Source organism: Caulobacter sp. GW821-FHT10C03 (genome assembly GCF_059415485.1).
Genome location: NZ_JBWKNI010000008.1, coordinates 54986 through 234574 on the forward strand (window position 1 = coordinate 54986; position 179589 = coordinate 234574).

The 179589-nt window shown below is 68.4% G+C and carries 116 protein-coding genes (1 of these 116 running past the window's edge); 62 read left to right on the forward strand and 54 right to left on the reverse strand.

Going from position 1 to position 179589, the window contains the following annotated elements:
• Nucleotides 1-2044, reverse strand: partial view of a TonB-dependent receptor gene (locus AC07NG_RS12705; protein WP_494594366.1) — the 5' portion only. 746 nt of this gene lie to the left of the window's left edge; the window shows 2044 of its 2790 coding nt (coding positions 1-2044); its start codon is at nucleotides 2042-2044; its stop codon lies beyond the left edge, outside the window.
• 337 nt (nucleotides 2045-2381) lie between these two features.
• Here AC07NG_RS12705 and AC07NG_RS12710 point away from each other — a divergent pair, with 337 nt between their 5' ends.
• Complete coding sequence (locus tag AC07NG_RS12710; RefSeq protein ID WP_494594367.1) at nucleotides 2382-3698, forward strand: MFS transporter; 1317 nt, start codon at nucleotides 2382-2384, stop codon at nucleotides 3696-3698.
• A gap of 3 nt (nucleotides 3699-3701) precedes the next feature.
• Nucleotides 3702-5549 (forward strand): DUF8034 domain-containing protein, encoded by a 1848-nt coding sequence (locus tag AC07NG_RS12715; protein WP_494594368.1) that lies wholly within the window; start codon nucleotides 3702-3704, stop codon nucleotides 5547-5549.
• Between the two features lie 21 nt (nucleotides 5550-5570).
• Here AC07NG_RS12715 and AC07NG_RS12720 read toward each other — a convergent pair whose 3' ends face one another.
• The 3 genes from AC07NG_RS12720 to kdgD form a co-directional block, all read right to left on the reverse strand.
• Nucleotides 5571-7151: a carboxylesterase/lipase family protein gene (locus AC07NG_RS12720; protein ID WP_494594369.1), complete on the reverse strand. Its 1581-nt coding sequence runs from the start codon at nucleotides 7149-7151 to the stop codon at nucleotides 5571-5573.
• 58 nt (nucleotides 7152-7209) lie between these two features.
• Entirely contained in the window at nucleotides 7210-8118 is a 909-nt protein-coding gene (locus AC07NG_RS12725) for a LysR substrate-binding domain-containing protein (RefSeq protein WP_494594370.1), read from the reverse strand.
• Nucleotides 8119-8241: 123 nt separating this feature from the next.
• Nucleotides 8242-9159: a 5-dehydro-4-deoxyglucarate dehydratase gene (gene kdgD / locus AC07NG_RS12730; protein WP_494594371.1), complete on the reverse strand. Its 918-nt coding sequence runs from the start codon at nucleotides 9157-9159 to the stop codon at nucleotides 8242-8244.
• Nucleotides 9160-9435: 276 nt separating this feature from the next.
• Here kdgD and AC07NG_RS12735 point away from each other — a divergent pair, with 276 nt between their 5' ends.
• From AC07NG_RS12735 to AC07NG_RS12770, 8 genes are all read left to right on the forward strand, one after another.
• Nucleotides 9436-9981, forward strand: coding sequence for an RNA polymerase sigma factor (locus AC07NG_RS12735; RefSeq protein WP_494594372.1), 546 nt, complete (start codon nucleotides 9436-9438; stop codon nucleotides 9979-9981).
• Nucleotides 9982-10045: 64 nt separating this feature from the next.
• Entirely contained in the window at nucleotides 10046-11023 is a 978-nt protein-coding gene (locus AC07NG_RS12740; RefSeq protein WP_494594373.1) for a FecR family protein, read from the forward strand.
• A gap of 151 nt (nucleotides 11024-11174) precedes the next feature.
• Entirely contained in the window at nucleotides 11175-14165 is a 2991-nt protein-coding gene (locus AC07NG_RS12745; protein WP_494594374.1) for a TonB-dependent receptor, read from the forward strand.
• Nucleotides 14166-14277: 112 nt separating this feature from the next.
• Nucleotides 14278-15045 (forward strand): Slam-dependent surface lipoprotein, encoded by a 768-nt coding sequence (locus tag AC07NG_RS12750; RefSeq protein ID WP_487290354.1) that lies wholly within the window; start codon nucleotides 14278-14280, stop codon nucleotides 15043-15045.
• 66 nt (nucleotides 15046-15111) lie between these two features.
• Nucleotides 15112-16602, forward strand: a complete 1491-nt coding sequence (locus AC07NG_RS12755; protein ID WP_494594375.1) for a surface lipoprotein assembly modifier — start codon at nucleotides 15112-15114, stop codon at nucleotides 16600-16602.
• Complete coding sequence (locus AC07NG_RS12760) at nucleotides 16602-17384, forward strand: energy transducer TonB (RefSeq protein WP_494594376.1); 783 nt, start codon at nucleotides 16602-16604, stop codon at nucleotides 17382-17384. Before AC07NG_RS12755 ends, AC07NG_RS12760 begins: the two co-directional genes overlap by 1 nt.
• A gap of 219 nt (nucleotides 17385-17603) precedes the next feature.
• The gene (locus AC07NG_RS12765; RefSeq protein WP_494594377.1) at nucleotides 17604-19916 is read left to right on the forward strand and encodes a TonB-dependent receptor; all 2313 of its coding nucleotides are present in this window, start codon (nucleotides 17604-17606) and stop codon (nucleotides 19914-19916) included.
• 69 nt (nucleotides 19917-19985) lie between these two features.
• A complete protein-coding gene (locus tag AC07NG_RS12770) occupies nucleotides 19986-20738 on the forward strand; it encodes a tetratricopeptide repeat protein (protein ID WP_494594378.1) in 753 nt (250 codons plus the stop codon).
• Here AC07NG_RS12770 and AC07NG_RS12775 read toward each other — a convergent pair.
• A complete protein-coding gene (locus tag AC07NG_RS12775; protein ID WP_494594379.1) occupies nucleotides 20735-21136 on the reverse strand; it encodes a hypothetical protein in 402 nt (133 codons plus the stop codon). The two genes, AC07NG_RS12770 and AC07NG_RS12775, sit on opposite strands and share 4 nt — an antisense overlap.
• A gap of 177 nt (nucleotides 21137-21313) precedes the next feature.
• On the opposite strand from AC07NG_RS12775, the gene AC07NG_RS12780 reads away from it, so the two are divergent.
• Both AC07NG_RS12780 and AC07NG_RS12785 read left to right on the forward strand, forming a co-directional pair.
• Entirely contained in the window at nucleotides 21314-21991 is a 678-nt protein-coding gene (locus AC07NG_RS12780) for a response regulator transcription factor (protein ID WP_494594380.1), read from the forward strand.
• A complete protein-coding gene (locus tag AC07NG_RS12785; protein ID WP_494594381.1) occupies nucleotides 21984-23369 on the forward strand; it encodes a sensor histidine kinase in 1386 nt (461 codons plus the stop codon). Before AC07NG_RS12780 ends, AC07NG_RS12785 begins: the two co-directional genes overlap by 8 nt.
• A gap of 66 nt (nucleotides 23370-23435) precedes the next feature.
• On the opposite strand, the gene AC07NG_RS12790 is transcribed toward AC07NG_RS12785, so the two are convergent.
• The 11 genes from AC07NG_RS12790 to AC07NG_RS12840 all read right to left on the reverse strand — a co-directional run bounded on the left by AC07NG_RS12790 (nucleotide 23436) and on the right by AC07NG_RS12840 (nucleotide 38619).
• Nucleotides 23436-24572, reverse strand: coding sequence for a hybrid sensor histidine kinase/response regulator (locus AC07NG_RS12790; RefSeq protein ID WP_494594382.1), 1137 nt, complete (start codon nucleotides 24570-24572; stop codon nucleotides 23436-23438).
• On the reverse strand, nucleotides 24569-25147 hold the full coding sequence (locus AC07NG_RS12795) for a chemotaxis protein CheB (protein ID WP_494594383.1): 579 nt from the start codon (nucleotides 25145-25147) through the stop codon (nucleotides 24569-24571). The genes AC07NG_RS12790 and AC07NG_RS12795 overlap by 4 nt, the downstream gene beginning before the upstream one ends.
• Nucleotides 25144-25968: a CheR family methyltransferase gene (locus tag AC07NG_RS12800; protein WP_492854580.1), complete on the reverse strand. Its 825-nt coding sequence runs from the start codon at nucleotides 25966-25968 to the stop codon at nucleotides 25144-25146. Before AC07NG_RS12800 ends, AC07NG_RS12795 begins: the two co-directional genes overlap by 4 nt.
• A gap of 9 nt (nucleotides 25969-25977) precedes the next feature.
• Complete coding sequence (locus AC07NG_RS12805; protein WP_494594384.1) at nucleotides 25978-29394, reverse strand: response regulator; 3417 nt, start codon at nucleotides 29392-29394, stop codon at nucleotides 25978-25980.
• Nucleotides 29395-29880: 486 nt separating this feature from the next.
• Nucleotides 29881-30738 carry an NADPH-dependent oxidoreductase gene (locus AC07NG_RS12810; protein ID WP_494594385.1) on the reverse strand — a complete coding sequence of 286 codons (858 nt, stop codon included), beginning with the start codon at nucleotides 30736-30738 and terminating at the stop codon, nucleotides 29881-29883.
• Between the two features lie 8 nt (nucleotides 30739-30746).
• Nucleotides 30747-31187 carry a 4Fe-4S dicluster domain-containing protein gene (locus AC07NG_RS12815; protein WP_494594386.1) on the reverse strand — a complete coding sequence of 147 codons (441 nt, stop codon included), beginning with the start codon at nucleotides 31185-31187 and terminating at the stop codon, nucleotides 30747-30749.
• Nucleotides 31184-32776 carry an FAD-binding protein gene (locus AC07NG_RS12820; protein ID WP_494594387.1) on the reverse strand — a complete coding sequence of 531 codons (1593 nt, stop codon included), beginning with the start codon at nucleotides 32774-32776 and terminating at the stop codon, nucleotides 31184-31186. The genes AC07NG_RS12815 and AC07NG_RS12820 overlap by 4 nt, the downstream gene beginning before the upstream one ends.
• Nucleotides 32777-32863: 87 nt before the next feature.
• Nucleotides 32864-34321, reverse strand: coding sequence for an MFS transporter (locus tag AC07NG_RS12825; RefSeq protein ID WP_494594388.1), 1458 nt, complete (start codon nucleotides 34319-34321; stop codon nucleotides 32864-32866).
• Nucleotides 34322-34400: 79 nt separating this feature from the next.
• Nucleotides 34401-35270 carry a TauD/TfdA dioxygenase family protein gene (locus AC07NG_RS12830; RefSeq protein ID WP_494594389.1) on the reverse strand — a complete coding sequence of 290 codons (870 nt, stop codon included), beginning with the start codon at nucleotides 35268-35270 and terminating at the stop codon, nucleotides 34401-34403.
• A 224-nt stretch (nucleotides 35271-35494) separates the two neighbouring features.
• Nucleotides 35495-36856, reverse strand: coding sequence for a sigma-54-dependent transcriptional regulator (locus tag AC07NG_RS12835; protein WP_494594390.1), 1362 nt, complete (start codon nucleotides 36854-36856; stop codon nucleotides 35495-35497).
• Complete coding sequence (locus AC07NG_RS12840; protein ID WP_494594391.1) at nucleotides 36853-38619, reverse strand: sensor histidine kinase; 1767 nt, start codon at nucleotides 38617-38619, stop codon at nucleotides 36853-36855. Before AC07NG_RS12840 ends, AC07NG_RS12835 begins: the two co-directional genes overlap by 4 nt.
• Nucleotides 38620-38901: 282 nt before the next feature.
• On the opposite strand from AC07NG_RS12840, the gene AC07NG_RS12845 reads away from it, so the two are divergent.
• Entirely contained in the window at nucleotides 38902-40233 is a 1332-nt protein-coding gene (locus AC07NG_RS12845) for a dicarboxylate/amino acid:cation symporter (RefSeq protein WP_494594392.1), read from the forward strand.
• A gap of 89 nt (nucleotides 40234-40322) precedes the next feature.
• Complete coding sequence (locus AC07NG_RS12850) at nucleotides 40323-41762, forward strand: OprO/OprP family phosphate-selective porin (protein ID WP_494594393.1); 1440 nt, start codon at nucleotides 40323-40325, stop codon at nucleotides 41760-41762.
• Nucleotides 41763-41816: 54 nt separating this feature from the next.
• On the opposite strand, the gene iolG is transcribed toward AC07NG_RS12850, so the two are convergent.
• Nucleotides 41817-42803 carry an inositol 2-dehydrogenase gene (gene iolG, locus AC07NG_RS12855; protein WP_494594394.1) on the reverse strand — a complete coding sequence of 329 codons (987 nt, stop codon included), beginning with the start codon at nucleotides 42801-42803 and terminating at the stop codon, nucleotides 41817-41819.
• Nucleotides 42804-43056: 253 nt separating this feature from the next.
• Here iolG and AC07NG_RS12860 point away from each other — a divergent pair, with 253 nt between their 5' ends.
• The 6 genes from AC07NG_RS12860 to AC07NG_RS12885 all read left to right on the forward strand — a co-directional run bounded on the left by AC07NG_RS12860 (nucleotide 43057) and on the right by AC07NG_RS12885 (nucleotide 51078).
• Nucleotides 43057-43932, forward strand: coding sequence for a MurR/RpiR family transcriptional regulator (locus tag AC07NG_RS12860; protein ID WP_494594395.1), 876 nt, complete (start codon nucleotides 43057-43059; stop codon nucleotides 43930-43932).
• Nucleotides 43933-44051: 119 nt separating this feature from the next.
• Nucleotides 44052-45983, forward strand: a complete 1932-nt coding sequence (locus tag AC07NG_RS12865) for a bifunctional 5-dehydro-2-deoxygluconokinase/5-dehydro-2-deoxyphosphogluconate aldolase (RefSeq protein WP_494594396.1) — start codon at nucleotides 44052-44054, stop codon at nucleotides 45981-45983.
• Nucleotides 45984-47840, forward strand: a complete 1857-nt coding sequence (gene iolD / locus AC07NG_RS12870) for a 3D-(3,5/4)-trihydroxycyclohexane-1,2-dione acylhydrolase (decyclizing) (protein WP_494594397.1) — start codon at nucleotides 45984-45986, stop codon at nucleotides 47838-47840.
• Between the two features lie 3 nt (nucleotides 47841-47843).
• Nucleotides 47844-48743: a myo-inosose-2 dehydratase gene (gene iolE / locus AC07NG_RS12875; RefSeq protein ID WP_494594398.1), complete on the forward strand. Its 900-nt coding sequence runs from the start codon at nucleotides 47844-47846 to the stop codon at nucleotides 48741-48743.
• Nucleotides 48740-49549, forward strand: a complete 810-nt coding sequence (gene iolB, locus AC07NG_RS12880; protein WP_494594399.1) for a 5-deoxy-glucuronate isomerase — start codon at nucleotides 48740-48742, stop codon at nucleotides 49547-49549. The genes iolE and iolB overlap by 4 nt, the downstream gene beginning before the upstream one ends.
• A 26-nt stretch (nucleotides 49550-49575) precedes the next feature.
• A complete protein-coding gene (locus AC07NG_RS12885) occupies nucleotides 49576-51078 on the forward strand; it encodes a CoA-acylating methylmalonate-semialdehyde dehydrogenase (protein WP_494594465.1) in 1503 nt (500 codons plus the stop codon).
• Nucleotides 51079-51229: 151 nt separating this feature from the next.
• Here AC07NG_RS12885 and AC07NG_RS12890 read toward each other — a convergent pair whose 3' ends face one another.
• The 3 genes from AC07NG_RS12890 to AC07NG_RS12900 are packed head-to-tail and all read right to left on the reverse strand — an operon-like array spanning nucleotide 51230 to nucleotide 56459.
• Nucleotides 51230-52258 carry a glycoside hydrolase family protein gene (locus AC07NG_RS12890; RefSeq protein ID WP_494594400.1) on the reverse strand — a complete coding sequence of 343 codons (1029 nt, stop codon included), beginning with the start codon at nucleotides 52256-52258 and terminating at the stop codon, nucleotides 51230-51232.
• Nucleotides 52255-53193, reverse strand: a complete 939-nt coding sequence (locus AC07NG_RS12895; RefSeq protein WP_494594401.1) for a family 43 glycosylhydrolase — start codon at nucleotides 53191-53193, stop codon at nucleotides 52255-52257. The genes AC07NG_RS12890 and AC07NG_RS12895 overlap by 4 nt, the downstream gene beginning before the upstream one ends.
• A 56-nt stretch (nucleotides 53194-53249) precedes the next feature.
• Nucleotides 53250-56459 (reverse strand): glycoside hydrolase family 2 TIM barrel-domain containing protein, encoded by a 3210-nt coding sequence (locus tag AC07NG_RS12900; RefSeq protein WP_494594402.1) that lies wholly within the window; start codon nucleotides 56457-56459, stop codon nucleotides 53250-53252.
• Nucleotides 56460-56845: 386 nt separating this feature from the next.
• On the opposite strand from AC07NG_RS12900, the gene AC07NG_RS12905 reads away from it, so the two are divergent.
• The 3 genes from AC07NG_RS12905 (at nucleotide 56846) to AC07NG_RS12915 (ending at nucleotide 65154) form a co-directional block, all read left to right on the forward strand.
• A complete protein-coding gene (locus tag AC07NG_RS12905) occupies nucleotides 56846-59878 on the forward strand; it encodes a TonB-dependent receptor (RefSeq protein ID WP_492854932.1) in 3033 nt (1010 codons plus the stop codon).
• Nucleotides 59879-59995: 117 nt separating this feature from the next.
• Complete coding sequence (locus tag AC07NG_RS12910; protein ID WP_494594403.1) at nucleotides 59996-62566, forward strand: GH92 family glycosyl hydrolase; 2571 nt, start codon at nucleotides 59996-59998, stop codon at nucleotides 62564-62566.
• A gap of 65 nt (nucleotides 62567-62631) precedes the next feature.
• Nucleotides 62632-65154, forward strand: coding sequence for a glycosyl hydrolase 115 family protein (locus AC07NG_RS12915; RefSeq protein ID WP_494594404.1), 2523 nt, complete (start codon nucleotides 62632-62634; stop codon nucleotides 65152-65154).
• A 129-nt stretch (nucleotides 65155-65283) separates the two neighbouring features.
• Here the strand turns inward: AC07NG_RS12915 and AC07NG_RS12920 are convergent, their stop codons facing one another.
• From AC07NG_RS12920 to AC07NG_RS12965, 10 genes are all read right to left on the reverse strand, one after another.
• Complete coding sequence (locus AC07NG_RS12920; protein ID WP_494594405.1) at nucleotides 65284-67587, reverse strand: GH92 family glycosyl hydrolase; 2304 nt, start codon at nucleotides 67585-67587, stop codon at nucleotides 65284-65286.
• A gap of 22 nt (nucleotides 67588-67609) precedes the next feature.
• Nucleotides 67610-68629, reverse strand: coding sequence for an ABC transporter permease (locus AC07NG_RS12925; RefSeq protein WP_494594406.1), 1020 nt, complete (start codon nucleotides 68627-68629; stop codon nucleotides 67610-67612).
• Nucleotides 68626-70170 carry a sugar ABC transporter ATP-binding protein gene (locus AC07NG_RS12930; protein ID WP_494594407.1) on the reverse strand — a complete coding sequence of 515 codons (1545 nt, stop codon included), beginning with the start codon at nucleotides 70168-70170 and terminating at the stop codon, nucleotides 68626-68628. Before AC07NG_RS12930 ends, AC07NG_RS12925 begins: the two co-directional genes overlap by 4 nt.
• Nucleotides 70171-70176: 6 nt before the next feature.
• Nucleotides 70177-71157: a sugar ABC transporter substrate-binding protein gene (locus AC07NG_RS12935; RefSeq protein WP_494594408.1), complete on the reverse strand. Its 981-nt coding sequence runs from the start codon at nucleotides 71155-71157 to the stop codon at nucleotides 70177-70179.
• Nucleotides 71158-71514: 357 nt separating this feature from the next.
• The gene (locus tag AC07NG_RS12940; protein WP_494594409.1) at nucleotides 71515-72927 is read right to left on the reverse strand and encodes an AcvB/VirJ family lysyl-phosphatidylglycerol hydrolase; all 1413 of its coding nucleotides are present in this window, start codon (nucleotides 72925-72927) and stop codon (nucleotides 71515-71517) included.
• A 70-nt stretch (nucleotides 72928-72997) separates the two neighbouring features.
• Entirely contained in the window at nucleotides 72998-75589 is a 2592-nt protein-coding gene (mprF, locus tag AC07NG_RS12945; protein WP_494594410.1) for a bifunctional lysylphosphatidylglycerol flippase/synthetase MprF, read from the reverse strand.
• Nucleotides 75582-76184 (reverse strand): DUF1003 domain-containing protein, encoded by a 603-nt coding sequence (locus tag AC07NG_RS12950; protein ID WP_492854552.1) that lies wholly within the window; start codon nucleotides 76182-76184, stop codon nucleotides 75582-75584. Before AC07NG_RS12950 ends, mprF begins: the two co-directional genes overlap by 8 nt.
• A 93-nt stretch (nucleotides 76185-76277) precedes the next feature.
• Nucleotides 76278-77639: a sensor histidine kinase gene (locus AC07NG_RS12955; RefSeq protein WP_494594411.1), complete on the reverse strand. Its 1362-nt coding sequence runs from the start codon at nucleotides 77637-77639 to the stop codon at nucleotides 76278-76280.
• Nucleotides 77636-78319, reverse strand: a complete 684-nt coding sequence (locus AC07NG_RS12960) for a response regulator transcription factor (RefSeq protein ID WP_110117620.1) — start codon at nucleotides 78317-78319, stop codon at nucleotides 77636-77638. Before AC07NG_RS12960 ends, AC07NG_RS12955 begins: the two co-directional genes overlap by 4 nt.
• Nucleotides 78320-78368: 49 nt before the next feature.
• Nucleotides 78369-78578 carry a hypothetical protein gene (locus AC07NG_RS12965; RefSeq protein ID WP_492854549.1) on the reverse strand — a complete coding sequence of 70 codons (210 nt, stop codon included), beginning with the start codon at nucleotides 78576-78578 and terminating at the stop codon, nucleotides 78369-78371.
• A gap of 217 nt (nucleotides 78579-78795) precedes the next feature.
• Here AC07NG_RS12965 and AC07NG_RS12970 point away from each other — a divergent pair, with 217 nt between their 5' ends.
• Together AC07NG_RS12970 and AC07NG_RS12975 are read left to right on the forward strand one after the other, a co-directional pair.
• Nucleotides 78796-79029 (forward strand): hypothetical protein, encoded by a 234-nt coding sequence (locus AC07NG_RS12970; RefSeq protein WP_494594412.1) that lies wholly within the window; start codon nucleotides 78796-78798, stop codon nucleotides 79027-79029.
• A gap of 124 nt (nucleotides 79030-79153) precedes the next feature.
• Nucleotides 79154-79912 (forward strand): thioesterase domain-containing protein, encoded by a 759-nt coding sequence (locus AC07NG_RS12975; RefSeq protein ID WP_492854547.1) that lies wholly within the window; start codon nucleotides 79154-79156, stop codon nucleotides 79910-79912.
• A gap of 81 nt (nucleotides 79913-79993) precedes the next feature.
• Here AC07NG_RS12975 and AC07NG_RS12980 read toward each other — a convergent pair whose 3' ends face one another.
• Both AC07NG_RS12980 and AC07NG_RS12985 read right to left on the reverse strand, forming a co-directional pair.
• Nucleotides 79994-81109: a tyrosine-protein phosphatase gene (locus AC07NG_RS12980; RefSeq protein WP_494594413.1), complete on the reverse strand. Its 1116-nt coding sequence runs from the start codon at nucleotides 81107-81109 to the stop codon at nucleotides 79994-79996.
• A 4-nt stretch (nucleotides 81110-81113) separates the two neighbouring features.
• Nucleotides 81114-83417, reverse strand: a complete 2304-nt coding sequence (locus tag AC07NG_RS12985; protein WP_494594414.1) for a TonB-dependent receptor — start codon at nucleotides 83415-83417, stop codon at nucleotides 81114-81116.
• Nucleotides 83418-83663: 246 nt separating this feature from the next.
• On the opposite strand from AC07NG_RS12985, the gene AC07NG_RS12990 reads away from it, so the two are divergent.
• Nucleotides 83664-84818, forward strand: coding sequence for a TetR family transcriptional regulator (locus AC07NG_RS12990; protein WP_494594415.1), 1155 nt, complete (start codon nucleotides 83664-83666; stop codon nucleotides 84816-84818).
• Between the two features lie 14 nt (nucleotides 84819-84832).
• Here AC07NG_RS12990 and AC07NG_RS12995 read toward each other — a convergent pair whose 3' ends face one another.
• From AC07NG_RS12995 to AC07NG_RS13005, 3 genes are all read right to left on the reverse strand, one after another.
• Nucleotides 84833-85483, reverse strand: a complete 651-nt coding sequence (locus AC07NG_RS12995) for a GntR family transcriptional regulator (protein ID WP_494594416.1) — start codon at nucleotides 85481-85483, stop codon at nucleotides 84833-84835.
• Nucleotides 85484-85669: 186 nt separating this feature from the next.
• Complete coding sequence (locus tag AC07NG_RS13000; RefSeq protein ID WP_494594417.1) at nucleotides 85670-88429, reverse strand: DUF5695 domain-containing protein; 2760 nt, start codon at nucleotides 88427-88429, stop codon at nucleotides 85670-85672.
• Nucleotides 88430-88437: 8 nt separating this feature from the next.
• On the reverse strand, nucleotides 88438-90765 hold the full coding sequence (locus tag AC07NG_RS13005) for a S9 family peptidase (RefSeq protein WP_494594418.1): 2328 nt from the start codon (nucleotides 90763-90765) through the stop codon (nucleotides 88438-88440).
• Nucleotides 90766-91189: 424 nt separating this feature from the next.
• Between AC07NG_RS13005 and AC07NG_RS13010 the strand changes: the two genes are divergently transcribed.
• The 4 genes from AC07NG_RS13010 (at nucleotide 91190) to AC07NG_RS13025 (ending at nucleotide 98546) form a co-directional block, all read left to right on the forward strand.
• Nucleotides 91190-93565 carry a beta-L-arabinofuranosidase domain-containing protein gene (locus tag AC07NG_RS13010; protein WP_494594419.1) on the forward strand — a complete coding sequence of 792 codons (2376 nt, stop codon included), beginning with the start codon at nucleotides 91190-91192 and terminating at the stop codon, nucleotides 93563-93565.
• Nucleotides 93562-95322, forward strand: a complete 1761-nt coding sequence (locus AC07NG_RS13015) for a DUF885 domain-containing protein (protein WP_494594420.1) — start codon at nucleotides 93562-93564, stop codon at nucleotides 95320-95322. The genes AC07NG_RS13010 and AC07NG_RS13015 overlap by 4 nt, the downstream gene beginning before the upstream one ends.
• Nucleotides 95312-96883, forward strand: a complete 1572-nt coding sequence (locus AC07NG_RS13020) for a family 43 glycosylhydrolase (RefSeq protein ID WP_494594421.1) — start codon at nucleotides 95312-95314, stop codon at nucleotides 96881-96883. The genes AC07NG_RS13015 and AC07NG_RS13020 overlap by 11 nt, the downstream gene beginning before the upstream one ends.
• A 145-nt stretch (nucleotides 96884-97028) precedes the next feature.
• A complete protein-coding gene (locus AC07NG_RS13025) occupies nucleotides 97029-98546 on the forward strand; it encodes a glycoside hydrolase family 27 protein (protein WP_494594422.1) in 1518 nt (505 codons plus the stop codon).
• 244 nt (nucleotides 98547-98790) lie between these two features.
• On the opposite strand, the gene AC07NG_RS13030 is transcribed toward AC07NG_RS13025, so the two are convergent.
• The 3 genes from AC07NG_RS13030 to AC07NG_RS13040 form a co-directional block, all read right to left on the reverse strand.
• Nucleotides 98791-101442, reverse strand: coding sequence for a TonB-dependent receptor (locus AC07NG_RS13030; RefSeq protein ID WP_494594423.1), 2652 nt, complete (start codon nucleotides 101440-101442; stop codon nucleotides 98791-98793).
• Nucleotides 101443-101760: 318 nt separating this feature from the next.
• On the reverse strand, nucleotides 101761-103269 hold the full coding sequence (locus AC07NG_RS13035; RefSeq protein ID WP_494594424.1) for a DHA2 family efflux MFS transporter permease subunit: 1509 nt from the start codon (nucleotides 103267-103269) through the stop codon (nucleotides 101761-101763).
• A 115-nt stretch (nucleotides 103270-103384) separates the two neighbouring features.
• Complete coding sequence (locus tag AC07NG_RS13040) at nucleotides 103385-104680, reverse strand: spinster family MFS transporter (RefSeq protein WP_494594425.1); 1296 nt, start codon at nucleotides 104678-104680, stop codon at nucleotides 103385-103387.
• Nucleotides 104681-105015: 335 nt separating this feature from the next.
• On the opposite strand from AC07NG_RS13040, the gene AC07NG_RS13045 reads away from it, so the two are divergent.
• Complete coding sequence (locus AC07NG_RS13045; protein WP_494594426.1) at nucleotides 105016-107328, forward strand: TonB-dependent receptor; 2313 nt, start codon at nucleotides 105016-105018, stop codon at nucleotides 107326-107328.
• A 122-nt stretch (nucleotides 107329-107450) separates the two neighbouring features.
• On the opposite strand, the gene AC07NG_RS13050 is transcribed toward AC07NG_RS13045, so the two are convergent.
• Nucleotides 107451-108386, reverse strand: a complete 936-nt coding sequence (locus AC07NG_RS13050) for a LysR family transcriptional regulator (protein ID WP_487290908.1) — start codon at nucleotides 108384-108386, stop codon at nucleotides 107451-107453.
• A gap of 359 nt (nucleotides 108387-108745) precedes the next feature.
• Here AC07NG_RS13050 and AC07NG_RS13055 point away from each other — a divergent pair, with 359 nt between their 5' ends.
• The gene (locus AC07NG_RS13055) at nucleotides 108746-110023 is read left to right on the forward strand and encodes a lipase family protein (protein WP_494594427.1); all 1278 of its coding nucleotides are present in this window, start codon (nucleotides 108746-108748) and stop codon (nucleotides 110021-110023) included.
• A 127-nt stretch (nucleotides 110024-110150) separates the two neighbouring features.
• On the opposite strand, the gene atzF is transcribed toward AC07NG_RS13055, so the two are convergent.
• The 5 genes from atzF to AC07NG_RS13080 all read right to left on the reverse strand — a co-directional run bounded on the left by atzF (nucleotide 110151) and on the right by AC07NG_RS13080 (nucleotide 115328).
• Complete coding sequence (gene atzF / locus AC07NG_RS13060; RefSeq protein WP_494594428.1) at nucleotides 110151-111899, reverse strand: allophanate hydrolase; 1749 nt, start codon at nucleotides 111897-111899, stop codon at nucleotides 110151-110153.
• Nucleotides 111896-112516: an urea amidolyase associated protein UAAP2 gene (locus AC07NG_RS13065; RefSeq protein WP_110120530.1), complete on the reverse strand. Its 621-nt coding sequence runs from the start codon at nucleotides 112514-112516 to the stop codon at nucleotides 111896-111898. The genes atzF and AC07NG_RS13065 overlap by 4 nt, the downstream gene beginning before the upstream one ends.
• 9 nt (nucleotides 112517-112525) lie before the next feature.
• On the reverse strand, nucleotides 112526-113347 hold the full coding sequence (locus AC07NG_RS13070; protein ID WP_494594429.1) for an urea amidolyase associated protein UAAP1: 822 nt from the start codon (nucleotides 113345-113347) through the stop codon (nucleotides 112526-112528).
• A complete protein-coding gene (locus AC07NG_RS13075) occupies nucleotides 113344-113991 on the reverse strand; it encodes a cysteine hydrolase family protein (protein ID WP_494594430.1) in 648 nt (215 codons plus the stop codon). Before AC07NG_RS13075 ends, AC07NG_RS13070 begins: the two co-directional genes overlap by 4 nt.
• A 119-nt stretch (nucleotides 113992-114110) precedes the next feature.
• A complete protein-coding gene (locus AC07NG_RS13080; protein ID WP_494594431.1) occupies nucleotides 114111-115328 on the reverse strand; it encodes a dipeptidase in 1218 nt (405 codons plus the stop codon).
• A 277-nt stretch (nucleotides 115329-115605) separates the two neighbouring features.
• Between AC07NG_RS13080 and AC07NG_RS13085 the strand changes: the two genes are divergently transcribed.
• The 3 genes from AC07NG_RS13085 to AC07NG_RS13095 all read left to right on the forward strand — a co-directional run bounded on the left by AC07NG_RS13085 (nucleotide 115606) and on the right by AC07NG_RS13095 (nucleotide 120893).
• Nucleotides 115606-116880 carry an MFS transporter gene (locus AC07NG_RS13085; protein WP_494594432.1) on the forward strand — a complete coding sequence of 425 codons (1275 nt, stop codon included), beginning with the start codon at nucleotides 115606-115608 and terminating at the stop codon, nucleotides 116878-116880.
• A 14-nt stretch (nucleotides 116881-116894) separates the two neighbouring features.
• Nucleotides 116895-118460: a sulfatase family protein gene (locus AC07NG_RS13090; protein WP_494594433.1), complete on the forward strand. Its 1566-nt coding sequence runs from the start codon at nucleotides 116895-116897 to the stop codon at nucleotides 118458-118460.
• 156 nt (nucleotides 118461-118616) lie between these two features.
• Nucleotides 118617-120893, forward strand: coding sequence for a TonB-dependent receptor (locus tag AC07NG_RS13095; RefSeq protein ID WP_494594434.1), 2277 nt, complete (start codon nucleotides 118617-118619; stop codon nucleotides 120891-120893).
• Nucleotides 120894-121058: 165 nt separating this feature from the next.
• Here AC07NG_RS13095 and AC07NG_RS13100 read toward each other — a convergent pair whose 3' ends face one another.
• A complete protein-coding gene (locus AC07NG_RS13100) occupies nucleotides 121059-122159 on the reverse strand; it encodes a Gfo/Idh/MocA family protein (RefSeq protein ID WP_494594435.1) in 1101 nt (366 codons plus the stop codon).
• 110 nt (nucleotides 122160-122269) lie between these two features.
• Between AC07NG_RS13100 and AC07NG_RS13105 the strand changes: the two genes are divergently transcribed.
• The 3 genes from AC07NG_RS13105 (at nucleotide 122270) to AC07NG_RS13115 (ending at nucleotide 126874) form a co-directional block, all read left to right on the forward strand.
• Entirely contained in the window at nucleotides 122270-123103 is an 834-nt protein-coding gene (locus AC07NG_RS13105; protein ID WP_494594436.1) for an aldo/keto reductase, read from the forward strand.
• Complete coding sequence (locus AC07NG_RS13110; protein WP_494594437.1) at nucleotides 123100-124170, forward strand: LLM class flavin-dependent oxidoreductase; 1071 nt, start codon at nucleotides 123100-123102, stop codon at nucleotides 124168-124170. Before AC07NG_RS13105 ends, AC07NG_RS13110 begins: the two co-directional genes overlap by 4 nt.
• Before the next feature lie 391 nt (nucleotides 124171-124561).
• Nucleotides 124562-126874, forward strand: a complete 2313-nt coding sequence (locus tag AC07NG_RS13115) for a TonB-dependent receptor family protein (RefSeq protein ID WP_494594438.1) — start codon at nucleotides 124562-124564, stop codon at nucleotides 126872-126874.
• 61 nt (nucleotides 126875-126935) lie between these two features.
• On the opposite strand, the gene AC07NG_RS13120 is transcribed toward AC07NG_RS13115, so the two are convergent.
• Nucleotides 126936-128282, reverse strand: coding sequence for an MFS transporter (locus AC07NG_RS13120; RefSeq protein ID WP_492854520.1), 1347 nt, complete (start codon nucleotides 128280-128282; stop codon nucleotides 126936-126938).
• 207 nt (nucleotides 128283-128489) lie between these two features.
• On the opposite strand from AC07NG_RS13120, the gene cyoA reads away from it, so the two are divergent.
• The 13 genes from cyoA to AC07NG_RS13185 all read left to right on the forward strand — a co-directional run bounded on the left by cyoA (nucleotide 128490) and on the right by AC07NG_RS13185 (nucleotide 144575).
• Nucleotides 128490-129551 (forward strand): ubiquinol oxidase subunit II, encoded by a 1062-nt coding sequence (gene cyoA, locus AC07NG_RS13125; RefSeq protein WP_492854519.1) that lies wholly within the window; start codon nucleotides 128490-128492, stop codon nucleotides 129549-129551.
• 19 nt (nucleotides 129552-129570) lie between these two features.
• Entirely contained in the window at nucleotides 129571-131568 is a 1998-nt protein-coding gene (gene cyoB, locus AC07NG_RS13130) for a cytochrome o ubiquinol oxidase subunit I (RefSeq protein WP_494594439.1), read from the forward strand.
• A 2-nt stretch (nucleotides 131569-131570) separates the two neighbouring features.
• Entirely contained in the window at nucleotides 131571-132194 is a 624-nt protein-coding gene (gene cyoC / locus AC07NG_RS13135) for a cytochrome o ubiquinol oxidase subunit III (RefSeq protein WP_494594440.1), read from the forward strand.
• Nucleotides 132191-132586: a cytochrome o ubiquinol oxidase subunit IV gene (cyoD, locus tag AC07NG_RS13140; RefSeq protein WP_487290922.1), complete on the forward strand. Its 396-nt coding sequence runs from the start codon at nucleotides 132191-132193 to the stop codon at nucleotides 132584-132586. Before cyoC ends, cyoD begins: the two co-directional genes overlap by 4 nt.
• Nucleotides 132586-133326 (forward strand): SURF1 family protein, encoded by a 741-nt coding sequence (locus tag AC07NG_RS13145; protein WP_494594441.1) that lies wholly within the window; start codon nucleotides 132586-132588, stop codon nucleotides 133324-133326. The genes cyoD and AC07NG_RS13145 overlap by 1 nt, the downstream gene beginning before the upstream one ends.
• The gene (locus tag AC07NG_RS13150) at nucleotides 133323-134678 is read left to right on the forward strand and encodes an ATP-binding protein (protein WP_494594442.1); all 1356 of its coding nucleotides are present in this window, start codon (nucleotides 133323-133325) and stop codon (nucleotides 134676-134678) included. Before AC07NG_RS13145 ends, AC07NG_RS13150 begins: the two co-directional genes overlap by 4 nt.
• On the forward strand, nucleotides 134668-135201 hold the full coding sequence (locus AC07NG_RS13155) for a response regulator transcription factor (protein WP_487290925.1): 534 nt from the start codon (nucleotides 134668-134670) through the stop codon (nucleotides 135199-135201). Before AC07NG_RS13150 ends, AC07NG_RS13155 begins: the two co-directional genes overlap by 11 nt.
• A gap of 258 nt (nucleotides 135202-135459) precedes the next feature.
• The gene (locus AC07NG_RS13160; RefSeq protein ID WP_494594443.1) at nucleotides 135460-137676 is read left to right on the forward strand and encodes an alginate lyase family protein; all 2217 of its coding nucleotides are present in this window, start codon (nucleotides 135460-135462) and stop codon (nucleotides 137674-137676) included.
• Complete coding sequence (locus AC07NG_RS13165) at nucleotides 137673-138941, forward strand: MFS transporter (protein ID WP_494594444.1); 1269 nt, start codon at nucleotides 137673-137675, stop codon at nucleotides 138939-138941. Before AC07NG_RS13160 ends, AC07NG_RS13165 begins: the two co-directional genes overlap by 4 nt.
• Nucleotides 138942-138954: 13 nt before the next feature.
• Entirely contained in the window at nucleotides 138955-139704 is a 750-nt protein-coding gene (locus tag AC07NG_RS13170) for an SDR family NAD(P)-dependent oxidoreductase (RefSeq protein WP_494594445.1), read from the forward strand.
• Between the two features lie 38 nt (nucleotides 139705-139742).
• Complete coding sequence (locus AC07NG_RS13175; RefSeq protein WP_492854513.1) at nucleotides 139743-140621, forward strand: rhamnogalacturonan acetylesterase; 879 nt, start codon at nucleotides 139743-139745, stop codon at nucleotides 140619-140621.
• A gap of 201 nt (nucleotides 140622-140822) precedes the next feature.
• Nucleotides 140823-143723, forward strand: a complete 2901-nt coding sequence (locus AC07NG_RS13180; RefSeq protein WP_494594446.1) for a TonB-dependent receptor — start codon at nucleotides 140823-140825, stop codon at nucleotides 143721-143723.
• Nucleotides 143724-143819: 96 nt separating this feature from the next.
• On the forward strand, nucleotides 143820-144575 hold the full coding sequence (locus AC07NG_RS13185; protein ID WP_487290931.1) for a FadR/GntR family transcriptional regulator: 756 nt from the start codon (nucleotides 143820-143822) through the stop codon (nucleotides 144573-144575).
• 22 nt (nucleotides 144576-144597) lie between these two features.
• Here the strand turns inward: AC07NG_RS13185 and AC07NG_RS13190 are convergent, their stop codons facing one another.
• Together AC07NG_RS13190 and AC07NG_RS13195 are read right to left on the reverse strand one after the other, a co-directional pair.
• Complete coding sequence (locus AC07NG_RS13190; RefSeq protein ID WP_494594447.1) at nucleotides 144598-146589, reverse strand: response regulator; 1992 nt, start codon at nucleotides 146587-146589, stop codon at nucleotides 144598-144600.
• Nucleotides 146590-146591: 2 nt separating this feature from the next.
• Nucleotides 146592-152426 carry a HAMP domain-containing protein gene (locus AC07NG_RS13195; protein WP_494594448.1) on the reverse strand — a complete coding sequence of 1945 codons (5835 nt, stop codon included), beginning with the start codon at nucleotides 152424-152426 and terminating at the stop codon, nucleotides 146592-146594.
• Between the two features lie 180 nt (nucleotides 152427-152606).
• Between AC07NG_RS13195 and AC07NG_RS13200 the strand changes: the two genes are divergently transcribed.
• The 4 genes from AC07NG_RS13200 (at nucleotide 152607) to AC07NG_RS13215 (ending at nucleotide 158500) form a co-directional block, all read left to right on the forward strand.
• Nucleotides 152607-153191 carry an RNA polymerase sigma factor gene (locus tag AC07NG_RS13200; protein WP_487290934.1) on the forward strand — a complete coding sequence of 195 codons (585 nt, stop codon included), beginning with the start codon at nucleotides 152607-152609 and terminating at the stop codon, nucleotides 153189-153191.
• Nucleotides 153166-154134, forward strand: a complete 969-nt coding sequence (locus tag AC07NG_RS13205) for a FecR family protein (protein WP_494594449.1) — start codon at nucleotides 153166-153168, stop codon at nucleotides 154132-154134. Before AC07NG_RS13200 ends, AC07NG_RS13205 begins: the two co-directional genes overlap by 26 nt.
• Before the next feature lie 124 nt (nucleotides 154135-154258).
• Nucleotides 154259-157318, forward strand: coding sequence for a TonB-dependent receptor (locus AC07NG_RS13210; RefSeq protein ID WP_494594450.1), 3060 nt, complete (start codon nucleotides 154259-154261; stop codon nucleotides 157316-157318).
• A 78-nt stretch (nucleotides 157319-157396) separates the two neighbouring features.
• Entirely contained in the window at nucleotides 157397-158500 is a 1104-nt protein-coding gene (locus AC07NG_RS13215; protein WP_494594451.1) for a pectinesterase family protein, read from the forward strand.
• Here the strand turns inward: AC07NG_RS13215 and AC07NG_RS13220 are convergent.
• From AC07NG_RS13220 to AC07NG_RS13245, 6 genes are all read right to left on the reverse strand, one after another.
• The gene (locus AC07NG_RS13220; protein WP_494594452.1) at nucleotides 158497-159522 is read right to left on the reverse strand and encodes an amidohydrolase family protein; all 1026 of its coding nucleotides are present in this window, start codon (nucleotides 159520-159522) and stop codon (nucleotides 158497-158499) included. The genes AC07NG_RS13215 and AC07NG_RS13220 overlap by 4 nt on opposite strands.
• A 128-nt stretch (nucleotides 159523-159650) precedes the next feature.
• The gene (locus tag AC07NG_RS13225) at nucleotides 159651-160925 is read right to left on the reverse strand and encodes an MFS transporter (protein ID WP_492854505.1); all 1275 of its coding nucleotides are present in this window, start codon (nucleotides 160923-160925) and stop codon (nucleotides 159651-159653) included.
• Between the two features lie 51 nt (nucleotides 160926-160976).
• On the reverse strand, nucleotides 160977-161924 hold the full coding sequence (locus AC07NG_RS13230) for a LysR substrate-binding domain-containing protein (RefSeq protein ID WP_494594453.1): 948 nt from the start codon (nucleotides 161922-161924) through the stop codon (nucleotides 160977-160979).
• Nucleotides 161924-162802, reverse strand: coding sequence for a DUF1932 domain-containing protein (locus AC07NG_RS13235; RefSeq protein WP_494594454.1), 879 nt, complete (start codon nucleotides 162800-162802; stop codon nucleotides 161924-161926). The genes AC07NG_RS13230 and AC07NG_RS13235 overlap by 1 nt, the downstream gene beginning before the upstream one ends.
• Nucleotides 162799-163884: a 4-oxalomesaconate tautomerase gene (locus tag AC07NG_RS13240; RefSeq protein WP_494594455.1), complete on the reverse strand. Its 1086-nt coding sequence runs from the start codon at nucleotides 163882-163884 to the stop codon at nucleotides 162799-162801. Before AC07NG_RS13240 ends, AC07NG_RS13235 begins: the two co-directional genes overlap by 4 nt.
• Before the next feature lie 4 nt (nucleotides 163885-163888).
• The gene (locus tag AC07NG_RS13245) at nucleotides 163889-164575 is read right to left on the reverse strand and encodes a 4-carboxy-4-hydroxy-2-oxoadipate aldolase/oxaloacetate decarboxylase (protein WP_494594456.1); all 687 of its coding nucleotides are present in this window, start codon (nucleotides 164573-164575) and stop codon (nucleotides 163889-163891) included.
• A 254-nt stretch (nucleotides 164576-164829) separates the two neighbouring features.
• Between AC07NG_RS13245 and AC07NG_RS13250 the strand changes: the two genes are divergently transcribed.
• The 7 genes from AC07NG_RS13250 to AC07NG_RS13280 all read left to right on the forward strand — a co-directional run.
• Nucleotides 164830-166593 carry a tannase/feruloyl esterase family alpha/beta hydrolase gene (locus AC07NG_RS13250; RefSeq protein WP_494594457.1) on the forward strand — a complete coding sequence of 588 codons (1764 nt, stop codon included), beginning with the start codon at nucleotides 164830-164832 and terminating at the stop codon, nucleotides 166591-166593.
• Between the two features lie 11 nt (nucleotides 166594-166604).
• Complete coding sequence (locus AC07NG_RS13255) at nucleotides 166605-167858, forward strand: gallate dioxygenase (RefSeq protein WP_494594458.1); 1254 nt, start codon at nucleotides 166605-166607, stop codon at nucleotides 167856-167858.
• 244 nt (nucleotides 167859-168102) lie between these two features.
• Nucleotides 168103-170376: a TonB-dependent receptor gene (locus tag AC07NG_RS13260; protein ID WP_494594459.1), complete on the forward strand. Its 2274-nt coding sequence runs from the start codon at nucleotides 168103-168105 to the stop codon at nucleotides 170374-170376.
• A 534-nt stretch (nucleotides 170377-170910) separates the two neighbouring features.
• Complete coding sequence (locus AC07NG_RS13265) at nucleotides 170911-173046, forward strand: type I secretion system permease/ATPase (RefSeq protein ID WP_494594460.1); 2136 nt, start codon at nucleotides 170911-170913, stop codon at nucleotides 173044-173046.
• On the forward strand, nucleotides 173043-174440 hold the full coding sequence (locus AC07NG_RS13270) for an HlyD family type I secretion periplasmic adaptor subunit (protein ID WP_494594461.1): 1398 nt from the start codon (nucleotides 173043-173045) through the stop codon (nucleotides 174438-174440). Before AC07NG_RS13265 ends, AC07NG_RS13270 begins: the two co-directional genes overlap by 4 nt.
• Nucleotides 174437-174880 (forward strand): hypothetical protein, encoded by a 444-nt coding sequence (locus tag AC07NG_RS13275; RefSeq protein WP_494594462.1) that lies wholly within the window; start codon nucleotides 174437-174439, stop codon nucleotides 174878-174880. Before AC07NG_RS13270 ends, AC07NG_RS13275 begins: the two co-directional genes overlap by 4 nt.
• Before the next feature lie 200 nt (nucleotides 174881-175080).
• The coding region (locus AC07NG_RS13280) for a calcium-binding protein (RefSeq protein ID WP_494594463.1) at nucleotides 175081-179589 on the forward strand (4509 nt) is incomplete at its 3' end.

Genomic DNA, 179589 nt, shown 5'->3' on the forward strand with positions numbered 1-179589 from the left:
CCTGCACGGCCACGTCGCCGCCGGGCGACAGCGAGCCGATGCCCGGGCGGGCGATGGTCTGGGCGGCGCTGACGCGGGCCACGATGGTGTCGCTGACGTCGGCGGCCAGGTTGAACGAGGGCAGGGTCAGGTCGTAGTCGCGCTTGACCTCGACGCGCTGGATCGCGCCGCTGACCGCCGCATAGCCTGCCGACTCCTGCTGGGTGTGCACCCGCCGCACGCCGGCGTCGCCGCGGAACGGCAGGCCGAAGGCGTTGAACTTGAACTCGGCCTGGACGTAGGCGCCGGTGTCCTGCTCCTCGACCGCGCCGTACTGGCCGCGGGCGCTGCTGTTGTTGGTGTCGGTCAGGGCGTAGATGCCGCTGTTGCTGTAGATGTTCAGCAGGGCGGCGTACTTGTCGATGTCGGGCACCAGCCAGCTGGTGAAGTTGCCGGCCGGCAGGTCCATGTTGCGGCCAAAGCCGCTGAACACCTTCGACACCGAGGCCAGCTGGGCCGGGGTCAGGGTCTGGACCACGGTCTCGCTGGTCCGGTACTGGCCATAGCTGTCGTACTCGAACTTGCGCCAGTCGACGCCGGCCTTGAGGCGCAGATTGTCGTTGAGGTCCCACTCGCCATAGACCTTGGCGGTCGAGAACTGGTTCTCGACGAACTGCGGGCGGATGCGCACTTCCGAGGTGCCGTTGGTCGAGGCCCAGCTGGTCGGGTCGGTCGGGTCGAAGCCCAGCAGGATCTGTGGAGCCCGGCCCTTGCGGAAGTCGTAGACGTAGTTCTGGCTGTTGGCCCGGTCGAAGGTGACGATGGTCGAGACCGGCTGGGTGAAGGTCGAGTCCGAATAGCCGGCCAGGCCGCCGATCCGCAGGCGCTCGTTGAAGTCGTGGGTGGCCGACAGGGTGAACTGCTTGAACTCGGTGTTCAGCTCGTCATAGGCCGACTGGGTGCGCAGATCGACATTGTCCATCCGGGCGTAGACCAGGTTGCCGTTCTCGACGACGCCGTCGCGGATGATGGTCTGCGGCTTGCCGGTGTTGGCCCGCGATAGGCCGATGGCCTGCAGCTGGGCCTCCTTCCGCGTGCCGGCCAGGTAGGCGTAGAGGGCGTCGAGCGTGACCTGGGTGTCGGAGGTCGGCTTGTACTGCAGCGAGCCGGCCACGCCGAGGCGCTTGGACTCGATATCGTAGCTGACATAGGCCGGGATGCGCGGGGCGAAGAGGTTGGCGCTGTTGATCTGGGCGATGGTGTAGCCCGGCACGGTCGAGGCGCTGTTGAAGCCGCCGTTGCTGGCGCCGGTGGCCCAGCGGGTGATGTTGGCGCCTTCTTCCTTCAGATGGCGCTCCTCGTAGGCGACCGAGATCAGGGCGCCGACCTTGCCGTCGAAGAAGGTGTTGCTGGCCAGGACCGAGACGCGGGGCGTCGTCTTTTCCGACAGGTCGTTGTAGCTGGCGCCGGCCGACAGCACGAGCTGGGGCTTGCGGCTGTCGAAGGCGCGGGCCGTGGTCAGGTCGACCGTGGCGCCCAGCGAGCCTTCCTCGACGTCGGCCGAGGCGGTCTTGCGCACGGCGATGCTGTTGAAGAGATCCGAGGCGAAGACGTTGAAGTCGAAGCCGCGACCGCGGTTGGTGCCGCCGCTGTTGGCCGTGCCGCCGGTGGTGGAGATGGCCTCCATGCCGTTGATGCGAACGCGGGTGTATTCCGAGCCCAGGCCCCGCACGGTGATCTGGCGACCTTCGCCGTTGATGCGCGAGATCGACACGCCCGGGATGCGCTGCAGCGACTCGGCCAGGTTCAGGTCGGGGAACTGGGCGATGTCCTCGGCCTTGATGGCGTCGACGACGCCGCTTTCGTTGCGCTTGAGATTGATGGCGCTCTGCAGGCTGGCGCGGAAGCCGGTTACGACGATGGCCTCGACCTCGTCGGAAGCCGGCTGGGCCGGAGGCGGGGCGGGGGCTTCCTGGGCGGCGGCGTGAGCGGCGGCCAGCAGCGTGAAGGCCGAAGCGCTGGCGCCGAGCACGGCGCGAAGGCGCGGATTCCTGTTGGACGTCATGGTCCCTCCCGATGCCCGTCTTCGCGGGTCGCTTTGGGGAGCGGCGGACCGCTCCTTCGTTGGCTGAACCATAGGGACGGGTTCGAGCAGAGGGCCAATCCCAATCGGGTATGAACCTATGCGCGTTCGGCACAGATCGGCGGGGTTCCGCAAGGGCGCTCGGCGAGAGGCGTGCGACCGGCCTGTTGATTCCCTTGGGTTTCGATGCGTACCGCGGTTCGATCCATGTCGCCCGTGGATCGGTCCATAGGCGAATTGACTTAGACCTGCGCCGCGACGCCCTCTAGCCTTCCCTGAACGATGCCGACGACAGATCGGCGACCCAGGGAGAGCGTCCATGACCGAATCCACCAGGCGCACGCGCGTGCGCTGGCTGATCATCGCGACGCTCTTCATCATCACGACGATCAACTACGCCGACCGCGCCACCTTCTCGATCGCCGGCCAGTCGGCGTCGAAGGAACTGGGCCTCGACGCCGTGGCCATGGGCTACATCATGTCGGCCTTCGCCTGGGCCTACGTCCTGGGCCAGATCCCGGGCGGGGCGCTGCTGGATCGGTTCGGCTCGAAGAAGATCTATACGGCCGCCCTCGTGCTCTGGTCGTTCTTCACCCTGCTGCAGGGCTTCGCCGGGATCTTCACCGGCTTCGCGGCCGCGGCGGCCCTGTTCGCCATGCGCTTCCTGGTCGGGCTGGCGGAGTCGCCGTCCTTCCCCGCCAACGCCCGCATCGTCGCCGCCTGGTTCCCGGGCTCCGAACGCGGCACGGCCTCGGCGATCTTCAACTCGGCGCAGTACTTCTCGCTGGTCGCCTTCGCCCCGCTGATGGGCTGGCTGGCCCACAGCTTCGGCTGGCGCTCGGTGTTCCTGGTCATGGGCGCGGTCGGCATCGTCGCGGCCTTCTTCTTCGTCAAGCTGATCCACAGCCCGGTCGAGCATCCGGCGATCAGCAAGGCCGAGTTCGACTACATCGAGGCCGGCGGCGGCCTGGTGCGGATGGAGGACAAGACCGCAGGCGCCGGCGCGGCCTTCACCTGGGCCAACGTCAAGCAGGTGCTGACCAGCCGCATGCTGCTGGGCGTCTATGTGGGCCAGTACTGCATCAACGTGCTGACCTACTTCTTCGTCACCTGGTTTCCGATCTACCTGGTCAAGGCGCGGGGGCTTTCGATCCTGCAGGCCGGGTTCACCGCCGCCCTGCCGGCCCTCTGCGGCTTCGCCGGCGGCCTGCTGGGGGGGATGATCTCGGACCACCTGCTCAAGCGCACCGGCAATCTCGACATCGCCCGCAAGACGCCGCTGCTGCTGGGGATGATCCTCGCCACCTGCATCGTCATCTGCAACTACGTCGAACAGGAGTGGCTGGTCATCGTGATCATGGCCGCGGCCTTCTTCGGCAAGGGTGTAGCGTCGCTGGGCTGGGCGGTGGTGTCGGACACCTCGCCCAAGGAGATGGCCGGCGTCACCGGCGGAGTGTTCAACACCTTCGGTAATGCGGCCGGCATCGTGACCCCGATCGTCATCGGCTACATCGTCCAGGCCACGGGCTCGTTCGACGGCGCCCTGATCTTCGTCGGCGCCCACTGCCTGATCGCCGTGCTGGCCTACTTCCTGATCGTCGGCAAGATCCAGCGCCTGCAGCTGAAGGCGGCCTGATCGATGCTTTCACGACGCCACGTCCTGGCCGGCGCCTCGGCCCTGGCTCTCGCCGGTCTCGCCCGGGCCGTCGCTTCCCCGACCGCGCTCGAGATCGCGACGCCGATGGCCGCGCCCGAATGGGCCCTGCTGCAACGCGAACTGCTGAAGGCCAACGAAGAGGCCTGCGAGGCCTTCTTCGCCCGCTATTTCGACGACCGCGGCTACCTGCTCGCCTATGAGCGCTGGGGCGCCAACGACGGCCCCGACGACGCCATCGAGAACGTCAACGACTGGCCGACCCTGCACGCCCTGGGCGCCGGCGACCGGGTGCTGGAGCTGGCCCAGAAGGCCTTCGAGGGCAATGTCCGCCAGTACACGGCGGCCAGGACCAAGGACGTGCCGTTCGCCCGCGAAGGCATGTACTACAAGGAATTCCCGGTCATGAGCGACTGGCAGCACCTTTCCGAGGGGCTGTCGGTGTTCAACCTGATGGGGCTGTCGGCGCCCAACGATCCGCGCTTCCGCGAACGGGCCAGGCGGTTCTCGGGCTTCTACACCGGCGCGGACCCGACCACGCCGAACTACGACCCCAAGCTCAACATCATCCGCAGCATGATCACCGGCAGCCGGGGTCCGATGCTGCGTCAGGCCACGCCGCTCGACTGGGCCGGCGATCCCTTCGACGTGACGCACTTCTACATGGAGCACGGCGAGCGCTCCTACGAGGAGACCCTGCGCCACTACGACGAATATGGCGACGTGGTCGGCGACAGCCCGCTGAACCTGCAGGCCACCAGCCTGGTGATGAACGCCTACATGCTCGACCACGAGCCCCGGTATCGCGACTGGATCCTGACCTATGTCGACGGCTGGATCGCGCGAGCGCGGGCCAATGGCGACGTCATCCCCAGCAAGGTCGGCCTCGACGGCAGGATCGGCGGCCCCAAGGGCCAATGGTGGAGCGGGGTCTATGGCTGGGGCTTCAGCCCCGTCGTGCCCCAGACCGGCAAGCGCGAGGACCGCAACCGCACGCCCCGCGCCGTCGTCGGCTTCATGAACGCCTATCTGCTGACCGGCGACGACAAGTATCTCGACGTCTGGCGCCGGCAGACCGACGTCATCAACGCCCAGAAGAAGGTGGTGGACGGCAAGGTCTCGACCCCGCGCATGCACGGTCCCAAGGGCTGGTACGCCTACGCGCCGGGCGAGCACCAGCTGAACGGGCTGGAGATCTGGTACCTCTCGATGAAGGGCTCGGACCGCGCCCGCGCGGCGGCCCATCCCTGGCTCGACTGGCTGGACGGCAAGGACCCTTCGTTTCCCGCCAAGACCCTGCGCGCCGACCTCGAACGGGTGCGGGCCCGCGCCCAGGCGAGGCGGGACGACACGTCCACCCCCGACACCCGCCTGGCCGATGCGACGCTCGACATCAACCCGGCCAGCGTCACGGCCCTCATCCACCTGATGGAGGGCGGCATCCACATCGCCCGGCCGCCGTGGTCGAAGACCTCGCCGGCCCAGGGCGGGGCGCTGCACTACGTGCGCCTGCGCTACTTCGACCCCGATCGCCGCCGGGCTGGCGTGCCGGAAGACGTGGCCGCCTTGGTGGAAAAGCTGAGCGACGACGAGACGGTGGTCACCCTGGTGAACCTGAACCAGGTTGCCGGCCGCCGCCTCACCGTGCAGGGCGGCGCCTATGCCGAGCACCAGATTGTCAGCGCCTCGATCGGCGACGCGGCCGCCGCGCCGGTCGAGGCCTCGGCCTTCACGGTGCGCCTGGCGCCGGGAAGCGGCGCGCGCCTGACCCTGAAGATGCGTCGGCACGTGAACGCTCCGACGCTGAGCTTTCCGTGGGACCGCAAGGCCTGAGCCCCTCCGGAAGGAAGGGCCTTACGTCCCTTCCTTCATGAACGGCGCGACGGTGAAGATCTCCCGCTCCTCGCGGCGGGGATCATCGACCATCGCCGAGGTCTCATTGACCACCAGGGTCGCCCGCTTGGGCAGGGTGTAGGGCTCCCAAGAAGGGATCGCCGCGCAGTTGGGGTCTCCCGTCCGCGCGAAGGCGGCGAAGGCGGCGCTCATCTGGTCGCGGACCTTGATCGCCGCCGGCCCGGTGCCCGTCATCGAACCCCGCGCATCCAGCGTGCCGAAGACCAGCGCGATGTCGTAGCTGTGATAGGCGCCCATCTTCGGGTCGGTCTGGGCGCCGAAGTCCAGCTGGTACATCCAGGCCGGCGCGCCGATCCTGGCCCGCTGCTCGGCCTGGATCAGATGCCCCGGCCAGGAGCGCCCGGCCGTGGTGATGGCGAAGAACAGATCCGAGGGGCTGGCGGCCGGATAGAGCGCCCGATAGCGGCCGACCAGGTATTCGGGCGACATGTCGAGCACCAGCTCGTTCTCCAGCCTGCCCGGCAACTGGTCCCAGGTCAGGGCGAAGTTCTTCGGATCGCCGCCGAGGAAGGCCTTGGTCTCGTCGTGGGTGTTGCCGATGATCATCGGGATGTGGCCGCTCTCGCGCGGCGCGTCCGGATAGAACGGATGGCGCGGCAGAACGCCGTGATCCAGCACCGACCAGAAGACGATCGATCCCTTGCGCTCCAACGGATCGCGCATCTTCAGCGCCTCGACCAGCTGGCCGGCGGGCAGGGTCTTGAGGGCGTCGGTCTGGTCGGGCCGCAGACCCAGCTTTTCCATGAAGGCCCGGGCGCGGATCGTGGCGTGGATCGGTCCCATGGCGGTGACGTGCTGGCCGCTCATGGTCGCGACCTTGTGGTAGAGGCCCGCCGCCCGCGGCATGGCCATCAGGGTGACGCACTTGGCCCCGCCGCCCGACTGGCCGAAGGTCATGACATTGCCAGGGTCTCCGCCGAAGGCGGCTATGTTGTCGCGCACCCATTGCAGGGCCAGGATCAGGTCGAGGTTGCCGACATTGCCGCTGTCGGCCAGCTCCGCTCCGCCAAGCCGCGCCAGATAGGCGTAGCCGAAGGCGTTGAGGCGATGGTTCACCGTCACCACCACCACGTCGTAGGTCCTGGCCAGCCAAGTCCCGTCATAGAGCGGGCTGGAGCCCGAGCCGTTCGCGTGGGCCCCGCCGTGGACATAGACCATCACCGGCCGCTTGCGGCCGTCGGCCAGGCCGGGCGTCCAGACATTGAGGAACAGACAGTCCTCCGAGGTCGGTTCGTCGGCCTTCGTCTGCGGCGAGGCCGGGCCGTAGGCCAGGGCGTCTGCGATCCCCTTCCAGGGCTGGGCGGCCAGCGCCGGCTGGAAGCGGCGCGGCGCGGTGTCGGCGCCGTAGCGCACGCCCTTGAACACCTTGATCCCGTCGACCTCGACGCCCCGCACCCGTCCGGCCGTGGTGGTCGCCACCGGCGCCGCGCGGCCGGCGGCGTTGACCTTCAGGGGGGCGGCCAGGGGCGCGGCGAGTCCGGCGGCGGCTGCGCCCAGCACGGCGCGGCGGTCGAGGGTCATGGGTCTTCTCCCGTCTTTTGTCGTTGGGCCGTGCGCCCGCGACGGGAGGGACGGCGCCTCAGCGCTCGCCCGTCTCCGTCGGCGAGGCCTCGGCCAGGCAGAGGTCGATGAAGGTCTGGAGGATCGGGCTCTCGTTGTCCTTGCGCCAGGCCATGTAGAGCTCGACCGGCCGGTCGGGCGTGGTCTCGACGGGGCGGAACTGCACGTCGTCGAAGTGCAGGCTCATGGCCGACTCCGGCACGATCGCCGCTCCCAGGCCCGCATGGACCAGGGCCAGCATCGAGTGGATCTGGGTGACGTGCTGCACGTAGTTCGGGGCCACGCCGTGGGCGTCGAACAGAGTGGTCAGCATGTTGTAGAAATAGCCCGCGCCTTCGGGCGAATACATGATCAGCGGGCCGGCGTCGAAGTCGGCCAGGGTCAGGCCGGCCTTGGCCAGGCGAGGGTCGCCGTTGGGCAGGGCAGCGACCAGCGGTTCACTGAGCACCCGGGCGGTGGCGAACTCGGCGCGGTCCATCGGCGGGCGCACCAGGCCGATGTCGATGCGGCCGGTCAGCAGGGCCTCCACCTGCTCGCGGGTGACCATCTCGCGCAGGGTCAGGTCGGCGTTGGGCAGGCGGGCGTTGGACAGGATCACCAGGCGCGGCAGGAAGCTGTAGCCGGAGACAGCCGTGAAGCCGATGGCGATCTGGCCGGCGTCGCCGCTGGCGATGCGGCGCGTGGCCAGGGCCGCGCTCTCGGCCAGGCGCAGGATGCGGCGGGCCTCCAGCAGGAAGGCGCGCCCGGCCGGGGTCAGCCGCACCGAGCGGCTGGTGCGGTCCAGCAGGGTGACGCCGAGAATCCGCTCCAGCAGTTGCACCTGCCGGCTCAGCGGCGGCTGGGTCATGTTCAGCCGCTGGGCGGCGCGGCCGAAATGCAGCTCTTCGGCGGTAGCGACGAAGCAGCGAAGCTGGCTCAGTTCGAACATCGGAAAGCGCCCGTCGACAACACCCTGGAGTCGCGAGGCTAGACGTTCGTTGGGGCCGATCGCCAGCGCCTTCTTCCCGGGAAGAAGGGCCGGCGGCCGGAGCGGAACGAGCGCGTTCAGGATCTAGCCCCGGACGCGGGCGATCAGGGTTTCGAGCTCGACCAACTCAGCGTCGGTAAGGTCGGTCAGGGGCTGGCGCACCGGACCGGCGTCGCGGCCGACGGCCTTCATGCCCGCCTTGACGATCGAGACCGCGTAGCCCTTCCCGCGATTGCGCAAGGCGATGTAGGGCAGCACGAAGTCGCGCAGGCCGGTCATCACCGTCTCGCGGTCGCGGGCGCGCACGGCCTTGTAGAAGGCCAGGGCCCAGTCGGGGAGGAAGTTGAAGATGGCCGAGGAATAGGTCGTCACCCCCATCTCCAGATAGGGCAGGGCGAAGGTCTCGGCCGTCGGCAGGCCGCCGATATAGGTCAGGCGGTCGCCCATCCGGGCGTAGACCCGCATCATCAGTTCCAGGTCGCCGACCCCGTCCTTGAAGCCGACCAGGTTGGGATTGCGGTCGCACAGCTTCTCGAGGGTGTCCTCGTTGATGATGGCGTTGTCGCGGTTGTAGACGATGACGCCCAGGTCCGTGGCCTTGCAGACCGCCTCGATGTGGCCGGCCAGGCCCTCCTGCGTGGCGTTGGTCAGGTAGGGCGGCAGCAGTAGCAGGCCGTCGGCGCCGGCCGCCTGCGCATCGCGCGCCAGATCGACGGCGATCGCCGTGCCGTAGCCGCAGCCGGCGATGACCGGGATCTTGCCGGCGGTCTCGGCGACCGCCGCCCGCACGACCTGGCCCACCTCGTCCGGACGCAGCGAGAAGAACTCGCCCGTGCCGCCGGCGGCGAAAAGGCCGGCCAATTCGTGGTCCAGCATCCAGGCGCAGTGCTCGCGATAGGGCGCTTCCAGGAACCGGTGCTGGTCGTCGAAATGCGTGACGGGAAACGACAGCAGGCCGCCGCCGAGCTGGCGGGCCACGTCCGTCGGCGACATCTGGCTCATGAAGTCCTCTCCGAGCGACGGCCTGGTCCCGCACGCCGGGAGGCCGTTTCTTGAGGGTGACGGTAGTGAGCCGCCGTGTCGGGGTCTAAGCCAAAGGCGCTATCGACCAATACCGGAATTGGCTTGATGGGAATCCGTAGCGAGGCGGGCTTTTGGCGTAGGCGCCCGGGCTGCTCGCCCTACGGGGAACGATGGCCTTTGACGTGCTGCGCGGCCCCCGCTAAACCGACGAAAGTTTCTGAGAATCATTCTCATTGATTTCGGGTGCGTGGGGCCATGCTGACGGGCGAGCGGGGAACGACGCCTGACCTGCCGGGGCTGCTGGAAGTCCACTACGACGAGCTTCGGCGCTTCGCCCTTCGCAAGACGCGGTCGGCCAGCCTGGCCGACGACGTCATGCAGGACGCTTGGCTGAAGCTCTTCGACCTCGTTCGTTCGCCGGACTTCGACGGCCGGGCGGTGCGCAATCCGCTCAGCTACCTGCGCCGGATCATCGCCAACCTCGTCGTCGACCGGCAGCGGCAGGCCTCGGCCCAGGCCCGCCGCATCACGCCCGGCGACCTGCCGGCGGACGCCCGCAGCGAGGCGCCGTCGGCCTTCCAGGTGGTGGCGGGCCGCCAGGAGATCGCCATCGTCCAGGCGGCGATCGCCGAACTGCCCGACAAGTGCCGCGAGGTGATCCTGCTCTATCGCGGCCAGGACCTGACCATGCAGCAGGTGGGCGATCGCCTGGGGATCTCGCCGCGCACGGTCGAGAACCATCTGGCCAAGGCCATGAGCCACTGCCGGCGTCGCCTGAAGGAAGCCCGCGGCGATGCATGAGCACGAGACTAGGGGAAGGGCGCTCGCCGGTTCGTCCTGTGATCGGGAGGACCCGAAAGTCCATATGAACGACACGGTCAAAGGCAGGGGCAAAGGCGATGACGAGGCGCTGTTCGACGCGGCGGCGCATTGGACGCTGCGGCTGCGCGACGGCGCGGCCGAGGCCGCGCGGGCCGAACACGCGGTATGGCTGGCGGACGGCCAGGGCCGCGCCGAGGCCATGGACGAAGCCGATCGCATCCTTGGCCTGATGGCGCTCGCCGCCACGCCGCCCGCGAGTTCGCCGCGTCGCCGGCGATCGGGATCGGCGCCAGCGGGCCCGCGCCGCCGCGCCTGGCAGGTCCCCACGGCGATCGCCGCCTGCCTGGTGCTGGCCGTCGCAAGCGGCGTGGCCGTCAGGACGATCGCGCCGCCGAACCCCGATCATCTGACCGCGCCGATCGGCGAGGTGCGCCGCCATGTGCTCGCCGACGGCAGCGCAGTGACCCTGAACACCGGCGCGGTGCTCGACGTCCGTTATGGTCCGGAAGGGCGCAGGGTGCGGCTGGTGAAGGGCGAGGCCTTCTTCGACGTCGTCCATGATCCGGCCCGGCCGTTCGTGGTCGAGAGCCGGGCCGGCAGCGCCCGGGTGCTGGGCACGGCCTTCGACGTGCGGCTGAACGGCGACAAGGCTCGGGTCAGCGTGCTGCGCGGGGCCGTGCGGGTCCAGCCTGCGCGCGGTGACGGCGCGGCCGTGGTGCGCGCGGGGCAGGGGGCCTGGCTGGACGGCGCGGCGCCCCAGGTTCTGGCCCTGGAGGATCCGGCGGCGGTCGACGCCTGGCGGCAGGGGCGTCTGATCGTCTACCACCGCCCGCTGTCCGAGGTGGTCGACGAGATCGGCCGCTATCGCCGGGGCAAGGTGTTCGTGCGTGGCCAGGCCCTGGCGGCCAAGCCGGTGTCGGGCGTCTTCGATGTCGCCGAACCGGACGACGCCATCGACGCCCTGGCGGCGTCGCTGCGCCTGCGCACGGCCCGACTGGGCGATTTCATCCTGCTCTACTGAAACGGTTCACTGAAACGGTTTCGGCGTTCCGCAAAAAAATGCGCGCGGACGCTAGGGGATCTCGCCGCCTGGTTTCGTCTCATCAACATTGAGATGCAATTGAGTGTCGCTCGCAACAATGGGCGGCCGCCAGACGAGATCCGCCCACGACATGACGACGCCTGTTTTCCGCCCCGGTCTCCTCCCGCGCCTGCGCCGACTGTCGTTGTGTCTGGCCCTGGCCTCGGCCAGCCCTCTGGCCTTGGCCGCGCTTCCCGCCGCGGCCCAGGAAGCCGCCGTCTACGAGGTGGACATTCCGGCGCAGCCGCTCCCCCAGGCCCTGGCCCAGTTCTCGCTGCAGACCAAAGTGCAGATCGTCTACGCTGTCGAAGCGCCTTACGGCCGCCGCTCGCCCGCCGTGCGCGGCCGCTTCAGCCAGGGCGAGATCCTGTCGCGCCTGCTGGCCGGCAGCGGCGTCGCCTGGCGCGAGGCGAGGCCCGGCGTCGTCACCCTGGACGCCGCGCCGACCGTCCAGGGCGCGTCCAAGGGCGCTGTCGTCACCGACGCCCTGCAGGTGGAGGGCGCCGTAGGGCAAGGCGAGACGCTGAGCGCCCGCGACGCTCTCGGCTATGACGGAATCTACGACCTCGACGGCTCGTCCGCCTATGCCGGCCGGGCGGTGGTCGAGCGCTACAAGGGCGTCAGCCCCGCCGACGTGCTTAAGGGCATGGTCAACGTCTTCAGCGGCGACGCCCGCAACAGCGGCGCGCTCGATCCCAGCGTCCGCGGGATCGAAGGGCCAGGCCGCGTTCCGGTGATCATCGATGGCGGCGAACAGGCTCTGACGGTCTGGCGCGGCTACAACGGCGCCAACAACCGCAGCTACATCGACCCCAGCCTGATCGGCGGCGTGCAGGTGCTGAAGGGTCCGTCCCTGACGGCTGGCGTCCACACCTCGACCGGCGGGGCGGTGGTCATCAGCACCCTGTCGCCGGGCGACATCCTGCGCGAGGGCGAGCGCTACGGCGCCGAGGTCCGCATCGAGGGCGGCGGCAACTCGGTCAAGCCGCGCCTGCCGACCCTGCTGACCGGCCAGGATTATCGCAACGTGTCCGGGTTCCCCGGCTCGACCGGAACCGCCGGTTATCCCAGCAGCCCCTACGCCGACCCCTCCTTGCGGGTGACGCCCAGAACCTCGAACGACAACGACCTCGTGTCGCTGGGCGATCGCGCCGCTCGCATGGCCGTGGCCGGCCGCACCGACGACGTCGAATGGCTGGTCGCCTACGCCTGGCGCGAGCGCGGCAACTACTACGCCGGCGAAACCGTGCCCGGCTATTACAGCCAGACCAACCTGCCCACGCCGTCCGGCCCGCAGGACCTGATCAAGCGCCTGGCCTTCAACTACGAGCCCGGCAATGAGGTGCCCAACACTTCGAGCGAGATGAGCTCGTGGCTGGGCAAGCTGGCCTGGAAGATCAGCGACGATCAGACTCTGGAGTTCGGGGTTCGCGACAGCGTCTCGACCTATGGCGAGATCATGCCCTCGCGCATCGTCTCGTCCGGCGAGAACGGCATGGGCAAGGTGCAGTGGCCGCTCAGCGAGGTCCACGCCACCGCCTACAATCTCGACTACCGCTACAAGCCCGGCGGCCGGTGGATCGACCTGAAGAGCACGCTCTGGCTGACCCGCACCAACAGCCACACCTATTCGGCCGGCGGCTTTCCCAACTGGGCGCAGAGCGCGGCCAGCCCGATCCTCAAGAACACCGCCCTGGCCAACGCCAAGAACGACCGCTACGGCCTGAGCCTCAGCAACAAGACGCGCCTTGCCCAGAGCCTCGACCTCGTCCTGGCCGGCGACTGGCAGCACGAGAAGCTGACCTCGCCCGACGTCTGGGCCGGCACGTTCGATGGCTGGCGGCAGTACCCCCGCGCCGGTCGCCGTGAGGAGTACAATCTCCACGCCCGGGTCGAATGGCGGCCGGTCAGCGAGATCACCCTGTCGGCCGGCCTGCGTTACTCGCACTTCTGGGCGGTCGACGACTTCCTGACCGAGCAGATCGGCAAGGGCGTGGTGTTCACCAACTACGTCTTCACCGACGGCTCGGTGCTGTATCGCACCCTGGTCAACGGCCGCACGGTCAACAACACCATCGCCTGGCTGCCCGACAGCGAGGGCCGCTACACCCGCGCCACCAACCCCTGCGTCAACGGCTTCCTGACCAGCGTCGCCAACGCCACGGGCTACTGCGTGGCCTCGCGCAACCAGGAAGCGGTCAACCTGACCGCCGAGACCAAGCGCGGCGACGGCCTGACGCCGGTGGTCTCGGCGACCTTCAACTTCACGCCCAATGCGCGGGCCTATGTCCGCTACGCCGAGGCCTACCGCTTCCCCAGCATGTTCGAGAGCACGATCGGCTTCTCGGCCTCGACCGACCCGACCCGCCCGCTGAAGCCCGAACACGCCCGCACCTGGGAGGCGGCCTATGTCCATGACCTCTCGGCCCTGCTCGACCTGCCCGAAGGCCAGCGGGCCGACTTCAAGCTGACCTGGTTCCGAAGCGACACCCGCAATGTCATCGAGCGCGGCTCGCAGCTGCTGCTGACCAATATCGACAAGCAGCTGATCGAGGGGATCGAGCTGCAGGCCCGCTACGACAACGGCCGGTTCTTCGCCGACCTCGGCGCCTCGCACATGATCAAGAACAAGGTCTGCGATCCCGAAGCGGCGATTATGAAGGCCACGAGCACGGGCGTCGTGCCCGACTGCGTCAACTACGGCTTCGTCGGCGGCTACCTGCTGACCCAGGCGACGCCGACCGACACGGTCAATCTCAACCTCGGCGCCCGCTTCCTCCAGCGGCGTCTCGAGGTGGGGGTGAGAGGCGTCTACTACAGCGCCTACGACAATCCCGAGCTCGATCGCTTCATCGGCGGCGCGCGGGCGACCCGCGTCGACGGCTGGGGCCTGAACACGCCCTACCTGTGGGGCGAGATCGTCACCGTCGACGCCTACGCCAACTTCAAGCTCAACGAGAAGATCCGCTTCGAGCTGACCGGCACGAACCTCAATGACCGCTACTACACCGACCCGCTGACCCGCACGGCCCAGCCGGCCCCCGGGCGCACGCTGAAGCTCAGCATGACCGCCCGCTACTGATCCCCCCAATTCACGGTCTTCGGCGCGTCGGGATCCCCACCGGCGCGGCGGCGGCCGCTGGATGCCCCGGTCTCACCAACGAGACCATCAACCAAGCATCGGAGAAGACGAGATGTCCCGTTCGACCTTCAAGGCGCTGATCCTGGCTCCCATCGCCGCCGTCGCCCTGGCCGGCGTCGCCCAGGCCGCCATCGTGGGCCAGTCGACCGACACCAGCCAGCTGCGCGTCGGCGCCAGCACGATCAACGCCGGTCCGCACACCTCGGGCAAGCCGGGCGTGGCCGTGGCGGCCATCGGCCTGAGCAGCTATGTCGACTTCGCCGGCCTGCAGGCCTCGGTTCCGCCGGTCAACGGCGTGACCACCATCAACAACCCCTCGACCGCGCCGGGCAGCCACAATGGCATGGGCGTGTTCAACTTCGCCAAGGTCAGCAACGCCGACCTCTATTTCGGCGAATGGTCCGACACGGCCGACGTCGCTGACGGCACCCACACCGTCTACTACGTGGGCGACAACACCGGCACGACCGTCCCGACCACCGGCACGGCCACCTACGCGGTGAAGGGCATCAGCGGCTACAGCAGCAACGGCATCCTGGCCGGCACGTTCAGCGCCAACTTCGGGACCGGCACGCTGAGCGGCAGCGTCACCAGCGCCTCGACCGGCTACACGGTCGATATCGGCTCGGTGGGCATCTCGGGCGTCAACATCGCCAGCACCACGGCCGACGCCACGGCGACGCAAGGGACTTCCACCCTGGCCTCGGGCGGCTCGGTCAGCGGCCAGTTCTTCGGCGCCAGCGCCGCGGCGCTCGCCGGCCTGGTCACCTTCGGCGGCAACAGCCAGTACGACACCGCCTTCGGCGGCACGAAGAACTAAGGCGCGTAACCGTCGCGCGGGGCGGGGACTTCGGTCTCCGTCCCAAGCGCGTTCGAAGGCATTCGAATGATCCGCAGGTCCGCAAGGCATCTTTCCATCCGCGTCGCCGCCGGCTGCGCGGCTTTCGCCGTTCTGGCGCTGGCCGGCGCCGCCCGGGCCCAGGTCGACGACGACATCCGCCTGCGTCTCGACCAGGATTTGGCCCGCAAGGCCGCCGAGCGCGAGGCCAAAACGCTGGAGGACGCCTCGCCCTCGGTGCTGGTCATCGACGGTCAGGCCTATACGGTCGGGCCCGGCGCCGACGACGTCGGCAAGGCCCTCTACCTGTCGGTCGGTCGTCGCCAGTGGGCCGACGCGCGCCGGTTCCTGGCGGCCTATCTGGCCCTGCCGGACCACGATCCGATGCTGGCTCTCTACGCCCAGGGCATGCTGGCGCGGCAGGATGGCGACCTGCGCGGCGCCGAGCGCGCTTTCCGCGATCTGCTCTCCAAGCAGCCGGACTTCATGCCGGGCAGGGTCGAGTTGGCGCGGGTGCTGTTCGAGAACGAGCGCGACCGCGAGGCGCGCTCGGCGTTCCAGGCGATCCTGGCCGACCTGCCGCCGGGAGATCCCCGCGCGGCCGGCGTGCGACGCACGATCGAAGGGTTTGTCACCGCCCTCGATCAGCGCCGGGCCTGGCGCGGTTCGCTTGCCCTGGGTCCTGGCTACAACAGCAACATCAACCAGGCCTCGGGCAGCTATGCCTGCCTGATCCCCGGCCCGGAGGGGATCTGCTTCTTCGATCGCAAGACGCCGCAGGCCCTGGGCGCGGCGACGGTCAATTTCGAGGGGACACTGACCCGCCGCCTGCCGCTGCGCGGTTCGGCCGGCCTTTCGCTGCGCGCGATCTCCTACGGCGAGTTCTATCCGGAGGAGCCGCGCTACAACCAGGCCACCCTGGTCGGCCAGGTCGGGTTCGACTATCGCACCGCCCGCTACGCCTTCGGGATCGCGCCGTCCTTCGACGTCTCGACCTTTGGACCCTCGCGCCTCTACGACGCGCCCGGAATCCACGCCGAGGCCACTCGGGTGCTGGGCGTCCGGACCCTTGTGAAGCTGGAGGCCGACTACAAGGACATGCGCTACCGTCAGGCCGACTTCGCGCCGCTGGACGGCCGGTTGGTCTCGCTGTTTCTCACCGCCTGGCGCGGACTGCCGGGCGGCTGGACCGTGTTCGGCGGCGCGGATCTGGGCGACAAGGACGCCGACCTGCCGACCAACGCCTACGGTCAGGTCGGCCTGCGCCTTGGTGCGGCCAGCCCGACGTGGAAGGGCCTGAACGGCAGTCTGTTCGCCTCGGCCCGCCGCAAGCGCTGGGACGCCATCAACGAGGCTCTGGAGGTGCGTCGCCGCGACGACGAGCAGAGCTTCACCGCCATCCTCCGCGCGCCGGGCCTGGCGCGGGCCGGCCTGACGCCCAGCCTGACCCTGCAGCACGCCAGGACCGCCAGCAGCATCGACTGGCTGTTCTCCTACGAGAAGGTCGCGGCCAGCCTGAAGCTGGAGCGGGTGTTCTGATGTTGCAGTCGGTGCTCCCGTCTCCGGCCGTGCTGGAGATTCCCTATGACGGCTCCACGGCCACGGGCGGCAAAAGGCGGTGGTCGGCGGCGCTCGCGGGGGCCGTGGCGCTGCATGTCGCCCTGGCGCTCGGCGCCTACATCCGCCTGACCTCGCCGACCGAATTGCCGCCCGCCGCGCCGATCGAGGCGATCGCGGTCGAGTTCGCCGTCGCCCCGATCGCGCCGCCCAAGCCCAAGGACGAACGACCGCCGGGACCCGAAGCCAAGGCCAGTCCCGCCGCTGCTGCGGCTCCCGATCCGCCCCAGATCAAGACGCGCCAGCCCGACCCGCGCGGCGTGCTGCCGACGTCGCCGCCGCGCCCGACGCCGTCCGAGGATGAGGGCGCGGCCAAGCCTTCGGTCCGCAGCGAAGCCTCCGCACCGCCGGCCGTCGCGGCCCCGCCCGCGCTCGCGCTGGCCGCGCCGCGCACCTCGGCCGCCACGGACCGCAACGCCGCCGTCACGTGGCGAGGCCTGCTGCTCGGCCGCCTGAAGGCCTATCGCCGCTATCCACGCCGGGCCCAGAGCCAGGGACAGGAGGGCGTCGCCCAGGTCGCCTTCACGGTCGATCGGCGCGGCGCGGTGCTGAGCGCCAGGATCGCGCGCGGCAGCGGCTATCCGCTGCTCGACGAGGAGGCCCTGGCCACCGTCCGCCGCGCCTCGCCGATGCCGCCGCCGCCCGACGACGTGCCGGGCGACCCGGTCGAGGTGGTCGTGCCGGTCGATTTCTTCGTGCGCTGAGGTCTCCGAGGGCCTCAGTGAAGATGAGTTTGCGCTGCCAAGGATCACCAACCTTTCGGGTTCAGCCGAAGGACTTTGGTGAACATTGGGAATAATCAATGTTTGTTGCGACTGCTTCTCATTGATGTGGCGATAGGTGGAAGTTAAGAGCGCCTCGCATTGTCAGGAACAGAGGCGCTCGGTTGATCCCAGCCGGGCAGGGCTTCGGGGATCGAGATCATGAGAAACACTTCCACCCAAGGCGTTCGCAGCTTGAGCCGGCGCGCCTTGAGCGCCGCCGCGGTCGCGGGCGTCGCCGGCCTGGGCCTGTCTGCGGCCGCCAGCGCGGCGACCGTCGCTGACGAGCCGGTGGCCACCGCCGCGCCGGACAACGGCGACACCACCGAAGTCTCCGGCGTCCAGGTCGACAGCAAGAAGGCCCAGTCCGCCTCGCCGAAGATCACCGTGCCGCTGCGCGACACGCCCAAGTCGATCACCGTCATTCCGCGCGACCTGATCGACCAGACCGGTTCGGTCAGCCTGGTCGAGGCGCTGCGCACCGTGCCCGGCATCACCTTCGGTGCGGGCGAGGGCGGCAACCCGGTCGGCGACCGTCCGTTCCTGCGCGGCTACGACGCCCAGTCGGCCACCTATGTCGACGGCCTGCGCGACATCGGCTCCCAGTCGCGTGAAGTGTTCAACGTCGAGAACGTCGAGGTCGTGAAGGGCGCGACCGGCAGCTACGGCGGCCGCGGCGGCGCCGGCGGCGGCGTCTTCATCAACAACAAGGCCCCGACCCTGAAGGACTCGATCGGCGGTCAGGTCGCGGTCGGCACCGCCGATTACAAGCGCGCCACCTTCGACGTGAACCACGTGGTCGCCGAAGGCGTGGCCGTGCGCCTGAACCTGATGGCCCACGACGCCGGCGTCGATGGCCGCGACGAGGTCCACTACAGCCGCTGGGGCGTGGCCCCCTCGGTCGCCTTCGGCCTGGGAACCGACAACCGCGTCGTCGTCAGCTACTACCACATGCAGAGCGACGACATCCCCGACAGCGGGATCCCGTACAACAACCCGACCTTCGTGGCCCGCACCGACGGCCGCGCGCGCGTCTACCAGACCGGCGACGGCCAGCCGCTGCTCGCCGACCGCAGCGCCTGGTACGGCGTCAAGGGCCGCGACTTCCGCCGCGAGCGGGTCGACATGGGCACGGTCCGCTTCGAGCACGATTTCGGCGACAACCTGCACTTGCGCAACACCACCCGCTACGCCGAGACGGGCCAGGACTACATCTGGACCCAGCCCGACGACAGCAAGGGCAACATCTACTACGGCCTGGTCTGGCGCCGTCCCAACAGCCGCGTCAGCGAGGTCAGCACCCTGACCAACCAGACCGACTTCTACGGCAAGTTCCAGACCGGCTCGATCCAGCACAACTTCGCCACCGGCCTGGAGTTGTCGCGCGAGGAAGGCGAGAACGACAGCTACAACGTCTATTACAACGGCGCCCTGGCCTCGACGTTCAGCAGCTGCTCGGCCGCGGCCATCGCCGCCTATGTCTGCACGACGCTGGCCAATCCCAACACCAGCGACCCGTTCACCGGCACGATCTCGCGGGTGAACAACCCCAACAACTCGCGCACGGTCACCAAGTCGATCTACGGCTTCGACACCATCGAGTTCGACGAGCACTGGCAGGTGAACCTGGGCCTGCGCTACGACAGCTACGACGCCCGCTACGTCAGCGCCCGGGCGACGACCACGCCGTTCGCACGCTCGACCTACGAGCGCAAGGACGACCTGCTGAACTACCAGGCCGCCGTGGTCTACAAGCCGACGACGGCCGGCGCGATCTACCTGTCCTACGCCACCGCTTCGACCCCGGCCGGCAACGCCCTGAACCAGGGCAGCGACGGCAACGCGCTGTCGAGCACGGTCAACGCCAACCTCAGCCCGGAAGAGAACGCCACCCTCGAGGCCGGCGCCAAGTGGGACGTGTTCGGCGGCAAGCTCAGCCTGACCGGCGCGGCGTTCGAGGTGAAGACCACCAACGCCCGCATCACCCAGACTGACGGCACCGTGGCCATGGCCGGTGAGAAGCGCGTGCGCGGCTACGAGCTGGGCGCCTCCGGCTCGATCACCGAAAAGTGGGACGTCTTCGGCGGCTATACCTATCTCGACGCCATCCTGGTCAAGAACGGCGGTTCGGGCGCGGCGGCGGGCCTGACCGACGGCATGCAGTTCCCCAACACGCCCAAGCACAGCTTCGCGGTGCAGACGACGTACGAGGTTCTGCCGAAGCTGAAGGTCGGCCTGGGCGCCAACTACCAGGCCAAGGTCATGGGCAACGCCAGCGCCACCACGCCCAAGTGGGTGCCCGACTATTGGCGGTTCGACGCCAATGCCACCTACACCATCAACCAGAACCTCTCGGCTAGGCTCAACATTCAGAACCTGACCGACGAGGTCTACTACACCCAGGCCTACGCCTCGCACTACGCGACCATCGCGCCGGGGCGCTCGGCCGTCCTGTCGCTGAACGCCAAGTTCTAGGCGCGGCGACATCCCTGAACCGGCCGCGTCCGCCTTTCGGCGGGCGCGGCCTTTCGCTTTGGTGAGGTCATGGACACCGCCTCGGAAAACCTCTCCCCGGACGACATCGCCGCCGCCGTCGCCAAGGTCCTTTCAGGGCCGCCGGAGACCGCGCGAGCCTGGCTGGCGCAGCAGGCCGCCGCCGGCGTGGCCGAGGCCCAGGCCCTGCTGGGGCAGATGCTGCTCGACGGCGCCGGCGGTCCCGCCGACCCGGCCGGCGCCCTGGCGCTGTTCCTGCGGGCCGCCGGGGCGGGGCATCCGATGGCGCTGAACATGGTCGGCCGCTGCTATGAGAACGGCTGGGGCGTGGCGGCCAATCTCGCCGTCGCGGCGCAGTGGTATCTCCAGGCCGCCGAGGCCGGCTCCGACTGGGGCATGTACAACCTCGCCACCCGGCTGATGCTGGGCGAGGGCGTGGAGGCCGATCGCAAGGCCGCCCTGGCCTGGTTCCAGCGGGCGGCCGAGTTGGGTCACGCCAAGTCGATCAACGTGGTGGGCGGCTTCTACGAGGACGGCTGGGAGGTCGCTCAGGATTTCGCCATGGCCCGGGAATGCTACGCCAGGGCCGCGGCCGGCGGCGACTTTCGCGGTCAGTTCAACTTCGGTCGGGTGCTGGCCGCCGAGGGCGAGATCGCTGGCGCGCTGGCGCAGTTCGAACGGGCGGCGACAACCGCGACGGCCGCGTTCACGGCGAAGATGGTCGCTTTTCTCCACAGCGCGCCCGTTGCGGCCTATCGCGACCTCGCCGATCGCCTGGACGCCTCCGGTCCGGCGGCGGGCTAGGGTTCGACGGTGATGACGATCCTGCCCCGGCCAACGACCAGCCCGCTGCTGGCGGCCACGCGCGCCAGCATCTCGGCCAGGGTCGCGTCGTCCACGGCTACGCGACCTTCGGGGGTCTGGACCTGTACATCGACCGGCAGGGGCGGCGCGAAGCGGCGCTGGCGGTCGATCGATCCGATCTCGTTTAGAACCCCCGCCGCCACCAGGTCGACGACCAGTCGATGCAGCGTCGACCGGTTGACGCGCTGGCCCCGGTTGTGGGCGGTCCACCAGACCTGTTCCATGTCGAAGGGCGCGTCCATCCCGTCGAGCAGTTCGATCAATTCGCGACGCTTGTCGGTGAGCTTGAGGCCGATCCGGGCGCAGCGCTCAGACACGGCCTGGCGAGGCCCGTCCATCGGCGGGCTCTGTTGCGGAGGCTGGGCTTGAGCGTGGATCACGACGGGGGATATCGGCCTAGGGTGGGCGAGCGGACGGTGCGCGGCCAAGCCTTATCGTTTGGCGCTGGCGTGTCGATGCGCTGGAAGCAAGGTTGGGAAAATGTATAGCGCGGCCAACATCACGGTAAGGCGGGCATGAAGGTCTTCCTGCTCGAGGACGATCCCGAGACCGCTGCGTTCATCGAGCGCGGCCTGACGGAGCGTGGCCATGTGGTGGAGGTCGAGGCCGATGGCTCGGTGGCGCTGCGGCGCCTGGCCGAGCGTGATTTCGACGTTCTGGTGCTCGATCGGATGGTGCCTGGCGTCGACGGACTGTCGGTCCTGAAGGCGATCCGCGCGCAGGGGCGGACGACGCCGGTCCTGCTCCTGACGGCCATGTCCCAGATCGCTGATCGGGTCGACGGCCTGGAGGAGGGAGCTGACGACTACCTCGTCAAGCCGTTCGCCTTCGTCGAGCTCGCCGCGCGCGTGGCGGCGCTGGGCCGTCGACCGCCGACGGGCGAGTTCGATACGGTGCTGCGCGTGGCGGACATCGAGATGAATCTGCTGCGCCGGGAGGTGCGTCGGGGCGGGCGCTTGGTCGACCTGCAGCCCCGGGAATTCACCTTGCTGGAGCAACTGATGCGCAATCCCGGCCGCATCGTCACGCGGACCATGCTGCTCGAAAAAGTCTGGAACTTCGGTTTCGATCCCAAGACCAACATCGTCGAGACCCACATGTCCCGGCTGCGCAGCAAGCTGAACGAAGGCTTCGAGCGCAGCGCCATCCGCACGGTCCGAGGCTCCGGCTACATGATGAACGACGATGCGTAGTCGAACGCCCAGGACCGTTCGCGGCCTAAGCCTCGTGGTTGCGGGGATTTCCTGCGTCCTGACGCTGGCGGTCGGGGTGGTGACGTTCAGCATGGTCCACCACGAGATCGAGCGGCAGCTCGATCATCGCATCGAACTGGAAACCCAGTCGCTCCTCGCCACCTACGAGCGGGCCGGCTTCGACGTGCTGGTGCGGGCGGTGACCGATCGTGACCGGCGTCCGGCCCGGGGCACGCTGGGTTATCTGGCGGGGCGATCCGAGGCCGGCAGCCGCATGGGCTATATCGTGCTCGACGCGTCGGGCAGGCGAAGGGCCGGAGACTTCCAGGCCGAGACGCCGCCGCCCGGCTGGAGCGAGTTCATCCGGTTCCGCCGGCCAGACGGCAGCAGCGGCGTCGCCCAGGCCATGAATGCGCCCCTGCCTGGCGGCGGCCGACTGGTCGTGGCCGCCGACCGCGCCGACCTGCTCGATATCGACCGCGCCCTGCTGCGCGTGTTCCTGATCAGCGCCGGCCTGGTGGCGGCGGTGGGCGTTCTGGCGACCTTCGGCTTCGGCGGGGTCGTGCAACGGCGTCTCAACGCGATCCACGGCGCCGCCGAAGGGATCATGGCCGGCGACATGCGGCGCCGCATGCCGGTCGACGGCTCGGGCGGCGAGTTCGACCAACTGGCCGCGGTGCTCAATCGCATGCTCGATCGCATCGAAGCCCTGATGAGCAACCTGCGCCAGGTCTCGGGCGACATCGCCCACGACATCCGCACCCCCCTGACCCGTCTGCGCGCGCGCCTTGAGGATATCGAGGCGGAGACAACCGATGGCGCCCGGAAGGCGCGTGTCGAAGGCGCTTTGAGCGAGGTCGACGACCTGCAGGGCCTGTTGTCGGGTCTTCTCGCGCTCGCGGAGATCGAAGGGCGTTCCGTGCGGGATCGTTTCGTGGCTCTGGACCTCGTCGCGCTCGTCCACGAACTGGCCGAAGCCTACGGTCCGGCTCTGGAAAAGGCCGGCATGACGCTGTCGCTCGACCTGCAGCCCGCGACCGTTCGCGGCGATCGCCCCTTGCTGTTGCAGGCGCTGTCGAACCTGATGGACAACAGCCTGTTCCACGCGGGCGCCGGGGCTCGGATCCGCATATTGACGCGAGCGACCGGCGACAGTGTCCGGGTGGTGTTCGGCGACGACGGGCCGGGCGTGCCGCCGGAAGATCGCGACAGAATCTTCAAGCGCTTCGTGCGTCTCGATCCGTCGCGCACCACGGCGGGCCACGGCCTTGGCCTGGCGACAGTGGCCGCCATCGTCTCCGCTCACGGCGGCGATATCGCCGTGACGCCTTCTGCGCGTGGGCTGCAGTTCGAGATCAACCTCGTGGCCGGCGGCTAATACGTCAGGCGACGCCCGGCCCTCGGGTCGGAACGCGTTGCTCTCTGACGCGGTGAGCCGCGCTCATCAGTCGATGGTCGGCAGCCGCACGATGAAGGTGCTGCCCAGGTGCTCGCCCGCGCTCTCGACCTCGATCGTCCCGCGATGCAGCGCCACCAGTTGCTTGACCAGGGCCAGGCCGATGCCGAGGCCGCCCTGGGCCTTGGTCAGATGGTCCTCGACCTGGGCGAAGATCTCGAAGATGCGCGACTGCATCGCCGGCGGGATGCCGACCCCGGTGTCGGTGACGCGGATCTCGACCTCGGCGTCCAGGCGTCGCGCCGTCAGCGTGATCTCGCCGCCGGGCGGGGTATATTTGGCGGCGTTGTTGAGCAGGTTGGCCACGATCTGCGCCACGCGCGTGTGGTCGGCGTCGAGCCAGATCGCCTCGTCCGGCAGGTCGGCGTCGAAGCGGTGCGAGCCGGCCTCGATGTTGTGCTGGCTGGCCTCGATCGCCGAGCGCAGCGCGTCGCCCAGTTCGATCCGCTCCTTCTTCAGCGAGATCTTGCCCTGGCTGACGCGCGAGACGTCGAGCAGGTCGTCGACCAGGTGGGAGAGGTGCGACAGCATCCGGTCCATGCGCACGCGGATGTCCCTGGCCCGTTCTGGCGGGATGTCCTTGTTGAGCAGGTGCAGGCCGCCGCCCAGGGCCGCGACCGGGTTGCGAAGCTCGTGCGCCAGCACGGCCAGGAAGTTGTCCTTGTGACGGTCGGCCCGCCGCAGGGCCTGGGCGGCCGCCTCCAGCTCGTCGCGCTGGCGTTCGATCTGCTGGCGCTGCTGGTGCAGGTCGAAGAACACGGCGGCCTTGCTGCGCAGGACGTTCGGCTCGATCGGCTTCTGGATGAAATCGACCGCCCCGGCCTCGTAGCCGCGGAAGCGGCGCTGCAGGTTGGCGGCGCCCGCCGTCAGGAAGATGATCGGGATGTGCCGGGCGCGTTCGCTGCCGCGCATGAACTCGGCCAGTTCGAAGCCGTCCATGCCGGGCATCTGCACGTCGAGCAGGGCCAGGGCCACCTCGTGCGTCAGGAGGAGCTCCAGCGCCTCCTCGCCCGATCGGGCCTTCAGGCACGTCAGGCCGTCGCGTTGGAGCAGGGCTTCCAGCGCCAGCAGGTTCTCTTCGAGGTCGTCGACCAGGAGGAAGTTGATCGGCTTTTCGGCGATCATCGCGCGGTTCCCAAACTCGACAGGTACGATGCGATCGCATCGATGGTCATGATGGCGGCTCCCGGGCTCGCTTCGAGGGCTGCGAGCGGCATGGCCCGGGAATGGGCGAAGTTCGGATCCTCGACGATCGCCGTTCCGCCCGCCTGCGTAACGGCCCGCAAGCCCGCCGCGCCGTCGTGGTTGGCGCCGGTCAGGATGACGCCGACCAGGGCCTCGCCGAAGGCGTCGGCGGCGCTCTCGAACAGCACGTCGATCGACGGCCGCGAATAGTTCACCGGCTCGTCGGTGGAGATGGCCAGGGTGCCGTCCGTCTCCACGAGGAGGTGATAGTCGGACGGCGCGAAGAAGACCGTCCCGCCGACCAGAGGCTCCTTGTCCTCGGCCTCCTTCACCGTCAGCCGGCACTTGGCCTGCAGCAGGGAGACCAGAACATTGTCGCGGTCCGGCGGCACGTGCACCACCACCAGCACCGGCAGGGCGAAGCTGGCGGGCAGGGCGGGCAGGATGGTCAGCAGCGCCTGGACGGCGCCGGCCGAGGCGCCGATCACGACGGCTTTCGGGGACGCGCTGCTCATGGCTCGCGCCTCTGGTAGATCTTCTCGCCGGGGACGAAGTCCGAGAAGCCGCCAGCATGGGCCGAGAACCGCAGGCTCTCCTTCGAGCCTAGCCCCAGGAAACCCTTGCGGGCCAGGGAGTCGTGGAACAGGCCGATGGCGCGGTCCTGCAGGGGGCGGTCGAAATAGATCATCACGTTGCGGCACGAGATCAGGTGCATCTCGGCGAAGACGGCGTCGGTGACCAGGCTGTGGTCGGAGAACACCACCCGCTCGCGCAGCGTCTTGTCGAACACGGCCCGGCCGTAGGCGGCGGTGTAGTAGTCCGAGAGCGAGGACCGCCCGCCGGACTTCTGGTGGTTCTCGGTGAACTTGCGGATGCGCTCGAGCGGATAGACCCCGGCTTCGGCGGCCGCCAGGGCCTCGGGATTGATGTCGGTCGCGTAGAACAGCGTCCGATCGTAGAGGCCTTCCTCGCGAAACAGGATGGCCAGGGAATAGACCTCCTCGCCGGTGCTGGAGCCGGCGATCCAGACCTTCAGCGAGGGATAGGTCTTGAGGTGGGGCAGCACGCTTTCCCGCAGCGCCCGGAAGTAGGACGGGTCGCGGAACATCTCGCTGACCTGGACGGTCAGATAGTCGAGCAGTCGCGGCAGCAACGATGGATCGTGCAGCACGCGGTCCTGCATCGCCGAGATGGTCGGGAACGCCAACTGGTCACGCGCCTGCACCAGGCGGCGCTTGATCGACGCCCGCGCATAGTGGCGGAAATCGTAGTGGTAGCGCTGATAAAGCGCCTCCAGCAGCAGCTGGATTTCGAGGTCGACGACGGCTTCGGGCACAGGGATCGCCTATCTCGGCATCCAGACCCGGACGAGCGAGAGCAGCTTGTCCACGTCGATGGGCTTGGCCATGTAGTCGTTGGCGCCGGCGGCGATGCAGCGTTCCTGGTCGTCTGGCATGGCCTTGGCGGTCAGCATCAGGATCGGCAGCTTGGCCCACTTCGGATCGTTGCGGATCTCGCGGGCGGCGGTCAGGCCGTCCATCACCGGCATCATCACGTCCATCAGCACCAGGTCGACGGCGCGGGCGGGATCATTGGCCGCGCGGGCCAGGGCGTCGATCGCTTCCTGGCCGTTGCGGGCGATCTCGACGATGGCGCCGCGCGGCTCCAGCACGTTGGTCAGGGAGTAGACGTTGCGGATGTCGTCCTCGACGATGAGGATCCGCCGACCTTCCAGCACGGCGTCGCGATTGCGCGCCTTCTGGATCATCTTCTGCTGCTCGGCCGGCAGCTCCGACACCACCTGGTGCAGGAACAGCGACACCTCGTCGAGCAGGCGTTCGGGCGACTTGGCGCCCTTGATGATGATCGAGCTGGAATAGCGGCGCAGCCGCTGCTCGTCGTCGGCCGACAGATCGTGGCCGGTGTAGACGATCACCGGTGGGAAGGCGCGGTCGCCGTCCTGGCTCAGGGTTTCCAGCAGGGTGAAGCCCGAGGCGTCCGGCAGCGAAAGGTCCAGCACCATGCAGTCGAAGGTCTGCTGCTTGAGCTGTTCGAGGCACTCGGCGGCGGTGCCGACGCCGACGGTCTCGACGTCGCCCGACGACAGCAGCTTGCCGACGGCGTCGCGCTGCACGGGGTCGTCCTCGACGATCAGCACCCGTCGCACCGAGCCGGCCAGCTTGGCCTCCAGCCCGCGCAGCACGTCGGCCAGGTCCTCGTGCCGGACCGGCTTGACCAGATAGCCGATGGCGCCCAGCGACAGGGCGGTCTGGGCGTGGTCGCTGGCCGAGACCACGTGGATCGGGATGTGGCGCGTGGCGTCGTCGCGCTTCAGGCGGTCCAGCACCATCAGGCCGGACTCGTCGGGCAGGCCGACGTCGAGCACCACGGCGCTGGGCTTGAAGCGCTTGGCCAGCTTCAGGGCCTCCTCGGCGGTGCCGGCCACCAGGCACTGGAAGCCGATCTCGCGCGAGAGGTCACGCACGATGCCGGCGAACACCTCGTCGTCCTCGATGACCAGCAGCACGCGGCGCGAGCCGCCCAGCTGTTCACGGTCGTCCTCCACGGTCTGAACCGGCCGCGGCGCGCGCTGAGGCGACCCGGTGGGCGCCGGCGCCTCGGCGCGAACCTGGGTCTCGCGCGGCGCGATACGGGCGGGATCGTAGGCCACGGGCAGGGTCACCGTGAAGGTGCTGCCCTTGCCGGCCTGGCTCTCCAGGCCGATCACGCCGCCCAGCAGCCGTGACAGCTCGCGCGAGATCGACAGGCCAAGACCGGTGCCGCCGTACCTGCGGCTGATCGTGCCGTCGGCCTGGCGGAAGGCTTCGAAGATGCTTTCCTGCTGCTCTCGCGCGATGCCGATGCCGGTGTCCCGAACCGCGAAGGCGAGGCTCTCGGCGGCTGGCTTGATGGCTAGGGTGACGCCGCCCTTCTCGGTGAACTTGAAGGCGTTGGACAGCAGGTTCTTGAGGATCTGTTCCAGGCGCTGGCGGTCGGTCTCGAAGGCGGCCGGGCAGGCGGGATCGATCTCGATCTCGAAGGCCAGGCGCCGCTCGTCGGCCACCGGCTGGAACAGCTGGCGAAGGTCGCTCACTAGGCGCTGCACGCTCACCGTCTCGGGCCGCACCTCGATATGGCCGGCCTCGATCTTCGAAAGGTCGAGGATGTCGTTGATCAGGGTCAGCAGGTCGTTGCCCGACGAGGCGATGGTCTGGGCGAACTTCACCTGTTCGTTCGACAGATTGCCGTCGGGGTTGTCGCTCAGCAGCTTGGACAGGATCAGCAGCGAGTTCAGCGGCGTGCGCAGTTCGTGGCTCATATTGGCCAGGAAGTCGGACTTGTACTGGCTGGCCTGTTCCAGCTCGCGCGCCTTCAGGGTGACGGCCGCGGTGCTGCGCTCCAGTTCGTCGCGCTGGGTCTCAAGCGTCTGGGCCTGTTCCTCCAGCTGGCTGTTGGTCTGTTCCAGCTCGACCTGTTGCTGCTCCAGTCGGGTCTGGGATTCCTTGAGGGCGCGGCTCTGCTCCTCCAGCTCCTCGTTGGAGACCCGCAGCTCCTCGCTCTGCACCTGCAGTTCCTCGGACTGACGCTGGGTTTCCTCCAGGGCGTTCTGCAGCTCGACGCGATAGCGGGCCGACCGCAGGGCGATGCCGATTGAGGCCGAGGCCTGGTCGAGCAGGCTCAGCACCTGGTCGCCCACCGGATGCAGGAAGCCCAGCTCGATGACGGCGTTGACCGTGTCGTCGGCATGGGTCGGGACCAGGACGAGATGGCGCGGCTTGTCGGCGCCCAGGGCCGAGCCGATGGTCATGTAGCCGTCCGGCACGTCGCGCACGATCGTCGCCCGGCCTTCGGCGGCGACCTTGCCCAGCAGGCCTTCCTTGAGGCTGAACCGCAGCGGCACGTTGGCGTCGGCGGGAATGCCTAGGGCGGCGGCGCGATAGAAGTGGCCGTTCTCGCCCTTGAACAGCGCCCCGGCCTGGAAGCCCAGATAGCCGGCCAGGAACGACAGGATGCCGTCGGACAGCTCCTCGACCGACTTGTCGCCCATCATCGCATCGGAAAGCCCGACCTGGCCCGATTGGAGCCACTCCTCGCGAGCGCGGGCGGTGGCCGCCCGCCGGACCAGGATGAACACCGCCACGGTCAGCAGCGCGCCCAGCAGGCCCGAGAGCACGCCGCTGGCCGTGGCCGTCTTGTAGGCTTCCTGCATCTCGGCGATGCGCAGCGCGCGCAGCCGGTTTTCCTCCTGCCGCATGACGTCGAGCTGGCTGCGGATGGCGTCCATCTCGGTCTTGCCGCGATCGGTGGAAACGACCGCCAGCGCCGCCTGGGCGCCCTGGCTGCGGCGCAGGGTGATGGTCTCGTCCAGTTCGGCCAGCTTGGCGTCGATGTGCTTGCGCAGCTGCCGGGTGTTGGCCTGCTGTTCGGCGTTGTCCTGCGTGAGGGACGAGACGGCCTCCAGCCGTGTGGCGGCGGCGGTCACCGCGCTCTGATACGGCTCCAGATAGCGGTCGTTCCCGGTCAGCAGGTATCCGCGCTGGCCGGTCTCGGCGTCCTGGGCGGTGGAGAGCAGTTCGTCCAACGCGATCAGCACCTTGTGGGAGTGCATGATCATCTGGTTGTTGGTCCGCAGCACCTGGATGTTGCGATAGGCGATCGTGCCGCTGATCAGGAAGAAGGCCAGCACGGTCACGAGGCCCAGGGTGGTCCACAGGTCCACGTTCGTGCGGGCGGCCTCGCGGGTGGAAGGGGTCAGCGACATGAGAAACTCGAACTGTGGGCGTGGGCCGCGCTTGTCGGGCCGGAACAGGGGAAAAGGGGCGGACAGGGGTCGATCACGTCGACGTCCACGCCAGTCGGCTGATTGTCGCCGGCCTCGAATTTGATCTGAAAATCACAAGTCCCCCGATCACGGACATCGCCGTGCAAGGTCCGTGAACGCGGATCTACGGCAAAGGTTCAACATGAAGGCGGCTTTTCGCGCTGGCGTCAGAGGATCGCCATGCAGGCCGTCGGCCGATCCGAGCCGCTGGCGAGCGCGCGGCGGCAGCCGGTTCTCGTGGCCGGATCAGCGCTTAGCCTTGAAGGCGCGCGACGAGCTCAGCTTTGGTCGCGGGGTGCGCGATCTTGCCTGTCATGTAGCGCAATGACACCCGCTCATGCTCGGGATCGTCGCTGGCCAGGCAGTCGCTCGCCAAGGTGACGACGTAGTCGCGCTGGCAATCCTGAGCGCCAGCCGCGCCAAGGATCAGCGCAACGGGAAGCCGAAGCCTTCCAAGGCTTGGCGCAGGCGTTCGCGGCCGTTCAACACCTTGGCGTTGCTGACCCGGTTGACGATCGTCGCGCTCCAGCCGGTCGGCGGCAGGCCCTGCGAGGTCTGGAAGGCGCTGAGGGTCTCGTCATAGGCTCGCACCGGCGCGTCCTGAACCGCGAGGTCGTAGGTTTCGCGATGCAGGACCGCCGCCTGCGAGAGCCTCGGCTTGATGGCGGCCGGCGCGGCGGGATCGGGATGTCCCACGACGAGGCCGAACACCGGCAGCACCAGCGGCGGCAGGCCAAGTTCGGCCGCCACTTCCTCGGGGCGATTGCGGATCGCGCCGATATAGACCGAGCCCAGGCCGAGGGACTCCAGGGCGGTCACGGCGGCCTGGGCCGCCAGCGCCGCATCGACCGCCGCCACCAGGAAGCTTTCCAGGTAGTCGAGGGCTTCCTTGCCCTGGCCGGCCTGGCGGGTGATGCGTTCGGCCCGGGCCAGGTCGGCCAGCCAGACCAGCAGCAGTGGGGCTTGCCGGATATGCGCCTGGCCGCCGGCCAGATTCGCCAGCCGCGCCTTGCGTTCCGGATCCTCGACGGCGACGACGCTCCAGAGCTGAAGGTTGGACGACGTCGCCGCCGACTGAGCGCTGGCGACCAGGGTTTCCAGCACGCCATCGGCCAGAGGATCGGGCAGATAGGCCCGCACCGACCTGTGGGCCAGAAGTCCCTCGATGGTCGGGTTGAGCAGCGCCGCGATCGAGGGAGCATCGCGTCCATAGCGAGCGCTCAGCAGCGGGTGGTCGGCCGTTTCAGCCGGCAAGGCGGCGAGCGAGGTGGCGGAAGCGGACATGGATGCTCCTAACGCGAAGGGGCGGCGGCCGTGTCCGGCGCGGCGGACACGGCGGAGGTGGCGGGTTCGGTGGGCGGGCGCCTCAGGGCGTAGCGGCGGGCAGAGATCTGGGCGCCTTCCATCAGCAGCGGCCCCAGGCGCCAGTATTCGGCCAACGGCTCCTGGTCGCCCGGCGGCGCGTCCCAGAGGTGGTCGCGGCGCATCTGGCCCAGCGCGCCCGAGGCCCTGACGACCTCCGGATCGACGATCTCGGGCGCCCCCTGGTCCGGGCCGACATAGATCGCGTCGGACGCGCAGTAGAGCTCGCACATGAAGCAGGTCTGGCACTGATCAAGGCGTGCGATCACCGGTGGTCCGCCGGTCGGCGACGGATCCAGGACGTGGGTGGGGCAGGCGCTGACGCAGGAGCCGCAGCCGTTGCACAGGTCTTCGAAGATATGGGCGATCACGCCGCGGCCTCCACGGCGTTTCGTTGCTGGCCCGGCTCGTAGCGGGTCCAGAGTTGGTCCAGTCCGCCGACCAGAAGCCGCCTGCCGCCATCGGCGGAGAGATCCTGGGCGTCGGCCCGGGCGTGCAGGCCGCGCGTCTCGTCGCGGTCGAGGGCCGCGCGGGTCGACCAGCGGGCGCTGGCCAGCAGGGCGGCGGTCTCGCGGGCGGCGACCTGGTCGAGCCCTTCGGCCCGCCGATGGTTCGCAACGGTGACCCAGGCGTCGTCGAGACGGGTCAGGGAGGCCTCCAACGTCTCGCGGCGGCGCCACAGGGCCTTGTCGTAGCTCAGCATCTCATCCTGCACGGTCTGGACGGCGGCGCGTTCGTCGACCGCCGCGACGGCGCCGGCCGGTCTCAAGCCCGCACGACCGGCTGGGGCGGCGCGCTCGCCGGCGCGCACGCCGTCGGCCTTGGCGAGCCTGGCGCCCGCGACGCCGGCGATCTGTCCAGAGGTCAGGGCCCAGGCCGAGTTGGGCGAGCCGCCGCCGCTGCTGGCCCCGACGATCAGTTCCCGCGTCGCCGTGTCGCCGGCCGCGAACAGGCCTCGCACCGTCGTTTGGCAGTCGTCATCGACGATCCGCAGGCCGCCCGTGCCGCGGATGGTGCCCTCGCCGAACAGCTTCACCTCGAAGCGCTCGTCGAACAGCCGCACGCCCTTGCGCTCGAAGGGCGCGACGGTGGCCGGCTGGATGCGGCGCAGGATCGGTCGCAGGGCAGGGGGCGCTTCGCTGAGGTCGGCGAACACCGGCCCTTCCAGCATCGCCTTGGCCAGGGCGCGGTGGTGGTCGCGATCGGCCAGGGCTGGCGGGATATCCAGCTCCTGGCCGGCCGCGTCGAAAAAGCGCGCGGCGGTGTAGGGCAGCGTCCGGGTCGAGCACCAGGCGGGCGACAGGGTGTAGATGCTGGAAAATTCCATGCCTGACAGCTCGGCGCCGGCTTCGGCCGCCATCAGGTGGCCGTCGCCGGTGTTGGTGTGGCTGCCGATCAGGCCCGAGCGGAAGGCGCAGCCGCCCGTGGCCAGGATCACCGCCCCGGCGCGGATGGTCCAGGCTCGGCGCTCCAGCCGCGCATAGCCGGCGGCTCCGGCGACCGAGCCGTCCCGATGGATGAGCAGTTCCAGCGCCGGATGGTGGTCGAGCACCCGCACGCCGCTGTCCAGCGCGTAGGCGCGCAGGGCCCGCAGGTACTCGGGGCCGCGCACGCCCGGATAATAGGTCTGGCCATCGCCGTCGCGGCCGAAGGCGTAGTAGGGCGCGAGCTGGGGCAGGGTCCGCCAGGTGACGTCCAGCACCCGCTCCATCCAGGCCTTTTCGGCCAGGCCGTAGCTGCTGGGATAGCGCTTCTCGATCGCCGCCTGGCGCTGCTTGGGATCGGGCGGGACCCACCAGTGGCCGGGGCCGGCGGTTGCGGTCACACCGCTGGTTCCCACGAAACCCTTGTCGACCAGCGTCACCGTCGCGCCTTGCTGGGCGGCCGCGATGGCCGCCCAGGCCGCCGCCATGCCGCCGCCGATGACCAGCACCTCGGTTGACAGATTCAGACCGCTCATTTGTCCCCGTAAGCCTTCATCTCGACCTCCGTTCGATGTCGGGGCCGAACCTAGGGGCTCGCCGCCGCCAGGGATAACGAGGCGTTCTCATGCCGGATATTCAGCCGGGTCATGGGTGGCCTTCGCCGTCATCGGGCGCGCGGATCGACCGCTCAGGAGGTCGCCGGCCTCTGGCGGGAGGCGACTGAACAGCGGCAGCGACAGCAGCGACAGGCTGCCCATGACGAAGAAGCTGATCGAGATGTCCTGGACCGTGAAGTTCGCGCCCTGGCGCAGCGTCAGCAGGCTTTGCAGGGTGGTGGCGGCCAGCGCCACGCCCAGGCTCTGGGCCAGTTCCTGGGTCATGCTGGCCAGCGCGCTGGCGCCGCCCAGAGACCGGTCGGGCACGTCGGCGTAACACAGCGCCGACAGGGCGGTGAACTGCAGCGAGCGCAGGAAGCCGCCGAGCAGCAGCAGGGCGAAGATCAGCGCGTGCGGGGTCGAGGTCTGGAAAAGGCCGATGCCCGCCAGCAGCAGGCCGGTCAGGGCGCCGTTGACGATCAGCACGCGGCGAAAGCCGTAGCGCCGCAGCAGCGCCGTCGCCGGCGCCTTCATCAGCAGCGCGCCCATGGCGCCGGCGAACGAGATGACGCCCGACCGCAGGGGCGACATCCCGAAGCCGACCTGCAACAGCAGCACAAGCAGGATCGGCGACGCTCCCATGGCCACCCGCCACACGCCGCCGCCGAATATGGCCACGTTCATGGGCGGGATGCGCAGCAGCGACAGGTCCAGGATTGGCGAGCGCGCCGACCGGGCGTGCCTGGCGTAGGCCGCGAGCGCCAGCACGCCCAGCGCCCCGAGGCCGGCGATCGCGCCGGGCGGCCAGCTTGGCCTTCCCACTTCGCCCAGGGCCGTCACCAAGGCCGCAACGCCGCCGCCAGCCAGGACGAAGCCCTTGAGGTCCAGACGGCCGCCGGCTTCGCCGCGCAGGTCCGGGACGACCAGCAGCGCGGCCACGAGGCCGATCAGTCCCACGGGCGCGCTGAGCAGGAAGATCCACCGCCATGAGGCCGCCTCGACGATGACGCCGCCGATCAAGGGGCCGAGTATGGGTCCCAGCACCGCTGGGACGGTCAGGATCGACATGGCCCTGACGATCTGGTCGCGCGGCGTGGCGCGCAGGATCACCACCCGCCCCACCGGCGTCATCAGTGCGCCCGCCACGCCTTGCAGCACGCGGGCGGCCAGCAATTGCGCAAGGTCGGTCGCCAGGCCGCACAGGGCCGAGGACAGGGCGAAGAGGCCCATCGCCGCGCAGAACACGTTGCGGGCGCCGAAGCGATTGGCCGTCCAGTCGCTGAGCGGGATGCAGACGGCCACGCTGAGCATGTAGGCGCTGATCGCCAGGTTCAGTCGGATCGGGCTTTCGCCCAGGGCCTTGGCCATGGTCGGCAGGGCGGTGGCGATCGCCGTCCCCTCCAGGCCCTGCATCAGCAGGCCGCAGCCGACGACGAGCGGGATCAGGACGGAGGACGCGTCGAGGCGCTCGATAGGGCGGGGCAAGAAGGATCGATCTTTGGCTGGCGAGCGCTGTAAAACCGCTTCCCCGCCCGGCGGGGAAGCGGCCTTGGTCGGCGTGGACTTAGAGGTCGGTCCAGAGCGGCTCGTCGGCGATCAGCACGCGGTCGAGCAGGCGAGGGAAGTCGCCATAGTTCCGGATGGCGATATGGACGGCGGCGCGGTTGTCCCAGAACGCCACCGAGCCGGGGCGCCACTTGAAGCGCACCTGGTATTCGGGCTTGCGGTACTGGTCGAGGATCTCGGTCAGCAGCGCGTTGCTCTCCGCGCGGTCCAGTCCGATGACCTGCGGCTTCTGGGTGAAGTTCACCCACAGGATCGAGGCGCCGGTCTCGCGGTGCTTGCGGACGATCGGGTGGGCCACGATCGGATAGTCGTGGCCGGCCGCGAGCAGGGCGTCGCGGAAGTCGTGGGTGACGTGCAGGCCTTCCAGGCGCGCCTTGGTCTCGGGTTTCAGGCCTTCATAGGCCGCGCCGGCGTCCACCCAGACGGTGTCGCCGCCGACCTCGGGCAGGTCGATCGCCCGCAGCACCGCGCCCCAGGTCGGCACCAGCCGCCAGCTGGTGTCGCTGTGATAGCCGCCCTGGACCAGTCCCGCGCCCGCCGCCTTGCGGGCCTCGAACAGCTGCAGGTCCGGCGGCTCGATCTTGTGGATCGGCTTGTTGTTGGCGTCCGAGCGCGTGGTGGGGTGGGTGTAGAGCGGGCCGAAATTGGCGGCGAAGGCGGCTTGGCTTTCGGCGTCCAGGGCATGCTGGTCGCGGAAGAAGACCACCTTGTAGCGCAGCAGCGCGGCCTTGATGAAATCGCGATCCTGGGTGCTCAGCGGGCGGCTGAGATCGACGCCCGCGATCTCGGCCCCGATCGTCGGCTCCAGGGGCGAAAGCGTGAGGCCGGCGGTTTTGACCTCGGGGCGTCGCTCAAGCGTGACCGTCATGGATGTTCCTCCGCGCGGTCACTCATCGGCCGCTTGCGGAGGCTATAACGACGGCCGCCGAATGATCATGCGAGTTTGTAAAATACCGTTGGCGATGTTCGCTAATATAGCTGAAGTCGAAGGTTTGAATGTCGCTGAAACGATCTGTCCATGAAGTCTTGGAGCGCAATTTTGAGGTGGACGTTGCTGTTCAGTCGAGCGCCTTGGGTGGAAGCCGCCATGGCTTATCCTCCCAGACGCGAAGGCTTGGTCGGACGGTAGCGGTCGATGTCGATGCCGTGGCGGCGCAGCTTGTCGTAGAAGGTCTTTCGCGGCGTCTGCAGCAGGGTCATCGCCGTGCGGGCGTCGCCGCCGCAGGCCGCCAGGGTCTCGCGGATGACCATCGCCTCGTAGCGGCCGGTGCGTTCGGCCAGGCCCTCTTCGGCGCCCTGGACGGCGCCGCCTTCGCCCAGGGCGGCCGAGGACAGCCCCAGGGCCACGCGCTCGGCGTAGTGCGCCAGTTCCCGGACGTTGCCAGGCCAGTCGTGTCCCAGCAGGTGGTCGCGGATCGTCGCCGTCAGGCGCGGCGCCGGCCGCCGCAGTCTGGCGGCGGCCTCGGCCAGGAAGTGGCCGAATAGCGCCGGCACGTCCTCGCGCCGCTCGCGCAGGGGCGGAACTACCAGGGTGACCACGTTCAGGCGGTAATAGAGGTCGGCGCGGAAGGCGCCGTCACGCACGGCCTCGGCCAGGTCGATCTTGCTCGCGGCGACGATCCGCAGGTCCAGGTGGCGCGGTTCGGACGCGCCGACGGGCCAGATCTCGCGCTCCTCGACCACCCGGAGCAGCTTGGCCTGCATGCTGGGCGAGAGGCCCTCGATCTCGTCGAGAAACAGCACCCCGCGATCGGCGCGTTCGATGCGGCCGATATTGGGGCGAAGGCCGCCGGCGCCGCCGGCCGCGCCGAACAGCTCGGTCTCGAACACCGCCTCGGGGAGCGCCGCGCAGTTGACCGCGACCATCGGCCGGGCGCGCCGCGCCCCCCCACGATGCAGGGCCTGCGCCACCAGACCCTTGCCGACGCCGGTCTCGCCCTGGATCAGCACATCGACCTCGGCCTCGGCCAGCTGGGCGATGGTGGCGCGCAGCCGCTGCATGACGGGCGTGTCGCCGAGCAGCATCGAGCCGCCGGGGTTCTGGGCGGCGGCCTCCAGGCGGCGGTTGTCCAGCACCAGCCGGCGCTTCTCCAGCGCGCGCGACAGGGCCGCCGTCAGCCGCTCCATCGGGAAGGGCTTGGAGACGAAGTCGTAGACCCCGTCCTGCAGGGCGGCCACGGCCATGGCCACGTCGCCGTGGCCGGTGATCAGCAGCACCGGGATGTCGGGATCGATCGCCTGGACGCGCTGGAACAGCGCCAGGCCGTCCATGCCAGGCATGCGCACGTCCGAAACGATGACGCCGTCGAAGTCGCGCGACACCGCCTTCAGCGCCGCCGGGGCGTTGTCGAACGCCGAGACGTCGAAGCCGCGCAGCGCCAGGCCCTGGGCGACGGCGACCCGCAACGCCTCGTCGTCGTCGACGAGCAGAATCTTGCCGGCCGGCGCGCTCATGGAACGGCCTTGCGCAGGGTCAGTATGAAGGTCGCGCCCTGGCCTGGCGCCGAGACTGCCGTCAGCTGGCCGCCGAAATCGACGGCGATGTCGTGGGCGATGACGAGGCCCAGGCCCAGGCCGCGCGGCTTGGTGGTCAGGAAGGGCGTGAAGAGGGCGCGCTCCACCTCGGGCGCCAGGCCTGGGCCGTTGTCGCCGACGGCGATCTCGACCGTGTCGGCGTCTTCCCGCACCGTGACGGTGACGACGCCGTCGGCGCGGCTGCCCACCGCCTCGAAGGCGTTCTGCAGCAGGTTGACCAGCACCTGTTCGAGCCGCACCCGTTCGCCCAGCACGCTCAGGCCCACCGTCTCGCCAAGGCGGACCAGGCGCGCCTCCTGCCGTCGCGAGCGGCTGGCGGTCAGCAGCACCGAGCCGTCGATCACCTCGGTGACCAGGGTCGGCTCGACCCGGCCGTCGGCCTTGCGCGAGAAGGCCCGCAGTTCGTCGGTGATCCGGCCGATCCGCTCGGTCATCGCCACGATCGCGGTGAAGGTGTCGCCGGCGGCGTCGGCGAGGCCTCGGCCGATCAGCAGCAGGCCGTTGTCGGCGTTGGCCCGGATCGCGGCCACCGGCTGGTTGATCTCGTGCGCCACCCCGGCGGCGATCTGGCCGAGGGACGCCAGCTTGTTGGCCTGCACCAGGTCGGCCTGTAGCGAACGGAGCCTCGTTTCGGTGCGCTGGCGCTCCTCGACCTCGTGCGACAGGGCGCGGTTGGCGTCGGTCAGTTCGTGGGTGCGTTCCTCGACCCGCCGTTCCAGCTCCAGGCGCGTCTCGCGATCGCGCAGGGCGGCCAGATGGATGCGCCGCCGCCGCACCCACAGCCAAAGCAGGGCCGCGCTCAGCAGGGTCCAGACCAGGGCGGTGATCCATCGCGCCGCCGCCGCCGCCTGCTCGGCGGGAACGGCGGTGCTCAGCAGGTGCAGCGTCCAGCCGGGGGCGATATCGGCCAGGCGGGTCTCGATCTGGCGTTCGGCGCGGGGCGTATCGGTCCGGGCCACGGCGCCGGACTTCTGGCGCAGGGGCAGGGGAGCGAAGGTCGCGCCGCCGTACTGGCCCCCCGCGCGCAGGGCGTCGCGTCGGGCCTGGGGCAGGGGATCACGGGCGAGGAAGCGCCATTCGGGCTGGCTGGTGATCAGCACCAGGCCCTGGGTGTCCACCACGAAGGCCGGCTCGCCGATGGCGCGCCAGGCGGCTTCGACGCCGTCGAATTCCAGCTTGACCACCACCACGCCCAGCGGACCGGTCGGACCATCGACACGGCGGGCCAGGTAGAGGCCGGGCTTGCGGCTGACCGTGCCCAGGGCGAACTGCTCGGCGTAGCCGCTGCGCAGGGCCTGCGCGAAATAGGGGCGAAAGCCGTAGTCGGAGCCGACGAAGCTGGTCGGCAGCCGCCAGTTGCTGGCGGCCGCGGTCACGCCGTTGGTGGCGATGACATAGACCGCCGCGGCGCGCGCCTGGACGCCCAGCGCCTCCAGCTTGCGCGACAAGGCCTCCAGCTTGGTGGGCGAGCGGCTGGCGAGGGCGGCTTCCAGGTCGGCGTCGTCGGCCAGGACCAGGGGCAGGGCCCGCTGCTTGTCGAGTTCGCTGCGCAGCACCGCCGCGTGCAGCGCCGCCGAAGCGCTCGCCCGCGCGCGCAGGGCCGTCATCGCCCGCTGCTCGACCAGGGCTCCGACCGACCAGACCAGGAGCGCGCCGATCGCCGCCGCGACCAGGGTGAACACCGCCAGTCGGGATCTCGATACAACAGGGCCTGACGCGGAGAGCGCTTCCGGTGCGATCGACTTAGGTTGTGCCATATTCCACACAATATGGATCTGAGCTGGGCGGACTATGGCACGGCATGTCACGTCGAAGCGAGCCCGTATCGGGTTATTCTTTCAGTTATTCATGGCTTTACGGATTTATCGGATCGTGGACTCCCGCCCTGACCATCCTGCGCCACTCTTGGTCCAAGCGCCCGACCTGCAAGGACGCGCGAGGAAACGAGCCCAGGAGCCCGCCAGATGATCCCGCAAGCCCCGTCCGCCGCGGCCCCGCCGCGCCCCGGTCCCTGGTACACGCATCTCTACGTCCAGGTGCTGGTCGCCATCGCCGCCGGCGCCCTGATCGGCCACTTCTGGCCTGGCTTCGGCGAGAGCCTGAAGCCGCTGGGCGACGCCTTCATCAAGCTGGTGAAGATGGTCATCGCCCCGGTGATCTTCCTCACCGTCGTCACCGGCATCGCCGGCATGCGCGACCTGGGCAAGTTCGGGCGGGTGGTGCTGAAAGCCTTCGCCTACTTCCTGACCTTCTCCACCCTGGCCCTGGTGCTGGGCATGGTGGTGGGCAACCTCGTCCATCCGGGCGCGGGCATGAACATCGATCCGGCCACGCTGCACAGCGAGAAGGTCGCCAGCTACGCCGCCAAGGCCCACGAGACGACCATCGTCGGCTTCCTCAGCAACATCATTCCCGCCACGGTCACGGGCGCCTTCGCGGATGGCGACATCCTGCAGGTGCTGTTCTTCTCGATCCTGTTCGGCGTCGCGCTGGTGCTGGTCGGCGACAAGGGCCAGCCGGTCGTCGATCTGCTGGAGTCGATCGCCCACGCCTTCTTCCGCCTGGTCGGGATCCTGATGAAGGCGGCCCCGATCGGCGCCTTCGGGGCCTTCGCCTTCACCATCGGCAAGTACGGCATCGGCTCGGTCGTGAACCTGGCCGCCCTGGTCGGGACGTTCTACGCCACCTCGATCATCTTCGTGGTGGTGATCCTGGGCGCGGTGGCCCGGTTCAACGGGTTCTCGATCCTCAAGCTGATCCGCTACCTGAAGAGCGAGCTGCTGCTGGTGCTGGGCACCAGTTCGTCTGAATCGGCCCTGCCCAGCCTGATCGACAAGCTCGAGCGCGCCGGCTGCGCCAAGCCCGTCGTCGGCCTGGTGGTCCCGACCGGCTATTCGTTCAATCTGGACGGCACCAACATCTACATGACCCTGGCGGCGCTGTTCATCGCCCAGGCCACGGGCGTGCACCTGTCGCTGGGCGATCAGCTGCTGCTGCTCTCGGTGGCCATGCTGTCGTCCAAGGGCGCGGCGGGCGTCACCGGGGCCGGGTTCATCACCCTGGCCGCCACCCTTTCGGTGGTGCCCTCGGTGCCGGTGGCCGGCATGGCCCTGATCCTCGGCGTCGACCGGTTCATGAGCGAGTGCCGGGCCCTGACCAACTTCATCGGCAACGCCGTGGCCACCATCGTTGTCAGCCGCTGGGAAAAGGCCCTCGACAAGGAGGCCCTCGACGCCGCCCTGGCCGGTCACGCCGTCCCGTCCGACGTCGAGCCGGTTCCGGCCGCGGCCGAGTAACGATCCTTCCAGGCAGTCGGGCCGCCCGCGCGGCGGCCCTTTCCTTCCTCTTCCTCCCGCGCCTGGCGCGGGAGCGGGAACTCACGCCCATGCGCATTCTCTTCGCCACCACGGCCCTCGTGGCCGTCGGCTTCGCCGGCGCCGCCCGCGCCGAGGACGCCGATCTCGCCGCCCTCAAGGCCCAGATCCAGCTGCTGCAAGCGCGGATCGACGTGCTGGAACGCCAGTCCGCTGTCGCTACCGCCGCGCCCACGCCAGCGCCGATCGCGACCCTCCCGACCACCCCGGCGGCCCCGCCCAAGCCCGCCGTCGAGCCTGTCCGCTGGGAGAACTCGCCCCGCTTCACCGACGCCTCGGGTTCGACCTTCAAGCTGCGCGGCCGCATCCTGTTGGACGCCGTCGATGCGGTCGCCGAGCGCGACGGCGTCGCCGACTATCACGCCCGCCAGTTCAAGGCCCGGCAGCTGTTCCTGGGCGTCGAGGGGCAGACCGGCCGCTGGGGCTATCGCCTGGAAGGCGGCGCGGTCAGCGGCGGCGCCTGGAGCTGGGACGACGCCATCATCGAGTACAAGCTCGACGCCCAGACCTCGCTGCTGGCCGGCAACCAGAAGGCCGCCTCGCTGGAGGGGCTGACCTCGTTCAAGTCGATCACCTTCATGGAGCGGGGCGCCTATGGCGACGTGATCGACGCTGGCTACGCCCTGTCGCTGGAGGCCGTGCGCACCGGTTCCAACTGGTCGCTGTGGGGCGCCTTGCAGGGCGACAACATCAACAAGACCGACGCCACGGGCGGCTACGACCCCAACCAGGCCGTCGAGCGCCTGGGCGCCACCGTTCGCGCCACCTGGTCGCCGCAGCTTTCCGACGCCGACCGCCTGCACCTGGGCGCCTGGGTGCGCCGCCGTGATCGGGGAGGGGAGACCGGCTTCACCTATTCGGCGGCGGCCAACACCGCCTTCAGGTCCCAGACCTCGACCGGCGCGACACTGTTCTCGACCGGCGCGGTCGGCGACGGCGACACCACGCTGGGGATCGAGGCCGCCTGGATCCATCGGGCGCTGTCACTGCAAGGCGAGGCGGCCCGGATCAAGGTCGACCGCATCGCCACAAACCTCAGCTCCACCTTGGGCGGGCCGGACTTCGACATCGTCACCGCCTACGCCTCGGCCAGCTGGTTCGCGACGGGCGAGACGCGGCCCTACAATCCCAACGGCTCGTTCGGTCGGATCAAGGTCGCCCATCCGCTCGACAAGGGCGGCCTGGGTGCGCTGGAGTTCGCCGCCCGCTACGACTACGCCGATTTCAGTGACATGGCGGCCAACGGCGTCGCCACGCTGGCCTCGCAGACCGGCCTTTCCACGGCCGGGACCTACAAGGCCGTCACCTTCGGCGCCAACTGGTATCCCTATTCCTATGTGCGCCTGACCGGGAACCTGACGCGGGCGACCATCGACAACCGCCTGATCGCCGGCTCCCAGCTGGACGCCGACGTGACCGTGGCCCAGGCCCGCCTGCAGTTGGAATTCTAGAGTCGGACAGCCCGCTGACGGGATCGATACGGATCCCGCCAGCGGCCTCGATCGCTAGAGCTTGACCACCTGACCGGTGCGGGCCGACTGGCCGGCCGCCTCGGCCAGGGCCAGGGCCTCGACGCCGTCGACATAGCCGATCGCCGGCAGGGCTTCGCCGCGGATGATCTGGGCGAAGTGCGCCATTTCCCGGCGATAGGCTTCGGCGTAGCGGTCGAGGAAGAAGTTCTGGAAGGCGTCGCTGGCCGCGCCGGCCTCGCCCCAGATCGAGACTGTGCTCTCGGTGACGTTGTCGGCCCGGACCAGGCCCTTGGAGCCGAAGGCCTCGATGCGCTGGTCGTAGCCGTAGCCGCTGCGGCGGCTGTTGCTGATCATGCAGATCTTGCCCGAAGCGGTGCGTAGCAGGATCTTGGCGGTGTCGACGTCGCCGGCCTCGCCGATGGCCGGATCCACCAGGCAGCTGGCGGCGGCGAACACCTCGGTCACCGGTTCGTCCAGCAGCCAGCGGGCCATGTCGAAGTCGTGGATCGCCATGTCCTTGAAGAGCCCCCCCGACACCTTGACGTAGGCGACCGGCGGCGGGGCAGGGTCGTGGCTGGTGATGTGCACCGTCTCCAGCGCGCCGACCGCGCCGGCCGCCAGCCGCGCTTGCAGGGCCTGGAAGCTGGGGTCGAAGCGGCGGTTGAAACCCAGGAACAGCTTCACGCCAGGCGCGCCCAGTTCGGCGGCGGCCGAGCGGGCGCGGGCCAGATCCTGGTCGATCGGCTTCTCGCAGAACACCGCCTTGCCCGCCGCCACGGCCTTGAGGCTGTAGTCGAGGTGGGTGTCGGTCGAGCTGGCGATGATCACCCCGGCCACCGACGGATCGTTCAGCGCCGTGTCGAGATCGGAGACCTGGGCGCCGGTCTCGGCCGCCAGCGCCTCGGCCGCCTCGGCGACGGGATCCACCACATGCTTCAGCCGCAGGCCGGCCTGGCCGGCGACGTTCTTGGCGTGGATGCGGCCGATGCGGCCCGCGCCGAGGATGGCGATGTCGTGCATGGGAACCTTCAAGGTCTCGGTGGATTGAGCGCAGGAGCGGGCGGCGTATCCGTCGCCTGACCGTTCGATCGCGTCGTCTCGACCATGATCGCTCCCTCGTCCGGCTCATGACGCGGCCGGGACTTCGTGTTCCTGTAGCCTGGAATAAAAATTCCCTCTACGGGTAAAGTGGAATTCCTGGTCGTAAGTTGAACCCTGGCGTTCATACACGGAACGGATATTCTAATTTGACCGATCGGACTGTGGGGCGCGGATGACGGACGAAATCATGGCGGCGAACGCCCCCTCCAGCGCGGACGAGCTGCGGGCGGCGATCCTCGATCGATACGAGACGCTCAGCAAGCGCCTGCAGCAGATCGCCCGCTACGTGCTGGACGAGCCCAACGAGATGGCCCTGGAGACCCTGGCGGTGATCTCCGAGCGATGCGGCGTTCAGCCCTCGGCCATCGTGCGCTTCGCCAAGACCTTCGGCTTCCCCGGCGCCAGCCAGATGCAGCGGCTGTTCCGCGACGGCCTGCTGTCGGGCCACTCGGCCCTGGGCTATGGCGAGCGGGTGCGCCACTTCAACGAGGCCGTGGCGCGCAAGCCCGAGAGCGGCGCGGACGTGCTGTCGGAGTTCGTCGAGGGCAACACCCTGGCCCTGCAGAACCTGGGCCAGACGGTCAGCGAAGCCGACATGGCCAAGGCCGTCGCCCTGATCGACAAGGCCGAGACGGTCTATGTGGTCGGCTTCCGCCGCTCGTTCCCGGTGGCCTCGTACCTGGCCTACTCGCTGCAGCAGGTGAACAAGCGCACCCTGTTCATCGACGGGGTGGCGGGCCTGACCAAGCAGCAGGTTCAGACCATCGGCCCCAAGGACCTGCTGATCGCGGTCAGCTACCATCCCTATGCCGAGGAGACGGTGCAGGCCGTCGAGATGGCTGTGCAGCGCGACGCCAAGGTGCTGTCGATCAGCGACAGCCTGGTCAGCCCGATCGCCAAGCCGGCCGAACTGGTGCTGCACGTGCGCGAGTCCGAGGTGCGGACCTTCCGCTCCCTGGCCGCCTCGATCTGCCTGGCCCAGGCCCTGGTGATCGGCTTCGCCTTCGAGGCCAACAGGGAAAAGGGCAGGAAGCGCAAGGCCGGCTGAACCGTGCGTTCCATTCTCGCTCAAAAATGAAATGAATGTTGCGAGATTTGGAAGCTTGGAATATGCGTTACATGGCGCCGACGGGGAGGTCGGTCAGAAAAAAGTAGCGTGGAACCGGAATGGCGCACGACGAAAAGGCCCTTGATCTCATCACCGTCGGCCGTTCCTCCGTCGACCTGTACGGCCAGCAGACCGGCGGCCGGCTGGAGGACATGTCCTCCTTCGCCAAGTATCTGGGCGGCAGTCCGACCAACACCGCCGCGGGCGGTGCGCGCCTGGGCCTGAAGACGGGTCTGCTGACGAGGGTCGGCTCCGACCACATGGGCCGCTTCATCCGCGAGCAGCTGGTCCGCGAGGGCGTCGACGTCGCCGGCGTGCTGTCCGATCCCGACCGCCTGACCGCCCTGGTGATCCTGGGCATCCGCGACCGGGTCAATTTCCCCCTGATCTTCTATCGCGAGAACTGCGCCGACATGGCGCTGCTGCCCTCCGACGTCGACGAGGCCTGGATCGCCAAGGCCGGCGCGGTGCTGATCAACGGCACCCACCTGTCGCAGCCCAATGTCTACGACACCAGCCTCAAGGCCGCCCGCGCGGTGAAGGCGGCCGGCGGCCGGGTGGTCTTCGACATCGACTATCGCCCGGTGCTCTGGGGCCTGGCCGGCAAGGACGCTGGCGAGAACCGCTTCGTCGAGAACCGGCAGGTCACCGAGAAGCTGCAGGAGGTCGTGGCCCTCTGCGACCTGATCGTCGGCACCGAGGAGGAGATCCATATCCTCGGCGGCTCGACCGACACCATCGCCGCCCTGCGCGCGATCCGCGGCGGGGCCCCTGGCGCGCTGCTGGTCTGCAAGCGCGGACCCGACGGCTGCGTGGCCTTCCCGGGCGCGATCCCCGACAGCCTGGACGAGGGCGTCAGCGCGCGCGGGTTCAAGGTCGAGGTGTTCAACGTGCTGGGGGCGGGCGACGCCTTCATGGCCGGCTTCCTGCGCGGCTGGCTGCGCGGCGAGAGCGTCGAGACCTGCTGCGAGTGGGGCAACGCCTGCGGGGCGATCGTCGTCTCGCGGCACGGCTGCACGCCCGCCATGCCGACCTGGGTCGAGCTGGAGGCCTTCCTGTCCGACCGCGAGCGACCGTTCCGCCTGCGCGAGGACGTGGAGCTGGAGCACATCCACTGGGCCACCACCCGCGACCGCGTCTATGACGAATTGACCGTCCTGGCCGTCGATCATCGCAGCCAGTTCCTCGACCTCATCGCCGAGACGGGCGGCGACCCCGAACGCATTCCGCATTTCAAGACCCTGGCCCTGCGCGCGGTCGAGGCCGTGGCCGGCGGCGACGAGAGCCGCTTTGGCCTGCTGCTGGACGGCCGTTTCGGGTTCGACGCCTTGGCCCAGGCCGCCGACCACGACTACTGGATCGCCCGCCCGATCGAGCTTCCCAAGTCGCGGCCGCTGGAGTTCGAAAGCTCGGCCGACGTGGCCACGGAGCTGGTCGAGTGGCCGGCCAACCAGATCGTCAAGTGCCTGGTCTTCTATCATCCCGACGACGAGGTCGAACTGCGCGAGCGCCAGGAGCGCCAGCTGCTGCGGTTGTTCGACGCCTGTCGCAAGACGCGCCACGAACTGCTGCTCGAACTGATCCTGCCGCCCGGCATGCAGAGCGACAGCCGCACCGTGGCGCGCGGCGTGCGCCGGCTCTACGACCTGGGCATCCGCCCCGACTGGTGGAAGCTCGAGCCCCTGACCGACCCGGCCGCCTGGCGCGAGATCGAGATCGCCATCCGCGAGAACGACCCGCTCTGCCGTGGCGTGGTGCTGCTGGGGCTGTCGGCGCCGGAGGCCGAACTCGTCGCCTCGTTCGAGGTCGTCGCGCCGTTCCCGATCGTGAAGGGCTTCGCCGTGGGGCGGACGATCTTCTACGATGTGGCTCGCGATTGGCTGGCCGGCCGCATCGACGACGAAGCGGCCGTCGCCGCCCTGGTGAGCAAGTTCAAGGTGCTGGTGGACGCCTGGAAGCGTCTGCGGAGCGCCGCCGAGAAAGCCGCGTAAATGGCCGCCGCCCATACCACCGTCCGTCTCACCGCCGCCCAGGCGACCGTCCGTTGGCTCTCGCAGCAGCATGTCGAGACCGGCGAGGGCGTGCTTCCGTACTTCGCCGGGGTCTGGGCGATCTTCGGCCACGGCAATGTCGCCGGCCTGGGCGAGGCCCTGCACGGCGCCCGCGACGTGATGCCGACCTGGCGCGCCCACAACGAGCAGGGCATGGCCCACGCCGCCATAGCCTTCGCCAAGCAGTCGCGGCGCGAGCGGGCCATGGTCTGCACCACCTCGATCGGGCCGGGCGCGACCAACATGGTCACCGCCGCCGCCCTGGCGCATGTGAACCGCCTGCCGGTGCTGTTCCTGCCCGGCGACGTCTACGCCAGCCGTCGGCCCGATCCCGTCCTCCAGCAGATCGAGGACTTCGGCGACGCCACAGTCAGCGCCAACGACTGCTTCCGTCCGGTCTCGCGCTATTTCGACCGCATCACCCGGCCCGAGCAAATCCTCGACGCCCTGCCGCGTGCCTTGGCGACCATGCTCGACCCGGCCACCTGCGGCCCCGCGACCCTGGCCTTCTGCCAGGACGTCCAGGCCGAGGCCTTCGACTATCCGGAAGCCTTCTTCGCCAGGAAGGTCTGGCGCATCCGCGCGCCACGTCCCGATCCGCGCGAGCTTGCCGATCTCGTCGCCCTGATCAAGGCGGCCAAGCGCCCGTTGGTCGTGGCCGGCGGCGGCGTGCTCTACGCCCGCGCCGAAACCGCTCTGGCCGACCTCGTCTCCGCCGCCGGCCTGCCGGTTGCCGAGACGCAGGGCGGGAAGGGGAGCCTGGCCTGGGATCATCCCCTGAACCTCGGCGCGATCGGCGTCACCGGCACGAGCGCCGCCGTCGCCGCCGCCGAGCAGGCCGACCTCGTTGTCGGCATCGGCACGCGCCTGCAGGACTTTACCAGCGGCTCCCGCGCCATGTTCGGGGCCGAAGGCCGCAAGCTGGTCCAGCTCAATGTCGCCCCGCATGACGCCCACAAGCACGGCGCCACCGCCGTCGTCGGTGACGCCAAGGCGGTGGTCGAAGCGCTCGCCGAAGCCTTGGGCGACTGGCGCGCGCCGGACGCCTGGACCGCCGAAGCGACTGGCCGCGTTACCGGCTGGAACGCGATCTTCGACACCGCGACGGCGTTCGACGACCGGCCGCTGCCGACCGACGCCCAGGTGCTGGGCGCGGTGTGGCGGGCCTCGTCCGACGACAGCGTGGTCGTCTGCGCCGCCGGCGGCCTGCCGGGCGAACTGCACAAGCTGTGGCGCACGCGCCGGCCCGGCGGTTACCACGTCGAATACGGCTTCTCGTGCATGGGCTACGAGATCGCCGGCGCCGTCGGCGTGAAGATGGCCGCGCCGGACCGCGAGGTCCACGTGATGGTCGGCGACGGCAGCTATCTGATGCTCAATTCCGAGCTCGCCACCTCGGTGATGCTGGGCGCCAAGCTGATCGTCACCGTGCTCGACAATCGCGGCTTCGGCTGCATCAACCGCCTGCAAGCGGCCACCGGCGGGGCGGCGTTCAACAACCTGCTGGCCGATACCGTCCACGAGACCCTGCCCGACATCGACTTCGCCGCCCACGCCGCGAGCCTCGGCGCGCGGTCGGAGAAGGTGGCCAGCCTGGCCGAACTGGAAGCCGCGCTGCAACGCGCCAAGGCCAGTGACAGGACCTATGTCGTGGTCATCGACACCGACCCGGCGCCTACCACGCCGGGCGGCGCCTGGTGGGACGTGGCCGTGCCCGAGGTCTCGGTGCGCCCGGCCGTCAACACGGCCCGCGCCGACTACGAAGACAAGATCAAGCAGCAGCGTACAGGGGACTGACCCATGACCATCCGTTTCGGCGTGAGCCCCATCGCCTGGATCAACGACGACATGCCTGAACTGGGCGGCGACACCCCGCTGGAAAGCGTGCTGGCCGACTGCCAGGCGATCGGCTTTTCCGGCGTCGAACTGGGCGGCGTCTTCCCGCGCGACCCTGCGGTGCTGAAGCCGCTGCTCGACCGATACGGCCTCGACCTCGTCGGCGGCTGGTACAGCGGCAATCTGCTGGTGCAGTCGGCGGAGGACGAGATCGCGGCGCTGCAACCGCACCTGTCGCTGCTGAAGGCCATGGGCTGCACCGTCTTCGTCCACGCCGAGACCAGCAACGCCATCCACGGCGACCGCTCCCAGGCCCTATCGGCCACGCCGCGCCTCGACGCCGAGGGCTGGAAGGAATTCGGCGCGCGCCTCACGCAGGTGGCCGACTACATCCAGGCTCAGGGCCTGAAGTTCGCTTACCACCATCACCTGGGCACCGTCGTCGAGCGGCCCGAGGACCTTGACGCCTTCCTGGCCAACACCGGTCCTTTGGTGGGCCTGACCGTCGACACTGGTCACGCGGCTCTGGGCGGCCTCGATCCCGTCTCGATCATCCGCAACCACCCCGAACGCGTCGCCCACGTCCACTGCAAGGACATCCGGGGCGAGGTGTTCAGCAAGGTGATCGGCCAGGATGGCGGCAGCTTCCTCGAAGGCGTGCTGGCCGGCATGTTCACCGTGCCGGGCGACGGCTCGCTGGACTACGCCGCCGTCATGCAGGCTCTCGCCGAAATCGGCTATTCCGGCTGGATCATCGTCGAGGCCGAGCAGGACCCGGCCATCGCCAATCCCCGCCAGTACGGCGAGATCGGCCTGGCCACCCTGAAACGCGAGGCGGCTTCGGCGGGCCTGAGGGCGGCGTGATGAGCAGGCTGCTCGTTCGCCCCCACGCGCCCGCCGCCGACGGCTCGGTCCTTGAGGTCACGCCGCAAAGCGCCGGCTGGAGCCATGTCGGCTTCCGGGTGATCAAGCTGGCCGCTGGCGAGACCTTCGACGGTGTCGAGCCCGACCGCGAGACCTGCATCGTGGTCATGAGCGGGGCCGCCGAGGTCAGCGCCGAGGGCGTCGCGTTCGGCAGGATCGGCGGCCGCGCCACCGTGTTCGAGGACAAGGCGCCCGGTGCGGTCTACGTCCCCGCCGGCGCCGCCTACGCGGTCGTCGCCGTCACCGAGGTCGAACTGGCCCTGTGCACCGCTCCCGGTAAACCCGGCGGCCAGGCCCGTCTGATCGCCGAGGCCGACATGCCGCGCGAGGTGCGGGGGCAGGGGACGAACGTCCGCCACGTCCGCAACATCCTGCCCGAGACCGCGCCGGCCGACGGCCTGCTGGTGGTCGAGGTGATCACTCCGGGCGGCCACTGGTCCAGCTATCCGCCGCACAAGCACGACACCGCCGCCGAGGGCGAGGAGACGGCGCTGGAGGAGACCTACTATCACCGCCTGAACCCGCCGCAGGGCTTCGCCTTCCAGCGCGTTTACACCGACGACCGCAGCCTCGACGAGACGGTCTGCGTGCAGGACGGCGACGTGGTCATGGTGCCGCGCGGCTATCACCCGGTCGGAGCCCCGCACGGCTACGACCTCTATTATCTCAACGTCATGGCCGGCCCGCACCGGAAGTGGATCTTCCGCAACGACCCGGCCCACGACTGGATCGTGCGCAAGCCATGATCCTCGGCGACATCGACAAGGAGCGCTTGATGCGCAGTATTCCCCACTTCGTCGGCGGCCGCGCCGTCGAGGGCGCGTCCGGCCGTTTCGGCGAGGTCTTCGATCCCAACACCGGCAAGGTGCAGGCCCGCGTCGCCCTCGCTTCCGCCGAAGAGCTGAACGCCGCCATCGCCGACGCCAAGGCCGCCCAGCCGGCCTGGGCCGCGACCAATCCCCAGCGCCGCGCCCGGGTGATGTTCGAGTTCAAGCGCCTGCTGGAAATCCACATGGAGGAGCTGGCCCACCTGCTGTCGGCCGAGCACGGCAAGGTCATCGCCGACAGCAAGGGCGACATTCAGCGCGGCCTGGAAGTCATTGAGTTCGCTTGCGGAATTCCTCACCTGCTGAAGGGTGAATATACGCAAGGCGCCGGTTCCGGCATCGACGTCTATTCGATGCGTCAGCCGCTGGGCGTGGTCGCGGGCATCACCCCGTTCAACTTCCCGGCCATGATCCCGATGTGGATGTTCGGCCCGGCCATCGCCTGCGGCAACGCCTTCATCCTCAAGCCGTCCGAGCGCGATCCGTCGGTGCCGGTGCGCCTGGCCGAACTTATGATCAAGGCCGGCCTGCCGCCGGGCGTTCTCAACGTCGTCCAGGGCGACAAGGACTGCGTCGAGGGCATCCTCGACCATCCGGACATCAAGGCCGTCAGCTTCGTGGGCAGTTCCGACATCGCCCAGTCGGTGTTCCATCGGGCCGGCGCGGCCGGCAAGCGCGTCCAGGCCATGGGCGGCGCCAAGAACCATGGGGTCGTGCTGCCCGACGCCGATCTCGACCAGGCCACCGCCGACATCATCGGCGCGGCCTACGGCTCGGCCGGCGAGCGCTGCATGGCCCTGCCGGTGGTCGTGCCGGTCGGCGAAAAGACCGCCGTCGCCTTGCGGGAGAAGCTGGTCGCCGCCATCGGTTCCCTGCGGGTCGGCGTGAGCACCGACAAGGACGCCCACTACGGCCCGGTCGTCAGCGCCGCCCACAAGGCGCGGATCGAGAACTACATCCAGCTGGGCGTCGAGGAGGGCGCTGAACTGGTCGTCGATGGTCGCGGCTTCGCCCTGCAAGGCCACGAAGACGGCTTCTTCGTCGGCCCGACCCTGTTCGACCACGTCAAGCCGACCAGCCGCTCCTATCAGGACGAGATCTTCGGCCCGGTACTGCAGATGGTTCGCGCCGAGAGCCTGGAGGAGGGGATCCATCTCGCCTCGCGCCACCAGTATGGCAACGGCGTGGCCATCTTCACCCGCAACGGCGACGCCGCCCGCGAGTTCGCCGATCAGGTCGAGGTCGGCATGGTCGGGATCAACGTGCCGATCCCCGTGCCGGTGGCCTATCACAGCTTCGGCGGCTGGAAGCGTTCGGGCTTCGGCGACCTCAACCAGTACGGCCTGGACGGCGTGCGCTTCTACACCCGCACCAAGACCGTCACCCAACGCTGGCCCAAGGGCGGCGCGGTGCTCGACCAGAGCTTCGTCATCCCGACGATGCGGTGATCTCGGATCAGCGTTCCTTACCCTTCTCTCCGAGCATCCCCGCGAAGGCGGGGATCCAGGCGGGCTTTCAGGATGAAGTTCGGCCGTGGATCATCCGCTGACTCGGCTTGGATCCCCGCCTTCGCGGGGAGCATCGGACTAGAGGAACTGCCTACCGACGCGGCGGCCGTAGCCGGAACTTCACCGGCGCGTCGCGGTCGACCTTCAGGCGGCCCTCGACGAGCTTGAGCTCCGCCACCTGGATGACCGTCCTCTGCTTCCAGTAGGGATCGCTCTGGGCTTCCGGCTCGGCGCCCTGGTGCACGAAATAGTAGATGAAGGCCCGTCCGCCGCTGACCACGACGTCGGGATGCTGGCCGATGCCGCGATCGGTCGACAGCGCGCCTGGGGTCTGCAGCAGCCGCTCGGGCTGCTCCGTCCAGTGCAGCCCGTCCTTGGACTGGAGCACCAGCAGGCCCTTCCAGACGTCGGCGATCAGCCACCAGCGCCCCTTGAAGCGAAAGACCTTGGGACCCTCGGCCGCGCTCTTGGTGACGTCGCCTTCCGGCGCGGGCGTCCAGGTCTTCAGGTCCTGGCTGTCGACGGCCTTGAGGCGGGTCTTGGGCCTAGAGTCCCGATAATACAGGCGATAGCGGTCCTTCAGCCGCACGACCGAGGCGTCGATGACCAGGTCGGAGCCCAGGTCGAGCGTCTCGCCGCAGCTCCAGTCGGAAAGATCGGCGCTGGTCAGGTGCACGATCTTCGTCGTCGCGCCGGGTTCGCCCCAGCGGTGGTGGACGCCGGGCACGATGGTGAGCCACAGGTGGTAGACGCCTTGCTCGTAGAACAGCTCCGGCGCCCACAGGGTCACGCTCGTGCAGGCCTGCGGGAAGGTCGCGGTTCCCTTGTAGCGCCAGGTCACGCCATCCGCCGAGGTCGCGACGCCGATCGGGGTGGCGTGCACCCAGGCGACGTCAGCCGGATCGGGCAGGCGCAGGGTGGCGCGCCGGTTGGTGTAGAACATCGTCCACAGATGCGCCGCGCGGTCCCAGACGATCGACACGTCGGCCGCGCCGTCCAGCACCGGATCCCGGTAGAGCGGCTTGGGCGCGGTCTGCGCCGCCGCCAGGCTGGGAGCTAGCAGGCCAAGCAGCAGGGCCGCGATCAGCGCTCGGTACGGACGTCGCGCCTTGCCCTTCACGGCGCTTTCTTCCCGGGGCGCACTTCCACGATCGCGCCGTCGGGGCCATAGGTCAGCGGCTCGATGGCGATCGAGCGGCGGTGGTCGCCGCCGCCGGGCAGCAGGTTGTCGTGGTAGAAGAACCATGTCCGGCCCTTGTCCTGCAGGATGGCCTGGTGGTTGGTCGAGATCTTCAGATAGTCGAAGATCACGCCGCGATAGGCGTAGGGGCCCAGCGGCGTCTTCGAGGTCGCATAGACGATCTGGCCCGGCCAGCCGGTCGAGAAGCTGAAATAGTAGAGGCCCTTGCGCTTGTGCAGGAACGGAGCCTCTCCGTACTTCTTCTTCGGATCGTCGGTGGGAAAGCCGGTGACGGCGATGTCCTGGATCGGGCCGGCCAGGCTCTTCATGTCCTTGCCCAGCTTGACGATCTTCGGCACGCGGGTGCCGAACAGCATGTAGGCCTGACCGTCGTCGTCGATCAGCACCTGCGGGTCGATCGGCTCGGCGCCGGCGTTGGCGTCGCGGGCCTTGTCGACCAGAGGCGCGCCGATGGCGTCGACGAACGGCCCCTCCGGACGGTCGGCCACCGCCACCCCGATCTTGTCGCCGCCGACGGGGGCGTAGAAGTAGTACTTGCCGTCGCGATAGGCCGCCTCGGGCGCCCAGGCCTTGGCGTCGGGCTTGGCCCACTTGAACACCGTGACCCCCAGGAACGCGCCGCCGTCCTTCCAGGTCTTGAGGTCCTTGGAGGTGTAGAGCCGCCAGGTCGTGGAGTCCCAGTACTTGCCCGAGTTGGAGGCGTCGTCGGTGGCGTAGAGGTAGTAGCCGCCCTTGAAGGCGTGCGGCGACGGGTCGGCGTTGAAGCGCGGGCTGATCGGTTCGCCGGCCAGGGCGGAGCTGGCGAGCGCCGATCCGGCCAGCAGGACGGCGAGGCAGAGGGCGAGACGCTTCATGGGGAACTCCTTGGACTCGCCGGCTTCGGCAATCGGGGCGATGGTCATGCGGACGGCTATTGCGGCGGCGTGGCTTCGGCGGGATGGGCCTTGTCGGGTGTCGTTCCGTCGCCGCTGAACGGCTCGAGGCGGAAGCTGACCCGGGTGGGCTCCAGCCGCGTGCGGTACTTCATGTGCGGCAGGCCAAAGCCGTTCCAGGTGGTGTCGCCGCCGATCCCCCACTGGGCGGCGTCGACCAGCAGGGTCCCGTCGCCATGGGGGACGATGTCGGTGGACTTCCAAGTCCCCGGCGGGCGGCGGTATAGGTCCTCGTATGGGAAGGCGAGGGCGGTGGTCATCAGCGGCTTGTCGCCGGCGACCCGCAGGCCCCGACCTCCGCCTGACAGCTCCAGCCAGCGCACGTCGATCTTGTTGCCGGTGTCCTGGGGCCGCATGTAGTCGTGGTTCTGGTCGGCCACCGCCCCGCGCCACAAGCCGATCGGGGCCGAGGTGTAGCGGTCGACATAGGTTTCGTGCGGGCCGCGGCCGTACCATTCGACGGTCTTGAGGCTTGAGGGGACCGTGAACCACAGGCCCACGCGCACCGGGGGCGGCAGGTCGTCTTTCAGCGGGGTGAGGTCGCCGGTCACAGCCACCGTGCCGTCGCCGGCCATGGCGTAGGTGGTGACGAACTTCGCCGCGCCCGCGCCCAGTCCATACGTCACGACCACATCGGCGCCGTTAGCGGTGGCGCGCGTCGTCACCGAGCGCAACTGGCGCTGCTGGGTCATCACCTGCCAGGGGCGTTGCTGGGCCGACAGGCCGGTGCCGGCGTCGTTGTCGGTCTCGGCCCGGAAGAAGTTCGGCTGGCCGCCCTTGGCCAGGACAACGCCGTCCTTGGTGTAGGCGGCGAGCAGGCCGGTCGTGCGATCGACCTTCAGCGTGGCGCCGGCCGCCGAAAGGGTGACGGCGTCCTTGCCGTCCGCGAGCGCCACCGCGCCCGAACGGGCGACGGCGGGCTTGGGCGTGGCGGAAACGGCGAACTGTTCCCAGCCAACGACGAACCCGGCCGGGGTCATCGGCACGGACCCAGCCCTGGTCCTGGCGCGAACAGTGACGAGATATTCCACGCCCGGCTTGGGCGCGATCGCCGGCAGCGGCAGGGTGATGGTCTCGACGCCCCGAGCCTTGGTCGACAGAGCCGGCAGGGCGCCCGAGGCGACCTCGACGCCGTCGCCCTCCAGCACCCAGTCGAAGTCGAAGCCCGACAGGTCGCGGAAGTCGTGGCGGTTGGTCACGCTCACCTTGCCCGTGGCCGGATCGAAACCGCCGAACTGGATCGGCGAGAGCACCTTGCGGACTTCGTAGAACTGGGGATTGGGCGTGCGGTCGGGCTGGATCACGCCGTCGCCGAATTCGATCTCGCCGCCGGGATTGGGTCCGTACTCGCCGCCGTCGCCCCAATAGCGGCGACCGTCCTTGGCGTAGCGGTACATCGACTGATCGACCCAGTCCCAGATGAAGCCGCCCTGCAGCTTGTCGTAGGCGTAGATGGTGTCCCAGTAGTCCTTCAGATTGCCGCCAGAATTGCCCTGCATGTGGGCGTATTCGCACTGGATCATCGGCTGGGTGCGGGTGGGGTCGGTCGCCCAGTCCACCATCTTGGTCACGTCGTCGTACATCGGGGCGTAGATGTCGACATAGGTGTTGGGCACGTGCTCCCAGGGGCGCGCGCCCCAGCCGAGATAGGAGATCAGGCGGCTTGGATCGCGCTTGCGGGCGGCCGCGGCGGCCTTCTCGAAGTTCTGGCCGATGCCGGCCTCGTTCCCGAGCGACCAGAAGATCACCGAGGGGTGGTTCTTGTCGCGCTCGACCATGTTGATCACCCGGTCGACATGGGCGCTTTCCCAGGCCGGATCGAAGCCGATCTGGCGCTTGGCCCGCTGGTCCGGATCGGCGTTGCCCCAGCCCATATAGGCGTGGCTCTCGATATTGGCCTCGTCCATGACGTAGAGGCCGTACTCGTCGGCGAGGGCGTACCAGAGCTCGGCGTTGGGATAGTGGGCCGTACGCACGGCGTTGATGTTGGCGCGCTTCATCAGCTCGATGTCGCGGCGCATGCTCTCTTCGGAGATGACGTGGAAGGTCTCCGGGTCGTGCTCGTGGCGATTGACGCCGCGGATGACGATCGGTCGGCCGTTGACCGCCACCTTGCCGTCCTTGATCTCGACGGTGCGGAAGCCGATGCGCTGGGGCGTGGCCTGGACGACCTCGCCCTTCGCATCCAGCAACTCGACGAGCAGGGTGTAGAGGTTAGGCGTCTCGGCCGTCCATTGGCGGACGCCGGGGACCGTGGCGTTCAGTGACACGGTGCGCGCGGCGCCCGCGGTGACCTTGGTCTCGGTCTTGAGGACTTCCTTGTCGCCGTCGAGCAGGGTCATCCGCGCGGTGAGCGGGGCCTTGCGGGCGGTCAGGGAGAGCACGGTGCTCAGCACCCCGTCGCGATAGGCCTTGTCGAGGCCGGCATGGACGAAGACGTCGGCGGTGCGGGCCTGCGGGACGGCCTTCAGATAGACCGAGCGCTCAATGCCGGAGACGCGCCAGAAGTCCTGGTCCTCAAGGTAGGAGCCGTCGGCCCAGCGGTGGACCTGGATGGCGACGAGGTTGGTCCCCGGCTTGACCCACTTCGTCACGTCGAATTCGGCCGGCAGCTTGGAGTCCTCGTAGTAGCCGACCTCCTGGCCGTTGACCCAGACGCGGTAGGCCGCGCCGGCCGCGCCGATGTGCAGGATGACGTCCTGGCCCGACCAGCCGGCCGGAACCTCGAAGGTGCGGCGGTAGGAGCCGACCGGGTTGGTGGCGTGCGGGATCAGCGGCCGGTTGGCCGGGAACGGATAGGTGATGTTGTTGTAGCGGGCCTGGTCGTAGCCTTCGGCCTGCCACATGGCCGGCACCTTGATGCTCTTCCAGGAAGAGGCGTCGTAGTCCGACTTTTCGAAGCCGTTGGGCACGTCGTCCGAGGACGGGCTGAAGTGGAAGGCCCACTGGCCGTCGAGGCTGAGGTAGCGGGCCGACCTGGTCATGTCGCCGGCCAGGGCGGCGGCTCTGCTTTCGAACGGGAAGTGGCTGGCGCTGGCGGGCATCTTGCCGCGGGCGTTGACCGCCGGGTTCTCCCAGTCGGGACGAGAGGCGTCCACCTGCACCGGATCAACTCGGGGCGTTTCCTCCGCCTGGGCGGCGAGGCCGATCGCCAGCCAGGCCGCGCCCGCCATCATGCTTGCCTTCATTACACTCACTCCCTGACCCGAGCCTCGTTCAGCCCGCGTCGCTTTTCCAGTCCGGCTGCGCTCAACGCTCAGGTGAGGCGCTGTCACCGCTGGTTGCGACCTATCTATTTTGGCCTGACCAATTTGCAATTCCGAAAAATATTTTCTAGATTGTCTCGGTAAAATAATATACAAATCAATTTAACAATACGAAAAAAGCCAGCGATATCAAACTGATCGTCGTTGGTTTACGGGCGCGGCGCCGTGTGGGTTCTATCTCCACATTGCCCTGGCCAATCGCAAGATTGCTGGGACCGGTACCGCGAGAGGGGTTGGCTGAAAAGCTGTCACGCAAGACGGCGGGCCATAACGAGGAGGGAACGAAATTGAAGTCCAAGATCAGCTCGATGCGCGTCCTGAAGGTCGCGCTTCTGTCCGCCACCGTCATGGGCGGCCTGCCGGCCATCGCCCTGGCTCAGGAAGCGGCCGCAACCCAGAACGACACGGTCGACACCGTCGTCGTCACGGGTTTCAAGAAAAGCTACGCCGACGCCGTTCGCACCAAGAAGAACGCCGTTGAAATCACCGACGGCATCTCGTCCGACGGCCTGGGCCGCTTCCCCGACCTGAACGTCGGCGAGGCCCTGCAGCGTATCCCTGGCGTCCAGATCAACCGCGAGGCCGAGGGCCGCGACGCCACCATCAACCTGCGCGGCATGCCCGGCGAATACGCCCGCAACACGCTGAACGGCCAGTCGTTCGCCGGCCCCGCGCTGCTGCGCGACAACCAGGGCTCGCCACTGGGCGCGTTCAACTCCGACATCTTCTCGGCCTTCGTGATCCAGAAGTCGCCGATGGCCAACACCGTCTCGGGCGGCCTCTCGGGCAATGTCGATCTGCAGATCGCGCCGGCGCTGTCGCGCAAGGACGGCGGCTTCATGAAGGCGTCCTACGAGTACAACACTCTGGGCAGCCTGGGCGCGCCGGCCGCGACCATCGGCTACAACAAGCACCTCACCGACGATCTCGCGGTGTTCGGCACCCTGGCCTACAAGAAAGAGAACTTCCGCCGCGATACGATCCGTCTCAACAGCTACGACTATCTGACGTCGGCGATGACGGGCCTGACGGCCAGCCAGTTCAACGCCACCTACGGCCAGTACTATTCGCCCACGGCCTGCGCGACCAGCGCGACATCCTACTGCCGCTCGCTGGCCCAGGCGCTTGGTCTGTCGCAATCGGCGGCCTCGGCCTACATCAACAGCAACACCGGCTCGACCAGCAGCAACGGCGTCTGGGCCAACACCCAGATCCGTCAGTACACCCGCATGAACGTGGGCGAGGTCTGGTCGGGTACGGCCGGCGTCGAGTGGCGGCCCAATGACGACACCAAGATCGGCCTGATCGGTTTCAAGACCGATCGCAACCTGCCCGACACCGTCCAGTACTTCCTGATCAACACCGTCCTGCCGTCGTCTACGGCCGGCGCGGGCACGGTGATCACGCCGACGGGCACGCCGGTGAAGACCAACGACGGCCGCTACCTGTACCAGAGCTACACGTTCGCCAACATGAACGCGCTGTCCTCGACCCGTCTGTATTCACAACGCCAGAAGTCGGACGGCCTGCTGGGCACCTTCGACTGGAAGAACGAGGACTGGCGCGTCGCCGCCGCCCTGACCCTGTCGTCGGGCTACAACGCCTCGGTCGAGACCGAGGTCGACGTCGCCAACTACACTCGCGCGGGCGGCAACGGCGTCACCGGTTCGCTGACCACCGGCCTCGATGACATCGGCAACTTCATCTACACCACCTCGCCCAACCCGCAGAACTCGATCACGACCGGCCAGACCTGGACCTGGGGAGGAACCTCCGACCCGACGTCGTTCTACAACAACGGCGCCAAGGCCAACTCGACCAACCAGATCCAGATCCAGGGCACCGAGAGCTTCGCCGAGAACGAGCTGAACAGCGCGGCGTTCGACGTCGAGCGCTTCACGGAGCTGGGCCCGATCAAGAGCATCCAGGCCGGTGTGCGCCTCGAGCGCGAGAAGTACGTGTCGACCGGCTACCGCGTCTACGCCTACGGCGCGCAGCTGCAGAACATCACCTCGAGCATGATGATCACGTCGCCCTTCGTCGACGACTTCATGGGCGGCAAGGGCGGCAGCTACAATCGTAACTGGCAGGTGCTGAACATCCGCGAGTTCCTGAACGCCGTCCGCCCGGTCACCGCCTATCAGAGCGGCGGCCTGTCGACCCAGGGCTTCAACATCCAGTACTCCGACAGCAGCTACTACGATAAGAACTTCACCAACGAGAACGATATCAATCAGTTCTACATCCAGGCGAAGTACGATACCGAGATCTTCGGTCATGGCCTGCGCGGCAACTTCGGCGGCCGCTACGAAGACACCAAGAACACTATCACGACCCTGGATCGCACGACCGCGCCCACCGACTCGATCGGCTCGGCCACGGCCTTCAAGACCGAGAAGTACGTCAACAAGTACGACTACTTCCTGCCCTCGGCGATCTTCGTGGCCGACGTCACCGACGACCTGATCCTGCGCGGCGCCTACTACAAGACCTATGTGCGCCCGCACCCGCGCCAGTATTCGCCGTCGACCAAGGTCAGCCCGACCCAGATCCTCAACACCAGCCTGACCTCGGGCAGCGTCAACGTCTACGACGTCTCGGTGCAGATCGGTAACAACAAGCTGAAGCCCTATCTGGCCGAGTCCTTCGACCTGTCGCTGGAGTGGTACAACCGCCCCAACGGCCTGGTTTCGCTGGCCTATTTCCGCAAGAACATCACCGGCCGCATCGCCTCGACCTCGGATCCGGCGCTGCTGTGCCCGGCCGACGGCTCGACCTGGGGCTTCGGCGCCCTGTCGTGGGACGGCACCTACTGCACGGCCACGGCGCTCAGCAGCACCACCAAGCAGGTGCACGTCAACGCCAGCGGCGCCTACAACCTCGACAAGCCGACCACCGTCGAGGGCGTCGAGTTCAACATCCAGCAGAACCTCGATTTCCTGCCGGGCTTCTGGAAGAACTTCGGCGGCAGCTTCAACTACGCCTACACGACGTCGAAGAGCCCTTCGATCGCGCCGTTCCCGGGCATCTCCAAGCACAACGTCAACGTCATCGGCTACTATGAGACGCCGAAGTTTGGCGTGCGCATGGTCTACAACTACCGCTCGGCCTACGACCTGAACGCCAACGGCACCTACAGCGGCGGCTCGCGCTCGGTTAAGCCGCGCGGCCAGCTGGACATGTCGGCGTCCTACAACGTCAACGACCAGCTCACCGTTTCGCTGGACGCCTACAACCTGACCGACGCGGTCCGCTTCGAATACGAGAACGACTACCAAGTCTCGCGTTGGGTCGACTACGACGGCCGCACCTTCACCCTGACGGCGCGGGCCACGTTCTAAAGTTCACTTCCCCCAGTGATGCACTCGATAGCCGGTCCCTCCGTGGACCGGCTATATTTTCTCTTCCGCGACGCCTTTCGGGTGACTCGCGGAAAGCCTGAGACCGGAAGGATTTCGATGCCGGGACTACGCGCTGGACTTTCCACCCTGCTGGCGACCCTCTTGGCCACGACCGCGCTGGCGGCGGGCCCGCTCGCCCAGGCCGCCCCCGCCCAGTCCCTCTACAAGCTTCCCGCCCTCGAGGTCGGCCTCGGCAACGACAACGAAGGCGACACCATTCCCGGGCCGACCCTGCCCAACGGCTCGATCCATCCCTCGCCCGAGACGCCCAATCCCAGCAACGCCGGCTACAACGCCGCCGAGCCGATCAGCGGCTTCGCGCAGCTGCATTCGCAGGGCTCCGGCGGGGTCACCACCTACGGCACGTTCCTGCTGTCGCCCCAGGTGGGCGAGGCCCAGTTCGACGAGACGGCCCACCTGTCGCCCAAGGCCGACGAGGTGCTCGCCGCCGACGCCTATTCGGTGCGGCTGACCCGCTACGACACCAAGGTCGAAGCGACGCCGGCCCACTACGCGGCGATCTATCGCCTGACCTATCCCGACACCGACCAGGCCCAGCTGGTGTTCGACGTCACCCGCAAGGTCGGCGGCCTCGTCGCCTCGGACCAAGCCGACGTGAAGCTCTATCCGGCCGAGGGCAAGATCGTCGGCCACGTGAAGGCCAAGGGCTACTGGAACCCGGCCCTGACCGACATCTGGTTCGTCGCCAAGTTCGACCAGAAGCCCGTCGCCTGGGGCGTCTTTGACAAGGCCGAACGCCGCGCCGGCGCGACCGAAGGCAAGACCGGTTCGGACGAGCGCCTGGGTGCCTGGCAGACCTTCAAGACGACCGCCGGCAAGCCGCTGCTGGTCAAGATCGCGGTGTCCTTCACTAGCGCCGAGACGGCCGAGGCCCTGCTGGACCGCGAGATCCCGGACTGGAACTACGACCGCGTGCGCCAGCAGGCCCAGGCGGCCTGGAACGATCGGCTGGGCGAGATCGAGGTCTCGGGCCTGGACGCGGCGCAGACCCGCCGGTTCTACACGGCCTTCTACCACGCCTCGACCCATCCCCGGGACCGCAGCCTGGACCAGTCGGCCAAGGAACTGGGCCGCCCCAACTGGGACGACCACTACACCCTGTGGGACACCTATCGAACGCTGTTTCCGCTGATGTCGGTGCTGCGCCCCAGCGACTACGCGGCCAACATCAACTCGCTGATCCACACCTTCGACAAGTTCGGCGCCGCCGACACCGCGATCATCGGCGGCCAGAACTATCACGTGGGGCAGGGGGGCGACGAAGTCGACAACGTGCTGGGCGAGGCGGCCCTGCGTGGCGCGGCGGGCGTCAACTGGAACGAAGCCTGGCGGCTGACCCACTTCAACGCCTTCGAGCGCCGTCGCCCGCGCTATCTGGAGAGCGGCTATTTCGGCGTCGGCGACCGCAGCCCCGAGCCGAACAACCAGCGCGCCAAGTCGGGCTCCTCGACGCTGGGCTTCGCGCTCAACGACTATTTCGCCGCCCAGGTCGCGGCCAAGGCCGGCCATGCGGACGAGGCCGGCGCTTTGCTGAAGCGCTCGGCCAACTGGCGCAAGATCTGGAACCCGGAGACCACGAGCGACGGCTTCGCGGGCTTCCTGATGCCGCGCTATCCGGACGGCAAGTTCCAGGACATCGATCCCAAGCTCGGCTGGGACGGCAAGGTCCACAACAATGTCGGCTACTACGAGGGCACGGCCTGGATCTATTCCTACGGCGTGCTGCATGACCTGCCGGGCCTGATCGAGGCCATGGGCGGCCGGGTGCGCTTCAACGAGCGCCTTAACCACGCCCTGGACGCGGGCCTGATCGACATCACCAACGAGCCGTCCTTCGCCACCCCCTGGCTGTTCCATGCCCTGGGCCGGTCGGACCTGTCGTCCTACTGGTCGGGCGAGGTGTTCAAGCACTTCACCGCCACCGCCTATCCGGGCGACGAGGACGCTGGGGCGATGAGCTCCAACTACGTCTTCAACCGCCTGGGCCTGTTCCCCAAGCTGGGCAGCGACCTCTTCTACCTGCACGGCCCGCGCCATCCGCGCAGCGTGCTGCACCTGGAGGGCGGGCGGTCGCTGGAGGTCGTGGCGGAGGGCGCCGGGGCGGATCGTCCCTACATCGCCGCGGCCAGCCTGAACGGAAAGCCGCTGCCGGGCCCCTTCATCACTCAGGCGCAGGTGCTGGCCGGCGGCGTGCTGAGCTTCACCATGACCGACAAGCCCGGCCAGTGGGCCTATGACGGCGCGGTGTTGAGCAACGAGGCCAGCGTCCCAGTCTTGACCGACGGCAAGACTTCGACCGTCTGGGCCGCCTCGGCCGGCCAGTCGGCGACGTTCATCCGTTCGGCGACGACCTGCCTGAAGGCCTATACCGTCAGCGTCGGCGCCAAGGAGGCCGATCCGACCGCCTGGCGGTTCAGCGGCTTCGACGGCAAGCGCTGGGTCAAGCTGGACGAGCGGCGCGGCGAGCGCTTCGAGCATCGCCACGCCACCCGCAGCTTCGACCTGAAGACCGCCAAGGCCTATGCCCGCTATCGCCTGGAGCTGACCGCCGGCAAGGCCGTCGAGGTTTCCGAGGTCGAGTTGATCGCCGGGACCGCCTGCCGTTGAGGTTTGGCGCGTCGCCGCCGTCCTATCCAGTACAAGACCCGCCACGCGTAGGGAGGCCCGGGCCTATGAAGATGTCGAAGTCGATCTGGCGCGGCGCCCTGGCGCTCGTGCTTTGCCTCGGCGCCGTCCAGGGCGCTCAAGCCCAGAGACGCGGCGAAGCGGGCGCGATCTTCACCGACAGCCTCTCACGCGGCGGCTTCGTGCTGGTCGAGACGGGCAGGGCGCCGACCATCGTGGTCGATCCCGCCGACGCCGCCGTCGTGCGCCACGCCGCCGACGATCTGGCCGAAGACCTTAAGAGCGTCACCGGCCAGTCGATCGCCGTGTCGAACGCCCCTGCCGGCAAGACCGCGATCCTGGTCGGGACCCTTGGCTCCAGCAAGGTTATCGACGCTCTGGTCGCGGCCAGGAAGATCGACATCTCGCGTCTCTCCGGCGCCTGGGAGAGCTTCGTCATCGCCTCGGTCGACCGTCCGGCGCCCGGCGTCGACAAGGCCCTGGTGGTGGTCGGCAGCGATCGGCGCGGGACTGCCTTCGGCGTCTACGAGGTGGCCCAGGCCATGGGCGTGTCGCCCTGGGCCTGGTGGGCCGACGTCACGCCCGCTCATCGCGACAAGCTGTTCGTCGCCGCCGGCGTCCATCGCTTCGGCCCGCCGTCGGTCCGCTACCGCGGCGTCTTCGTCAACGACGAGGACTGGGGCCTCTATCCGTGGGCGGTGAAGACCTTCGATCCCGAGCGCGGCGACATCGGGCCCAAGACCTATCGCCGGATCTTCACCCTGCTGCTGCGCCTGAAGGCCAACACCCTGTGGCCGGCCATGCACCACACGACCGCGCCGTTCAATTCCGATCCGGAAAACGCCAAGCTGGCCGAGGAGTACGGCATCGTCATGGGCTCGTCCCACGCCGAGGCCATGCTGCGCAACAATGTCGGTGAGTGGAAGGACGACCCGGCCAAGTTCAACTACGCGACCAATCCCGAAGGCGTGAAGGCCTATTGGGAAGAGCGCGCCAAGGCCAACGGCCCCTATGAGAGCCTCTGGACGCTGGGCATGCGCGGCATCCACGATACCGGCATGGTCGGCCCCAAGACCATGGAGGAGAAGGTCGCGCTGCTGGACAGGATCATCGCCGACCAGCGCGAGGTCCTGGCCAAGAACGTCTCGGGCGACGTTTCCAAGGTTCCGCAGATCTTCGTGCCCTACAAGGAGGTGCTGGAGATCTACCGCGCCGGGGTGAAGGTCCCCGACGACGTCACCATCGTCTGGCCCGACGACAATTTCGGCTACATCCGCCAGTTCCCCAGCGCCGAGGAAGCCGGCCGCAAGGGCGGGGCGGGGGTCTACTACCACCTGTCCTATCTGGGTTATCCGCTGGCCTATCTGTGGCTGGGCACGACGCCGCCGGCCCTGGTCCAGGAGGAGATGATCCACGCCTGGGACAAGGGCGCGCGCAGCGTCTGGATCGCCAATGTCGGCGACATCAAGCCGGCCGAGATCGGCGCCAGCCACTTCCTGGAGATGGCCTGGGACATCGACCGCTGGCGGGGCAAGAGCCAGCGCCAGTTCCTGGCCGACTGGACCGGCCGCGCCTTCGGCCCCCAGCTGGGCGGCAAGGCGGCCGACCTGCTCGACGCCTATTACCGCCTGAACTTCGAGCGCAGGCCCGAGCATCTGGAGTGGCAGCCCCAGGCCGAGAACCGGCACCTGTCGAGCTACACCCCCGACGAGGTCAACGACCGCCTGCGGGCCTTCCGCAAGCTGACGGCCGACACCAAGGCGGCGAGCGCCGATGTGCCGCCGGAGCTGGCTGACGCCTGGTTCGAGCTGGTCGAATTCCCGATCCGCGTCTCGGCCGCCGCCAACATGCGGTTCTTCGCGGCCGAGCGTTACAATGAACTGGTCGACAAGCAGCAGGCCATGGCCCGCTCGGCCGGCGGCGCGGCCGTCGAGGCCCAGGCCGAGATCACGGCCCTGACCGACCGGTTCAACAACCAAGTCGCCGGCGGCAAGTGGCGCTGGCTGATGCCGGAGGAGCCCGCCGACAGTCAGTGGCGGATCTACCGCGCCCGTCCGATCCCGACGCCTAGCCTTGGCCTGGTCTCCGATCCGGCGGCGTTCCTGGCCGTGGTCGATGGCAATGCGCCGGCCAATTCGCCGATCGTCGAGGCCGAGGCCTTCGCCGCCAACACCGGCTGGCGTCTGGTCGAGGGCGTTGGCCGCGGGCGCGGCGTCATGCTGGCCGATGCGCCCGGCGCGACCCTGACCCTGGCGGTCGATGTGGCGACCGCCGACGGCCGCCGCGTGCAGCTGGGCGTCCTGCCGATCTTCCCCGACGGCCAGGCCCAGGACATCGCCTTCGACGTCAGCATCGACGGCGGTCCGCCCGAACGTGTGACCCTGCCGCGCAAGGTCGGCTCGCCGGCCTGGGCCGAGGGCGTGCTCGACAACCTGCTGAAGCCTGTCGTCGGGCCGTCGCTGTCGCCCGGGCGGCATACGGTGGTGGTGACGGCGCGTGTTGGGCGTGTGGGTCTTGACCGCGTGCGTCTGGTCCTGCCCGAACAGGTCGCGACGCACGAGAACCACTGAGGGACTCCTCCCTTCCCCCTTGATGGGGGAAGGGCCGGGGATGGGGGTGACCTGCTGAGTTGGTGACGGTTATGCGTTTGACGCCGCATCACCCCCACCCCAACCCTCCCCCATCAAGCGGGAGGGAGCCTAAAGCCCGTTCGGCGGCGCCGTGAAGGTCGTCGCCCAGGCTGACGGGGCAGGCCCCATCGTCAGCTCCAGCACACCGCCTTTTGCCAGCTCGTCATGAGTGATCCAGGCGCGGTCGATCGGCTTGCCGTTCAGCTTGGCCGCCGTCACGTAGCGGTTGGCTTCCGACGCCGCCGGAGCCGAGACCACGAAGGTCTTGCCGCCTTCCAGCGCGATGGCGCTGCGCGTGAACACCGGCGAGGCGATGTAGTAGTAGGGCTGGCCCGCGTTCGGATAGAGGCCGACGGCGTTCCAGACGTACCAGCTCGACATCGCCCCGGCGTCGTCATTGCCCGGCAGGCCGGTGCGGGTCGCCCGATAGTGCTTGGCCATCAGTTGGCGGGCGATCTCGGCCGTGCGGTCGGGCCGCCCGGCGTGGATATAGAGGTAGGGCGCTAGGATGTCGGGCTCGTTGCCCTGCGAATAGTGGCCGTCGAACAGGTGGTCGAGCCAGGTCTCGAACCCCTTGGCGCCGCCCGTCTTGGCCATCAGCCCGGCCACGTCCTGCGGGACATAGGTCGAGTACTGCAGGGCGTTGCCCTCGTAGAACACCGCGTCCCACCACGGTCCCGAACGGTCGGGATACTCGTAGGTGCAGCTGTAGTTCTCGACCCACTCGCCGTTGGGATAGCGCGGCCGCACGCAGCCCAGCGTATCGTCCCAGATGTTCTTCCAGTTGCCCGAGCGGGCGATGTAGCGCTTGGCGTCGTCGGTCTTGCCCAGGGCCTTGGCCACCACGCCGATGGCGTAGTCGTCATAGGCGTATTCCAGGGTGCGCGAGGCCGAGCGGGTCTGCGTGAAGGGCACGTAGCCGAGCTTCAGGTAGTCCTTCAGCACCCGGCCCTGCAGGAAGGGCTGGTCGCTGTCGACCTCGCCGTTCTTGCGCAGCGCCTCGTAAGCCAGGGGCAGGTCGAAACCGCCCAGCTTCTTGACCACGGCGTCGGCCACCAGGATGTCGCCGTTCGAGCCGCCCTGGGTCATGCCGTTGGCGCCGGCGATGCGCGAGTCCGGCATCCAGCCGGTGTGCTTGTAGGTGTCGATCAGGGAGCGGAGCATGTCGCGCTGGCGCTGCGGCTGGATCACCGTCATCAGCGGATGCAGCGTCCGGAAGGTGTCCCACAGGGTGTAGAAGTCCTCGTAGTGGGGCTCGTCGGACTTCCACCAGACGTTCTCGCCCGACAGGTCGTGCGGCATGGTGTGCGAGCGGTAGAGCGCGGAATAGAAGATCCGCTGCTGCTCGTCGCTGCCGCCCTGCACCTGGATCTTGGCCAGGGCCTGGGCCCACTGGGCCTTGGCCGCCTCGTGATAGCCGTCGAAGCCCCAGCCGGGCATTTCCTCGGCCAGGTTGGCGCGGGCCTGGTCGGCGCTGACGAACGACACGGCCAGCTTCATCTGCACCTGGCGGTCGGTGGTGGTGTCGAAGGTCAGCCAGGCGCCGAGGCGATTGGAGAACTCGCGCTCGGTGTCGTACTCGATCATCAGGCCCTGGCGGTTGGCCGCGCTCTTGACCTGCGAGCCGCCCTCGGCGCGGCCCTTGCCGGGCTTGGCCTCGAACCAGCCCTGGCCGGCCGTCCACGAGCCGAAGGCCTTGGCCGGACGATCGACGATAGCGTGGAAATAGAGGGTGTAGGGCGTTGGGTTCCAGCCGCCCTCGACCGTGACCTCGCCAGCCAGGGTGTGGTCGTCGATCAGCTCCACCTTGGCCAGCCGCACCCGCTGGCCGCGCCCGCGCATGGCGACCACCGAACTGACGTCGAAGATCAGCTGGCTCTGCGCATTGGCCGGATAGGTCAGGCGCTGGAAGCCGACCCGGCGCGAGGCGGTCAGTTCGACCTTGATGCGCTCGGCCTCGCTGTTGCCCAGCCCCACGGCGTAGTAGCCGGGCGAGGCCTGCTCGTCCGATTTGCCGAAATGCAGGTGGTTCAGCTTCAGTGGGCCGACGGTCGGGGTGACCCGGAAGTTGCCGTACTTGCCCGAGCCGCCCGTGCCGCTGACATGGGTGTAGCTGAAGCCGATGATCGGGCTCTTGGAGTCGTAGCCGTTGGTGTCGGCGTTGGTGGTGTCGGGGCTCAGCGACACGAAGCCGAACGGCACGCCGGCGCCCGGCACGGTGTTGCCGCCGGTCACCCCGCCGCCGTCGACCCCGACGAAGGGATCGACCTTGCTTGTAAGATCAGGCGGCCCCGCCTGCGCGAGGGCCGCCAGCGGGGTCGAGATCATGACCGCGCCGAGCAGAAGGGCTCGAAAGGAACGCATCGTCGCCATCCTGGATACCGGCCGAGTCGAGTCAGGCCTTGTGGGTGCGGGCGTAGTGGTCGAAGGCGACGGCCGCGACAATGATCAAGCCGATCACCACCTGCTGGAAGTACGAGGTGACGTGCATGATGACCAGGCCGTTGGACAGGACGCCTATCAGCAAGGCGCCCAGGATGGTTCCGCCGACATTGCCCGAGCCGCCCGACAGGCTGGCGCCGCCGATCACCACCGAGGCGATGACCCGCAGCTCGTAGCCGGTGCCGGCCACGGCCTCGGCCGAGCCCAGGCGCGCCGACAGCAGGAAACCCGACAGGCCGGCCAGGGCGCCGATCACGGCGTAGACGCTGGTGACGACGAAATCGACGTTGACGCCCGATAGCCGCGCGGCCTCGGCGTTGCCGCCCACCGCATAGACCTGGCGGCCGTAGCGGGTGTAGCGCAGCACCACGTGACCGACGGCCGCCACCAGGGCGAAGACCACGATCGGCACCGGCACGAACAGGATCTGGCCCGTGCCCCACCAGCGATAGGCCGCGTCGAAGCCCGAGATCGGGCCGCCGTCGTTGAGCAGCAGCGTCACCCCGCGCCAGACGGTCATGCCGCCCAGGGTGACGATGAAGGCCGGCACGTGCAGCTTGGTCACCACCTTGCCGTGGAGATAGCCGGCGATCAGGCCGACGGCGCTGGAGATCGCCAGGGCGACGAACCAGGCGGCAGGCGAGCCGCCGATCAGGTTGGTGACCACATAGGCCGCGGCGAGCGAGGCGCAGGCCAGCAGCGAGCCCACCGCCACGTCGATGCCGCCGATCAGGATCACATAGGTCATGCCGACCGCGATGATCCCGTAGATCGACACTTCGCTGAGGATGTTCAGCGCGTTGCGCAGGGTCAGGAAGCGCTCGTTGACCGTCCCGAACACGGCGATCAGCAGCAGCAGGAACAGGATCGTCCGGTGCTTGCGCGCGAAGGCCAGCAGGTCGAAGCGGCGGCCGGGCGGCGGCGCGGCGCGCTCGGCGGCCGGGTCCGGGGAGAGGGTGGGGGAGGCGGTCATTGCGGGCGGTGTTCCATTCCTGACGAGACCGGACGGGCGCCGGTCGCCATGTAGGCCATCAGGCCCTCTTCGGTGGCCGTTTCGGCCTCGAGATCGGCGACGACCGCGCCTTCGCGGAAGACGACGATGCGGTCGCTGACGGCCATGACCTCGGCCAGTTCCGAGGAGATGACGACGATCGCCACGCCCTGGGCGGCCAGATCGCACAGCACCTGGTGCACCTCGGCCTTGGCGCCGATGTCGATGCCGCGGGTGGGCTCGTCGACGATCAGCACCCGCGGGGCCAGGGCCATGGAGCGGCCCAGCAGAACCTTCTGCTGGTTGCCGCCCGACAGCTTGCCGATCGCGGTCTCCTGGTCGGCCATCTTGATCCGCAGTTTCTGGCGATAGGTCTCGACGAGATCGCGCTCGGCGCTCTCGTCGATCCACTGGCCCATGCGGCTGAGGCCGCCCAGGCTGGGCAGGCTGAGATTGTGGCGGATCGAGTGGTCGAGGAAGCAGCCCTGCTGCTTGCGGTCCTCGGGCACCAGCATGACGCCGGCCCTGATGGCGTCGCGCGGCGACTTCAGCTTCAGCGGCTTGTCGTCCAGCTTGATCGAGCCCGAAGCAATGGCGTCGGCGCCGAAGATCAGGCGGGCCAGGTCCGTACGGCCCGCGCCGACCAGGCCAGCCAGGCCGACGATCTCGCCGGCGCGCACCTCCAGCCGGATGTCCTTGAGATAGTTCGGCGCGGAGAGGCGGGGACGGCGGGGGCTGACGCCTTCCACCTTCAGCACCACCGGCCCAGGCGGACCTTGCCGGACGCGGCGGGTGAACTCGACATTGCGGCCGACCATCAGCCGGACCATGTCGGCCACCTCGACGTCGGCGACGTCGCCGCTGGCCACCCAGCGTCCGTCGCGCATGACGGTGTAGCGGTCGCACATGGCCTTCACCTCGGCCAGGCGGTGCGAGACGTAGATCACGCTGACGCCGCGCGCCTTCAGGCCGGCGATGATGGCGTGCAAGCGGTCGACCTCGCGACTGCTGAGCGCCGCCGTCGGCTCGTCCATGATGATCAGCCGGGCGTTCAGGGTCATCGCCTTGGCGATCTCGACCATCTGTTGCTCGGCCACCGTCAGGTGACGCACGACTTCGTTCGGATCGAGCGGCAGGCCCAGTTCGTCCAACAGGTCGCGGGCGTCGGCGAGTAACTTGCCCCAGTCGATCAGCCCCAGCCGCTTGGGCTCGCGGCCGAGATACATGTTCTCGGCGACGCTGAGCTCGGGAAAGAGGTTGAACTCCTGATAGATCGTGGCGATGCCCAGTTGCTGGCGACGCAGGGGCGCATCGCGCGGGTCCAGCGCATGACCGTCGAAGGTCACGGTCCCCTCGTCGGCGGCGTGGGCGGCCGACAGGATCTTGATCAGGGTCGACTTGCCCGCGCCGTTCTCGCCCAGCAGGGCATGCACCTCGCCGTTTCCGACGGTCAGCCGCACATGGTCGAGGGCCAGCACGCCGGGGAAGCGCTTGCTGACCTTGCTGACGTCCAGGAGGGTCATGGCGACCTACTTGACCTCGGAGATGCGCGAGGCCTCGGTCAGGTTGGCGCTGGTGATCAGCACCGGGGTCAGGCTGACCGATTTGGGCGCGGCGCCGGTCTTGATCTTGTCGACGGCCTGGCGAAGGGCGGTGCGGATCTGCTGGCCGGGGTTCTGCTCGACCGAGGCGACCATCTCGCCGGTCTTGATGCGGGCCAGGGCCTCGGGGATGGCGTCGAAGCCCAGCACCTTGATCTTGGCCGGGCCGAAGCCCGCGGCGCGCACGGCCTCCAGCGCGCCCATGGCCATGTCGTCGTTCAGGCACAGGATCACGTCGGGCGGGCCGTCGTGCATCGAGGTCAGCACGTTCTGGGTGACGGTCAGGGCCTGGTCGCGCTTGGAGTTGGCGGTCTGCTCGGTGACGATCTTGAACGCCGCGCCGCCGGCCGCCAGGCCCTCGTGCACGCCCTTGACCCGTTCGATCGAGCTGGAGCTGCCGGGGTCGTTGGTGATCACCACCACACGCGCGCCGGCCGGATAGGTCTTGACCACCCAGTCGGCCATGGCGCGGCCGCCGGCCACGTTGTCGGCGCCCACATGGGGCACGGGCGGCGTCGCGCCGGCGATGTTGCGATCAACCGTGATCACCGCCACGCCCTGCTTGGCCAGTTCGTCGGCGGCGGTCGCCAGCGCCTTGGAGTCGGTCGGAGCGACGATCACCACCTTGGCGCCCTGCACGGCGGCGGCCTCGAGGTCGGCGATCTGCTTGGAGGAATTGTTCTGGGCGTCCATGACCTGGACCTTCACGCCCAGCTTGGTCGCCTCGTCTTCCAGTTCGCGGCGCATGGCCACGAAGAAGGGCTGGGAAAGGTCGTTGAAGCTGACCACCACCTCGGCGTCCTGGCCGCCGCGCGAGCAGGCCCCCAGCAATCCGCCGGCCGCCGCCGTCAGCCCGAGTCCGGCTGCCAGACCAAGGAGGCGCCGACGCGTCGTCTGGGGGCGGATCATGGCGTTTCTCTACTCGCTAATGGACTTGATTATCGGATGCTGAGCATCGCTTTCGTTGGCTGACACAAAAGTGGAAGGCATATTCCATGTCAAGGTCATCTGGGAAAGTGTGTTTCATTTTCGTGCGCGGCGGTGTAGTGGGTGACCGCTGTCGTCGAGGTAGGGCGGCGCCACCGAGTCTGGAGGCTGGCCGACGTCGCACCGAAGATTCCGCAACGCCAGGCGCGCGGGCGAGCATGCCTGATCTGGCGTGAAATGGAACGGCCGAGATCGGCCGGTTCATGACGATCTGGGAACAACTGAACGGCGTCTCTTCCCTCTGAGACGCCGTTCCTTTTTCGTCCTGACCAAAGTCGCCTAGAGGCCGGCCGCCTGGCTGAGGGCGCGGCCCACGGCGTCGTAGTCGCCGTTGAAGTGATGGTCGCCGGGCAGGCCGATCTTGCGCACTGGCGCGGGGAAGGTCGGACAGGCGTCGCCGTGCTCCTCGGAGCCATAGACGCAGACGATCTTCAGATCCTTCAGCGAGGCCAGGACCGGCGCGATCGGGTAGCTGTCCTTGGCGCCGACATCGAGCCAGTCGCCGGGGTGGAACTCCAGCTCGCCCGTGGAATCGGTTCCCAGCAGGGCGACGATGCGGACCTGGCCGCGCAGGTCGGCCGGCAGGTGCTGGACGATGATCGGCAGGGCGTCGGCGCCGAAGGAATAGCCGGCGAGGATCACCTGCTTCTTGCCCCAGGCGGCCTGGTAGTGGCGGATCACGGCGGCGAGGTCGTCGGCCGCGGCCTGCGGCGTGCGCCGGCTCCAGAAATAGCGCAGGGAGTCGTAGCCGACGACCGGCACGCCCGCTTTCACGAAGCCTTCGGCCAGGCCCCGGTCGATGCCCGCCCAGCCGCCGTCGCCGGAATAGAACACCGCCAGCGTGTCGCCGTTCGAGGCCGTCGGCACCTCGACCAGGGGCAGGCCGGCCAGTCGGGCGGCGGAGGCTTGTGGCGCTGCGACGGCGACGGGAGCGATCGCGGCCAGGGCCTGGGGCAGGTCCGGCTCGACACGGCCTTGCGGCAGTGTGGCCGCGAAGGCGCGGGCTGGCGCTGCGTCCTGGCCGACGATGACGAACGGCGTGCTGAGCTTCGGGTTCGGCGCATAGGCGAAACCGCCTTGCGGCGCCGCCGTGTGGACCAGGCCGCCGTCGCCGGCGACCAGGGGGCGGGCGGTCGCGAGATCGGCGCGGAAGTCGAGGCCTGCGCCGCCCTGGAAGATGCCGACGGGCGACTGAGCCAGCGTCCCATAGGCCAGCGCTGCGCCCGCGCCTTGTCCGATCAGGATCGGCCGATGATAGCCCGAAAACTTCAGGGCCTTCTGCGCGGCCTGGGCCAGTTCGGAGAAGTCGCCGGCCGGATAGAGCCCGTGGCTGCCGGCGGCTTGCTCGGCGGCGGGCAGGAAACGGCGCAGGTCGACGCCGACCACGGTGGCGTCCTGCATCGTCAGACGACGGGCAAGGTCGGTGAGCTCGGGCGTCCATCCCGCCTTGTCGGAGATCAGAACCACGAACCGGCCAGGCTCGGCGACCCGCCGATAGATCGTCACCGCCCCGAAGGAGCCGAAGTGGAAGGGCGTCTCGGTCAGCGGACCCATCGGGACGGGCGGGGACGGGGGCGCGGCGACCGTCCCCGCGTCGGCGGTGGCGGCGAGGCGGCCGTGCAGGGCGACGAAGCCGCCACCGCCCAGGACCAGGGCGGCGCCGGCGCCCAGCAGGATCTTGCGGATGGACATGGGGAGGCTCCCTCGACGTGACTGCGAGGCTGTTGTCCCAGGCCCGGCTGTCGCCCCGCTGCCGCCGACCTTACGGATTTGTGAGGGCGGGTGGTTCGCGGCCGATCAGGCGGGTGGCGTCGATCAGGGCGGGAGCCAGGCCCGACGGCGGGGCGGCCAGGTAGCGCGGCGTCCAGACCGGATCGAACTTGCTCTTGAACGCCCGTAGCCCCTCGAAGCCGTAATAGGCGCCGCCCCGGCGGGCGATCTGGCGGCCGACCTTGTGCCAGAAGGGCGCGAGGCGATGATCGACCAGGCCCGACAGCGGAGCCATGCCGAGGTTGAACCAGGCGAAACCCTGGGCCTTGGCCCACAGGATCAGCTCGACGAACAGGAAGTCCATGACGCCGCGCGGCGTATCGGCCACGTGGCGCATCAGGTCGATGGAGGCTTCGACCTCTCCGCCGGTCCAGATGTTGGCGAAGGCGACGATCTCATCCCCCCGCCGAGCCAGCGCGATCGGATCGTGGCGCAGCACCGCGGGGTCGAAGCGGCCCAGCGAGAAGCCTTTCTCGCGTCCGCCATGGTCGAGCAGCCAGGCGTCCGACACCGTCCGCAGGCGCGCCAACAGGTCGTCGGCGATCGGCGGCTGGACGACCTCGAAGCTCAGGCCCTCGCGCTGGCCGCGCGCGTGGCTCTGGCGCAGGTTGCGGCGAGCCCCGCCGGCCAGCTCGAAGTCGGCCAGGGGCACGCGGGCCTCTTCGCCCAGCTTGATGGCCGAGAGGCCAAGGTCGAGATAGTCGGTGATGCGCTCGCCGCTGGCGTGATAGGCGACCGGTCGCGCGTCCTGGCGATCGGCCAGTTCCCGGAACTTCCAGAGCAGGGCCTTGCCGGCCTCGCGGTCGCCCACGGGATCGCCGAGCATGATCAGGCTCGCGGCCTCGGCGCCGTACATCAGGAAGGCCGAGCCGTCCTCGGCGGCGAGGATCGCCTTGTCGCCGGTCAGGGCCAGGCGGGCGGTCGTGTCGGGCGAGGCCGCGACCAGCGGGCGGATCGCCTCCAGCGCCTCGCGCGGCGCCGGGCGGGCTTCGGCGTGGGGCAGGCGGGCCAGCCGCCAGATGCCGCCGGCGAAGATCAGCGCCCCCAGGAAGGCGATGCTGCGCATGAAGCGGGCGTGGTCGGCGTGATAGCCGAAATGGGTCAGCAGCCGGGTCTCGAACGGCGCGCGCTCGTAGATCCAGGCCCCCAGGGCGATGGAGCCGACAAACACCGCCAGCACGCCGGTCGCCAGCCACGGCGCCAGGGCGTCGCGTTCGATCGCGCCACGCCGGGTGAACAGGCGTCCGGAGGCGAAGAGGGCCGCGGCCAGGGCGAGCGCCACGCAGGCCGGCGCGAAGTCCAGGCCGCGCAGCAGGGCGGTGGAGGCCGCGAGCAGGGCCACGGGCATGGCCGCGAGCCTTGCGGTCTGCAGCCGTCGGAACAGGCCCAGCGACAGCACCATCAGCGCCAGGCCGCTGGCCAGCGAGATCAGGTGGCTGGTCTCGACCACGATCAGCGGCACGACCGACTTCAGCAGGCCCAGGCGGTCGGTGGGGATGCGGCCGACGGCGATCAGCACCAGCGCTCCGCCCAGCAGGAAGGAGACGGCGGCGATGGCGGTGGGACCCGTCGCCCGCCAGGCGCGACGGACGGCCAGACCCGCCCCGCGCGCGCCGGACTCCAGGTTCAGCAGCAGCCCCGCGGCGAGCAACAGCGGCCCGATGTAGTAGAACAGGCGATAGCCGACGAAGGCGGTGGTCAGGGCCGCGCGGTCGAGGTTGGGCAGCAGGGCCAGCATCGCGCCCTCGAACACGCCGACGCCGCCGGGCAGGCCAGAGAACAGGCCCGCCGCGGTCGAGACCGCGTAAGCGCTGGCGAAGGCGGGGAAGGGCGGCGCGGCGTCGCCGACTAGCAGCCAGACCAGGGCCGAGGTCGCGATGTTGTCCGCCACGCCGATGACCAGCTGGGCCAGGCCCCAGGTCAGCGGCGGCAAGGTGAAGGCGCGGCCGAAGATCCGCAGCGGACCACGCTGGGTCGCGCAGGCGACGAGATAGGCGATGGGAAAGCTCAGCAGCAGAACGCCGACCGCGTGCGCCAGACCCGGATGCAGGTGCAGCGCCGCGAAGGTCGCCGCCGGCGCGATCAGCAGACTGACCCCCGCCAGGCTGGAGAGGCCAAGGGCGAAGGAGACGGCGCAATAGAGCGTCGTGCGCGCCACCTTGCCGACATCGGCGCCGTGCCGGCCATAGAGCCGGGCGCGCACCGCCCCCGCCACGATCGGGGTCAGGCCGATGCTGTTGGCGAAGGCGTAGGCGATGAACGAGCCGGGCACACCCACGCGCAATGGCACCTTGGCGCCCGCCCAGCGCAGGCCCAGCTGCTCGTTGGCCGCCAGAAGGCTGTAGCTGAGCGCGACCAGCCCGCCGGCCATGGCCAGTCGGGCAATGCCCCAGTCGTGCATCTCGCGACCGATCTCGGCCGGCGACAGGTGATGAAGCTCACGCCAGAGCACGAAGGCCGCCGTCGCCAGCAGGGCGATCGGCAGCAGTCGCGAAAGGATCGTCTTCAGAGTGTCCACGCCCATGACGGGCAGGGGAGCGGCTTTCGTCTCCGGGGTAAAGCCGGTTCGCGCGACGTCAGACACCGGCGACCTCCGCGACGATCTCTTCGGCGGCGGTTTCAGCCCGGCGGGCGGCTTCGGCAGTCTGCTGGCCGAGCACGATCAGGTGGGCGGTCATGTCGGCCAGTTCGCGCGTGCGCAGGGCGTCGAGCTTTTCGTGCAGGGCCATGATCTCGAGCTCGGACTTCAGATTGACCTCGTAGTCGTGCTCGGCGGCGGCGCGGTCCTTCGAGGCCTGGCGGTTCTGGCTCATCATGATGATCGGCGCTTGTACGGCCGCGATCATCGACAGGATCAGGTTGAGGAAGATGAAGGGGTAGGGGTCGAACGGGCGCAGGCCCAGGCGCGGCAGGACGCCCGCGTTCAGTCCGGCCCACAGAACCAGGAAGAAGGCGAAGCTGATGATGAAGCCCCAGGAGCCGCCGATCTCGGCCACGCGGTCGGCCAGACGCTGACCGAACGACATGGCTTCGTCCGTCTCGTCGGCGATGTTGCGGGCGATGGCGGCGCGGCGGACGATCTGCAGGATCACCCGGCGTTCCTCGGACTCCAGCTCGCGAAAGCCGTGGCCCAGCAGGCGACGGGCTTCGGCGTCGAGTTTCTGGATGGCGTCGCGCATGGCCTTGGCCCCTCTGCTGTCGTTGACGACGAGGGGCTTGATCGCGCCGGCGTCTCACCGGGACTTGGCGCGAACCTGGATTTTCTGTGAGGTTCAGCCGATCGCGGCGGCGGGCAGGTCGAGCACCACGCGCAGGCCGGGACGATTGTCGCCCAGGGTAAGGCGGCCGCCATGCAGCTTGGCGCAGGCCGCGGCGATGGCCAGGCCCAGGCCCGAGCCCGGCGTTGCGCGGGTTTCGTCCAGCCGCACGAACCGTTCCAGCACCCGGCCGCGCTGGGCCGCTGGCACGCCGGGTCCGGTGTCGGCGACAACGAGGCGGGGGCCGCCGTCCTCTCCGGTTTCCAGCGACAGGGCGACGCGGGCGCCGTCGCCGGCGTAGCGGGCGGTGTTGTGCAGCAGGTTGCCCAGGGCCTGGCGCAGGATCAGTTCGTGGCCGACGAACGGGACCGGGGCGTCCGGGGCGGTCACGACCAGGGCCTGGCCGGCGTCCTCGATCACCGGCTCGAAGAGGTCGCCGATGTCGCGCACCAGCTCGGCCAGGTCGAGCGGCGCCATCAGGTCACGCGACAGGCCCGACTCCGCCCGGGCGATGTCGAGCAGGGCGCTGAAGGTGGCCAGCACCTGATCGCACTCAGCTTCGGCCTCGGCGATCAGCGCCAGGCGGTCGACCTGGGCGAGGTCTTCGTCCAGGGCGCGATTGAGCGCCCCTCGCAGACGGGTCAGCGGCGAGCGCAGGTCGTGCGACAGGCTGTCGGTGACCGTGCGCATGCCGGTCATCAGCTCCTCGATCCGCGTCAGCATGGCGTTGATGGCGACCGCCAGGTCGTCGAAGACGTCGCCCGCCCCGGCGACCGGCGCGCGGGCGGCGAGATCCCCGCCGGCGATGTCCTCGGCCGCGCGGGCGATGCCTTCGGCGCGTCGCATCAGCAGGCGGCCCAGGAACAGGGCCGCGCCGGCGACGATCACCAGGCTGACTAGCAAGGTCGCGCCGACGGCGGTGACGATCGCCCAGTGGAAGGCGCGGCGGTCGGCGAGGTTTTCGTAGATCACCAGCGTGCCGCCCACCGACATCGGCTGGACGAGGATCTCGTAGTCGGCGCCGCCGATCTCGCGGACGCTGTAGCCCGGCGCCGGCAACTGCTCGGCGGTCAACAGGCTGGCGCCGCCGACCCGCCGTCCGTCGTTGTCGAAGGCGGCGTAGTCGAAGGCCCCGCCCTCGCTGCGCGTGCGGCGGTCCAGGGCGCGGGCCATGGCCGCCAGGCCATCCTCGTGGGCGAAGGCGACGAAGTAGTCCCGCGCCGTCTCGGCGACCAGATGCTGGCGACGCTCGATCAGCCGCTCGCCGGCGAAGCCGACGATGAAGAGGCCGATCGCCAGGGCCAGGGCGACGGCGCCGGCCACCACCAGGGCCAGGGTCGCGGGCCGGGCGCCCCGCACGGGGCGGGGGCGGCTCAAGGCGCTTCCGACAGGCGATAGCCCGAGCCGCGCACGGTGTGCAGTAGGGGCTTGTCGAAGCCCTCGTCGATCTTCTTGCGCAGGCGGCTGATGTGGGTGTCGATCAGGCTGGTGTGCGGGTCGAAGCGATAGTCCCACACCTCCTCCAGCAGCATGGTGCGGGTCACCACCCGGTCGCGGTGGCGCAGGAAGTATTCAAGCAGCTTCAGCTCGCGCGGCAGCAGTTCCAGCGTCCGGCCGGCCCGGGTCACGCGCCGCGACAGCAGGTCGAGCGTCAAGTCGCCGCAGGCCAGGCTGGTCTCGACCGGCTTGGCGCCGCCGCGGCGCATCAGGTTCTCCAGCCGCGCGGCCAGCTCGGCGAAACCGAAGGGCTTGGTCAGGTAGTCGTCGGCGCCGGCGCGCAGGCCGGTGACCCGCTCGTCCAGGTGGGCCAGGGCGCTGAGGATCAGGATCGGGGTCTGCACGCCGGCCGCGCGCACGGCCTTGGTCACCGACAGTCCGTCCATGCCCGGCAGCATCCGGTCCATGACCACGGCGTCGAAGTCGGAACTGCTGGCCATGTAGAGGCCGTCGCGGCCGTCGGCGACGTGCTCGGCGGTGAAGCCCGCCTCGCGCAGGCCCTTGAGGATGTATTCGGCGGTGTCGGCGTCGTCCTCGACCACCAGGATCCGTCGGCTCATCGATACTCCTTGGGCGACAGGTCAGAGTGCCTCGCGTCGTCGCGAGGAGCTAGCCCTTGGCGACGCAGGCGGCGACGAAGGCCTGGCGCGCGCCGTGGCGAACCTTCTGGGCGGCCCAGACCTTCTCGCAGGCGGCGCGCTTGGCGATCTCGGTGCGGGAGGGCGGCGTTTTGCGCGGGAGGGCGGAGGCCAGGGCCGGCGTCGAGGCGCACAGGCTGACGATGAGCAGTGTGGCGATCGGCAGTGGGCGAGGGGGCATGGCTGGGCGTTCCTGGGCCGCGCCCGTGAGCGTCGGCGCGAGATCATAAAGCCTTACCGCCCTTGCGGGTTTACGGCGCCCGTCTCGCAGATTTGTAAGGTTCGGGGGCGGTTCCTGGCGCCGTTGTAAGGTTGGTGAGCGCAACGCGTCAGGGCGCGGCTTCAGGGTGATCTCCATCGGCGCTTCCCGCCGCAAGACAGCCCTAGGAGAGATCATCGTGACCATCCGCGCCATCCTCGCCGCCGCCGTCCTCTCGACCGCCGGCCTGGCCGTCGCCGCCTCGGCCAGCGCCGCGGTCGCCCCGGCCTCGGCCCCGGCGACCGCCAAGCCGGCCAAGACCGTGACCAAGGTCGCCACCCCCGCCAAGGCCGCGAAGACCACCAAGCCGGCCGTGCACAAGACCGCCGCCAAGAAGAAGGCTCACGCCATGCGCCACGCCAAGCCGGCCTGATCGCCGCGCCCCCTCCGTTCCAGACACTAAAACCCGAACTTCAAAGACCCCTCCCCAAGAGGCCGCGGCGCTCCGTCCCCCCAGCGTCGCGGCCTTTCCCTGTTCCAGCCTCGGAGCAAGCCGAATGTCCCTTCCCGTCGTCGCCATGGCCGCAGCCGCCGCGCTCTCGGCGTCCGTTCCCGCCGAGACGGCGAGCTATCCGTATGCCGACCTCGGCGCTGTTCACGTCTTCGCGCCCGCCGGAGCGCCGCGGGGCGTGGCAGTGGTGCTGTCGGGCGACGGTGGCTGGAAGCCCTGGGAGGCCAGCGGCCGGATGGTCGAGGCCCTGGCCCAGCGCGGCGTTCTCGCGCTCGGCCTCGACGTCAATCCGACCATGGCGCGCATGGCCAAGGGCAAGGCGCCCTATGATCTCGCCGGCGAGATGAAGGCCGTCGCGGCCGACGGGGCGCGCCGCTATCACGCCGAGGGCCCCATCTATTTCGGCGGCTATTCGGCCGGGGCGACCCTGGCCTACGCGGCCGCCGCCCAGGCGCGGCCCGGCGATGTGGCCGGCCTGGTCACCGCCGGCTTCTGCCCGGACCAAAACACGGTCAATCCCGTCGGCGACGCCGAGGGGCATACCATGGGCTTCCGGATGAAATACGTGCCCGGCTGGGTCTACCGCCCCGTCGATCTCAAGGTCGGCTGGGGGCTGGTCGAGGGCGGCAAGGAGCACGGCTGCGCCGGCGGCGCGGTCGAGGCGTTCGTGGCCCAGACGCCCTCGGCGCGGCTGTTCGTCGCCAATGGCGTGCGCCATTCCTTCATGCCGCCGGCGGCGTGGAAGGGCGAACTCGACAGGGCGCTGGACCTAGCGCTGGGCGGCTCCGTCGGAGCCGCCCTATAGCGCGGTCGAGAGGGTCGGGAGGAAATGCCGCGCCGCTCCCGAAGGAGGCGGCGCGACACCCGTTCCAAGGCCCGACCGGCCTTAGACGAGATAGGTCGCCTTCAGCTTGGCGACGCCGCTGTCGGTCAGGCCGAAGCGGGCCTTGGCCAGGGCGGTCGGGCCGCCGAACTTGGCGTCGATCTGGCCCAGGGCGCGGCGCATGACTTCCGGATCCGAGCCCATGATCACGTCCAGCACCTCGGGCGGCATGGCCGCGAAGGCCTTCATCTGCTCGACCGTCATGCCGCCGGTCGCGCCGGCCCCGGCCTTGGCCATCTGCGCCTTGTACATCGACGGCGGGGTGTAGACCTGGGTCAGGGCGTAGTCGGCCAGCACCGTTTCGCGCGGCACGCCGAGGATCGACAGGATCAGAGCCGCGGCCGTGCCCGTGCGATCCTTGCCGGCCGAGCAGTTGAACGCCAGCGGCGCCTCGCCGGCCACGAGCCGGGCGAACATGTCGGTGAAGTGCGGCTGCAGGGTGTCGAGGAAGGCGACATAGGCCGCGGCGAAGGCGTCGACGGCCTGGTCGCGGGTCTTCAGGCCCGCCAGCATGCTCATCGAGGCGTTCATGTCGTAGTCGAAGGCCGCGACCTTGGCGCCGGCGACCTTCAGGAAGGCGCTGGGCTCGGCCGCCCGTTCCTGCGGGTTGCGCAGGTCGCAGATCACCGAGACGCCCAGCTTGCCCAGATAGTCGAGGTCGCCGTCGGTCAGGCCGCTGGTCACGCCCGAGCGATAGAGTTTGCCCCACTTCACCTGGCGGCCGTCGGCGGCGTACCAGCCGCCCAGGTCGCGGAAGTTGCGGCCGCCTTGCAGCGGCAGCAGGCGCTCGGCCACGCGGGTGGCGCGGCCGTCGGCGGCGGCGACCAGGAAGTATGGACGCGGCGAGACCGGGGCCTGGACGTCGGCCGATCCGCCGGCGACGGCGACCTTGGCAGGGCGCATGGCGGCGCGCTTGGCGTCGGGATCGCTGGAGGCGAACACCGAGGCGGCGGCCGCGCCGGTCCAGCTAAGACGCAGGGCGTCCGGGCCGGCGCGCTCGGCCTTGGCCTCCAGGCGCGGTGCGGCGGCGAGGGTGGTGGCGGGGGAGACGGCGATCATCGCGCCGCCGCCCAGCGTCGCGGCCATGAAGCCGCGACGGTCGATCTTTTGATTTTTCATGGGTTTAGAACTTCACGTTGGCTTCGATGCCGAAGGTGCGCGGCTCGTTGTAGATGGCGTAGGTCCCCAGGGCGACGTTGGTGTTGCGCATGAAGGCGTGCGACTCGTCGAGCAGGTTGCGCGACCAGATCGACAGCTGCAGGTCGGGCTGGTTGTCGCCCATGGCGATGTCGGCCAGGGTCAGGCGGCCGTTGACGATGAACGACTTGTCGCTGAGCGTCGGGTCGGTGGTGGTGGTGTACTGGCCGTCGGACCAGTTCGCATCGAGGTGGGCCTTCAGCGTCGCGCCGAGGAACGGGCGACGGTAGTCGGCCGCCAGGCTGCCGGCGTTCTTGGGGCTGTAGAGCGGATAGATGGTCGCCATCGTGTCGGTGAAGGGGTTGTAGGCCTTCGACAGCTTAAGGTCGGTGTAGGCGTAGCCGCCCGACAGCGTCAGGCCGTCGGTGACCTTGAAGGCGAAGTCCAGCTCAAGGCCCTTGGTCGTGGCGCTGGCGGCGTTGGTGGTTTCCAGCGTGCCGCGGTTCTGGTTGAGGATGGTGACGCTGAAGTCGACCTGGGCGTCGGTGATGTCGCCGGTATAGGCCGCGACGTTCACGCGGGCGCGGTTGTCCCAGAACTCGGTCTTGGCGCCGACCTCGAACATCTTGACCTTCTCGGGATCGAAGGTGCGATAGGTCAGCGAGCGCGAGTTGGCGCCGCCGGCCTTGTAGCCGGTGCTCCAGCGACCGTAGACGTTGACGTCCGGCGTCACGTCGAAGGCGACGCTGACCATCGGGTCGAAGTGGTTCCACTTGGCGTCGAACGGGATGATGCCGGTGATCGTCGTCCCGGCGCCGTTGACGTAGCTGGGCAGGGCGCCGTTGACGATGTCGAGCGTGCCGCTCTTCTTGTCGGTGGTGAAGCGGCCGCCGGCGGTGACGTGCAGGCGGTCGTCGAGCACGGCCGGGGTCCACGAGGCCTGGCCGAAGGCGCCGTAGCTGGTGGTCTTGGCGTGGCTGGCCCGGTCCAGCGCGATCGTGTCGAAGTTCAGCGACAGGTAGCTGTAGGCCGTGCCGGTCGAATTCCACTGCAGGGAGTTCGGCGTCTGGGCGTTGTCGCGCACGTTCTCACGGAAATAGAAGGCGCCGAACACGTAGTCGATGCGGTCGGTCTTGCCGACCAGTTGCAGCTCCTCGCTGGCCTGGTCCTGCCAGAAGCGGGCGACGCTGTAGCGGGCGAAGGTCCCGCCCGGCGAATAGACCGACAGCATCTCCGAGCCGTTGTCGAACTGGTTCTGCTGCAGCTTGCGGTACGAGCTGATCGACTTCAGTTCGAGGTTGTCGCCCAGCTTCCAGTTCAGGTTCAGGCGGTGGCCCCAGGTGTCGCCGTCGCTCACTTGCAGGGGCACGCCGACATTGGCGCTTTCGGCACGGTCGGACTGCGTCTTCAGCATAGGGGCCAGGGCGTAGAGGCCCTTCTTCTCAAGCTGGACGTAGTAGGGCGTCGAACCGTCGTACGAGGAGTCGAAGGCGTAGTCGGCGCTGAAGTTGTCGTTCGGACGCCACAGGGCTTCGACGCTCACGCCGCGCTTGTCGTAGCTGTTGAAGTCCGGCTGGCCCGAGGTGGTCGGGTTGGTGACGGTGCCGTCGCGCTTGCTGAGCAGGGCGTCGATCTTGATGCTGACGTCGTGGATCTCGGGCAGGTCGATATGGGTCTCGGCCTTGTAGGCGTTGTAGTTGCCGTAGCCGAGCGTGGTGTTCATGCCGAACTGGCCGGTCGGGGCCTTGGTGATGATGCTGACTGCGCCGCCTTCGGTGTTGCGGCCGAACAGCGTGCCTTGCGGACCCTTCAGAACCTCGATGCGCTCGACGTCGTAAAGCGCCGAGCCCAGGCCCTGGGCGCGGCCCATATAGACGCCGTTGACATAGACGCCGACGGCCTGGTCACGGGCCGGCTGGTTGGCGTCGCCCAGGGCGCCGATGCCGCGCATGCCGATGGTCAGGGCCGACTTGCGCGAGAAGAACGGAGCCACGCGCAGCGAAGGGATCGAGCCGTCGCCCAGGTCCTCTACCGATTGGACGTTACGGGCCTTCAGGGCCTCGGCGTCCATGGCCGAGATCGAGATCGGGGTGTCCTGCAGGTTGGTCTTGCGCTTCTGGGCGGTGACCACGACCTCGTCGAGGCTGATGGCGGCGGAGTCGCCGCCCGGAGCCGCGGCCGTGTCGGCGACGGGCAAGTCGGCGGCGCGCGCCTGGGCGGCGATGGCCAGGGCCGCGGCGCTCGCCAAAAGGGCGGCGCGCAGCGCGGCGCGGTCGGAAGTCTGTCGCATGTCTCTATCCCCTGAAGCGCGACGTCTCAGCGTCTGCGATGCGGGGCGAGTAGCCAGCCTCCATGAAACTGGAACGAACGTTATGTATCGTATTCGTGAAGGTCGCCGTTCGGTGAGCGCGAGGCTTGCGCCGACAGGGGCGGCTGAGGATCATGGGGCATGACCGTATCGCCGCCATCCGCGACCTTCGCGCTGGAACCTCGATCAATGCGGGATTTAAGCGAGAGCGCAGATCGCGCCTCACGCTTGATCCAGGCCGCCGCGCGGCTCGTGGCGCAGGAGGGAATCGCCGCGGCGACGGCCCGCGCCGTGGCCGGGGCGGCCGGCGTTTCGCCCAGCGCCATCAACTACAACCTGGGCGGAATGGAACAGTTGTTATCGTCAGCCTTCGCCCTCGGGGCGCAGGAGGCGAGCGACTGGCTGGCGGCGCGGGCGCGCGAAGTCGCCATGCTTCCACCCGGACCCGACGGCGCGGCGCGGGCGCTGGAGCACATGCTGATCGAATGGACGGGGCCGGCTCGTCCCCTGGCGCTGCTCTACCAAGAAGCCGTCGCCGAGGGCGCGGGCTTGGACTGGACGCGGGCCTGGGCGGGTTTCTGGCGCGAGACGGCCCAGGCGCTCGATCTGCCGCCGATCGCCGGGCGGGCCTTGCACGCTTTCTTCGAGTCCGAGGCGCTCTATCACTTGTCGCCCTGGTCGCCGGCCCTGGAGCGGGCGGTGCTGCGCGACATGGTCGATCACTTCGCCGCCGTCTGGCTGGACGCTCCCGCCCGGCCCGAGGCCGGAGCCCTGCTGGCGGCCGAACGCGCGGCCGGGGCCCGCCCGCACGGCTCGGTGCCGCTGTCGGCCATGCGCATCGCCGCCGCCGCCGCCGAGGTCGTGGAGGAAAAGGGTCTGGCTGGCCTGACGCACCGAGCCGTCGCCGCCCGAGCCGGCGTGACGACGGGGGCGGTGACGCACTACTTCCGCACGGTCGAGGACCTGGTCGGCGGCGCGATCCGCGGCCAGGTGGCTGCCATGGAGGCCGAGGCCCTCGAGGCCGCGGAGACTGCGCCCCACATCGACGAGGTGCTGACCCTGGAGCGACTGCGCGAAGTGCTGACCTTCCACGCCCGCGCCGAACGCCCCGCCAGCCCGGTCCTGCGCCGCCGTCGGCTGTTCCTGGCGGCCCTGCGCCGCGCCGATCTCGCCGGGGCGGGGGCGGTGATCCGCTACTCCCACGGCGGCACCCTGCGCGACTCCCTTGGCCGGGTCACCGGGCGTTCCGCCGAAGAGGTGGTGCTGGCCGCTGGCGTCGCCTCACGCCTGCTGTCGGCCATCTGGTTCGCCTGCCGGGCGGACGAGGATCCCGCTGCTGGGCGCGAGGCGCTCGCCGACTGGGTCCTGGCGCGGCTGCGCTAGGGGCGGCGCGCGGTTCAGCCCTGCTTGAGCGCCAGTTGCTGGCGCAGGTCGTCCAGCGTGCCCTGGATGTGCTCGGCGAGCAGGGCCTCGACCTTGGCGGCGTCCCCGGCCTTCCAGGCCTCGAGGATTTCCCGGTGCTCGCGGCTGGCGCGCTCGTCGCGACCGAAGGGCTCCAGGTGGATGCGCACATAGCGCTCCGACAGGATCTGCAGGCGTTCGACCAACTGGCTGGTGATGTGGCCGCCGGGGCGGACCAGCGACATGTGGAAGGCGCGGTTGTGGCTGACGTGGTCGCCGTCCGGCCTGCCGAGCGCGGTTTCGAGGGCCGTCAGCGCGGCTTCGGCTCGCTCATGATCTTCGGGGCCGGCCTTGACGGCGGCCTTGGCGGCCGCGCCCGGCTCCAGCTTCAGGCGCAGGACGAAGACCTCGCTGGCTTCCTCGGTCGAGACGCCGCGTACGACGTAGCCGCGATTGGGGTAGGAGCTTAGCAGGCCGTCCTGCTCCAGCCGGCTCAGGGCCTCGCGCAAAGGGATCTTGGAGACGCCGAGCTCGGCGGCGATGGCGTCCTGGCGCACGGCGGTTCCCGGCGACATGTCGCCCATCAGGATCTTGAGGCGGACGACTTCGTAGGTCTGCTCTGAGAGCGTGCGAACAATAATGCTCATGATGAACGGAGTATCTTCCAAGGCCGCGACCGGCGGCGCTGCTTCGTTCATCGTATATCAGATAAAACTCTAAGCTGACCAACAACTGACCTGGCTTGAGCAGGAGCGGCTTCTCACGCTCGCCAATCAAACGAAAACGCCGCCGCTCGGGAGCGACGGCGTTCGTAGAAGGGGCGTCCGCCGGATCTATCGTGGACGTAGGACGATCGTCTTGGCCTTGTCGCCGAGCGGCACGGTGTAGGCGCCGCGCTCGAAGGTTCCTTCCGCCGGAACGTACGTCTTGGCGCCGGCCGTGGTGGCCTCGACCAGCAGGCGCGCCGCCGGGGTGGCCGCATCGGTGGCCGCGAGGGTGAGCGTGATCTCGCCGGTGGCCGGGGCGTAGGTCGCCGCCTCGATCTTGCCGGCTTCCAGCGTCAGCCAGGCGCCGACGGGAGCGACGAACAGGCGGGCGCGGGCGCCGTCCTTGGGCGTGATCCGCACCACGGCGCCGTCGGCCTTGACGTCGCCGCCGAAGCCGAGCCAGCCGAAGGTCGGGTCCTTCACCGCATAGGTCGCCGCCGCATAGGCATGGCCGAAGAAGCCCATGCCGTAGTCGCCGGTCAGCGGATCCCACTTCATCATGTCGGGATAGGAGTGGAAGGCGGCCGAGCCGAAGCCGTCCTGGTCGATGTTGGTGATGCCGCCCATCATGCCGCCGTAGGCCACGCGCAGCAGGTGCAGGTCGGCCGGATCGGCGCGGAAGGCGTCGAACAGCGGCACCGCGTTCAGGGCCGAGCCGTAGTGGTGGATCTGCCGCTCGATGCGCGAATACTTGCCGCCGTACAGGAAGTCCCAATAGCGGCGGGCGTTGCCGTTGTAGCCCCAGCTGGGGATGGTGGGGTCGTAGGCGAGGATCACCTCGCGGGTCTCGTCGGCCTGCGGCTGGTAGCCGAAATAACGCATCCAGGCATAGACCTCGGGCTGGCCGGTGGAGTCCCAGGCCATCTCGCTGCCGAACGGATAGGGCAGGGTCTTCCAGTGATCGGCGCGGCCCTTCATCAGGGCCTCGTACTCGGCCGCCTCGGCGGTCATGCCTTCGCGCTTCAGGTCCTTCAGGATGTCGACGAAGACGTCGCCCTCCATCTGGCCGAACTGGGCGTAGTAGGGGGCGTCGCGCATCATCGCCACGGCGGTCATCCGCGCGTGGTCGAGGTACCAACGCCAGTCGTGGCGGGTGACCAGGCCCTGGTGGTTGCGGGCCAGGCGGTAGAGCACCCAGTGGCCGATGGCGACGTGCGGATAGTTGTAGGACCGGCCCAGATCACCGGCGTCCTTCTTCGACCACGAGGTCCAGGAGCGCCAGTCGATCTTGGGATCGTAGTAGTTGGGCAGCTCGTCGGGCTGATAGTAGAACAGGCTCTTCTTGACCGCCCCGGCCTGCGGGCCGTCGGCGACCTGCAGGTTGCCCACCACGGTCTCGTCGACCATCCGCTCCAGCCGGGAGACTTCGCCGGCGTCGGGGTTGTCGAGCTGCTTCATGATCGCCGCCACCCAGGCGCCGGCGCCGCCCTCGTCGCTCATGCCCGCGACCCAGACCCGCGAGTCCTGGGTGACGATCTTGTTGGTCTCGCGATCGTAGCTGAGGATCGCCGGCGAGCGACCGAACGGGTCGGCCTTGTCGTCGAACCACTGCTTTTCGGTGGTGAAGCGGCCAAGGTCGGCCATGGTCTGTTCGAGCGGCTTGGTGACGAAGTAGCTGACCGTCTGCACCTGGCCGTCGGCATAGGTGATCGAAAGGGTCGCGCGGCCCCAGCCCGAGGCCTTCACGTCATAGCGCGCCCAGCCCTTGCCTTCGCCGCTCGCCGTGGCGGTCAGGGCGCCGGCCGGGAAGCTCTCGACCTTGGCCACCTTGGAGGGCGACTTCAGGAACAGCGAACCCTGCTGGTCGGTGGGCAGCACGTAGCCGGGCACGCCGACGGCGACGGGGCGCTTGTTGGCGACCAGGGTGTCCTCGATGGCGCGGATCGAGGGTGAGGCCACGAAGCGCACGCCGATCTCGCGCTTCTCGCCCGGCTGCAGGGTGACGCTGGTCGGCGTGTTCCACTGCTGGCCGGCGTTCTTCCATTCCTTCTCGGCGAAGCCCAGGCTGGCCACGGTCCAGTCGTAGAAGCCCTCGGCGGTCTGGCCGCGCTGGGTCTTGTCGGTGAGGATGTCGCCGTCGCCACGCGTGGCGCGGGCCTCGCGTATCGGGCGATAGGCCTCCAGCGGCGTGCCCTTCTCGGGCAGCACCAGCAGGGCTGGGCCCTTGCCGTTCAGGCGGGTGACCTGCAGGTAGCCGGCGTCGCGGCCGATATAGGGATCGACGAAGCTGGCCTGGGCGTGAGCTTCCTCCAGCGAGCGGTCGGTGATGATGTTGTCGAACACCATCGGCAGGCCCAGGCCCCCGATCTCCAGCGGCGTCTTGCCGGTGTTGACCAGGGTGAAGCGCAGGGCCAGCACGCCGTTGTCGTTGACCCAGCGGCGCTCGACACGCACCGGCGCGCCGTCGCCCAGCGAGGCGGTGATGTCGGCCGCGGCCAGCACCGCGCCGCCGGCCTTCAGGGTGCGGATCGGCTTGCGGGCGTGGGCCGAGCTGAAGTCGCGCCAGGCGCCGCCGGCCTCGCGAACCCGCAGATGGATGTCGCCGATGTGGACATAGCCGTCCTCGGCGCGTTCGGCCTCGCGGGCGCCGGGCGTGAAGTCGAAGGCCGCCTCGCCCAGCGGCGACAGGCGCGCCAGGGTCTGGGTGTCGGTCCGCAGGTCGAGCTGGAACTGCTTGGTGCGGTAGGCCGTCTTGGCGATCGGCGGGAAGACCTTCTTTTCTTCCTTGGGCGGTTCTTGCGCGAAGGCCGTCATCGGGACGGGCAGGGCGGCGGAGGCGCCGGCGAGCAGCAGCAGGGCCAGGGAAAGGGAGCGTGCTTTGTTCATCGGGCGCCTCATCGCGTGACCGGAGCCGAGGTCGCCGCTGTGGTCAGCGGCGGCGGGGCTTCGTCGAGCAGATTACGGGTGAAGTAGTCGCGCAGCTTCTTGTGGAAGAAGGGCTGGCCGACGGCGTGGGTGGTGTTGGGCAGGATCACCAGGTCGACGTCGCGACCGGCCTTGATCAGGGCCTGGGCCAGGCGAAGGCTCTCGGTGACCGGCACGTTGTCGTCGATGTCGCCGTGGACCAGCAGCAGCTTGCCCTGCAGGTTGCCGGCGACCGACATGTTTGAGTTGCGCTCCCAGGTGGCCTCGTCGGCCAGGCCCATCGAGACCTCGGGCCACCAGGCCTTGTCCAGGCGCAGGTCGTGGTTGCCCGACGAGGCGACGGCGACCTTGAAGAACTCGGGCCGGCGCAGCACGAAGCGAGCGGCGTCGTAGCCGCCGGCCGAGCCGCCGTAGACGCCGACCCGGGTCGCGTCCATCTCGGGATGCTTGGCCGCCATCTGCTTGATCATGGCGATGTGGTCGTCGAGGCCGACCTCGCCGAGGTTCTGGTAGGCGGGCAGGCGGAAGGCCTGTCCCCGGCGCGAGGTGCCGCGGCCGTCGATCATCACCACGATCGCGCCGATCTGGGCGACGCTGTTGCCGCCGGCCAGGACGCTTTCGCTCCATTCGACCGGGACCTGGGTGGTGGTCGGGCCGGTATAGACGTTGTCGATCACCGGATAGCGCCGCTTGGGATCGTAGCCGGCCGGGCGGAAGATCATGCCGTAGAGCGGTGTCTTGCCATCGGCGGCCACGCCCTGGAAGGGCTCGGGCGGCGTGTAGCCGGCGGCGGCCAGGGCGCTGGCGTCGGCGCGGCCGAGCTCCAGCACGATCTTTCCGTCGGCGGCGTCGCGCAGCACGGTGCGGGTCGGCTGGGTCGGGCTCGACATGGCGTCGACGAACCAGCGGCCGTCCGGCGAGACGCGGGTGTCATGGTCCAGCGGCTCGGGCGTCAGCAGGCGCGGCGCGGCGCCGTCCAGGCCCGTGCGATAGAGGGCCCGGTCGTAAGGGTTACGGTCGGCCTCGCGACCGACGCCGGTCAGCACAAGGCTCTTGGCCGCCGGATCGATGTGCTCGATCGACAGGACTTCCCAATTACCGGTCGTCAGGGCCGCGCCGCCGTCGGAGGCGTCGGGCTTGACCAGATAGAGCTGGGCCCAGCCCGAGCGCTCGGAGATCACCAGTTCGCCGCCGAGCTCGGGCTGCGGCTGGATCTGGGTGGAGGTCACGGTGACGATCGGCTTGACGGCCTCGCGCGCCACCACGGTCGCAGCCCCGGTCTTGGGATCGGCCGAATAGACGACGAGCTGGCCATAGCCGCGCTCGGTCCACTGCACACGGACGTGGTCGCCGATCCATCCCAGGTCGGGATCGGCCGGATAGAGCAGCGACTCGCTGGGGATCTGCAGCGCGACCTGCTTGGCCTTGCCGTCCTTGAAGGCCTGATCGATGTCGATCACCAGGCGCGTGGCCTGCGGCAGCACTTTCGCGCCTGCCAGCGGATAGACGTAGGCGAAGCTGCGCGGATAGAGGCCGCCGGGGTTCTGCTGGGTGATGGAGAGGCGTTCAACGCCCCGGGTGTCGAGCCGCCAGGTCAGGATCTTGGAGCCGTCGGGCGACCAGCGCACCGACACCGGCATGTCCGGCTCTTCGCGGCCGGCCTTCAGGATGTCGGCCAGTTGCGGGATGCCGCGGCCGTAGGGCTGTTCGCGCACGCCGTCGGTGGTCAGGGCGATCTCGCGGCCAGTCTTCAGTTCGCGGGCGAAGAGGTTGAAGTCGCGGGCGATGATCTCGAAGCGGCCGTCAGGCGACAGGGCCGGGTTCCATTCGGCTTCGTGCGCTTCGGCCAGCTCGCCCTTGGCCGAGAGAGTCCAGCGCTTGCCCTGAGCGTCGAAGGAGAGCGCGCCGCCGGCGGTGTCGTAGGCCAGGCGGGCGAGCCACAGGCCGTCGGCCGCAACGGGCTTGCCTAGCGCAGCCGACAGCTTGCCGGCCAGGGCGCGGTCGTCGGTCAGGACGCGGTCCTGCTTGGTGGCCAGATCGACAAAGCGGACCAACTGCTCGCCAGCCTTGCCCTTCAGATAGAGGAGGCCCTTGCCGTCGTCGGTGAAGGCCGGCTGCAGGTCGGCGTCGACGATCAGCTTGGCCAGGTTCTGGCGCAGGAAGGCGTCGGCCTTGCGGTAACGTTCGGCGATCGGCGGCTGGGGGGAGGGGGCTGTCGCGGTCGAAGCGGACTTGGTCGTTGTCGCGGCGACGGAAATCACCGGCGTGGACAGGGCCAAGACGGCGCCTGCCGTCATCCACAAGGTCGCTCGTCGCGACATGCGCGTCTTCGTCCGCAAGGCTCACCCCCGTTTCACTTCGTTGCAGAAACGACGGGGCGTGATGCGTCGTCAAGAAGATTATACGATATATGATCAGACTTTTTACCGACTGCATGCTTGAAGATGGGCGGCGACGCGGCGGTTGACGTCCCGTGCTCGCTCCCCGCAAGCGTCTGTATAAGTCGGAGCCCTGGCGTCCATTCGACCTGGCTGAGACGAGCCGGCCAAGCCCCTGACTCGCCTGCACGAATAGAGGTCGCGGCCTGCTCGGTCGATGGGCTCCGCCATGAAGGTCGGGCGCGTTTCGGCGCCGCTTCCCATGTCCCTGCAAATCAGGTGATTGACCTTCGAAAATATGTCTGACTTATTTCGTATACCGTATTAAGTTTGGGGTGCCTTGATGTCCGCCAGTCGCCGGGATTTGCTGCTCGCCACCGCCGCCGTTATGGCGTCCGCCCAGCCGATCCGCGCCTTCGCCGCCGGCAGGGGGCCTTCCGTTCCGACCAAGGCCGCGCCGCTGCCGCTTTCCGACGTGCGGCTGCTGCCGTCCGACTTCGCGACCGCGGTCGAGGTCAACCACGCCTATCTGCTGCGCCTCAGCCCCGACCGGCTGCTGCACAACTTCATGATCTTCGCCGGCCTGCCCGCCAAGGGGGAAATCTACGGCGGCTGGGAATCCGACACCATCGCCGGCCACACCCTGGGCCACTACATGAGCGCCCTGGTGCTGACCTGGCAGCAGACCGGCGACGCCGAGTGCCGCCGCCGCGCCGACTACATCGTCTCTGAACTGGCCCGCGCCCAGGCCAAGCGCGGCACCGGCTACGTCGGCGCCCTGCAGCGCAAGCGCAAGGACGGCACGGTCGTCGACGGTGAGGAGATCTTCGGCGAGGTGATGAAGGGCGACATCCGCTCGGGCGGCTTCGACCTCAACGGCTCCTGGTCGCCGCTCTACACGGTGCACAAGCTGTTCGCCGGCCTGCTCGACATCCACGCCGCCTGGGGCAACGCCCAGGCCCTGGAGGTCGTGACCGGGCTGGGCGCCTATTTCGAGAAGGTGTTCGCCGCCCTCGACGACGCCCAGATGCAGACCCTGCTGGGCTGCGAATACGGCGGCCTGAACGAGAGCTACGCCGAGCTCTACGCCCGCACCAAGGACGCGCGCTGGCTGGTCGTGGCCGAGCGCATCTATGACCGCAAGGTCCTGGATCCGCTGGCCGCGCAAGAGGACAAGCTGGCCAACTTCCACGCCAACACCCAGGTGCCCAAGCTGATCGGCCTGGGCCGCCTCTACGAACTGACCGGCAAGGAGAAGGACGCCACCGCCGCGCGGTTTTTCTGGCAGACCGTGACCCAGCACCACAGCTACGTCATCGGCGGCAACGCCGACCGCGAGTACTTCTCGTCGCCCGACAGCATCGCCGACCACATCACCGAGCAGACCTGCGAGCACTGCAACACCTACAACATGCTCAAGCTGACCCGGCAGCTCTACAGCTGGAAGCCGGACGGCTCGCTGTTCGACTACTACGAGCGCGCGCACCTCAACCACGTGATGGCGGCGCAGAATCCCAAGACCGGCGGCTTCACCTACATGACGCCGCTGATGACCGGTTCGACGCGGGGCTTTTCGACCACCGACGACGACGCCTTCTGGTGCTGCGTCGGCAGCGGCATGGAGAGCCACGCCAAGCACGGCGAGTCGATCTTCTGGGAAGGCGAGGGGACCCTGCTGGTCAACCTCTACATCCCGGCCGACGCCCAGTGGAAAGCGCGCGGCGCGGCCCTCAAGCTCGAAACCCTCTATCCGTTCGAACCGGAAAGCCGCCTGACCCTGAGCAAGCTGGCCAAGCCCGGCCGCTTCACCATCGCTCTGCGCGTGCCGGGCTGGGCGAACGGCAAGGCCGTGGTCAGCGTCAACGACGAGGCGGTGACGCCCGTGCTGTCGGGCGGCTACGCCCTGGTCGAGCGCAAGTGGAAGGCCGGCGACGTGGTCTCGATCGCCCTGCCGCTCGACCTGCGGCTGGAAGCGGCGCCCGGCGATCCCAACACCATCGCCTTCCTGCGCGGCCCCATGGTGCTGGCCGCCGACCTCGGTCCGGGCGAAGCCGAATGGAACAGCGCCGATCCGGCCATGGTCGGGGCCGACCTGCTGGCCGGCTTCAAGCCGGTCGAGGTCAAGAAGGCGCTCTATGCCGTCGACGGCGTGTCGCGGCCGGGCGCCCTGAGCTTCGCGCCGTTCTACAGCCAGTACGAGCGCCGCAGCGCCGTCTACTTCAAGCGCTTCACCGAGGCCTCGTGGAAGACGGAAGAAGCCGCCTTCCTGGCCGACCAGGCCAAGGCCCGCGACATCGCCGCTCGCTCGGTCGACGTCATGCACCTGGGCGAAATGCAGCCCGAGCGCGACCACAACCTCACTTCCGACATCTCCTATCCGGTCAGCTATCGCGGCCGTAACGGCCGTGACGCCCGCTCCGGCGGCTTCTTCGAGTTCGACATGAAGGTGCGGGCCGGGGCGCTGATCTTGCAGGCGACCTATTGGGGCGGCGAGCGCGCGCGGACCTTCGACATCCTGGTCGACGGGACCAAGGTGGCGACCCAGGTCCTCGACAACGACCGTCCGGGCAAGTTCTTCGACGTCGAGTACCCGCTGGCCGAGGCCCTGACCAAGGGCAAGACCAGCGTCAAGGTGCGCTTCGTGCCGAAGGAACGGTCGAGCGCCGGGCCGGTGTTCGGCGTGCGGGTGTTCAGCGCCAAGGCTGGAGCCACGGCATGAACCGTCGCGGTTTGATGTTCTCCGGCGCGGCCGTTCTGGGCCTCGCCGCCGCGCCGGCCTGGGCGGTTCCCGCCGCCGGTTCGGCCGACAAGCAGTTCGAGGCGATCTACACCGCCGAGTACGACTGGCGGGTCAGCCAGGCCGCGCCGGACGAGGACAATCCCAACGCCCCCAAGCGGCTGCCCGATGTCGGTCCGGCCGTGCAGGCCGCGCGCCTGAAACGCTGGACCGAGGTGTCAAGCCAGCTGGCCGCCCTGCCGGTCGCCCAGCTGTCGGTCGAGAACAAGATCAACTTCGCCGTCTACAAGGGCCAGATCGACGCCCTGCTGGCCGAGCAGAAGTATCGCGAATACGAGAAGCCGCTCAGCGCCGACACCAGCTTCTGGGGCGACGTGGCCGAGTGGTCGCGCGGGTCGTTCCGCACCGAGGAGGACTACCGCAACTACGTGGCCATGCTGCGCGAGATCCCGCGCTACTACGGCCAGCAGATCATCAACATGCGCAGCGGCGTGAAGCGCGGCTTCACGGCGGCCAAGATCACCCTGCAAGGCCGCGACGCCGGCGTGGTGCTGGCCGCCGAGGCCAAGACCCCGCAGGACTCGCCGTTCTACGCGCCGTTCAAGACCATGCCGTCGGTGATCCCCGCCGCGGTCCAGGCCGAACTGCGCAGCCAAGCGGCCGAGGCGATCACCAAGGACGTGACGCCGGCCCACGCCAGCCTGCTGGCCTTCCTGCGCAACGAATACATCCCCGGCGCGCGGACCTCGCTGGCGGCCTACGACCTGCCGGACGGCAAGGCCTACTACCAGTCCAAGATCGTCGAGTTCACCACCACCGACCACACGCCCGACGAGATCCACGCCATCGGTCTTGCGGAAGTGGCCAAGATCCGTGGCCGGATGCAGGACGTGATCAAGGAGGTCGGCTTCCAGGGCGACCTGCCGGCCTTCCTGACCTATCTGCGCACCGATCCGAAGTTCTACGCCAAGACCCCGCAGGAGCTCCTCAATCGGGCGGCCTGGATCGCCAAGACCTTCGACGGCAAGGCCAGCCAGTGGTTCGGCCGCCTGCCGCGCAGCCGCTTCGCCATCAAGCCGGTGCCCGACGAGATCGCGCCGTTCTATACCGGCGGTCGCGGCGGGCCGGGCATCTACCTGGTCAACACCTACGACCTGCCGTCGCGCCCGCTCTATTCGCAGGTCGCCCTGACCCTGCACGAGAGCGCTCCGGGCCACGCCTTCCAGATGCCGCTGGCGGCCGAGAACAAGAACCTGCCGGCCTTCCGCCGCGACACCTACCTGTCGGTCTACGGCGAAGGTTGGGCGCTCTATTGCGAGGCGCTGGGCGAGGACATGGGCATGTACGAGACGCCCTATGACCGCTTCGGCATGCTCAGCTACCAGATGTGGCGGGCCGCGCGGCTGGTCGTCGACACCGGGCTCCACGCCAAGGGCTGGACCCGCGAGCAGGCCCAGAAGTACCTGCACGACAACACCGCCATGGGCGACCACGAGATCGGCACCGAGGTCGATCGCTACATCGCCTGGCCGGGCCAGGCGCTGTCCTACTACATGGGCATGCTGGCCTTCGTGGAGGGCCGCGCCCGCGCCGAGAAGGCTCTGGGTCCGAAGTTCAATATCCGCGCCTTCCATGACGCCGTGCTCGAGATCGGCTCGGCGCCGATCCCGGTGATCCAGGCCCGCATCGACCAACTGATCGCCGATGGCGGCAAGGGGCCCTATCCCGATGAGGAATGAGTTGAAGCGCGCCCTGGTCGCGGGCGCGGCCCTGCTGCTGTCGCCGGTCGCCGCCTGCGCGGCCGGCCCGGAGAAGGTGCACGCTCCGGGCAACCCGATCCTGGCCGACGGCCGCTACTACTCGACCGATCCCGCCCCGGTGGTCGACGGCGACACGCTGTGGATCCTGGCCGGCCGCGACGAGGCGGCGCCGGACGTCAACGACTTCATCATGAACGAGTGGCAGCTGCTGGCCACCAAGGACCCGGCGTCCGGCGACTGGCTGCACTATCCGGCCATCGCCAAGCCGCAGGCCGTGTTCAAATGGGCCGAGGAAGGCCGCGCCTATGCCGGCCAGATCGTGAAGGGCAGGGACGGCAAGTTCTATCTCTACGCGCCCGTGCTGCAGGCCGGCGGTAACGCCAGGGATCGCTTCGCCATCGGCGTCGCCGTCTCCGACAGCATGACGGGACCGTGGATCGACGCCCATCCGTCCGGCCCGATTATCTCGCAGACCACCCCGGTCGCCAACGACATCCAGAACATCGACCCCACCGTGCTGATCGACGACGATGGCCGGGTCTACATCTACTGGGGCACCTTTGGGCAGCTGCGTGGCATGGAGCTGGCCGCCGACATGATCACGCCCAAGGGACCCGAGGTGAAGGTCGAGGGGCTCACCGGCTTCTTCGAGGCCCCGTGGTTGATGAAGCGCAAGGGCGTCTACTACATGCTCTACGCCGGCAATCGCGCGGGTCCGAAGTCGGACTGCACGCCGGCCGTCTATCACGCCTGCATCGCCTACGGCACGGCGACCTCGCCGCTGGGGCCGTGGACCTATCGCGGCGTGATGCTGGGCCCGGTGTCGTCGACGACCTCGCACTCGGGCGCGGTGGAGTTCAAGGGTCGCTGGTACATGGCCTACCACACCGCCGACGCGGCGGGCGGCGGTCACTTCCGGCGCAGCGTCGCCATCGATCCGATCGAGTGGGACGACAGCGTCAGCCCGCCGGCCATCCGCAAGCTGATCCCGACCCGCCGTCCGCAAGCTCCGCCGGTCCCGACCCGCAACATCGCCGGCCAGGCGACCGCGGCGGCATCCAACGAGCCGATCCCGGTCCAATACTGGATCAAGGCGCTGAACGACGGGATCACCAAGGCCTCGCCCCTGCCGCCCGACACCTGGGGCACCTGGTCGCCCAACAATCCGCCGCGCCAGTGGGTCGAGTACCGCTTCGACGCGCCGGTGACCGTTGACGGCGCCCGCATCTGGTTCTGGGGCGACCAGCCGGCCGGTTCGGGCATCGGCGTCGCCCCGCCCAAGGCCTGGCGCATGGAGTACTGGGACGGCGGCTGGAAGCCGGTCGCGGCTCCCAAGGGCTTCGGCGCGGACGTCGGCGCCTTCCAGGACGCCAGCTTCGCGCCCGTGACGACCCGCTGCCTGCGGGCGGTCTTCGACGCCTCTTCGGCCGGCGGGACCTACGCCGCCGTCGCCGTCCAGGAGTGGGAGGTGCTGGCGCCCCAGACAGCGTCTCCCAAGTCCGGCTCGGGCCATGCGCCGCCCTGCGAGGCCGCGCGCTGAGCCGACTATGGACGACCCGCGCGCCGGGCCGGGCGCGCGGGTCGTCTTGACCGATTTATCGAGGCCCTGGCGTCGCGCCGGGCGTGAGCTTTGCTGCGCCTGCTCGCAGCCTGATCCAGAACCCTATTCAGACTAAGGAGATCGCATGCGTCGCCTGCTAACCCCGCTCGCCCTGGGGCTCGTCGCCTCGCACGCCGCCATGGCCGCGCCCGCCGCCCAGCCGGGGCTGGCCGGCGTCTGGACCTTCGACGACGCGCCGTCCTATCCGGGCGTCACCCTGATGAAGATCGAGCAGAAGGCCGGCAAGCCGACCGGGACCGTGACGACCGCCTGGTACGGCTCGATGGACATGCAGAACCTCGTCGTGAAGGACGGGGTGGCGACCTTCGAGCTGCGCAATCTCAACGACAAGGACAAGCCCACCCGCCAGTGGACCGCGACCCTGAAGGCCGCCGGGGTCTCCCTGGCCGGCGACATCTGGTACGCCCATGTCGAGCAGGACGGCCGCCGGGGCACGGCCGCCGACGCCAAGGCCCGCGCCTTCACCACCACCAGCCTGCCGCCGATGGGCGAACTGGCCGCCGATGGCCTGGCCGCCAAGCCGCCGATGGGCTGGAGCAGCTGGAACAAGTTCGGCGCGGCGATCGACGACAAGACGGTCCGCGCCATGGCCGACGCCATGGTCGCCTTCGGCCTGCGCGACGCCGGCTATGTCTATGTCAATATCGATGACGGCTGGCAGGGCGAGCGCGGCGCCGACGGCGTGCTGCGGCCCAACGACAAGTTCCCGGACATGAAGGCCCTGGCCGACTACGTCCATTCGAAGGGGCTGAAGCTGGGCATCTACAGTTCGCCCGGGCCCAAGACCTGCGCGGGCTACGCCGGCAGCTACGGCCACGTGGCCCAGGACGCCAAGACCTTCGCCGAGTGGGGCGTCGACTACCTGAAGTACGACCTGTGTTCGGGCGAGTGGTTCTATGCCGACGCCGACACCGTCAAGCGCACCTATTACGAGATGGGCGCGGCGCTGCGGGCCACCGGCCGGCCGATGATCTATTCGCTGTGCCAGTACGGCCGCTTCGACGTCGGCGCCTGGGGCCGCCAGGTCGGCGGTCACCTGTGGCGCACCACCGGCGACATCACCGACGATTATCCGACCATGGCCAAGATCGGCTTCGACAAGAACGGCAAGCCCGAGTTCGCCGGCCCCGGCGGCTGGAACGATCCGGACATGCTGGAGGTCGGCAACGGCGGCATGACCAAGGACGAGTATCTGACCCACATGAGCCTGTGGGCCATGTCGGCGGCGCCGCTGATGATGGGCCACGACCTGCGCGAGACCGGCGCCGAGGTGCTGAAGATCCTCGAGAACCGCGAAGTGATCGCCATCGACCAGGACGCCCGCGGCGTGCAGGGCAAGGCCGTGCGCAAGGACGGAACGTCCGAGGTCTGGAGCAAGCCGCTGGCCGACGGCCAGGTGGCCGTGGCGCTGTTCAACCGTGGCGACAAGCCGGCGCGGATCGAGCTGAAGGCGGCCGACGCCGGCGTCGCCGGCTTGACGGTCGTGCGCGACCTCTGGCGCGGCGTCGACCTGCCGGCCGGCGAGCAGGCCTTCGATGTGCCGGCGCGCGGCGTGGTGATGGTGAAGGTGAAAGGGAGCTGAGGCTTCCTTTCAGGCCGTAAAGGCGAGGGGCGCGGGCCATTCGGTCCGCGCCCCTTTTTCATGGGTGACGATCTAAAGCCCCGGGGGGCTTGTGTCACGACGCGCCGTGATAACCGGCCCGGCTCCGCGAAGCGGACAAGAAGAAGGGGAGGGGCGATGATCGCCTCCTCCCCTGGGAGCGGCTGGGGGACTAGAGCCGCTCGTTGACGGCGTCCGGTTGGGGCCGGACGCCGGTTGGTGTTGGTCAGTAGCGGAAGCGGGCGCTGACCTGCAGGGTGCGGGCCTGCACGCGGACGCCCAGGGGCAGCATGCGGTCCTGGCCCCAATAGACGTTGTTGTTTTCCTTCAGCAGGTTGGTGCCCTCGAAGCTCAGAGTCAGCTGCTTGACCGGGGTCCAGTTGACGGCCGCGTCCAGACGCGAGGTCGCGTCGTTGTACGGCGAGTATTCGGGGTTGTCCTGGTAGACGAAGATCTTGTAGCGGGCGCGGTAGTTGTAGGCCACGCGGGCGCTGAACTGCGGCGTGTCGTAGTAGAGCGCCAGGTTGTAGGTGTATTTCGAGGTGCTGTCGGCGTCGAAGACGCCCGGGATCAACCGTTGATCACCCTCGAACGGATAGTTGATGTTGTACTTCGCCATGTAGGTGAAGTTGGCGCTGGCCCCGAAGTTGCGCAGCTTGCCGGGCAGGAAGTCGAAGAAGGCGGACGTGTTGAACTCGTAACCCTGGAACTCGCCCGGGCCGGCGTTGCGGTTCTTGTAGACGGTGTACTCGGCGCCGTTCACGGTTTCCGTGCTGCCGCTGTAGTAGATGTAGCCGTCGGGCTTCTTGAGGAACGCGCCCAGAGAGACGATGCCGCCGCGGCCGAAATAGTACTCCAACGAGGCGTCGTAGTTCTCGGAACGGTTCGGCTTCAGGTCCGGATTGCCCGAATAGATGACCATGTTGTTGGCCTGGATCGTCTGCCAGGACGACATGTCCAGGAAGCTCGGCCGCTGGATGTTGTAGGTGTAGGCCATCCGCAGCTGGATCTTCGGCGTGAAGTGGATCACCGCGTTCAGGCTGGGCAGCACGTCGACATAGTCGCCGCCGCCTTCGGTCGGGGTGTCGACCCGGTTCCAGTTCTGGTCGAGGCTGATCTTGGTGCTGACGTTCTCGCCTTCGGTCTTGACGATCCGGACGCCGGCCACGCCGTCGATCGGGAAGCGGCTCTTCACGGCGTAGTTCAGGTTGACGTAGCCCGCCAGGCTCTTCTCGTCCTCGACATAGCTCTGGCCCACGTCATTGGACGGCTTCACGGTCGTCCAGCCGGCGACCGTGCGCAGGGCCGCCGTATTTGCCATCAGGTCGGGACCGGACAGGTGGTACCAGGTCGGGGAGAAGCCGCCGACGGCGAGCTTGCTGGTCGCAACGCCGATGCCCGGCGCGAAGCCGGTCAGGCTGGTGGTCGGGAAGGCGTCGCGATAGCCGTAGTCGCGGGTCAGGTGGCGATCGGTATAGCGCGTCCCGAAGCCGATGCTGCGGAAGAACTTGTCGTCGCTCAGGCGATAGGTCCCGTCGGCCTTCAGCACGAACTCGCGGCTCTTGGCGTAGGTCTGCTCGTCGTGGACCTGGAAGATCTGGTAGTTGCCGACCTGGTTCAGATCGGTGCCGGTGAAGGTGATGAAGGGGCCGCGGCCCGGAACGTTGCTGGAATTGAAGTCGACATTGACCGAGCTGATCGGATTGCCCGAGGCGTCCAGCAGGTGCGCCAGGGTCAGGATGCCGTAGTAGTTCGTCGAGCTCCAATTGTACTGTGCGGCGCCGTCGATCTGCAGGCGATCACCGCGCCAGTGGACCTCGGCGTTGGTGGTGTAGTTGTCGGAGTCGACTTCCTCGTAATAGGACTGGGCGCTGGCGTCGACGCCGGCCGCGCGGGTGAGCGTCAGCGACTCGACCGTCTTGCCGTCGTCGCCCAGCACCACGTTCGAGACGCTGCTGTTCGGGTCGCGGGTGGTGACGTGCAGGCGGTCGCGCGCGCGCTTTTCCTCGCTGCCGAAATAGGAGCCCTCGAGGACGAAATCGAGGTGTTCGTCATAGCGCCACTGGCCGACCACGTTGATCGACGGGCGGGTGATCTTGCCCTGTTCGACGCCGTAGTTCACCGCGTAGGGGGCGATGATGTTCTGCTGGCTCGCCGGCAGGGACGCCCGCGAGATGGTGTTCTCGAAGAATTCGTCGGGCGACTCGCTCTCGACGAAGTCTTCCTCGTAGTTGTTGCGGGTGTAGGAGCCGTTGATCAGGAAGCCCATCTCGCCGATGGCGGTGTCGAAGCGGTTGCCGACCAGCAGGCTGGCGTAGGGGCTCTTGGTGTCGCCGGTGCTGCCGTAGACGTTCTTGATGCTGCCGGCGATCGTGTAGCCGTTGCGCAGATCCAGCGGCCGGCGCAGTTCGACGTTCACGGTGCCGGCGATGCCGCCTTCCACCTGGTCCGCCGTGCGGGTCTTGTAGACCTGGACCGACTTCAGCAGTTCGGCCGGGATGTCGGCCAGGTTGGTCGAGCGGGCTTCGCCGACGCTGTTGCTGTTGCCGTTGATGGTGGTCGAGATGCCCGACATGCCACGGATGGTGACGTTCGAGCCTTCGCCGTGGACGCGCTCGATCTGCACGCCGGTGATGCGCGACAGGGCCTCGGGCACGTTGTTGTCGGGCAGCTTGCCGACGTCTTCGGACTCGATCGACTCCACGATCTGAGCGGATTTGCGCTTGCGCTCCGCAGCCGCGTTCAGGCTTCCGCGGATGCCCTTGACGATAACCGTGTCGACGACATTGGCGTCGTCCGCGGCTTTCTTGTCTGACTTTTCAGAAGCGCTTGCGGCGTCCGTCTTGACGTCCTGCGCTAGCGCTTGATTTCCAACCATAATTGCCGCCGCGCTCGTAGCGACCAGCAACCAATTCTTCCCTCGGACCTGCATTTGTCCTCTCCCCTGACAAATTCGTGACAGGGAGGAACGCATATAACTCAGACAAGGTCAAAATAAATTATACGATATATCCGGACGGAATTGATCGGCCTGAATGGCGCGCATCCGGAGTCCTGGGATGCGGCGTGGGGCGCCTTGTTGCGGGGCTGAAGCGTCTCGCGGCATGAACGGCCGACAAGGGCCGAGCGCCGCGCAACACGAGCGTCGGGAACGACGTTTCAGGGTGCAAAAGGCGTTTCGGCCGCGGGCGGAAAATCAGCCGCGCTGAGGGCGTCCGCTGAGGTCGGCGCCGGCGTCCGGGGCGAAGCGGCGGTTCCAGATCGTCGCCGAGGCCGAGATCGCCGTGACGATCAGGAAGGCCAGGGTGAAGTCCGCCAGCCGCGGCGAGGCGTGGTCGCCGGCCAGCATGCCGACGTGCAGGGCCAGGGCGCCGGCGCAGACGCCCAGCGACAGCATCAGCTGCTGGAAGGTGGCGTAGAAGCTGGTCGCCGCGCTCATCCGCTCGGGCGGGATCTCGTCATAGGCGATGGTGTTGTAGGCGGTGAACTGGAACGACATGCAGAAGCCGCTGACCATCAGGGTCAGGAAGATCAGCCAGATCGGCCATTCGGGGCGGAAGAGACCGCAGACCGCGTAGCCGGCGCTGGCCGCCAGGCCGCCGACGATCATGCTGTTGCGAAAGCCGAAGCGGCGCAGGATGCGCGGCGCCAGGCTCTTCATCGCCAGCGAGCCGATGGCTCCGGCGATGGTGATCGAGCCGCTGGCCGCGGCGGTCATGCCAAAGCCCAGCTGCAGCATCAGCGGCAGCAGGAACGGCTGGGCGCCCTGGGTGATGCGGGTCAGCGAGCCGCCGATCACCGACAGCCGGAACGACGGCACGGCCATCAGCGACAGATCGAGGATCGGGTCGGCGCGCCGGTGGGCGTGACGCAGATAGAGTCCGCCCGCGACCAGGCCGACGGCGATCAGGGCCAGGGCCTGGGGCAACTCTCCGCTGCGGCTGGTCATCTCGAAACCGAACAGCAGGCAGCCGAGCGAGGCGCCCGACAGCAGGAAGCCGACCGGATCGGCCCGCACCGGCGTCTCGCCGCGCACCTCGTCGATGAACAGGGTGACCAGCACGATGCCCAGCACGCCGATCGGGATGTTCAGGTAGAAGATCCAGCGCCAGTCCAGATAGGTGACGATGAAGCCGCCGATCGGCGGGCCCAGGATCGGGCCGATCAGGGCCGGGATGATCAGCCACGACATCGCCGAGACCATGTCCTGCTTGGCCACGGACCGCAGCAGCACCAGCCGGCCGATCGGGATCATCATCGCGCCGCCGATCCCCTGCAGGAAGCGGGCGAGGATCAGCAGCGGCAGGCTGGTCGCCTGGCCGCACAGCACCGAGCCGCCGACGAAGACGGCTATGGCCAGGCGGAACACGGTCTTGGAGCCGAAGCGGTCGGCCAGGCGTCCGCTGGCCGGAATGAAGATCGCCAGCGCCAGGAGATAGGCGGTGAGGGCGGAGCTCAGGCTGGGGGCGGGCACGCCGAAGTCGCGGGCCATGGTCGGCAGGGCGGTGGCCAGCACCGTGGCGTCCATCTGCTCCATGAAGAGCGCGCAGGCGATGATGACGGCGACGAGGCGGTAGGGCGGCCGCTTGCGGTCGTCGATCGCCGGCGCGTCGGGAGCCCGGGTGACGCCGTCGGCGGCCGGAAGGATGCCGTCGCGGACCTCGGAATTGATCGACGCCAGGCCTCGCCGCCTCAGCCTGGTCACGCACGGGCCTCGTGTTCGGAGGTCGCGACAGGGGGCGAGGGGCGGCGATAACGTAGGGTCACGGAGCGGTTTAGACGCCCTGCGAGGCGTCGGCGCAACCCCTTTGGGTCGTCGGTCAGGCCGGGATCGAGCGCTTCAGCCGGGCGGCGGCGAACACCAGGCAGGCGCCGCCGGCCACCGCGCTGAGCTGCATCAGCGAGATCGACGAGGCCAGGCCGTCGGCCGCGCCGCGGGCGACGAACAGGTCGCTGAGCCAGCCGGTCAGGAACGGGCCCACGCCCATGCCGATGACGTTGAGCACGAACAGCATGCTGGCCATGCCGACGGCGCGCAGGCGCGGCGGCAGCAGCATCTGGCCGGCGGCGAACAGCGGGGCCGAGAAGGCCGAACCGGCCAGTTCGGCGATGAAGTAGCAGAGGTAGGCGGTCGGGCCGCTGGTCTGGAAGAACAGCAGGATCGCCGGGCCCATGACGCCGATGCCGATCATCGGCAGCCACAGGTACCAGCGGGCGTCGCGGCCGCCCAGACGGTCGGCGGCGAAGCCGAAGATCAGGGTGCCGACGAAGCCGGTGACGCCCTGCAGCAGCCCGCTCAGCGAGCCGACCTCGGTCGAACTCATGTGCTGCACGCGGATCATGTAGGTCGGCACCCAGTTCTCGAAGGCGCTGGCCGAGGCCGAGATCAAGGCGAAACCCAGGGCGATCGGCAGGAAACAGGGGTGGCTGACGATGTGGCCGGCCGCTTCCTTCAGCGAGTACTGGCGGGTGTTCTCCTCGGTGGCGGCGTCGAAGGTTCCGCGCGGCGGCTCGCGCACGATCAGGAAGAACAGTGCGGCGACGATCATCCCCGGGAAGCCGACGATCAGAAAGGCGCTGCGCCAGCCGAAATGGTCCTCCAGCACGCCGCCGAAGGTCAGGCCCGCCCACATGCCGATCGAGATGCCCAGGCTGTAGACGGCGATCGCCGCCCCGCGCCGGGCCTGCGGGAAGTAGTCGGAAATCAGCGAATAGGCCGCCGGCGAGCATCCCGCCGATGACACCGCGATGCCGAACCGCGCTAGCGCCAGGCCCATGAAGTTGCCCACGAAGCCGCTGATGACGGTCAGGGTGCTCCAGGTCCCGATGGCGGCGGCGATGATCGCCCGGCGCGAGCCCTTGTCGGCCAGGCGCGCGATCGGAAAGCCCGCCAGCGAATAGAGCAGGGACGAGCCGAAGCCGGTCAGCAGGCCGATCTCGGTGTTGGAGACCTTCAGGTCGCGGCTGATCGGATCGACCAGGATGATCAGCAGGAAACGGTCGATCCAGCTGAAGGTGTAGACCAGGGTCAGCATGGCCAGGACGATCCAGGCCCGGCTCGACACCTTCGAAGGGGCCGGTGCGGGCGTTGTGTCGGCGATAGCGGCGTCGGCCATGTTGGTTCCGTGGGAGACTCTGACCCCTCCGACGAACCACGGCGCGTGTCGTGGGTAGATGTCGTTCTTAGCAACCATGCTTGGCGGGCCGCGTAACGAACCGCTGGCCCGCTTGGGAAGCGTCGCCGTTCACTTCCAAATTCGCGCAACCATCATTGTGCAACGCGACATTCTCGCTGGCGGGCTCCTGCCAAATCCTCGCATGGAGACCGGCTTGAGCGAGACGCGGGCGGCCTTTCCGGGAGGAGGAAAGCGCCAGGAACCCGCGTCCGCAGCACCCTCGATCAAGAGGCCAGGCCCGTCCGAAGGCTTTCAAGCTCAAGGGGATAATCGTGATGTATTCGGATTTCGTGACGGCTCGCCGACGCAAGCGCGGCCTGAAGGCGACGCTGATGGTCGCCGGGATGCTGGCGGCCGTGTCGCCGACCCTGGCCTGGGCGCAGACCGCGATGGCGCCGGCCGATGACAACGTCGTGCCCGAACTGGTCGTCACCGCCCAGAAGCGTTCGGAGAACGTGCGCGACGTGCCGCTGAGCATCAGCGTCCTGACCGGCGACCAGCTGGCCAAGCAGCACGTGGCCAACTATGCCGATCTCGCCCGCAGCACCCCGGGCCTATCGTTCAGCAACACCGGCAACAGCGGCCTGTCGCGCATCAGCCTGCGCGGGATCAGCTCGTCCCAGGGCTCGGCGACGGTCGGCGTCTATCTGAACGACGTGTCGCTGACGATCCCGAACCAGTTCTTCACCGGCGTGACCCTGCCGCGCCTGTTCGACCTCGACCACGTCGAAGTGCTGCGTGGCCCGCAGGGCACGCTCTACGGCGACAGCTCGCTGGGCGGCACCCTGCGCTTCATCACCAAGACGCCGAAGCTGGGCGGCTATGAGAGCAGCGCCGAGGGCGAGGTCTCGCACACCGACGAAGGCGGCGTGAACTACCTGTTCGGCGGCATGATCAATGCTCCGGTCGGCGAGAACGCCGCCTTCCGCCTTGCCGTGCAGCGCGAGTACCAGAGCGGCTTCGTCGACCACGTCAATTCGGCCGGCGTCGTCGACAACAAGAACGTCGACGCCGAGCGCACCACGGCCCTGCGCGCCAGCTTCCTGTGGGAGCCGACCGACGACCTGAAGGTCAGCTCGACGGTGCAGTGGCAGCAGACCGACGCCGACGACACCGGCATCACCAAGCTGTCGCTGGGCAAGTTCCAGGAGAACCGGCCGGTGCGCGAGCCCAGCCAGGACACCCTGTTCGCGCCGAGCGTGACCGTGGAGAAGCGCTTCGGCGATCTGACCTTCACCTCGATCAGCGGCTACGCCTATCGCAGCTTCGACCGTCAGTTCGACGGCTCGATCTATGACAGCGAATACGTCGCCAGCGTGCTCGACGACAGCTATGGCGACACCTACGAGACCATCGCGGCCCTGCCGGGGATTATGCGCAACAAGGACGCCGTGGCGACCTATAGCCAGGAGTTCCGCCTGGCCTCGCCGTCGCTGGCCGAAAGCGGCAAGCGCTACGAGTGGCAGGTCGGCGCCTATTTCGCCAAGCAGAAGATCACCAGCCTCGACCACGAATACGTGCTGGGCCTCGACGCCGCCGTCGCCTCCGAACTGGGAACCACGACGCAGGCCGCACTGGGCTACGCCACGCCGGGCGGCCTGATCGGCTACTTCAACTCGGTGCGCCGCAACAACCAGATGGCCGTCTTCGCCGAGGGCTCGTTCAAGGTCACCGACAAGCTCAAGGCCACCGTGGGCCTGCGCCAGGTCAAGGCTTCGAGCCAGTATGCGCTGGAAGAGGGCGGTTGGTTGGCCGACGGCGCGCCGGCCCATGACGACGCCTCCACCCGCTCGGCGCCGCTGACGCCAAAGTTCGCGGTGACCTACGAGGCGTCCAAGTCGGTGTCGCTGTACGCCAACGCCGCCAAGGGCTTCCGCCTGGGCGGCCAGAACAACGCCCTGACCTCGTTCTGCGCGGCCGACGTGCGCAGCCTGGGTCTCTCCGACGCCAAGAGCTATCGCCCCGACAGCCTGTGGAGCTACGAGGGCGGCGCCAAGACCCGCCTGTTCGACGGCCGCGTGACCTTCAACGCCTCGGCCTTCTACATCGACTGGAAGAACGTCCAGCAGTCGGTGCGCCTGTCGACCTGCGGCTCGGTGATCACCGGCAACGCCGGCGACGCCCGCAGCCAGGGCGGCGAGTTCGAACTGCGCGCGGCTCTGACCGACAACCTGACCCTCAATCTGTCGGGCGCGGTCACCGACGCCAAGATCACGCAGGCCGCCAAGGGCACCGGCGCGGTCGACGGCTCCAAGCTGCTGGGCACGCCGGAGAACACCTTCTCGGTGGGCTTCGACTATGACCACGCGATCACCGATCGCATCGACGGCTTCGCCAGCGTGAACTGGTCGCACACGGGCGAGAGCTACGGCTCCTACTCGACGACCAGCAAGGACTACCGCCGCCCGTCCTACGACCTGGTGGACGCCAGCATCGGCGTGGATGTCGCCGACATCCAGCTGTCGCTGTTCGCCAAGAACCTGCTGAACGAGGACACCATCATCCAGAAGCCCTCGGTTCTGTTCGTCACCCAGGGCCTGGCGCTGCGTCCGCGCACCGTGGGCCTGAACGTGAAGGCGAAGTTCTAGTCTTCTAGAGGAGCGCCATCCCGGCTTTCCGCTTCGCTGCGGCCGGGGTGGCGAGTTTCTCGAATGGGCAAGAAGAAAGGGGCGCTCCTCGCGGAGCGCCCCTTTTTCGTTCACCCCGGTCTTCAGTTCACCCGGGCGCGGGCCGCCTCGACCTGCTGGATGAAGGCCGCGACCAGCGGCGGCGGATGGCCCTGGCGGGTGATCACCGAGATCTTGCTGGCGTAGGAGAAGGTCTCCGGGGCGACCTTGTGGAAGCGCTTGCCGCCGCCCATGCCCGCGACCTGATGCTCGGTCAGGAAGCCCAAATAGCGGCCCGAGGCGATCATCATGGCGATCGACTCCATGTGCGTCACCGTCGCCGTCCGTTTCAGCAGGCCGCTGACCCCCAGTCGCTCCATCTCGTGCTCGAACGGGTAGCCGACGAAGTCGTAGGAGGCGATGTCCTCCAGGTCGACCCGGTCGTCATGGGCGCGCAGGCGCCAGGCCGGATGGTCCTCGGTGCAGTAGAGCCAGCTGACCTCTTCGTAGAGGAAGTGGTAGCGCAACTGCTCCATCGGCCGGCGCTCGAACACCACGCCGACGTCGAGATTGTTCTCGATCACCGCCTGCTCGATCAGGTTCGAGGTCGTGGTCGAGATGTTGAAGTGCACGTTCGGATAGGCCGCCTTGTAGCCGTCGAACACCTCGGGCAGGCGGAAGTTCGGATCGCCGACCAGGGCGTCGACCATGCCGATGCGGATGGCGCCCGCGGGGCTGGCGTGGATGTCGCGCACCCGGGCCTCGAACAGGTCGAGCTCGTCGAACAGCTTTTCGCAGGCCTCGTGCACCCGCGCGCCCTCGGCGGTGAGGGTGAAGCCGCGCCGGCCGCGTTCGCACAGCCGTGCGCCCAGGCGGATCTCCAGGTCCTTTATGTAGCGGCTGATCGACGGCAGGCCGATCTGCAACTCGGACTCGGCGGCGACGAAACCGCCGTGCTTGACCACTGTAGCGAAGGTGCGCAGCAGGCGCAGGTCGTTGTCGCTGACCCGGCCGGTGAAACGCTTCAGACCCAGTTCCATACTTGGCTCGTCCGACAACAATGATTGCCCATGCGGGCATTCCCGAAGACCGGGGAAGCGACGCAATCTGATGCTCGCGATCCACGGTCGACGCCTGTTCGGAATAGCACCGGGCGGGATGGGGCTAAGATCGCCGGCGGCTAGAAACCGGAAATCCCTGGGGTTTGCTGAAAAGCTGATGGCCGGCGCCTGAATTTTGCGCGGGATGCGTCGCTGGCGAAAACTCGTCGTTCGGCGACCGTCACGCGACGAGCGGGCGGCGAGCCGGGAAAGGCGATCTTTCCGCTTTCGGCAACTAAGGCGATCGACCGGACTGGGCGTCGAAACCGCGCTGTCGCGCCTGCCAGGATCCGCCGCCGATGCTTCGAACCCGTCTTTCCTGCCTTCTCGCGGCCGCGGCCATGGTCGCCGGACCGGTCTTGGCGCAACCCGTTCCGCCCTCGGCCGACCGCTGGGCCGGAGACGGCGGCGTCACGCCCTTCTATCGCTGGACAGGCGCGACGCCGTCGTTGCCCGGCATGATGCTGAGGCGGGAGGCGCTGCCCGCTGAGGACGCGCTGGCCGGCGCTGGCCGGGCCGAGCGCATCCTCTACAGCTCCACCGACTGGCTGGACGACAAGAAGATGGTCACGGTTTCCGGCGCGGTGTTTTTCCCCAAGGGCGCGCCGCCGGCCGGGGGCTGGCCGGTGATCGCCTGGGCCCACGGCACCACGGGCGTCGCCGACGTCTGCGCCCCGTCGTTCATGCCGCGCTCCGAGCGCGACCAGCAGTACCTGTCGGCCTGGCTGGAGGCCGGTTACGCCATCGTCGCCACCGACTATGCGGGCCTCGGCACGCCCGGCCCGCATCCGTATCTGCAATCGCGATCGGAAGGCCTGGCCGTGCTCGACAGCGTGCGGGCGGTGCTCAAGGCCTATCCGGGCCAACTGGCCAACAAGGTGGTGACCATGGGCCAGTCGCAGGGCTCGGGCGCGGCCCTGGCCGCCGCCTATTGGGCGCCGACCTACGCCCCGGACCTGAAGATCAAGGGCACGGTGGCCACGGGCGTGGTGGCCCACACCAACAACACCCGCGGCGCGCCGCAGGAAGAGGTCCCCAGCCTCTATACCGACCGCGACGCCGGCGGGAACGCGGCCTACGAGATCCTCTACTTCCTGGGCACGGTGCGCTCGATCGACCCGCAGGGCATCCGCGCCGAGGACTACATCGCCGAAGCGGGTCGCCCGCTGCTGGAAAAGGCCCAGACCACCTGCATGGGCGGCCTGCGCACCTTCGCCCGCGAGATCGCCCTGCCGGTTTCCAAGCTCTACAGCCGGCCGATCGACGCGCTCGAGGCGCGGGCCGATGCCTTGAGCGACTTTCCGGACGTGAAGATCCCGACCCCGGTCTTCGTCGGCACCGGCCTGGCCGATTCCGACGCCCAGACCGTCAGCCAGTACAACTTCGTCTCGGCCATGTGCGCGGCGGGGAACACCGTCGAATGGCGCTACTACCCGCACGCCACCCACGGCAGCGCGGTGATGCGCTCGCGCGCGGACTCGCCGGCCTTCGTCGAGAAGGTGCTGCACGACAAGCCGGTGGCGAACCTGTGCCCGAGCCTGATCCCGCCGGGGCCGTTGCAGGAGCCGGAAGGCTGAGACGTTCCCCCAAACCGTAAAACCCCCGCGAAAGCGGGGGCCTAGGCTTTTTCTGAAGCGCATGGCGCTCGAGGATAAAACACCTGGGTCCCAGCTTTCGCGGGGATTTTACGGGTGAAACGGCCGCTCAAAGACTGGCGATATAGGCCCGCCACCCGCCGAAGGCGGTGATCTCGCTCGCGCCGTCCAGCGCGCGCGGCTCGGCCACGAACCCCTTCACGGTGCGGCCGTCGTCCAGGGTCACCGAGCCGATAGCCAGCGGCGCGGGCACCTCGGCGGTGAACCCGCCGAAGGCGGCCAGGTCCAGTTCGTAGAGTTCGACGGCGATCGGCGCGCCGCCTTCGGCATGCACCAGGGCCGGCTTGGGCGGGGTCGAGTTGGCGATGGCGTAGAGGCGGTAGCTCTGCGCGGTCTTGGCGTCGCCCAGGAAGCGGGCGTTGCGCGAGGTCAGCTGCCAGTGCAGGGGCATGCCTTGCAGGTGGGCGCCGACGACGGCGAGGGTGACGGTTTCCATCTTGTCTCCAAGGTCGAGGGCGGGAGCGGGCGCATCGAGCCGCGCGATGTAGGGGCGAGCCGCCTCGATCAGCGCGCGGTCGGCATGAGCGGGTCCGATCAGGGTGACGCCGAAGCCGACATCGCCGCCCCGGAAGCCCGCCGGCACGGCCAGGGCGCTCATGTCGAGCAGGTTGACGAAGTTGGTGTAGAGGCCCAGCGCCGCGTTCAGCCGGATCGGCTCGGCCTTCATCTCGGCGATGCGGAAGGCGGTCGGCGCGGTGGGCAGGACCAGCAGGTCGATCTCGTCCCACATCGCTTCGGCTCGGCGGACCAGGGCCTTCAGCCGGTATTCGCCTTCGAACAGCTCGACGGCGGTGACGTCCAGGCCGGCCTCGACGATGGTCCGCACGGTGGGATCGATGGCGTCCGGCTTTTCGGCCAGCATCGTCTTCAGCGCCGCCGTCCGCTCGGCCACCCACGGGCCGCCGTAGAGCAACTGGGCGGCCTCGCTGAGGAAGTCGATATCGATCGGCACGATCTCCGCGCCATCAGCGACGAAGCGCTCCAGCGCCTGCTCGTAGAGATGGGCGGCGGTCGCGTCGCCGAGGAAGTTGCGCTGATGGGGCAGGGGAACGCCCAACCGCTTGGCGTCGCGCGGGCGATCCTCCAGCGGACGCGAGAACGGATCGGTCGCGTCGAAGCCGGCGGCGACCGCGTCGACCAGTTCGGCGTCGTCGAGATCGCGGGTGAAGACGCTGATGCAGTCCAGCGACCGGCAGGCCGGCACGAGGCCGCTGGTGCTCCAGCGGCCCTTGGTCGGCTTGAAGCCGACGAGATTGTTGAAGGCGGCCGGCACCCGGCCCGAGCCGGCGGTGTCGGTGCCTAGGGCGAAATCGACCAGGCCCGCCGCCACGGCGACGGCCGAACCCGAGCTCGATCCGCCGCTGACGAAGGCGCGGTTGAACACGCAGTGCGGCGCGCCGTGCGGGCTGCGCGTGCCGTTCAGGCCGGTGGCGAACTGGTCGAGATTGGTCTTGCCGACGGGGATTGCGCCAGCCGCGATCAGCCGATGGACCACTTCGGCCGAGGCCTCCGGCGCATAGGCGAAGTCCGGGCAGCCGGCCGTCGTGGGCAGGCCGGCCAGGTCGATATTGTCCTTGATGGCGAAGGTCGCCCCCGCCAGCGGCAGGACTTCGCCGACCGCGATCCGCGCATCGACGGCGCGGGCGTAGTCGCGGACGGCTTCCGGATCCAGCCGCTCGATCCAGACCTGGGGCTGGACGGCGTCGTAGGCGGCTATGCGGGCCAGGGCGGCGTCGGCCGCCTCCAGCGCGGTCGTTTCACCGACGGCGATGGCCACAGCGACGGCCCGGGCGGTCACGCCCGCACCACCATCCGCACCGGCGTCGGGTTGAAGCCGTTGCAGGGGTTGTTGATCTGCGGGCAGTTGGAGACCACCACCGTGACATCCATCTCCGCCAGCAGGGTCACCGACAGGCCCGGCGCCGAGATGCCGTCGACGATGCCCAGCGCGCCGTCGGCCTCGACGGGCACGTTCATGAACCAGTTGATGTTGCTGACCATGTCGCGCTTGTTGCGGCCGGCCCGGCCGTTGGCGTCGAGGAAGTTGTCGACACAGGCGTGCTGGTTCTTGGTGTGATGGCCGTAGCGCAGGGTGTTGCTCTCGCACGAGCAGGCCCCGCCGATGGTGTCGTGATAGGCGACGTTGGTGGCCACGATCCGCATCATCGGGCGGCCCTCGTTCGAGAGCAGCACCGCCCCGTCGCGCAGGAAAAGGTTGCCCTGGGCGGCGATGGTGTCCTGGGCGCTGTAGCGTTCGGCGTCGTCGGCCGTGGCGTACATCAGGAAGTCGACCGCCTGGTTGCCCTCCAGGTCGATGATCTCCAGCGTCTCGCCGGCCTTCAGGTCGTGCATCCAAGGGGCGCGGGCGGGCACCACCTCGTCGTGCAGCACCGTCGTGTTGAGGTCTTCGCGCATCGGACCCTCCTAGCGGGCGTAATAGTCTTCGACGTTCAGGAAGGCGCGCAGGCCTTCCGGCGTGCCGGTGCGGATCGGGTCGTCGGCGGCCGCCACGGGGCCGCGCCAGGCCTGGGCCCGCACGGGGGTGACCGTGTAGTCGGGACGCGGGTCCATCACGTGCGGGGTGTTGGCCAGCACCACGATCAGGTCCATCTCGGCCCGCAGCAGCAGGCTGCGGCCCGAAGCGAACGGGCCGACCTGCGGCGTGATCGCGCCGTCGGCCTCGACCTTGGCGCCCTTGAACCAGGTGATGCAGGGATGGATGTCCTTGCGACCCAGGCCGTACTTGCCGACCGCCAGGCCGAACCGCTCGCGGCTCGACGGATGCGGGCCGTAGTTGCCTGCCTGACCGTATTTCGCCGCGATGCTCCAGGGCGTGGACGGGCCGCAGAAGGCGTCGTGCGTGCCCGCCTCGTCCTCCAGGATGCTCATCAGCGCCCGGCCCATGTCCGACAGGAGGAAGCGGCCGACGCCCAGATAGCCGTTCCACTGGATCTTCAGGGTGTCGGCCACGTTCAGCCGCTCGACCGGCCGTTCGGCGTTGAACAGCAGCATCGACACGCAGCCGTCGCCGGCCAGATCGGTCAGGCGCAGGCGGGTCCCGCGGGCGATCTGCTTGCTGGCGTAGCCGCCGGCCGCGATCGTCTCGGCCCAGACCATGTCGTCCGGCGAGACGCCTTCAGGCAGGTCGGCCGCGGCCGAGGCAGGCAGGGTGGGCATGGCCTCGACCACCGCGCCGCCCTGGGCGCGGGCGTGGGCCTGGGCGCCGTAGGGATCGGCCGTGCTCATGCGGCGCTCTCCGCCTGTTTGGCGGCGTAGGCCTCGAAGCCGTCGACGATCTCGTTCGACATCCGGCGGGCGCCGGTCTGCATGTATTCCATGGCGTTCAGCGCCGCGTCGTGGGCCGGCGTCGACGAGGCCGTCACGCAGTCCTCGACCACGCGGCAGTAGTAGTCGCCCTGGTGGCCGTCGACGAAGGTGTAGTGCACGCAGACGTCGGTGAAGCCGCCGCAGAGGATCAGCGTCTGCGCCTTCAGGCCCTTGAGCAGGATCTCCAACTCGGTGCCGTAGAAGCAGGAGTAGCGGCGCTTGGCCAGCAGGTAGTCGCCCTCGACGATGCCCAGTTCCTCGATGGCGAACTCGGTGCCCGGCGAGGTCTCGATGCAGTGCACGTCCTCGCGGCCGTCCAGCTCGCGGCCGAAGTCGATCATGTTGGGGCGGTGCACTTCCTTGAAGAACACCACGGGGATGTCGGCGGCGCGGGCGGCGTCGACCAGGGTGCGCACGCGGTGCATGCGCTCGACGCGGTCGGGCAGCAGGGGCAGGCGCTCCGACGGCGCCCAGTCCATGAACGAGCCCTTCTGGACGTCGATGACGACGAGGACGGGCTGACCGACGATCATCGGTCGGGCGTTGTCGGGGGTGTAGGTCAAGGCTGGATTCCCTGGTGTCTCTTGAAGATCACCAAGACCAGCGCGCGGCGTTCGGAGAAATGACGCCGCCGGAAAAGTTGGTTGCGGATCGCGGCAACTGAACCGGCGGCGTTCGTGGTCTAGCGCTTGGCGGCCTTCTCGACGGCGCGGAAGACGCGCAGGTAGTTGCCGCCCCACAGCTTGCCGATGTCGGCCTCGGAATAGCCGCGCCGCACCAGTTCGGCCGTGACGTTGGCGGCTTCGCCTTCATTGCTCCAGCCGACGACGCCGCCGCCATGGTTGAAGTCGGACGACAGGCCCACATGGTCGATCCCGACGCGCTTGACGGCGTAGTCGACGGAGTCGGCCAGGTCCTTCACCGTCGCCTTGGGCAGCAGGGCGTTGACGGCGTGGCTGTAGTCCAGCCGCTTCTCGGGCGTCAGGGTCTCGGTCCCGTCGGCGGGGCGGACATAGGCGACCGGCAGGGCGTATTGCGCGCGCAGGGCCGCGACCTTGGGCGGGAAGTCGGAACCCGGCTTCACGAGGTAGGGGCTGAAGGCGACGATCTGCACGACCCCGCCCTTGGCGGCGATGGCGTCGAGTTCGGCGTCCGACAGGTTGCGCGGGCTGTCGACCACGCCCTGCACGCCCGAGTGGCTGGCCACGACCGGCGCGCGGCTGAGCGCCAGCACCTGCTTCACCCCGTCGGGCGTCAGTTGCGAGACGTCGATGATCACGCCCAGGTCGTTGAGCTTGGCCACCGCCTGCTTGCCCAGCGGCGACAGCCCGCCCCACTCGACCTTGGTCCCGCCGCTGGGACGCGAGGAGTCGGCGAAGGCGTTGTTGCCGGCGTGGACGAAGCCGAAGCTGCGCACGCCCGCGGCGTAGTAGGCGTCGATCGGCGCCAGGTCTTCGCCAAAGGGGTAGGCGTTGAGGAAGCCGACGATGATCGCCCGCTTGCCGGCCTTGGCGGCGGCCTCGACGTCGGCGGCCTTCAGGGCCAGCACGGCGCGGTCGGGATGGCGCTCGGCGATCCCGCGGATGGCGGCCAGCTTGCCGTCGGCGTCCTTGCGGGCCTTGGCGTAGCCCTCCGGCGTGCGCGGGCCTTGCGAGACGAAGACCGCCAGCACCGCTGCATCGACGCCGCCGCGCTCGAGCTTGGGCAGGTCGACCTGGCCGTCGCCGTCGACGGCCGCCTCGTGGGCGCCGACGCCCAGGTCCTGGGGTACGTCCACATGGCTGTCGAGCACCAGGACGCGGGCATGGACGGCCTTGGCGTCGAGATCGGCGGCCTGGGTCGCGCCGGCGGTCACCAGGGCCAGCAGGCCCGCGGTGGCGAGGAGGAGGGGACGGAACATGACGTCGAGCTTTCTGTGGTCGGCTCTGGTTTGCGATCGGGGGAGGGGAGCGGCCCGAGTCCCGGAAAGGGGCGCGGCCTTCTGCGACGCTAGACCGGGCTTTGCGGCGGCGACCAATGCGGTGTTCTCATGTCGGATATTGCCGCCGGTAAAGCTGGGCGCGGCGGCGGTGCTGGCAGGGCGTCCAGAAATTCTGCCAATCCGCCCGGCGCGGCCTCGTCTAAGGCGTAATTCCTAGCGTCGCCATCGGGTTTGGCTTTGCTTTGGAGACCGTTCGATGATCGACGCCGCAGCCGTGTCCCAGACCGCGGGTCAGACGCCCGCCCAGACCGCCGCCGAGCGCCGCCGCTGGCTGCTGCTGGGCCTGATCATCTTCGCCGGCATCCTCAACTACGTGGACCGGCAGGTGATCGCCGTGCTCAAGCCGATCATCGAGCAGGACATGGGCTGGAGCGACGCCGACTACGGGCGCCTGGCCTCGCTGTTCCAGTTCTCGGCGGCGATCGCCTTCCTGTTCACCGGCGGGATCGTCGACAAGCTCGGCGTCAAATGGGCCGCACCCATCGGGGTGGCGACCTGGAGCCTGGCGGCCATGGCCCATGGCGGGGCCAACACCATGCTGCAGTTCTCGGCGGCCCGCGTGGCCCTGGGCGCGACGGAGTCGATGGGCACGCCGTCCTATGTGAAGACCATCGGGGCGCTGTTCTCGGCGCGGATGCGGTCGGTGGCGTTCGGCATCTCCAACGGCGCCTCCAACATCGGGGCGATCGTCACGCCGCTGCTGCTGCCGCTGCTGTCGGCGGTGGTCGGCTGGCGGGCCTCGTTCGTGGTGGTCGGTGCGCTTGGTTTCCTCTGGGTGGCCCTGTGGTTCGTCTCGACGCGCGGCTTGCAGCTCGCGCCCGACAAGCCGGTCGAGGTCGCTGGGCAGCCTACGGGCAAGATTGGCCTGAAGGTTCTGCTGTCGGACCGCCGCACCTGGGGCGTGGCCGGAGCCAAGGCGCTGTCCGACCAGGTCTGGTGGCTGCTGCTGTTCTGGGCCCCGGACTTCTTCCACCGGGTCTTCCACGTCGGCATGCACGACATCGGCAAGCCCCTGGCCGTGGTCTACGGCTTCGCGGCCGTCGGCTCGGTGTTCTCCGGCTGGATCGCCTCGCGGCTGCTGGCGCGCGGTCTGTCGATCAACACCGTCCGCAAGGGCTCGATGCTGGTCTGCGCCCTGCTGGTGACGCCGGTGCCGCTGGCGGTGCTGGTCGATAACTACTGGCTGGCGGTGCTGCTGCTGGGCCTGACCCTGGCCGCGCACCAAGGCTTCTCGACCAACATGTTCGCCACCATCGCCGACATCACGCCCAAGGACCGGGTGGGCTCGGTGACCAGCTTCGGCGCCTTCTGCGGCAACCTCGCCGGGATGGGCATCGTGCTGCTGGCGGGCGAGCTGCTTCAACGCGGCGCGGGCTACCTGCCGCTGCTGGCCATTGCCGCCGTCTCCTACCTGATCGCCGTGGCCTGGCTGCAAATCTTCGTGCCGCGCCTCCAGGCGGTCCAGGCCTGATCGAGAGAGTATCCATGTCGCAAGACACCACCACCCGCGGCGTGCTGCTGGCCGCCGAGGGCCTGGACAAGCCTTTCCATGCCGTCTCCTGGGACGCGTCGAGCGAAGAGGGCGCGTCGCCGCAGCCCAAGGACCTCGTCCTGAAAGCCAAGCCGGGCGTCAAGCCGCGCAACATCGTCGTGGTGCTGACCGACGACCATCGCTTCGACGCCATGGGCTTCACCGGCGCTCAGCCCTTCGTGGAGACGCCGGTGCTCGACCGGCTGGCGGCGCAGGGCGCGCACTTCAAGAACGCCTTCGTCACCACGGCCCTGTGCTCGCCGTCGCGGGCGACCATCTTCACCGGCCTCTACGCCCACCAGCACCGGGTGGTGGACAACAACCACCCGATCCGGCCGGACGTGACCTTCTTCCCGGAATATCTGCAAGCGGCCGGCTATGAGACCGCCTTCATCGGCAAGTGGCACATGGGCGTGGAGGGCGACGACCCGCAGCGCGGCTTCGATCACTGGATCAGCTTCAAGGGCCAGGGCGACTACTGGCCCAACGGCGACGGTCTGAACATCAACGGCGAGCGCGTGCCCCAGAAGGGCTACCTGACCGACGAACTGACCGACTACGCCATGGACTGGCTGAAGAGCCGCGACGGCGACAAGCCCTGGCTGCTGTTCCTGGCCCACAAGGCCGTGCACGCCGAGTTCATTCCCGCGCCCCGACACCTGGGCCGCTACGACGACGCCGAGTTCCGCTATCCGGAAAGCCTGAACCTGCCCCCCGAGCAGGCCGAAGGGCAACCCGTCTGGGTCAAGAACCAGCGCAACAGCTGGCACGGGGCCGATTTCCCGTACCACACCAACCTGGATCTGGCGCACTACTACAAGCGCTACGCCGAGACGATGCTGTCGGTCGACGAGGGCATCGGCCGCGTCCTCGACCACCTTGAGGCCAAGGGCGAGCTCGACAGCACCCTGGTGCTCTACATGGGCGACAACGGCTTCGCGTTCGGCGAGCATGGCCTGATCGACAAGCGCACGGCCTATGAGGAGTCGATGCGCATCCCGATGCTGGCGCGTTGTCCGGAGCTGTTCCCAGGCGGGACGGTGGTCGAGCAGGTGGTGGCCAATCTCGATATCGCGCCGACCCTGCTGGCGGTCGCCGGCCTTGAAGCGCCCGAAGGCCTGCAAGGTGAGGACATGCTGCCCCTGACGCGCGGCGAGGACGTGCCGTGGCGCACCGAGCTGCTCTACGAATACTACTGGGAGCGCAACTTCCCGCAGACCCCGACGGTCCACGCCATCCGCCAGGATCGCTACAAGTACATCCACTATCACGGCGTCTGGGACATCGACGAACTCTACGACCTGCAAGCCGATCCGAACGAGACGGTGAACCTGATCCACAGTCCCGGCCACGAGGCGGTGGTCGCGCGCCTGACCGAGCGATTGTTCCAGCGGCTGGAGGAGCAGGACGGCCTGTCGATCCCGCTGCCCTTGCCGGTGGGCGGTCGCCACCTGCTGCGCGACGCCGACGGGGCGGTTCCGGCCGACTTCCCGCCGGTGCTGCTGAAGGCGCGGGAGTAGGCGAAGTCAGGCGGTCGGTGTGACGCAAGGGAAGCCTTGCCGCCCTTAGGAAATCCGAGGATCGGCCAAGAATATCTTTCTACTCCCATCGGATTAGTAGGAATACGAACCTCCCCCTGGAAGCCGACGCCGAACGCCGGCCCTTGGGGATATGCCATGACTGTTCGTACCGCCGCCCGCCGGGGCCGCGCCCACACCCTGCGCCTGGCCTTGCTGGCCGGCGCCGCCGTTCTCGCCGGGGGCTCCGCCGCCCTGGCCGAGACCGCCGACTCCAACACTGTTGAAGAGGTCAAGGTCACCGCCCGCTATCGCGAGGAGACGGTGACCAAGGTGCCGGTGGCCATCAGCGTCGTGTCCGGCGACGCGGCCGCCGCCAAGAACCTCAACAACCTGCAGGACATCGCCTCGACGATCCCGACGGTCGACTTCCGCACCGGGGCCTCGAACAAGGACCGCACCGTCTTCATCCGCGGCGTCGGCACCATCACCACCTCGCCGGGCGTCGAGCCCTCGGTCTCGACCGTGATCGACGGCGTCGTGCTGTCGCGTCCGGGCCAGACGACGCTCGATCTGGTCGAGCTGGAACGCATCGAGGTGCTGCGCGGCCCGCAAGGCACGCTGTTCGGCAAGAACGCCTCGGCCGGCGTGGTCAACATCGTCAGCAAAAACCCGGGTCCCGACGCGCACGCCTTCGCCGAAGCCGCCTGGTACGAGGGAGACGAGTACCGCCTGAAGGCCGGCGTCTCCGGCCCGCTGATCGACGGCAAGCTTGGCGCCAGCCTGTCGATCCTGAAGAGCGGCTGGGACGGCAACGTCAAGAACGTCACCACCGGCCAGACGGTGAACGGCTACGACCGCTTCGGCGGCCGCGCCAAGATCGTCGCCACGCCGAGCGACGACCTGACCCTGACCTTCAGCGCCGACTTCAGCCGTTCGGACGAGGATCCGCCGACCGGCGTCTTCGCCTCGAGCGACCGCGTGGCCTATCCGACCAACGTCGTGACGGCGAACCCGACCCTGGTCGCGGCCCTGGCCGCCTCGGGCATCACCGCGGGCGCCAACAACACCAAGACCAACGCCGACGTCCGCAGCTTCGTCGAGGACCGCAACGGCGGCGTCTCGGCCCAGGCGGACTGGAAGGTCGGCGATTTCACGATCACCTCCATCAGCGGCTACCGCAGCTGGAAGAACCACCAGCGCCAGGACTTCGACCAACTGGCCGTGGCCACCGCGGCCATCCCGACCGCCTTCGATGACGGCAAGGTGGACTTCAGCCAGGTCTCGCAGGAACTGCGCATCACCTCGCCCAAGGGTGGGCTGATCGACTACGTGGCCGGCCTCTACTACCTGAAGGCCGAGACCGACGAGGTCTATCGCCGCGACCTGACCCGCATCGTCTCGGGGTCTGCGGTCAGCGACTATGGCGTCGCCCGCTACGGTACGCGCGGCGTGAACTACGCGATCTTCGGCGAGGGCAACATCAACTTCACGCCGAAGTTCCGCGCCATCCTCGGCGCCCGCGCGATCCGTGACGAGCTGAGCTACTACCACGACCGCCAGGCCACCACGACCGTGGCCTTGACCGGCATCCGTCCCAACCACACGAGCGCGGGTTCGCTGGAGAAGGACGGCTGGAGCGGCCGCGCCGGCCTGCAATACGACGTGGCCGAGACGGTCAACGTCTATGCGACCTACTCGCGCGGCTACAAGGGCCCCGCCTACAACACCTATTTCAACATGCAGGCGATCGACGAGATCTCGCTGAAGCCCGAGACCTCGGACTCGTATGAAGCGGGCATCAAGGGCACGGCCCTGGGCGGCCGCTTCGTCGGCGCCCTGGCGATCTTCAAGACCGACTACGAGAACTACCAGGCCAATTTCACCGACGTGGCCGGCACGCCGGCGGCGATCGTCAGCCGTCTGATCAACGCCGGTTCGGTGTCCAGCCAGGGCGTCGAAGGCGACTTCACCCTGCGTCCGGCCCAGGGCCTGAAGCTGGGCTTCTCGTTCGCCTACACCGACGCCACCGTCGAGCACTTCAACTGCCCGACCGGCGCGGCCAGCAGCTGCAACATCGACGGCCAGCCGCTGCCCTTCGCCCCGAAGTGGAAGACCTATACCGACGTCGAGTACCGCACCCGCCTGAACAGCGCCTTCGACGTCGTGCTGTCGACCGACTACAGCTGGAAGGACGACACCCAGTACTCGCTGGCCGAGACGCCGGACACCATCCAGAAGGCCTACGGCATCTGGAACGCCGGCGTCGGCCTGGTCGGCGTCGAGAACGGCTGGACGGTCCGCGCGGTGGTCAAGAACATCGCCGACAAGTCGTACTCGCCGTACCTGGTCTATGGCGGCCTGGCCGGCGTGGTCCGCTACGTGCCGCGCGACAACGCCCGCTACTGGGGTCTCTCGGTGCGCAAGGAGTTCTAAGGGTCTCTCCTAACTTCCCGTCTTTCCCGCCCTTGTGGCGGGAACTCCTGGGTCCGCTCGCACGTGAAAATGCGGCGGACCGCAGGCGGTCCGCTTCACTCGCACCTGCGGCTGAAAGAGGGTTTCCCGCCACAAAGGCGGGAATGACGGGAGTAAGAGAGTTTCTCAGAACCCCAGTTCAGCCAGCGTCACCACCCGCTTCTCGCGGGCGCTGATCTCGGCGGCGGTTCCGATGGCCACGGCCATCAGGCCGTCGCGGGCGGTGACGGCGGGGCTTCCGCCGTCGCGCACCGCGTCGAGGAAGGCCCGCAGTTGGTAGAAGGTCGAACCATGGTGGGTGCCCGCCTTCATCGCCGCCTCGTCGACCGGCACGTGCTCGCGGACCACCTTCTTGGGCGATCCCAGCGGCACGCGCGGGGCGAACACCAGGTCGCCGGGCGGGATCAGGGCTTCCAGCCGGGCTTCCGAGCCCGTGGCGGTCAGGGTCTCCTGCTCCTCGACGCCCTCTGCGAACATGCAGAGGTCCAGCATGGCCCGTACGCCGTTGTCGAACTCGACGACGGTGTAGCTGTTGTCGATGATGTCCGGCGTCCTGCCGTCGTAGCGTTCGTCCAGGTGGTTGACGTCCATGGCCCCCGAACAGAACACCGAGACCGGCTCGGCCCGCGTGATCAGGCGCATCAGGTCGAAGAAGTGGCAGCACTTCTCGACCATGGTGCCGCCGGTGTTGGCGGCGAACCGGTTCCAGTCGCCCACCTTGACCAGGAACGGAAAGCGGTGCTCGCGGATCGACAGCATGGCCAGCTTGCCGATGTCGCCGGCGTGCACGCGGCGGATGAACTCGGCGGCCGGCGGCATGAAGCGGTACTCCATGGCGGTCCAGAAGAGGGCGCCGGTCTTGGCGGTGCGCGCATCGGCGGTCTCGGCCGCCCAGCGGGCGTCGGCCAGGTCGCTGCACAGCGGCTTCTCGCAGAGGATCGCCACATTGGTCGCCAGCGCCGCCTCCAGCACCTTGCGGTGGGTGAAGTTGGGCGAGACGATGATCACCGCGTCGAGTTCGACCTTGGCCAGCATCTCGGCGCCGTCGGCGAAGGCCTCGACGTCCTTGGCCTTGTCGCCCAGGGTCGCCCGCGCCCAGTCCAGCGAGCCCGGCGTCGGATCGGCGATGGCCGCCACGTGGGCGTCCGGCATCAGTTCGAGGTTGCGCAGATGCTCGTTGCCCATCATGCCGACCCCGATCAGACCGACCTTGAGCTTCTCAACCATCTTCAAATCCCCCGAACTGAAAGCATGTACCCATGAGTGAGAGCCGCCAGTCACACGAACCCCGTCCGCTCGGCAAGAGCGGTATTTCCGTTTCTCCGCTGGCCTGGGGAATGTGGCGTTTCAAGGGGGAATCGGTCGCTGACGCCCGCCTGCTGGTCGAGACCGCGCTGGAGAGCGGGATCACCCTGCTGGACACGGCCGACGTCTACGGCGCCGACACGCCCTATGGCTTCGGCTCGTCGGAAGTGCTGCTCGGCAAGGTGCTGCGCGACGCCCCGCACCTGCGCGAGAAGTTCGTTCTGGCTTCCAAGGGCGGCATCATCCTGGGCGTGCCCTACGACTCCAGCGCCGACTACCTCGTCTCGGCCTGCGACGCCTCGCTGCAGCGCCTTGGCGTCGAGAAGATCGACCTCTACCAGATCCACCTACCCGACGTTCTGGCCCATCCCGCCGAGATCGCCGCGGCGCTGACCAAGCTGCGCGAGCAGGGCAAGATCGACGCCGTCGGCGTGTCGAACTATCTGCCGAGCCAGGTGGCGGCCCTGCAGGCCCACCTGCCGTTCGCCCTGGCCAGCATCCAGCCCGAGTTCTCGCCCCTGACCATCGAGCCGCTGTCGGACGGCGTGCTCGACCAGGCGCTGGAGCGTGACCTGGCCGTGCTGGCCTGGTCGCCGCTGGGCGGCGGCCGGCTGGTGGGGCAGGGGACCGACGATCGCGGCCGCGCCGTGATCGAGGCCCTCGACGTCATCGCCCGCGAGCAGCTTGTCGACCGCGCCGCCGTCGCGCTCGCCTGGATCATGGCCCACCCGTCGCGGGCGATCCCGATCGTCGGCTCGCAGACGCCCGAGCGCATCAAGGCCTCGGCCGACGCCCTGCGCGTGAAGCTGAGCCGCACCCAGTGGTACGCGATCCTCACCGCCAGCCGCGGAGTTCCCCTGCCGTGAGCACCCTTCCTCCCTGCGAAGTCTCGTGGTTCTCGGCGCTCTGCGACGACGACTACGAGTTCCTCGGCGTTCCCGATCCGGCGCTGAAGGCCTCCTACGCCCACTGCCGCGACATCGCCCTGGCGGCCGAGAGCGGCGGGTTCGACAACCTGCTGCTGCCGTCGGGCTACAATCTCGGCATCGAGGGCGTGGCCTTCGCCGGCGGCCTGGCGCCGATCCTGCGCCGCTTGAAGCTGCTCCTGGCCATCCGCTGCGGCGAGATGTGGCCGCCGCAGCTGGCCCGCCAGATCGCCACCCTGGACCAGATGCTGGAGGGCCGCCTGACCCTCAACATCATCTCCAGCGACCTGCCGGGCGAGACCTTGGCGTCGGGGCCGCGCTACGCCCGCACGCTGGAAGCCATGAAGATCCTGCGGTCCTTGCTGAACGGCGAGAGCATCGATTTCCAGGGCGAGTTCTACAAGCTGAAGCTCGATCCGCCGCGCCTGCGCACGGTCTCGGGCAAGTGCCCGCCGTTCTATTTCGGCGGCCTGTCGCACGAGGCCCGCGAGGTCGCCGCCCAGGGCGCCGACGTCTACCTGATGTGGCCCGACCGCATGGAGGTGGTGAAGGAGACCATCGAGGATCTGCGCGCCCGCGCCGCCGCCCATGGCCGCACCCTTCGCTTCGGCTATCGCGTCCACGTCGTGGTGCGCGAGACCGAGGAAGAGGCGAGGGCGGCCGCCGACCGGCTGCTGTCCAAGCTCGAAGCCAAGGAAGGCGAGGCCATCCGCGCCAGGTCGCTGGACGCGGCCTCGTTCGGGGTGCGCCGCCAGGCCGAGCTGCGCGAGGCTTCGGCGGGCGACGGCTATGTCGAGGACAATCTGTGGACCGGCATCGGTCGGGCGCGGTCGGGCTGCGGCGCGGCCATCGTCGGCGATCCCGATCAGGTGCTGGCCAAGATCAACGCCTATCGTGAGATCGGGCTCGAGGCCTTCATCCTGTCGGGCTACCCGCACATCGCCGAGGCCGATCTCTTCGCCAGGCACGTGCTGCCGCGCCTGGATCACGGGCCGCTGTTCCGCTGAGCCGGGCCGGACGGATCGTCCGGTTGCGGATCGCTTGATCGTTGTCGCCCGCCGGGCGCCCCTCGCGTGGGCGTTCGGCGGCGAAGCGGCGTTTTCGATGACCGTGCGCTTGACGCGGCGGGCGCTGCGCTATGGGTTACTCATGTTACACGCAGCATGAGTAACCCGACTTCATAGATTTCTAGCCTTATCAGCTTCCGACTTTTCAGAAAGGAGGCGGCCAGCGAAGTCGTGGTGCGCGATCAGTCAAGAACTGGTCAGGCTGCATATTAAATCATCTCATTTGCGCCACCCGGGAACACGAAGAAAAGTGGGCTGAGTAAATGGCGATTTCTGTTTTTTGACCTGGGGTCGGGAGTCAGGCTCGTCGGGTCAATAGCAGGGGATAGCCATGACCAAAGCCCAATCGAAACCCGTCGTCGCGTCGCGCTGGAAGCTGGCCTTGATGGCCGCCAGCGTGTTTTGCGGCGCGTCGCCGGCCCTGGCCCAGGAGAGCGCTCCCGAAGAAGTCGACGCCATCGTGGTCACCGGTCGTCGCGTGTCCGAGGCCAGCGTCGCCATCGGCACCGACCAGGCCACGGCCACGGTCTCGATCACCCGCGAGGCGCTGCTGTCGGCGCCGGCCGGCGTCACCGGCCTGAAGATGCTGGAGAGCCTGCCGGGCTTCAACGTCCAGGCCAACGACGCCTTGGGCATGTACGAGTTCGGCAACTCGGTGTCGGTGCGGGCCTTCAACTTCCAGCAGATCGGCTTCCTGCTCGACGGCATCCCGATGGGGCGCAGCGACCAGTTCGGGGGCAGCCCGATCTACCGCTATGTCGACAACGAGAACCTGGCCCGCGTGCAGGCCTCGGCCGGCGCCGGCGACGTCGCCCTGCCCAGCTACGCCTCGCTGGGTCCGATCGTTGACTACTTCACCAAGACGCCCGACGCCGAAGCCGGCGGCTCGGCCAGCCAGACCTGGGGCGAGGACAACCTGCGCCGCAGCTTCCTGCGCCTGGAGAGTGGCAAGATCGGCAATCTGTCGGGCTATGTGGCCGGCTCGTGGGTGAAGGGCGACCTGTGGCGCGGTCCCGGCACGATCAAGCGCGAGCACTACGAAGGCAAGGTCGACTACGCCTTCGAGAGCGGCGGGAACCTGACGTTCCAGACCGTGCACAACGACTATTACGACTATGACTCCCCGTCGATCACCAAGGCCCAGTACCTGGGCACGGCCGGCGACGCCTTCGGCCGTTCGGGGCGCGACTTCGCCTATCTCGGCTTCGTGCCCAGCCTGCCGGCGACGACGACCGGGGTTCCCTATTCGAACGCGCTCTACAACCAGTATTACAAGTTCGCGGTCAACGCTCGGCAGGACCACCTGTACGGCCTGTCGCTGAACAAGCCGATCGGCGAGAACTTCGAGATCCGCTCGACCGCCTATTACGAGGACAAGGGCGGCTACGGCGTCTCGCCGGAGGCCTACGCCACCTCGCTGGCCAGCTACAACGCCGAGAAGGCCTACGTCTCGGGCCTGACCGCGCCCAAGGGCCTGCAATACGGCCTGTCGGGCGTCGACGGCATCCGCAAGGGCGTCACGGTCGGCGGGACCTGGCGGACGGGCGCCCACACCGTCCAGGCCGGCGTCTGGCTGGAGAAGGACGACTACCACCGGACCCAGGCGCGCTATAACACCGTCAACGGCGACCCGGACGGGACCCCGCTGCTGAACGAGCCGGTGCACCTGCAGCGCAACTACGTCTCGACCCGCGAGACCACGCAGTTCTTCCTCAAGGACACGATCAAGCTGCTCGACGACCGTCTGAAGGTCGAGGTCGGCTTCAAGTCCACCGACATCGACTACAAGATCAGCGGTTATCGCAACCCGGCCGACTACATCGCCCAGCGCAAGCCGACGATCACCGACAACTGGAAGGACGGCTTCCTGCCGCAGGTGGGCCTGGTCTACTCGATCAACAGCCGCGACCAGGTGTTCGCCTCCTATTCGGAGAACCTGGCCCTGCCGCGCGGCGCCGACGACATCTTCTCGGCGGCCAGCCCGAGCGTGCCCGGACCCGAGCCGGAAACCTCGCAGAACCTGGAACTGGGCTACCGCGCCAACCGCGCGACGTTCAACGCCTCGGTCGTGGTCTACTACACCGCCTTCGACAACCGGCTGCAGTCCTACGCCTCGGTGGTGCCGGGCAGCACGACGACCGAGACCTTCTACCAGAACGTCGGGGCCGTGGAGGCGCACGGGGCCGAGTTCAGCGGCCAGTGGAAGCCCGAGCTGCTGGGCGGCAAGATCTATTTCAACACCAACCTGTCGTACAATCGCGCCGAGTTCGAGAACAACTTCGGGACCAACGCCATCGCCGGCAACACGCTGCCAGACTTCCCGACCTGGCTGTTCCAGGGCGGGGTGACCTGGGAGCCGGTCGACTGGGCCGTGGTCAACGTCTCGGCCCGCCATCTCAGCGACCGCTACACCAACATGACCAACACCGAGAAGACCGACGGCTACACCATCTGGAACGCCTATGTGGATCTCGGCGACGGCTTCGGCGTCGGGCCGCTGAAGCAGGTCAAGGCCCGCATCAACGTCGATAACATCTTCGACGAGGACTACCTGGGCACGATCAGCACCACGGTGAACACTGCCGCGACCTTCCGGCCGGGCTCGCACCGGACCTTCCAGGTCACGCTGTCGGCCGACTTCTGATGCGAAAGACGCCGCGGGCTGAGCCCGCGGCGTCCTTTTTGGTTTAGGCTGACGGCTTCGATCAGGCCTTGGGCGCGGCCTTGCGCAGCCGGCGGCGGCGATCGATGGTCAGGGCGATCAGGGTCGCCACCGCGCCGGAGGCCAGATAGAGCCCGATGGCCGGCAGACCCCAGAAGCTGGCCAGGGCCAGGGCGGCCAGAGGCGCGAAGCCCGCGCCGATCAGCCACGACAGGTCCGAGGTCAGGGCCGCGCCGCTGTAGCGGAACTTGCGCAGGAAGCCCGAGCTGACCGCGCCCGAGGCCTGGCCGAACGACAGGCCCAGGATCGCGAAGCCGATCACGACATAGGCGGTCTGGCCGACGCTGCCGGCGTCCAGCAGCCACGGGGCCGCCAGGCTGAAGATACCGATCAGCACGGCCGACAGCGCCAGCTGGTTCTGGCGGCTGATGCGGTCGGCGATCCAGCCGGAGACCATGATCCCGACCACGCCGACCAGGGCGCCGGCCAGTTCGATGCGCAGGAAGTTCAGCGCCTCGCCGCCGTCGTCGTGCAGGCTGACCCACGACAGCGGGAACACCGTCACCAGGTGGAACATGGCGAAGGTGGCCAGCGGGGCGAAGGCGCCGATGATCACGTTCGAGCCTTGGGCCTTCATCAGGCTGGTCAGCGGAACGGGGCTCAGCTGGCCCTTTTCGAACAGCTGGCCGAACTCCTCGGTGGCGACGATGCGCAGGCGGGCGAACAGGGCCACGACGTTGATCGCGAAGGCCGCGAAGAACGGGTAGCGCCAGCCCCAGTCGAGGAAGTCGGCAGAGCCCAGGCTGGCGACGAAATAGGCGAACAGGCCGCTGGCCAGCATGAAGCCGAACGGCGCGCCCAGCTGCGGGATCATCGCGTACCAGCCGCGCTTCTTTTCAGGCGCGTTCAGCGCCAGCAGCGAGGCCATGCCGTCCCAGGCGCCCGCCAGGGCCAGGCCTTGTCCGATGCGGAAAGCCGCTAGGGCCCAGATCGCGGCGGCACCGGCCGTGGCGTAGCCTGGCAGGAAGCTCATCGCGGCCGTCGAGCCGCCCAGCAGGAAGAGGGCGATGGTCAGCTTCACGCCGCGGCCGTAGTTGCGGTCGATGACGCCGAAGATCGCCGAGCCGATCGGGCGGGCCACGAAGGCCAGCGAGAAGATCGCGAACGAGCACAGGACGCCCGTCAGCCGGTCCACGAACGGAAAGAAGAGGTGAGGGAACACCAGCACCGAAGCGATGGCGTAGACGAAGAAGTCGAAGAACTCCGAGGTTCGCCCGATGATCACGCCGATGGCGATCTCGCCAGGCCGGACGCCCTTGTGGTCGGCGTGCAATCGCCGCGCGTCGCGCTCGAGGCCCGATGACGTCGGCAGTGCGAAATCCTGATTCATGCAGCTACGCGCCTTGTTCCTGTTGTTCCGTCCCAAACTCTTTTCAGCCGCCTTTCCGACGGTCTGAACGAGAGCATGAGACCAACTGCCCCGTTCTGGCAAACGCCTTGATGCGCCTTCGGCTCCTCAATTTCGTGCTGCACTGCGGCGCCCTAGGACAAATGGTCCAATGTCGCGCCCTCCTGCGTTAGACTATCGCGCCGGCCAATGCGTCCGAAGTCCAGGTTCCCCATGATTCCGAGTCCATTGAAGAAGCTCGCCCTGCTGCCCCTGCTGCTCGCCCTGAGCGGCTGCGACTGGGTCGTGATGAACCCGTCGGGCGATATCGCCGTTCAGCAGCGCGACCTGATCATCCTGTCGACCGTACTGATGCTGGTCATCATCGTGCCGGTCATCTTCCTGACCCTGTTCTTCGCCTGGAAGTACCGGCAGTCGAACGAGACGGCCAAGTACGATCCCGACTGGCACCACTCGACCAAGCTCGAGATCGTGATCTGGGCCGCGCCGCTGGTGATCATCATGATCCTGGGCGCCGTCACCTGGACCAGCACCCACCTGCTCGACCCGTACCGTCCGCTCGACCGCCTGGCGCCGGGCCGCACGGCCGAAGGCGTCAAGCCGCTGAAGGTCCAGGTCGTCGCCCTCGATTGGAAGTGGCTGTTCATCTATCCCGAGTTGGGCGTCGCCACGGTCAACGAACTGGCGGCCCCGGTCGACACCCCGATCGACTTCGACCTGACGGCCTCGTCGGTGATGAACTCGTTCTACGTGCCCGCCCTGGCAGGCCAGATCTACGCCATGCCCGGCATGCGCACGAAGCTGCACGCCGTGATCAACAAGCCGGGCGTGTTCGACGGCTTCTCGGCCAACTACAGCGGCGAGGGCTTCTCGCACATGCGCTTCAAGTTCCACGGCATGAGCCGCGCCGACTTCGACAAGTGGGCCGCCGACGTCCGCAAGAGCGACGGTCGCCTCGACGGCACGCGCTACCTCGTGCTGGAAAAGCCGAGCGAGAAGGTGCCGCCGCAACGCTTCGCCTCGGTCGAGGCCGGCCTGTTCGACAAGGCGGTCAACCGCTGCGTCGAGCCGGGCAAGATGTGCCAGCACGACATGATGGCCATCGACAAGGCCGGCGGCCTCGGCATGGCCGGGACCACCAACGTCACCACCCTCGAATACGACAAGCGGGTTCGGCGCGGGGAGGGCGGCATCCGCTCGTTCGTCGCCGCGCTCTGCGCCCCCAAGTCCGCGCCCGCCGAAGCGCGCTGATCAAAGCCTAGAGATCATCATGTCCCCGGACCTCGTAAAAACGATCTTCGGCCGTCTCACATGGGACGCCATTCCCTTCCACGAGCCGATCCTGCTCGGCACGTTCGCCATGGTCGCGTTGGGCGGTATCACCGTCCTGGCCGCCCTGACCTACTTCAAGGTCTGGGGCTATCTGTGGCGTGAGTGGCTGACCAGCGTCGACCACAAGAAGATCGGGGTGATGTACATCATCCTGGCCATCATCATGCTGCTGCGCGGCTTCGCCGACGCCCTGATGATGCGGGCGCAACAAGCCTTGGCCTTCGGCGACGCCGCCGGCTACCTGCCGCCGCACCACTACGACCAGGTCTTCACCGCCCACGGCGTGATCATGATCTTCTTCGTGGCGATGCCGCTGATCACCGGCCTGATGAACCTCGTCGTGCCGTTGCAGATCGGCGCCCGCGACGTGGCCTTCCCGTTCCTGAACAACTTCAGCTTCTGGATGACGGTCGGCGGCGCGGTGACGGTGATGCTCTCGCTGTTCGTCGGCGAGTTCGCCCGCACCGGCTGGCTGGCTTATCCGCCATTGTCTAATTTGGCGTACAGTCCAGATGTCGGGGTAGACTACTACATCTGGTCGCTGCAGATCGCCGGCGTCGGCACCACCCTGTCGGGCATCAACCTGATCGTGACCATCGTGAAGATGCGCGCGCCGGGCATGAGCCTGATGAAGATGCCGGTGTTCACCTGGACCTCGCTGTGCAGCAACGTCCTGATCGTCGCCAGCTTCCCGATCCTCACGGCCGTCCTGGCCCTGCTGACCGCTGACCGCTATCTGCACACCAACTTCTTCACGAACGACTTCGGCGGCAACCCGATGATGTACGTGAACCTGATCTGGATCTGGGGTCACCCCGAGGTCTACATCCTGGTGCTGCCGGCCTTCGGCGTGTTCTCGGAAGTCGTCTCGACCTTCTGCGGCAAGCGCCTGTTTGGCTACAGCTCGATGGTCTACGCCACGGTCGTCATCACGATCCTGTCGTACATCGTGTGGCTGCACCACTTCTTCACCATGGGCTCCGGCGCCAGCGTGAACTCGTTCTTCGGGATCACGACCATGATCATCTCGATCCCGACAGGGGCGAAGATCTTCAACTGGCTGTTCACGATGTACCGCGGCCGCATCCGCTTCGAGGTGCCGATGCTGTGGACCGTGGGCTTCATGGTCACCTTCGTCATCGGCGGCATGACCGGCGTTCTGCTGGCCGTTCCGCCCGCCGACTTCGTCCTGCACAACTCGCTGTTCCTGATCGCCCACTTCCACAACGTGATCATTGGCGGCGTGGTGTTCGGCATGTTCGCCGGCATCGTCTACTGGTTCCCCAAGGCCTTCGGCTTCAAGCTCGACCCGTTCTGGGGCAAGGTCTCGTTCTGGTTCTGGCAGATCGGCTTCTTCTTCGCCTTCATGCCGCTCTACGTGCTCGGCCTGATGGGCGTGACCCGCCGCATGAGCCACTTCGAGGACCACAGCCTGCAGATCTGGTTCGTGATCTCGGCCTTCGGCGCGGTTCTGATCCTGATCGGCATCATCGCCTTCGTTCTGCAGATGGTCGTCGGCTACCTGAAGCGCGAGCAGCTGGCCGATCCGACCGGCGACCCCTGGGGCGGCCGTACGCTGGAGTGGTCGACCTCGTCGCCGCCGCCGGCCTACAACTTCGCCTTTACGCCGGTGATCCACGAGGTCGACGCCTGGCATGACATGAAGCAGCGCGGCTACGTGCGTCCGACCACCGGGTTCATCCCGATCCACATGCCGAAGAACACCGGCGCGGGGATCATCCTGGCCGGCATCAGCATCGTCGTCGGCTTCGCGATGATCTGGCACATCTGGTGGCTGGCCGTGGCGTCGTTCGTCGCCCTGGTCGGCGGGGCCATCGTCCACACCTTCAACTTCAAGCGTGACTACTACATTCCGGCCGAGGAGGTCGTCCAAGTCGAGGACGCCCGGACCGAAGCCCTGCGGAGCCTCGCGTAACCATGGCCCACGCCCAGACCCTGACCGAAGCGGGCGAAACCCGCTTCCACCTGACCGAGGACCACCATCCGGAGAACGGGACCCTGCTTGGGTTCTGGATCTACCTGATGAGCGACTGCCTGATCTTCGCGGTCCTCTTCGCGTGCTACGCCGTGCTCGGCCGCAACTATGCGGCCGGCCCCTCGGGGGCGGATCTGTTCGACCTGCCCATCGTGGCGGTGAACACCGCGCTGCTGCTGTTCTCGTCGATCACCTACGGCTTCGCCATGCTCTCGGCCCAGGCCAAGAAGGTGACGCCGACCCTGGTGTGGCTGGCGATCACGGGCCTGTTCGGCCTCGGCTTCCTGTCGCTGGAACTCTATGAGTTCCATCACCTGATCCACGAGGGCGCCGGCCCGCAGCGCAGCGCGTTCCTGTCGTCGTTCTTCGTGCTCGTCGGCACCCACGGCCTGCACGTGACCTTCGGCATCATCTGGCTCGTCACGCTGATGACCCAGGTCGCCAAGCGCGGCCTCGGCGTCGAGATGAAGCGCCGCCTGATGTGCCTGTCGATGTTCTGGCACTTCCTCGACGTCATCTGGATCGGCGTCTTCTCGTTCGTCTATCTGCTCGGAGTCCTGAAATGAGCGCGGCCAGCCACGATGCGCACCACGCGCACGATGACCACGGTCATGACCACGACGGCGGCGCTCATGGCTCGCTGAAGGACTACGTCATCGGCTTCGTGCTGGCGGTGATCCTCACCGCCATCCCGTTCTGGCTGGTGATGGGCCATGTCCTGCCGAGCAACCAGATGACCGCCATCGCCGTCATGGGCCTGGCGATCATCCAGGTGCTGGTCCACATGATCTACTTCCTGCACATGAACTCGCGTTCGGAAGGCGGCTGGACCATGCTGGCCCTGGTGTTCACCCTCGTCGTGGTGGTGATCACGCTGTCGGGTTCGCTGTGGGTCATGCACAACCTCGACACCCACATGATGGCCCCGATGCCGCACGACATGCGGGAAGTCCCCTGATGACGGCCCGCCGCGGCGGCGCCCGGACGATCGCCCTGGCCGGGCTCTGCCTGGCCTTCACCGCGATCTTCCTGGCGCTCTGCGGCTGGCAGGTCCAGCGCAGGGCCTGGAAGCTCGACCTGATCGCCCGGGTCGAGCAGCGCATCCACGCAGAGCCGACCCCGCCCCCCGGTCCCGACCGCTGGGCGGGGATCAGCCAGACCTCCGACGGCTATCGCCGCGTGCGCCTGACCGGTCGTTTCCTGCACGACCGCGAGGCCCTGGTTCAGGCCGTCACCCGCGAAGGGCCCGGCTTCTGGGTCGTCACCCCGCTTTCCACCGACCAGGGCTTCGACGTCCTCGTCAATCGCGGCTTCGTTTCTGCCGATCATCGCGCTCCGGGAACCCGTCTGGCCGCCCAGGCCGCTGGCCAGGTCAGCGTCGTCGGCCTCCTGCGCCTGACCGAGCCGCACGGCGGCTTCCTGCGCAAGAACGATCCGGCGGGCGGCCGCTGGTACTCCCGCGACGTCCTGGCCATCGCCAAGGCTAAGGGCCTGGGCCGGACCGCGCCCTATTTCGTCGACGCCGACGCCACGGCCAATCCCGGCGGCTGGCCGATCGGCGGCTTGACCGTGGTCAATTTCCCCAACAGCCACCTGGTCTACGCCCTGACCTGGTTCGGCCTGGCGCTGCTGACCGGCGGGGCGGCCGCCTATGTTCTGTTCGACGCGCGCCGGAACCGGGTTAAAGAGGCCCCATGACGCCGACCGCCCGCATCCTGATCGCCGGCATGTCGGGCTGGCTTTCAGGGGCGCGGGCCGCGGACAACGCGGCGAACCCCGCCGACGCCATCGCCCGGCAGAATATGCTGCAGCTGATCCACCTGCGCTGGATCGCCGTGGTCGGCCAGGTCGTCACCATACTGGCGGTGCATTTCAGCCTCGGCTTCCAGCTGCCCCTGGCGGCGATGATGCTGGTGCTGGCGGCGCTGGTCGTGCTGAACCTCGCCAGCCTCCTGCGCCTGAAGAGCGCCAAGCCGCTTGGCCCCTATGACCTGTTCTCGGCCCTGGCGCTGGACGCCCTGGCCCTGACCGCCCAGCTCTATTTCAGCGGCGGCGCGACCAACCCCTTCACGACCCTCTACCTGATGCACGTGATCCTGGGCGTCGTCCTGCTCGAGGTCTGGGCCACCTGGGCGATCGTGTTCCTGACCAGCTTCTGCTTCCTGATGCTGGTGGCCTTCAACCGTCCGGTCATCGCCACGGGGCTCAGCGACCAGGCGTTCTTCGGCCTGTTCATCATGGGCATGCTGATGGGGGTGGTGCTGGACGCGGTGCTGCTGGTGACCTTCGTCTCGCGCATCAACACCAACCTGCGCCGCCACGACGCCCACCTGGCCGAGCTGCGCCAGCGGGCGGCGGAAGAGACCCACATCGTCCGCATGGGCCTCCTGGCCTCCGGCGCCGCGCACGAGCTGGGCACGCCGCTGGCGACGCTGGACGTCATACTGAGCGACTGGCGGCGCATGAAGGTGTTCGCCAAGCACCCGGAACTGGCCCAGGAGCTGGAGGACATGCGCGGCGAGGTCCAGCGCTGCAAGCAGATCGTCACCGGCGTCCTGCTGTCGGCGGGCGAGGCGCGCAGCGGCGAGGTCCGGGTCAGCACCCTGCGGGCCTTCATGGACGAGGTGGTGGCCGACTGGCGCGCCACCCGCAACAGCGATGTCCTGACCTACGAAACCGATCTCGTAACCCCAACCTCGATCGTCGCGGAATCGACCCTCAAGCAGGTGATCCACAACGTGCTCGACAACGCGCTGGACGCCTCGCCCGAGGCGGTGCGTCTGCATGCGAGCGTCAGCGGCGGGCTGATCGTCATCGAGGTGGACGACGACGGTCCGGGCTTCGCGCTCGAGACGCTGGAAAACTTCGGCAAGCCCTACAACTCGACCAAGGGACGGGCAGGGGGCGGCCTTGGCCTGTTCCTGGTGGTCAACGTGCTGCGCAAGCTGGGCGGCGCAGTCGGCGCCGAGAACCGCCCCGAGGGCGGCGCCAGCGTCGTGCTGACCCTGCCCCTGGCCTCGCTGCAGATCCGGAGGCGTCATGCCCGCTGAGCGCAAGCTGATCATCGTCGAGGACGACGAGAAGTTCGCCGCCACCCTGAAGCGCTCGTTCGAGCGCCGGGGCTACGAGGTGGTGCATGTCCATGGCCTGGAAGAGGCCCTGGCGGCGCTGGAGACCTTCGCGCCGCGCTACGCCGTCGTGGATCTGAAGCTGGCCGGGGAGTCGGGCCTGTCCTGCGTCCAGGCGCTGATCGCCCGTGATCCGGACATGCTGATCGTGGTGCTGACCGGCTTCGCCAGCATCGCCACGGCGGTCGAGGCCATCAAGCTGGGCGCCTGCCACTACCTGGCCAAGCCTTCCAACACCGACGACATCGAGGCCGCTTTCGACAAGCGCGAAGGCGACGCCGGCGCGGCCATCGGCGAGCGCGCCACCTCGCTGAAGAATCTGGAATGGGAGCGGATCCACCAGACCCTGGTCGAGACCGACTTCAACATCTCCGAGACCGCCCGGCGTCTGGGCATGCACCGCCGCACCCTGGCCCGGAAGCTGGAAAAGCGCCGGATCAACTGACGGCTTCGCGCCGTTCTCATCCCTGATGCTCATCCCGATCCCGAGGCCCGCAGGGGCGCCGGGCTCGCCGCGCCACGGCCGTAAGCCGCCGAACAAGCGCCGTACCAAATTGGTCTAAATTGGTATAGGCAATATCGCGGACCAAAAATGGGCTAAGATCTGAAAATTTGTTAGGACAAATGGTCCGCCCTGCCGTATGCCGTTTTCTCGAACCTGCGGACCAGCCACAGAGCTGGCGGCATCGAGGGAGTAAGACGAGTGCGACACATTCGGCGACGCGCGGGCGGCCTGGTTCTGGCCCTGCTGGTCTCGGCGGCTCTGCCCGTCGGCGTCATGGCCCAACCGAGCGGGCAGGGGCCTGTTCTGGTCGGCGGCGCGGATCTGGCGGCCATGCGCAGCGAAGGCGAGCGCTATCCGATGTTCGCCGCCGAACTGAAGCGGGTGCGCAAGGAGGTCGACGCGGCCATGAAGGCCGGCATCGACGTGCCCGTGCCGAAGGATCCGGGCGGCGGCCGCACTCACGAGCAGCACAAGCGCAACTACATGGCCATCTACGGCGCGGGCATGCTGTACCGCGCCACCGGCGACAAGGCCTATGCCGACTACGCCCGGCGGATGCTGCTGGAATACGCCAAGCTCTATCCGACTCTGGGGCTGCACCCGGCCGCCAAGAACAATTCCGCCGGCAAGCTGTTCTGGCAGAGCCTGAACGACGCGGTCTGGGTGGTCTATTCGATCCAGGGCTACGACGCGATCCGCGACACCCTCAGCGACGCCGACCGCAAGACCATCGACGACGGCGTCTTCCGGCCGATGGCCAAGTTCATCGCCGACGACCAGCCGCAGGTCTTCGACATCATCCACAACCACGCCACCTGGGCCTGCGCCGCCGTCGGCATGACCGGCTACGTGCTGCGCGACCAGGTGATGGTGGAGAAGGCCCTGAAGGGCACGGACCGCTCGGGCAAGGTCGGCTTCCTCAAGCAGATCGACCAGCTGTTCTCGCCCGACGGCTACTACGCCGAGGGGCCGTACTACCAGCGCTACGCCCTGCAGCCCTTCGTGCTGTTCGCCCACGCCATCGACGAGAACGAGCCGCAGCGGAAGATCTTCGAATACCGCGGCGGCGTGCTGACCAAGGCGGTCCGCGCGGCGGTGCAGCTGACCTATGACGGCTACTTCTTCCCGTTCAACGACGCCCTGCTGGAAAAGAGCCTCAAGACCGACGAGCTCTACCAGTCGGTTGCCATCGCCTATGGCGCGACCAAGGATCCGTCGCTGCTGTCGATCGCCCGCTGGCAGGGCCGCACGACCCTGACGCCGGACGGCCTGGCCGTGGCCCGCGACCTGGCGGCCGGCAAGGAAAGGCCGTTCCCCTACGCCTCGATGCTGTTCCGCGACGGTCCCGACGGCGACCAGGGCGCGATCGCCGTGATGCGCGCCGGACCGGGCGACGAGGACGAGGTCGTGGCGGTCAAGAACTCGGCCCAGGGCATGGGCCATGGCCACTACGACAAGCTGAACTGGATCCTCTACGACGCCGGCCGCGCGATCATCACCGACTACGGCGCGGCCCGCTTCCTCAACATCGAGGCCAAGGACGGCGGTCGTTACCTCAAGGAAAACGAGACCTGGGCCAAGCAGACCGTGGCCCACAACACCCTGGTCGTGAACGAGACCAGCCAGTTCGAAGGCAAGGTCAAGGTCGCCAACACCCTGGCGCCGAAGCAGATCTTCTTCTCCGCCGAAGGGAAGGCGAAGATCAGCACGGCCGAGATGGCCGGCGCCTGGCCGGGCGTGACCTTCCGCCGCTCGATCGTGCAGATCGACGTCGGCGGCAAGGGCCCGCCGCTGGTGCTCGACCTGTTGAAGGTGCACGGCGACAAGCCGGCCCAGTACGACCTGCCGCTGCACTTTTCCGGCCACATCATCGACGCCGGCTTCCCGCTGAAGCAGAACCTCGCCGAGCGCCCGGTGCTGGGCAAGGACGACGGCTACCAGCACCTGTGGGTCGATGCGACGGGCGCACCCGACGCCTCCAACGCCCGCCTGACCTGGATCAATGGCGAGCGTTTCTACACCTGGCGCATGCTGCCGCCTGCCGGGGCGGAGGTGATCCTGGGAGAGAGCGGCGCCAACGATCCCAAGTTCAACCTGCGCCGCGAACCCGTGCTGATTCAGCGGGTGAAGGGCGCGACCGACACGACCTTCGTCGGCGTGCTCGAGCCGCACGGCGCCTACGACCCGTCGGCGGAGACCACCGAAGGCAGCACCAGCCGTATCGAGGCCCTACGCCACGTACGGACGGCCGACGCCGACGTCGTCACCATCGTCCTGGCCGGCGGCCGCACGATCGTCCTGGCCATCGCCGACAGCGCCGAGCCCGGCGCCGTCCACAAGGCGAACGTCGATGGCGCGCCCTTCAGCTGGAAGGGCCACTTCGGCCGCTTCGACGGCGAGGACATCGGCCAATGAGGGGCGGGCTTCGCTGGCTGATCGTCAGCCTGGTCGGGCTGGCGACCGTCATCAACTACATCGACCGTAACGCCCTGGCCGTGATGTGGCCGGCGGTGTCCAAGGACATCGGCGCCGACAAGGCCGACTACGCCCTACTGGTGACCATCTTCATGGTCGCCTACGCCTTCGGCCAGTCGCTGTTCGGCAAGGTGTTCGACGTCATCGGCACCCGCATGGGCTTCGCCGTCTCGATCCTGGTCTGGTCGCTGTCGATCGCCGCCCACAGCCTGGTGCGCTCGCTCGGTCTGCTGGCCCTGCTGCGCGTGACCCTGGGGATCAGCGAGGCCGGCAACTGGCCCGGCGCGGTCAAGGCCAACGCCCTGTGGTTCCCGCCGCGCGAACGCGCCCTGGCGCAAGGCATCTTCAACTCCGGCGCGGCGATCGGGGCGATCATCTCCGCGCCGCTGGTGGCCCTGCTGTTCGAGCTTCTGGGCTGGCGGGCGACCTTCCTGGTGGTCGGCGTGCTGGGCTTCCTGTGGCTGCTGCCGTGGCTGTTCATCTATCGCGCCGACCCGGGCGCCCATCCGTGGCTGAGCGAGGCCGAGCGCGCCCACATCGCCGATCGTGGCGAGGCCAATGCGAAGGCCGGCTGGTCGCCGACCCTGCCGCAACTGCTGCGCCAGAAGCAGAGCTGGGCGATCATCGTCTCGCGCTTCTTCCTCGACCCGGTCTGGTGGCTGTTCGTCTCCTGGCTGCCGATCTACCTGGCGGAAAGCTTCGGCTTCGACGTGCGCAAGATCGGCCTCTTCGCCTGGGTGCCGTTCGTCGGCGCCATGCTGGGCAGCCTCGGCGGCGGCTGGCTCTCCGGCGCGCTGATCCGGCGCGGCTGGAAGACCCTGAGCGCCCGGCGCTTCGCGGTGACCCTGGGCGGCGTGATCATGCTGCCGGCCCTGCTGCTGACGGCCCGGGCGGCCGATCCGCTGAGCGCCGTGCTGCTGATCGCCGTGATCCTGTTCGGCTTCCAGGTGGCCATCAACAACATCCAGACCCTGCCCAGCGACTATTACGGCGGCGGGGCCGTGGGCACGATCGCCGGCGTCGGCGGCACCGCCGCCGTGGCCGGAACCCTGGTCACGACCTGGCTGGTGCCGGTCATGACCCGGCACGGCTACGCCCCGATCTTCGTCCTGGCGGCGGCCATCGTGCCGCTGGGCGTCATCGCTCTCTGGCTGCTGGGCGGGCGCGAAAGCCCCGTGCCGGCGCCGGCTTCCGACATTCAGTAAAAGAGGGGACCCCATGAGGTTCAAGGACAAGGTCGCGCTGGTCACCGGCGGCGGCCGCGACATCGGCCGCGAGGTCTCGCTGCGACTGGCCGCCGAGGGCGCGACCGTGGTGGTGAACTATCGCGGCGACGAAGCCTCGGCCCAGGAGACGGCGGCCCGCATCGAAGCGGCTGGCGGCAAGGCGGTGCTGCACCGCGCCGACGTCACCGACGCGGCCGAGGTGTCGGGTCTGGTGGCCGCCGCCGCTGGCGTCACCGGCAAGATCGACATTCTCGTCAACCTCGCCGGCGGCATGGTCGCCCGCAAGAGCCTGGCCGAGATGGACGAGGCCTTCTTCGACCAGGTCATGACCCTGAACCTGAAGTCGGCCTTCCTGGTGACCAAGGCGGCCCTGCCGCACATCCCGGACGGGGCGGCGATCATCAACATCGCCTCGCTGGCCGGCCGCGACGGCGGCGGCCCCGGGGCCAGCGTCTATGCCGCTTCGAAGGGCGCGCTGATGACCCTGACCCGCGGCTGGGCCAAGGAACTGGGCCCGCGCGGCATCCGCGTCAACGCTCTGTGCCCGGGCCTGATCGGCACCAGCTTCCACGACATCTTCTCCAAGCCCGAAGGCCGCGCCGCCGTGGCCGGCAATACGCCGCTGCGCCGCGAGGGCGCGCCCGAGGAGGTGGCCGCCGCCGTGGCCTTCCTGGCCTCGCAGGACGCCTCGTTCCTGGCCGGGGTCAATCTCGACATCAACGGCGGGCTGGCCTTCTCGTAAGGCCGGCCGCGACCGCAAAAACAAGGAGGGAGGATCCAATGAAAATCAGAACCGCGATGCTCGCGGCCTTGGTCCTGGCGGCGGCTCCGGCCGCCGTCCTGGCCCAGCCGCCCGGCCCGCAGAAGGATCGTGAGCCGCGCACCGACGCCGCCCCGATCAAACCCTACAAGATCATCCTGGTGGGCGACTCCACCATGGCCCCGGGCAGCGGCTGGGCCTCGGCCTTCTGCGACTATCACGTCAAGTCGTCGCTGAACTGCCTGAACCTCGGCCGCGGCGGGCGCTCGACCCGCAGCTATCGCGCCGAGGGCTCGTGGGACATCGCGCTGAACGAGGCGCGGGTGAAGGGCTACGCCGCCACCTACGTGCTGATCCAGTTCGCCCACAACGACCAGTCGTCCAAGGGCGAGCGCTGGACCGACATGACCACCGAGTTCCCGGCCAACCTGAAGCGGTTCGTCGAGGAGGTGAGGGCGGCTGGCGCCGAGCCGGTGCTGCTGACCCCTCTGACCCGCCGCGAGTTCGCGGGGGGGCAGCTGAAGAACACGCTGGAGCCCTGGTCGGAGGAGGTGCGCAAGGTCGCCGCCGAGACCAAGACGCCGCTGGTGGATCTCAACAAGTCCAGCGCCGCCGTCGTGCGCAAGCTGGGCGCCGTGGACTCCATGAAGCTGGCCCAGGCCGAGCCGCTGGAGAACGAGGTGGCCGCCGCCAAGGCCGGCACGACCCTGCCGCCGCGCGCGGCGGAGGAAGCGCGCCAGCCCGACGTGCCGACGACCGAGACCGGGCCGCGCGGCCAGCTGGTGCGCAAGTTCGACTACACCCACGTCGGCGAGACCGGCGCGCGGGTGTTCGCCCGGCTTGTCGCCAACGACCTGGCCGCCGCCGTGCCGGCGCTGCGCAGCCAGCTGGTTCCTTAAGCAAGGAGGACGCGGAAACGGCTTCGCGCCACGGCCCTGGCCGGGGTCGTTTCCGCGCGCCTGCCTGGTAAAAATTGGTATGCATATTGGCCGGTTCAAATTGGCCTAAATATTTCTAAAATTGGTCCGAGAATCCGCCTTGACGCATCTGCGGTCAGGTCGCACGGTTCCGGCATAAGAAAAGAAGGGGAGGGAGCAAACATGCACGTCGCCAATACTCCGCGTGGCCAGTCTACTCTGGGCGTCCAGTCGCGGTTCGCGGTCCTGCGGTCGGTCCTGAGCTGCGGCGTCGCCGCCTCGGCCATCGCGTTCGCCGCCGGCGCTTCGGCTCAGGAAGCGGTCGCCACCGCGCCCGTCGATCAGCCGATCACCGACAACTCGGTCGACGAGGTGGTGGTCAGCGCCGTCCGTCAGACCATGCAGAATTCGATCGCGGTGAAGCGCGACACGACGGCCATCGTCGACGCCCTGTCGGCCAACGAGATCGGCGACCTGCCGGGCCAGTCGATCGGCGAAGCGATCATGACCATCACCGGCGCCACCGCCGACCGTGGCAACTACGGCCCGACCGAAGTGTCGCTGCGGGGTCTGGGCTCGTTCCTGTCGGCCACCACCTTCAACGGCCGCGAGGCCTCGAACGGCAGCGGCGACCGCGCCGTCAACTTCGGCCAGTTCCCGTCCGAGCTGTTCAACGGCATCAAGATCTACAAGTCGCAACAGGCCGACCTGATCGAGGGCGGCGTCGCCGGTACGATCGAGATGGAGACCAAGAAGCCGCTCGACTACGGCAAGCGGCTGGCCCAGGTGGAGTTCAAGGGCAACTACAATCCTTATCAGAAGCGGATCACCGGCTCCGATCCCTGGGGCTGGCGCGGCACGGCCAGCTATGTCGACCAGTACGAACTGGGCAAGCTGGGCGATGTCGGCATTTCGCTGGGGATCCAGCGCAACCAGGTCGACGACCCGGCCGAGTCCTACGTGGCGTCGAACACCTGGGTGGCCTGCAATCCCAGCATCGTCAGCACCGGCAACTGCACCGAGGTGAGCCGCGCCCAGGCCGCCGCCGGCACGCCGTTCTACCTGACGCCCAACTCGATGACCTATCGCCAGCTGACCGCCAAGGAGAAGCGCGACGCCTTCTTCGGCGCTCTGCAATGGCAGCCCAACGACCGCTTCGACGCCAATTTCGACGTCGAATATTCCAAGCGGAACTACCAGGAAGACCGCCACGACCTGGGCCTGGCCGAGACCCGCTACAACCTGCACAACGTGCAGTACGACGATGACGGCCGGCTGCTCTACGCCGAGGGCTCGAGCACGCTGCAGTCGGTCTCGACCCTGTTCCAGCGGGAAGAGGAATATATCGGCGGCGGCGGCAATTTCGAGTTCGAGGCCACCGATCGCCTGACCCTGAAGGCCGACATCTCCTACAGCCAGACCACCCGCACCGACCTGACCCGCTCGGTCCGCCTGCGCTCGGATCCGCTCGACATCTACGGCGTGCGCACGGCGATCAACAATCAGCGGGTGCCCTACGTCTACGACGCGCGCAACGGTTTCGCGCCGACCATCACCATCGACCCGCGCTTCAAGCTCGACGACTGGTCGCTGTTCAGCGACGACGCTCGCCTGACCCGCGAGGAGGAGGAGAAGAAGGACCGCATCTTCGCGACCCGCTTCGACGCCAGCTACGCGCTCGACGGCTTCATCAACAAGGTCGATGCCGGCCTGCGCTACTCGCGCCGCCGCTACACCACCTATGACGACCTGGTCACCATCGACCAGGCCAGCCTGGCGGTGGACCGGGCGGTGAACCTGGCTTGCCGCACCAACTTCCCGCAGTCGGACTACATGTCCGACGCCCCCGGCGGCTCGATCCACAGCTGGGCGACCTTCGACACCCTCTGCCAGTTCCGCAACTATCTGGGCGCGGAAGATCCCGGCGGCACGGGCGACACCCGCTCTGTGGCCAACGCCGACGTCACCGAGACGGTGTGGTCGGGCTACGTCATGGCCTCCTACAAGGGCGAGGCGGCCGGCATGCCGGTGCGTGGCAACTTCGGCGTCCGCGTCGTCGACACCAGCGTCGTCTCCAAGGGCTTGCGGGCCGGCCTGGAGGTGGTCAACAACAGCGACGGCTCGATCCGCCTGGTCGAGACCGGCGAGTTCGACGATACCCGGATCAAGGCTTCCAGCTTCCGCGTGCTGCCCAGCGTCAACGCCAATTTCGACCTGAACCCCAAGACGGTCGGCCGGATCGCGCTCTACCGCGCCATGTCGCGCCCGGCCCCCAGCAGCCTGGCGGCGGGGCGGACCATCACCCTGCAGGACGGCACGGACTTCACCTCGATCCAGGACGCTATCGGCGAGATCGTCGCCAGCGGCAGCCCGCGCCTGAAGCCGATCATGTCGTGGAACGCCGACGTCGCGCTCGAATACTACTACAACCGCGACACCATCCTGGCGACGACACTGTATTACAAGCAGTTCACCGGCGGCTTCATCCCGGTGACCATCGACGAAGAGTTCGTCATCGACGGCCAGAACGTCACGGTGCCGGTCACCCAGACCCAGAACAGCGACGACAAGAGCCACGTCTACGGCGCGGAGTTCACGCTCTCCAACAAGTTCAGCTGGCTGCCCAAGCCGCTCGACGGCTTCGGCGGCAAGCTGAGCTACAACTACGCGATCACCAACTTCAAGAACCACGACATCCGGCTGGGCGACGTCATCGACCCCGACACCGGCGTGGTGACCGAAGGCATGATCCCGGCCGCGGGCCTGAACGGCTATTCCAAGCACGTGCTGTCGGCCCAGCTCTATTACGAGGCCGGCCCGCTGACCCTGCAGGGCATCTACCGCTACCGCTCGCGCTACTATCAGGACTTCGTCGGCGGCAACGCCCAGCTGCGCTACATCTCGGGCGGCGACGCCTTCGACTTCACGGCTCAATACAAGCTGAACAAGAAGGTCGATATCCGCCTGCAGGGCCTCAACCTGTTCAACGAGGTTAAGGTCGACTCGATGCCGATCCAGGGCAGCACCCGCAACTACCAGTACTTCGGGCCGCAGTTCTTCGCTTCGATACGCGCGCGCTTCTAGGGCCGATTGGCGGCCGTGGTGCAAACCAATTTGCTATTCCAATTTTAATCCGATTGGGGCAAATCTGGCGACGCAACAACGTCTTAGAGGGGCGCCATGGCCGACCGCCGGCTGTTCGAGGAAATCGCCGACAAGATCGCCGGCATGGTCCGGGCGGGAGAGTTTCCGCCCGGCTCCAGGCTGCCGGGCGAGCGGGAGATGTCCGAACGGCTGGGCGTCAGCCGGGTGACAGTGCGCGAGGCCGAGATCGCGCTCCAGGCGCGCGGGACTCTGCGTATCCGGGCCGGCTCGGGGGTCTATGTCTGCGGTCCGGTCGCGCCCGACAGCGCCGGCGGCGACGCCCTGCCGACCGTCAGCGCCTTCGAGCTGACCGAGGCCCGCTCGCTGTTCGAGTCCGAGGCCGCCGCCCTGGCCGCGCCGATCATCTCGGATGCGGACCTCGCCAAGCTCGACGCGCTGCTGATCGAGATGGTCGAGGCCGGCGACGACGACGCCCGCTCGACGGCGGTGGATCGCGAGTTCCACATGACCATCGCCTCGGCCTCGGGCAATCGGGTGATCATCCACACGATCAAGACCCTCTGGAAGTTCCGCATGGAAGATCCGGAGGTGCGCCGCACCCACGAGTCGATCTGCCATCACGATGGCGACGCCCGCCAGAACGAACACGCCGCCGTGGTCGAGGCCCTGCGCCGCCGCGACGCCAAGGCCGCCCGCCAGGCCATGCGCCTGCACTTCTCGCGCCTGCTGGAAGCCATGCTCGACGCTACCGAGCAGCAGGAGCGCCAGGCGCTGGAACGCAAGTCGGCCGAGAGCCGCAGCCGCTTCCTGATCAGCGCCCGGATGGGCTGACCCGTCGGGCTGAAACGCCCGCCTAGCTCACCGCGTCGAGGATCGCCCGCACCCGCGCGGCCAGGGCCGAAGGCGCGTAGGGCTTGTCGATCATCGGGTATTCGTTGGCCCAGTCCTCGGCCTCCTGGCCGATGAAGCCCGAGGTCAGCAGCACCTTCAGGCTGGGCCGCTTGACGCGGGCCTTGCGGGCCAGGTCCAGGCCCGTGATCCCGCCGGGCATCACCACGTCTGAGAACAGCAGGTCGAAGCCGTCGCCGTTGCGCAGGCGGCGCAGGGCGCTGGCGGCGTTGCGCGCCGCGGCGACATGGTAGCCCAGCGGTCGCAGGGTATCGACCGCCAGGGCCAGCACGGCCGGATCGTCCTCGACCACCAGGATCCGCTCGGTGCCGACCGGCACGCTGGCGGCTGGACCCTCAATCACGACCTCTACATTCGACGGCGCGCAGGCCGGCAGGTCGATGCGGAAGGACGCGCCGGCGCCGGGGCTGGTCGTCACCTCGATCTCGCCGCCTGACTGCCGCACGAAGCCATAGACCTGCGAGAGGCCCAGGCCCGAGCCCTTGCCCACCTCCTTGGTGGTGAAGAACGGCTCGAAGATGCGCGAGGCTACCTCGGGCGACATGCCCGGGCCGCTGTCGCTGACCACCAGCTGGTGGCCGGCCGCGCCGGTTCGCACCGAAATCTTCAGCAGGCCTGCGCCGTCCATGGCGTCGCGAGCGTTGACCGCCAGGTTCAGCAGCACGCTTTCCAGTTGGGCGACGTCGACATGCACCCAGCCCTGTTCGGTCGAGTGTTCGACCTCGATGGTGACGGCATCGCCCACCGCTTGGCGCAGTAGGGACGAGAACTCGCGGACGAGGTCGTTGAGTTCGACCGTCGCCGGGTCCAGCCGCTGTCGGCGCGAGAAGGCCAGCAGTTGGCGGGTCAGGGCCGCGCCGCGCTCGGCCGCCTGGCGGGCCGCCATGATCTGCCGGGCATAGGGAAAGGCGTCGCCGCAGCGGCGCTGCACGAGGTCGATATTGCCCAGCACCACGGTCAGCAGGTTGTTGAAGTCGTGGGCCACCCCGCCGGTCAGTTGGCCGACGGCCTCCATCTTGCGGGCGTGGGACAGGGCCTCTTCCAGGCCGCGGCGGTCGGTGTTGTCGAACAGGGCGCCGAACACCAGGGCGCGGCCGGTGTCGTCGTCGAAGGCCAGGACGCCCTGGTCGATGAACGAGCGATACTCGCCGTCGGCCCGCAGCCAGCGGTACTCGCAGCTGTAGGAGCCCGTCCGTATGGCCTCGGCCTGGGCGCGGGCGACCACGGGGCGGTCCTCGGGATGCACCCGGTCGATGCCCAGCGCGGCCTCGCCCAGCAGTTGGTCGGCCGGAAAGCCGGTCAGGCGCTCGGCGTTGTCGCTCAGCGACAGCGGGGTGTAGGGCGGCTCGGCCAGGCGGGAATGGAAGACAATCGGCAGCACCCGCAGGATGGCCTGCTGGCGCTCCTCGTTGCTGCGCAGCGAGCGCTCGGCCGCGGCCTTCTCGACCTGGACCCGGGCGTATTCCTCCAGCAGGGCCTTCTGGTGCTCGGCCTGGCGAGCCAGCTCCAGCGTCTTGACGTGGAGATCGACCAGCACCTGCACCTTGGAGCGCAGGATGAACGGATCGACCGGCTTGAACACCACGTCCACGGCCCCGGCCGAATAGGCCTTGAAGATGTGGGTCTCGTCGCGGAACACGGCGGTCAGGAAGACGATCGGCACGCTGCGCGTGCGCCGGCGCTGGCGGATGAGGGCGGCGGTCTCGTAGCCGTCCATGCCCGGCATGTGCAGGTCGAGCAGGATCACGGCGAAGTCGTCGGTCAGAAGCCGCCGCAGGGCCTCCTCGCCTGAGCGGGCGATGACCAGCTCCTGGCCCAGGCTCTCCAGCGCCTGGACGGCGGCGAAGGCGTTGCGCTCGTCGTCGTCGACGATGAGGATCTTGGTGACCGGCTGCGGCTCGGGCTCGACCGGCGGGAACTGGACGGCGGGGACCATGATCAGGACGCCGCCGTCGCCAGCACCACCACGTTGTCGCCGGCCGCCCGCGCCGCGTCCGCCCGCTGCACCGAGACCCTCAGCACCGAGATCAGCTGGTCCAGGTCCACCGGCTTGGAGACATAGTCGGACGCCCCGGCCTGGATGCACTTCTGGCGGTCGCCCTTCATGGCCTTGGCGGTGACGGCGATCACCGGCAGGTCGGCGAAGCGCCGGCGCGAGCGGATCTCGCGCATGGTCTCGTAGCCGTCCATGTCGGGCATCATGATGTCGACCAGCACCAGATCGACCTGGTCCAGACCGTCCATCAGCTCCAGGCCCGCGCGGCCGCTTTCGGCGTAGCGCAGCGCGATGCCGTATTCCTCCAGGGCGCTGGCCAGAGAGAAGATGTTGCGGATGTCGTCGTCGATGACGACGGCGGTGCGGCCGGCCAGAACGGCGTCGGCGTGGCGGTTCTGGGCCAGCATGGCCCGGGCGGCCTCGGGCAGGCCGTCCACCCGTTCGTGCAGCAGCAGGGCGGCCTGATCGATCAGCTGTTCGGGGGTGCGGGCGATGCGGGCCAGCCCCGTGAACACCGCCAGCCGCAGGCGCCGGCTCTCCTCGGCGTCGCGTTCGCCGGGCGCGTACAGCACCACCGCGCCGGGGGCCGGGTTGCGGGTCTTCAGGGCGTCGAGAACCGACCCGGCCGCGCCCGGCTCGACCTCGATCACCAGGCCGCCGCCGTCGCCCGAGAAGGCCAAGGCGGGGAGGGCGGAAAGGTCACGCGCCACATGCACGTCGCCGAAGGCCTCGCGCAGCAGACCGGTCGTATCGCTGCCGCCCCCGACCAGGGTCGGCGCTCGCGCGCCGCCATGAGCCAGGCGACGCACGCGGTCCAGGGTCGAGATCACCGCTTCCTGTTCGACGGGCTTGCTGGTGAAGCCCAGCGCGCCCATCGACGGGGCCAGGCCGCCGCGATCGTCGGCCGAGATCACCTGCACCGGGATGTGGCGGGTGTCGGCGGTGCGCTTGAGGAGGTCGAGCAGGGCCAGGCCGTCCATGTCGGGCAGGCCGACGTCGAGCAGGATGGCCTCGGGCGAGAAGCGCCGGGCGAGGGACGGCACTGCCGAGCCTTCGCCGGTGACCACCCCGCGATAGCCGGCGTCGCGCGCCAGGGTCAGCAGGATCGAGGCGAAGCGCGGGTCGTCCTCGACGATCAGCACCACGGAGTCGCCGGGCTCGATGCCGTCGCGGTCGTCCTGCACCGTCTCAACCGGCTCGTAGGCGGGGGCGTCGGCCGTGGAGATGACGAAGGTCGCCGGCGGGGCGCCGGCCGGGCGCGGCGTCGGGCCGGAGAGGGCGGAGGCCGCCGTCGGGCTGAAGTTCAGCGGCAGGTAGAGGGTGAAGGTGCTGCCCTGGCCGGGGGTGGAGACCACCCTCAGTTCGCCGCCCAGCAGGCGGGTGATCTCGCGGCTGATCGACAGGCCCAGCCCCGTGCCGCCGTACTTGCGGCTGGTGGTGCCGTCGGCCTGCTGGAAGGCCTCGAAGATGATCCGCTGCTTTTCCTCGGGAATGCCGATGCCGGTGTCCTCGACCGAGAAGGCCAGCACCTGGCCGGCCTTGTTGAGATGGTCGTTGCCCTCGGCCCAACCGCGCTCGGCCCGGCTGACCGACAGGCTGACCGAGCCGGCCTCGGTGAACTTGAAGGCGTTGGACAGCAGGTTCTTGATCACCTGCTGCAGGCGCTTGTCGTCGGTGTACATGGCCCGCGGCAAGGCGGGATCCAGGTCGATCAGGAAGTCCAGCTTCTTGTCCTGGGCGATCTGGGCGAAGGTCCGCTCGGTCTGGTCGCGCAGGCTGGCGAACGACATCTCGCCGATGTCGAGGGTGACCGTGCCGCTCTCGATCTTCGACAGGTCGAGGATGTCGTTGATCAGGCCCAGCAGGTCGGCGCCGGCGCTGTGGATGTTCTTGGCGAACTCCACCTGCTTGCCGGACAGGTTGCCCTGGGCGTTCTCGCTGAGCATCTTCGACAGGATCAGCAGGCTGTTGAGCGGCGTGCGTAGTTCGTGGCTCATATTGGCCAGGAACTCGGACTTGTACTTCGAGGTCAGAGCCAGCTGCTCGGCCTTTTCCTCCAGCGCCGCCTTGGCCTGCTCGACCTCGGTGTTCTTGGCCTCGACCTGCTTGTTCTGGGCCGACAGCAGCAGGGCCTTGTCCTCGAGTTCGGCGTTGGTCTGCTGCAGCTCCTCCTGCTTGGAGCGCAGCAGCTCTTCTGATTGGCGCAGGGACGCGGCCTGCAGTTCGAGGCGATCGTTGGTCTTCTTCAGCTCGCCCTGCTGGGCCTGAAGCTCGGAGGTCAGCAGCTGCGACTGGGCCAGCAGGCCCTCGGTGCGCATGTTGGCGGCGATGGTCGACAGCACGATGCCGATCGACTCCATCAGTTGGTCGAGGAAGGCCTGCTGGGTCTCGTTGAAGGCGCCGAAACTGGCCAGTTCGATCACCGCCTTCAGCTCGCCCTCGAACAGGGCCGGCAGCACGATGATGCTGCGCGGCGCGGCCTCGCCCAGGCCCGAACTGATCTTGACGTAGTCGGCCGGCAGGTCGGTCAGCAAGATGCGCTTCTTCTCGGCTGCGCATTGGCCGACCAGGCCCTCGCGCAGGCGCAGTTGGGTGGCGGGCGAGCGGCGCTGGGCGCCGGCGTAGCTGGCCGCCAGGGTCAGCACCGTGTCGCCGGCCTCGTCGGCCTCCGAGACGTAGAACACCCCGTGCTGGGCGTTGATCAGAGCGGCCAGCTCCGACAGCACCAGGTTCGACACCGTCGACAGGTCGCGCTCGCCCTGCAGCATGCGGCTGAACCGGGCCAGGTTGGTCTTCAGCCAGTCCTGCTCGGTGTTCTTCAACGTCTGATCCTTCAGGTTCCGGATCATCTCGTTGATGTTGTCCTTCAGCGCGGCCACTTCGCCAGAGGCTTCGACCGTGATCGAGCGGGTCAGGTCGCCCTTGGTCACGGCGGTCGACACCTCGGCGATGGCGCGCACCTGGGTGGTCAGGTTGGCGGCCAGTTCGTTGACGTTGTCGGTCAGGTCGCGCCACAGGCCGGCCGCGCCCGGCACCTTGGCCTGGCCGCCCAGCTTGCCTTCCGAACCCACCTCGCGGGCCACGTTGGTCACCTGGTCGGCGAAGGTGGCCAGGGTCTCGATCATGCCGTTGATGGTGTCGGCCAGCGAGGCGATCTCGCCCTTGGCGTCGAGGGTCAGCTTGCGCTTGAGGTTGCCCTGGGCGACGGCGGTGACGACGTCGGCGATGTTGCGGACCTGGCCGGTCAGGTTGGCGGCCATCATGTTGACGTTGTCGGTGAGGTCCTTCCAGGTGCCGGCCACGCCCGGCACGGCGGCTTGGCCGCCCAGCTTGCCCTCGGTGCCTACTTCCCGCGCCACCCGGGTCACTTCCGAGGCGAAACCGTTCAGTTGATCGACCATGACGTTGATGGTCGACTTCAGCTCCAGGATCTCGCCGCGCACGTCGACGGTGATCTTCTTCGACAAGTCGCCCTTGGCGACGGCGGTGGTCACGTCGGCGATGTTACGGACCTGGCCGGTCAGGTTGGCGGCCATGAAGTTGACGTTGTCGGTCAGGTCCTTCCAGGTGCCGGCCACGCCCTTCACCTGAGCCTGGCCGCCGAGCTTGCCTTCCGTGCCGACCTCGCGCGCCACGCGGGTCACTTCCGAGCTGAACGAGTTCAGCTGATCGACCATGACGTTGATGGTGTTCTTCAGCTCGAGGATTTCGCCGCGCACGTCGACGGTGATCTTCTTGGAGAGGTCGCCCATGGCCACGGCGGTGGTCACCTCGGCGATGTTGCGGACCTGGCCGGTCAGGTTGCCGGCCATCAGGTTGACGTTGTCGGTCAGTTCCTTCCACGTGCCGGCCACGCCCTTCACTTGCGCCTGACCGCCGAGTTTGCCCTCGGTGCCGACCTCGCGCGCCACGCGGGTCACTTCCGAGGCGAAGCCGTTCAGCTGGTCCACCATGACGTTGATGGTGTTCTTCAGCTCCAGGATCTCGCCCTTCACGTCGACGGTGATCTTCTTGGAGAGGTCGCCATTGGCCACGGCGGTCGTCACGTCGGCGATATTGCGAACCTGGCCGGTGAGGTTGGCGGCCATGAAGTTGACGTTGTCGGTCAGGTCCTTCCAGGTGCCGGCCACGCCGCGAACCTGGGCCTGGCCGCCGAGCTTGCCCTCGGTGCCGACTTCGCGGGCCACGCGGGTCACTTCCGAGCTGAACGAGTTCAGCTGGTCCACCATGGTGTTGATGGTGTTCTTCAGTTCCAGGATCTCGCCACGCACGTCGACGGTGATCTTCTTGGAGAGGTCGCCGCGGGCCACGGCGGTGGTCACCTCTGCGATGTTGCGGACCTGGCCGGTGAGGTTGCCGGCCATCAGGTTGACGTTGTCGGTCAGTTCCTTCCAGGTGCCCCCGACCCCGGTGACGTTGGCCTGGCCGCCCAGCTTGCCTTCCGTACCCACTTCGCGCGCCACGCGGGTCACTTCGCTGGCGAAGGCGTTCAGCTGATCGACCATGACGTTGATGGTCGATTTCAGCTCCAGGATCTCGCCCTTCACGTCGACGGTGATCTTCTTGGAGAGGTCGCCGTTGGCGACGGCGGTGGTCACCTCGGCGATGTTGCGGACCTGGCCGGTCAGGTTGGCGGCCATGAAGTTGACGTTGTCGGTGAGGTCCTTCCACGTCCCGCCGACGCCCTCCACCTGGGCCTGACCGCCCAGCTTGCCCTCGGTGCCGACCTCGCGGGCCACGCGGGTGACTTCGCTGGCGAAGGCGTTCAGCTGGTCCACCATCACGTTGATGGTGTCCTTCAGTTCCAGGATCTCGCCGCGCACGTCGACGGTGATCTTCTTGGACAGGTCGCCGCGGGCCACGGCGGTGGTCACTTCGGCGATGTTGCGAACCTGGCCGGTGAGGTTGCCGGCCATCAGGTTGACGTTGTCGGTCAGCTCCTTCCACGTGCCCCCGACGCCCTCGACCTGAGCCTGGCCGCCGAGCTTGCCTTCGGTGCCCACTTCGCGCGCCACGCGGGTCACTTCCGAGGCGAAGGCGTTCAGCTGGTCCACCATGGTGTTGATGGTGTTCTTCAGCTCCAGCACCTCGCCCTTCACGTCGACGGTGATCTTGCGCGACAGGTCGCCGTTGGCGACTGCGGTAGTGACCTCGGCGATGTTGCGGACCTGGCCGGTCAGGTTGGCGGCCATCAGGTTGACGTTGTCGGTCAGGTCCTTCCAGGCGCCGGCGACGCCCGCCACCTTGGCCTGGCCGCCCAGCTTGCCTTCGGTGCCGACCTCGCGGGCCACGCGGGTCACTTCCGACACGAACGAGCCCAGCTGCCCGACCATGGTGTTGACCACCTTGCCGATGCGCAGGAACTCGCCGCGCAGCGGATGGTCCTCGTTCTCGAGGTCCATGGTCTGGGAGAGGTCGCCCTTGGCCACGGCGCCGATCACCCGGGCCATTTCGGCGGTCGGGTGGACCATGTCGGTGATCAGGCTGTTGACCGCCTCGACGCTGTCGTTCCACGAGCCCAGGGCGCCGGGCAGCGCGGCGCGCTGGTTGATCTTGCCCTGGCGGCCGACCGAGTCGCGCAGGCGCTCGAATTCCTTGGAAATCCGGTCGTTGAGGCCGACGGCGTCGTTGAAGGCCTCGGCCAGTTCGCCGTCCAGTCCGTCGAGATCGTCAGGCAGGCGGACGGAGAAATCTCCACGTCGAAAGGCCCGCAACGCCGCCAGCAGTTGGCGTTGGTCCAGCTTGTGTTCGCCGGCCGTCTGCCCCGTGTCCCGCATTTCGCCCCCTCGAGTTCCTAGCCGAAGCGGCGGAACTCCACTCAACTAAGCGGACAACGCGGCTGTTTGACCTGGGTTCCGGGCGCGTCATGCGGACGAGGGGCGACTTTTCCGCCGTCGGGTTTGACGGAAATTCCCCGGCCGTGCATCGCTCCCTTCAGAACAACTCGGGCGGAAACGGTGTCGGACGGGCGTACGCGTGTCGTGGCTTGGATTGGGCGGGAGATCCTGCCCCATGAAGCCGACCTGCGCGCCTGGCTGAGGCGAGCGTTCGCGGCCGCGGGCGACGTCGACGACATCGTGCAGGAAACCTACTGCCGCCTGGCAGGCCTGAGCGCCGTCGAGCACATCGGCGAGCCGCGGGCCTATCTCTTCCAGGCCGCCCGCAGCGTGGCGCTTGAGCAGCTTCGGCGGGCCAGGGTGGTGCGGATCGACACGGCGGCCGAGATCGACTCTCTGAACGTCGAGCTCGACGAGCCTTCGCCCGAGCGCATCGCCGGCGGGCGGCGCGAGCTGGAGCGGGTGCGGCGGCTGATCGCCGCCTTGCCCGACCGCTGCCGCCGGATCTTCGAGATGCGCAAGATCGAGGGTCTGCCGCAGCGCGAGATCGCCCGCCGCATGGGCGTGACCGAGAACGTGGTGGAAAATGAATCCGTGAGGGGGCTTCGCGCCATCCTCGCCGCCCTCGCCGAGGGTGAAACGCAGCAACAACCGACGGCCGCGAGGAGGCCGAACACGCATGACCGAACGCGAAAGCGCCGCTGACATCGAGGCGCGCGCCGCCCGATGGGTGGTGCGCGTCGATCAGGGCGAACTCCCCGCCGAAGAGGCGGCTGAACTCGAAGCCTGGCTGGCCGCTGATCCGCGCCGGCGCGGCGCCTATGTGCGCGCCCAGGCCGGCTGGACGTTGCTGGACCGCGCTCGGGTGCTCGGCCCGGAGGCGGCCGCGCCGGTCAAGGCGAAGGCCCCGTCGCGGCGCGCCCTGCTGGCTGGCGGTGGTGTCGCGGCGGTGGCCGCCTGCGTCGCGGCGCTGCTGGTCCCGCGCCTGCTGGCGGCGCGCTATGGCACGGCGGTAGGCGAGATCCGCCGGGTGCCGTTGGCCGACGGCTCCATGGCCGCCATCAACACCGACACCGCGCTTGAAGTGGCCATGAAGCCGCGCAAGCGCGAGGTCCGCCTCGACAAGGGCGAGGCCTGGTTCCAGGTCGCCAAGGATGCGCAGCGGCCGTTCGTGGTCGAGAGCGGGCCGGTGCGGGTGAGGGCGGTCGGCACCGCCTTCTCCGTCCGCCGCCGCGCTGGCGGCTGCGAGGTGCTGGTCACCGAGGGTGTGGTCGAGGTCTGGTCCGAGGGCGCGGGCGAGGCGCCTCGCCGCGTGGCGGCCGGCGAGCGGGTCTTCGTCTCCGACAGCGCCGGCGCGGCGCGGCCGGCGGCCGCGTCTCTGGAGATCACCCGCGAACTGGCCTGGCGCGAAGGCCAGATCGTGCTCGACGGCGAGGCCTTCGGCGCGGCGGCCGAGGAGTTCAACCGCTACAACGCCCGCAAGATCGTCATCGTCGACCAGGGGCTGGCCAACCAGCGGCTGGTCGGCTGGTTCCGCACCAACGAACCCGAAAGCTTCGCCCGCGCCGCCGCCGCCAGCTTCGGCGCCCGCGTGACGGTGCGCGGCGACGCCATCCTCGTCGAGGCCGGCGCGAGCCTGGCGGAATAGGGCTCCGTACGAATTTTTCGAAAAACTTCGCCGATGTCTGACGGAAACCGGTTTCCCTCGCATCGCTCTAGACAGGCGCTCCGAGAAGCGCCGTGCGAAACGACAAAAACAGGGAGGGCGCGGAATGGGTTGTCCGCGATATGTCTACGGCAAGTCGGCCTTGATGCTGGCGGCTGGCGCCGCGGCGGTGCTGGTGGGCACGCAAGCCCAGGCGCAGGCTCGTAAATTCGATATTCCCGCCCAGGCCGCGGCCACGGGCATTCCGCAGTTCGGCAAGCAGGCCGACCTGCAGATCCTGGCGCCGCAGGCGGCCGTCCAGGGCAAGCGGGTCAACGCCGTGCGCGGGACCTACACCGTCTCCGAAGGCCTTTCGCGCCTGCTCGACGGGGCCAACCTGACCGTGGTGTCCAACGACGGCCGCACAGCGGTGCTGGGCCAGAAGGCCTCGGTGCAACTGGCCTCGACCGCCCCGGTCGCCATCCCGCAGCAGTCCGAGCCGGTCGGCGACACGATCGAGGAGCCCGCCGCCGTCGAGGAGGTGGTCGTCACCGGCTTCCGCGCCAGCCTGGGCAGCGCCCTGAACGTCAAGAAGCGCGCCAGCGGCGTCGTGGACGTCATCAAGGCCGAGGACATCGCCGACTTCCCGGACGCTAACCTCGCCGAGTCCATCCAGCGCGTGCCCGGCGTCTCGATCGCCCGCGACGCCGGCGAGGGCCGCCAGATCACCGTCCGGGGCCTGGGCCCGCAGTTCACCCGCGTCCGCATCAACGGCGTCGAGGGCCAGAGCACGGCCAGCGGCACCGACAGCTCGGGCGGCGCCAACCGCAACCGCTCGTTCGACTTCAACGTCTTCGCCTCGGAGCTCTTCAACAGCATCACCGTGCGCAAGACCGCCTCTGCCTCCACCGAGGAAGGTTCGCTGGGCGCCACGGTCGACCTGCAGACCGGCCGGCCGTTCGACTACAAGGGCGCGACCTTCGTGGTCTCGGCCCAGCAGGGCTACAACGACCTCTCCGAAAGCTGGGACCCGCGCTTCGCGGCCCTGGCCTCCAACACCTGGTTCGACGGCAAGCTCGGCGCGCTCGTCTCGGTGGCCTACACCGAGCGCCACCTGCTGGAAGAGGGCCACGGCTCTGGCGGCTGGCTGAACGGCACGGAGGTGGGCGGCTTCAGCCCGGCCTCGACCTTCACCCAGGCCAGCTCGGCCAGCGTCTTCACCCCGCGCTTCCCGCGCTACGGCCGCCTGACCCATGACCAGAAGCGCCTGGGGATCACCAGCTCACTGCAGTTCCGGCCCGACGAGAAGACCCTGATCTCGGCCGACTTCCTCTATTCGGACTTCAAGGCCACCCGCACCGAGAACTGGCTGGAAGCCCTGTCCTTCGCCCGCAACGCCGCCCAGGGCGGCCGGCCCGAGATCATCGTCCGCGACGGCGTGGTCAACGCCAAGGGCGACATGGTCTACGGCCTGTTCGACGACGTCGACGTCGAGAGCGAGACCCGCTTCGACAAGCTCGACACCAAGTACACCCAGGCCACCTTCACCGCCGAGCACCACTTCACCGATCGGTTCAAGGTGACCGGCCTAGTCGGCTTCTCGAAGTCTGACTTCGACAACCCGATCCAGACGACGGTGATCCTCAACCGCGAGAACGCCGACGGCTTCTCCTACGACTATCGGAACAACGCCAACCTGCCGGCGATGAACTTCGGCTTCGATGTCACCGACCCGCTGGCCTACAACTTCGGCGCGGCGCGTTCGGAGATCCGCCTGCGGCCGCAGGGCGTGACCAACACCATCCAGACCGCCCAGCTCGACGGCGATTACGAGCTCAACGACACCTTCCGCCTGAAGGCCGGGGTGAACCTTAAGAAGTACGAGTTCGATTCCTGGGCCCTGGCGCGGGTCAACGAGTCCGTGGTGCCGACCCTGCCGGCCGGCGTCACCCTGGCGACCCTGACCAAGCTGGTCAGCGGCTTTGGCAAGAACCTCGGCGGTTCGGGCTATCCCACCAGCTGGGCCGCCCCCGACCTCGACGCCTTCGCCAAGCTGTTCAACATCTACAGCGGCACGGGCCTGTTCGAACTGTCCGGCGCCAGCAACTCGGCCGCCCGCGGCAACATCCGCAGCGTCACCGAGAAGGACACCGCCGCCTACGTGCAGCTGGACTTCAACACCGACCGCTTCGCCTGGCCCCTGCGTGGCGACGTCGGCGTGCGCTACGTCAAGACCGACCAGAGCTCGACCGGCTACCAGCTGGTGTCCGGCGCGGCCCAGCAGGCCACCGTCAAGCGCGACTACGAGGACGTGCTGCCGGCCCTGAACCTGACCGCCGAGGTCACGCCCGACTTCCTGCTGCGCTTCGGCGCGGCCAAGGTGATGACCCGTCCCAACCTCGGCAGCCTGACGCCGGGCGGCAGCCTCAGCGTCGTCGGGGTGTTCAGCGTCAGCTCGGGCAACCCCAACCTCGACCCGATCCGGGCCACCACCTACGACCTGTCGGCCGAGTGGTACTTCGCCAAGGACGCCCTGCTGTCGGTCGGCCTGTTCTACAAGGACATCGACAGCTACATCCAGACGCAGCGGATCTCGCAGACCTTCGCCGCGTCGGGCTTCCCGGTCAGCCTGCTCGACGGCCTGGCCGGCGTGTCGGCCAACGACACCTTCCTGTTCAGCCAGCCGGTCAACACCAAGGGCGGGCCGCTGAAGGGGATCGAGATCAGCTATCAGCAGCCCTTCAGCTTCCTGCCGGGCCCGCTGCGCCACACCGGGGCGATCTTCAACGTCACGATCGTCGACTCCAAGATCGACTACATCTCGTCGCGCTCGGCCACCGGCTTCGTGCAGAACGACCTGGTCGGCCTGTCGAAGAACGCCTTCAACGCCACCCTCTACTACGAGGACGACCGGTTCAGCGCCCGGGTCTCCGGCGCCTATCGCGACAAGTACCTGACCGCGGTGCCCAGCGGCACCTCGACCAACGACATCGACGGGGTGCGCGACACCTTCACCGTCGACGCCTCGGCTTCGTACGCGATCAACAAGCGCCTGAAGATCACCTTCGAGGGCCTGAACCTGACCGACGCGTTCAACGACCAGTACACCGACAGCCAGCGCGACAGCGTCTACGTCTATTCCCACACCGGCCGGCAGTACAATTTCGGCTTCCGGTACTCTTTCTAGGCTTCCTCCTCCCAGGGGAATGTTGGGCGTCGGCTTATCCTTCACGGCCGACGCCCGTCTTTTTGTTTCGAGGCTTCGATGACGATCGTTTCGCGCCGGGCCGTGGCGGCCGGTTTGTTGTTGATCCCGGGCATGGCCGCTGCGGCGCCGCGTTACGACGCCGTGCTGAAGCGGCCTGAAGACGCCCGCCGCTTCTCCGCCCCGACCTACGACCGGCTGTCGGCCGCTGTCGCCGCCGCTCCCGTGGACGGAAAGCGGCCGTTCCGCATCCTGGTCACGCGCGGCGTCTGGGACGAGCAGGTCGTGATCGACAGGCCGTTCGTCCATCTGGTCGGCGAGGACCGCCAGGCCAGCGTGATCAGCCACCTGGCCGCCTCCGGCCTGATCGCGCCCGACGGCAAGCGCTGGGGCACCTTCCGCACCCCGACCCTGTTCGTGCGCGCGCCCGATTTCTCCGCCCGCAACCTGACCATCCAGAACGCCTTCGACGGCCTGGCTGAAATGTCCAAGCCCGGCGGCCTGCACTCGCACGACGGCGGCGGCCCGCAGGCCGTGGCCCTGATGCTCGACAAGGGTTCGGACCGCGCGCGACTGAGCGATGTCGACATCCGCAGCTACCAGGACACCCTGTTCCCGGACGCCGGTCGCAGCCTGTTCGAGCGCTGCCTGATCGCCGGCAGCTACGACTTCATCTTCGGGGCGGGCAGGGCGTTCTTCCGCGATTGCGAGATCCGCTCGCTGCCGCGTCCGGTCGATCCGGTCGACGGCTACGTCGTCGCGCCCAGCACCCCGATCGACCAGCCGTTCGGCTTCGTCTTCAAGGACTGCAGGCTCACCAAGGCGCCCGGCACGGCGCGCGGCTCGGTCTATCTCGGCCGGCCCTGGCGGCCGTCCAGCCGGTTTGCCGACGGCCAGTACGGCGATCCGAAATACGTCGCGGCCGCAGCCTTCATCGACTGCTGCATGGACGATCACGTCGCGCCGGAGGGGTGGACGGAGATGTGGTACACCGGCAAGGACGGCAATCCGCGCACCATGCTGCAGCCGGAGGCGGTGCGCTTCTCGCAGTTCGGTTCCGGCGGCCCCGGCGCGGCGGCGTTCCGGCGCGGGCGCACGCTGACGGCGTCCGAGGCCAAGGGCATGAGCCAGCGAGCGGTGCTCGCCGGCTGGGACGTCCGCTAGAGCCCGCGCGCCTTCAGGATCGCGTCCAGGCGCGGGAACACTCTGCGGGCGTTGCCCTCGAAGATCGCGTGGCGGTCGGCGTCGGGAATTTCGAGCGCGTCGACATAGCGCTTGGTGTCGTCGAAATAGAACCCCGTCGTCGGATCGATCCCGCGCACCGCGCCGACCATTTCCGAGCCGAACAGGATGTTCTTGCTGTCGATCACCTCCGCCAGCAGGTTCACGCCCGGCTGGTGATAGACGCAGGTGTCGAAGAACACGTTCTCCATCAGGTGCTTGTCGAGGCCCGGCTTCTTCAACATGTCGGCCAGGCCCCGATAGCGGCCCCAGTGATAGGGAACCGCGCCGCCGCCGTGCGGGATGATGAACTTCAGCGTCGGGAAGTCGGCGAACAGGTCGCCCTCGATCAGTTGCATGAAGGCGATGGTGTCGGCGGCGATGTAGAAGGCGCCGGTGGCGTGCAGGGCGTGGTTGCACGAGCCCGAGACGTGGATCATCGCCGGCACGTCCAGCTCGCACATCTTCTCGTAGAAGGGATACCAGTAGCGGTCGGTCAGCGGCGGATGGGCGAAGTGGCCGCCGCCGGGATCGGGGTTGAGGTTGCAGCCGATGAAGCCCAGCTCGTTCACGCACCGCTCCAGCTCGGCGATCGAACCTTGCAGGTCGGCTGCGGGCGACTGGGGCAGCATGCAGACGCCCGCGAAGGTCTCCGGATAGAGATCCACCACCCGCTTGATCAGGTCGTTGCAGCGCTCGGACCAGGCGCGGCTGACGCCCTCGTCGCCGACATGGTGGGCCATGGTCGAGGCGCGGGGGCTGAAGATGGTCATGTCGGCGCCGCGCTCGCGGATCAGCCGCAGCTGCGCGCCCTCGATGGACTCGCGGATCAGGTCGTCGGGAATGTCGGGATAGAGGGGCGGGGGACCCTTGGCGTCGAAAGCCTTCACCTGCTCGTCGCGCCAGGCGTTGTGGGGCTCAGGCGCGGTCGTGTAGTGGCCGTGGCAGTCGATGATCAGGCTCATACTCAGAGAACTTTCCTTACCGCGCAGACGGGGCCGCGTGGCCGGAAAATGCCCGCGCCGCCGGACCCTGTCGTATCGGATGATCGGAACGGCTATGCTGCCCGGTTATAGGCCGGGCGGCGCGCGCCTCAGATCTTCACCGGCTCCATCTTCGGGGCGAGCAGGTGCACGACGAGCAGGGCGACGAGATAGGCGCTGCCGGCGACGATGAAGATCGGGGTGTAGGTCCCGATCGTCTCGAGGACCTGGCCGATGTACTTGGAGAACACCATGCCGCCGAGGGCCCCGAGCATGCCGCCGATGCCGACGACCGAGCCGACGGCGCCGCGCGGGAAGACGTCGGAGGGCAGGGTGTAGAGGTTGGCCGAGAAGCCCTGGTGGGCGGCGGTGGCGACCCCGATGATCAGCACCGCGACCCAGACCGAGCTGGCGAACGAGGCGAACATCACCGGCACGGCCAGCAGGGCGCAGATCAGCATGGTCAGCTTGCGGGCGTGGTTGATCGACCAGCCGCGCTTCATCAGGTTGGACGACAGCCAGCCGCCGGCCACCGAACCGACGTCGGAAAGCAGGTAGATGGCGATCAGCGGCGGGCCGAAGGTCTTCAAGTCGAGGCCATAGCGCTTGCCCAGGAAGTCGGGCAGCCAGAACAGGAACATCCACCAGATCGGGTCGATCAGGAACTTGCCCAGGGCGTAGGCCCAGGTCTCGCGCTTGGTCAGCAGCTTGCCCCAGCCGATCTTCTCGACCGGGTCGGCGGGATCCTGCTCGATGTGGGCCAGCTCGGCCGCGCCCAGCTTCTTGTGCTCGCGCGGGCGGCGATAGACGAGCAGCCAGATCGGCAGCCAGATCAGGCCGGCCACGCCGGTGACGATGAAGGCCATCTGCCAGCCGAAGGCCAGCACGATGCCGGGCACGACCAGGGGCGTGACGATGGCGCCGATATTGGTGCCGGCGTTGAAGATGCCGGTGGCGAAGGCGCGCTCCTTCTTGGGGAACCACTCGGCCACGGCCTTGATGCCGCCGGGGAAGCCGCCGGCCTCGCCGATGCCAAGACCCATGCGGGCGAAGACGAAGCCGCCGAAGCCCTTGGCCGCGGCGTGGGCGATATGGGCGATCTGCCAGATGGCGAAGGCCACACCGAAGCCCCAGCGGGCCCCGATCTTGTCCATGATCTTGCCCCAGGCGAGGTAAGCCACGGCGTAGGCCAGCTGGAAGTAGAAGACGAGGTCGGCGTAGTGCTTCTCGTTCCAGCCGAACTCGTGACTGAGATCGGCCTTCAGCAGCCCGATCGTCTGCCGGTCCACATAGTTGATGACCATCGCCGCGAACAGCAGGCTGACGATCACCCAGCGATAGCGACCGATCTTCTCGGATGGCGCGGGAGCCGTTGGTCGTTGCATTCTCGTTGTTTCCTCGCCCCTGCCTGGTTCTTTTGTCGTTGGCGCGTCCGGCTAGTCGGGCGGTCCGGCCAGCCGGCTCTCGATCTCGCCGACATAGGCGCGGGCGGCGTCGACGAAGGCCTGGGTGTTGCGCAGCAGGGCCGTGTCGCCGCGCCGGATCAGCCCGGCCGGGCGCGGACGCCCGGTGGCCGGCAGCGGCAGCAGGCGCAGCGCCCCGCGCAGCAGGTCGCCCGCCAGCATCATGTGCGGGATCACCGCCACCCCGTCGGTGGCGTAGAGGATCTCGCGGATCATGGCGACCGAGCTGGAGCGCAGCGGCTGGTGCGGGGCCACGCCCATTTCGGAGAGCAGCACGTCGATCTCCTGGCCCACCCGCTGCGAGACCGTCGGCAGCACCAGCGAATAGTCGGCCAGCACCGCCGCCGTCGCATCCCGGCGATCGAAGATCGGGTGATCGGCCCGGGCCACCACCGAGATCGGCTCGGAATAGAACGGCGTGCGCACCAGGCCGTCGGGCTCGGCCAGGGTGTAGAGGCGGCCGATGACCAGATCGAGCTCCCGCCGCGACAGCTGCGAGATCAGCTCCTCGGTGCGGCCCTGGATGACACGCACCTCTATGTCGGGCCAGGCGATCTTCAGCCGGGCCAGGGTTCCGGGCAGCACGCCGGCCGCCGCCACGGGCAGGGCGCCGACCACCACCGGGCCGCCGTCACCGCCTTCCAGGGCGTCGAGCTCGTCCTCCAGCCGGCCGATCTCGGCCAGCAGCCGGCGGGCGGCGGCGGCCACCGTCAGGCCGAAGGGCGTCGGATCGACGCCGCGCGCATGGCGGTCGAACAGCCGCGCGCCGACGATCTCCTCGATCTCCTGCAGGCTCTTGGTCAGGGCCGGCTGGCTGAGGCCCAGCGTCCGCGCCGCCTGCAGGATGCTGTCATGCGTGGCGATCGCGTCGATCACGCGCAGGTGCCGGAACTTCAGGCGCTGTTGCAGGTAGCGTCGCACTAGATTTCCCGTTGGCTGGCGAGGGACTTTGTCCGCCGCTCGATGGCGTCGAGCAAGTCCCCAAGCTCGGGCGCCTGGTCGGCGGGCGCGGCGAGACCCAGCGATCCCTGGCGGGCGTGGACCTCGACCGTGGCGCGGGCCATTGGCGAGGGCAGGCCGGCCGCCTCCAGCATCACCGCCGCCTCGGCCATCTCTTCGCTGCGGCGCTGGCCGTGCACGAGGGGGCGGGTGAGAAGATAGCGGGCCAGCGCCGGCCAGTCCGGGTGGGGGATGGTGTTGCTCAGCGAAGCCAGCACCTGGGCCTCGACGCCGTAGTGGCGGGCGCTGGCCAGGCTCTCGGTGACGATCGCCTCCAGGCCCTTGACGAAGACGCTGCGCGACAGCTTCACGGCCGACGGTCCGCCGACCGCGTCGCCGAACACCTCGGCGGAAAAACCCAGGCGCTCGAGCAGAGGCAGGATCGCCATCGCGTGCGGTCCGCCGAGCAGGATGGGGGTCCTGATCCGCCTGGGCGCGATCGGGGCCATGACGGCCGCCTCGACATAGCGGTGGATCAACGCCGCCTGGGCCTGGCGGGTCTGGGGCGCGACGGAGTTGAGGTCGAGGAAGAAGGCCTCGCCCAGATGCGGCGCGGCGGTCTGGGCGACGTTGATCGCCTCACCCGCGGTGACGGCGCTGATGACGAGGTCGCGGTCCGCGCAGGCCGAGGCGATGTCGCCCGCCATGCGCACGCCGGTCGCCGCCTTGGACGGTCCCGACGTCGGATCGGCAAGCAGGCGGTCATGGACGACGATGTCGGCGAACCCCGCCGTGACGAGGTCCGCGTGCAGGGTCTGGCCGACCTCGCCGAAGCCGATCAGGGCGAGGCGCGGGTTCATCGGCGGCCGTCCCAGACGCTGGCCGGCACGAACACCTGGCCGGTCATCAGCAGCCGCGCGGTGCGCAGCAGGGCGGCCGAGACCACCTCGCCCTCGGGAGACAGGGTCAGCAGGGCCGTGAACTCGCCGGTGGGATGCTCGACGCTGACGGCGATCTCGCCCGAGGCGTCCGGCAGGCTGGCGACCGAGGCGGCGACCGAGCCCTTCAGGCAGGCGGCCGTGGCGACGCTGACCGCGCCGAACACGCCGATCGCCTTGTGCACCGTGTGCGGGATGAAGCTGCGGGTCGACAGGGCGCCGCCCGCCGTCGGGGGCGAGACCAGGGTGATCTTGGGCACGGTGGCGTCTGTGATGTCGCCCAGGTTCATGCGCCGGCCGGCCTCCAGGCGGATGGCTTCGACCCTGGCGCGGAGCACGGCATAGGCTTCCAGTTCGCCAGGCGTCTCGTCGCCGGTGACGCCGAGGTCGGCGGCGCGGACCACCACCACGGGCATGCCGTTGTCGATCAGGGTGGCCTCGACGCCTTCGATGACGTCGATGACGTTGCCCGTGGGCAGCAGGGCCCCGCAGGACGAGCCGGCGACGTCGGCGAAGGCGATCGGGATCGGCGTGGCCGAACCGGGCACGCCGTCGATCCGGCAGTCGCCCTCGTAGTTCACCTTTCCGCCGGGGGTCTCGATGCGGGCGGTCGCCAGGCCCTGCGTGTTGCGCATGAAGATGCGCACCGGCGTCTGGCCGTCCTGTGCCGTGACCAGGCCCTGCTCGATGGCGTAGGGGCCGATCCCGGCGAGGATGTTGCCGCAGTTCTGGCGATCGCTGACCTTGGCCTCGGCCACCGAGACCTGCAGGAACAGGTAGTCGACATCGGCGTCCGGCCGTGACGAAGCCGAGACGATCGCGACCTTGCTGGTCAGGCTGTCGGCGCCGCCCATGCCGTCGATCTGGCGCGCGTCGGGCGAGCCCATGGCCGCCAGCAGCACCTTGTCACGCAGGGCCTCGTCGGCCGGCAGGTCCTCCGCGCGGAAGTAGAGACCCTTGGAGGTGCCGCCGCGCAGGACGGCGCAGGGAATGGCCGTCTGCATGGGCTCAGGCGTCCTCGCTCTCGACATAGACGAGGCCGGCGGCGGCGAGCCTTTCGCGCATCTTGTAGAGATCCAGGCCCAGCACCCCGGACGCCAGCTGGGCGCGCTTGTCGACCTCGGCGGCCTCGCGCCTGGCCGAGGCGGCCAGCACCGCGTCGGCGTCCTTACGGGCCACCACGACCACGCCGTCGTCGTCGGCCACGATCACGTCGCCCGGGCGGATCAGGGCGCCGCCGCAGACCACCGGCACGTTGACGTCGCCCAGCACCGCCTTGACCGTGCCCTGGGCCGAGATGGAGCTGGACCAGACGGGAAAGCCCATCTCCTTCAGCACGGCCACGTCGCGCACCCCGGCGTCGATGACCAGGGCGCGGACGCCGCGCGCGATCAGCGAGGTCGCGAGGAGGTCGCCGAAATAGCCTGCGTCGCTGAACGAGGTCGGGGCGACGACGAGGATGTCGCCCGGCCGGCACTGCTCGATGGCCACGTGCAGCATCCAGTTGTCGCAGGGCGGCGAGGAAACCGTCACCGCCGTGCCGGCGACATGCGCGCCCGGCCAGATCGGCCGCAGCTTGGGCGACAGCAGGCCGATGCGCCCCTGGGCCTCGTGGATGGTGGCGACGCCGAAGGCCGCCAGGCCCTCGACCGCTTCTTTCGACGCCCGCGGCGGGTTGGTGACGACCTTGTTCAAGGCGAGCGCTCCGAAGCCGAAAATCTCTGCGGCGCCGGCGCGAGAAGCGCCGGGCCGAGGCTTGGCTAGCACCCGGTCCCGGGGGAGCGGCTATGCAATTTGGGCGGCGGCTATAACCAAAATCGCCGCTCGTGGCCGAAACCTCCACGGCGCGGGCCAGAACGTTATAGCCCCTGGAATTTTGTTATAGCGCGGCGGGCCGCAAGGCTTGCTACCGGCGTCGAGGAGATGACCCGAAGAGACCGGAGATGTTGGTGATTTCGTTGCGTTCCTTCGGCATGTCGGCGGTTCTGGCCGGCCTCCTGGCCCTGTTCGGCGCGGGCGTCGCCGTCGCGCGTCCGGCGCCGGCCCTGGCCAACCTCGCCGCCGTGAAGCCGGTGATCGACTGCGCCGCCCTGGCCTCGGTCGATGTCAGCGACGCGGTGGGCGCCAAGACCACGATCACCTCCGCCAAGCTCTCCGGTTCCGGCGACAAGGCGTTCTGCGCCGTGCAGGGCGTCATCGCCCCGAAGATCCGCTTCGAGCTGCGGCTGCCGACGGCCGGCTGGACCCAGCGCTACCTGCAGGTCGGCTGCGGCGGCCTGTGCGGGGTGCTGAGCATCCGCACCGAGCACGCCGACGGCTGCACCCCGGTCAAGGACGGCGCCATCGCCCTGGCCTCGACCGACATGGGCCACGAGGGCAAGTCCATGGGCGACGGCGCGTTCGGGGCGGACCCCCAGGCCCGCATCGACTTCGCCTATCGCGGCGTGCACCTGACCTCGATCGCCTCCAAGGCCCTGATCGCGAAATTCTACGGCCAGGCGCCGCGCTACAGCTACTTCTCGGGCTGCTCGGACGGCGGCCGCGAGGCGCTGATGGAGGCCCAGCGCTTCCCCGGCGACTTCGACGGCGTCGCCGCCGGCGGGCCGGCCATGGTCTTCACCGTCCAGAACAGCTTCTACCACGCCTGGCAGGCCCGCTCGAACATGGACGCCAGCGGCAAGGCGATCCTCATCGCCTCGCGCCTGCCGATCCTGCACGCTGCGGCCCTGGCCTCGTGCGACGCGGTGGACGGGCTGAAGGACGGCCAGATCGACGACCCGCGCGCCTGCCGCTTCGACCCGGCCGTGGCCCAGTGCAAGCCGGGCCAGGCGGCCGAGGCCTGCCTGACCGCCGCCGAGGTCGAGACCGCCCGCAAGCTCTATGACGGCCCGCGCGACGCGGCAGGCAAGGCCTTCACTCTGGGCCAGCCGCAGGTCGGCTCGGAACTGTCCTGGGCCGGCGTCTTCGTGCCGCGCTCGGCCGACCAGGTCCCGGGCAGCTGGGGCATGGCCGAGCAGCCGGTGAAGTACGTGTTGTCGCAGACCAATCCGCCGGCCGACTACAGCCTGGCCGACTTCAACTTCACGCCCGAGCAGTTCGCGGGCCTGAGCTGGGCCCATCGCCTCTACGACGCCACCGACACCGACCTGTCGGCCTTCGCGGCCAAGGGCGGCAAGCTGATCCTCTGGCACGGCTGGTCGGACCCGCACATCTCGCCGCTGAACACCATCGCCTACCGCAACGGCGTGGTGGCGGAGCTCGGCCAGGCCAAGGCCGACGCCACGATGCGGCTGTTCCTGTTCCCGGGCCTCTATCACTGCTTCGGCGGCGACGGCCTGTCGCAATTCGACATCGTCAGCCCGTTGATGGCCTGGGTCGAGGGCGGCGCAGCGCCGAACGCCGTCGAGGCCGCCAAGGTCGACATGCCGGCGATGTCGGGTCCGCCGCCAGCCGGCGCCGACGTCCGCCAGGCGCCGATGCCCGACGCCTCGGCCCTGAAGCCCGAGCGCGTGCAGCCGGTCTACGCCTATCCGCAGGTCGCGGCCTATACGGGTTCGGGTTCGATCGATGCGCCGGAGAACTTCGCGCCCAAGACCCCGAGCGCCGAGCCCGCCGTCCGCGACGCCTACGCCGCCCAGTTCATCGCACCGCGCTTCCACCAGGACTGCCGCGTCGAGGCCAGCGCCTTGGTCTGCGCGCCGTCCAAGCCCTGAGGAGAGCACCCATGGCCAAGCTCATCGGCGCGATCGGCGTCTCCCACACCCCCACCATCGGCTACGCCCGCGACCGCAAGCTGGCGCAGGATCCCGTCTGGGCCCCGATCTTCGAGGCCTTCGAGCCGTTGAAGGACTGGCTGGCCGAGCAGAAGCCCGACGCCCTGGTGATGATCTACAACGACCACGTCACCTCGTTCTCGTTCGACCACTATTCGGCCTTCGCCCTGGGCGTGGGGAGCGAGTACGCCGTGGCCGACGAGGGCGGCGGGCCGCGCGACCTGCCGGCCGTGCCGGGCCACGCCGAGTTCGCCCGCTACCTGGCCCGCGCCGTCATGGCCCAGGACTTCGACCTGTCGCTGTTCCAGCACAAGCCGCTGGACCATGGCTGCCTCTCGCCGCTGTGCCTGCTGACGCCGCCGGAAGAGACCTGGCCGATCCCGATCGTGCCCCTGCAATGCGGCGTGCTGCAGTTCCCCGCGCCCTCGGCCAAGCGCTGCCTCGACCTCGGCAAGGCCCTGCGCAAGGCGATCGACGCCTGGCCGGAAGACAAGCGGGTGGTGATCGTCGCCACCGGCGGCCTGTCGCACCAGGTGCACGGCGAGCGGGCGGGGTTCAACAACACCGCCTGGGACGAGGCCTTCCTCGACATGCTGCAGAACGATCCAGATCGCCTGGCCGGCATGACGCACGCCGAATACGCCCGCCTGGGCGGCTTCGAGAGCGCCGAGGTGATCATGTGGCTGATCATGCGGGGGGCGATGTCCGTCAATGTCGCCTGCCACCACCGCACCTATTACCTGCCGTCGATGACCGCCATCGCCACCGTCCGCTACGAGGACCTGGGCGAGGACACTTCGCAGGCCGAGCGCGAACGGGTCCGCCACGAGACCACACGCCAGCTGGAAGGCGTCGAGGACTTGGAGGGCACTTACCCCTTCACCCTGGAGATCAGCGCCAAGGCCTATCGCGCCAACCGCTTCCTACAGAACCTCGTCGATCCCGACGCCCGCGCCCGGTTCCTGGTCGATCCCGAGGCCGAGTTCGAAGCGGCGGGCCTCAGCGACGAGGAACGCGATCTGATCCGCCGCCGCGACTGGGGCGGCATGATCCGCTACGGCTTCATCTTCTTCGTGCTGGAGAAGCTGGGGGCGGTGCTGGGCGTGCCCAATCCGCAGATCTACGCCTCCATGAAGGGGCTGACGCTGGAGGCCTTCCTGGCCACCCGCAACGCCCAGATCACCTATTCCGTCTCGCGCAACTGACGGGCTGCTTTCCTTCCGAAACCTTCGAGCCCGGCGCGTTCTCGCGCCGGGCTTTTCCTTGTCCTGGCGGGGGTCCTATCGATCCGGGCGATGGCTCCGGGCTTGGTTATAGGTTCCCGCGTTTATCTATAACCGTCGCGTCCCCGGAACGCTGTTAGCTGACCTTGGCCGAAATCTCGGTCCGTCCTTGAGAAGTCTCCCACGAGGAGGCCGAAGGCGAAGGTCTCTAGGGAGGAGGGGTGCGATGCGTAGGAAGACTATGCTCCTGGCCGCGACGGCGGCGTTCACGGGAGTCATCGGGGCGGGGCAGGGGGCTCTGGCCCAGACGGCGGCGCCGACGGCCGATCAGGGCGGCTTCGTCATCGAGGAGGTGGTGGTCACCGCCCGTCGCGTCACCGAAAACCTCCAGGACACGCCGGTCTCGGTGTCGGCCTTCACCGGCGACATGCTGGAGCGGCGCCAGATCAACAGCACGGCCGACCTCGACGACGCCACGCCCAGCCTGCAGTTCGCCCCGGTCTCGCCGCTGACCGGCAATTCGTCGGCCGCCCAGATCTTCATCCGCGGCGTTGGCCAGACCGACGCCACCGCCGGCGTCGATCCTGGCGTCGGCCTCTATATCGACGATGTCTATATGGGCTCGGCGGTCGGCGGGGTCATGGACTTCCGCGACATCGCCGGGGTGCAGGTGCTGCGCGGCCCGCAGGGCACGCTGTTCGGCCGCAACACCATCGGCGGCGCCATCCTGCTGACCACGGCCGCCCCGGGCGAGGACTTCGGCGGCAGCTTCAAGGCCGGCTTTGGCACGGACAACCTGCGTGAAGGGATCCTGGCGCTGAACGTGCCGATCTCCGACACCGTGAAGACCCGCTTCACCTACGGCACGCGCGTGCAGGACGGCTACGTCACCCGTCTCTACGACGGCAAGAAGCTGGGCGACGTCAACACCTTCACGATCACCGGCAAGGTCCGCTGGACGCCGACCGAAAAGTTCACCGCCGAACTGCGCGGCGACTACACCAAGTCCGACGAGAACGGCGCGCCGCTGGTGTTCGCCGCCATCAACGAGACCTCGGCCTTCCCGCGAGCGGTCAGCTACGCCGCCGGCTGCCCGGGCATGGCGTCGGTCGGAACGACCGTGCCGATGGTCAAGGACGCCCGCTGCGCCAACGACTATTACAACGCCGGCAAGTACGCCAACAACGGCACGCATCCGGTCAACAGCGACCTGGAGAACCTCGGCGCCTCGCTGCTGCTGGAATACAAGCTGGCCGACGCCCTGACCCTGAAGTCGATCACCGCCTATCGCACCCTGGAATGGGCCGGCAGCCGCGACGCCGACAACACCCCGTTCCCGATCCTGGCGACCGACTACTCAAGCAAGGGCTTCCAGGCCAGCCAGGAGTTCCAGGCCCTCTATTCGGGCTCGCGCCTGACCGGCGTGGCGGGACTGTTCCTGTTCCGCCAAGCGGTGGACGACATCCTGACCGTCACCCTGTCGCCGCCGACCGCCCCGACCGGCACCCGCGACAGCAACAACAACGAGGTCCGCAACAAGAACTGGGCGGCCTTCACCCAGTGGACCTTCAAGGCGACGGACGCTCTGAGCGTCACCGCCGGTCTGCGCTACACCGACGAGACCAAGGGCTCGCGGCCCTACCAGTTCAACTATTCGAACCCGACCGTCCTCTACGTGCCCTACAAGCTCTATGAGCGGAAGTTCTCGGCGACGACAGGCTCGTTCCAGGCGCAGTACCGCTGGAACTCGGCGCTGATGACCTATGCCAGCTGGTCGCAGGGCTTCAAGGGCGGCGGCTTCAACAGCCGTTTCAACGGCGTCGTCGCCTCGGGCCAGCCGCCGTCGTTCGAGCCGGAAACGGCCGAGACCACCGAAATCGGCGCCAAGCTCGATCTCGGCGGCAAGCTGCGGATCAACGCCGACATCTTCTCGACCGCCTACGAGGATCTGCAGTTCACCTACCGCGTCGGCACCGCGCCCTACCTGTTCAACGCCGGCAAGGCGACGATCAAGGGCCTGGAGGTCGAGTACACCTACGTGCCGACCAACAAGCTCGTCATAGAAGGGGGCTTCAGCTATCTCGACGACAGCATCGACGAGGTCTCCACCATCGTCGGCGCCACCACGGCCGTCACCACCAACAGCCAGCTGCCCTATACGCCCAAGTGGCAGGGCAACGTCTCGGTGGCCTACACCGTCGACCTGTCGGGCGACCTGACCCTGATCCCGCGCGGCGAGATCGTCTACACCGACAGCCAGTTCTTCGACGCGGGCAACACCAAGGAGATCGCCCAGCTCGACGCCATCACCAAGCTGAACGTCGGCGTGGTGCTGGAAAACAAGGTCGCCGACTGGAAGGCGCAGCTGTCGGTCAACAACCTGACCAAGGAGATCTACCCGGTGGCGGGCAACTCCTCGCTCAGCACCAGTTCCGGCTATGCCGAGGTGGCCTACAACCGCGGCCGCGAAGTGGCCCTGTCGTTCACCAAGCGCTTCTGAGCCGGACAGGACCGGTCGGCCCTCGCGCGCCGACCGGTCCTTGGTTGCTGCTCCTTTGGTTGCAGCTCGACGCGTCCGATGACGCTGATATCTCGGCGGGGCGCTCTAGCTATGAGGGAGTGACCTGCCTGCGCCGGATTTTTACGCCCCGCGCCCCGGCCTAACCAGCGCCGATCATCCTCCGAAAGCGCGTGTTTTTCAGCGCCGAAAGGCAAGCTTTTCAATACGCTCGCGGACAATCGACTGCGTCGGCGCATGGGTGGCCGCCATGATGGTCAATCGCTTCTAAACCTTGGCTCCGCGCGATCGCACATGCCTCGGGCCTGCGCCTTGATCAGCTGATTTTTTGACATGTCTGACACATTTCGGAAGTGCGTCCCGTGAGCGGCGATCCGCCTTGCTGACAACGGAATAGGCGGCGATTCAGAGTCCGGTTGTCGACACATAATTTTCACGCTTGAGATGCTGTTTCTCAATTGCAAAGTTTAGCGTGACAAGCGTAATCTGCCCGCGTTGGTTGTGGTGGGGCGTAGGGTGACCAGTTCGCGTGCGGAGGGGGACGAAGGCCTGGAGTGCCTCGTTCTCATCCTGGGGTTTCATCAGATCGGCGCTGATCCTCAGCAGCTACGCCATGCCCTGGGCAAGGGCGCGCCGGCCGATGCGGGCGATCTGGTTCGCCTCGCCCGCCGCATGGGCGCCAAGGCCAAGATGACCCGCCTGCCGCTGCGGCGGCTGGAAGATGCGCCCCTGCCGGCGATCGCCAAGGGGCGCGCCGGCGACTTCTTCATCGTGGCGCGCGCGGTCGCGGGCGAGGTGCTGGTGCAATGGCCCGGTCAGCCGCCCAAGACCTTGTCGATGGACGACCTGTTCGCCGTCTGGGACGGCGAGGCGGTGCTCGTCACCTCGCGCTCGGAGGTCCCCGGCGGCGGCAAGTTCGACGTCACCTGGTTCATTCCGGCGCTGGTCAAGTATCGCGGCCTGCTGGGCGAGGTGCTGGCCGCCTCCCTGACCCTGCAGCTTTTCGCCCTGGCCACGCCGCTGATCTTCCAGGTGGTGATCGACAAGGTGCTGGTGCATCGCGGTTTGACCACGCTGGACGTGCTGGCCATCGGCCTCGGCTCGGTGATCCTGCTGGAAACCCTGCTGGGCGGCCTGCGCGCGGCGCTGTTCACCCACACCACCAGCCGGGTCGACGTCGAACTCGGCGCGCGGCTCTATCGCCACCTGCTGGCGTTGCCGATGGCCTATTTCGAGAGCCGGCGGGTGGGCGACACCATCGCCCGGGTGCGCGAACTGGAGACCATCCGCGAGTTCCTGACCTCGTCGTCGGTCACCCTGGTCATCGACCTGCTGTTCACGATCATCTTCCTCGTGGTGATGTGGTTCTACTCGCCGTGGCTGATGCTGATCGTGCTGATCGCCATCGCCCTCTACGCCCTGACCGCGGGCCTGATCACCGGCCCGCTGCGCCGGCGCATCGAGGAGCGCTTCCAGCGCGGCGCCGAAAGCCAGGCCTTCCTGGTCGAGAGCGTCGCCGGCATGCAGACCCTCAAGGCCGCCGCCGTCGAGCCGCAGATGCAGACCCGCTGGGAGCGCCTGCTGGCCGGCTATGTCGCCGCCGGCTTCAAGGCCGCGCGGCTGAACATCTGGGGCGGCCAGGCGATCCAGTTGATCAACAAGGCCTCGACCGTCCTGATCCTCTATATCGGCGCGCGCCTGGCCCTGACCGGCCACATGACCGTCGGCGAACTGGTGGCCTTCAACATGCTGGCCGGCCGGGTGGCCGAGCCCGTCCTGCGACTGGCCGGCCTGTGGCAGCAGTTCCAGGAAGCCCGCGTGGGCATCGCGCGCCTGGGCGACGTGCTCAACAGTCCCACCGAGGCCCAGTTCTCGCCGTCGCGGGCGGCTTTGCCGCGCATCGAGGGGCGCATCGCCTTCGACGACGTCACCTTCCGCTACAAGCCGGGCGGCCGCGAGGCCATCCGTCGCGTCAGCCTGGCGGTCGAGCCGGGCGAGGTGATCGGCGTGGTCGGTCCCTCGGGCTCGGGCAAGTCCACCCTGACCAAGCTGGTCCAGCGCCTCTACGTGCCCGAGAGCGGCCGCGTGCTGGTCGACGGCGTCGACTTGGCCCAGGTCGATCCGGCCTGGCTGCGCCGGCAGGTCGGCGTGGTGCTGCAGGAGAACCTGCTGTTCAACCGCTCGGTGCGCGAGAACATCGCCCTGGCCGACCCGTCGCTGTCGATGGAGGCTGTGATGGCCGCCGCCAGCATGGCCGGCGCCCACGACTTCATCCTGGAACTGCCCGAAGGCTACGACACCGTGCTGGAGGAGCGCGGCTCCAACCTCTCGGGCGGCCAGCGCCAGCGCGTCGCCATCGCCCGGGCCCTGATCACCAATCCCCGCATCCTGATCCTCGACGAGGCCACCAGCGCCCTCGACGCCGAGAGCGAGGCGATCCTGCAGGCCAACATGCGCCAAATCGTCCGTGGCCGGACGGTGATCGTCATCGCCCACCGGCTCAGCGCCATCCGCATGGCCAGCCGCATCGTCACCATGGAGAACGGCCAGGTCACCGAGACCGGCACCCATGACACGCTGATGGCCGCCGGCGGCCGCTACGCCCAGCTCTGGCGCGCCCAGATGCATGGCCATCACGGAGTGGAGGCATGAGTCTCGCCGCCCACGTCCGCGTCTTCACCCAGGCCTGGGGCGAGGAAAGCCGCCGCCGTCGCGCCGGCGCCGCCCGCCAGCGGGTCGAGACCGCCTTCCTGCCGGCGGCGCTGGAAATCGTCGAAAGCCCGCCGTCGCCGATCGGCCGCGCCATCAGCTGGACCATCGTCGTCGCCGCCTTCGGGGCGCTGGCCTGGTCGTGCTGGGCCAAGGTCGACATGGTCGCCGTCGCCGAAGGCCGACTGGTGCCCACGGGGCGCCTGCGCAGCGTCGAGCCCTCCGATCCCGGCGTGGTCCGCGCCATCGCCGTGCGCGAGGGCGAGCGGGTGCGGCCGGGTCAGCTGCTGATCGCTCTCGACCCCACGGTGGCCGACGCCGACGCCGAAAGCGCGGTGACCGAGCTTTCCACCGCCGGCCTGACGCTGGCCCGCGCCAACGCCCTGCTGAGCTATGCCGCCGGCCGTGGCGGGGCCGTGATCGCGCCGCCCGACTCCGAGCCGACCGCGGTCGAGGCCGAGCGCCAGCTGGTGGCCGCCCGCATCCAGGCCTACGAGGCCAAGCGCGCCTCCCTGGGCGAGCGCCGCATCGGCGCCGAGGCCAGCGCTCGCCAGGCCGAGTCCGAGATCGTCAAGCTGCAGCGCACCCTGCCGATCCTGCAGCGCCAGCTCGACGACCAGAAGGGCCTGGAGGCCAAGGGCTACGGCGCCCGCCAGAAGCTTCTCCAGCAGGAGCAGGCCATGGTCGCCGCCGAGCAGGACCTGATCTCCCAGCGCGGCCGCCTCGACGAGGCCCGCGCCCAGGTCGCCTCGCTGTCACGCGACGCCGCCGAGCTGCGCGAGCAGTTCGTCGGTCAGGCCGCCCAGGAGCGCGCCGAGGCCGAGGGGCTGGCCGCCACCCGCGCCGACTCCCTGCGCAAGGCCGAGCAGAAGCGCCAACTCCAGACCCTGACCGCTCCCGTCGGCGGCGTCATCCAGGCCGTGTCGGTGACCACGCTGGGCGAGGTGGCCGAGACCGGCAAGGCCCTGGTCACCATCGTTCCCGACGGCGAGGCCCTGGTGGTCGAGGCCCTGGTCCTCAACAAGGACGCCGGCTTCGTGCGCACCGGCGACCACGCCGTCGTCAAGCTCGAGGCCTACCCCTTCACCCGCTACGGCACGCTGAAGGGCGAGGTCGTGCAGATATCCCCCGACGCCATCGTCGATGAAAAGCGCGGCCTCGTTTTTCCTGTGCGGGTAAAACTGTCAACCACTCAACTTAGTGTGGAGGGGCGTCGCGCTCTGCTGTCAGCCGGCATGAGCGCCTCGGTCGAGATCGTCACCGGCAAGCGCCGGGTGATCGACTTCATCTGGTCGCCGGTCGCCAAGACCGTCAGCGAAGCGGGGAGGGAGCGATGAGGGCGGTAAAGGTCTTCTGCGGACTGCTGGCCGTGGCCGCGCTGTCCGGATGCGGCGACGAGGTCGCCCAAAGGGTGGTGCAAGTTCCCAGGGAGCGGACGCCCCTGGTGGTCAGCGCGTTGTCCGAAGACCCCGACCTGATCTGCCTGTTGTCGCCTGAGCGTCGGATTTTCTCCAACGCTCCCGAGATATTGAGAGAGTCGACGGGGGAATTCTGTGGCTCCGTGAAATATCCAATCTACCTGAACTTCACGAACGAAGAACGAAACGTCGTCGTGGAAATATCAAAGTGCAAGATTTCGAAAATCTACAGCGTGAAGTCATCGGATGGTCGTCCGGTGGACGTCGGAGGCCGCACCTGTAGCCGCCCCGGCAAGATGGTTGTTGCTCAAAACGGAAACTTGGCGAGCGCGAGCGCTCTCTTCATGGAGATTCGTTGATGGTGGGGGCCCTCACGGTAAAATTGAAGGACGCGGCCAGGAAGGCGGCGTTTGCAGCGAAGCTCCTTCGGGGGCACTCCGAGAACTACGTCAAGAACCAGAACTTCTCTAGCGACAGATATAATGTCGTTCTGAGCCTTACGTTCGGGGAGACCTACTTCAAGCTGGGTGCGAACCAGAAGAGAAACGGTCTCGCCCACATGTTCGCGGCGGCCAATCTCTCGTTCATCTACAACAAGACGGTCGCCACCGCTTTGGGCGACACGCTCGAAGTGGCCGAAGCGCCAGCAGCCATTCTGCACAATCAGGCCGTGGACCTGCTTCATGGCCAGGTCAACAACACCGCTTCGGCCCTGCCTTGGGCGGCCAACATGACCGCCGACCGGTGGAACAACCTGATCGGCGCCGAGATCGGCCAACTCGTAAAGCAGAACCATCTACCCCAGAGCAGCATCGACCACCTGGTTCGCTGGGCCTACAACGAGGGTTTCCTGGCGCTGAATCCCTGGGCGGGCAGCACCGGCAAATCCGCGCCCTTCTACGTGTGGGGACGGGCCACCGTGCCGAACGTGGCCGAGTTCGTCGCGGCGGCGCAGGCGGCGATCCAGAACGGAAGCTATGCCGGGGCGGCCTCGGCCAACGCCGTCAATCCCTCGGCGCTCTACAGTCAGATCTCGTACACGTCGGACAAGAGCATCGACGCGCAGAACGAATGGCTGATCGTGCAGTATCAGCAGGCGATCGACGCGATGTACGTGAGGCAAGTCGCCGGCGACATCGGCGACTCGATCGGCTCGTCCCTCGGCAATTTCCTCGCGGGCGGCAACGCCATCAAAGGCATCGTCTATTCTTCGCTGCTGGGCGAGTTCGGCGAGCGCCTGGCGGGCAGCCTGATCAGCGGCGCCAAGTTCGAGAACGTCTCTTCGCAATCGATGAACGGGGCGCTCGACACCAAGACCTCGTTCGGCGCCGACGTCGCCGCGCGCATGGGCCAGGCCGTGATCGGCACGGTGAGTTCGCTGCTCACCATGGAGCTTGGCGAGGCGTTGGGGCTGAAGGGCTTCGGCGCGGAGCTGTTCAACACCACCGGTTCGACCGTCATCGGCAAGGCGCTGTCGAACCTGTTCAATTCGTCGCTGGGGCCGGCCCATATCTTCGATGGCTTCTTCACAGAGAGCATCATCAAGCCGCCCGTGGGGCAGTCGCCGCCCGCTCAGTTGTCGGGACTGCTGGCCAGCGCCGTCGGCTCGTTCCTGGGCGCCAAGCTCGGCGCCATGGTCGTCTCGCCCCAGACCCAGGCCGGGGTGGCGCTGTCGTCCATCGGCTCGGCCGTGGGCACCTATCTGGCGCTCGAGGGCATCGGACTGATCGGGGCGGCGGCAGAAGGCTTCGCCGCCTTCTTCGGCGTCAAGGCGGGCACGATGCTCGGCAACGCCATCATTCCGGGCGTGGGCGCCTTCATCGGCTTCGTCCTGGGGGCCCTGATCGGCAACCTGTTTGGCAAGAAGAAGCCGAAGATTCCGTCGGCCAACGCCGAGACGGTGCTGCAGGTGCCCTATGCGCAGTACCAGTTGGGCGCGATCACGGTCGCCAACAACGGCAATCGCGAACTCGTCACCGCGATGGCGACGACGGCGCGCGACACGCTGAACGCGCTGATCGACATGGTCGCCTACACCAACACCACGGCCTATGTCTCCAACCTGAACGGCGTGGGAACCACCCAGGTCTACGGCCATACCGGCAACCAGATCTGGGTGAAGATCAACGGCGTCCAGAACAATTTCGCCTCTTCGGACCAGGCGGTCGAATACGGAACGCTGACGGCGATCCGCAACACCAAGATCGTCGGCGGCGACATCTTCGCCAAGCGGACCATCGCCAGGTCGCCGGCCGCCGACCTGACGTCGCTGGCGGGTGATCTCAAGATCGCCAGCGACTACCTCTTCTACACCGAGAACCGCAGCCTGGTGGATGGCATCATCACCGGGGCCTACGCCAGCCTCAGCCAGTGGGAACAGAACTTCTACGACCATCCGCCGCACAAGGCGCTGATCGACAAGTTCGCTGCCCAGGGCCTGGGGGCGCTGACCTCCGACGAACTGAGTTTCTACAACAGCTACCAGACGAGCATCGACAGGATCGTCGCCGCGCTCGAGAACCAGTCGCTGGCCAACCCCTGGCTGATCACCCTGCAAAGGGCGATGGAGCTGGGCCTCGACAAGTTCACGACCTCGGACTTCTACGGCGGGCTGCGCGGCTTCCTCGACAGCTTCGACATGAAGAGCAAGGGCGTCGCCTACGAGAACGCCAACTTCCAATGGAACGGCGCGGACTTCACCGTGTCGGCGGCGGGCGGGACCGAGGGGCTGTTCTCGGTCCTGTCCACGGCCTCGGCCGATGGCCGGTCGGTGACGATCAACGGCCTGGACAAGATCGGCTACACCTGGGTCAACGCTGGCGGCGCGACCTCCGGCGCCGACTACATGGAGTACCGCTGGAACGGCGGCGGCGTGGTGCTCGACGACAGCCACACCGAGACCGAGATCACCTACGAATACGTCTGGAACGGCTGGGACTACGAGTACATCGAGCACGTCAACACCGTGACGAGGTCCGGCGGCGACGACATCCTCGTCGGTAGTCAATACGCCGACACGCTCTATGGCCGCAGCGGCTGGGACTGGCTGGACGGCCAAGCCGGCGACGACACGATCGACGGGGGCGACCAGAACGACGTTCTGCTCGGCGGGGAAGGGCGCGACACCCTGATCGGCGGCGCAGGCGACGACTACCTGTCGGGCGGGGCGGGTCATGACGGCAATGGCGTCGGCCTGATGTCGGGCGGCGACGGCGACGACACCCTCGTCGGGGGCGCGGGCCAGGACCAGATGAACGGCGACGCCGGAAACGACACCTTCATCGTCGATGTAGACGGCGGCGGCGAACAGGACTGGCACGACGGCGGCGACGGCAACGACACGATTTCCTACGAGCGCTTCACCGCCAGCGCCTATCTCGACATGCGCAACACCGCCGGTTGGAGCTGGTCGCCGACCGGGCTCTATTCCTACGGCGACGTGATCATCAACATCGAGAGCATCAAGGGCTCGTCGTTCAACGACTGGTTCTGCGGCAACGATCTGGACAACACGATCAGCGGCGGCGCCGGCAACGACGAGCTTCACGGCTGGGGCGGCAACGACACCATCGAAGGGGGAGAGGGCGCCGACGTCCTGAACGGCTGGGGCGGCTTCGATTGGCTGAGCTATGTCGGATCCTCGTCTCCGGTCTCTATCGACCTGTCGATCAATTTCGCGGCGGGCGGCGACGCCGAGGGCGATGTCATCTCCAGTTTCGAGAACGTGCGCGGCTCCAGAGGCGGCGACGAACTCAAGGGCTACAACGGCGGCGACAACTGGCTCGACGGCTATGACGGCGACGACTGGCTGACCGCCACCACCGGCAACGACGTCTTCGTCGGCGGCGAAGGCAATGATTTCGTCGATTATTCGGAGGGCTTCGCCAGCGGGACTTCGACCTACCAGGTGTGGGTCGAGGACGGCTATTGGGAGCGGGACCAGTGGGACAACTCGGAGTATTGGGTTTCCTACGGCACCGGGCACTACGAGAGCCAGACCTCCACGGTCGCCGCCCTGACCATCAGCCTGGGCGCGGGGACGGGCCAGGTTCGCGGCGTCGACGGTTCGGTCTCCACCCACAGCTACACCAGCGTTGAAGGCGTGATCGGCACGATCTACGCCGACTCCATCGGTGGGGGGAACGCCGACGAGACCTTCATCGGCGGCGCGGGCGCCGACTATCTGTACGGCGGCGCCGGAGCCGACACCTACATCATGTACCGCAACGACGGCGCCGACACGATCGTCGAGGACAACACCGGCTGGAACACGCTGTCGTTCGGCGACAGCGTCAAGTTCTCGGAGCTCTGGTTCGGCACCGCCGGCGGGGCTGGCGGCTGGCTCGACGTCGGGGTCCGGGGCTACAGCTCCCAGGTCCGGATCGGCGGCAACTTCGCCCAGCGCAACAACACCAAGATCAAGTCCCTCGCCAGCCAGGACGGCGGGGCGCTGGACCTGGGCTCGATCGACTTCGGGCGTGGCGGCAGCGACGGCGTCGATACGATCAACGGCACGAGCAGCTATTACGACCTGATCGCCGCCTACGACAACAACGACTACATCACCGGCTCCGGCACGGCGTGGGAGGACAAGGGCAACGTCATCATCGCGGGGCGTGGCGACGACACCATCAGCACCTCCGGCGGCGACGACCAGTTCGCCTACGATCGCGGCGACGGCAAGGACACGATCATCGACGCCGGCGGCGAGGACACGATCGTGTTCGGTTCGACCGTGGCCGCCGATGACGTGATCTACGAGGTGGTGGGCGGAGATCTGTATATCGGCGCCCGCGACCTGGAGAACCTTAGCAAGACCGCTTCCCAGGTCGACGACCGGATCAAGATCCAGGGCGGCGGCTACAAGACCGTGGTCAAGAACGGCTACACCGGCGAGGTGCTGTACGAGAGCCTGAACACGGTCGAGTACGTGCTGGCCGGCGGGACCTCGATCGACCTGCGCAAGCTCAACATCAATTGGACCCAGAGCGTCACCTACAACTACGACTACGCCTATCCGATCGCGCTGGACCTGGACGGCGACGGGCTGGACCTGTCGGCGGTCGAC

Coding starts and splice junctions, on each gene's coding strand:
- AC07NG_RS12710 (WP_494594367.1), top strand. CDS start 2,382: ATGACCGAATCCACCAGGCGCACGCGCGTGCGCTGGCTGATCATCGCG.
- AC07NG_RS12715 (WP_494594368.1), top strand. CDS start 3,702: ATGCTTTCACGACGCCACGTCCTGGCCGGCGCCTCGGCCCTGGCTCTC.
- AC07NG_RS12720 (WP_494594369.1), bottom strand. CDS start 7,151: ATGACCCTCGACCGCCGCGCCGTGCTGGGCGCAGCCGCCGCCGGACTC.
- AC07NG_RS12725 (WP_494594370.1), bottom strand. CDS start 8,118: ATGTTCGAACTGAGCCAGCTTCGCTGCTTCGTCGCTACCGCCGAAGAG.
- kdgD (WP_494594371.1), bottom strand. CDS start 9,159: ATGAGCCAGATGTCGCCGACGGACGTGGCCCGCCAGCTCGGCGGCGGC.
- AC07NG_RS12735 (WP_494594372.1), top strand. CDS start 9,436: ATGCTGACGGGCGAGCGGGGAACGACGCCTGACCTGCCGGGGCTGCTG.
- AC07NG_RS12740 (WP_494594373.1), top strand. CDS start 10,046: ATGAACGACACGGTCAAAGGCAGGGGCAAAGGCGATGACGAGGCGCTG.
- AC07NG_RS12745 (WP_494594374.1), top strand. CDS start 11,175: ATGACGACGCCTGTTTTCCGCCCCGGTCTCCTCCCGCGCCTGCGCCGA.
- AC07NG_RS12750 (WP_487290354.1), top strand. CDS start 14,278: ATGTCCCGTTCGACCTTCAAGGCGCTGATCCTGGCTCCCATCGCCGCC.
- AC07NG_RS12755 (WP_494594375.1), top strand. CDS start 15,112: ATGATCCGCAGGTCCGCAAGGCATCTTTCCATCCGCGTCGCCGCCGGC.
- AC07NG_RS12760 (WP_494594376.1), top strand. CDS start 16,602: ATGTTGCAGTCGGTGCTCCCGTCTCCGGCCGTGCTGGAGATTCCCTAT.
- AC07NG_RS12765 (WP_494594377.1), top strand. CDS start 17,604: ATGAGAAACACTTCCACCCAAGGCGTTCGCAGCTTGAGCCGGCGCGCC.
- AC07NG_RS12770 (WP_494594378.1), top strand. CDS start 19,986: ATGGACACCGCCTCGGAAAACCTCTCCCCGGACGACATCGCCGCCGCC.
- AC07NG_RS12775 (WP_494594379.1), bottom strand. CDS start 21,136: ATGGACGGGCCTCGCCAGGCCGTGTCTGAGCGCTGCGCCCGGATCGGC.
- AC07NG_RS12780 (WP_494594380.1), top strand. CDS start 21,314: ATGAAGGTCTTCCTGCTCGAGGACGATCCCGAGACCGCTGCGTTCATC.
- AC07NG_RS12785 (WP_494594381.1), top strand. CDS start 21,984: ATGCGTAGTCGAACGCCCAGGACCGTTCGCGGCCTAAGCCTCGTGGTT.
- AC07NG_RS12790 (WP_494594382.1), bottom strand. CDS start 24,572: ATGATCGCCGAAAAGCCGATCAACTTCCTCCTGGTCGACGACCTCGAA.
- AC07NG_RS12795 (WP_494594383.1), bottom strand. CDS start 25,147: ATGAGCAGCGCGTCCCCGAAAGCCGTCGTGATCGGCGCCTCGGCCGGC.
- AC07NG_RS12805 (WP_494594384.1), bottom strand. CDS start 29,394: ATGTCGCTGACCCCTTCCACCCGCGAGGCCGCCCGCACGAACGTGGAC.
- AC07NG_RS12810 (WP_494594385.1), bottom strand. CDS start 30,738: ATGTCCGCTTCCGCCACCTCGCTCGCCGCCTTGCCGGCTGAAACGGCC.
- AC07NG_RS12820 (WP_494594387.1), bottom strand. CDS start 32,776: ATGAGCGGTCTGAATCTGTCAACCGAGGTGCTGGTCATCGGCGGCGGC.
- AC07NG_RS12830 (WP_494594389.1), bottom strand. CDS start 35,270: ATGACGGTCACGCTTGAGCGACGCCCCGAGGTCAAAACCGCCGGCCTC.
- AC07NG_RS12835 (WP_494594390.1), bottom strand. CDS start 36,856: ATGAGCGCGCCGGCCGGCAAGATTCTGCTCGTCGACGACGACGAGGCG.
- AC07NG_RS12845 (WP_494594392.1), top strand. CDS start 38,902: ATGATCCCGCAAGCCCCGTCCGCCGCGGCCCCGCCGCGCCCCGGTCCC.
- AC07NG_RS12850 (WP_494594393.1), top strand. CDS start 40,323: ATGCGCATTCTCTTCGCCACCACGGCCCTCGTGGCCGTCGGCTTCGCC.
- iolG (WP_494594394.1), bottom strand. CDS start 42,803: ATGCACGACATCGCCATCCTCGGCGCGGGCCGCATCGGCCGCATCCAC.
- AC07NG_RS12860 (WP_494594395.1), top strand. CDS start 43,057: ATGACGGACGAAATCATGGCGGCGAACGCCCCCTCCAGCGCGGACGAG.
- AC07NG_RS12865 (WP_494594396.1), top strand. CDS start 44,052: ATGGCGCACGACGAAAAGGCCCTTGATCTCATCACCGTCGGCCGTTCC.
- iolD (WP_494594397.1), top strand. CDS start 45,984: ATGGCCGCCGCCCATACCACCGTCCGTCTCACCGCCGCCCAGGCGACC.
- iolE (WP_494594398.1), top strand. CDS start 47,844: ATGACCATCCGTTTCGGCGTGAGCCCCATCGCCTGGATCAACGACGAC.
- AC07NG_RS12895 (WP_494594401.1), bottom strand. CDS start 53,193: ATGAAGCGTCTCGCCCTCTGCCTCGCCGTCCTGCTGGCCGGATCGGCG.
- AC07NG_RS12900 (WP_494594402.1), bottom strand. CDS start 56,459: ATGAAGGCAAGCATGATGGCGGGCGCGGCCTGGCTGGCGATCGGCCTC.
- AC07NG_RS12905 (WP_492854932.1), top strand. CDS start 56,846: ATGCGCGTCCTGAAGGTCGCGCTTCTGTCCGCCACCGTCATGGGCGGC.
- AC07NG_RS12910 (WP_494594403.1), top strand. CDS start 59,996: ATGCCGGGACTACGCGCTGGACTTTCCACCCTGCTGGCGACCCTCTTG.
- AC07NG_RS12915 (WP_494594404.1), top strand. CDS start 62,632: ATGAAGATGTCGAAGTCGATCTGGCGCGGCGCCCTGGCGCTCGTGCTT.
- AC07NG_RS12920 (WP_494594405.1), bottom strand. CDS start 67,587: ATGGCGACGATGCGTTCCTTTCGAGCCCTTCTGCTCGGCGCGGTCATG.
- AC07NG_RS12925 (WP_494594406.1), bottom strand. CDS start 68,629: ATGACCGCCTCCCCCACCCTCTCCCCGGACCCGGCCGCCGAGCGCGCC.
- AC07NG_RS12930 (WP_494594407.1), bottom strand. CDS start 70,170: ATGACCCTCCTGGACGTCAGCAAGGTCAGCAAGCGCTTCCCCGGCGTG.
- AC07NG_RS12935 (WP_494594408.1), bottom strand. CDS start 71,157: ATGATCCGCCCCCAGACGACGCGTCGGCGCCTCCTTGGTCTGGCAGCC.
- AC07NG_RS12940 (WP_494594409.1), bottom strand. CDS start 72,927: ATGTCCATCCGCAAGATCCTGCTGGGCGCCGGCGCCGCCCTGGTCCTG.
- AC07NG_RS12950 (WP_492854552.1), bottom strand. CDS start 76,184: ATGCGCGACGCCATCCAGAAACTCGACGCCGAAGCCCGTCGCCTGCTG.
- AC07NG_RS12960 (WP_110117620.1), bottom strand. CDS start 78,319: ATGAGCCGACGGATCCTGGTGGTCGAGGACGACGCCGACACCGCCGAA.
- AC07NG_RS12965 (WP_492854549.1), bottom strand. CDS start 78,578: ATGCCCCCTCGCCCACTGCCGATCGCCACACTGCTCATCGTCAGCCTG.
- AC07NG_RS12975 (WP_492854547.1), top strand. CDS start 79,154: ATGTCCCTTCCCGTCGTCGCCATGGCCGCAGCCGCCGCGCTCTCGGCG.
- AC07NG_RS12980 (WP_494594413.1), bottom strand. CDS start 81,109: ATGAAAAATCAAAAGATCGACCGTCGCGGCTTCATGGCCGCGACGCTG.
- AC07NG_RS12985 (WP_494594414.1), bottom strand. CDS start 83,417: ATGCGACAGACTTCCGACCGCGCCGCGCTGCGCGCCGCCCTTTTGGCG.
- AC07NG_RS12995 (WP_494594416.1), bottom strand. CDS start 85,483: ATGAGCATTATTGTTCGCACGCTCTCAGAGCAGACCTACGAAGTCGTC.
- AC07NG_RS13000 (WP_494594417.1), bottom strand. CDS start 88,429: ATGAACAAAGCACGCTCCCTTTCCCTGGCCCTGCTGCTGCTCGCCGGC.
- AC07NG_RS13005 (WP_494594418.1), bottom strand. CDS start 90,765: ATGACGGCAGGCGCCGTCTTGGCCCTGTCCACGCCGGTGATTTCCGTC.
- AC07NG_RS13010 (WP_494594419.1), top strand. CDS start 91,190: ATGTCCGCCAGTCGCCGGGATTTGCTGCTCGCCACCGCCGCCGTTATG.
- AC07NG_RS13015 (WP_494594420.1), top strand. CDS start 93,562: ATGAACCGTCGCGGTTTGATGTTCTCCGGCGCGGCCGTTCTGGGCCTC.
- AC07NG_RS13020 (WP_494594421.1), top strand. CDS start 95,312: ATGAGGAATGAGTTGAAGCGCGCCCTGGTCGCGGGCGCGGCCCTGCTG.
- AC07NG_RS13025 (WP_494594422.1), top strand. CDS start 97,029: ATGCGTCGCCTGCTAACCCCGCTCGCCCTGGGGCTCGTCGCCTCGCAC.
- AC07NG_RS13030 (WP_494594423.1), bottom strand. CDS start 101,442: ATGGTTGGAAATCAAGCGCTAGCGCAGGACGTCAAGACGGACGCCGCA.
- AC07NG_RS13040 (WP_494594425.1), bottom strand. CDS start 104,680: ATGGCCGACGCCGCTATCGCCGACACAACGCCCGCACCGGCCCCTTCG.
- AC07NG_RS13045 (WP_494594426.1), top strand. CDS start 105,016: ATGTATTCGGATTTCGTGACGGCTCGCCGACGCAAGCGCGGCCTGAAG.
- AC07NG_RS13050 (WP_487290908.1), bottom strand. CDS start 108,386: ATGGAACTGGGTCTGAAGCGTTTCACCGGCCGGGTCAGCGACAACGAC.
- AC07NG_RS13055 (WP_494594427.1), top strand. CDS start 108,746: ATGCTTCGAACCCGTCTTTCCTGCCTTCTCGCGGCCGCGGCCATGGTC.
- AC07NG_RS13065 (WP_110120530.1), bottom strand. CDS start 112,516: ATGCGCGAAGACCTCAACACGACGGTGCTGCACGACGAGGTGGTGCCC.
- AC07NG_RS13070 (WP_494594429.1), bottom strand. CDS start 113,347: ATGAGCACGGCCGATCCCTACGGCGCCCAGGCCCACGCCCGCGCCCAG.
- AC07NG_RS13080 (WP_494594431.1), bottom strand. CDS start 115,328: ATGTTCCGTCCCCTCCTCCTCGCCACCGCGGGCCTGCTGGCCCTGGTG.
- AC07NG_RS13085 (WP_494594432.1), top strand. CDS start 115,606: ATGATCGACGCCGCAGCCGTGTCCCAGACCGCGGGTCAGACGCCCGCC.
- AC07NG_RS13090 (WP_494594433.1), top strand. CDS start 116,895: ATGTCGCAAGACACCACCACCCGCGGCGTGCTGCTGGCCGCCGAGGGC.
- AC07NG_RS13095 (WP_494594434.1), top strand. CDS start 118,617: ATGACTGTTCGTACCGCCGCCCGCCGGGGCCGCGCCCACACCCTGCGC.
- AC07NG_RS13100 (WP_494594435.1), bottom strand. CDS start 122,159: ATGGTTGAGAAGCTCAAGGTCGGTCTGATCGGGGTCGGCATGATGGGC.
- AC07NG_RS13105 (WP_494594436.1), top strand. CDS start 122,270: ATGTGGCGTTTCAAGGGGGAATCGGTCGCTGACGCCCGCCTGCTGGTC.
- AC07NG_RS13115 (WP_494594438.1), top strand. CDS start 124,562: ATGACCAAAGCCCAATCGAAACCCGTCGTCGCGTCGCGCTGGAAGCTG.
- AC07NG_RS13120 (WP_492854520.1), bottom strand. CDS start 128,282: ATGAATCAGGATTTCGCACTGCCGACGTCATCGGGCCTCGAGCGCGAC.
- cyoA (WP_492854519.1), top strand. CDS start 128,490: ATGCGTCCGAAGTCCAGGTTCCCCATGATTCCGAGTCCATTGAAGAAG.
- cyoB (WP_494594439.1), top strand. CDS start 129,571: ATGTCCCCGGACCTCGTAAAAACGATCTTCGGCCGTCTCACATGGGAC.
- cyoC (WP_494594440.1), top strand. CDS start 131,571: ATGGCCCACGCCCAGACCCTGACCGAAGCGGGCGAAACCCGCTTCCAC.
- cyoD (WP_487290922.1), top strand. CDS start 132,191: ATGAGCGCGGCCAGCCACGATGCGCACCACGCGCACGATGACCACGGT.
- AC07NG_RS13145 (WP_494594441.1), top strand. CDS start 132,586: ATGACGGCCCGCCGCGGCGGCGCCCGGACGATCGCCCTGGCCGGGCTC.
- AC07NG_RS13150 (WP_494594442.1), top strand. CDS start 133,323: ATGACGCCGACCGCCCGCATCCTGATCGCCGGCATGTCGGGCTGGCTT.
- AC07NG_RS13155 (WP_487290925.1), top strand. CDS start 134,668: ATGCCCGCTGAGCGCAAGCTGATCATCGTCGAGGACGACGAGAAGTTC.
- AC07NG_RS13165 (WP_494594444.1), top strand. CDS start 137,673: ATGAGGGGCGGGCTTCGCTGGCTGATCGTCAGCCTGGTCGGGCTGGCG.
- AC07NG_RS13170 (WP_494594445.1), top strand. CDS start 138,955: ATGAGGTTCAAGGACAAGGTCGCGCTGGTCACCGGCGGCGGCCGCGAC.
- AC07NG_RS13175 (WP_492854513.1), top strand. CDS start 139,743: ATGAAAATCAGAACCGCGATGCTCGCGGCCTTGGTCCTGGCGGCGGCT.
- AC07NG_RS13180 (WP_494594446.1), top strand. CDS start 140,823: ATGCACGTCGCCAATACTCCGCGTGGCCAGTCTACTCTGGGCGTCCAG.
- AC07NG_RS13185 (WP_487290931.1), top strand. CDS start 143,820: ATGGCCGACCGCCGGCTGTTCGAGGAAATCGCCGACAAGATCGCCGGC.
- AC07NG_RS13190 (WP_494594447.1), bottom strand. CDS start 146,589: ATGGTCCCCGCCGTCCAGTTCCCGCCGGTCGAGCCCGAGCCGCAGCCG.
- AC07NG_RS13195 (WP_494594448.1), bottom strand. CDS start 152,426: ATGCGGGACACGGGGCAGACGGCCGGCGAACACAAGCTGGACCAACGC.
- AC07NG_RS13205 (WP_494594449.1), top strand. CDS start 153,166: ATGACCGAACGCGAAAGCGCCGCTGACATCGAGGCGCGCGCCGCCCGA.
- AC07NG_RS13210 (WP_494594450.1), top strand. CDS start 154,259: ATGGGTTGTCCGCGATATGTCTACGGCAAGTCGGCCTTGATGCTGGCG.
- AC07NG_RS13215 (WP_494594451.1), top strand. CDS start 157,397: ATGACGATCGTTTCGCGCCGGGCCGTGGCGGCCGGTTTGTTGTTGATC.
- AC07NG_RS13220 (WP_494594452.1), bottom strand. CDS start 159,522: ATGAGCCTGATCATCGACTGCCACGGCCACTACACGACCGCGCCTGAG.
- AC07NG_RS13225 (WP_492854505.1), bottom strand. CDS start 160,925: ATGCAACGACCAACGGCTCCCGCGCCATCCGAGAAGATCGGTCGCTAT.
- AC07NG_RS13235 (WP_494594454.1), bottom strand. CDS start 162,802: ATGAACCCGCGCCTCGCCCTGATCGGCTTCGGCGAGGTCGGCCAGACC.
- AC07NG_RS13240 (WP_494594455.1), bottom strand. CDS start 163,884: ATGCAGACGGCCATTCCCTGCGCCGTCCTGCGCGGCGGCACCTCCAAG.
- AC07NG_RS13255 (WP_494594458.1), top strand. CDS start 166,605: ATGGCCAAGCTCATCGGCGCGATCGGCGTCTCCCACACCCCCACCATC.
- AC07NG_RS13260 (WP_494594459.1), top strand. CDS start 168,103: ATGCGTAGGAAGACTATGCTCCTGGCCGCGACGGCGGCGTTCACGGGA.
- AC07NG_RS13270 (WP_494594461.1), top strand. CDS start 173,043: ATGAGTCTCGCCGCCCACGTCCGCGTCTTCACCCAGGCCTGGGGCGAG.
- AC07NG_RS13275 (WP_494594462.1), top strand. CDS start 174,437: ATGAGGGCGGTAAAGGTCTTCTGCGGACTGCTGGCCGTGGCCGCGCTG.